Source organism: Mycobacterium sp. PDNC021 (assembly GCF_048282635.1).
GTDB classification, from domain to species: Bacteria; Actinomycetota; Actinomycetes; order Mycobacteriales; family Mycobacteriaceae; genus Mycobacterium; species Mycobacterium llatzerense.
Genome location: NZ_CP182502.1, coordinates 626163 through 856848, shown reverse-complemented (window position 1 = coordinate 856848; position 230686 = coordinate 626163). Strand labels below are relative to the sequence as shown.

Genomic DNA, 230686 nt, shown 5'->3' with positions numbered 1-230686 from the left:
CTGGCGGACGGCTGCCGAGATTCCGTTGGCGCCGATGTTGAGGCCGGCGTCGTTGCTTTTTCTCGCCGGCCTCAACTTTCTGTGGATCGTCGTACTGATCCACCTGCTGCACCTGCCGCCGATCACGTTCCTGCTATTCCTCCCCGGCGCCATGCTGTTCCGGTTCTACTGGTTCACGCTGCGGTCCTTGGTCACCGAACAGATGATGCGCCCGGTCCTCGCCGACATCAGCCGGCACGTGACGGACTTCGGCGAACGAGTCCGGGCCCGAGTCGGCTTGCCGTACCGGCTGCTCGGCACCATCCCGTTGATCGCGGTACTGGCCGGCACGATCGTCGCGGGAATCGTCGGTCCACACACCATCCGAACCCTGGCCATCGGCGTCGGCCTGTCGCTGGCCATTTCGGTAACAGTCGCTTCCCCTCTGCTGCTCCTGGTCACCCGATCGGTGACCGAACCGCTCCGCGACCTGCGCCTGGCCGCGGACCGCGTCGGTGACGGTGACTTCACCGTCCGGGTGCCGATCACCAGTACCGATGAAATCGGCTTACTGGCCACGGGATTCAACGCCATGACCGAAGGTCTGGCCGAACGAGAACGCCTTCGGAGCGCATTCATCACCTACCACGACCAGGCCATCGTCGAGCACATCCTCGCCGACGACGGAGGCCGGCTGGCAGAGGGCGAGGAAGTGGAGGTCACCGCGCTGTTCATGGACGTGCGCGGGTTCACCGGCTACTCAGAACAGCGACCGGCACGGGAAGTGGTTGCCATGCTGAACCGGTTGTTCGCAGCGGTCGTGCCGATCGTCGGCAAGCACGGCGGGTACGTGGACAAGTTCATCGGCGACGGGCTGCTCGCGGTTTTCGGTGTGCCACAGCGCTGTTCGGACCATGCCGACCGGGCGCTGGCGGCAGCCTGCGAAATCGCCGCCGCGCTGCACGACCGGGGCGGCGATCCCGACGTCGGCATCGGCTTGAACTCCGGCACAGTCGTCGCGGGAAACCTCGGCGGCTCCGGGCGGTTCGACTTCACCGTGATCGGCGACCCGGTCAACGTGGCGGCGCGCGTCGAGTCAGCCACGCGGCAGACCGGTGACACCATCCTGCTGAGCCAGCACACCTGGAACCTGCTGAGCCCCACAGCGCGTGCGGCCACCGTGCCCAGGCCGGCCGTCCCGCTCAAGGGAAAGACCCAGACGGTGAGTCTCTACGCTCCCGGCTGACCGTACACGGCAACGACCACCGAACGGTCGAAACTGTTCTCCGACCACACGCCCATGACGGTGTTGGCGCAGTTCGCCATGATCGCGTAGGTCGGCGGGTCGTAGTACCACTGGTTGAGCACGTCCAGGTTGTTGATCGCGATCGACCGGTTGATCGCCACCGTCTGAAACACCTTGCCCCGGAAGCCCGCAGCCTGGGCCCGCGTCTGCGGGGTCGACCCGTCCGAACCGAGGTCACCGTCCAGGTCGCGGTTGTTCAGCACGTCGTTGGCATGCCACTCCGCCGCGAGCCGCAGCTGCGGGCTGACCGCGACATCGTTCGTGCACCCGGCCTGGTGCTGAATGGTGAAGACGTTCGCGACCACGCTGTTGTTCAGGCGGGAGTTGTCGGCGTGCGCGGCGGCCGGAAGCACGGCACCACTGCCGAAGACGGCCAGCATCACCCAGACCAATCGGGTACTCACGATGCCCCCAAATGGTTGTTCGCCGCCGAGTTGCGGAGCTGCGATATCAGCTCCGGGCAGAGTTCATTCAGGGCCTGTCCGACAAGATAATTGGCCAGGTTCGGGTCGCCGCCGGTCACTTCGGCCCCGATGTCACCGATGATCTGCGCATAGCTGCGGCCCGTGGAAATCTTGTCGCACACGCCGTGCCCGTAAGCGATGGCAGCATCGCTGCTCGGGAACGCGAACCCCGGCCGCGCGTTCACGCTGTTCACGTAGGTCACCGGATCAGCAAGGGCCGGCGGCGCCGTCCACCCGATTCCGGCGGCGACCACGACCAGCATCCCGGGGATCACACCGGGTCGAACTGCGAAATCAGCCATCGATCGTGCACCTTGTCGAGAGTGACCCGCACGGTCGACGTCGAACCGGTGGGAGCATCATTTCCGATGGTGGTGGTCTGGTTCACGAAAACCAGTGCTACCGCATGATTTTCGGTGGCCGACACCGACGCGACATCAGGCACCGTCGCTACCGCCGAGATGTGCTTCTGCTTGGCCCCGGGGGCCACCACCGTGTCGACCAACTTGGTGTACTCGCCGCGGAAGCCTCCTGCCAGGCGGTCAGCAGCGGCTTTGAGCTCCGTGTCGACGGTGTCGGGGCGATAGGACAACATGGCGACGGTGCCCTCGCTGGCTGCCCGCACCGACTCGGTGGCGGCGGTTTGCGCAAGCCGCACCGAATCATCTTGCCATTTCAGGTATCCCGCAACGACGGCAAGGAGCATTGCCACGGCCGCCAGCGTCACCCCAACCCACCGCGCCCACGGTCTCCCCGAATCACTCTGCGCTACCGCAGGTTCGGCCTCGACTGCCTCGGCCACGTCGACTGACACGGGGCGTTCTTCGATGTCCACTGTCATGATCTGTCCTTCATGTTGCCCTGACCGTCTGGTGTCTCACGACACGAACTGGACGTTGGAGATTCTGGCGCCGGCACCGTCTTTCGCGACGCTGATCCGCATGCGCCAGTTTCGCGGTGGGCCGGCCGGCGCCTCGGCCAACGACGTTCGCACCGATACCGCGAGCAGCACCTGGGCGACATCGCCAGTCACCGACTCCAGGCCGGCCTCGGTAACAGTGCCCTCGGACTTCGATCGGGCCTGTTTCACCACGGCGACGAACGGCTCCGACCGACGCTGAAAGTCCTCCCGGAACGCACCGGTGGATGAATCAAGAATCCGCCGGATATCGGTGTCCGCCTCCGTGTAGCTGATCGTGGTCAGGTTCAGCGCTGCCTGGCGCGCGGTCTGCACGTACAAGTTCTTCAGCGCTTGCCCCTCCTGCGCTTGGTGAGCGCGGAAACCCAGCCAGCCCACCAGGGCACCGACGGCGGCAACCAGCACCAGCCCCGCCGCAACCACCGGCGAGATTCGCGGCAACCGTTGCCGTAAGGACGGTTTCGCCGCTACGTCAGCCTCATCAACTGTGTCGCTGAGATCGGCAATCGCATCTAGTTGTTCGGCGTCAGCATGCTCTGCCATGTCTTGCCTTTCGTGGTGGTGGCCAGGTCTGAGTCGGTGTATGGCTTGCCGTCCGGGCCCACGTACCCACCGGTCGCGGGGTCATAGGGCACGAAGGCCACCGGTGGCGCCGGTCCGGGCGGAGCACCGGGACGCTGCCGTGGATCGGTGCCCGGTGCGTACTGCGGGACCCCCTGCCCCGTCAGGGTGGCGTTGGGGTCGCCTTTCCAGACGTAACCGTCGTTGAGGGGCACGTACTGCTCGTTGCTCTCGCAGAGTTCAACGGTCGGTGACCGCTTGGCGGGGTTGTTCTCGCACGGAATGTTCCGCACACCACGAACATTCAGGTCGGAATCCTGCGGCACCCGGCAGTACAGCTCACCGGCCGGCCGCTCCGGGTAGTCCACCTCGCTGGGTATCCGCTGCTGTTTGATCGGCAGGAACCCGGTGTTGCACGGTGGCGGCAGATTCATGTTCAGTTTGAAGTCCAGATAGATGCCGCGGTAGGGCGTCTTGAGGTCCGAATCAGCGACGGCGATGGCCGACATCAACGCAGTGCCCTGCGGGAACAACACCAGCAGTTGTTCGATGTCGTGCCGATAAGTGACCGCGATGTCACCCAGGCTCACCATGTTGGCCAGCAACAGCGGTAGCGCGGGGGCGAACCTGTCGAACAGGGCCCGGCCCTCGTCCAGGGTCGGTTGCCCGAGCTTCAGCAGCTCGGCGAATGCGACGTTCTGAGCCTTGAACTGGCCCGTGATCGAGGCCAGCCGCTGCGCCCAGGTCGCGATCGAATCCGCGGTCTGCACTTGGGAGTTCAGTACCGCGGGGCTTTGGTCGATCAGTTGCGTGATCGGGCCGACGTTCTTGCCGGCCTCGGTGGCCAGCGCCGTCGAGCCGTTGACGATGCGCGACAACTCGGGCCCGAGCCCACTGACCGCCTTGTCGGCTTCCTCGACGACGGTACGCAGATTGTCCTGCGGGATGGCTGCCAGCGCCCGGTTGGTGGCATCGAGCAGGTTGCCGATATCGGGCGGAATTCGTACCTGCCCGACCGGGATGGTCGCGCCGCTACGCAGTGCCGGTCCACTGTCGGATTGGCCTGCCGCAGGGATCAATTCGATGAACTGCTCGCCGACGGCCGAGCGGCTGTGGACCGCGGCCGACACGTCGGCAGGCACCTTGATCGACGAGTCGAGGTTCAGCTCGGCGCGGACGCCGCCCGCAGTGACATCGACCGCGCTGACCCGGCCGATCTCCGTGCCGCGGTAGGTGACCACCGATGTCGGGTACAAGCCACCGGATTCGGGTAGTTCGACGGTCACGGTGTATCGGCCGAACCCGAGCAGCGTCGGCACGTGCACGAAGCCGAATGCCATTACGCTGCACGCAATTACGGTGACGGCACCGAGGATCGCCAGCTGGGTCCAGACGGTGCGGGACAAGCGCAGACGCAACATGTCAGTACCCCCCGAAGTGGTAGGGAGCGATCAGTGGGTTGCCCGCGGTGTATGGGCTGGGCATCTGACCGATGGTGCGGCCCCACTGCATCTCCAGTTCGGTGAGGTTGCCCTCCCACCGGGTTCCGGTGAACAGACTGCTGTCGAGCCTGCTCAAAGTCAGGTCGATGACCATCGTGATGTTGGCGAAGTCTCCCCGGAACCAGTTGCCCAGATTGCTTTTCACCCACGGGTAGGTCGACAGGAAGTCCAGTCCCTTGGTCAGCGCGGGCCCTGCATCGGCCAGCGACCGCAACACCGGCACCATGTTCCGCAGATTCGCGACCAGGCTCTCCTTGGTCTGCGTCACCGTCGACGAGGCAACGGCGCCGAACCGCCCGACGGCGTCGATTGCATTGGCGAGGTTCGCGCGCTGCTCGGCCAGCACGGCCAATGCCTGCGGAATGGTGGTCAGCGCCTTGTCGACGGTGCGCTGGTTCGCCGCGACCTGGCCGACCAGGGAGTTCAGATTCTCTGTGGCAGAGATGATGTCGTCGGTCTGGGCGTTGAGCCGGGCGATGAACGTGTCGAGCTGGGTCAGCAGACTGCGCATGTCGTTCTCGCGCCCGGCCAACGCTTTCGCGAAGGTCTGGTTGATCTCCTGCAGTTGAGCCAACCCGCCACCGTTGAGCAGGATCGACGCCGACGCGAGGGCCTGCTCCGTGGTGGGATACGTTGCGGCCCTGGACAACGGGATCACCGCGCCGTTGGTCAACTGTCCCTGCGGCGGTTCGTTGGTGGGCGGGCTGAGCTCGATGTGCATCGAACCGAGCAGGCTGGTCTGCCCGACCTTGGCGGTGCTGTTGGCGGGCAGGTGGACATCTCTGTCGATCCGCATGGTGACCAGCGCGTGCCAGTCCTGCACCTCGATCTTGGTGACGTTGCCGACGTTGACGTCGCCGACACGAACCCGGGTGTTCTGCTGGATCACCACGACGTCGGGCAACTGCGCTTGGATCACATACGAGCCCGGTCCGTCGCCGACAGTGCCGGGCAGCGTCAGCGAATTCAGGCCCCGCCATTGGCATCCCGGCAGCACCAGCACGCTGACGACGATGAGCGTCACGGTCACGAGGCGCTTCACGGCTGTGTCCCTTGCGGCGGCACCATGAGGCCGGCCAGTCCCTGGCTCGGATCGGTCGGCGCGGCCGCGGGCGCCTCTGCCGGCAGCGGACCCGGCGTCGGGGCCTCTTGCGGCGCAGCCCCGCCCGGCCGCAACCGCGGCTCGCTGTAGGTGACCTCATTGGGCCGGGCAGTTGCGCCGACGAACGGGTTTCCGCCGATCGGCAGGAAGTTGTACTGCCGGTTCTTGATGATCGGCGCCAGATACTGCACGCACAGCTTGGCCGACTGAGCGAAGTTCTCCCGCGCCGCGGACTGGATTGCGCCGCAGAGGAATTGAACCGTGTCCGCGAAGTTCACCGGCGCCAGGATGCCGGTGATGGCGCTCTGCGCGGGGTCGTAGATGTTGGTGAAGTTCTGGAACACCGTCGGCGCGATGTGCAGGACCTGTTTGAGATCCGTGCGGCTGTCGTTGAGTGCCGTGGTGATCGCGCCCAGATGGTCGAAGGTAGTCCCGAGCCCTTCCCGGTTCTCCGCGATGAACCCGCGCAGATCCTTGACCGCGGTGTCCAGATTGCGTGTCGCGTCGGCGATGTTGTTCGGCGTGCTCGACAACGCGGTGGTGATGGCGGCCATATTGGTGTTGAAGTCCGCGAGCAGGTCGCTGCTCGACGACAGTGCGGACACCAGCATCTGCAGATTGCGGACGGTACTGAAGATGTCGGTGCTGTGGTCGCCGAGCGCCGACATCGCGCGGGACAGCTTGATCACGGTGTCGCGTGCGGTGTCTCCCTGTCCACGCAGGTTGTCCGCGGCGCTGTTGATGAATTCGCCTACCGCACTGGGACCGCCGGGGCTGGTCGGTTGCAGCGAGTCCGTCAGCTTCTCGAGTTGCTGGCGGAAGTCGTCCCACTCCACTGGCACCACGGTGCGATCCAAAGCGATGGTGGACCCTGCGGCGAGCTTCGGGCCGCTGGTGTAGGCGGGCACCAGCTGGATCGCCCGCGCGCTGACCAGTGACGGCGACAAGATTGCGGCACGGACGTCGGCGGGCAGTGCGTATTGCGAGTCCACCGAGAAGGTGACCTTGGCGGCACGCGGCTGCGGTTCGACCTTTTCGACTGTACCGACGGTGACGCCCAGAATCCGGATGTCGTCGCCGGTGTACAGGCCGTTTGTGTTCGCGAAGTACGCCACGTAGGTGCTCGTCGTGGCGGTGACCCACCAGGATCGGGCCAGTCCGGTGACCGCGACGGTCAGCGTCACAGCGAGACTCACTGCGATGGCGATCCGCCAAATCCCGCGTCCGCGATGATCTTTCGTACCGAGGTCGACTGCCATTGTCACCGCCCTCCCACCGGGGAGACCGGGTCCGAAACCACACCCGGTGAACCGCTGGGCGAATGGCTCGACGGCGGTAGCGGGGTGGGCGGCGGGACGGTCGGTGCGGGCACCTCGCCGGGAGCCGGGGCCAGCGCCGGCGGTCCGGGCGGCGGACCACCCGGTGCGGGTGCGGGCAACGGCTCGCGATACGGGTAGCGCGGATCTCCTGGATTGCCGGTGATCGCATCGGGCAGAAACAGATTCGGCGGTCCACCTTGGCCGGTACGCGGGTATGGCGTCGGCAGGGGCGGGATGCCGGGCTGGCCGGCGCCGGGCTCGGTCAGCTGCGACGGCAGCAGTACATTCGGGTCCAGACCCAGATCGGAGAACGCCGCGTCGACGAACGGCTGATCGAACTGTCCCGGGAACAGGTTGACCAGTGACGCTTTGAAGAACGGTCCCGCACCCAGCACTTCACCGAACGACATTGCGTACCGGCGCAGCAGGTACAGCGTGCGCTGCAGTTCCTGCTTGCGATTGTCGAGGATGCCCAGTACGCCGTTGAGCTTGTCGACGGCGGGTTTGAGTTGCGTCCGATTGTCATTGACCAGACCGGACAGCTGTTGGGTGGCCGTGCTGACATTGACCATCAGCGTCTCGACCGAGTTACGTTGCGACAGAATCTCACTCAGCAGCGCGTCCGTGTTCACCACCAGACGTGCGATCTGGTCGCTGCGCTTGGCCAGCACGGACGTCACCTTGTCCGCGTCGGCGAGCAGCTGGCGCAGCTTCGCATCGCGGGTGCCGAGGGTGTCGGAGAAGCGCGCCACGCCCTCCAACGCCAGTTTCAGATCGGGCGGGGTGTTCTGGAAGGTCTGCGCCAGCGTCTTGAGTGCCGACGACAGCTGAGTGGTGTCCAGGCCACTGATCGTGGTGGTCAGGTCACCCAGCGCAGCGGGCAGATCGTACGGCGACGTGGTGCGTTCAATCGGGATGGGACCGGCCAGGTTTCGGTCGCCCCGCGGTGTCAGCTCCAGCACTTTTGTGCCGAGCACTGTTTCGGTCTTGATCGCGGCCTCGGTACGGTCGCCGAGGTCGACGCCGTCACGCACCGTGAAATCCACGCGAACCTTGGCGCCCTCCAGATGGATTCCCGAGACGCGTCCGACCCCGAGGCCCGACACCCGCACGTCGCTGCCTGTCTTGATGCCGCCGGCATCGGCGAAGTACGCCTGATAATCGGACGTCCCCTTGATGAACGGGATCTTGTCGTAGCTGAATGCGGCGGCGACGATGGCGACGATCAGCACGATGCCGGTCGCACCGACCGCCAACCGGTTGCGCTCGGCTAGTGGCTTGATGTTGAACCTTTTTCGCGTCATTTCGGTGTGCACCGCCCGGAATCCTGGCCGGCGACCTTGACGTACACGGGTTGTCCGCCTTTGCCGTTGAGCTTGAGCAGCGCGTCGCAGAGGTAGAAGCCGAAGTAGTCGCCGTACAGCCCGTTGCGCGAGAGGATCTGGTATGCGTCGGGCAGCGTCTTCACCAGGTCGTCGACGTAGTCGTGGTCCGCCATGATCTGCGCCGACACCCGATCTGTCTGTTGCACAGTCTGTTTGATGGGTTCACGAGCCGCGGTCAGCAAATCTGCCACCGATCTGGTCGCCGCGTTGATGTTCGCGACCCCGGTGGCGATGTCGGACTTGCGTTCGGCCAGGCCCTGGACGAGTTGTGAGAGCTTGTCCAAGCCGTCGGCGAACTGAGTGTCGCGGGCGGCGAAGGTGCCCACCACGGTGTTGAGGTTAGTGATGACCTCACCGATGAGCTGATCCCGACCGGCCAATGTCGTTGTCAGCGCCGAGGTCTGGGCCAGCACCGACGAGATGGTGCCGCCCTGGCCCTGGAACACCCGAAGCAATTCGCCGCTCAGCGCGTTGACCTGGTCCGGATCGAGCGCCCGGAACAGTGGTCTGAAGCCTCCGATGAGCGCGTCGACATCCAAGGCCGGCGCGGTCCGGGACAACGGGATCGTCTGGCCCGGAAGGAGTTTCCGCACCGACCCGGGCCCTTCGTCGAGCGACAGGTAGCGGTCGCCGATCAGGTTCTCGTAGCGGATCGTCGCCGTGGTGCCCTCGGTCAGCGTCAGCTGCCGGTCGACGGCGAAGTCGATGGTGACGGTGCCATCCTTGTGCAGGGCGAGGCTCTTGACCTTCCCGACCTCGACGCCGGCGATGCGAACGAAGTTGCCGCCCTTCAGACCCGAGACGTTGGTGAACACCGCCTGGTAGGTGGCGCGTGAATCGAATCGGAACTGCCCGAACACCGTCAGCAGGCCGAACATGAAGAGCAGACTGACCAGGGTGAAGATCACGACGCGGGTGACGGTCCCGCGGATGCGGCTTCTCACGGTGACCCCGAATCGGGTTGGGGTTCACCCATCTCAACCCCTGGCAGCCCTGGCGCCGGGCCACCGGGGTACCGGATTCGCGGCGGCTCCGGTTGTGGTTTGGTCACCGGGAAGTAGTTGGCGAAGCCAGGGAATCCGATGCCCGGGTTGGGCCGCATATCCAATCCGTCACCGAAACCGGTGTCGGTCACCAGATACTTCACCGGGAAGTTCTTGCTGACGTCGGGCAACGAACCGCAGCTCGGCTTGCCGCCCGGTCCACCGCTGGCATTGACGACCGGCAGGTTGTCGGGGAACCGGTAGGGATCGGCACCGGCCAGCAGCGCGGCATCCATGATCACCGATTTCCCGTTGCCGCCCATGGCATACCGACCGCCGTGGTCCAGGAACCATTGGGCGCCCTGGAACAAGCAGGTGTAGGTCGGCGAGTACTTGTCGAGCAGCGCGGTGGTCGGCCTCAGCAGATTCGTCGCCAGCACCAGGTTGGTCTGGTTCGCGCCGATGGTATCGATCCCCGAGCGGGAGAATCCGACGGCGGACAACAGGAGTCCGTCGAGTTCTTTCGACTGACCGGCAATAGTGGTGGCGGTCGTCGAGAACGAGTCCAGGGTGGACACGATGTCCTGCGCCGCAGTCGAATACGCCTGCGCGGTCTGGCCGAACAACTGCCAGTCCCTGCGCACCGTGTCCATGCGCGGATTCACCGCCAGCAGTACCTGGTTCGCGTCGGTGATGGCTTGTCCGATGACCTCGCCTCTACCGCGCAATGATTCGGCCACCGCCGAGAGCACCGAGTTGAGCTTCGTCGGGTCGATCACCTGGACCACCGACTGCAGGTTCTCGAACACCGTGTTGACCTCGACAGTCACATTCCGTGACTGCAGCACCGCACCTGACCGAAGGCGGCCTCCGCTGGGACCGGTCGACGGCACGTTGAGTTCCACGTACTTGGCGCCGAACGCGGTGCTGGACCTGATCTGCGCTTCGACGTTGCTGGGCAACTGCGCGAAGGGACCGGGGTCCATCCGCAGTTTCAAGGTCGAAAGTACTTGTCCCGCAGTGTCGGTGCGGCTGCCGATCGATTCCACTTCGCCGATCTGCACGCCCCGCAGTTTCACCTTCGCGCCGTCTTCCATCACCAGACCGGCCCGATCCGAAACCAGGGTCAACGGCACGAATCCCCGCAGTGAGCCGGAAAACAGCAGCCACGTCATCGCGGTCATCGCAACGACCACGATCACCAGCACCGGCGCCCACCAGATCGGGTCGATCTGCTCACGCCGAGTTCCGTTAGTGCCCTTCGCCATTCGACTCAGCCCGCCAGGTGGAAGTTGCCGGACTGTCCGTAGACGGACAGCGTGATGGTCAGCAGGATGAAGACGCCCGCGGTGATCGAAGTGCGCACCGCGCGGCCGACAGCCTCGCCGACACCGGCCGGCCCACCGGTGGCGGTGAAGCCGTAGTAGGTGTGCACCGCCATCACCGCGGCGGCCATGGCCAGCGCCTCGAAGAACGACCATGCCAGGTCATTCGGGTGCAGGAACGTCGTGAAGTAGTGGTCATAGACGCCGCGCGATTGGCCGTAGATGATCGTGGTCCCGAAGCGGGTGGCCAGGAACGACATCAGCACCGCGACGGTGTAGATCGGGACGACCGCCACCACACCGGCGACGATCCGGGTCGCCGCCAGGTACGTGACCACTCGGATGCCCATCACTTCCAGGGCATCGATTTCCTCGTTGATGCGCATGGCGCCGAGCTGGGCCGTCGCCCCGGCGCCGATCGTGGCGGCGAGCGCCACCCCCGCGGTGGCCGGCGCGATGAAGCGCACGTTGAGGAAGGCACCCAAAAAGCCGGTGAGGGCTTCGATGCCGACATTGGACAGGGTGTTGTAGCCCTGTACGGCGATCAACGCGCCGGTGGACAAGGTAAGGAACCCGACGATGACCACGGTGCCGCCGATGACCGCCAACGCCCCGGTACCCATACCCATGACGGCGATCAGCCGCAGCACCTCGCCCGGATACCGCCGGACGGCGTCCCCTGTGGCGGCCAGGGCGCTGCCGTAGAAGGCCGTCTGCTCGCCCAGCCGACGGGTCGCCGCGATCGCCTGGCCCGCCAGTTCGCTGAGCTGAGACGGGCGGTCGACATCCACATCGGTTGTCATGGCGCCACTTTCACGCCGAACGCGGTTGCCAGAATGTTGATCAGGAACAGCGCCATGAAGGAGAAGACCACGGTCTCGTTGACCGCGTTGCCCACCGCGGTCGGGCCGCCACCGACCGAAAGCCCCTTGTAGCAGGCGATCAGTCCGGCCGACAGACCGAACAGCAACGCCTTGACCAGGGAGACGATCACCTGGGGCAGGCCGGTCAGCAGGGTCATCCCCGCGATGAACGCGCCCGGCGTCACGTGCTGGATATAGACGACGAAGAAGTAGCTGCCGGCCAGCCCGACGACGGCGACCATCGAATAGAGCATCGCCGCGACGAACGTTGCGGCGAGGACGCGCGGCACGACCAGCGCCGGAATCGGGTTGACGCCAATGACTTTCATGGCGTCGATCTCTTCCCGGATGGTCCGGGCACCCAGGTCGGCACACATCGCGGTCGAACCGGCACCTGCCACGACGATCGCGGTGACCACCGGCCCCACCTGCGTCACCGAGGCCAGCGCAGCGCCGGCACCGGACAGGTCGCCGGCGCCGACCTCGATCAGCACGATGTTGAGCGTGAAGACGATCAGCACCGTGTAAGGAATCGACAGCACGACCGTCGGGACGACGGAAACCCTGGCAACGAACCAGATCTGCTCGATCAGCTCACGCCAGGCATATGGCGGACGCAGCATCGCGGCGAACGTCTCGCCGGTCAGGACGATGAAATCGCCGACCGCCACAGCGGGACGCGCCCAGGCCGCGGAGGCGCGCGGAGACGACTGAAGCGTTTGCGCCACAAGCTGCCTCCCAGTGCCATTTTTCGTCGAGCTTGGCCCGGACGTTAGGAAGGCACCAGTTTGCTGTCAACGCAAAAGAAGTCGCATAGGACGTCGTCAATAACCGAAGATGCAGGTCGACTCAACGCAATTGCTTCGGTTCACCCGGATTGAATCGCCCTGAGCCAAAACCTACTGCGTGTGGCCCCGTCGCAGCTCAGTTCTGGTCGGCTTTGGCGCTCTGCGCAGTTTCGCCCGCCGCCGCCGCAGTCCTCGCCGGCTTTGGCTTGGACTTCGCCGGCGACTTCGGTGTCTTCGGTGTCTTCGGCGTCTTGCCTTTCGGGCTGTCGCCGGACGCCGCGCTGTTCGCCGCCTTGTCGTCGCCGCCCTTGTGCTGGCCGGGCTTCGTGCCCTTGTCGCCCTTCGGCGCTTCAGACGTCGGGTCGTTCGAATCCTTTTGATCCGCATGCTTTTTGCCCTCGGACTCCGGCTTCACCGCGCCCTTGACGTCAGGCGTCTTCGCCTCAGATTCCCCGCTCGCCGGACTCTTCGCGTCCGCGGGCTTCACCTCAGGCTCGGTCGCCGGTTCCTTCGCCGGTTCCTTGGCAGGTTCCGCGGTCGGTGGCTTCACCGCGTCCTGACTGCCGGCGTCCTTCACCCCGGTTCCCTTGCCCTGCGCAACCTTGAGGTCAGCCTGGGCGGCCGCGGACTCCGGCTTGGTGGCAGCGGTGGCCTTCGGCGAGTCCAGTTCCGCCGCAACCTCTTTCATCGCCGCCACCGCCTTCAACGCCGCCGTCGGCTGCACTGCCGCGGACGATGCCGGCGGCCGGATGATGTCGCCGATCTTCTGGATCACATTCGAGATCCCCGCGACCACGGCCTTCGTCACGTTGACCGCTGTATTGGCCACCCATTTCACACCTTGGACAACTGCGTTGGCCACCCATTTGACCGTGTTGACCACCGCTTGCGTTACCGCCTTCGCGACGTCGACAAACGCATTCCAGGCAGCATCGACGACTTTCACCACTGCTTGTCCAATGTTGACGGCCACGTCCACGACCGCGCCGATCGCCAGTCGCACCGCGGCCAGTACCCGAGCCGCGATGCCCTCGACGCCCCCGACGCCGTTCAGCCGCAGGATCTCTTGCGCGATGACGAAGGCGGCTTGCTTGGGGATCCAGTCCGCATAGAAGACGCCAAACTTGCCGCTGCCGGGCTGGTCGTCACGTGTGGTGTAGATGAACAGCGGCCCGCCGAAGGACATCGTCTGCCAGGTCTCGATGAGGTCCTTGATGTACTCGGCCTGCGTCTGTTCACTGACGTGATCGGTCGGGACTCCGTACTCGGTGATCCAGATCTTCTTTGCCCCGTCGCCGAACACCACCATGAGATCGTGGATGGCCTGAATCTGGGTGTACGGCGTTAGGACTTCGCCCTGTCCGTCGGAGAACTTCAACGTCTCCTGGTACGGGTGGAAGGCCATCGCATCGAAATAGCCTTTGGCGCCCGCGGCGTACATCTGCGCGACGTAGTCCACGGGGTTCATCGTCGTCCCACCGAAACTGAAAACGCTGCCAAGACCGGCGGCGATGACCGTCGCCGCGGGGTCGGCGGCTTTGATGGCCGGGTAAGCGGCCTGCAGCAGTTGGGCATAGCTGGCCGGCGAAACCGGGTCGTAGAAGCAGACGCAGTTGACCTCGTTCCACACCTCGTAGGCCGAGATGGTCTTGCCGTACCGGGTGGCAACCTGGGTCATGAAGTTCGCGTAGGCGACGGGGTCGGGCGTCTTTGCGCCCGGAAAGTTGCCGTCGATCCCGGCCCAGACCGGGGTGCTGTTCACCATCGCGAGGACACCCATGTTGCGGGCCTTTGCCGCGTTCATGATGTCGTCGATCGGCGCCCAGTTGTACTGGTTCGGCAACGGCTGCGTGTACACCCACGGGATGTACACACGAACGTCCTGCACACCCATGGCTTGCAACATGTCAAGCGTGGTGTCGATATCTTGCTGCGACATCCCGTACAGGCTGGAGTCAGCCATCCCGATGGTCGACGGCGCCGAGACGATCTCCGCCGTCGGCGTCACCGCGGTGTGGGCTACCGGTTGCACCAACTGCGCCGCATACGCGCAGACCACCGCGAGCGGAATCAACACTGTCAGCACCCGGTGCACTGCCCGCCACCCGAGATTGCCGAAATGCCCAGCCATGACCGCCCCTTTGGATGTGCCAACAAGCCCGCGCGCGAGCGCTGTCCAACTCAAATTAACGCCTGGGGATAGTAGCCATGGTCGGTTTGCCCGACTTGCTTCACCCTCCGAATGGCAGAGGTGTGAGGCGGCGGCCTCTACCGGCGACAGAAACGCGACTTCGCCCGCAGTCCGCGTATTGACGCATCTGCCAAAATTCTTTGCCAGAAGCGCTGCGACAGTCGTTCACAACTGTTAATTTTCTGTCTGTACTGCGGCTCGATGCCGGTCAGCCACACTGCTATGCGGTAATACCGCAGCAGCGGGTGATCTGCCGGGGTCTGATGGCCGCGCGATGTGACTATGGAGGACCCGAAATGCCTGGTGCGCACCGCCGTTCGCAGCCCAAAAAGTTGGCGGTATCGACGTGGCTGGGCACAGGTGTAGCTGCCGTCGGCGTCAGCGCGGCACTGCTGGGAAGCGCGGCGGTCGCGAGCGCCACCCCATCAGCCGACTCCGAGTCCGCCTCGTCCTCGTCGACTCCGGCGCAGCCCAAGAAGCCACCCGCGCAGAAGAACACCAAGAACAAGAAGAAGGACGCCGCTGCCGCTGCCGACGCGTCGGCCCCCAAGGCGGCGCCGGACACCAAAGCCGCCTCGGACACCGAGGCTTCGGCTGACGCGTCCGCGGATTCCGATAACGATGCGAAGCCGGCACGCAATCGCCGCACGAAGGCCGAGAACAACGGCCGGTCGACGACCGCCCCGAACGCCGGGACTGTCGCGAAGCTGCCGTCGGCCGCCGCCCAGGCGGTAGCCAACAACCCGTCGACGAAGAATCCGCTGAAGACCGCGGCCGCGGTGAAGCCGACCACGGACACCGCTGCCAAGGACGCGCCGAGCTCGGTGACGCCGGCCGCCGCGTCGGCACCGGAAGCGACAGCACCCAGCACCCCGCACGTCACCGTCGCCGCAGCCGAAACACCTTCGGCCACAATCACTTCGATTCCCAACACCAAGGCGTTGAGCAGCGTCGCGGCGCCGACCATTCCCGCCAACGTCTCCGGACTGCTCTCGGTGCTCGCCGCCGTCGGCCAGGCACTCGGCGCCGCCACCCTGACCACCGAGGAGTCCCTGGCCGGGGCCGTGGTTGGCACGACCAAGACCGTGAGCAGGCTGCTGGGCATCACACCCGCACTGGCCACCACCACGGAAAAGACCAGTGCCGCAGCAACTCTCACACCGGCGCCCACCGAGACGTGGCAACCGGGCCAGACCGTTACCGCGGACGAGTACATCAACACCGCGCTGACGGAGATCGCGCAGGCGCGCACCCTCCTCGGCACCAGTTGGGTCAACGGGTACTCGCGCTACGAGTTGCGGATGGCGGCCACCTACCTCACGACGTACCAGGCGAACCAGCAGACCCTGATGGACGCCTACGCGGCGAACCCGACCACGACGAACCTGAGTGCACTGAAGACCAACGAGGCGCTGGTCGGCAAGGCCGTGACCGCGCTGAAGACCGCGCGTTACTGGGCCGCGAATCGCGACATCAAGGCCGTCATCGTCGACGCCACCACCAACGCCCGCATCTACGCCTCGGTCCCGCTGTCCATGTACGCGGGCGTCGAGCCGATCGTCACCATCTCGGTGAACGGCGGGCCGAGCATCAAGGTGCTGGTGGACACCGGATCGTCCGGCCTGGTGGTCAACGCCAAGAACGTCGGCCAGACCGGCCTCGGCAACTCGGTGGGTACCGGCACCGGCGCCTACAGCGGCGGCCTGACCTACAACTACAACACCTACAACACCACGGTGAACTTCGGGAGCGGCATCGTGACGGCGCCCGTCTCGGTCGACGTCATCACCGACCCGACGCAGCAGGCCGCGTTCGCCAACTTCCTGAAGAACAACGGCGTCGTGGGTGTCCTGGGTGTCGGCACCAACGCGGTGGGCCCCGGCCCAGGACTGGTCACCACCGGCCTGCCCGGCGCACTGAAGAACGGCATCTACATCGACGAGGCCGCCAAGACGCTCACCTTCGGCCCCAACCCGCTGCCGGCGCGCGTCACCACGTCGGGTTCGCCGAACGTGATCGGTTCCGTCAGCATCAACAACGGGTCGAAGACGCCGATCAACCTGCTGATCGACTCCGGCGGCGTCACCGGCACCCTGCCGTCGACGATCATGGGCGCCTCGGTGCCCATCGGCACCGTCATCTCGGTGTACGACAGCAACGGCACGCTGCTGTACTCGTACAAGACCACATCGTCGTACACACCGGTGGTGACCTCCGACGCCTACAACGCCGAGTTGATGAACACCGGTGCAATGCCGTTCCTGCACAACCGGATCTACATCGACTACTCCACCGCAAACGGGTCGACGGTCTTCGACCTCTAGGCCACGCCGCGAAATCGTCCGCTGTTTCGCCGCACTCCGCGGCGAGGCAGCGGACTGTTTCTGTGCGCAGTTTCCGCACGCAATACCGAATTATCAGGCGGTTCGAACGGGGTTAACAAAATACGCGATCCCGCGTTGCGGATCTGACGTGCCCGTTAGTCTTCTCGCACGTAGTCGCCGGTTAACGTAGTCCAGCTACTCGCTGGACGCGACTGATGGGAGACAGCCAGGTGGAGAATCTCATGGCGAACGCGTTCGCCTACCCCTGGTGGGTGTACGTCACCATCCCGTTGGGCGCGGCGTTCGTCGGCTGGATCACCAAGATCATGGCCCTGAAGATGATGTTCTATCCCGTCGAGTTCAAGGGCATCCCGCCGTACCTCGGCTGGCAGGGCCAGATCCCCAAGCGCGCGCCGAAAATGGCTGCGGTAGCGGTGGATTCGCTGACCTCGGAGATTCTCAAACCCGAGGAGATGTTCGACAAGATCGATCCGAACGAGCTGGTCAAGGAACTCGCCGAACCACTGCGGCAGACCTCGGCGGAGATGGTCGACACCATCATGATGTCGTTCCAGCCGCAGGTCTGGCGCGCTACGCCCGACCAGCTCAAGGACGTCGTCGTCAAGAACGTCGAGAAGCGCATCCCGACGGCCATGGCCGCGATGTTCGACAAGCTGCGCGGCCAGGTCGACCAGATCTTCGACATCAAGCACATGGTCGTCACCAACCTGGTGCGCGACAAGGTCACGCTCAACACGGTGTTCCAGGACATCGGCAAGCCGGCGTTCAAGTTCCTCATCATGTCCGGCCTGCTCTTCGGCTTCCTGATCGGTCTGGTTCAGGCCGTGGTGTTCGGCATCACCAACTGGCACTGGTCGCTGCCGTTGTTCGGCCTGCTGACCGGTGGTCTCACCGACTACGTTGCGCTGCAGATGATCTTCCGTCCGCTGGAGCGCAAGAACGTCTTCCTCGGCATCAAATGGCAGGGCGTCTTCCAGCGCGAGCGCGCGCAGGTCGTCGAGGGCTACGCGGCGCTCATGGCCCGGGAGATCTTCACGCCCCAGGCCATCATGGAAAGCATGCTGAACGGCCCGTCGTCGGACCGGTTCTTCGACATGATCTCCACCGAGATCAGCGCGACCATCGACACCCAGATGGGCTTCACCGGCAAGATCATCAAGTCCGTCGGCGGCCGCCAGTACGTGGACATGAAGAAGCAGATCACCGATTCGATCATCGACAAACTGCCTGAAACGTCCACCTACATCGAGGGATACATGCGGGATCGCCTCGATCTGGAGAACGTCATGGTGACCAAGATGATGCTGCTGGATTCCCTGTCCTTCGAGAACCTGCTGCGGCCGGCGTTCAAGGATGACGAGTGGATCGTCGTCGTGCTCGGCGCCACCCTCGGTTTCCTGTTCGGTGAGCTGCAGGCCCAGCTGATCCTGCTACTGGCGCACTGACCAGTGATTTCGGCGTGATCCGTAGCGTTTGTCGCTACAAATCACGCCGAAACCGCCAGAGGGTCGCTAAGTCTGGCCGGGCACTCCGGTCAGCTTGCGGACGGTGAGTACCTCACTGTCGCGGAAAGCCCGCCCGTTGGGGTAGAGCAGGTCGCTGAACCAGGTCTTGGGCTCCGATGGGTACGGGTGATCCCACGAATCCCAGGGGAAGTAGGTCTGGGTCTTGCCTGCCACGAGCCCCCAGCTGTACGCACCGACGTTGCGCTGCTTGGCAATTGGCAGAATGCCCTCGACGGTGCTGCCCTGATTGCGAGCCAGGTACTCGGTGCACAGGATGGGCCGGCCCATCGGCGCGAGCTCATCGATCCGGGCCGAGAAGTCGGCCGGCTTGGCGTAGCTGTGGAACGAGATGATGTCCGAGTTGTCCAGCTGGATCGACGCGATGGCGCTGCGCTGCGCAGGGTTGGCCCAACTGCCTTGCCACACACCACTTGTCAGCGGCTGCACGGGGTCGACGGCTCGCGCCCATGCGAACACCTGCGGTAGCAGGTCGGCGACGAGTTTCATCTTGTCGCTGCGCTCGACCTTGCGATAGACCGCGGCCGGGTTGTCGGGCTCGTTCCACAGATCCCAGCCGAGCACGCGGTTGTCGTTGCGGAACAGGTTCAGCACACCGGTGACGTAGTTCTGCAGTACGGCACGGTAATTCGGATCACCGATCCGGTCGGCGCCCGGGCTCTGCACCCATCCCGAGTTGTGGACGCCCGGTGTCGGGGCCCGCTGCACGCCGAGTTTGGGATGCGGGTCCCAGCACGAGTCGAAGAACACGAACAGCGGCTTGATGCCGTTGCTCGAGGCGATACTGACGAATTGCGTCAACCGCTGCGAGAAGCCCTGCGGGTCCTGCGCCCACAGCAGATCGTGCAGGAAGACGCGGACGGTGTTGAACCCGAACCAGCGGGCGGCACCCAGCTCGGCGTTGATCCGACCGGGGTCATAGGTACCCGACTGGAACATCTCCAACTGATTGACCGCGGTGGAGGTGATGTAGTTCCCCCCGACCAGCCAGCCCTGCCCCTGGTACCAACTGTTGGCCCGCTCGGGCGTCCAGCGGGCCCCGGCCGCAGACGCCAGTGCCGGTCCGGAGAATCCGGCCATGGCAGAACCCGCTGCCAGCAGCAGCGGCACCTTGAGAGCGGTTCTGCGGTCCACCGCACGAGGCTACTGATCTTGATGGGGCTATTGGGCCGTGCTTATCGAGTTGCAATCAACCAGTTGTCGGGCAGTGACGCTGAATCCGACGCGTCAGGCATTGATCCCCGCCGTGAGAATCGCGGCCAGCTCGCGATACGCGCTGGCATCGTCGAGTCCGGTACTCTCGCGGACCCGGCGCTGCTGGATGCGCACCATCATGGTCGACGCCAGGTCTGCGGCGAAAGCCGCATGGACATCGCGGAATTCGCCGCTCTCGACGCCTTCGGCGATCATCTCCTGCACCCGGCCGGCGGCGATCTGGGTGTTCTTCTCGTAGACGCTGCGAGCTGGGGCGAAGGCGTCGAGGTCCGCCATGAACTGGTCGGACGCGGCGTCCAGCACCGTCCCGACCGCCGACAGATAGGCCGTGATCCGGGCCCGGGCGCCATCGACTCCGGCCACGAGTCGCTCCACCTCGTCGGTCGCCTGGCGAAAGAACTGCACGGTCGCGGCGCTGACCAACTGTTCCTTGCTGCCGGCCAGGGTGTACAGCGTCGACTTCGAGCACCGCAGCCGCCCGGCGATGTCGTCGAGCGTGAGGTGTGCGAATCCCTCGTCGAGGAACAGCGTGATCAGGGCGTCGAACAGCTCGGTGCGGCGGCGGGTGCCGAATGCCGGGGACGTGCGCGCGCTCACAACGGCATAGTACTGCGGACCCTTTACTCAGTACTACTCAAATAGTACTGTGTGAAGTAATTCAGTACTGTCTGACGTATTAGTGGAGTATCCGGTGCCTGTTGATCGCCTCTTGCCCAACGACGAAGCCCACGCGCTCATCGAACTCACCCGCGACATCGCCGACAAGGTGCTGGATCCCATCGTCGACCAGCACGAGAAGGACGAGACGTACCCCGACGGGGTGTTCCCCACACTGGGCGAGGCCGGGCTGCTGAGCCTGCCGTACCCCGAGGAGTGGGGCGGCGGAGGCCAGCCCTACGAGGTCTACCTCCAGGTGCTCGAGGAGCTCGCGGCGCGGTGGGCTTCGGTGGCCATCGCGGTCAGCGTGCACAGCCTGTCGTGCCATCCGCTGATGACGTTCGGTACCGACGAGCAGCGGCAGCGTTGGCTGCCGGAGATGCTGAGCGGCACCTTGGTCGGCGCCTACAGCCTGTCCGAACCGCAGGCCGGTTCCGACGCCGCGGCGCTGGCCTGCAAGGCTGTTTCGTCCGACGACGGCTACCGCGTCACCGGTTCGAAAGCATGGATCACGCACGGCGGCTTGGCCGACTTCTACACCCTGTTCGCCCGCACCGGCGAAGGCTCCCAAGGCATCTCGTGCTTCCTGGTGCCGAAGGACACGCCAGGACTGTCCTTCGGCCGGCCTGAGGAGAAGATGGGCCTGCACGCGGTGCCCACCACCTCCGCGCACTACGACGACGCTTTCCTGCCCGCCGAGCGCCTGATCGGCGCCGAAGGCCAGGGCCTGCCGATCGCGTTCAGCGCGCTCGATTCCGGCCGACTCGGTGTCGCCGCGGTCGCCGTCGGCCTGGCCCAGTCCGCGCTGGATCAGGCGGTGGCCTATGCCCAGGAACGAACGACGTTCGGCCGCAAGATCATCGATCACCAGGGCCTCGGCTTCCTGCTCGCCGACATGGCTGCGGCAGTTGACTCTGCACGGGCCGCCTACCTGGATGCCGCCCGACGGCGCGATGCTGGGCTGCCGTACTCGCGCAACGCCTCGGTGGCCAAACTGGTCGCCACCGACGCTGCCATGAAGGTCACCACTGACGCGGTCCAGGTATTCGGCGGTGCCGGCTACACCCGCGATTACCGCGTGGAGCGCTTCATGCGCGAAGCCAAGATCATGCAGATCTTCGAGGGCACCAACCAGATTCAGCGCCTGGTGATCAGCCGGAGCCTGACGAAGTAGCCGCCCGCCGAACTACATCCGGCTGACGTCGATGATGGCGTTCGCGAATTGCGTGGGCGCCTCCTGCGGCACGTTGTGACCGATGCCGTCGAGGACACGGTGCTCGTACGCCGCGGTGTACATCGAGCGATATCCCGCGCCGTCTTTCGCCGCACCGTCGAAGTCGCTTCCGATGGTGATGGCGGGGACATGGATCAGCGGTTTGGTCTGCAGGCGTTGTTCGTCTGCGTCGTAACGACTTTCACCCTCTGCCAGGCTGAGCCGCCAGCGGTAGTTGTGGATCACGATGGCGACGTGGTCCGGGTTGTCGAACGACCCGGCGCTCAGTCCGTAGGTCGCGTCGGTGAAGTGCCACAGCGGTGAGGCCTTCTCCCAGATCAGGCGATTGAACTCCTTGGTGTTCTTGCGGTAGCCGAGTTCACCGCGCGGCGTGGCGAAGTAGTACTGGTACCACCACCCCAGCTCGGCCTGCGGCTCCAGCGGCTGCAGGTTGGCCGCGCGATTGACCACGATGTACCCGCTGACCGCAACCAGACCGGCGACCCGCTGCGGCCACAGCGCGGCAACGGCATTCGCCGACCGCCCGCCCCAGTCGAAGCCGCCGAGGATCGCCCGCGGGATGTTCAGCGCGTCCATCAGGGCAATGACATCCGCGGCCAGCGCGGCTTGCTGCCCGTTCCGGACCGTCGTATCTGCCAGGAAGCGGGTCGATCCGAAGCCGCGCAGATACGGCACGATCACTCGGAAGCCCTGATCCGCCAGGAGCGCGGAAACGTCTGCGTAGCTGTGGATGTCGTAGGGCCAGCCGTGCAGGAGGATGACTGGCCGACCGTCTGCCGGCCCCGCTTCGACGTATCCGACGTTCAGGTCGCCGGCGCGAACCTGCTTGACCGCATTCAGGTTGTGCTCCGGTGCGGGCGGAGGCGTCGTCTTCACGGCCGCCGGCTGCTCGGACGACGACCCACAGGCCGCCAGCGACGCGGCACCGACCGCTGCCGTCGCCATCAAGCCGAACTGCCTTCTGCTGAAGCCGTTCACGGTTCGTCGTTCCTTCCAGAGCGTCTCGGTAGGCCGCCCACGATTCACCACCGCGGCGCACGGCACCTATCTCACCCGCTGTTGCATATCGTGTCCAACGATAGATTTCGATGGCTGACATCTACTTCAGAGATGAGGGCCGGCCACGGCGCTGCGTCAGACTGCCGCCCACCCACCGTCGACACTGAGGGCGGCGCCGTGGATGTTGGCGGCGGGCATCGGAGCGCTGCGACAGCGATAGCTATTGCAGCGGAATATCGTGCCCCGGACCGCGTTCCGACTCCGGCCGCACGCCGAACCACCGTCGCGCCGCTTCGGTGATCTGCAGATCGTTGATGCTGGCCTCCCGGCGCCGCATGAGCCCGTTGTCGTCGAACTCCCACAGCTCATTGCCGTAGCTGCGCCACCACTGCCCGTCGCCGTCGTGCCATTCGTATTGAAAGCGGACCGCCATGCGGTTCCCCCGGAAACCCCCCAGGCTCTTGCGGAGTACGTAGTCGAGTTCCCGTTCCCACTTGGCCGTCAGGAACTCCACGATGGCAGCGCGGCCCGTCACGAACGTGTCGCGGTTACGCCATACCGAGTCCGGTGTGTACGCGGTGGCCACCAGCTCGGGATTACGGGTGTTCCACGCATCCTCGGCCGCTTGCACCTTCGTCAGCGCCGACACTTCGTCGAACGGCGGGAAGGGTGGTCGGGACTCCGGGATGCCGGACATGGGCGAGCCTCTCGTCAGGTGAAGGGCGGGACCCAACGGCCCGCCGCCCTTCACAACCGTAGGAGCACCGTCGACATTTCCTGCGGCTCACACGACACCCGTAGTTGTTAGTTCGCCTACACGTCACCCCATCTGCGTTGACAGCTGTCAACGCCGCCGAGAAGGATCGACGGCGTGTCCGCCAAGACTGAAGAACAGGTATTCAACGAAATCGAGAGCCGCCTGACGGCCAAGTTTGCGGACCTGCCTCCGGCTCGCGTGACTACCGTCATCGACGGCGCGCGCGAGCAGTTCGCCGGCAGCACGATTCGGGACTTCGTACCGCTCCTCGTCGAGCGACGTGCCGACGATGAGCTGACCAGGCTCTTGGCCGACAGCTCCGACGCCCGGTAGGTCCCCCACTCGGCGGGGCGCCGAGTTTGCTGGCGCCACAACGGGTTCCAGCGCCAACCCGTTACCCTTTGAGACCTTTCTGTGAGGACTTTGAGGCGATTGAAACGGTGCGGTCACGGTCGCGGCTCAGTCCCGTGTCGAGCGCGCATCCGATTGAGAACATGCCTTGAATCCGTCTCCCGCGGTGCTCTACGGTTCAGCTGCGCAAATTTTCGGCGCTGGTAATTTAAGGGCACGTTCAAGGAGACGCCGGTGATGATCAGCTTTGGTCGAATCGCTGTGAAAGTAGTTGCCAGCGCCGGTGTGTGCGCTGCCGCCGTGGCCGTGAGCCCGACTGCAGCGGCAGTCCCACTCAAGACCGGCGGATACGCGTGCGACACGGGCGCCGCAGCACCTGCAGCCGGGGCACCCGCCGCGGCAGCAGCTGCCGCGCCCTGCGCCGCCCCCGCCGTTGAATCGTCGGGCATCATCGGCCCCCTGGCCGCCGCTCCGGTGGTCCCGGCAGCAGTCCCGCCGGTTCCTGCGGTGGTCCCGCCGGTCCCGGTAGGCGTGCCTCCGGTCGTGCCACCCATCCCCGCCGGCTTGCCGCTCGGCGCCCCGATCCCGATCGCCGCGGCTCCCGCCGCGATCCCGATGGACATGGGCGGCATCGCAGACGGCAAGGAAGCCCGTACCCTGCGTCCCGTCGACGCCGGCGGCCCGACCCCGAACCTGCCGACCCAGCCGGGCCCGCAGAACTGAACCATCCAGCTGCACAACCGCTTTCACCGAAGCACCCGAGCCCTCGCGGCTCGGGTGCTTCGTGCGTTGGTGGCGTTGACCCTGCACTGAGGGCGAACTTCTGCGAGTAACGACCGCCGTGGATTCAGGGTCAACAGTCACCCCACGCTGACCCTGTACTGAGGGCGCAGTTGTGCGAGTGACGAACGCCGTGGACTCAGGGTCAACGCGACGCAAGAATGCGAATTGTCCTGCGGCGCAGGCTATGGCTCGACGATGACGGGATCGCCGACGTTGACGGTGTTGAAGTACCACTCGGCTCCCGCGGGCGCCAAGCCAATACAACCGTGGCTGACGTTCTCGAAGCCCATCGACTCGACGGCCCAGGGCGCCGAATGCACGAACAGTCCGCGTCGGCTGATCCGTACCGCGAACTCGACCTCCGTCATGTACCCGTCCGGATGATCGACGGGAATGCCAACGCTGCTCGAATCCATAAGTACATTGCGGTCTTTCGCCAAAACGGTGTACTTGCCAGGCGGCGTCTCGTACTCCGGACGACCCATGGTCGCCAACAGCACGCCCGACTCGCCGAGGTGCGGAAGATGGTGTGGCGCCGGCATATCCGGTGGAGTCTGACCGTCGATCGTGACGGTGAAGGTGTGATCCGCGATGTGCGCGGTCCCGATGACCGCGGGGCCCGTCGTCAACGCCATCGGCTGGCCGCCGACCGTCAGCTTGATCGTGCTGTGCGCGGGCCAGAAACCATCTGGAACCCATTGCACCACTTTGTTATCCAGCCATTCGAACTTGCCCGTCATCGCGGGCGTCGAGGTCACGTCCAGCGCCAGCTCGGCGGCTGCACGGTTGGTGATCGGCCGCTTGAACGTCACGACGATCGGATGTGCGACGCCTACCGGAACGCCCTGCGTCGGCTGCGTCGACTCGATGATCGAGCCCAGTGGCAGTCGAATGCCTGCCGTCTCGATACCGAGCGCGCCGCCAGTGGTGGTCGTGGCGACCACGACCACAGCAAGGACACCGTGTACAAACACCCGCATCTATCCGACCCCTTCGTGCGCTGGCCGCATGGTTGAACTCCGTCATGGTATGGGCCGGCGAACGCCGAAATCCGTACGGCGCGTCAATATTTCGGTCAAAGATTCGTCACGGATTGGCTACCCGACATCACGAAATGTGACGTCGATCGAGATGCGGGCCCGCGGGACGCGCGTCACCGATGACCGGCAATACCTGCCGACATCTGCGGTTTCCCGACATCCAAGGTTGACGGGGGCGACAATTACGGCCGGCGCCACGGAAGGGGCAAGCCATGACAACCGAGCGACTAGCGGTCCAGACCGCAGCCGACGAAGAATGCGTCGACTGCGGATACACACCAGAGCTGAAACGGACCCTCGGCGGCTTTCAGGTCTTCGCGGTCTCGTTCGCCTTCATGTCGGTGGCGGTCGGGATATTCGGCACCTACGACGACCTCCTCAATACTTCGGGCCCAGTCGGCATCTGGCTGTGGGTGCTGGTCGCCGTCGGACAGACGCTCGTGGCCCTCGTCGTCGCGCAGTTCGCCGCCCGCATCGCGCTCAGCGGATCGTCGTATCAGTGGGCGTCGCGGTTGGCCGATCCCAAAGTCGGCTGGTTGTTCGGCTGGCTTTCGTTCTGGTACCTCGCGATAGCGGTGGTGGCCGTGGACAACGCGTTGGCCAGTCAGGCTGTCATGCCGCTACTCGGCATGACCCCCAGCGAAGACACCGCACGAGTCATCACGGTCGCGGTGTTAATCGCGCAGACAGCCCTGGTCATCGCCTCCACTCGCCTGCTCGGCCTGATCACCTCCGGCGCGGTGGGGCTGGAACTCGCCATCATCGTGCTGATCGTGGTCGCACTGGGGATCGTCATGGCGGTTACCGGCGACAGCAATGTCGACAACCTGAGCAGCCGCGGGATCGCGTCGCCGTCCCCTGACTACTTCGCGGTGGGCGGCGGGTTGATGGCCGGCATGGTCATGGGGCTCACCACGCTGGTCGGTTTCGACTCCGCCGCGAACCTGGCCGAGGAGGCCAAGGATCCGTTCCGGAGCGTGCCGCGCGCCATCGTGGCATCGGTCGTCGCGGCGGGTGTGGCGGGTCTGGTGTTCCTCATCGCCCTGACCGTCTCGATCAAGGACGTCGCCGCGGTGAGCCACAGTGGTGCGCCGGTCGCCATGATCGTCCGCGAGCAGCTCGGATCGGTCGCTGAACGAATCTTGTTGGCCGGCATTGCCTTCGCCATGTTCGGAGCCGGCATGGTGGTGATGGCGGCGTGCTCGAGGCAGGTTTTCGCGATGGCACGTGACGATCGCTTCCCGGCCCACGCGCTGATGCGCCGGGTCAATCCGCGCACCCAGACACCGGTGCCCGCGACCCTGCTGATTCTGATCGTCGGGGTTGTGCTGATGGCGACCCTCCGCGGAGACGCGCTCATCCAGCTGATCATCGCGTCGACGATCCTGCCGGCGTTGATCTACGGAGCCATCGTCGTGCTGTACCTCGCCGTCCGGAAACGTCTGGAGCACAAGGAAGGTGGGTTCAGGCTGGGCCGCTTCGAATTGCCCGTCGCCGGCGTCGCACTGATCTGGGTGGTCTTCGCCCTGTTCGTTCTCGTGACACCCGATTCCGCGCGGGTACCCAGCTTCATCGTGCTCGGCCTCATCGCGATCGGCGTCGGATACTTCGTCAAGATGTTGGTCTTCAATCGCGAGGTGCTCGACACCGAGCCCGGTATCGACGAATTCGCCGTGGCGGCGGCCGACCGATGATCCCGTTATCGGCCCGACCCGGGACACTCACCGGACGGGTGGTGTGCGCGGATGACGCCGAATACGCCGCGGCTTGCGCCGGATTCAACCTGCTCTACACCAATCGGCCCGCAGCCATCGTATTCGTCAGGGACACAACGGATGCCGTCAACGCGTTGGCATGGGCACGCCACCACGGCGTACCCGTCCGCGCGCGCAGCGGACGGCACTGCCTCGAAGGTTGGTCCACAGTCGACGACGGTCTGGTGATCGACGTCAGCGAAATGAAGTCGGTGGCCGTCGACGTCGCCACCAAGACCGCCACGGTCGGTGCCGGCCTCAACCAGTCCGAGACGGTCGCCGCTCTGGGCGCTGCCGGCTTCGCCACCGCGACCGGAACCGAGGGCACCGTCGGACTGGTCGGCGCGACGCTCGGCGGCGGCTTCGGGCTACTCACCCGCGCCTTCGGGATGGCGTGCGACAACCTGGTCGCCGCTGAGGTCGTGGTCGCCTCAGGCACCGGCGGCGCCGAGTCCGTCACCGCCGACCTGAACTCCAACCCGGATCTGTTGTGGGCCCTGCGGGGAGCCGGCAACGGCAACTTCGGCATCGTCACGTCACTGACCTACGCGATTCATCCACTGGCACAGACCATTTATGTCGTCGCCACGTGGTCCGGACTGGACGACCTGCCGGCGGTTTTCCAGGCATGGCAACGGTGCGCACCATTCCTGGATCATCGTCTCACCACTCAATTGGAGATCCTCCGCGACCAGATTTCGATGATCGGCGTCCTTGTGTCCGGTTCGGAGACCGAGGCGCTGCAGATCCTGGCGCCGATCCTGGCTGTGGGCACACCCCGCGTCGAGGCGACAGACTCGGATTGGGCCGCCACGTACGCCGGATTTCAGATACCCGCCGAAGACGAACCCGCGAATTGGAAGTTCTTATCCCAGTTCATCTCTCGCCCGTTTCCACCCGAGGCCGTGCAACTCATCGGCGCCTACATGTCGGCTGCGCCCACGTCCGCCTGCAACTACTTCACCAATGCGCTGGGTGGTGCAGTCACTACCAGTGAGCCACGCGGCGGCGCGGCCTACGCTCACCGCAACGCCCTCTTCTATGCCGAACCCGGCGCGGGGTGGGGCGTCCGCGGCGGTGCTCCCGCATCCGATGACCCACTGACGGCGACCTGCCTGGCCTGGATCACCGAGTTCGGAGAAGCCTTGCAGCCCTTTATAACCGGCGCCTACATCAACGTCCCCAACGCCGGGATGCCCGATTGGGAACGCGCCTATTGGGGAGCCAATGTCGACCGGCTGCGTGCCATCAAGGCCGCGTACGACCCGGACAATATATTCCAGTTCGAACAGAGCATCACCCCGCCAAAAGGGATTCATGATATTTCTCGCGAACAGACATAAAGCTGTCGTTTTCCACACGAATGCGACAGTTGTACGTCTTTTCGACAATTGCAGGAAAAGTGCAACAACTAACTCAGTTCACTTGGTAGCGACCCACTGAATAGCAGAGAACCGCTGATAGGCGGCGAATTTCAATCTCGCTGACTGGGAAGTAGCAATTGCAAAGCTCTCGCGTGTCGATACGTTATTGCCGCCACACGTCCGTGGTATAGCGAGGGGAGTTTTCGGTGAAGCGCTTGTCCGGCATGGATGCCATGTTCTTGTCCATGGAGGGCACCGAATGGCCTCAGCACACGCTGGGGTTGATGATTCTGGACCCAAGCGACGCACCGGGATTCGACTTCGAGCACCTCCGGGATCACCTGGATCGACGCCTGCCTTACCTGCCGTCGTTCCGGCGCCGGATCCAAGAGGTTCCGCTGGGCCTGGACCGGCCGGTGTGGGTCGATGATCCCGCGTTCAAACTCGACTACCACATCCACCGCGCGGCACTCCCCGCTCCCGGTGGCGAGAAAGAGCTCGCCGATGTTGTCGGTGAGATCCTGGCCCGTCAGCTCAACCGCAACCAGCCGCTGTGGGAGAGCTGGTTCGTCGAGGGCCTCGAAGGCGGCCGCGTCGCCTTCATCGCCAAGACCCACCACTCCATCGTCGACGGTGTGTCCGGCGCGGGCCTGTCGTCGGTCCTGTGTGATGTCACGCCGGATGCCACGAAGCCGATCGTGGACCTGCCCAACGAGGGCGAGCAGACGCGCCATTCCAGCCTCGAACTGTTCGCCAAGGGCGCGCTGACCGCAGCGAGCACGCCGCCGAAGGTCGTCCAGTACCTCGGCCAGACCGTCCGCAACGCGGTGACCACCATCAGCCACCTGCGGCGCGACGATCCGCCGCCACGCCCGATGAGCGCCCCCAAGACCAGCTTCAACGGCGCACTCAGCTCACACCGCAGCTTCGCGTACACGTCGCTGCCGATGGCGCACATCAAGCACGTCAAGAACGGGCTCGGAGTCAAGGTCAACGACGTGATCCTGAGCGTCGTGGCCGGCGCGCTGCGCACGTACCTGACCAAGCGCGATGCGCTGCCCGAGACCCCGGTCCTGGCGACCGTGCCGATGTCGACGCGCGACGCGGGCGACGAAACCCCCGGTAACCACGTGCACACCATGATCGCCTCCATGTGCACTGACGTGGACGATCCGGTCGAGCGGCTGTCCGCCATCCACAACGGCATGAACAGTGCCAAGGCGCTGGCCGAGGACCTGCAGGCCGGCCAGTCCATCGGCCTCACCGATTTCGCGCCGCCGGTGCTGCTGAACCTGGTGTTCAAGGGCTTCCGCGCCGCCAAGCTCGAGGACAAGCTGCCCCTGGCGAGCAACCTCATCGTCTCGAACGTGCCCGGCCCGCCGCTCCAGCTGTACATGGCCGGCGCCAAGATCGAGCACATCGTGCCGGTCGGTCCGCTCACCGTCGGCATGGGCATCAACGTCACCGTCTTCAGCTACGGCGGCAACGTCGACGTCGGCATTCAGGCTGATCCGGACCTCGTCGAGGACCCGTGGGAGATCCTCGAGGGCGCCAAGGCCGAACTCGACCGGCTGCTCGCCGCATCCGGCTGGGTGGAGCCGGCGCCCAAGGATGCCGCAGTCCCACCGGGTGGGAGTTCTGCCGGCAGCGCCGAATAGATGTGATTGCCTTCCCACGAGGGCGGACGCGACAGCGATCCGCGCCCTGACGACGTCGAAAGGAAGTTGCTGCGATGGCAGATTCGGATAGCTTGTCGGACGTGGTGGCGATCGTCACCGGTGGCTCGCGCGGTCTCGGTGCGTCGATGGCCCGGCACATCGTGGCCGGCGGCGGCAAGGTCGTCATCGCTGACGTCCTCGACGACGAGGGCAAGCAACTGGCCACCGAACTCGGGGACGCGGCCCGGTACGCGCACCTCGACGTCACCGATCGCGCTCAGTGGGACGCCGCCGTCGCACTGACGGTCGCCGAGTTCGGCAAGATCACCGGCCTGGTCAACAACGCGGGCATCTCCACCGGCCAGTTCATCGAGCACGAGCCACTGGATCACTTCCGCACCGTGCTCGACGTCAACCTGGTCGGCGTCTTCAACGGCATCCAGGCCGTCATCGCCCCGATGCGCGCTGCCGGTGGCGGTTCCATTGTCAACATCTCGTCGGCCGCCGGCCTGATGGGCCTGGCTCTGACCGCCGGCTACGGCGCCTCCAAGTGGGCAGTCCGTGGCCTCAGCAAGATCGCCGCTGTCGAACTGGGCACCGACCGGATCCGGGTCAACTCCGTGCATCCCGGAATGACCTACTCGCCGATGACGGCGCAGGTCGGCATCCTGCAGGGCGAGGGCAACTACCCCAACACCCCGATGGGTCGCGTCGGCGAGGCCGACGAGATCGCCGGTGCCGTGACCTATCTGCTCTCCCGCGCCGCCTCGTACGTCACCGGCGCCGAGATCGCGGTCGACGGCGGCTGGACCACCGGCCCCACCGTCAAGTACGTGATGGGTCAATAACCAACAGGCGACCAATCAATCGTCCAATCAAGGAGACAATGGTGTCTGCCCCACTGAGGAACGATGAGTTGCCCGAGCCGCCGATGGTGAGCCGTCCGGAGTGCATGGACATCAACGAGCGCATGGCTGTGGCCCCGCACATCGCCATCGACGAAGCCGTACTCGCCGTCATGCGCCTGCGCCAGCCGAAGCTGCCGACAGCAGCCGCTCCGGAACGGCTCGCCGCCGACTTGGACAAGGCCGCGACCATGTTCAAGAGGCGCGGCTGGGTCTCCAAACCATCGAAGTACCACCGCACTCCGCCGAAATTGAACGACGCCGACGTCCTGCATTGGAGCACCCACAACGGGCCGCTGCGCCACGAGTCGATGTCCTTCGCATCAGAATTCGACGCCCGGTCGTTCGAGCTGGGCGCGGACCGTTGGCCCGGCAATGACCGCAACGACACCGTCACGGTCCGGCTGCTGCGCCGCCCCGACTCCCCCGCGCCGTGGGTCGTCATCCTGCACGGCTTCGGGATGGGTTCGTCACGGTTCGACCTGAACGTGCTCTGGGCCAACTACCTACACCATAAGCTCGGATACAATGTGGCACTTCCGATTTCGCCATTGCACGGCCCCCGACGTGAATCCGCCGACGGGCAGCTGCTGTCGCTGGATCTGACCTCGATGCTGCACGGCATCACCCAGGCGGTATGGGATGTCCGCCGGTTGGTGAGCTGGATTCGCAGCACCACCGATGCCCCGGTGGGCCTCTATGGCGTCTCGCTCGGTGGCTACCTGTCCACTGTGCTGGCCGGCCTGGAACGCTTCGACGCCGTCGCCGCGGCGCTGCCGTTCGCCGATCCGTTGGCGCTGCTGACCCACCACGGCCCGCCCGAGGAGTATCGGGACGTCATCGCATCCGACGATGCCCGGACCGTCTTCCAGGTGGTGTCGCCATTGGCGCTGCCGACAGTCGTCGCGCCTCGGGACCGGACGCTGTTCATCGCCAAGGCGGATCGGCTGATCCCGGTGGAACAGTCTGAGGCACTGGCTGATTCGTGGCATGCCGACTATGTGCGCTGGGTCAACGCCGGGCACGTCGGGTTCACCTGGACCCGCGCGGCGCGCGGAATTCTGGGCCGTCGCTTCCGGGAGTCGCTGGGCACCGCCTAGTCCGGTATCCCGGTCAGCGGCACACACCGCGTCACGACGGTTGACGCAGTAGCGATGATTGATCATGGCGAACTCCGGACCGTTCCCATCCTGGGACTCGTTCCCGAGCTGGGACGCGCTGCCCAACTGGGATGCGTTCAAGCCGCTGGACGCACTGTCGTCGTTCTGGTCATCGACCGCGGGCAGTGCGCTCACCAGCGGGCCGGCCGGGGCCTACAAGAGTCTGTTCGACACGTTGCGAAAGCAGGTCGTCGGTCGCCGGATGACCGTCAAGCTCAAGTCCGGCGAGATGACGCTGACGGTCACCGCGATCGACGCCGATCTCGACATGCGCAGTCTGTCGGTCGGACAACTGGGCGACGTCTCCATCTCGGCGTCCGACATCGTGTGGAACGGATGGCAATTCGACAAGGCCACTGCCGTCCTGCACAACGTGCACATCAAACCCAGCAACACGCCGGTGCTGGTTGCGGCACCGCTCGACCTGACCATCGAAATGTCCACCACGGCGCTCGACAAGATGATCGACAAGGCGTCGTCGCTGCCGGGTCGCGCCGCGCCGCGACTCCTCGGCCAGATCGACGCCGGTGGCGTCGCTCAAATCCGTTGGGCCCGAAAGCCTGACATCGGTCACCTCGAGGTCGACGCGACCATCGACGGGTCGACACTGTTGGTCAAGCCACGGATGGTCGCGCTGCGCAAAGCCCGGTAGCACCTGCCGAACCGCTTGCCCGCCTACCGGATTCAGCTGCCGAAGCTGCCTCGCGAACTCGCGCCGACGTCCGTCAGCTTCAGTCCGGAAACCTTGCAGCTGACCGGCCGGATGCCGGAATGGCGGGTCGAGGTGCCGCGGCGGCGGATCGAAGAGGCCATCAGCCAACTCAACCAGGTGGGCAAGTCGCTCAACCTGAGCTGGATGGGCCGCGCGCTCTAGCCGCCGATTGCCGGGATGCGGTCTCCGAAGAGCCGCAACGCATTCTGATAGCCGACCTGGCGCCGGTCCGCCTCGTCCATCGGATAGGACGCCAGGAAGTTCGCCCCATCGACATTGTCGTCCATCGGGTAGTCCACCGAGAACATGACGCGGTCGGCGCCCATGACCGACAACGTGCACGCCATGGCCGGCGGTGAGAAGTTGCCGCTCGTGGTGAAGTAGAAGTTGTTCCGCAGGTACTCCGACGGCAGCTTCTGCAGGTGGCCGCCCGAGCCGCCCAACCCGTAGTACCGATCGGTGCGGAAAGCGGTGAACGGCAACATCTCTCCGAGATGGCCGAGGATCATCTGCAGGTTCGGGTGGCGGTCGAACAGCCCCGAGTAGATCAGCCGCAGCGCGTGCGTGCCCGCTTCGACGGCGAAGCCCCACGACGCCAGGTGCAGACCCTGGTCGACGTACGGCGCGAACCAGGCGTCCATCACCGCCGGGTGTGGGGTGGTCGGATGCAGATAGAGCGGGACACCGAGCGTCTCGGCGGTGGCGAACAGCGGCTCATAGGCGGGGTCGTCCAGGTAACGGCCGTGGGTGTGGCCGTTGATGAGGGCGCCCACCAGCCCGAGATCGACGACGGCCCTTCGCAATTCGGCCACCGCCGCCGCGGGGTCCTGGGTGGCGAGCGTGGCGAAGCCCCCGAACCGGTCGGGGTACTGGCGCACAGTCTCGGCTAGATCGTCGTTGGCGCGGCGCGCGTAGTCGACGGCGAGCGCGGCGTCGTCGTACTCCTGCACCCCCGGGTCGAACAGCGACAGGATCTGGAAGTCGATGCCGGCGGCGTCCATCTGCTCCAACCGGAGCGGCCCGCGATCGTAGAGCCGGTCAAAGCCGGTGTGGTTGTTGGACTCCAGCCACGTCGCGACCACGTTGCCGTCGCTCGCCGGATTCCAGGCGTAGTGCTCTTCCAGCGCGATCAGATGCATAGGCCGAGGATAGGTCAGAGAGCGAACACTTGGCCGTCGCGCGCGACGGTGATCTTGCCCTGGTAACGGCTGCCGATCGCGTCTCGCCACTTCGAGTCAGGCAGGTCGGTGGGCGAATAGTGGCTCAACACAACATGCTTGGCGCCCGCGGCTGCGGCGACGTCACCGACCTGCTCGGCGGAGGTGTGCGAACGGACCAGATATCCCGGCGGGAACCTGCTGTTGTTACCGCCGTCGGCCAGGCTGAACTGGGCTTCGTGCACCAGGATGTCGGTGCCCTGAGCCAGCGCGATCAGGTTGTCGGACTTGGTCGTGTCGCCCGAGAAGGTCACCGACACAGCAGATTTCACCAGGTCGAACCGGAAGGCGAAGGCCGGGTAGACGTCGTAGTGGCTCACCAAGGTCGCGGTGACCCGCACATTGTCGTCCACCATCACCGAGAAGGGGTCGGTGCGCGGCGACCTGTTCCGGTAGTCCGAGCCGGGCGGCACGACGACTTCGTTCACGTTGACCAGGCTCTGGATGTCGTCGGTGCCCATGTCGCGGATGAAGATGTTGCTGGTGTAGGCGAAAGCCCGGTGCAAGGCATCGGTCATGGCCGCGATCCCCGGCGTGGGGTTGGCCGGTTCGACGGTCGGTGGGTTCGGGTTGCCGACCTCGCTGGACGGCAGACCACCGGCCGGGCCCGGCCCGTACACCGTCACCGCGCCCTTGCCCGGCGACGCGGTGTAGCCGCCGGACAGGAAGAAGCTGTAGTAGTCGACGATGTGATCGGTGTGCAGGTGCGTGATGAAGAGGCTGCGCAGCTGGTCGAATCTCAGGCCCGCATTGGTGAATGCGTTCAAAGAGCCCAAGCCACAGTCGATTTGATAGACGTCGTCACCGATCTTGAGCGCCGACGAGATACCCGTCCGGTTGGGCACCGGCGGCGGACCCGCCTGCACCCCGAGCGTGATCAGTGCGTTCTGCGGCAGCTCACTCCCCCGCGGCTCGGCTGAACTGCCCGCCGACGTCGCCAACGCAGCGCCGCCGAACAGTGCGGACACCGAGGCGGCAATCGCGGTCCGCCGGGAAATCGCGTCGACGCTGTCGGCGCAGTCAGGGCCACACCCATGCATGACGGCAAGGTATCGCCCTTTCGCCGAAACCTCCGTCCCGGCGCGCGGTAATCAGTGCGCCGCGTTGCGAGCCAGGTCGATGGCATACGACCTCACGAAGGTGCCCGCACCGGGCTCCCCACGGCCGCACGACCCGTCGGACTCTCCGACCCGCTTGACCCACAGGTACGCGTCAGCGTGCGCGCCGGCGGTGTCGGTGGTCGGCGCGGCACCCAGTGCACGGCCGTCGGGGTTGCACCAGTACATCGGGTCGCCCTCGGCCGGCCCGGCGCCGTTGCGCGAGGTGTCGATGACGTAGTGCGCGCCGTTGGTCAGTCCGGAGATCGCCTCGCCGTAGCCGATTTCCTCACCGGTGGTGAAGTAGTTCGTCGTGTTGAGGCTGAAACCACGCGCCTTCGCGACACCGACGTCGTTGAGCCGCGAGGCCATCGTCTCGGCGCTCACCCAGCGCGAGTGTCCGGCGTCGATGTAGACCGCCGCAGCCGGGTCGCGGGTCAGGGTTTCGACCGCGTAGCGGATCAGGTCGAAACGCTCCTGACGCTGACCGGCGGACAGGCAGTCGGCCATGGCGAGGGCGTCGGGTTCGACGATGATCGCCGCGGGCGAGCCACCCAGGCCTGCCGCGACGCTGTCGATCCACGCCCGGTAGCTGTCGGCCGACCCGAAGCCGCCTGCGGCGTAACTGCCACAGTCGCGGTGCGGGATGGCGTAGAGGACCAGCACGGGAGTGGCGCCCGCGGCGTTCGCGGCGCCGGTCAGCCCGGCGACGGTGCCACCGACGGTTGAGGCGGGAAACGCCTGGTCCAACCAGTACGCCTGAGGCGTGTTCGCGATGGCGGTGAGCTCGGCGCTGGGCGGGTCCGCGTGATCCGCGGCCAGCTTGGCCTTCGAGATCGGGTCCGCGTAGAAGGGCCGGCCGGCCAGCGGGTTGCTGTCGTCGACCAGGCGGATCGCCGGGGCGTCGGCGCGCGGAGCCGGATCGAGGGACAGGCCCACGCTCGCGACGGCGGCAACAGCGAGGAAAGGAGCAGTCCAGCGGGCAACAACGCCAACAGCTGAGGAGATCACCTCAAGGAAAATAGTTCGAGTTGGTCAATAAGCGCCAATCGGGGGCCAAAGTTGGTGTGCGAGTGATCGATGTGGCGACTTGCCACGCCTACTCGCCTGGAGGTGGCCGGCAACCGGAGCGCCCTGACCTACGTCAAGCCGACGACGCTCGATGACCTCGGCCGGTATGTCGGCGCGACCCCATCACTCCCGATCTGCGGTCGTCAGCTTTCCTTGACGTCAAAGAAAGCTGACGGCTCCCGACGAAACGCGTCGAGGGAGAGCTGCGCTCGACCTAGCGGTGCCCGCCGCCGCCACCCCAGTGGTTGATCACGCCCGCGCCGGGATACAGGTACCACTCGTCGTCGCCGAACGGGAACTCGTCATCGCTCGCGATGACCGACGGCGACGCGGCCGGCACCGACGTTGGGCCACTGATTTCACCGCCCTGACAGACGGTCACCGATGGGTCGCAGATATCGGCCTGCGCGGCCGGGGCGACAAGGATGCCCGCCGCCAGGCCTGCCGCCGCGAAGAGCGTCGCCTTCTTCAGATCCATGGCAGGTCCTTTCACCGTCCGCAATCCGTATTGGACGAAGCTACCGCCCCACGTCGGAGTTTGTGAGCTGCTGCTCGTGTCAGTGCTCCGTGCCGAGCGAGCAGAACGACAGGACGACAGTGGCACCGAACGACGTCGACAACCGGGCCTTCGTCTCCGCCTCCTTCTGCGTCTGAGCCACGCCCGTGCCCCACATGAGGGCTGTGGTTGAACGGGTTGGGACTCGTCGCGAGTGCGGCACATTCGTTGTCGCCCCACACCACGATCCGGCAGTCGGTACCGCCCTTGTTGAGGCAGTACCCCACCGCGTCGAACTTGGCCTGGTTCGCGTCCAACAGGCTCTGCGTGTAGCCCCACTGCCCCGTCGCCGGTGAGAACGCGATCGCGAGGTACCTGTTGACTCCGGCACTTGCCGGGCTCGCCGCGCCGAGCGCGCCGGCGATGGCGCCGGCGGCGACGAGGGCAGCGGCGGCGGCTGAGCGGCGACGGACGGATACAACGGTCATGGCGTTCTCCTTGGCTGGTCGGCGCCCTCGTGGGCTCCGTTCATTACCTAGGAGTGCGCAGCCACCGCCAGGGGGACACTTTTTTCGGAACGACTGTCACGTTCGCCGCTCAGATGTCCGGGATGCGCTCCGGATGCAGCATCTCGGCGTAGCGCAATTGCTCGGGAATCCCGAACCCGTCGACCAGCACTTCGGCGTAGGGCCGCAGCTTGCGGCAGCGGTCGTTGATCGCGGCGGTGACGGCCTTCGCCCGGTCCATGGACAGGAAGCGGTGCTCGATGTACCAGGCCTTGTCCTCTTCGATCGCCGACAGCGCATACAGATCGCAGACGAGGCCGAAGATCTCGCGAGCCTCAGGATCCGCGCATGCGTCGATGCCGGCAGCGAAGGACTCGAACACGATGCGGTCGATGTGCGCCGACGCCGCATGCAGCACGTGGTCCTGCACGGAGTTGAACGCCTCGAACGGGCTCATCTCCTTGGAGTTTGCCTGCAAACGACGAGCGACTGTCGACAGCAGGTAGTCGGCCCGGTCCTCGAACATCTTCGCCTGGGTGCCGCGGTTGAAGAGGCTGCCCTCTTCCTCATTGTCCTGCCGGGTGTCGAGCAGGCTCTGCAGGATGGTCTCGGTACCGGCGCTCCGGCGCACGCGCTCACGGGCCGTACTGGTGGCGAACTTCACCCACTCGAACGGGCTCATACCCTTGATGTCGTCGGCGTACTCGGTGAGCAGATGCTTGGCTACCAACTGCGTCAAGACGTGGTTGTCGCCTTCGAAGGTGGTGAACACGTCCGTGTCGGCCTTCAACGCGATCAGCCGATTCTCGGCCAGATAACCCGCGCCGCCGCAGGCTTCGCGGCACTCCTGGATGGCGTGGGTGGCATGCCACGTCGCGGCCGCCTTGAGTCCCGCGGCCCGTGCCTCCAGTTCGCGCTGTACCTCGCCGTCGGGTTCGGCGACCGCATTCAGATCGTGCAGGTCGGACACCAACTCGTTCTGGGCGAACTGCAGCGCGTACGACTTGGCGATCAACGGCAGCAGTCGACGCTGGTGCACGAGGTAGTCCATGATGAGGACTTCGTCGTCGGTCTTCGGCGCCTCGAACTGCCTGCGCTGCAACGCATACCGGGTAGCGATGTCCAGTGCGACGCGGGCGGCGGCCGCGGCGCTCCCGCCCACCGTCACCCGGCCGCGGATCAACGTGCCGAGCATGGTGAAGAACCGCCGGTTCGGATTGTCGATCGGCGAGGTGTACGTCCCGTCCTCGGCGACGTCGCCGTAGCGGTTGAGCAGGTTCTCCCGCGGGATCCGCACATGATCGAACTGGATGCGGCCGTTGTCGACCCCGGGCAGCCCGCCCTTGTAGTGACAGTCCGAGGTCCGGATACCGGGTAGGTCGTTGCCGTACTCATCACGCAGCGGCACCATGAAGCAATGCACGCCCTGGCTCTCGCCACCGGTGATCAGCTGCGCGAAAACCGCTGACACCTGGGCAGATTCGGCGGCACCGCCGATGTAGTCCTTGCGCGCGGTGGGGGTCGGGGAATCGATGACGAACTCTCGAGTGGCCGGATCGTACGTGGCGGTGGTCTCCAGGGACTGCACGTCACTGCCGTGCCCGGTCTCCGTCATGCCGAAACAGCCGACCAGATCCAGATCGATGGCCTTGCGCACGTACGCCTCGTGATGGCGTTCCGTGCCCAGATTGTCGATCGCGCCGCCGAACAGGCCCCACTGCACCCCGGCCTTGACCATCAGCGACAGGTCGCTCATGGCGAGCATCTCGATGCGGGCAATGGTGGCACCCGCATCGCCATTGCCGCCATGGCCCTTGGCGAAGGCATCCTCGGCGGCGCCGCGCGACGCCATGTACTTCATCTGTTCGGTGACCTTGGCTCGGGCCACCGCGGTGTCCGGGGTGTAGTGCGGCTTGAACAGGTCTACGGAAAGCTCTTGCCGAATACGGTCTTTCACCTCGCGCCAACGCCCGTCGAGGGCGTAGCGGAGATGTTCGGCGGTCGTCGTCACAAGGGTCCCCTCCATGGCACGGTCGCGTTGACGACCGAATGGTCCATCTAGCGTTCGATGCTGATGCCGTACAGATCGATACTGTGCGGCAGTGACTTCTGCGGGTTCAGCGTAGCCCCGCGCAGCACCGGAGTGGTCCCCTTCAACACGTGCGCCAGGAAGGCCTGCCCGAGGAACACCGACAGGCCGGCGCCCGGGCAGCCCTGCGGGCCGTGGCTCAAGAAGTTGTATGACCAGTCGCTTCCCGCGTCCCCACTGACCCACTCACCCGGCGAGAACCGGTCGGCGTACGGGATCCGGTCCCGGTTCCGGTGGTTGAAGACGTTGTAGATGAGCACCTGCTTCCCTTCGGGCAGCACTGCACCGCTGGGGAATTCGATGTCCCGGGTCGCGACGCGGCCGAACAACCCCGTCGTCGGCCACAGCCTCATGGTGTCGAGCAGGCACCCGCCGAGGTACTTCAGCGAGGCGATGCCCTGCCCCGACGCGATGTCGGCCGACTCCAGTTCCGCCCGCACCTCGCGCAGATGCTCGGGGTGGGTGGACAGCACCGCGAGCGCCCGGAAAGCGTTGGCCGCCAGGGTGTCCCCCATCGCGAACAGCCAGTGGATCACTTGGCTCGCGGGACTCGCGGTCTCGGGCGGGGTGGTCTCCGCGATGAGCGCGGCCAGGCTGTTTGGCTCCGGGTTCTGCAGATAGGACTCGATGTGCGACAGGAACTCCGGATATCCCGCCGCCGGCTCGCCGGGCATGCCGTTGCCCGCCGACATCAGTTCGCTGAGCTGGGAGGTGAGCCGGGTGTCGTCGGCGGCTTTGTCCCCGAAGACCACACACCGGGTCAGGCGCTGGAATGCGGCATTCCAGTCCGACCACTTCAGCGCCCCGGACTCAAGGCCCGCCACCGTCTGCGTGACCTTCTCGACGAACGCCTGCGCCAGTCGGTGCACTGGGTGCCCGGTGTCCAGGACTGCTTCGGCGAACCGGCGGCGGTCCTCCCACGGCTGACCGCGGGAGATGGTCAGCGCATCCGGCTGGAACGCCGCCATGCCCTCCCGTTTGGGCTTGGGGTCGGAGGCGAAGGGATCGGGCGATCCACCCAGCACGAACTCCAGATCATCAGGGTGGTGCACCAGCAGCGCCTCGTCGGCGACGACCCGGACGTAGAACGGGCCGGGGCCGTAACTGCGCACCATGCCTTCGACCAGCTGGTATCCCAGATAGTCCGAACTCAGCCCAGATGCGATACGCGTCGGCAACTCTCGCTTGTTGAACAGTCCCAGAAGGACATTCGGCACACCGATCTGGGCGGTGAACCGAACACCTTCGACGATGGATGCGTGCGGGAAATCCTCGGCCATTGTTCGTCAGCCCCAGGGCAGGTAGGCGCGGACGGAGTCGGCCAGCTGCACCACCGGGTTCTTCTTCCCCGGCACCGGTGCACCAAGCTTCGGCCACGGCGCGAACACCCGCTCGACGTCGCCGATCACCGGATCCAGCTCCGGGTAGTGCCGCAGCATGACGTCCTTCATCGTGTTGTTGTTCACCCAGTCGAACCCGACCTGGGTGTACACCTCGGGCTTGAAGTCGTTGGTGAAGAAGCGGTCGCTCTTGAGTCGGCGTGACGCCATCAGGATGAAGATGCGGAAAGCGGTGTCCGAGAAGCCGAATCCCTTCGGCGGCTGCTCGGCCTGCATGCCGATCTGCAGGTCGACGGCGTCGACGTCGCCGTTGTAGACCTCGTTGATCTCCCGCGCCCACTGCTTGTTCGGGGTGATGTCGTCGACGGTCTTGCGGCGCGGCATCCGCAGCGCTTCACGGAAGTCGTTGTAGCGCGGCACACCTCGCTCGCGGTCGCGCACGATGTCGAGGGTCGCGAGGTCGGTGACCTGACCGTCGACGCGCTTGAGGTTGCGCAGCGCGTTCGGGTAGTTGTGTAGGCACACAGCACCGGCGCTGGCCAGGCCGAACGAGTACCACATGTCGCCCATCTGGATTTTGTCCATGAAGTCACGCGTGTAGCTGCCCTGCAGCTGGGTGAATTCCGCCTTGACCAGGTGCTCACCGGACTCCAATGAGAAGAAGTTCCAGTCGTCCGGGATCAGCGGGTGCATCCGGTAGACCGAGACGAACTCCTCGGTCAGCGAGAACGGCGCCCCATGGTGATCGGTCGGCGAGCCGATGATGCCCGAGATCGCCTCGTTGTCGCTGATCCGGCCGAACTTCTCCTGGAACGTCTCCCCCAGTGCGCCATACCAGTTCGCGCTCATGCCGATCTGCAACGCGGGGTGGCGCAGCACGCACGGTGTCCACTCCACGGTGTGGATCTTGGCGATCAGCGCAGAGACGACGAGCACACCGATCTCGAAGAGGCGCTGGTCATCGAAGCTCGGATAGGCCTTCTTCAGCGCGTCACAGACGGCGTTGTGCTCGCGCGCGAACATGGTGTGCAGCAGGCCGGTGCCGACCCAGTAGTTCTCTTTCATACCGGTCAGGTCGATACCCGGAATGTCGCTCTCGGGCAGGCGGCCGTTCGGGTCGACCTTGACCTTGCCGTCGACGAAGGTCCGGACCTCCGACTGGCGTTCCTTGCCACTGCCGTAGACCTGGGAGCCGTCCCACCAGTGCGTCTCCGCGTTGGCGAAAACCGGTGCAGGACAACCATCCGCGATCTCGCCGCGCAACGGGATGGTGCACCGGATCTTCATCGGGTTCTCGGGGAACTGGTCGTCGGCGCTCAGCGGGATGTCGATGGTCTTGTCGGGCACACCGTCGCCGTGGAAGAACCAGTTGTGGTTCTCGAACTGCAGCCACGCGGCGGCGAGGGCATTGATGATGCCGGCGGGCTTGAAGTCGTCGCGGGCCATGAGCTTGCGGCTGATGACGCGCGGGTCCGGCTTGAGAAGTCGCTTGACGTCGGTGACGGTCATCGACAGCGGCACGTTGCGCCCGAAGCCGGTGCCCTTGGCACCCATATGCGGATCTTGAAGATCGTTCCAGGTGCCGTCGGGCTGACGGGCGCGGCGCACCTCGTCGTTGGGCTGTCCCAGGTCGTCGGACGGCCGCATGCCGTACGCCTCGTACAGGTTGTGCTCGCGCAGCTCGTCGCGGGTCTTCGCCAGCGCGTTCAGCTGCAGCAGGAGAGAGGGGTACTCGTGCCACTGGGACGGAATCATGTTGTTGCCGTTTCTCTTTCGAAGTTTGCTTGTGGTCGTCGGATGATCTGGGGTCCGTCAGCGAGGCGTGCGCAGCGCAAAATATCCAATCTTGCTGTACCGGTCGGAGCCGGTGTTGAACAGAATCTTGCCGAGGTAGACGCCGGGTACCAGCTCCACCAGTTCGTCGCGAATGCTGCGGATCACCAGGCGCGGGTTGGATTCCACGTTGGCGTAGTCGATGACCATCACCTGGCGGTCGGGGTCGTCCTTGCCGGCCTCGACGTACGTGGCGAAATCGAAAGCGAGTTTGCCGGATTCGGCGTCACGCATCGAGTACAGCGGCCACAACAATTTGCCGACCAGGCCGGTGCTGCGGGTCAGCCGGTTGTCTCCGGTACCGCTGTCGGAGTCGAAGCGTTTGCCTTGCCACGGCATCCACAAGGCCGTGACAGCCCGGGTCACGGTGTCGAGAGCCGGGTTCGTTGTCGTCATCACCAGGATGCCCTCCGTCGGGCCGTCCAGATCGACCGGCGGCGTCCCCAGCCGGAAAAGGTCGTTGAGCTGCGCTTCGGCTGCGTCCGCGTCGTTATCGGCCAACGTGGACAGCTCGACGATCCAGCTCCATGCCGAGTCAACTGCCCCCGATTGACCCTCCGCCGCCGATTTCCGCAACCACGCCAACCTGTCGTCCGCAGCGGAACTCGCGGCGGTTTCTTGTTCGCTCATCGGCACCATTTCCGTTGAATTTCGAGCACCCGCGGAGCATGATAGTGACCTGCGCCACTCTTCGGGGGCATTTCAAGACGATCGTCCAAACTTTGCCGCCGAGTGCAGAAGTGCCTGCTCAGAGGAATAGACTTAGAATTTCCCGTCAGTTCACTGCCACCTCATCTGCCACTGGAGCCCTGTGGATACCGCTTCGAGCCGCGTTGCTGGCCGACTGACGGGTCCGCGCGGGCAAAAGTTCGCTGCACGCCGTCAGGCGTTGGCCACTCAGGCCACCAGTGGGCTTGCTGAACTGGGTTTCGCGCGGGCCAGCATGCGCGAGCTCGCCCAGCATTGCGCGATATCGCTCGGCGTTCTGCACTACTACTTCGACGACAAAGACGACCTCGTCATGTGCTGCGTGCGGCAATACAAGGACCACTTCATCGACCGCTACAGCTCCATCGTCATCGACGGTGGTTCCGGCCCTGAGCTCAAGACCCGGATCAGTACCGCGCTGAGCAACTCACTGCGCGAGTCGGCCGTGATGCACCGACTCTGGTACGACCTGCGCACCCAAGCGCTGTTCGACGATCGCTTCGCCTTGAGCATCAACGAGATCGACGACAGCCTCGCCGCGCTCACCTGGAAAGCGGTTACCGCCTACGCGCGGCTGACCGGAAGTTCGGTCATCGTGACGCCTGCCATCGTCTATGCGACGGCCGACGGCCTCTTCCACCGCGCATTGCGCGACCTGATCACGGGAGACACCGGGGCCCCGCAGCGACTCGCGCACGAAATCGAGTCGGCGCTCGACGATTTCGTCGGCCCCACGCGCTAGGCACCGAACGCCGAGCGGCCAGTTGCCGCACGCTTTTGCAGCAGATGTGTGTGCTATCTGGCCAGTCGTGGACGGCGGCATCCGTCCCTGATCGAATACCGAGCCATATCGTAGGCGGAGACAAAGATCAGTCCGCGGCGCGATGCCTGCGGCCGCGTGCGTTCGTAGCGTCGATGACATGACACAGGCACACGTCCCAACTCTCGGACATCAGCTGCGGGGCTGGATCGCACGAATCATTGTTGAAGCCTCGTGGTCCCGAACCCGGGTCCCACGAAGACCACGACAACATGAGTACTACCCGCCCTCACTGGTCGGGTTGCTCGGTGACGCTGCGATGGAGCGCGAAATGTACCGTCTCTGAAGCTTTTTCGATGAAGATCGGCGCTACCCGACATCGCGTTTTGCCCGCCGAGCGAACTCGGCCGGCGAACACCCCACCACCCGCGTGAAAGCCGCACTGAAGGCGCTCGCCGAGCCGTAACCAACCTGTCCTGCCACGGCAGACAGCGATGGCTTCCCGCCCAACATCAGTTCTTTGGCCCGCACGACCCGCCACTCCGTGACGTACTGCATGGGCGGCATCCCGACCGCGCGGGAGAACCGCTCGGCGAAGACGGCCCGGGACATCCCCGCGGTGCGCGCGAGCTTCTCGACCGTCCATTGCTCGGCCAGGTCGGCGTGGATCGCCCGCAGGACGCGGGCCAGTGCCGGATCTGCCAGTCCCCCAAGCAATCCCCGCTCCACGGCACCGTGTTCGGTCTCGAATCGCCAGGCCTCGATGAGCAGCACCTCCACCAGGCGCTCCAAGATGAGGTCCCGGCACCGGTTTCGCTCGCCGGCCTCTTCGGAGATCAGTTCCACCATGCGACCGAGCCGGGCGGCGCCTGGATCGTCCCGGCGAATCAGGATCGCGGCCGGCAACAGCTGCACGATCAGTGCGGCATTCGCCCGGTCGAATTGGAAGTATCCGCCCAGCATCCGCATCGTCGGCGCACCGTCACCGTAGGCGACATCACCGTCGACGTCGAGCGGCGTGTCCGTCGGTGGCAGGTCCGGATCGCTGGCCAGTACAAAACTCGGTGTCTCCGGCAGGAGTAGAAAATCGCCCGCATGCAGCTCGACGGCGTCGCCGTCCTCCGGAATGAACCAGCAAGTCCCGTCGAGGATCAGAGAGAAGGACGGATCGGCGTACCGCGGCTTGCGGATGCTCCATTGCCCGCCACCCGCCACGATCTTCGATCGCACCGCGCGTGGCTGCAACACTGCGATGGTGAAATCAAGCGGGTCCGTTGCCATTTCGACACGGTACTCGCGACACTCAATGGGCCTGTGCGGCGACCAGTGCCAGCGCATCCGGGCCCGCCGCGAACCGGAGTTGGCCCGACGTATCGGTCGCGGCCGCGTAGACGACCTCGGCGACGTCGGACGCCGTTGTGAACACGTCGATATCCCCGAAAGCGGCCATGACCGGTGCCGCGAAATCCTCGTACTCCGGCGGCAGCAAACCGTCCATCCGGGACGCGCCATTGGCCGTGAAATTGGTACCCGGCCCGTAGCCCGGTTCGACAAGTTTGGCTGCCACACCGAAGAATTCGAGCTCCAGTGCCAGCGAGCCGGTGAAGCCCTCGATCGCCGCCTTGCTCGCGGTGTACACCGCAGCGAGCGGCATCGGGGCCAACGTCGTACTGGAGGTCACATTCACGATGACACCTGACCGCCGCTCGCGGAACTGCGGAACAACCGCCTGCGTCATCGCAATGACACCAAAGGTGTTGGTTTCGAACACCTCCCGAGTTGTCCCCATCGGCGTCGCCTCGAACGCACCCACCACCCCGACGCCGGCGTTGTTCACCAGCACATCGATCGGGCCGGCCGCCGCGATGGCATCGACGATGCTCTGCGAGTCCGTCACGTCGAGCGCCAGCGCCCGAATGCGGTCCGAGTCTGGCAACAATTCGGGCCGTGGGGTTCTCATGGTCGCGACGACGTTCCAGCCCTGCGCGTGGAAGTGGCGCGCGATCTCCAGCCCGTAGCCCGACGAACAACCCGTGATCAACACTGTCTTCATAGGTCAAAACATAGATACGCTACACGCGACGATCAATGCGCTTTCGTCTGGGATTCATGCGTGATCGTCTTGGTTGTCTATCTGGCCGGCCGTGGTCAACTGCGCAGAGGTGAAAGGCATCGGCAAGCAGTGATCGCACGGGCGTGAGGGCTAGACATTCGCTCCCGGGTACTACGCCGAGTGTGCAGCTTTTGTATGTGGATTCGTGAATATCGACCGATACCTGCACATTCGGCAGAGCACCGGCTGGCGGGCACACCAACCCACCACATCACTCACGCCAACGCCGCGACAATCTCCTCCGCGACGCGGCCACCCGATTCGATCGCACCTTCGATGTAGCCGGCGTGTTCGGCGGCCGTCTCTGTGCCCGCCCAGTGAATCCTCCCGGTGGGAGCGGAGGCCACGGGGTAGAACCCCTCGCTGGTGCCCGGAGCGGGCAGCGCCGAATACCCGCCACCGGCGAATACATCTTGGTGCCAGGACTTTTCGTGCCAGCTTGCCGGTTTCTCCACCTCGTCGCCCAGGTGTTGAGCCAGCTGGCGCAGCAGCAGTGCACGCCGGCAGTCGGTATCGAGGTCATCGAGAGCGCGGGCCCGCGGTCCGCCGACCAATATGCAGAGATGTCCGGGCCCCTCGGGCGGCGAGGTGTCGAAGACCGCGACGTTGGGCTGCCCGAGCAGCACGCATTCTGCATCGCCACGTGCCCGCCAGAACGGGGTGTCGTAGACCGCGACGGCCTTGTACACCGTCCCCATGACGGTGTTGCGCTGCAAGTCGATCCGCTCGGGCGGCAGCGGCGGTTCGAAGGCGATGTGCTTCATCATCGGCGGCGGTACCGAGACGATGACTTTCTGCGCCCCCACCACGCCGGCACTGGTGTCGAGCACTGCCCCGTCAGCGGTCTGACGGATCGCTGTCACGCGACATCCGGTCCGCACGCGCGCACCGAGTTCGGCGGCGAGTCGCTCCGCGAGAGTCCCCGCGCCCTCTGTCACCAGTGAATCCTGAGCGCCACCTCGGGATTTCATCATGGTGTGCAGTCCACCCTGATAGCGGATCAGCTCGAGAAACGCCCGCACCGAGATTTGCTCAGGGCCTGCGCACGACGTGATCTCCACCAGGACACCGAGCAGTCGACGCGCCCGGTCAGATGGAATCTTGCTCAGCCACGACTGCACGGTCGCGGTATTCCACCGGCCCGCCAACGGCATCCGACTGAGTAGTTCAGCGCCAACCAACGCCGCATTGGCCACGAGCATCGCTGGCGAGGTCGGCGAGACGGTCTGTGAGCCGTCGAAAATCGCGGGGGCCTTCGGCGTATGCATGTGGAAGCGAGCCGCACCGAGCTCGTCCGCGAGTTTTTCGAACCGGTGGTGACCGTCGCCGATCCACTGGCCGCCGAGGTCGAGTCTCGTGCCGAGAGCGGATGTTTCGGCCAGTGTCCGCCCACCGACCCGATCCGCGGCTTCGAGCACCAGCACCTCGATGCCCTGCCGGTGCAGGTCGCGCGCGGCGATCAGTCCGGACATGCCGGCGCCGACAATCGCCACTGTGGTCTGCTGAGATTCGCTCATGGTCAGGCCCTTTCAGCCAGGATGGCGCCGGCGGCGCGGTAGCCGGAACGAATCGCGCCGTCCATGTAGCCATTCCAGACGTCGGAGGTCTCGGCGCCCGCCCAGTGAATGCGGCCGACGGGCGCCGCCACCGCCTTGCCGTACTGTGTCCACACCCCCGACCCCAGTCGGCCGCCATAACAACCACGCGTAAATTCCTCTGCGGTCCAATCCTGTTCGAGCACGTCGAACGGTTCGGCCGCTTGCGGTCCGAAGTACTTCACCAGATTCCGGATGACGATGTCCCGCCGTTCCGCCGCGGTGAGCTCCGCGGCCCGCCGGGCGTGTGCGCCTTCGAGGAAGCCGACCAGCACGCCGCAGGATCCGTCGGCCGGTGAGTTGTCGAGCACGACGTTGAACTCGTCGTCGAGGCTCATGACGAAGCCAGACAGACCGGCCTCGCGCCAGAACGGCGTCGGATAACCGACGTTCATCTTGATGACCGAGCCCGCCGGGAACTGCTGAGTGAGTGCATCCCGCGCCGCCGGCAGCGGTGGGCTGTAGCGCAGCCGCCCGGCCAGAGTCTGCGGCACGGCGACCACGGCATAGTCCGCAGCAATCTGTCCACCGTCATAGGTGACGGTGACCCCGGCGGCGTCCTGGGCGATACCGCTGACAAACGTGTTGAGCCACAAGCTATCTCCGAGTTCGGTCGCCATACGCTCGGAGAGCTGATGAGTGCCGCCGACAACGCGGGACTCCTGCGCGCCGCCCGTGGTCGAGATGAGCACTTCGAGGCTCGTCCCGGATTTGACGTAGAACAGGAAGTGCAGGAGCGACAGTTCAGGCGACTCGGCGGAGAACAGCGCGGGAACGACCAGGCGGAAGAACCGCAACGCCAACGCATCGGTGGTCTGCCCGACCAGCCATTGATCCAGCGTCTGGCGGTCCAGGTCTGTCGCACCGGCGGTGGTCCACGGCGAGCCGGTGTCCACGCTTTGCGCGAGCTGTTCGATCTCCATCCAGAGCCGCCCGACCTCAGCGAGGGTCTCCGGCGGCAGGCCGAACGTCTCGTCGGCGTAGCGGTGGTTCTTCCCGTCGTAGACGGTGATCGCGTCGCCCTCGTCGTACGACGCGAAGGTCTCCAGCCCCAGCTCATCGATCAGGGCCAGCACCGCATCCTGCGTCGGCCCAACCCACTGGCCGCCCATCTCGACCGGCACTCCGTTGCTGAGGGTGCCGCCGAGGTTGCGGCCCGCCACGCGACCGCGCGCTTCGAGCACCACCACGGTCTTTCCGGCCTGGGTGAGCTTGCGCGCGGCGCTCAGCCCAGCCAGTCCGGCTCCCACGATGACGACGTCGACACGGTCCATGGCGTTCTCCTGACGCTTACCCAATTCCAAGTCATACAACTGACTGACTTCGACGATAAGGCACATCTCCGCTGGCGGCAAGGCCGACCAATCAGGCTGACGAGACCGGCCGCACCGCGGCGGCCGCGAGGATCATGGTGATCAACGTGTCGAGATCCTCCTCGGCGCGCGCCGGATCGGGATCGACGACGTACTGCACGATCAGTCCGTCGATCCCCGCGAGGACGGTCCGCGCGATACTCCGGTAGCCGATTGCCACCGTCTCCTGCGCCCGCGCGGCAGCCTGCTCGCACCAATGAGCCACGACGTCGACATACCGCTCGTACTGCCAGCGCGCCAGGTCTTCGAGCCCGGGCGTGCGCAGCGCCTGGACCACCAGCTCGAACTGGACCAACTGCAAGTTGTTGTGGCCGACGACCAGCCTGTCCCAGAACCCGCGGATACCTTGCCGGACAGCATGTTCCAGACCACTGTCGAGATCGGCCGAGGTACGCAGAACCTCCGCAATCTCCTCGACCACGTCCTCGATCACCGCCCGCAGGAGCTTCTGCTTCGTCGGGAAGACGTGTTGCAGTGTGCCCAACGGGATTTGCGCCTCATCGGCCACCGCACGCATGGTCGTCCGGGCGACGCCATCACGAACCAGCACGTCACGCGCGGCGGCAATGATCTGCCTGCCCCGGACGGCTGACTCGACGTAGACCACCTGCGGAACCCCTCGATCGATTCAATTGACAGGCGTGAGACTACGCGCCCTGCATCCACCGACGGCACGACCGCCAGGTGGAGGCCCGCCGTTCCCGTGAAATCAGAGCGACCCTAAATCTTCACGTCCCGCGGCCGGCCTCCTACGTTCGGTGTCACGGCGTACCCGCCTGACCAACTGCCGTCGACGTGAGGAGCGTGATGACCACCCGCGAGGCCCCGGTGGCCGGCGCGGCCCCCGGTACCGAACCTGCAGCGGTGCAGGCGGTTTCCTGGCGGGGCCGCGTCCGTGCACGGCGCTGGGAAATCATCCGCTGGCTGTCACCGCTGGCGATCCTCATCCTGTGGCAGGCCGGCAGCGCCTGGAGCCTCATCGATCCTGCGATCCTGCCGGCTCCTCAGACCATCGCGGAAGCCGGCATCGAGCTGATCGGGAACGGTCAGCTCGCCGAAGCACTACGTATATCCGGCATCCGCGCCGCCGAAGGCCTGCTCCTCGGCGGAGTCATCGGCGCCGCCCTCGGCGCTCTCGTGGGCTTCTCGAAGTGGGCCGATGCCACAGTCGATCCGACGATGCAGATGATCCGCGCGCTGCCCCACCTCGGCTTGATCCCGCTCTTCATCCTCTGGTTCGGCATCGGCGAACTGCCGAAGGTGCTCATGGTCGCGTTGGGCGCGGCATTCCCGCTCTACCTCAATACCTCCTCGGCGATTCGCCAGGTCGACCCGAAGCTCTTCGAAACCGCTGCAGTACTCGGCTTTTCACCGTTACAGCGGCTGCGGACCGTCGTCATCCCGAGCGCCGCGCCCCAGGTCCTGGTCGGATTGCGGCAGTCGTTGGCCATCTCGTGGCTCACGCTCATCGTCGCGGAACAGATCAACGCCGACTCGGGCGTCGGCTACCTCATCAACAACGCGCGCGACTTCCTCCGCATCGACGTCATCATCTTCGGTCTCGTCGTCTACGCGCTACTCGGCATCATCACCGACGCATTGGTGCGAATCCTGGAGCGCCGCGCCTTGCGCTATCGAGTCTGAAAGGCACGCCATGACAACACTTTACGAAGTTCCTGTGGAGACGCCCGCGGTATCCGAGCCGCCCGCGGCGGTGCTGCGATCGGTATCGAAGTGGTACGGCGGCAATCGGGTGCTCGATGACGTCGATCTCCAGGTGAAACGCGGCGAGATCGTCGCGCTGGTCGGGCGCAGCGGTTCGGGCAAATCGACGATTCTGCGCGTCCTTTCGGGCCTGGCCGGGGATTTTCAGGGCGAGCGCGAGGTGCAGGGTGCGCCGGCCGTCGCCTTCCAGGAGCCGCGACTGTTCCCGTGGCGGTCCGTTCGTGACAACGTGCGCTACGGTCTGACACGGGCCAAATTGTCTCGCGGCGAAGCACTTTCACGAGCCGATCAGGCCCTGGACGAGGTGGGGCTGGCCGACAAAGCGCAATCCTGGCCGCTGACCCTGTCGGGTGGGCAGGCGCAACGGGTGTCACTGGCCCGCGCGCTGGCCGCGGAGCCACAACTGCTGCTGCTAGACGAGCCATTCGGTGCGCTCGACGCACTGACCCGGCTCTCCATGCACCGCCTCCTGCTGAACCTCTGGCGCCAGCACAACTTCGGGGTACTGCTGGTCACGCACGACGTGGACGAAGCCATTGCCCTCGCCGACACCATCGTGGTGCTCGAGCAGGGGCGGGTGGCGCACACCCTGCACATCGACAACCCCCGCCAGCCCCCTGGCGTGCGGGACCCACGCACCGACGACCACCGGGCCGAGCTGCTGACGCAACTCGGTGTCTGACAGGAGAAGACTGTGACGCGTTCACGAATATCGCTGCTGGTATCCGTTCTGGCCGCCGGCGCACTGCTCACTGCCTGCGTTTCCAGCCGCGACACCAAAGACGAACTGGCGGTGCCCCAAACGGTTCCGGTATCGGACCTGTCGGGACTGACGCTCCAGGTGGGCGATCAGAAGGGCGGTACCGAAGCGCTGCTGCGTGCTGCCGGAGAGCTCGACAATGTGCCCTACAAGGTCCAGTTCTCGACGTTCACCTCCGGGCCGCCTCAAGTTGAGGCAGCCACCGCAGGCAAGATCGACTTCGCCGTCACCGGGAACACGCCACCAGTCTTCGGAGCCGCGGCGGGCGCGAAAATTCGTGTCGTAGCCGCATATTCGAACGATGCGGGCGGCGACCAGATCCTCATCCACGCCGACTCGCCCGTCCACTCGGTGGCCGAACTCCGCGGAAAGAAAGTCGTTGTCGGTAAGGGCAGCTCCGCGCACGGTCATCTGCTGCTCCAACTCAAGAAAGCCGGCCTGACGGTCAAGGACATTCAATTGGTATTCCTGCAGCCGGCCGACGCCTTCACCGCGCTGAGCCAGGGGCAGGCCGATGCCTGGGCTATCTGGGATCCGTACACTGCCCTCGCCCAGAACCAGCTCAAGGTGCGCACCCTGGTGACCGCCCAAGGCGTCACCAATGGCTATGGATTCGGCATCGCTTCGGTGGCCGCCCTGCAGGACGCCAAACGCAACAGCGCGTTGGCCGACATCGTTCAACGAGTTGCCCGGGCTTCGCGCTGGGCCAAGGACCACCCTGACCAGTGGTACCAAAAGTACGCTGCCGCAATCGGAATCGACCCACAGGTGGCCCGCGTCGCGCAGTCACGCAGCCTGCGCCTGGCCATCCCCATCAACGACGCGGTGATCGCGTCCGAGCAGCAGCTGGCCGACGTGTTCGAACAGTCCGGACAGATCGAGCACAAGCCCACCTTTTCGCACTTCGTCGACAGCCGTTTCGGCGACCAGTTGTCGCAGTTCTGGAACACCGAGAAATAGGAGAATCACCTTGTCTGCCAAGTTCTTCTGGTTCCTGCCCACCAACGGTGACAGCCGCTCGATCGTCGGCGCGTCGCACGCGTCGTCGCACCACACAGTCCCTGCCGGATACCGAAAGCCCAGCCTGCGCTATCTGGGCGAAGTGGCCCGGGCCGCCGACCGACTCGGCTTCGAAGGGGTGCTGACCCCCACCGGGACCTGGTGTGAGGACGCCTGGTTGACGTCCGCTGCACTGCTCGAACAGACCGACCGACTCAAGTTCCTGGTCGCCTTCCGGCCCGGCTTGGTGCCGCCCACCCTGGCCGCCCAGCAGGCGGCGACCTTCCAGCGATTCTCGGAGGGCCGGCTGCTGCTCAACATCGTCAGCGGCGGCGACGACGTCGAGCAGCGCCGATTCGGTGATTGGCTCAGCCACGACCAGCGGTATGAACGCACCGGAGAGTTCCTCGAGATCGTGCGCGACGTCTGGCGCGGCCAGCCCGTCGACTACCGCGGCCGGCACTACTCCGTGACCGATGCCCGGGTCTCCGAACCGCCGAACCCGTTGCCGCAGCTCTACTTCGGCGGCTCGTCGCCGGCAGCGCTGCCCATCGCCGCCGAGCACGTCGACGTCTACTTGACCTGGGGCGAACCGCCGGCCGCGGCGGCCGCCAAGATCGCGCAGGTACGTGAACTGGCCAAGGCCCGCGGACGCACCCTGCGATTCGGCATCCGGCTGCACACCATCACCCGCGACACCTCCGAGGCCGCCTGGGCCGTGGCCAATTCCCTACTCGCGGAGTTGACGCCCGACCAGATCGCCAAAGCCACTGCCCTGCACGCCAATTCTGAATCCGAAGGGCAGCGGCGAATGACGGCGCTGCACGGCGGACGGCTCGACCACCTCGAGGTCTACCCCAACCTCTGGGCCGGTGTCGGTTTGGTCCGCGGCGGCGCCGGCACCGCACTCGTCGGGAGCCACGAGGAGGTGGCCTCGCTGATCTCCGAGTACCACGACCTCGGATTCGACGAGTTCATCCTCTCCGGCTATCCGCACCTCGAAGAGGCCTACTGGTTCGCCGAAGGTGTGCTGCCGCTGCTGCGCAAGCGCGGCGCCCTGGCTGCCTAGCCGAGGCGTGCGCTGGGATCGTCGAGATCGCTGTGCTGCAGCGCCATCGGGGTGATCACCGGCAGGTCCCCGCCGGCGACCACCTGCCGGGCGATCGGAGTGAGCGCCTGGAACAGGGTCTCGACCTCGTCGTCGCTGAGCACGTCGAGCGTCGGCAGTGCGGCGGCGTCGGTGCGGTGCTCGATGTCGCCCTTGAGGGCACGTCCGTCGTCGGTGAGTGATCCGTCGGCCGTCAACAGACCGCGCTCGGCCAGCTGTGCGGTCACCTCAGCCCACTCGGCCTCGTCGTAGTCGCGGGTGGTGATGACCTTGTCCTTGGTGGTCCGCCCCGCGGCGACGTGCAGCACATTCGATTCGCGGCCGGTGATCCCGGCAGCCACCAGAGCCGCCACATGGGCGTCACCCCGTTGTTCACGCAGCAGAGTCGCCGCGTGCCACAGCGCGGCGACCGGCTCATCGGGCCAGGGCACGGCGGACAGCGCGGCGAACAGCGGCCTGCCGTCGACCGCGGCGTCGCGGGCAACGCGGCCGAGCAAGTCGGCGGCGGTGCGCAGGTTGTCGTCAGCGGTGAGGCCGTATCGGCTCAACGCGGCGACGGCTCCCGTTTCCCTGGCTGCGAGCGCCTGCTGAGGCGTGGCGACGTCCCACGCGCCGGCCAGCGACTTCGCGACGCGGTGGGAGGCGAAGTTGTAGAAGATCGCCGTAACGACCTGCGGAGGCACCGGCCCCAGCGGTGCCGATCGGGTGACGAAGTACCCGCTCCAGAAGCTGCGATAGCCGAGGTCGACAGCGGCAGCCCGCGACTCGGGCGCGAAGTAGGTGATCGCGTGCACGGGTTCGAATCGCTCGAACAACCGACGGGCCAAAGTGGGTGTGCGGGCCATGCTGCCAGTCAAGCACGGACCCGCCGGCACCCGCGAAGAGCCACGGGTGTCCCGCGAATCGCGTGGTTTTCCGCACAATTGTGCATGTTCGGCGCAGGTAGACGGCGGATCGACGTGTGTTGTCGGCACCTCGCCACGTAGTGTGCTTTGGTCGGCCTCAGCGAACATGCCGATAGAAAAGTTGGGCACAGTTATGACGACAGCAGCAGAAGCGTCGCCGCTCGAAGCGCGGATCGGCCATCACTACCAGATGGATGGCACCTATCTGGTCGGCCGCGAGAAGCTCCGGGAGTACGCACGCGCGGTGCAGGACTACCACCCCGCGCACTGGGACGTCGCTGCTGCCAATGAGCTCGGCTACGCGGATGTCATCGCCCCCATCACGTTCACCTCGACCCCCGGCATGAAGTGCAACCGGCGGATGTTCGAGACGATCGTCGTCGGCTACGACACCTACCTGCAGACCGAAGAGGTCTTCGAGCAGCACCGCCCGATCGTTGCGGGCGATGAACTGGTCATCGACGTCGAGCTGACATCGGTGCGCCGGACCGCGGGCCGCGACTTCATCACCGTGACCAACACCTTCACCGACACCAAGGGCGAGCGGGTCCACACCCTGCACACCACCGTCGTCGGCGTGACCGCCGAAGATGTCGACGCCGACATCAAGGCAGCCGCGCAGAAGGCCATGATGCACGACATGAACATCCTCGATATCGGCAGCGAGGCGTACCACAAGACGGTGCGCCCCGAGGGCGAGGTCCGGATCGCCGAGGACTCGGCGCGCACGCCCGGCACGTTGTCGTTCGATGACCTGGCCGTCGGCGATGAGCTGCCCAGCAGCCATTTGCGGTTGTCCATCGGCGACCTGGTGAACTACGCCGGAGTGGCAGGCGACGCGAACCCGATTCACTGGGACAAAGAGCTGGCCCAACTGGCCGGTCTGCCCGATGTGATCGCCCACGGCATGCTCACCATGGGTCTGGGCGGCGGATACGCGTCGGCGTGGTCCGGCGACCCCGGCGCCGTCACCCGCTACACGGTGCGGCTGTCCGCGCCCGCGGTCGTGCCCGCCACCGAAGGCTGCGATATCGAGTTCACCGGCAAGATCAAGTCGCTGGACCCGGCGACCCGCACCGGTGTCGTCATCGTCGGCGCCAAGTCGGGCGGCAAGAAGATCTTCGGCCTCGCCACCATGGACGTCCGCTTCCGCTAAGGCTGCGCGAACAGCACCGCCGGATTGCCCGACATCGCCGACCACCGGCTGATCCGGTTGACGATGCGCCAGCCTTCGGGCCGGCGAGTCCAGGTGTCGGTGTACTCACCGTTGGTGTCGAAGGTATCGGCCGCGAGCGGCCCGAGGCCCTGATGGCGGGCCTGCACATACGCCCGGGTCACGGCAGTGTCGTCGTCGCGCACCTCGACCTGGATAGACCCGATGAGATGCTGTGTGCCACCGCAGTTTTCGAGGCACCGGCGGAACGTGTCCACCAACGCCGGCAGTCCTGACTGCTGCCCCTGATCTCCGTAGTCGAACGTCACGTCGTCGGCGAAGACCTGCGACACCTCCGACCACCGCTTGCCGTCGACCAGGCGCGCGAAAGTGCCCAGACCCGTCCGCAACTCCTCGGCGTCCACCAGCCGTTGCACGGCAACCGGCAGTACGTCTCCTGACACCTGGCTCTCCTCGCGTTGGTGCCCGGCATCTTATTGGCGGGCGAATGCCGGCTCCCCCTTTCGTACCGCAAGACAGAACAACGGCAGGAAACCCTTGTCCCGTCGCTCGATTTTGAGGTAACGTCGCCATTCGAATAGCGTGGCTATCTCAAAGCAGGAGGAACCATGAAAGCAGTTCGCTTGCAGGACGTTGCGATGCCCAAAGCGGAGCGGCAGAGAATCGACCGGCGGTACGACTTCTTGTTGAAGCTGCACGGCAAGAACGGGAAGAAAGCGCTGGCAATAGCGGAGGCCCCGCGGATCGACAACGGCTACTTCGGGCCCGAGTCGATCAGCTGGAAGGTCTACGAGAACGTCATGGTCGCCGGAATGGGCGCCCTCTCAGGGCTTTTCATCTCGGTCCTGGATCCTGACGGTGCGTACGGCGTCGGCCACCACACGACCTACTACTACGACACCATCGGCCGAATTCGTCGTAGCCTGCACTTCTTCGCCGGCGCCGTCGCCGGCGATACCGTCAACGCCGAGAAAGTGGGAGTTGACCTGTTCCGCAAGCACTCTCACATCAACGGCGAGATTCCCGCGACCGGTGAGCTGTTTCAAGCCAACCACGTCGAGACGCTCAAGTTCACCTACGTGGTCGGCTGGCCGCACCTGTGGCGGGCGTACAAGACCTTCGGCGACCCGAACGCGACGGACGCAGACGAGCGGCAGTTCTACCGGGAGCAGATCAAGGTCTGCCAGTTGATGGGGATGCCGGCCGACGAGTTGCCCGACACCCCCGAGGATGTCGAAGCCTGGGTGCAGCGCGCCGAGCAGGAGCTCATGGCCTTCACACGGCCGGCGCAAGAACTCACCGATTTCATGACCCATCCGCCGGTCACGCCGCTGTACCCGAACGTGGTCCTCGGAACGCTGATGCGGGTGGCGATCTGGGCAGCCATCCCGCTGCTGACGCCGTACGTGCGACAGATCTGCGGCCTCGAGGACTACCGGATACGGCCGCGACTGGGCACGCTGCTGGTGAAGGCGACGGTCAAGGCCCTGGAGAATCCGATTTTCGACCGGCTCTTCATCCCCTACTTCGGACCCGAGATGTGGGGCTACCTGCACAACGTCATCCGGCACGCCGACAGCACCGGCTTCGTGGAGATGACGCACGATCCGGGCCTGAAGTTGCAGCAGGGCAAACGCGGCACGATGTGCCCCTTTGCGCCCGCGAACCCGGACTCAGCGGACGAGACGAACACCGTTGTGGGAGTGGGGATATGAGCCGGGTCGATGTCATCAGCAACGAGCGCGTGTTCGATGACCGTCACCACCTGCACGAGTTCCGGGACTTCTGGCGTGACGGGCCGGTGGCGCTGGTGTTCTTGCCGCAGTTCGGCAGTGCCTTCGGTCTGGCGCAGGCCAGAGCGTTGACCTCACGTTTCGACGAAGTGGAAGCGCTTGGCGCGCAGGTGATCCTGATCGGAATCGGCACGTCGATCCAGGGCTTCACCTTCCGAAAACGGGCCGGTTCTCGTTTTCCGGTGATGGTCACCCAAGACCACACGCTTTATCGCACAATGGGATTGGCCTCACGACGGCGACTGTTGAACCCGATCCGGAATGCGACTGCCTTCATCAACTCCGTCCGGGCGGGCATCTATCCGTATCAACGCACCGGCGATCCGAACCGGCTCGGTGGCGTGTTCGTCGTCGAAAAAGGCGGCCGGCGGGTTACGTGGGAACACCGGGCGCGGTACGCCGCCCACCTGGCTGCAGGGGTCGACGTGGTCGGCGCACTTCGCGCCGCCGCCCGGCCGGTGGTGACGGCCTAGTCAGGCGTGCCGCTGGCGAGCGCATCGAACCACAACCGCATGCTGGCCACCATGAGCGAGGCGCCCCGCTCGGCATCGATCGTCCCCAGCGCCTGGGCCATGGCAATGCCGGCACCGGTGGCCACGGCCAACTCGATGGCGTCGTCCATCAGCGGGTGATCGGCCGGAACCCCTTCCGGCACCGCGTCTTCGAGCAAGACCCGGGTCGATTCCTTGAACCGTTCGAGCGCCTCACGGGCCTTGGCGAGTTGCTCTGGGTTGTGGAAGGTACTGGTCACGTATTCAGCGGTCAGCACGACGAGGTTGGGTTCGGCGCCGATGCGCGCCCACCAACTTGCGAGGGCCGCGAGCCGCTCGTCAGTTGAGACACCGGCAGCCACCAGCGGCCCCAGGAGTTGATTCAGTTCGGCCATGGAGCGATTGCGGATCACCTCGAGGCACAGTGCTTCTTTGCCCTCAAAGTTGCTGTACACCGCACCGATGGTGCGTCCGGCCTCCGCCGCGATCGCAGCCAGGGACGTGGCGTGGTACCCGTTTGCGTAGAACAGCTGCTCCGCGGCGTCCAGCAATTCCTGCCGCGTCTGCGCCTGACTCTCCGCCCGAGTCAGCACCTTCCGAGCAGCCACCACGTCCTCCGATTCCTCCGTGCAACGAGCCTCGATACTACCGCTATCCAGATAACGAACCAGCTTAAGGGCGCTTTTTCGTGAGATCGCACACCTTCGGATAGTATTACAATCCCAATGTGCTAGTTATTTAGGATGGATATGGCCACTGCAGGTGCCGACAATCCCCTGCTCGACGAGCTCGGACAACCACGGGCGGTGCTGGAGAAGCTGACGCCTGAGGAATCAGCGCAGCTGCACAGTCTGCTCAGGCAGGCGAAGGTGGCCCACCAGCGCAGCCTGAACGACTCACTCGACGACGGGCTCAAGATCCTGCCCCGGCTGATCCGGCCCGCCGCTCGCAAGATCCTGTTCGGAAGGTGACCCACTGATGGCCGACATCCTGACCCGCGCACAGCTGTCACTGCTGGCCGCGCTGCTACAGACCGATGCCGCAAACCTGTCCAGCCTCGAGCGGCTCGGCGCGGAAGACCTCAAAGCCCTACGTGGCGCCCTCTCCGACGCCCTGTTCGACGAACAGGCCGAGTCCTTCGCACGCGTCAGCAAGCTGGCGCCGTTGGTGCCAAATGCCTTGGTGGTCACCGTCGCCCATCGTGCGGTGCCACCGGAGGTGGCGGGACGCGTCGGCGGCGCAGTGGGACTGGCTCACGGAGACCGCGCCATCGGCGTGCTGTCGGGCCTCAAACCCGCCTACCTCGCCGACGCGGCGCCGTACGTCGATCCCCGGGTCATCCCACACTTCGCCCCACGTCTGCCAGCCAAGCTGCTGATCCCCGCAGCGAAGGAGCTACTGCGTCGGCGCGACTACCTGACGGCGTCGCGATTCGTCGAATTCGCCACCGACGACCACATCGTGGCGTTCGAGCAGGCCATCGACGATGACGAAGGCATCATCCTGACGGGCGTACTGGTGTCGGACACGAAGGTCATGAACGACATCATGCGTGCGGCCGGCCCCGACCGGTCACTGCGGATGGCCCGGACCGCGACTGCGGGCAAACCAGAAGTTCTGGCCGCGCTGCTGTCTCTCCTGAACCGGATCGACCCCGAGCTCGCGAGGCCCGCGATCACCGAACTGCTCGGGCACACCGACTCCGACAAGGTGACGTACGTCCTCGAGGTCGCCCGATCCGAAGGCGTTGTTGTCGAAGCTCTCGAGCTTTCCACCGCGCTCGACGGCGAAACCCGGGCCCGGCTCGCGAGCCTGGAAGCCTGGCAACGCATCACCCGCGAAGCCGAGTCCTGGGCGCACGAGACTCCCGCCTGATCGGACCGGTAGCTTGATGGAGTCGTTGCACCGATTCCAGGGGAGGCAGCGTGGCACGTCGACTGCCCGAAGGTCGCATTGCGCGCGGCGGCAAGTTGGGCGCCCTGGCCGCCAAGCAAGCGATGCGCGGGGGCCGAACCCGACTGTCCATGGTCGGGCGGTCGGAACGCGCCAAGGAGCTGCTGTCCGAACGCGCCACCATCGAGATGGCCGAGAACCTCGTGACGGTGCTGGGGTCCATGAAGGGCGCCGCGATGAAGCTCGGCCAGATGCTGTCGGTGATCGAACTGGACCTGGTGCCCGAATCGCACCGGGAGCAGTTCCGGCAAAAGCTTGCCGCACTGCGTGATCAGGCACCGCAAGCGCCGTTCAGCGCCATGCGTGAGGTGATGGAAACCGACCTGGGTTCGATGTCGGCGGCGTTCGCCGATTTCGACGAAACCCCCACTGCCGCAGCGTCAATCGGCCAGGTGTACCGAGCCCGGTTGCACGACGGCCGCGAGGTCGCCGTCAAGGTGCAGTACCCGGGTGTGGACCGCGCGATCCAGGCCGACATGCGCAACCTCGCGCTGCTGATGAAGCTCTGGCGGCTGTGGCCGTCGGCGAACACCGCGATGCTCGACGAGATCACCCGAAACTTCGAAAGCGAACTCGACTACCTGCGGGAAGCCGACACCCAGCACCTGGTGGCCGAGCAATACCGCGGGCACCCGTTCATCGTCGTCCCCGACAGCGTGCCGCAGTTCTGTACGCCGCGGGTACTGGTCACCGAATACCTTGATGCCGCGGGCTTCGATCACATGCGGACGCTACCGGCCGGCGACCGCAACCACATCGGCGAACTGATCTACCGCTTCTACATCGGGTCACTGTTCATCAACCACGAGTTCTGCGGCGACCCGCACCCCGGCAACATCATGCTGGCCGCCGATGGCCGGGTCGGTTTCGTTGACTTCGGGCTGTACAACCGCATGGATCCGGCCAACGTCGCATTCGAGCTGAACTGCTTCCACACCGCCATCGAAGGTCGCGCCGACGACCTGTACCGCCTGATGTTCGACCGCGGCATCGTCGATGCTGAATCCGGTGTCACAGCACAGGATTGCCTGGACTACATCTGGGCCGCGAGCGAATGGCACATGGTCGACGAGGACCTCACCATCACACCCGAATTGGCCACCGGCGCCGTCATGTCAGCCATCGACCCGCGCCAGACCGAATTCGCCGGGATGAAGCAGCAGATGCTGCCGCCCGAGCACGTCTTTTCCCGGCGCGCCGACTTCCTCACGTTCGGCACCCTCGGACATCTGCAGAGCACCAACAACTGGTACCGGATCGGCCAGGAATGGTTCCTCGACGGCCCGCCGGACACCGAGATCGGCCGCGAGATCACCCGCTGGCGCGCGAGCCGCTGACCTATTGGGCCACAACGCTTTCGGCGGCCATCACCTCGGCCGCGGCGCGTTCGCCCGACCGCACCGCGCCGTCGATCCAGCCGCACATGATGGCCGAGCTCTCGCTCCCGGCCCAGTGGATCCGTCCGCACGGGGTGCGCAGAGCGTGGCCGAACTCGGTGAGCACGCCGGGCGGCGCGTGACTGATCATGCCGCCGCCGGAGTAGCGCTCGACGGTCCAGTTCTGCTCGTGGTAGCTGACCGGAGACGAGGCCTTCGGCCCGAACCGGTCAACCAGTTCGTTGATGACGACGGCCTGGCGTTCCGCCGGATCGAGCAGCCCGAGCTTGCGCGCGGCCGGGCCTTCGGTGATGACGCACATGATGCCCGGCGTGCCGGTGTCCGTGCAGGCGTCGATGGTCAGGGTGGCCGGACTGCCGGGTGCGGCCGACTGCCCACACAGACCGTCCGTACGCCAGAACGCCGTTTCATAGACGATCGAGATCTTGTAGACCGCACCGCTGGGCATGCGCCGGTGCAGGAAGGTCCGGTCGACGGGAAGCATTGGCTCATAATCGATCTGGGTGGCAACGGCCAGCGGGACGGCGACGATCGCGTGCCGAGCGCGGACCGTCAGTCGCTCAGAGTGCACAGTGACGCCGTCATCGTCCTGCGCGATGAGGTCCACCGGCCGCGAAAGATGCAGGGCGTCACCGAGTTCGGCGGCCATAGGCCCCGAGATGGCGCCCATGCCGCCGCGCACCCGGGCATCCTGGGCGCCGCCGGAGTTGGAGATGACGAACACCGGTCCGCCACCCGAGCCCATCTGATGCAGCGCCCACAGCAATGACGTCTCCGAAGCCGCCGAGGTGTAGATGCCGGCCATGGCCATGTCGAGCATCTCGCGCGCCTGGTGCGAGCGGATGTTCCGATTCAGCCACTCCCCCAAGCTGATTCGATCCCACTCGGCCGCTTTCTTCGCCTCCCACGGGGCGTCGAACGGAATCGACTTACACATCTGGCTGATCTCGAGCAGGCCCGCGCCGAGATTGGCGATGGCCCACGGGCTCATGGCCCAGGGGATCGTCCCGGAGTACCGATGCTTCTTGCCGTCGACGATCATCATGGCGTCGCCGTCGACATATTCCTTGTATTCGCCGATCCCGTATTCGGCCATCAGCGCTTTGATGCGGTCCTGTCCCGGTCCGACCCACGCACCACCGCGGTCGATCCACGTCCCGTCCGGGAGCGTCTCGGTGAAGGTGCGGCCCCCGACCCGGTCTCGGGCCTCCAGCAGGGCCACCGAATGACCCGCCTGCTTCAGGCGCAGCGCCGCCGCCAATCCGGCGAAGCCCGCACCCACGACACAAAAGTCGACATCGGCCGCCATGAGAGTCGCCCCTTCGTTCGGACGTTAGGCGTAGCTCAAGGTACGCCGGACAATCCGCACGGAATCGGAATTGGCGAATTAATTGACGGCACCGCCAACCCTCGTCAGGGCTACATGGCCCCCGGCATGCCGGGCGGGCTCATCGAACCGTCGACGTTGGGCACCATGGCCGGGGCAGGGATGCCGCCTTCTGCCGCGTTGTCGCCCGGGATGCCGTCGTCCGCCGGAGTGTCCCAGTCCGCCGCATTGCAGTGCGGTTCCCACGGCAAGCAGGCCGGAAATGGCCCTACCGCAAGAACGCTGCTCGCAGGCCCGCCCACACCTAGCAGCGACGCGGCCGCGATACCGGCTCCCGCGATCATCAAGCCACCTGTCCTCGACGCCATAGCAACCCCCAGGTCCGCATCGTCAGATGGAGCTGAAGCTACGCCGGCAACGCGCGCGAGTACCCAGAACGGGAGAATTGCCCGCTACTCGCCCAATAGGACGTCGACGACGCCCATCGCGAGGTCCTTGGCGCACACCAGCTCGGCGTCGTCGGCAAACAGTTCCCGCCGGGCATTACCGGCGTTGAGAAACGCGTCGATCTTGAACGCGTCGACAGCTGGGGTCGGCGAGCCCGCAGCGGTCAGCTCGGTTTCCAAGAACGTCAGCCAGCCGCGCTTGAGCTTCCTCACCTCATCCGCGACCGGCCCATCTCGGCGGCCATATTCGGCCGTGGTCGCGGCGATGAAGCATCCGCCCCGGAACACTCCGGCGAGCAGGTAGTCGGTCCAGGTGTCGATGAATGCGCGTAGTCGCGGCGCTCCGGGCGCAGCCTCGTACACCGTGGCGAGCACGGTTTCGCGGTAGATGTGCCGCGCCTCGGCCACCGCGGCGACCTGAATGGCCTCACGATTTCCGAACACCGTGAGGATGCCGCTCTTGCTGACCCCGGTGGCCGCGGCCAACGCGCCCACCGAGATCGAGTCGAGCCCGTGCGTCGTCGCGATCATGGCCGCCTCACGAGCCACCTTCCGTCGCGTCACATCGCCGCGAGCGCGTCGTCCGTCCGCCTGACCGTCGGTTGCCACCTCCGCATTTTATACGTTCGACTGGACGTAAATCTGTGCGATCGCTAGGCTCCAAAATGCGTCCGATCGGACGCTTAACTTCGCGATTGGGGTGCCCACATGACTTCGAATCCGCAACCGGTGCTCGAGGAGAGCGTCGATATCGCCGCCACTCCGGACACGGTGTGGACGTTGATCAGCGATGTCCGCCGCATGGCGGACTGGAGCCCGCAGGTCGAATCAACCCGACTGCGCAACGGTGCCGAGCAGGTCGCCGACGGTGTGGAGTTCACCAACCTGAACACCAACGGCACCTTCCAATGGACGACGCACGGAACCGTGGTGCGGTTGAACAGCGGTCGCGAGATCGCCTTCCGGATCAAGGAGAACTGGGCCATCTGGTCCCTGCAGGTGGAGCCCACCCCGGACGGGACCAAACTCACGCAGCGGCGCGAGAGCCCCGACGGCAGCCCGAATGAGACGGTCCAGGTGATCGACGCCTACCTGGGCGGGCAGGACGCCTTCACCGAATCCATGCGCGACGGGATGCGCCAAACCCTCCAGGCGATCAAAACCGCGGCAGAGTAGTCAGCGGCTGACGTCGTAGGAGTGGTGGACGACGTCGTGCAGGTGGTACAGCGAGATGGTCGCGATGGTGAATTCGCTTCCGTTGCTGCGCAATCCGCGGCGGCCCCAGCAATCAGCCGGCACGTTAGCATACGTGGCGGCGACGATGTTCGCCGCATCGAAGAGTTCCGTCGCGACGACGGCAGGGTCCTGCGACGGGTAGTCATCGGCGAGCGCCGTTTCGTCCTGGTCCCAGTTGGGGAACCGCGGATCGTCTTCCGTGAGCATCAACCGGACGCGGTGCTCGAAGATTCGGTGCACGTCGCGGACGTGGCACCCGTATTCCAGGGTCGACCACACCCCGACCTGGGGTCGGGTTCGGACAGCGGGTGACGCGAGTCGGTGCACCCAGTCGGCGGCGTCGTCGCGAATCCTGGTGGCGACGTCGGCGGGCTGCAGGGACGACGCATCGAAACCGCAGTCCGGGCAGGCGCGAGACAGCACCCACGTCCAGTCCTTGGTATCGGGTTCGATCGGGTCCGGTGTCGTCACGGCACCAGTGTGGCACTCACTCCGGTGCCGTGATTCAGATCGGTGCGCCAGCGCGTCGGGATAGCCTCTACGGACTCATCCGGCGAAGGGAATGGTCCGACGACGACGTCTACAGCTGTTGAACCGTTCATCGACGGGTTCGTCTACGGCGAGGGACCACGGTGGCACAACGGCCGCTTGTGGTTCAGCGACGGACCAGCAGGCCGGGTGTACTCGGCCGGCGAGACCGGTGACCTCACTGTCGAAGCCGACGTCGCCCGGGCCTCCGGACTCGGCTGGCTTCCCGACGGGACGCTCGTGGTCTCGACGCTCTTCGAGGCCAAGATCCACCATGTCGACCCGCAAGGACACACCACGGCGACGGTCGAGCTCGGCGATCTGGCCTGGTCGACCAACGACCTCGTCGTCGCACCCGACGGCCGCGCGTACGTCGACCTCTACAAGCAGACCGGTAATGCGCTCGTCGGCGAGATCGGGCTCGTCGACCCCGCGGGCACCGTCCGCGTCGTTGCCACCGGTCTCGCAGTTCCCAACGGCCTCGGCTTCCTGCCCGACGGATCGACCCTCATCGTCAGCGAGACGAACGGCTCACGCCTCCTTGCCTTTTCGACCGAGCCCGATGGCAGCCTCGGCTCCCCCACCGTGTTCGCCGACCTGGGCGACGGTCGCCACCCCGACGGTCTCTGCATCGACGTCGATGGCGGGGTGTGGGTCGGTTGTTACGACACCGGCGAGTTTCTCCGCGTCATCGCCGGCGGCGCGGTGACGCATCGCATCCCGATCGACAGCGGCTGGGCGGTCGCACCGGCCTTGGGCGGAGCCGACGGGCGCACGCTGTACCTGATCGTCGACGACACCACTCACGACGGCCTGGTGCGCGGAGAGTCGACGGGACGGGTTCTGCAGACCCGCGTCGACGTACCCGCCACGCCGACATAACCACGGCGAGACTCCCGAACAGTAGGCGACCACCACCGAATGGAAGGCAACCCGATGGCTCCGAGCACCCGTCCCGCCGAGGGACCGCAGGTCGCCGTCTCCACGACCGACGCCCCGATGCATCGCGAGCTGAAAAACCGGCACCTGCAGATGATCTCGCTCGGCTCGGCGATCGGGACCGGGCTATTCCTCATCTCCGGTACGTCGGTGCAGACCGCGGGGCCGATCGTTCTCGTCGGCTATGCCATCGCCGGCATCGTCCTCTACGGGGTGCTGCGGATGCTCGGCGAGATGGCGGTCGCTCATCCGGTGGCCGGGTCGTGGTCGGCCTACGCACGCGAATACCTCGGCAAGCCAGCGGGATTCATCGCCGGCTGGAACTGGTGGTACGTCTGCGTCGTCGTCTGCATGGTGGAGTTGACGGCGGCCTCGGAGTTCATGGCTTTCTGGTTCCCGGGTCTGCCACGCTGGATCACGACTGCCGTCTGTCTCGTGCTGATCACGGGGGCGAACATGATCAACGTCAAGGCATTCGGCGAGTTCGAGTTCTACTTCACGCTGATCAAGGTGACGGCGGTCATCGCCATGATCGGGCTCGGCATCGCGATCATCTTCGGTGCCGGCGACTACAACGTGCACGGTCTGCAAAACCTGTGGGCGCATGGCGGTTTCGCCCCGAAGGGACTCGGCGCCTTCATGATCTCGCTGGTCGCGATCACCTTCTCGTTCGGCGGCATCGAGTCGCTGGGCACCGCCGCCGGCGAAGTCGAAGAACCCGCCCGCAACATCCCCCGCGCCATCAACCAGGTGCTGCTGCGAATCCTGGTCTTCTACGTCGGAGCCATCGGCGTCATGCTGATCATCTGGCCGTGGGACCAGGTGGGCACCGAGGGCAGCCCATTCGTGCTGATGCTCGTCGGCCTCGGAATCGGTGGCGCCGCAACGCTGCTCAACGTCGTGGTGCTGACCGCTGCGTTGTCCGTCGCCAACGTCATGACCTACAGCAACGCGCGGGTCCTGTACGACCTCGCCGCCAGCGGCCAGGCCCCCCGGTTCCTCGCGCACACCAACAAGCAGGGCGTGCCGGTTCGCGCACTCCTGCTGAACTCCGGATTCGTCGCCGTGGCAGTGCTGCTGAACATCGTGCTCCCCGGCAAGGCCCTCGCGATCCTCATTCCCGTCGTGGTCGGCAGCGAGCTGATCACCTGGAGCATCATCGTGCTGAGCCACCTCCGATTCCGGGCCCGCGAGGGCGCGGGCGTCTTCAAGGCACCGTGGTCACCGATCACGAACTACCTGTGCCTCGGGTACTTCGCGCTCATCTACCTGCTGATGACCCAGGACCCGTCGTCGCACTCCGGAGCGATCGCATTGCCACTATGGTTCTGCGGGCTGCTCATCGTCGGGATCGTGCTGAGCAGAGTCAGGCGCTAGCGTCGCAGTGGTGAAGGTGTCTCGCTGCGCACGGGTAGCCACCGTCGCGCTTGCCCTCGCGGCGTGCGGGCGTCCGACGCCGCCACCGGCATCCGTCACGTCGCCGCCGGCCTCGCCCGTGGCTGCCGCGGTGCCGAGTCCCGTCCCGGTACCGAGCGTCGTGCCGACCGGTCCGTTCGCCGCCATTTCCCGCCTGGTCAATGACGCGATCGCGGCACATCGGTTGCCCGGCGCGGTGATTCAGGTAGGTCATGCCGGGCAGGTCGCCTTCCGGCAGGCCTATGGTGCGCGCAGGCTCGGCGACGAGCCCGGGCTGGACGGGTCACCCGCGCCGGCCGAGCCGATGACCGACGACACCATCTTCGATCTCGCGTCGTTGTCGAAGAGCCTCGCCACAACGGTGGCCCTCCTGCAGCTGTACGAGAAAGGCCTGGTGCAGGTCGACGAACCCATCCAGACCTACTTTCCGGAATTCAACGTCGCCAACGACCCACGCCGCGCCCAGGTGACAGTGCGCATGATGCTGACGCACACGTCCGGCACCGGTGGCGATCTCAGTCACCAAGGACCATGGGGCTTGACGAGTGCCGACAAGGCGGAGGGTATTCGTCGTGCGCTCACCGCGCCTTTGGAGTTCGGCCCCGGCGAGGGGTTCCATTACTCCGACCTCAACTTCATCATCCTCGGCGCGCTGATCGAGAAGATCACCGGCGAATCTTTGGACAACTACGTGCAGGACAACGTCTTTGCTCCGCTCGGGCTTTCCGATACCCGCTATCTCCCGGCCACCAAGGCCTGTGGTCCGCACCGAGTTCGCGGTACCGCAGTCGTTTTCGAGGGCGTTCCCTCCGGGCCGTGCCCGGCGGGAACGTGGAGCACCGACCTGTTGGCGCGCGTCGCGCCGACGGCGCATGACGACGACACCCCGGGCATCAACCCTGATTTCGATCACCTGATCCGAGGGACGGTGCACGACCCGACGGCCCGACGCATGGGCGGCACGGGGGGGAGCGCGGGCGTGTTCTCGACGGTCGCCGACATCGGCCGATACGCGCAGGCTCTGCTCGACCGACTCGCCGGCCGGCCGAGCCCGTTCCCACTCCAGCAGTCGACCGCGGCATTGATGGCGACTCCGCAACAGCCTGGGCACACCGCCAACCAGGTCCCGTCCTCAGAGGAAGCCTCGCGAGCAGCCATCGAAAAGCACCCCAACACAACGGATCCGCTGCTGGCGCCGAACTATCCCGCCATCGCGGGACAGGAGTTGCGCAGCTTCGGCTGGGATATCGACACCGAGCACTCACGGCCGCGCGGCATGGTCTTCCCCGTCGGCAGCTTCGGCCATACCGGCTTCACCGGGGTCACCCTCTGGATCGATCCGGGGTCGGACACTTACGTGGCGGTGCTGGCGAACGTGATCCATCAACGCGGCGGCCCACCCATCGCGAGGCTGAGCGGCGATATCGCTACGGAAGCCGCACGGGCCCTGCGGCTTTATGGCAACTAGCACTGGCGGCACGGCCACGTCACTGTCGCCAATCCACAATCACCCGCTACGGCGTGATTTATTTTTCAGTCGACTGAACAATATATGTTAGAGTCGATGGCATGCACGCGACGCAACCGGCGACCAGGCGCACCCATGCCGAACGACGCGAAGCGACCCGACTGGCCCTGCTCGACGCCGCGGTTGCCTGCCTGATCGAGGACGGCTACACGGCGCTGACCACGCGCAAAGTCGCCGAACGCGCCGGAGTTTCGCAGGGCGCACAGCAGCACTACTTCCGTGGTCGCGCCGAACTGATCGTGGAGGCCGTCGGGCACCTGACGACGCGGTTGGCCGCTCAGGCGCGTGATGACGTTCGCGACCACGCGGACGAACGTGACCGCTTCGCCGCGCTGCTCGACCACGTGTGGACGATCCATACCGGCCCCGCATTCCAGGCCGCGACCGAACTCTGGTCGGCGGCCCGCACCGACGCCGACCTGCGAGGGCCGGTCGAAGATCTCGGACGCGCCCTCGATCGCCAGCTCGGCCAGATCGCCGCCGAGATGCTGCCCACGCTCCTCGGCGACGACACCGGGCGCACCCTGCTCGACCTATCCCTCGCCGCCGCACGCGGTCTGGCGATGCGGCGGCTACCTGGACTCGAAACCACCGTCGACCGCCGGTGGCAGGCCACCCGGGCATTTCTGCTCACCGACTACCACATCCACACCGACGACAGGACAACCCGATGACCACCGCCACCGCTCAAAGCACCGATCCGGTGCTGGTCGAAAAACATGGCCCGGTGACCGTCGTGACGCTGAATCGTCCCGACAAACTCAACGCTCTCACCGACGACGTGAGCAGATCGCTACTGCGGTCGCTGCATCAACTGGCCGATGACGAGCACTGCCGCGCCGTCGTGGTCACCGGCGCCGGCCGCGCGTTCTGCGCCGGGCTGGACCTGATCACGGGACTCGACCCCGGCGGCAACCGGGGACCCGTCCAAAGCCGTCACCATGCCCTCACCCGCGCCGCCGAGACGTTTGTGACACTCCGCGAAATCCCGCAACCGGTCATCGCGGCCGTCCACGGCCACGCCGTCGGCGCCGGCCTCGCCCTCGCCGCGATGGCAGACATCCGGATTGCCGACACCACCGCCCGCTTCAACCCGGTCTTCACCCGCCTCGGGTTCTCGGGCGGCGATCTCGGCGCCTCGTGGTGGCTGCCGCGCCTCATCGGATTCTCCAACGCCGCCGAAATCCTCTACACCGCTACGTCATTCGACGCCGAAGAGGCCCACCGCCTGGGGCTCGTCTCACGCGTCGTGGACGAAGGAACCGATGTCGCCGCCGCCATCGAACTCGCCACCCGGATCGCCACCAACTCCCCATTCGGCGTCAGCCAAACCAAGGATCTGCTCAACAGCGCCATCGGCATCGGCGAACTCCGCCAACACCTGAACACCGAGGCCCGCGCCCAAATCCTGTGCTCACTCACCAGCGACGTCGGCGAAGGCGTCGCCGCAACATTGCAGCGCCGCACACCGGCGTTCACGAACACGTGACATCTCGGTAGATTTCAGACTTGTCCGCCAACGAGTCGGATGCTGGTGTCGCGCAAATGCTGTTGTAGCGCTGGGTCTTTGGGGCCGGCGGTGACCGAGATCGGCTTCTTTTTCGGGCCGAAGAATTCGCCGTTTACCGTGGCCGTTGCAGGGTCGGTGGCCAGCCATACCGGCGTGATGGCCGCGGTGGCCGGGCTCAGCAGCAGGGTCTTGCGCAACACCGGCTTGAGCCAGCGGCTGTCGACCACCCGGAGCAAGAAGCTGTTGGCCTCGTTCTGCCGGATGTTGGTCTCCACCATGCCGGGCATGACGCCGGTGACCACCACACCGAAGCTGCCGAGCCGCGCGGCCAGGTCCTGGGTCCAGACATCGTTGGCGGCCTGAGATTGCGTGAAGGTTTTCAAGGGAGTCAGGTTCGGGATGCCGGGCAAGCTCTCGAAGTCGAAATCGAGTTTGTTCATCCCGGCACCGGCAATGATCACGATGCGCGCCCGCCCCTTGATCAGGGCCGGCAGCAGCCGCTCGGTGAGCAGGAATCGGGCCAGATAGTTGATGGCGAAGTTCTTCTCGATGCCGTCGTCATTGAGTCCGTGCCGGATCTCCAGGATTCCGGCCGAGTGGACCAGGATCTCGATCTTGTCGGTGTCGGCGAGGATCCTTTCCGATAGTGCCCGCACCTGCGCCAGCACAGCGAGGTCGGTGGCCACGAACCGCACATCGCCGTCGGCACGCAATTCCGCCTCTGCCGCAGCGCCTTTGGCCTCATTGCGGCCAATGATCCAGACCCGCTTGCCCCTGCGAGCCAACTCTCGGGCCACTTCTTTGCCGATGCCGTCGGTGCCGCCGGTCACGATCGACAGGGGCCCGCGCCCCGCGCAGCTCTTCGGGATGGTCATGTCGATGCCTCGTCTTCTCTGGAGTCGTTCCGGCGTACCTCCACAGCGCATTTCTGCATGCGGCCGGCAGCTCGCCATAAACGGTGGAGATTCCTCCGCTTATCAATAACGTAGCATAACCGGTGACAATGCCTCCGCTTAACTGGTTCCCGAGGAGAGAAGTGAAGTGAGCAAGACGCTGCCCGAGCGCCCGCGGCGAGCGGACGCGGTACGCAATCGCGCGCGACTGCTCCTCGCCGCCGACGAGGTGTTCGCCGCGCGGGGCCTGGGCGTCACCCTCGACGATGTCGCGCGCCACGCGGGGGTCGGCGTAGGCACGGTCTATCGGCACTTTCCCGGCAAGGACGAGTTGATCGACGCGGTGTTCGAACAGAACTTCTCCGCGATGGCCGACGCCGCCGAGGAAGCCACCGCCGGGGATGACCCCTGGCACGCGTTTGCGCTGTACCTCGAGTTCGCATGCGAAAAGATGGCCGGCAGTCGCGGCATGACTGAAGTCCTGTATCGCAGCGGCTGTCAGCGAGCGCAAGCCCAGAGCCAGCGCATCGAAGCGGCGGTCGCAAGACTCGTCCAACGCGCCCACGACAGCGGCGCGTTACGGCCCGACGCACAGCCCGACGATTTCTTCGCCATCGTCTTCAGTGTCGGCGCCCTCGCCGACGCCACCCGCCAAAGCAACCCCCACGTCTGGCGCCGCCACCTGGCGCTGCTGCTCGACGGGCTGAATAACGACCACCGACCCAGACATTCGCTACCGGCCACGCCGGCAACATGATCGGCGACAACGTCGACGAACTGATGTCCGCAAACCATGGTGATGCGACGACATCATCCGAAACGAGGTGCTAAATAGCAGCGCCCCCAGAGGTATTCGCGAGAACCACTCGGTCAACGTGACCGAGCCGACTACGAATACATCTGCTCGATGAGGTCGCGATAGCCGGCCGCGATCGGCTTGCGCTTGAGCTTGTTCGTCGGTGTCAGGTATTCGCCACCGGGCTCCCACGTTTCGGACACGATCGTGAACTTCTTGATCTGTTCCACCCGAGACAGTTTGGCGTTCGCGGCGTCGACCCCCGCAGCGATCAACTGCCGGATCCCACCGTCCGTGGCAAGCGCCTCGACCGACCGGTCCGGCAAGCCGTGCTTGTCGGCGTGGGCGGCGGCCACATCCGGATCAAGACAGATCAGCGCGGTGTTGTAGGGACGTGCATCACCGATGGCAGCGACCGACCCGACCAACGCACAGCTGGCCACCAACATGTTCTCGATATTCGTCGGGGACATGTTCTTTCCGGCCGCGTTGATGATCAGTTCCTTCTTGCGATCCACGATCGAAAGGAAGCCCTCAGCGTCGATCGATCCGATGTCGCCGGTGTGCAACCACCCCTCGGAATCGATTGCCTCACCAGTTTTTTCAGGATCCTTGCGGTAACCACGCATCACCATCGGGCCGCGCACCAGCACTTCGCCGTCATCGGCGATGCGCAGCTCGGCACCCGGCACGGGCAGACCGACGGTACCGATCTTGATGCGCCCGGGAAGGCCCACCGTCACCGCGGCCGTGCATTCGGACATCCCCCAGCCCTCGCACAGCGGCACTCCCAGTCCAAGAATGAATTCGTGCACTTCCGGCGAGATCGGTGCCGCACCGGTGACGGCGATCCGCACCTGGTCCATGCCCAGTTGCGCACGGACTTTCGACAGCACCAGCCGGTCGGCCAGTTGGTACTGGATCGCCCCGACGACGCCGAGGGAGCGCCCGGCCGAATCGGCGCGGGCTTTGGCCTGCCCGGTCACGAATGCCCACTGTGCCAAGTTCCGCTTCACCGCGTTGGGTTCATCGGCAATCCGCTGTTCCAGCGCTGCCTTGAGCTTCACCCAGATCCGGGGTACCCCGAGGAATGCGGTCGGGCGTACTTCGGTCAACGCGGCGATCACCTGTTTGACATCTGGCACTGTGGTGACCGGAACGCCGTGCAACAGGTTGATGTAGTGGGCGAACCACCGGTTGGCCGCGTGGGCATCCGGGAGGTAGGAGATCACGCGATCCGACGAATCGATACCGCCGAAAGCATCAGTGATGCGGGCGTTCTCGATGAAATTGAGGTGGGTGAGCTCGACGCCTTTCGGCGGACCGGTGGTGCCCGAGGTGTAGACGATGGTCAGCAGGTCCGTCGGTTGCACTGCCCGCCAGGTGGCGTCGAAATCGAAGTCGGCAGCCGGCGTCGACTCGATCGCGGCCAGACTGAGCGCGCCGTCGGCTTCGCCGTCGACACAGATCACCTGCTCGACCTTGCCACCCCGGCCGATTGCTTCGAGAACCGTTGGTAGAAACTGCTTCTCACAGATCACGATTCGGTTGCCCGCATTATCGAACTGGTAGGCCAGCACATCCGCCGGATTGGTGTTGTATACCGAAAAGGGCGTCGCACCGGTATGCAAGACCGCGGTGTCACACACGTGGAACTCCGGCCGGTTGGTCAGCATCAGCGCGACCGTGTCACCAGGCACCACGCCGAGCGCCGCCAGACCGGATGCGATGGCGCGCACCCGCTCGGCGTACTGCCGCCAGGTGACAGTGGTGGCGCCGTCGGCGCTACGGATCGCAATGGCATCGGGCCGGCGTGCGGCGACGGACTGGAATGCCTCGACCAACGTACGTGATGTCACCGGATCCACTTTCACGCTTGACCGCGAGCGCGGTCCTCGTAGGCCTTGCGCGCGGTGTTGTCGACCTTGTCGGTGAAGATGTGCTCGCCACCGAACAACCGGTTCAGCTCCTCGCCGACGATACGCGGCAGGTACTTCTGCGCACCGATCAGCACACCGGCCAGGCGGGTCACGCGGACCTTCGGACGCGGCTTGACGATCAGACCGACGATCGCGTTCGCGATATCGGACGGCTCGGCGTTCTTGATGCCACGGATACCGGTTGTACCCGAGGTGAGCTCGGTGTTGACGACCGACGGCAGGACGGCGGAGAACTGGACACCGGTCTTGCGGTTCTCCAGACGGACGGCATCGGTGAACGAGAGCACCGCGGACTTGCCGGCACAGTAGGTGGCCAGTCCAGGAGTGTAGGTCTCGCCGGCCAGCGAGGCGACGTTGATCACGTGCCCCGCGGAGCGCGGAATCATGCGCTGCGCAGCGAGTTTCGTACCGATGATGACGCCGTAGACGTTGATGTCGAGCATCCGGCGGGTCACCGCATCCGGCTCGTCGGCCAGGAGGCCGACAGGCATGATGCCGGCGTTGTTGATCAGCACGTCGAGCGGGCCAAGTTCGCGCTCGACATCATCGAGGAAAGCGGTGAACGACGCGAGGTCCGTCACGTCCAGTTTGCTTGCGAACACATCGATGTCGGAACCGGACTGCTTGACCGTCACCTCGTCGACGTCGCCGATCGCGACCTTCGCGCCGAGACCACGCAACATCGAGGCAGTCTCGAAGCCGATACCACGAGCGCCGCCGGTAATGGCTATCACCTTGCCGCGCAAAACATCCGAATGATCTGACATCTAACCTTCTCCTTTGGTGAGACCAAAACGTTGCAGGCCCTGAGCGCCAAAAGCGCGGAGAGCGCCGTAGACGAGCCGGATGCGCGTCTTCGAGTACGGAAACCACATGGGTTCGTCGATCACCGTCGGCAGCCGCGGCTCGGTGACAGCGGTCTGCCGGCAGTACTTACGGACCCCGGCGGCACCACCCCAGCGCGACCCGACACCCGACTGCTTCCAGCCGCCCATCGGCAGGGCAAAACTGAACAGGTTCGCGATGACGTCGTTGATGTTGACGGCACCGGCATCGAGCCTGCGGGCCACCGCATGTCCGCGGGCCTTGTCGCGGGTCCAGACCGAGGCCGACAGCCCGTAGCGGGAGTCGTTCGCAAGCCGGATCGCTTCGTCCTCGTCGGCGACCTTGACCACCGGAATGGTCGGACCGAACGTCTCTTCCTGGATGCACGCCATCGTGTGGTCGACGTCGACGAGCACGGTCGGCTCGAAGAAGGTACCGACACCGGTCGGCTTGCCGCCGATCGTCACCCGTGCGCCGGCGGCCGTCGCCTCGTCGACATGACGCCGCACGATGTCGAGCTGGTCGGCGTTGGCCATCGGGCCGATCTCGAATCGGAAGTCTCTGTCGTCCTGACCTTGACGCAATCGCCCGACCCACTCGGTGAGCTTCGTGACGAACTCGTCGTATACCGGCGCTTCGACGTACACGCGCTCGACCGACACACAGACCTGGCCGGCGTTGAACAACGCACCCCAGGCGATGCCATGGGCGGCGCGCTCGACATCGGCATCGGCAAGGACCAGCGCCGGATCCTTACCGCCCAATTCGAGGCTGTACGGCTTGAGCTGTTCGATGCACTGTCGTGCCACGGCTTTTCCGGTCCCCGTCGAACCAGTGAACTGGACGAAGTCGACCGCATCGACCACGGCGGCACCGGTCTCGCCGCGGCCGGTCGCCACTGCGAACACCTTGGGCGCGCCGATCTCGGCCCACCCGCGTGCGAGTTCGACGGCGCTCAGCGGGGTTACCTCCGACGGTTTCAGCAGCACCGCGGCACCGGCCATCAGCGCGGGGGGCACGTCCAGGCCCGCCATGCCGAGCGGAAAATTCCACGGCGTGATGACGCCGACCAACGGATAGGGCCGGAACACCGTCGTGAGCTTCTTGGTCCAGCCGATGGGGCTGTGCGGGTTGGGTCGCTCGTCGGCCAGATACTTGCCGCTATTGCGGGCGAAGTAGTTGATCAGATCCACCCACGCCGGTACTTCGAACTCCGCGTCGGCTCGCGGTTTACCGGTCTCGGACTGCAGGACATCGGCGATGCGCGAGGAGTTGTCGAGCAACCACGCCTGCAGCTCGAACAGCCAGCGCGCACGACCCTTCGGTCCCAATGCTTCCCATTCGGGCTGCGCCTCGCGCAGCGCGCGCGCAGTGGCGGCCACCGATGCCGACGATTCGTTCGGGACGCTACCGACGAGCCGACCGTCGGCTGGGTTGTGCACGGCGATCAGCGGCAGGCCGGCCGATTCCGTTGCCGTAGCAACCTCGCTGTTGCGACTGTCCATATCATGTCCGTTCACGCGGGGCGGGAATCACGGCGCGCTGCCGTGACCAATTCGCTTGCCAGAGCTGCGATCTCGTTCGGAGCGTCCAGCTGCGGGCAGTGACCGGCCTTATCGAGCACGACCAGCCGACTGTCCGGAGTGGCTTTGTGCCAGCCTTCGCTCGAAGCGAACGCGACAATTCGATCCCGGCGTCCGTGCACAAAAATCGCCGGACAAGAAACACCGACAACCGCAGGTTCTGCATCGACTGCACATTTCATCGATACGGCCCGTTCGAGCAGTTCCCGGGCACCGCGACGGCTGTGCACCTGCGCACTGAGAATGCGCACCAACTCCGGATCATGGAGGGTTCGGTCGCCGTAGAGAAAGTGACCGATGAGCGTGTCGGCACCGCATTCACGCATCCACCTGGGGGCACTCACACCCGCCACCCAGGTAAGCGCTCGCCCGCCACCGAGGAACGCCGCGCGGACCAACGCTGTCCAACCGAAGCCAGGCGTCGCCGTTGGCACGATGCCGCCGATCGGCAGCCGTAGCGGCGAGGCGGCCGCGCGGACGGCAAGGTACGCACCGAGGGAATTCCCGACCAGCACCACCGGAGCCTGCTGGCTGTACGCGGCGACGACCTCGGCGACGAACCGGTCACCCTGAGGCAGCCACGCGCCGGGCTCGGCAGGGTCGGCAGCGCCGAAACCGGGCAGATCGACGGCAACCGCCGACTGGCCGGCTTCAGCGAACCGATTGAGCACCGGCCGCCACGCGTCGGCGGGATGGCCGAACCCGTGCAACAGCACGACTGTCGGGCCATCCCCCTCGACGAACAACTCTCGCGTGCCCACCCCATTGTGGACCGTGCGTCGTTCGTTGATCACGCGCTCAGGCCTGCTCAGCCCATTTGTCGAACTGGTTCGGCAGCTCGTCGAGGACCCACGGACCGTCGACCTCGACGGTCTCGACCGAGGTCCACCCCTTGAGCAGCGTCAGGGCGCCACCCTGGACCGCGAGCACCTTGCCGGTGAGCGGGCACTTCTCGTCCGCCAGGTAAGCGACGATCGGCGCGATGTTCGCCGGGCTGAAGGCATCGAACTCGCCCTCGGGAACCTCTTCGAGGAACATCGCGTTCATGCCGGGGGTGGCGAGGGTCAGGCGGGTGCGCGCGACCGGAGCGATCGCGTTGACACGCACGCCGTAACGCTCGAGCTCGAGCGCGGCAACCTCGGTCAGGGCGGCGATACCGGCCTTGGCCGCACCATAGTTCGCCTGTCCGGCGTTGGGCATGAACGTGCCCGATGCCGACGCGGTGTTGACGACCGCAGCGTTGACGGGCTTGCCTGCCTTGGACTGTTCCTTCCAGTAGCCGGCAGCGTGGCGCAGCACCGCGAAATGACCCTTGAGGTGCACGGCGATGACGCTGTCCCACTGCGACTCGTCCATCGATGCGACGAAGCCGTCCCGCAGGATGCCCGCGTTGTTCACGACGATGTCCAGGCCGCCGAATTCCGAGATCGCCTGGTCGACGAGCGCTTTCGCACCGTCCCAGGTGGCGATGTTGTCGGTGTTGGCGACGGCCTTGCCACCGGCGGCGACGATTTCGTCGGCCACTTCCTGCGCGGGGCCGGCATCTGCACCGGCACCCTCGTTGGAGCCGCCGAGGTCGTTGACCACGACGCTCGCACCCAACTTGGCGAGCAGCAGCGCGTGTTCACGACCGATACCGCGGCCGGCACCGGTGACCAGTGCTACGCGGTTCTCCATTGAACCCATGTGAGTTTCCTTCTGAAAGTTGATGATTGGATCAGACGGCCAGGACGGCGAGCTTCTCCAGCGAGGCCGCGATTTCCTTGTTGGAAGCGCGCTCGATGGCACCACCGATGGCACCGACCATCATCTGGCTGATGAACTCGGCGGCGACGGTCACGATGGAAGCGTCCGCACCCTTGGGTTCGACCTGCAGGCTGAAGCTGATCTTCGCGCCGGCCATGCCGGTTCCGGAGAATGTCGTGGTGTTCGGGGCGTCGTATTCGTCGACGTTGAAGTCGATGGTGTTGGCCATACCCATGATGGTGAGCACCTCGCTCATGGTCGCGCCCTGCGAGAGGGTCGCCGGCGGCGCCGTCTTCCACTTGGTGTGCAGGGTCAGCCACTCTTCGAACCGGGCCGGGTCGGACAGGATCGCCCACACCTTTTCCTGCGGCGCAGCGATTTCCAGGGAACCTTTTGCGTTTGCCATTTCTAACTACTCCTTTTCTTGTACTGAATGTGTTGCGGGATAACCGGTATCAGCGGTCGGCTGACTTGTAGGCGGTGACGACGGCTGACCCGCCCAAACCGATGTTGTGCTGCAGGGCGACACCCGACTTACGGGCTGCGCCCTCCACCTGACGCTTGTCGGCGGTACCGCGCAGCTGCCAGGTCAGTTCGGCGCACTGCGCCAGGCCGGTGGCACCCAGAGGGTGCCCCTTCGAGATCAGTCCACCCGACGGGTTGACCACCCAACGGCCGCCATAGGTGGTGTCGCCGTTGTCGACCAGCTTGTGTCCCTCGCCCTCAGCCGCCAGGCCCAGTGCCTCATAGGTGAGCAGCTCGTTCGGGGCGAAGCAGTCGTGCAGCTCGATCACATCGATGTCGTCGGGCGTGATCTGGGCCTGCTCATAGACCCGGTTCGCCGCGGTCCGACTCATATCGGCACCGACGAGGGTCGCCATGCTCTTGCTCTCGAACGTCCCGGGGGTATCCGTGACGAGGGCCTGTCCGACGATTTCCACTGCTTGAGACGCCAAGCCGTGCTTGTCGACGAATGCCTCACTGACGACGATTGCCGCACCCGAACCGTCGGAGGTCGGCGAGCACATCGGACGGGTGAGCTGGCCCGGGGCGTAGATCATCTTCGCGTCGATGATCTGCTGCTCGGTGTACACGTCCTGGAACTGCGAGTACGGGTTGTGCACGGAGTGGGCATGGTTCTTGACCGCGATCCGAGCGAAGTGCTCCGGGGTCGAGCCGTACTTCTGGTTGTGCTCGACACCGGCAGCGCCGAACATCCACGGCGCGACCGGGAATGCGAACTCCTGCAGTTCGGCCATCGCCTCCATGTGCTTCTGCATCGGCTGCTCGCGGTCGTCGTACGTCGAACCGAGCGAGCCCGGCTGCATCTTCTCGAACCCGATGGCCAGCGTGCAGTCCGCCAGCCCACCGCGAATCGCTTGTGCGGCAAGGAACAATGCACTCGATCCCGTCGAACAGTTGCTGTTGACGTTGAACACGGGAATCCCGGTCAGACCGAGGCTGTACACCGCTCGGTGACCCGAGCACGACTCGCCGTAGCAGAATCCCGCGTACGCCTGCTCGACCAGGTCGTAGGCGATACCGGCGTCCTCGAGGGCCTTCGTACCGGACTCCTGTGCCATTGCCGGATAGTCCCAGCCTTCGCGGCGCCCGGGCTTCTCGAACTTTGTCAAGCCGACGCCGACCACAAATACCCTGTTGCTCATAGCTTTTACCTTCCTAGGAGATTTCGGCGAGGCCGTCGGTGATCACGAACTTGCCGGCCTTCTCATCGCCGGCGGTCTCGAACGCGTAGCTACCGCCACCGGTGTTCCAGAACGTGGTGGTGATGGTTTCGTTCGGCAACGCGGGCTTGCTGAGCCGGACCGCGAGCCGCTTCAACCGGGTGGGGTCCTCGGGGCTCACCTGTGAGAGCAGCGCGTGCGAGGTGAACGCGATGGTGCACAGACCGTGAATGATGATGCCCGGCAACCCCATTGCCTTGGCGAAGTCGTCGTCCAGGTGGATCGGCATCGGGTCACCGGCGGGATCGCTGTAGCGGAACGTCTGATCCTCGTCGAATGTCTGCACCGAGGTGAACGCCGGCTCGCTATCACGCAGGGCCGCGTCGAAGGTGTGCTCCGGGCTCTTCTCACCGAAGGACCCTTCGAATCTGCCGCCACGGAAGAATCCGATGAAGTACTGCTCGTTCACCAGTTCGTCGTTGGAGTCCCGCGTTTCGAGCAATGTCGTGACGACGACACCGGACTCTTTGCCCTCGATACCGACCGGCTTCGCGCGCACGGTGAGGACCTCACCGGGCACGATCGGGCGGTGAAAACGGAAGTCGTGCTCGCCGTGCAGGATCCGCAACATCAAGTCGTCCGGCACCACGCTCATCGTCGCGTCGGCCATGATCGCGGTGACCGGGACGACCGCGAACACCGGCGGTGCGTAGGTGCCGTCCAGATGTGCGGCAATCGGGTCGTTGGTGGCTTTCGCGTAGGCGATGGTTTGAAGTCGCTCGACCTTGAATTCCTGCTCGTCGGTCCACTGATCGAGACGGTCGAGGTGGAAACCTTCGTTGGCAGCCATGCACGCTCCTTGCGCATCGTCGGGCAATCTGGTTTTGACGCTACGGTCGCGCGGCCTGCCCGACGATGACCGAACTTCTCGGGTTCTTGACCGAACCGCTCGTCGCGACGCGGCCGCTCCCCTGGTTCCTTCGCACGCCCCTCCGGAGTAGCTTCGGCACGTGCCTCCCGCCGACGCGACCACCGCCTACACGATCCCGATTCAGCGGGTGCAAGCGTTTGTGGGTCTCGCCATGCACTGGGGCTGGGATATCGAGGCCATGTTGGGTTCAGCGGGTATCTCACCGATGCTGCTTGCCGAGGGCCGCTCCCGCGTCACCACCGAGCAGGCAAGCGTGCTCTTTCGCCGGCTGTGGCGCGAAACCGACGACGAGCTGCTCGGACTCGGGGTGAGTCCGGTGCCCCGCGGCACCTTTCGGCTGCTGTGCTTCGCGATCGTCAACACGCCGGATCTGGGTGCGGCACTGCGGCGGTTCGAAGATTTCAATCGGGCAGTACCGGGCACTCCGCCCGTCACGATCACGGTCGACGGTGACACGGCCCGGCTGTCAATCGATATCGCCGCGATCCAGCGGCCGGTCGACCTGCTGATCGACACCCTGCTGGCCGTGACCCATCGTTTTATTGGTTGGGCCGTCGGCAAACGGATACCGCTGCGGCAGGTCGAAGTGCCGTACGACCGGCGTCCGGAGGTCGACGACTATGACCTCATCTTCGGTGCGCCCGTGGTGTTTTCGGCAGCGCAGCCGGCGCTGGTGTTCGACAGCGCCAGACTGTCCGCGCCGATCGTTCGCGACGACGCTTCGCTGGATATTTTCCTGCGCGGCGCGCCGGCCAGCGTGCTGGCCTACCGAAGTCATACGACGTCGACCGCGAACCAGGTAAGACGCCTGCTCGAACGAGGCCTGTCCGGCGATTGGCTCAGCGCTGACCAGGTCGCGGCGGAACTCGCGATGAGTCCGCAGACGCTGCGGCGCAAGCTCCACGAGGAGAACACGTCGCCGCGTGAAATCAAGGAGCAGATTCTGCGCGATGCGGCGATCGCGAGCCTGGTGCGCGGCGACGAGACCGTCGCCGCGCTTTCCCGTCGGCTCGGATTCTCCGAACCGAGTGCCTTCTCCCGGGCGTTCCGCCGTTGGACCGGCAGCCCGCCCGGGTCCTACCAGAGCTAGCCGAGCAGCCGTTCTATCTGGCTGTCGGGAAACATCCAGTCGGCCAACATCTTTCGCACCGTCGATTGATCCGCTGTGGGCGGTTCCGGGTGCGCGGCCGGGGTACGGCTGAAGCGCGGCGCCGGCGCGGGCTGGCGCACCCCATTGACCTCGATGAAGGCCTCGCGAGTCTGGTTGTGCGCATGCTCGTGCGCCTCCCAGGGGCTGAGCACCGGGGTCACACACGCATCAGAGTCGGCGAACACGGCAGCCCACTCGTCGCGGGTGCGCTCCTTGAACTTGGCTCCGATGACCTCTTTGAGCTGCGGCCAGCCCGTCGGGTCCAGCTGGAACGGCAGTTCGGGATCGTCGATGCCGAGTGCCGCCAAAAGCTGCATGTAGAACGGGAATTCGACACAGCCGACGGCGACGTACCGGCCGTCGGCGCATTCGTAAGTGTCGTAGAACGGTGCCCCGCCGTCGAGTGCGTTCATACCGCGGGGCTCATTCCACAGCCCTGCAGCATGCATTCCGTGCATGAATGCGGTGTACAGGGCCGCACCGTCGACCATGGCCGCGTCGATGACCTGGCCCTTCCCGGACCGTTCGCGTTCGTACAGCGCGGCGAGGACTCCCATGGCCAGCAGCATGCCGCCGCCGGCGAAGTCGCCGATGATGTTGCCGGGCGGCACCGGGCGTTCACCGGGGCGGCCGATCAGATCGAGGGTGCCGGTCAGGGCGATGTAGTTGATGTCATGGCCCGCGGTGCTGGCCAGCGGACCCTGCTGACCCCAGCCGGTCATCCGGCCGTAAATCAGCCGCGGATTGTGCTTTTCGAGATCTGCGGGCCCGATACCCAGTCGTTCGGCCACACCGGGACGGAACCCCTCGACGAAGACGTCCGCCTTCTCGACGAGTGCGAACAGCGTTCGCAGATCGTCGCCGTCCTTCAGATTCAGCTTGACGTTGCGCTTGCCCCGATCGAGCGGACCATCCGGTGGAGTGAGTCCGTCACCCGGCGCGCCGGCCCGCTCGACGCGTAACACGTCCGCGCCGAGATCTGCCAGCACCATGCAGCCGAACGGCGCCGGCGCCAGGCTGGCGATCTCGATGACCTTGACGCCCGAAAGTGGCCCCGTCACAGTGACTTCGCAATGATCGTCTTCATGATCTCGTTGGTGCCGCCGTACACCTTCTGGATGCGCGCATCGGCGTACAACTTCGAGATCGGGTACTCCTGCATGTAGCCGTAGCCACCGAACAACTGCAGGCACTCGTCGGCGACCCGGCACTGCTGTTCGGTCAGCCACCATTTCGCCTTCGCGGCCGTCGGCACATCCAGTTCGCCGGCGAGGTGCTTGACCAGGCATTCGTCCAGGAAGCTCCAGGCGACGGACTTGACAGTGTCGCTTTCGGCGAGCACGAACTGCGTGTTCTGGAACTTGAAGATCGGGCGGCCGAACGCCTCACGCTCCTTGGTGTAGGTCAGCGTCACGTCGACGGTCTTCTCGATCGACGCAGCCGCGATGACCGCCAGCACCAATCGCTCCTGCGGCAGCTGCTGCATCAACTGGATGAAGCCGAGGCCTTCGACACCGCCCAGCAGATTGGCCTGCGGGACCCGCACGTCGTCGAAGAACAGCTCACAGGTGTCCTGGCCGTGCTGGCCGATCTTCTCCAGATTGCGGCCGCGCCGGAAGCCTTCGCGGTCGGCCTCGACCAGGATCAGCGAAACACTGTCCGCTCCACGGCCTTCCGGATTCGTCTTCGCGGCCACCACGATAAGGTCCGCGGTCTGGCCGTTCGAGATGAACGTCTTCGCGCCGCTGATCACATAGTCGTCGCCGTCCTTGACCGCCTTGGTCTTGATCGACTGCAGATCGGAGCCGGTGCCGGGCTCGGTCATCGCGATTGCGCTGACGACCTCCCCTGAGGCCATCTTCGGCAACCACGTGGTCTTCTGTTCCTCAGTGCCGTACGAGCTGAGGCAATGCGCGATGATCGCGCTGTGCAGCACCCCGCCGAAACTCGGTGCCATCGAACGGATCTGCTCGATCGCGACAACGGCCTCGTGCGCGAACGTACCGCCACCGCCGCCGTACTCCTCGGGGATACTCAAACACAACAGGCCGAGTTCGCCCGCCTTGAGCCAGACATCGCGATCGACATGCTGCTGCTGACCCCAACGCTCCTCGTTCGGAACGCACTCCTTCTCGAAGAACCGGCGCGCCAGATCGGCAAGCGCGTCAAGGTCCTTGTCCATCCAGGATGAGCGATGCAACACCACAGCAGAACTCCTTCGTTCACAGTCGGTTGCACGGAACGCTACGGCGACCGACCGGCGGTGCCCATGACTCAACCGACCACAACCGTGACCGAACTGCTCGCGGCCGCAACGAATCCGCCGCACAGACGTCAGAAGACCCCCGAGACGACCGCGACGATCCAGAATGTACGAGTGACCACACTCTCGGGCGCCAACAGATTCTGGATCAGCTTGACCGCCGGGCTCATTGTCGGCGCCGCGATCGGGGTGCTGACAGATCGTTGGCCGGTGGGCCTCCTGGCCGTCGTGATCGCCACCGCAGCGGGCTACGTGATCTGGGCGCTCGCAGTGCTATGGCGCATGGATCCCGAGCGGACGCGGGCACACGCGGGCGAGGCCGATGTTGATGATGAGGTCGGCGACCTCGTGCTGCTCCTCATCCTGACCGCGAGCCTGACCGCCATCGGAATACTCCTGTGGTCCGCCAACGATGCCGACAAGGCCTCGTACGCGGGCCTGTCTCTGGCGGCGATACTCGCCGCCTGGGCCTCGCTCCACACCATGTACACGGCGCGCTACGCCCGGCTGTACTACGACGGCGACCCTGGCGGCATCGATTTCAACAACCGGGATGTCGATCCGCAGTACAGCGACTTCTACTACTTCTCGTTCAACCTCGGGATGACCTACCAGGTGTCCGATACCGACGTGACGACCTCGCAGATCCGGGCAGAAGTGCTCCGGCATTGCCTGTTCAGTTACATCTACGGCACCGTCATCATCGCGTGCACGATCAATCTCGTCATCAACCTGGTCGGGTGATTGTCTTGCTGCGGCTTTGGCCAGCGGCGGACGATTCAGTTGAGTAGTCTGCCGCCTGTGCCCCGTCGGCCGTATCTGACCATCGATCTCGAGACAGTACGCAACAACGCGCTCGGCCTCCGTGCCGCGCTGCCCACAGCCGAGATTCGTTACGCGGTGAAAGCCAACCCGGCTGCGCCAATTCTGCGACTGCTCGCGAGCCTGGACTGCAGCTTCGATGTCGCGTCGGTCGGTGAAGTCGACCTGTGCGCCGCGGCCGGCGCCGACGCCGCCCTGATGACGTTCGGCAATCCGATCAAGAAGCCCGCGGAGGTGGCGTACGCGTATTCCGTGGGAGTACGCAGGTTCACATTCGATACCGCGAACGGGCTGGCGGCCATCGCCGAGAACGCACCGGGGTCGAGCGTCGAATGCCGCATCGCGCCGGCGTTCCCGTCGTCGGTGACGCCCTTCGGGCACAAATTCGGATGCTCGCCCGAGGATGCGATCGCGTTGTTGACACAGGCTCGGCGGCTCGGCTTGCACGCGGACGGCGTGGCGTTCCACGTCGGCTCGCAGCAGCTCGACCCGGACGCCTGGGAAATCGGTATTCGTTGCGCACGTGGAATTTTCGGTGCACTGCCTGGCTTGGCGACGCTCAACCTGGGCGGCGGCATCCCGGTCTCGTACGATTCGCACGTGCCCCACGTCGGGGTTGTGGGCGACGCAATCGCCGGTGCGCTGCGCCGGCATTTCCCGGTACTCCCCCAGCTCGCCATCGAGCCGGGACGCGCGATCGTCGGCTCGGCGGGCACGCTCTCCTGCGAGGTGGTGACGGTACGGCTGGGCACCGACGGTCGCCGTTGGGTGTATCTGGACATCGGCCGCTACGGCGGCCTGGCGGAAACCGAGAACGAGTACATCCGCTACCGATTGCGCACCAGCCGTGACAGCGACCCCGTGGACGACGCCGTCGTCGCGGGGCCGACGTGCGATGGTGACGACGTGCTGTATCAGCGGTATCCGCTGCCGGTGACGCTGCAGGCCGGCGACCTGGTCGAGATCGACGCGGCCGGCGCCTATACCGCGAGCTATTCGTCGATGTTCAACGGGTTTTCCCCTCTGTCAACGCAATTCGTGGAGATCGAAGATGCAGTCACAACCAGGTAGCAGCTTCTCAGGCTGTCACGTGCTGGCCGAGTTCACCGGCGTCGACCCCGGACTCGCGAACGACCGGGTGCGGTTGCGCAACCTCCTGCGCAACGCGCTCGACCGCGCCGGGGCCACCGTTTGCGACATGGTGGATAAGCGTTTCGAACCGCACGGGGTGACGGTGTTGGCGTTGCTGGCGGAGTCGCACGCGTCGATTCACAGCTATCCGGAGCGCGGCGCGATGTTCGTCGACGTCTTCACCTGCGGTGAGTCCGCCGACGCCGAGCACGCGGTCCGGCTGCTGCGGCAGGCTGTGGGTGCTTCAGATGCCCACGTCCAGACCGTGTTTCGCGGAGCAGGCAGGCAGGTCATCGAGCCGATGGCGCCCGGGATCACCCGCACCTGGCATTTGTCGGAGGTGCTCTGCGACGTCCACACCGAGTTCCAGCATTTGGTGATCGGCCGTACGGAGCAAGGGATTTCCTTGTTCAGCGACTCGGATCGCCAAAGCACCGAGTTCAGCCAGCTCGTCTACCACGAGGCACTGATGGTGCCGCCGATGCTCTTGGCCGACAAGGTCGATCGCGTGCTGATCATCGGGTCCGGCGAGGGCGTGGCCAGCCAGCTGGCCGTCGAGGCCGGCGCCGTACACGTCGATCACGTCGATATCGACCGCGAAGCCGTCCGGCTCTGCGCCGAACATCTGCCCTACGGCTACACACCCGGTGAATTGGCAAGGGCGGAAGCCGGACTCGGCCCCGTCACGGTGCACTACACCGACGGATACGAGTTCGTCGCCACCCACACTGGGCCTCGCTACGACGTCGTCGTCATCGACCTGCCCGACGAGCGGACCGAGCCCGCCCAGCACAACCGGCTCTACGGCGCCGACTTCATGAAGTTGTGCGGCGACATCGGCGCCGTCGTCGTCGGCCAGGCGGGCTGCCCCACGCTGTGGCGCAACGACACGCTGATCAGATCGTGGGAGCGCTTTGGCGAAACCTTCGGCACCGTCGTCTATTTCGGCAGCGACGAGCACGAGTGGGCTTTCCTGTCGGGAACCACCGGGATACTCGAGAGCCCGCTGGCCACGATGACAGCGCGGCTGGAGACGCTGCCGTACCGTTGTCAGACGATCGACGCGGCAGCGCTCGCAGCGGCGACGACTCCGCCGATGTCATTGCGGGAGAATCGGATCGGCATGGGAGCTGGGGCGCCACCGTACGCCGACTAGAGTCGGCGCCATGCGACTCGCTGCAACCACGTTGGCCTTGGCAGGTGCGCTCACGCTGCTCGGACCGATACCATCCGCGTCCGCCGATGCGGCGAGCCCCTTCGATGTTTCTGATCCAGCGGTCGGCCGGCTTGATCCGGCCTTGTTGGCGGCGGTCCAGCATGCGACGACCGCGGCGGCCGCGGAGGGGATCCCCATGACGATCACCTCCGGCTGGCGCTCTCCAGAGTTCCAGCAGCAATTGCTCGACGACGCGATCCAGACCTACGGCAGTTACAACGCTGCGCGGCAGTACGTCCAGACGCCGCAGCAGTCCAAGCATGTCAGCGGCCAGGCCGTCGACATCGGCGGCCAGAGCGCCGACAAGTGGCTGATCGCCAATGGTGGGCGCTTCGGCTTGTGTCAGATCTACGCCAACGAACTCTGGCATTTCGAGCTGGCCACCGATGCCCACGGGGACTGCCCTCCGTTGCTACCCAACGCCGCCAGCTGATCCGCTGCTCGATTCCGGCGTCGTGGTGGCTGCAGGTGTCCGCGCGCCGGTAAGGCCAAGTGCCACAGTGATTTCCAACACGTTGTCTGGATCGTCGAGGCGGTCGCCGTAGAAGTCGCGCAGCTGCGTCATGCGGTAACGGACCGTCTGCGGGTGCACGAACAGCGACTCGGCGACGGCGTCGCGGCGGCCGAGGTGCAGGACCCAGGCCCGCAGCGTTTCCTCGAGTCGTTCGGCCGTACTGGGACGCAACCCGGCGAGCGGCGCCAGCACGCGCCGACGCAGATCGTCGACGGCATCGTGGTCGGCACTGAGCACCAGGTCGACGAGGTGCTCTTCGGTGTCGACGACACCGGAGCCACCTGCCACCAAGGCACGGGTGCGCATCGCGCGCAGGTAGGAGGATTTCACCTGCCACCATTGACGCGAGGGGCCGACGATCACGCGGCTGCCGGTCATGGCGTCGAGGACCCGCCGACGCTGCTGACCATCGGCGTCGGGTACGAGCACCACGGCCAGCGATTCGCCGGCAACCACCTCAGACACGTCAACACTCGTGTGGAGGGTTTCTTGAGTGAAAAGGACTGACAGCTTCCGTGTTTCAACCTCGGGCAGCAGCACGGCGCTCAGAGTCTTCGGCGGCTTCCAGTCTGCCTGCTCGGCACTGGCGAGCAGCTGGTTCATCGGCGCTCCCGCCAACAATTCGGCGGCGAGCCGATCGAGGTGGCGTTGCCGGACCCGGCCGGCGGCGGCGAGTTCATCGGCGTGGCCCGACACGCTGGCCGCCGACAGTTCGTCGATGAACGCGAACACCATTTCGGCGAACCGCGCAGTGGTCGCCGCCGAGAGACCTGCCGCGACAGCGGTGGCCGAAAGCTCTCGCCACGCCACTCGAGCGCCGACCCGGTAGGCCGACAGCAGTGCGTCGATCGACCGGCCGGTGCGGGCCTCTCCCCGACCCAGGTCGTAGGCACCGTCGAGCGCCGGAGACAGCCTCGGCCCCGGATCGGTGCCGTGGGACCGGGTGGTCAGACGCAGGAAGGCACCCAGCGCCAGCTGCACCGCGTTCTCGATGGTCTGCCCCATCGGACCGCTGAACGCGTCGGTGTAGCTCGGCACCTCGGCGGTGACTGCCGCGACGGTCCGCTCAGCCATCTGAGGCAACACCCCTTCGAGTGCCCGGACTATCTCCTCGTCGAGGTCCAGGCCACTGAATCGGGCAGCGGGATCCGTCATAACTGTTCTTTCCGAACAAATTGCTCCGGATCTATCACCCTCACAGCATAGGACTTTGTATCCGCTGCTCATGGAAGCTAAGAGCATGACCACGACATCAGTTCGCCCGACCGCCGCAGGATTGCGCCGGCGTGTGCTCGAGCTGGCCGAGCGGATCACCACCCCACTGCTGCCCGGCGACTACCTCGACCTCGTCGCACCCCTGCGTTCCGGAGCTCCGCTGCGCGGCCGGATCACCGCTGTTCATCCCGAGACGCGCGACTGCGTCACCGTGATGATCAAGCCTGGCAGCGGATGGCAGTCACACATCCCCGGCCAGTACGTCCGCATCGGCATCGACGTCTACGGGGTACGCCAGTGGCGTACCTACTCGCTGACCTCGCACACCGATCGCCGCGATGGACACATCGCGATCACCGTCAAAGCCATCGCGGGCGGAACAGTCAGCAACCATCTGGTGCATCGCGCCACGGTCGGCACGCTGGTTCACCTCGACCAGGCGGCCGGCGACTTCGTCCTTCCCGCCGCCGCGCCGGACAAGCTGTTGTTCGTCGCTGCCGGCAGCGGCATCACGCCGATCATGGGCATCCTGCGCAACCTCGCCGAGCGGACGGACACCGACACGGTGGTCGTGCACTGCGCACCCACGCCCGACGACATGATCTTCGCCGGCGAGCTGCGCCAACTGGCCGCGCGTGGCCGAATCCAACTGATCGAGGTCCACACCGCCACCGACGGCCGGCTCGACATGAAGCGCCTGCAGGAACTGGTCGGCGACCTCACCGGCCGGCACACCTGGGCGTGCGGACCTGCCGGGCTACTCGATGCGCTGCAACAGCATTGGACCGAGCACGGCGTGGCCGACCGGTTGCACACCGAACGGTTCCGCGCCGAAATCCTCACGACCGGCGACGGCGGCACCGTGACATTCACCAAGAGCGGCACCACTACCGAGGCCGCCGGCGATCAGACGCTGCTCGACACCGGAGAGGCCGCCGGCGTCCTGATGCCCTCGGGCTGCCGAATGGGCGTGTGCTTCGGCTGTGTCGTCCCCCTGCGCCGCGGAGCAGTGCGCGACGTGCGCACAGGCGACCTCACCACCGCCGCCGAAGGCGATGGCGTCGTGATCCAAACCTGCATCAGCGCAGCCGCCGGCGCCTGCGATATCGACATCTGATCGAAAACTGCCTTCACACAAGGAGTTACGCCATGACCGCCATGCAACGCAAAGCCAAGAACCCTGTCGCCCACCTCTCCGAGGCCGACATCGAGAACATCGGCATCGAACTCGACGCGATCCGCGCCGACGTCATCGCCAACCGCGGCGAACAAGACGCCGCCTACATCCGCAAAGTCATCGCCGGCCAGCGCAAGCTCGAGTTGACCAGCCGCGCCGTGCTGTTGTTCTCGCTGTTCCCGCCGGCATGGATCGCCGGCACCGCCGGGCTCGCCGTGTCGAAGATCATCGACAACATGGAAATCGGCCACAACGTGATGCACGGCCAGTGGGACTGGATGCGCGACCCGAAGATTCACTCCACGACGTGGGAATGGGACAGCGCATCGCCCGCCGAGATGTGGAAGCACTCCCACAACGAGCTGCACCACACGTACACCAACGTGCTCGGCAAGGACCAGGACCTCGGCTACGGCATCATGCGCGTCGACGAAGATCAGCGGTGGAGCCCCTTCTACCTGATGCAGCCGCTGACCAACTTCATCAACGCCTGCTTCTTCCAGTACGGCATCGCCGCGTACGACCTGCAGATCGGCCGTTACCTCAAGGGCAAGACCGACAAGGAACAGTTCCGCCGTCAAGGCGAGGAAGTGCTCGCCAAGACCGGCCGGCAGGCGCTGAAAGACTATGTCCTGCACCCGCTGCTGTCCGGGCCGTCGGCGCTCACCACGCTCACCGCGAATCTGACGGCCAACCTCATCCGCAATCTGTGGACCCACTCCGTCATCATGTGCGGGCACTTCCCCGAAGGTGTTGAGACGTACGAGAAGACGTCGATCGACGGCGAGACCCGCGGCCAGTGGTACCTGCGGCAGATGCTCGGCTCGGCCAACATCTCCGGCGGGCAGTGGATGCATTTCATGACCGGCAACCTGTCGTTCCAGATCGAGCACCACCTGTTCCCCGATCTGCCCAGTAATCGCTATCAGGAGATCGCGCCGAAGGTCGAGGCACTGTTCAAGCGCTACGACCTGACCTATGTCAGTGGCTCGCTGCCGCGACAGGTTGGGTCGGCGTGGAAGAAGGTCTTCCGCCTCTCCCTGCCCAACCGATTCGCGACGATGCGCTTGCCGCGCCTCCGGCAGCGGCGGGCACCGGCAGCCATGCCGGAGCTGGCAGCGGCAGCCGCCTAATTCTGTTGTTACCGTGAGCTATTCACGTCATCAGTGAGTGCCTGGGCTTCCTCGTAGGACATCGCGGCGGGAGTCCGGGCGCCGGTGGCGTATGCCGTCGCCGCTGACGCGGCCTGCGTGATGGCGACGCGGAACGGCAGTGACCCGGTGCTCACGCGTCGCACGCCGAGTTCCCGGAGCCGCTGGAAGGGCAGCTGGGCGAGCAGGTTGAGCGGAGTCTCCCCGAGGATGGCGACGAGCTGCTCGATCTCGCGTTCATCGCGCAAACCCGGCACGAATACGCCGTCCGCTCCGGCGTCGACGTAGGCCATTGCCCGTCGGGTGGTGTCGTCCGTCGGCAGCTGGAGCCAGTACGTGTCAACGCGGGCATTGATGAACAGTTGCGGCGTGGCAGCCCTGAACGCCGCGATCAGTGCGCACTGCTCGTCGACTGCGGCGAGGTGATCTCCGCGAGCGTCCTCGATGTTGACCCCCGCGATCCCGATCGCAGTCAGCTCCGCCGCCAATTCCGCCGGATCCATGCCGAAGCCGGCCTCGATATCGACCGTCACCGGAACCGGAAGACGAGCCAATGTTCTTGCCAGGGCCAAGGTTTCCGGCCCGGTGACGCCGGCCGCATCGGGGAGTCCGTGGGAAGCGGCGACGCCGAGACTGGTTGTGCCGACAGCCCTGAATCCCGCCCGGACGAACACCGCCGCGGAAGCGAAGTCCCACGCGTTCGGTAGCAGAAGCGGTTCGTCGGCGTGGTGCAGGTGCTTGAACTGCACAGCCAGCGGCAGAGAGCTGGCCGCGGCGACGGCAGACTGGTCCATGGGTCCATCGTGCCAGCCACCAAATGACCGTCCGCTAAGTCAGCACGGAATGATGTAACCCGGATCGGTGGCCGAATCCAGCCACTTTCCATAAGCAATTCCGCCCACGGCGCGCACCCGGGCACACGCCTGACTTTGTGTAGTCCCCCCGGGTGCGTACACGGCGTAGATCGGATTCCCAGCGTCAGTCGCCTGTCGAAGAGATGGGCACGACATATCTGTTCGCAGGTAGCCCGCGCCTGGATTGGCATCCAGAAGCCGCTGCACGCCTTGTTCGTATTCTCCGGGAGTAGTCACCGAACCCAGAATCACGATGGCCTGACCGTTGCACCGTGGTGAAGTCATCGGCGTCGCCAAACCGAGATCACCAGTGGGAACCGGCTGAGAGCGCGGCAATTGCGGTGCGCTAGTTGCGGGCGGTAGACCGGGGTGCGTCACGGTCACAGCAGGGGCTGTCATAGTCACCGTTTCAGCCATGGTTCGCTCGTCGGCCGCGCCTGAAGCCGCACTAGTTGTCGACGTCGACGGCTGGCTAGAGGAGGTGCCCCCTAACCGAGCACCAAAGAACGCGACCAACCCGACGGCAACGAGAAGTGCAGCCGCGCCGGCGAACAGCGCCGTCCGGCGGCTCGCGCTTTGGCGTGGTGCCGTGGCCTGATTCTGTTGCGCCCCGATCGAGGAGGCTGACACCGGTGTCGCGAGTTGGGTTGCTGCGGACGAACTAACTGTGCCCACACTTGAGCGAGCGAACGCCGTCGCGAATTCCCTGCATGTACCAAACCGCTGACCCGGTTCCTTCGACATCGCCTTCACCAGGGCCTCTTCCATGCCGACCAGGTCGGGGCGCACCGATGTCAAGGTCGGTGGAACGGAAGACAGATGGCTGCCAATTACGACGGCCGGGTTGGAATGAACAAACGGCGGCGCACCGGTCAAAAGGTGGAATGCCGTGCACGCCAGCGCATATTGATCGGACCGGCCGTCCACTGCGCCACCGGTGAGCTGCTCAGGGGCCGCGTAGTCCACAGAGCCGACAGTCATGTTCGTTGCGGTGAGTCCACCAGTGTCATGAATACCTCTAGCGATGCCAAAGTCGGCCAGCAAAATTCGTCGGTCTGCCGCACGAGGGTCGGTCATCAAGATGTTGGAGGGCTTTACGTCACGATGCAGCAGGTACCGCTCATGGGCGTAGTCGAGGGCATCTGCGATCGCAGACACGATGTCCACCACCTCTTTTGGTGGCATCCCGTGGGGATAGCGTTCTCGCAATAATTGCGCCGCGTCAGTGCCGTCGACGTAATCCATCGCAATCCACAGCTGACCGTCCTGTTCACCTCGATCGTGGACGGCGACGATATGCGAATGCCACAAGGACGCGGCGATGTCAGCCTCGCGGGCGAAGCGCTGCCGGTATTCGCCATCAGAACTGACTGCGACAGGAAGAACTTTCAACGCTTCGCGCCGGGGCAACCGGGGATGCTGGGCGAGATACACCTCGCCCATTCCGCCCGACCCCAGGAGGCGGACGATCGTGTAGCCAGCGAATACTTCCCCCTCAGCGACCGGCATGCCGGCATCCTATCGAGCGAGTCCCCGACCATTCGCGAAATTGATGTCGGCACCGTCGGGCCTACGTAGGGTGTGCGACATGAACCTGCCGACCGCCGATGCAGTCGGTGGCAGGGTGACCCGCAGGCAGGCGCTTCGTTGGATCGGTGGTGCAGGACTCGCTGCCACACTCGATGCTTGCGGCAACAACCCAACAGTGGTCACCGGTACAGCCGCGTCCTCTGCCGCGAGTACGCAAGCGCGACCACCCGCATCGGTTTCGCCAGGCGGACCGGTAGTGAAGCCGACGCCCGCGGCGTGGCTGTGTCGCGATTCGTGGGGAGCTCGACCTGCGCGACCTGGCGGCCTGCCGCATACCGTGAGCCGACTGACACTTCATCACAGCGGCGTCGTTCTAGGTGATAACACCCATGCACCGTCGCGCCTGCGTCAACACCAGCGCTATCACCAGGACAGCCACGGCTGGATCGACATCGCCTACCACGTTAGCGTCGACCGCAACGGACACATCTACGAGCTTCGGGCGCCGCAGCTCGCGGGCGACACTGCGACCGACTACGACACGACCGGACACTTCCTGGTTGTCTGCGAGGGTGACTTCGACAAAGAACCTCTCACCGAGGCCCAGATCGCCAGCACTGCAATGGCGTTCGCATGGGCCGCACAGACATTCGGCGCTGCTCCGAGCACCTTGGCGGGACATCGCGACCTCGCGTCGACCGCATGTCCGGGCGCGAACCTCTACGCGCACCTAGCCTCCGGCGATCTCATGCAGCGGATCAACGATCTCGTCACTGCTGGCGGTGTTGACCTACATCGGGTGTGCGGACCGGAGGCCGGAGAAATCGTCGCTGCTATCGAATCTGGTCAACGCTGAGGTGGTCTTCGGCCGGCTGGCGACGTCCATCAACTACTCGAGTTTCGCGGCCACGGATGGCGCGCGCCCGATCTTCGGCATAGAAGGTCGCCATACCTCATGCTCGCGTCGTTGCCGCGCTGAATGCGGGCCGGTTACTGGCGCCTATGCCGCGGATTGCAGTCACTATATGACCGCAATCCGCGGCGTAACCGCCTTCAGGAAGCAGCGTCGCCGCCGACGGTGACTGTGCGGGCCATGACTTCGAGCGGCCCGCCGCACCTCAACCGACGTGTCCGCCCAGCGAAGCCGTGATCAGCGCGGGTGGGGCGTAGGACGCGAACAAGTTGGCCCGCTCTTGGACGGTCAAATTCCGTCGGGCCCACAGCCGCCGAAATCCCCGACGAGACAACGCAACCCACGAAGCCAGCAGCGAAGTTGCCGCTGCGTGCTCACTACGCACAACCATGACCATTGAGAATCTCCTTGATGTGCAGTGGAACAGCCGTCGATCAGACCCAGTCGAAACTGTTCAGGGACAGTGATGTTGGTTGGTGGCTTGGGCTGCGCCGAGCCGGTCGTAGACCTGCCACCAGATTGCTTCGTGGGCGCTCGCTGACAATTGGCCGTGATCACGCAGCATGTCCGCGGCCCGGAGCTTGCCCACCAGTACTTTCAGCTCGGCGTACTCCGCTTCGAATTGTTCATCTGGTCGGCCGGCAAACCGGGTGACGCAGCGTGTCCGAATCTGAGCGTGCGATCGTGCAACCCGAGCGAAGAGCGCGGCCCCAACTCCCAGCCACACGACGGTCGGAATGGCGAACTGCATCCAAGATGTCGCAGCGCCAAGCAGCAGAAGGGAAAACAGCCACACGACGGCACCCCACGTCGGCCAGGCCCGCCACGCGCGCAACCACCGGCGCTCCACATTGTCGATGCCCGGTGGGTACACGACCAGCCAATAGCGGGTGACGCCATACCGGGTGGGTGAGACGCTCAACGAACCCCACACGTGATCGCCGTCCAACAGGCGGGTCCACCAATGCGTGGAATCGGGCGCCCAACTGGGCAGCGGCTGGGGCCAGCGATCACCGCCGTCCCCGCAGTGCGGGTTCTCCATGAGTATCCGGTTTACTCGCTCGCCGGAGTGGCGGACGGGATGCTTACGGAATCCGTACGCATCCTGACGGTCGCCATTGGCGCAAACCACGCCGCGTCAAGGTTCGGACAAGTCCAGCAACTGGCCGTCAGGGCACTGTATTGACGCCTCAAGGCGGCATCGTGATAGAAGCCACGGAATCTTTACAATTCGTTGACGCCGACAAACCTCCCGCCGAGCAGGCCAACGGTGTTGGATCGCAGCCATGGCGCTCAGGCGACAGCCCTGATGCCGGGTCATGCCTACCTGGCATCAGATTGGCGGCAGGAAGCACTGCGCACCAACTTATGGGTGGCACCGGTTGCGCTGACCACCACCGCTCTGGCGTTGTTCATCGGCACCTACGGAATCGACCGCGCCGCCTATGACGGTCGGTTGGCGCTGCCCTCCTGGGTGCTCAGCGGTACCGCCGATGCAGCGCGCCTGGTATTGACCACCGTCGCTGCCGCCGTGATCACCGTGGTGGGCATCGTCTTCTCGATCACCATCGTGGTGCTGACCTTGGCCTCCACCCAATTCGGTCCACGGATGCTCCGAAACTTTGTGCGGGACTTGGGCACTCAGGTGACACTGGGAGCCTTTGTCGCTACGTTCTGCTATGCCGTGATTACGTTGGTATCGATCGGTGGTGGATCGCGTGGCGACTTCGTCCCCCACCTGTCCGTCACCGTCGCGCTGGTGCTGACTTTGCTCGACGTCGGCGTGCTGATTTACTTCCTGAACCACATCGCCTCGATGATCCAGTTGCCTATCGTGATCGCCAAGATCGCCGGCACCCTTGCCGACGAGATTTCGGCACAGGAAAACGGTCGACTGTTCGGGATCGGCGCGGCTCGCGGGCCGTCCTGTGACGAACTCCTCGAGAAGTTGCTGACCTCAGGCACCGACATCCACACCACCCACAGCGGGTACCTGCAGGTGATTCGGCATGAGACCCTGCTCAAGGTGGCAACCTCGGCCGACGCAGTGATCCAATTACCTTATCGCCCCGGTCATTTCATGGTGGCTGGTCAGGTGGTGGCCCGCGTGTGGCCGGCCGAGGCGGCGCATTTCGTTGAGCAGAATCTGCTGCGCGGCCACGTCACCGGCCCGTACCGCACCTTGACCCAGGACGTCTCGTTTGGATTCGACCAGTTGGTCGAGATCGCGCTGAGGGCGTTGTCACCAGCGGTCAATGACACGTTCACCGCGCTGACTTGCGTTGACTGGATCGGCGACTGCCTATGCCGGATTTCGACCTCGTGGCGTCCACAACGGATCCGCCGCGATGCCTCCGGACATATCCGGGTGATCGCCTACCAAGCTGATTTCGAACGGCTGGTCGAGCGGGCCTACGAAAAGATCCGCCAGGCCGCCGACGGCATGCCGGCCGTGATGATCCGGCAATTGGACTCGCTGGTGAAGGTCGCCGAGCAGACCCCGGACCGAAGCCGGCGCACAATCTTGATACGTGAGGCCGAGCGGATCCAGCGGGCCAGTGTGAGGTCAGTGGTCGATCCCGATGACCGGGCCGACGTGACGCGCGCCTATCACGCCGTCATCGCACTGATCAGCACACCGTCGCCGTAACGAACGCCACAGCGGGCGTTCAGATCACGTCAAGACCGGGTCGCATTCGCCTCATGCGGGTCTAACGTCGGCCCTCGCGGCGGATGGCACGCCGCAGGCTGACGCAGGAGGGGCAGTGACGATGCATTGGGGACCGGCGGCGTGGCTGCAACTCATCACGATCGTCGCGATCCTGGCACTGCTGCACGTGCCGTTGGGCAACTACATCGCATCGGTCTACTCCAGCGAAAGACACTGGCGCGCTGAGCGATTGATCTATCGAATAGCTGGCGTGCAGCCGGATCGCGAGCAGCATTGGGTCTGGTACGCGGCTTCGGTGCTCGCGTTCTCGGTGGTCAGCGTGGCCGTGCTGTTCGCTCTACTGATGCTGCAGACCCAGCTGCCCGCCCCCTGGGGTGCACAGGGAATGACCCCGCTGCTCGCGCTGAACACGTCGATCAGCTTCGTCACGAACACCAGTTGGCAGAACTACGCGGGCGAGTCCACTCTCGGTCACTTCGGCCTCACCATTGGCCTGGGCGTGCAGGCCTTCGCCAGCTCCGCGGTCGGCATGGCTGTGGCCATCGCGCTGATCCGCGGCATCGTGCGTCGTCAGACCGTCGAGCTCGGCAACTTCTGGGTGGACCTGGTCCGCGGCATCATCCGAATCCTCATCCCTATGGCAGTTCTCATCGCGCTCCTGCTCACCGCGCTCGGCGTGATGGAGACTTTCGGTCCGGCACAGGCGATCGGCAGCCTGGCCGGCGGCTCGCAGACCTTGCCGTCCGCGCCGGTCGCGTCGTGGGAGTCCATCAAACTGATGTCCGGCGACGGCGGTGGTGCCTTCAACGCCAACAGTGCGCACCCGTTCGAGAACCCGACTCCGCTGACCAACGTCATCGAGATCGTGACCATGGCCGTCATCCCGGTGTCGCTGGTCCGCACCTACGGTGTCATGGTCGACGACCGGCGTCAGGGCTGGGCCTTGCTGGCCGTGGTCGTCGTCCTGTTCGGCTTGGGCACCGCCGCCGTCGGGATGTCGGAAGCGATGCCGCACGGCACCGTCTCCAGCGCAGTCGGTACTGCGCTGGAAGGCAAGGAGATTCGCTTCGGGGTACCCGGTAGTGCGCAGTTCGGCCAAGTCGCCACCGCTACCGCGGACGGAGCAGCCAACTCTTCGTATGACAGTTTCACCAGCGTTGGTGGCGGGGTGCTGATGGCCAACATGATGCTGGGCGAGATCAGCCCCGGCGGCACGGGCAGCGGACTGTACGGTTTGGTCGTCATCGCGCTGCTCGCCGTGTTCCTCGGCGGTCTGATGATCGGCCGGACACCGGAGTATCTGGGCAAGCGGGTCAGCGCCCGGGAAATGAAGTTGGTCAGCCTGGCGGTGATCACCCCGCCGGTGACGGTACTGACCGGCGTCGCGATCTCGATGGCGCTGCCGGCCGGCGCCGCAGCCACGACGAACTCCGGCCCACACGGGCTTTCCGAAGTGCTGTATGCGTTCACCAGTTGTGTCGCGGGTAACGGCAGCGCATTCGGCGGATTCAGCGGAAACACAACAGGATTCAACATCGGTCTGGCGGTGGCAATGGTCATCGGTCGATTCGTGCCGATGATCCTGGTGATATCCCTGGCCGCCAGCTTCGCCAGACAGCGTTCCGGGGCAGTCACCGGCGGCACTCTGCGCACTCATCAGCCATCGTTCGTGGGACTGATGATCGGCGCCGCCCTGATCGTGGTCGGACTGGAGTACTTGCCGGCACTCGCGTTGGGCCCCATCGCCGAACGATTGTCCTAGCGGGCTGTCGGTGCGCTGAGGTCGGGCGCTGCAGCCGAATCGATCCTGCGCGCCAATGCCACGAATGGCGCGCGCTGAACCGCGTCACTGGTGCCCGGTGCCTCCGGATGCCACTGCACCGCAAGCACCCAACCATCGACGGCCTCGAACGACTCGATCAGGCCGTCGGCCGCATGGCCCGTCGCCACCAGCCCGGCGCCCAGTGATCCGATGCCCTGGTGGTGCGCCGACGGTACGACGATCTGGCCAGCGTTGTGTGCGACATGAACGCGACTCCCGGCCGCCAGGTCGACAGGATGCCATCCGAACATCTCACCGACCGTGACGCTCCGGTGCGGGACTTCGCTTGGTACCAGGTCGATCTGGAGATCGCCACCCCGAAGTACGTTCAGCACCTGCGCTCCACGACAGATGCCGAGCACCGGCAAGCCGGCGGCCTGTGCCCGCGCCGTCAAGGTGAAGTCGAGTTCGTCCTGCTCGTCGTTGACGTCGTACACCGCAGCGGTAGTGACCTGCCCATAGCGGCGCGGGTTGATGTCGCCGCCACCGGGCAGCACGAGTCCGCCGACGCCGGAGAGGGCGACGAACGGGTCGTCGACCACCAGCGGCGTCAGCCCGGTATCGGCGACCAGATCGACAATCCGGTCGAAGAGCTCATTCGCCGCGATGACTCGTGGGTCGTCTCCCAGTGAGAACCGGCGCGGCACGACGACAACCGGTCCGGCCACTCCTGTCGCCACGGGTTCAGAAGTATCCAGAGTTGGGCGGAAGCGCGCCGTTGACAACGAAATCTCCAGTCGCCCAGGCCTTGTAGGCGAGCGGGTTGTGGCTTGCGATGGTTCGCGCATTGCGCCAGTGCCGGTCCAGGTTCAGTGTTCGCGCGGTGGCCGACGCACCGCCGGTGTCGAACAGCCGCTGCGCGGCGTCGAGGGTGAGTCGTTCCGCGACGAGTTGGGCCTTCGCTACCTCGATCGCGGCCTCACCGATGGCGCGCTGATCGTCGATCTGCCCCGCGTCCACCACGCGATCCAGTGTCTCCGCGGCGTGGAGGGTGACCGCCGTGGCCGCCGACGTCCAGGCCGCGATCTCCCCAACTGCCTGCAGGATGAACGGATCCTGCGTCGCTGTGGGGCTGAGCGCGTGTGCCGCAGGGCGCGCCTTGTTCTGCACGAACCAGATGGCATCGCGCAGGACGCCGTTGGCAATTCCCACTGCCACCGCAGTCAGGTACAGCTGCAGGAAAGTCTGGCTGTGGGCGAGCCGGTGGTCCTCAGGGACCAGCGAGACCTCATCGTCGTAGACCGGCACGGCATCGAATGTTGTGGCACCGCTGGCGGTCAGTCGCTGTCCGAAGCCGTCCCAGTCGTCGTACAGCGTCACGCCTTGCCGATCGGCAGGGATGATCGCGTGAACTTCGCTACCGGCCTCCCGTTCGGCGGAAACCGCGATCAGATCCGCGTACAGGGTTCCGGTCGAGTAGAACTTCTTGCCGTCCAACCGATATCGACCGTCACCGGTGGCACGCAATGTGGTGCCCACTGCCGCCGGGGACGCGCCCACCGCTTCGGTGATCGCGTTGCCGACGATCTTTCCGCTGAGGACTTCAGGGAACCACTGGGCACGCAGACCTTCGTCGCCCCGGTTGCCCAGGAGCCGTTCCACGAATCCGAAATGGGCGCGGAGCGCTTGGGCCACGTTGGAGCTGGCCTCCGCGATGTCGATGACCGTCTCGACGACGTCGACAATGGAACCGCCCGGTCCGCCGTATTCCTGTGGGATCCGCAGTGCGAGTGCGCCAGTGTCGGCGATCGCCCGAATCGACTCGTAGTGCAACGTGCGGTTCAGCTCATGGTGCGCGTCGTCGTCGCCGAGCTGTTCGACGACCGACGCCAATAGCGCCCGCCGGTCAGCGACGGAGCCTGCGGCCAACGCCGTAACGGTCATGGGAGCTTCCTTCTCAACTCATCGAAACAAGGGCAAGATGTGTGTCGCGAAACGCTCCATCTCGGTTTCCAGAGGCTGGAACTGCAACATGAACAGGTCGATACCGAGATTGGCGAACGTCGTGATCCGTTCGGCTACTTGCTCATAACTGCCGACGAGACCGGCCAGGGTACCGCCGTTGGTGCCCACCCGCGCAACACCCTCATGCACCTTGAACATCGCGGTGGCGGGATCGGCTCCCACCGTGCGGTCCCGTTGCCCCTCCCCACCGACGAGACTTTGCAAGTACCGGAACTCGTGCTCCGCCTCCTCCGCCGACTCTCGGGCAATCACAAATGCGGACAAACCAAACTGCAAGGGATCCGACTTGTTCCGTTCACGACGCCGCATGTCGTCGATGAGGTCTGCGGCATCCTGTGGCGGGCGTCCGTTCAGGAAGAACACGTCGGCCTGCGCTGCCGCCAAGGCGCGCGCCGCTTCGGATTCGCCGCCGAGGTACACCCGGGGCGTGCGTTCGAGCGCCGGCCGCAACTGAGCACCGGCCGCGACGGCCCCGTCCAGTCCCGATTCGATCGCATCACCACGCCACAGCCGACCCACGACGTCAAGCCATTCGCGGGAGTATTCATAACGATCACCATGGTCGACGTCGCCGAGCCCGATCGCCTCCAGTTCGGGGAGGAACCAGCCGCTGACGAGGTTGATGGCCAATCGGTCGGTGGCGATCTGTTCAATGTTGGCAACGGTTTTCGCGAATACCAGCGGATTGAACAGCAACGGCTTGATGGCGCCGATCAATTCGACACGGCTGGTGGCCTCGGCGAGGCCGGCGAGTGTCGACCAGGTTTCCAGCACATCGTGTTCGGCACCGCCAGGATGCAGTACGTGTTGGGCCACCAACGTCGAATCGAAGCCCAGTTCCTCGGCCCTGACGATGAGATCGCGCGTCCGCCGGTAGCTGGCGTCGGGAATCTCGGTGGGATGCGTTCTGGCGCCCCAGGTTCCGTAGACGGGCGCCCAGACCCCGAATCGGGGTGCGGTCAATGTGGCAGTCATGAATTCTCCAGGTAGCGCCGGAACTCCCAGTCGGTGACCGCGCCGGAATATTCGTCCCACTCACTCTGTGCGATCTCGGCGAAGTCATGCACGGAGTCCGTGCCCAAGATATCCACGATGGCGTCATCGCTACGCGCCAGTGCGATGGCGACGCCAAGTGATTCAGGCAGCCGCACCCCGACGTCGTAGAGGTTGCCGGTCAGTGGTTCGGGCGGATTGCGTCTGGCTTCCAGGCCCGCCACGACAGCAGCCAGCGTAGATGCGATGAGCCAGTAGGGGTTTGCGTCGGAGGCTCCCGTGCGTAGTTCGATTCGGGTGGCCTCCGGCGTCGGCTCCAGCAGGGACCGGACCGCGGACGTGCGGTTGTCCCGACTCCAGGTCAAGGTTGCCGGGGCGAACGATCCGGGAACGTACCTGCGGTATGCATTGACCGAGTGCGCCCCGAACAGCGTGATCGACGGCAGGTGTTCGAGCAGGCCGGCGATGGCATGGAGGCTGACCTGGCTCTCGGTGCCGTCGGCGCCGGCGAGGACCGGCTCGCCATCTCGCCACAACGAGATGTGCAGGTGCGCAGAACTTCCGGAGTGCTCGGAGAACGGTTTGGGCATGAACGTCGCCAGCTTGCCGTTGCGCCGGGCGATCTCCTTGACCGCGTACTTGAGCCGAGCGCTGTTGTCGGCGGCATCGAGTGCGTCACTGTAGACCAGGTTCGCTTCGACCTGTCCGGGACCGTATTCGGTGAGCAGGCCCTCCAGCGAGGTGAACGAGCGCAACACCGAATAGAGTTCGCTGAGTAGCGGTTCGAGAGTGTTGGCGTTCTGCAGCGAGTAGGCGTGTACGTCGTTCTGGAAGATCGATCCGTCGGGGTTGAGCAGGTAGAACTCGAATTCAGCCCCGACTTTGGCCGTGTATCCGAGCGCCTCGAGACGCTCGATGACGCGCCGCAAGACACCGCGGGGATCGAGCGGCGACGGCGTCCGGTCGTGGCTGACGATGTCGGAGATGACGTGTCCCACACCGGGCCGCCATGGCAGCTCTCGGAAGGTGCTCAGGTCGGGTACCGCGAAAGCGTCGGGGTAGCCCGTGTTCCAGTTGGTCGACCGGAGGCTTTCGATGACCCGCGCGTTGGAGTTCCACGCAAGCGCGCCATCGCAGAAGCCGAACCCGGACGTTTCCGCGCGCCCGCGGAACTGGTCGGCGGGCACCCGCTTGCCCAGGGCGTGGCCGAACTGATCACTCCACGCCACCTCGACCTCGGTGATGACTCCGGAGTCGAGCAGATCGGCAACGCTCCTGTGCCGCTGGTCCGTTGCGGCTTCGGTGGTCACAGACATGTCAGCCCTCCACTCCTGCCGGGGTGAACGACTCTGTCCGCGCGCGGCGGTAGCCCAGCACGGCGCCGCCCACGAAACCCACTACGAGCACCAGGATTACGGCCAACGCCAGGCCCGACGAGCCGCCGACGAGGTCCTTGAGGTTCACCAGGATCAGGCCCAGGAACGCCACCAGGCCGGCCAGGCCCAGGGCCGGGGCCACCCGGACACGCCACACCGAGTAGTGCCGTCGGTCCTTCGCGAAGAATGCGAGCACCGCAGCACTCGTCAGGACCATCAAAACCAGCACACCGACCGTGGTGATCCCGGACAGCCAGGTGTAGAACTCCGTGCTCGGGTCCAGCTGAGTCACCGTCGCGACACCGATTACCGCGAGGATCAGTGCCGACAGAGCCAGCGATGCGACGTGCGGCGAGCCGTGACGGGTGTGGGGCCGGCCGAAGGCGGCGGGCAGCACGCCGCGTCCGGACAACGCGAAGAGATAGCGGGATACCACGTTGTGAAAGGACAAGATGCAGGCGAATAGGCTGGTGACGAACAAGACTTGAATGATGTCCGCTCCCACCACACCCAGGTAGCGCTGCGCGGTGTCCACGAGCATGGTCCCACCCGAATTCGTCGCGCGCTCAACGGCTTCACGATCACCCCACGCCGAGATCAGGGCCCAGCTCGACACTGTGTAGAAGATGCCGATCACGGCCAGCGCGAGGTACGTCGCGTAGGGAATGGTGCGGTCCGGATCGCGAGCCTCGTCTCGGAAGATGGCTGTCGCCTCGAATCCGAGGAACGAGATGATCGCGAAGAGCAGTCCGATTCCCGGTGCCCCCGAGGCGATCTGCGCCGGGTTGAGCAATCCCGTTGACAGTCCATGGTCGCCGCCGCGGCCGACGATGACCGCGTCGAGGACAACGACAATGACGATCTCCGCGACGAGCAGAACCGCGAGTACTCGACTGGAGAGCTCGATATTGCGATAGCCGAGGTAAGTGATCACCGCCAGCCCTGCCAACGCCCACACCGGCCACGGCAACTGCGGTACGCCGACCAAGCTCAACAGTCCACCGAGCTGCGGCCCCAACAAGCCGTAGACGGCCGCCTCCATCGAGGCGTACGTGAGGATCGCCACGAAGGCGGCGCCGATGGCCGCAGTGACCCCAAAGCCTTGCTGCACATACGAAAAGAACGCGCCGGCCTCGCGGACGAAAGGCGTCATCGCGGTGAAGCCGATGGCGAACAGCAGCAGAACAACGGTGGCGATGACGAACGTGGCCGGGAACCCCGATCCGTTGCCAGTGGCGATCCCCAAGGGCACCGGTCCGCCGATGACGCCCAGCGGTGCCGCCGCAGCCAACACCATGAAGACGATGGCCGGAATTCCCAGATTTCCGCGTAGGCGCTCAGCGACGGCAGGAGGCCCACCGCCGGCACGCACCGCAGTATGTTCGACCGACATGGCCGGACCCCTCACTATTCGGTGAATATTGTTGTATGCAAAAGCTATTGGCCACACCCTGCCCGCTCCAGCCGACGGGACACCTGCGCTGACAATGCGTCACATGCGGTAACACTCGGCACGTCAGATTCGGGATTGGGTCGGTAGTCTTTCGTGACACAGCGCCGTGTGCGCATCAGCCAAAGGGGTTGTCCGTGGGGACCATTCGATCGATACATCGCGCCGGCCACGTCCTACGCGTGGGCGCGACCCCGGTACCGCACGCCGAAATCCTCGAGCACGTCCGCCCCGCCCTGGCACGCGACGGAATCGACCTCCACATAGAAGTGTTCGATACCTTCGACGAACCGAACCAGCACCTGGTCGCCGGGACGATCGACGCCAACTTCTTTCAGTACCTGCCATTCCTCGACGAATTCAATGCCTCGTCGGCCCAGCGGCTCGTACCGGTCGCACCGGTACACATCGAACCGTTCGCGCTCTATTCGGAATCGATTGCCGCCGTTGGCGAGGTACCGCAATACGCACAGGTCGCGCTGCCCGGCGATCCCGCGAACGTGGGGCGGGCATTGCGCATCCTTCATGACCTGGGCCTGGTCACCCTGCGTGACGACGAACTGTCCATCCCCGGCATCGACTCGATCGCCGAGAACCCAAAACAGTTGCTGTTCAAAGAAATCGCCAGTGCCCAGCTGGCCGACGTCCTCGCGGACTTCGATCTGGTTTTCCTCTTCGGCAATTACGCCATGGACCGTCAGATCGACCTGCGGGCGGCGCTCTACTGCGACCAGGCGAACCGCGACTATGCCGAATATCTCGTCGCGCGACCGGACAACCATCTGAGCGAACCAATCAGAATGTTGGCCACGGCCTTGCAATCAGATTCCGTACGCTCGTTCATCACCCGGTCGTACAGAGACCTCGTCGTGCCGGCGTTCTGACGATCAGGCCGACCGGATCGGACGCTGATCCCGGAACCGCGTCGAGGGCTGCGGATCAAAGCGATAGCCCTTGCCACGGACGGTCGTCAACGTCAGCGCATGGACACCCAGCTTCACCCGGAGTCGTCGAACATGGGTATCGACGGTCCGCATCGAAGCGAACCCCGCGTCCCACACGTTTTCGATCAGCTCTTCGCGCGAGATGATCCGCCGGGGGTGTTGTGCCAGATATGCCAGCAGCTCGAATTCTTTGTACGCCATCGCGATCGGGCGGCCGTCGGCACTGACCTGCCGGGTGGTGCGGTCAATGACCAATCCACATATCGGCGCCGGTGGAGAGTTGCGAGCGGGGCCCGCGGCGACCGCCGACTTCTCGACCCGGGCGCCAGGCACCCGGTACGCGAGATACGCGCTGAACTCGTCCATCATGGCCGTCACCTGAGCCAGCGCATCGCCAGACACGGTGGGCAGCTCCACCGTTAGCACCAGCTGCGATGCCCGCACAGCGCGGCCCTGATACATCCACTCTCCCTTGTCGATCCGAACCCAAGTGTTCGCGAGGAAGGTGACTAGGGACATCGTTAGCGTCACTCTGAATCGAAGCGAGCCATCGCGCTCAACGATGAAGATGAAACAGTCCGGTCACGATCTGAACTCAGCAAGCACCGGCCACAACTTTCACATCTGTCGCATTGTTAACATCTCGAGATGCAGGACTTCCCGGAGACCACCGGCCTTCGGCGCCCGTTCTCGCGACGCGACGCGCTGCGCTATGCCGGCGCCGCGTCGGCGCTGGCCGGCCTCGGCGCAGCAGGGCTCGGCATACCGACGGCGTCAGCCGCCGCGCCCACGCTGATCGACTTCGCCATGAAGCAGATTCCGGCGCAAGATATTCGGGCCGCCGGCCACGCCGGCGTCGTCAACTACGTCTCGACGTCACGCCCCGGTTCGACCATGGGCGCCAAACCGATCACCCTGCCCTACGCCAAGTCGCTGGCCGCGGCAGGACTGGCGATCGTGAGCAACTACCAATACGGCAAGCCGGGTGGGACTGCGCCGTCGGACTTCACCCGCGGATACGCCGGCGGCGTCGCCGACGCCAAGACCGCCTGGCAGCTGCACACCGCGGCGGGCGGCGGCCAGAGCGCACCCATCTTCTTCTCCGTCGACGACGACATCAACCGCGAGACGTGGAACAACGTTGCGCTGCCGTGGTTTCGCGGCATCAATTCAGTCTTGGGTCCGCAGCGCACCGGCGTCTACGGCGGCATCAACACCTGCCAGTGGGCGGCAGCCGACGGCGTCATCGGACGCTCGACCACGCCCGGTCACGTGTGGGCCTGGCAGACCAGGTCCTGGTCGGGCGGCAAGATCTACCCAGCTGCCGTGATGTACCAACGCATCGTGAGCACTGCATCGAATCCAGGCCCGGTGGTCGGTGGGCTCGAAGTCGACGTCAGCGACGCCCTGGCTTCCGACGTCGGGCAGTGGAACCTGCATCCGTGAGGTCGGGGGCCACTCCACACCGCCGGTGATCGCGAATCTCTTTGTCACCCGATGAGCTTCACGCAATCGCGGAGTGCGCGGAGTTCGGTGCAGGACGCTGGGGATGGCGATCGGCTGGCAGTCACGCTGAGCGTTGAGCACGTCAAGAGAACGTCAATAACGACGACCGCTCCGTCAAGAATTCGTGAGATGTGTTGTCCGACTGGCCGGTCGCACGCTGTCATTGACCGTATGGCTCACCACACGGCAACTTGTTGTGCCGTGCCTTCGACGATTGAGCGCTACGGTGTCGGGTTCGACGACGAACCGCCGTCGCGCAGGCCCCTGCGCACCTGAAGGAAATTCGTCGCCCTCGGCGATTCACTCCGACGCGCAGTCGCTCGTCATCTCGCTTCCATTCCATCGGCGATCCGTCTGCAGTTCTCGATGCTGCCGGTGAACGCTCCATCTCGCGAAAGTAATCATGTCCGAACCCCTTTCAACCTGTCCCACCGTTCTCGTCACCGGCGCCACCGACGGCATCGGTTATGCGACGGCCCGCCAGTTCGCCGACGACGGCGCTACGGTGTACCTACACGCGCCCGATCGCGACAGTGGTGAGGAAGCACTGACGCGCCTGGTCAATGATGGCGCCGAAGCACAGCGCCTCAACCTGGTCGTCGCCGACTTCACTCGCCTGGGCGAGGTCTCCGACCTCGCCGACACGCTCGCCGAGGCCTTGCCGAAGCTGGACGTGCTGGTCAACAACGCCGCCGTTGCCGGACCTGAACAACGCACGTACACCCCAGACGGCCACGAAATCGCCTTCCAGGTCAACTATCTCGCGCCCTACCTGTTGACAACGAAACTGGCATCGAAACTCGTCTGCTCGCGCGGGCGCGTCGTCAACCTCTCGTCGGTGATGCACCGCGGCGGGAGCATCAGCTGGAACAACCTCTCTCGGGTGCATCAGTACTCGCCGCTTGCGGTGTACGCACAATCGAAGCTCGCACTCACGATGCACACCAAGTCAATTGCCGAAGCCAGCGGCGATTCGTTCGCCGCATTCAGCGTGCATCCCGGCATGTTCGCAACCCGAATGCTCCCCGTCTATGGCGATTCTGGTCAGCCGGTCGAAGAGGCTGCGACGATACTGACCACCCTCAGTTCACGCACCCATCCGGTTATCGACGGTGCGTTCTACGACGGTGTTGAGCCAGCGCGTGCGGCCGCGATAGTTGCGAACCCGCGCGCCCGCATTCGCCTACAAAAACTAACCAGCCGGCTTCTTGAGCCAGTGCTGAACTGAAATCCGAAAGACACCATCAGATGTCCAAACGAGCCGATCGCAAGCGCGGCCGCAGGAAGAAGAAGGCCAATCACGGGAATCGACCAGCGGTCGGGAAGCGGCGCCTGCGGTGACCCGTACGGCGACCGCAGACGAAGGGGACGTTCCGGCTGCGTAAGCAGAAGGGTAGTGGTGTCTGCCCGGGGCTGGCGGAGTTCGAGCTATAGCTCCGTAACGCGCCCGCGCTCGACCAGCCACGACCGATCCAACCGAACGTTCTGCAACATCCGGCGGTCATGGGTCACCAACAGCAGTGCCCCGTCATAGGTTTCGAGCGCCTCCTCGAGTTGCTCGATGGCCGCCAGATCGAGATGGTTGGTCGGCTCATCGAGCACCAGCACATTCGTCCCCCGTGCCTGCAACAAGGCAAGGCCCGCGCGGGTTCGTTCACCGGGCGACAGCTCGTCGACCGTGCGTTCCACATGGTCGGCGCGCAATCCGAACTTCGCGAGCAGAGTGCGCACTTCCGCGGTCGGCCACGTCGGCACGTGTTGTTCGAAGCGATCGACGAGGCGGCTGGCACCGGTGAAATCTGCACGAGCCTGGTCGATTTCGCCGATGGCGACATTGGCGCCCAGACTCGCCCGGCCCTCATCGGGCTGCTGCCGGCCGAGCAGAAGCCGCAGCAGGGTCGACTTTCCCGCCCCATTGGGACCGGTTATACCGATCCGCTCGCCGGCGTCGACCTGCAGCGACACGGGCCCCAGCACGTAATCACCTTGCCGCACAACGGCACTGTCCAATGTCGCGACGACGGAACTCGACCGCGGTGCGGCACCGATGGTGAATTGCAGCGTCCATTCCTTGCGAGGTTCTTCGACTTCCTCGAGGCGGGCGATCCGGCTCTCCATCTGCCGCACCTTCTGCGCCTGCTTCTCGCTCGACTCCGTTTGTGCGCTACGCCGATTCTTGTCGTTGTCGGGTGCCTTGCGCATCGCGTTGCGCACACCCTGACTCGACCACTCCCGCTGCGTGCGTGCACGCGCGACGAGATCGGCCTTCTTCTCGGCGAACTCGTCGTACTGTTCGCGACGGTGTCGACGAGCGACCTCGCGCTCTTCCAGATAACTCTCGTAGCCGCCGCCGAAGATGGTGGTCCTGTTCTGCGCCAGATCGAGTTCCAGAACGTGAGTTACGGTGCGGGCCAGGAACTCTCGATCGTGGCTGACCAGCACGACACCGCCGCGCAGGTTACCGACGATCTCTTCCAGCCGGGCAAGACCGTCGAGGTCGAGATCGTTGGTCGGCTCGTCGAGCAGGACGATGTCGAAACGCGACAGCATCAGCGCCGCGAGCCCCACTCGCGCGGCCTGGCCGCCCGACAACGCGGTCATCAGGGTCGACTCCGGCCGCACCGCGTCGGAATCGAGCCCCAGGTCGGCCAGCACCGCCGGCAGTCGTTCGTCGAGGTCCGCAGCGCCTGTCGCGAGCCAGTGATCCAGCGCCACCGAGTAGCCGTCCGGATCCCCCGCCGGATCTGCCAGCGCCTCTGCCGCCGCGTTCATCGCCTGCGTCGCTGCGGCGCATCCGGTGCGGCGTGCGACGTACGCTGCGACGGTCTCCCCCGGCACCCGTTCGTGCTCCTGCGGCAGCCAGCCGACGAATGCGTCGGCCGGCGCCAGGTTGACCACCCCATCGAGCGGTGCGAGTTCCCCCGCCAGAATCCGCAGCAGCGTGCTCTTACCAGCACCGTTCGGGCCGACCACACCGATCACATCGCCTGGTGCCACCGTCAGGTCGAGCCGCTCGAAGAGCGTGCGGTGGGCAAATCCGCCGGCCAGATTGTTCGTGACAAGCGTTGCGGTCATGGACCAATCGTCGCATTGCCGCACCCACCGATCCGCGTGCCGGTCAGGCTGCCGTCACCGATCGCGTTCACATCCTCGACCGGCCCAACGCTCAGCGACACGTGCCGAACTGCTTGACCTTCGATCCGACCCATTCCTGCCATTGTTTCTCGGTGAGCGGGTCGTTGACCTTGGCGCAGAGCAGCTTCTCCCAGGTTTCCGGCCCAGGCCACGTACGTACTGAGCCATCGTTGAGCCCGGCGACAATGCGGTTCCCGTCGGGACTCATCGCAACCGCAGTGGGGAAAAGCGGAAGATGGTCCGGATCTGGGATCTCACGGGGTTGCTTGATGGCCAGTGCCTGGCCGGCCGGCCGCTGATGGATCGCGTCCCAGATCCGCACGGTGCCGTCCAACGCCCCGGAAATGATGAATCGGCCATCGTGACTGAAGGCGACGGCGGTGACATCACGTTGATGACCCGACATCGACTCACCGAGTTGTGTGCCCGAGGCGACGTCCCACACCCGTAGCTGATCGTCGCCAACCGCGCCGGACACGAGTCGGCTGTTGTCGTCGCTGAACGCAAGGGTGACGTGGCGGGCATTCTTGTCGTAGTCAGCGTCTCCCGCCATCGGCTTCGGCTGCGGCATCCGGGTTCCGGTGTCGGTGTCCCACACGTCGATGTTTCCGTCCGTGTCCGCTGTCGCGAGCCGGCGTCCGTCGGCGCTCAGGCGTATCGCCCGAATCTTGCGATCTCCCAGTTGGTCGACACGGTGTCCGACTTCCTTGCCACTACGGATATCCCAGAACCGAACAATGTCTGGACTCCTGCTGATTGCAGCCAACCGGTTGCCGCCAACCGCAATCACCGTGTCGGTGGTGGCGACGGGTGGAGGTGCATCGGCGAGCTCAGCAGGCAGCGTGACTTTGTCATCGGTCTTGAGCCCCTCGGCAGTCCAGATCTCGCCGCCGCTCCGTGTCGTCATCACGGCTACGACCGCGCCTGCCGAATCGATTGCGGGCGGGATGTTGTTCGCCACCGGCATTCGCACGATAGGAGCATCGACTGGTGTGCCATCGGTATTCCACTGCCGCGCGACGCCTGATGCCGTGGTGGTCACGATCCGGTTGGGCTCCAGCCTCAACCCGACGACCGGGTCCTCCGCGACTCGTCGTGGCGGTGGCGGCGACGGGATGGACCACAGTCGCAACGTCTTGTCGTCACCGACGGACACCAACCCGCCGTCCGCGAAAGCGACGGCTTTGACATCGCCCCCATCACCGGTGACGAGGTCACCGATCTTCTGCTGCGAGCCGGCATCCCATACCTTGATGGTGTCATCGATGCCGCCGGTGACGACCCGCCCACTCCCGGCTGGGTCGAATGCCACGGTCCACACTCCACCCGGATGCGGCAGTGAAACATGGCGATCTACATCGAGATTCTGAATCCAGACCTCGGGGCTCCGGCCGGCAACCGCGAGCCGACGGCCGTCGGGGCTGAAGGCCACACACCACACCGTGCCGGCGAACTTGAACTGCGAACCGAGCTCCTCATGCTTTGGGTCCAGCAGGTTCCATCGGTGGACGGTGCCATCCGTGCTGCCGGTGGCGATGACGTTGCCGTGCAACGCAACTGACTCCACCGCACCACCTCCGACAACAATTTCTTGAACACCTTTTTCTTCGTGGCCGACATTCCAGATCCGCACCTTGCCGTCGGCGCTGCCGGCCACGACGGTGCCGTCCGGCGCTGCGACAATGCTGCGCGTCGGCGTGTCGATCTTCGACTTGGCCAGCGGAGTGGGGTTTCCGGCGGAATCCCATTTTTCGACGGTGCCATCGTTGGCGGCGCTGACCAGTGTGTCGCCGGCGTAGGCGACACTCCACACGACGCCGTGCGAGGTATGCCACTTGTCGTCACGGGGAACCGTGTCGCCACGCGGAGCTGCGGTCTTGGTGTCCCACAACTGGATTTGGCCGTCGACATTGCCCGTCGCCATGGTGGAGCCGTCACGGCTGAACGCAACACTCGTGATCATGGCGTTCGTCGGCACGATCTTGCGCAGATCCCGACGGCCGTTGACGGCATCGAGCAGGGCGCCACTGACAGCCGGTGACGCACTCATCGGGTCGGTCATCAACCGATCCCTCCAGCCGAGCTTCTCGGAGTTTGTCACCAGCGGGGCGGCGATGAGCTGCTGGATGGCCCGATAGTCACCATCCGGGCCTCCGCCGGACAGCATGGCCTGGGCCTCCGACGTCAGTCGTTCTGCGGTGGCTTCCCGAAAATGCATGTGGGACTGCCGATATCCCTTGACTGCAACCCCGCCGGCAAAGATCAGCGCAGCAGCCGTTGCATAGGACAGCCACTTGGCGATCAGCCTTCTCCTGCGACGCCGGCTGCATGCAGCCAGATAGTCCGCGGTGGGGACGTCGCGATTGGTGAAATACCGGCCCTGGGCGGCGAGCTTCTCAGCGTCGCGCAGCCGCTCGCCCCGATGTGCCAAGTGATCGGATTTGCGCTGATGCTTGTCCCAATCAAGAGCCGAAAGTTCGACCCGCTCAGCTGCTTTCAGATAGATGCTCTCATCGGTCAGCCACCTGCTCAGGGCTTTCCAGCGACGTAGCAGGCTTTCGATGGCCACCTCGACAACCGTCCCGCCAGTCTGCTCGGTCTTGGTCAGCACATTCTTGTCCGCCAGCCTGGTCAGCAGATCGTGGCTTTCTCGCGGCAGACCGTCCCAGTCTGCCAAGCGCCGTTGTGGTTGGTCATAGATGTTGATACTGGCCATCGCGGGGATGAAGGCGCGACGCAGGATGCTCAGATTCACGTCGCGCTCAGGGCCGGCGCCTTTCCCGACGACCTCATCGACCAACGTGTCGACGATGCTGTCGACACCGCCGAGTTCGTCGTACTCATCCACCGTGCGAGTCCCGGTCTTGCCGTAACGGATGATCAAATGGTCCAACGTGAGAGCGAGCAGCGGGAGCGCATCTGCGTCAGGGCAGTCCTCGACCAGCCGGTCGACGAGCTCGGCTTCCAGCTCCAGCGGTTCGACGTCCTTGGTATGGCGGGCGGCGGGGCCTTTGATGACCTCACGGAACAGAGTTGGGTGCATCGGAGTGAGTTCGTTGAACGACACACTGCCGACACCGGCGAGGGCGGGCGAGTTCTGCAGAAGCTCGTAGCTGTCCGCGCGGACCGTCGCCAGCATCATCACGGCAGGTGCGGTGCCGTCGTGCCGCGGCAAGAGTTTGGCAAGGATCTGCAGGAACCGCTCGGTCATGTCGACAGCGTCGGACTCCCGGCGGGATGTGCCGAACAGTTCTTCGGCTTGATCCAACGGCAGCACGATCGTCGGCGCCGCAGGGGGTCGCGTGTCACCGCCCCAGGTGGGTGCCGCGAGTCGGGCCTCATCGACCCATTCGACAATCTGCTTGATATCGCCTGCCTGACAGCCTTTTTCGATCGCAAGTAGCTTTGGTTCTCGCAAACCCAGGGACTCGCGCAGGTTGAAAATCGACTTGGCCAAACCATTCGGGCCGGCCAGGACGTCGTGCTCGGGACGCACGACGTCCATCAAGAGAAAGCGACTGTCTTTCTGAATCCGGGGCAGGAGCCCCGCACGCAAGAATGCCGATTTGCCGACCCCTGACGATCCCTGAATCACCAGCATCGATGTCACGCCGGTCTTGTGCATTCCCTTCAATGCGTCCATCGCGGAGACGATCTCGGCGTCGCGGCCGAAGAACACGGCGGCGTCGTAGATGTCGAGGTCCGCCCACCCTCGGTATGGGCTGCGGTCAGGGTCCTTCGGTGGCGGCCACCGAAAGTAGTCGCGGACCACGCCGAGTTCGATCAGGCCCCGGCGCAGTTTCTCAAGTCCCTCTGTCGCGAAGGCGACCTCGGACCCATCGTCGAGCTTGATCGGTATCGATTGAGCCTCAGCGGATCTGACGAACAGGTCGCAGTGCTGCCACGCGCGGGTTTTCGCCGAGGCGGTCGATTCAAGGCGGGCGCACAGGATGTCCTTGTTGAGAGTCTCGCCGTAGCGGAACTCGAGCTGACATTCCGGGGATTGCTCCCAGTCGGTCGACAACAGGCATATCACTGCCTCACATCGACGGTTTGCCGCCTGCAGCGCGGGCTTCCACTGGGCTCCTGGCAGCAAGTCGGCAGCATCAAGGAAGATCTCGTCTTCCAGGCTCGGCTCAGCCTCGATCAGCCATTTCTTGACGGCTCGGGCTTGGTTTGTGTTCTTGCTCGAGTGGCTGATGAAGATCCGCACAAGGTCACCTCGCTACATCCGCTTCCAGACCAACCGTCAGATGAACCCCTGGAAGTGATCCCCACTCACTTCCAGTGCTGCTGCCCTGCCGATCCGCTGGAGGTCCGCCATGTTCTCCACCGCGTCCAGCTTCTGCACACGCACCGGGTCGACGTCGGGCAGTCCTAGATCATCCAGTCCCTGCCTGGTCAGCTTGGCGTTGTACCGAACATACGAAAACAAGGGCGCGACACCAGGAATGGCCTCCTGCTCACCGAGCAGCTCGCCGACCTCCCGGTCCAGTTCCGCGCCGTGACGGCAGTAGCCCAGGACTCGGCACGCCAAATCCTGTTGATTCAGTGCGCCTCCCATGAGTACTCCCGGCACGGACATGGCGTTGTAGACGACGTTCATCGCGAACGGGCGCAGTCGCTCATTTGCCTGCGGCGCCGAGCCGGTACCGACTGAGACGATGAGCATGTTGTCTTTCCCGGTGGGCCATTCCAGGTTGTACTGACGCATGGCGGCCATCAGGAAAAGCTGAAGGGCGGGATTGTTGCTCATCGTCACGCCACCGTCGACGAACACGAACTCACGCTCTACGCCGCGTGTTGCGACCCCGATCGACTCCGGCGGAAAGAACGTCGGTGCCGCGGTGCTGCCCCGAACCAACTGCCAGAGCGGAATGTTCAGATTGCAATCCGGCCGGCTGCGATCGTTGTATATCGCGTGGGGATTGTTGCTGACAGGCCACGGTGAATCGGTGGAGGCATTGCGCAACATCACCATGAGCAGACAACGCAGCGATGCGTCACCGAAAGTGGTGTCGTGACCAAATGTCTCCTGCATCAGTTTCTGCAGGTCACGGCTGTAGTACTTGTACCACGCCCGCCGCCACAGCGACGCTCGGCGGAACATCTGCTTGCCGTGGTTCTGGTAGATATCGCGCAATTCGGCGACCCGCATCCCCCTGGCCAGGCCGGCGGCCAGAATGGCGCCCGTGCTGGTACCGGCGATGTAGTCGAAATAGTCTCCGAGCGTCAGGGATTCATCGCCACTGGCCTCTTGCAGGAGCCTTTCGACCTCGGCGAGAATCTCGAGGGTCAGCACCCCGCGGATGCCACCGCCGTCGAGGGCAAGCAGCTTCTTCGGCGTGCCAGCGTCCAACCGTTCGAGATAACTCATCGCGCATCCCTTCGGACTGCCTGGAGATTATCTGTTCATCGAACCGATGTGAGCAAATTCGCAGAATTCTGCGCAAACTTCAGCAGACCGGACCAATCCGAGCGAAATCGACTGGTCCGCTACCCACTCGCAACCCGGCAATACATGAAGTGCCCGTGTTTGGGAGATCCGTTTTCGTGTGCAGCAAACTAGTGATCTCGACGGCGCAACGAAGACTGCGCTGACCAAGACGTCGGGCCGTTCTTGCACGACAGCTATGCCGGCGGCGCGGCCATCCCGGCGAGCATCTGCGCGGCGAATTCGGGGTCCAACCCGGATTTTCGGCCGTCGGCAGCGGCGAGGTCAGCGGCAATGGCGCGGTGCCGGGCGGCGGGCGTGAGTGCGTTGAGGGCAACCACGGCGCTCAGAGACCGCCGACCAGCGCGTCGAGTTTCGCGTAGCCCTGGTCGACGCCCGTCTCCATCCCGGACGCCAGCCAGGCGTCGCGTCCCTCGAAGCTGTCCACCAACGATTGCGCGTGCAGCCTGGTGCGGCCGTCACCGAGATCTTCGAACCACAACGTCTCGAGAGAAACGTCGTCGGGCATGCCCTCGAAGGTGAAGGTCTGCACGATCTTGTCCTCGCCGACGGTGTGGAAGCACCCGCGGAAGCCGAACTCCTGGCCGTCGCGGCTCGCCACATAACGCCAGCTGCCGCCGTCTCGGGCGTCCCACTCCAGGATCCGGGTGTCCATACCGTCGGGTCCGACCCAGCGGGCGAACACCTCCGGATCAGTATGTGCCTTCAGCAATTGTGCTGGGGTGGCATGGAAATCGCGGGTGATGCGGATGAGTGGCACATCCTTGTCGGCTTCGATCACGGCCTGTGCGGTGTTCATGATGCTTTGCCCTTTCGTCGCGGTTTCGCTTCGGTGTCATTCATCTCTGCCAGCACCGCATCCAGGCGCTGGTAACGCTGTTCGGCCTGCCGTTGGTAACGCTCGATCCACTTGGTCATCAGGTCGAACACCTGCGCTTCCAAGTGCACCGGCCGGGTCTGTGCCGCGCGGCCGCGGCTGACCAGTCCCGCGTCCTCGAGCACTTTGAGGTGCTTGGAGACCGCCTGCATGCTGACGTCGTACGGTTCGGCGAGTTCGCTGACCGTGGCGTCAGCCGTCGTCAGCCGGGTGACGATGTCTCGACGGAGCGGATCACTCAGCGCTGCAAATACTTTCGACAACGGGTCCGTCATTCTGTTCCTCAACTATTTGGTTGAGTACGAGTGTGCGCGCGGACACCACCGTTGTCAACCTATTGGTTGAATACGATGTCCACGCGGCGGTCACGGTAACTGTGTCCACGCCGACTGATACCGGGCCGAGGCGAAAGCGTGGCTCAGTACAGCTACGTGGCGCGGCAGCAACAGATAATGTGCACTCGCACAGGCGGCAAAGCCATGCATGGTCGCGGATCAACATGCTCGACGAAAGGCGGTGAGGACTACGTTCGGCGAATTCTGGAGTTGGTTGGTCAATCGCGACTGGACGTTGAGCCAGATCCACACCCCGATGGAGTGGTTCGCGTTCCTCAGCATCCCGTTGTTCACTGCGGTGATCGGCTGGCTCATCAACTGGACCGGCCTGATCATGCTGTTCTACCCGGTCAACTTCCACGGGTTCAGAATCCCGGGGATGAGGGAGCTGGCACGGCTGCTGCCGCACAAACTGCAGGAAATCCCCGGCATCCTCCAGGGCGGTGTCGGCTGGCAGGGCATCGTGCCGGCGCGCGCGGCCAAGATGGGCTCGATCGCGTCCGACAAGGCCATTGCCAAGCTCGGTACGCCTGCGGAGTTCTATCAGCAGCTCGAGCCGGACAAGATCGCCGAGCACATCGTCAGGCTTTTCCAGCCCGAGATCCCGCAGCTCGTCGATGAGGTGATGGTCGCCAACGATCCGCAGTTCTGGCGCGACCTGCCTACCGTCGGCAAACGCGCGATCGTCGCCCGGGTCCAGTCGCAATTGCCGGAAGTGGTGCAATCGATCACCACCGAGATCGGCATCCATATCGACCAGTTGCTCGACCCCAAGATCATGGTCATCGAGCACTTCCGCAAGAACCCTGATCTGGTCATCCGCGTCTTCAAGGACATCGGCCAGCGCGAGCTCAACCTGATGGTCAACTTCGGCTTCATCTTCGGGTTCGTGTTGGGCATTCCGGTCGCGTTCATCGATCACTGGTTCCATACGTGGTGGATGCTGCCGACGCTGGGCGTCTTCGTCGGCTGGATCACCAACGCGCTCGGTATGTGGCTCATCTTCGAACCGACCGAACCAACCCGCTACTTCGGCATCAAGGTCCAGGGGTTGTTCCTCCGGCGGCAAGACCAGGCCGCCGAGGTATACGCCGGGATCATTGCCGACGACGTCATCACGCTGGAACGCATCGGCGACTTCCTGATCGACGGCCCGAGCGGCGACCGCACCCGCCAGCTGATGGGGGCCGCGCTGGGCCCGGCCATCGACCGGGCAGCCGGCCCGATCCGGGGCGCCGCGCGCGTGGCACTCGGAGCCCAGGCTTACGACTCGATCAAGGCAGGCTTTGCCGCCGAGGCCGTCGGCCGGACGCTGACACCCTTCAAGGACGAAGAGTTCTCGAAGGCGCAGTCAGGGAAAATCCGCACGCTGATTGCCCAACGCACCAAAGAACTTCCGCCTACCGACTTCGTAGAGATGTTGCGGTCGGCTATCAAGGAAGATGAGTGGATGCTCTACGCTCACGGCGCGATCATGGGCGCGGCGGGTGGCTTCCTTCACTACGGCATTTTCTTGGGACTTGGTGTGGCATGAGTGACGACCGACGTCAGGGTTCCGGACGGCGCCACGCCCAGTGGGGACCGTTCAGCGCCACGTTCTCTCCCCCACCGGAGCCGTCCTCGTCGCTCATCCCGACGGGCGTCGGCGAAGCACTGCCCGGCCTGGTCCGCCTGGCCGCGACGGCCTGGGTGCGTACAGCCGAGTGGACGCTGGTTGCGGGGCTCAAAACAGGTCGTCGCGCACTCGAGATAGCCGCTGACCCGGCATCCGCGGCCGACTCCGCCCGCGAGCTGATCGCCGGAGTCGCCCAGGCCGGCGCTGTATTCGGCGATCTGGCCAAGGCGGTCTCCAATGGCGTCTCGGTGTCGGAGGCCGTCGTCCAGGTCAGTGGCTCGCTCACGAAGACGGTGACGACACAGGAAGTCGCGCATCGGCAGGAGGCGGAGGAAGAGCGCCAACACCAGATGGAGCAGTCGTTGCGTGCTCAGGGGCAGGCGCTGCTGAGCCGCTCGCGCGACGTGTGGAACACCGAGCGCGGTCACCCCGCCTACGCCCGCATCCTCGAGGAGATGGCTCCCGACGAGGCCCGCATCCTGCTGTTACTCCTGCGCGGCGGACCGCAGCCGGCGGTCGATGTCCGCACGGGTGGCCCCATTGGCATGGTGTCCTCGAGGTTGGTGGCTCCGGGCCTCAACATGATCGGTCCGCGGGCCGGGCTGCGGTATCTGGACAACGTTCCTGCCTACCTCAACAACCTGTTCCGGCTGGGACTGATCTGGTTCTCGCAGGAGCAACTGCGCGACCCGCTCGAGTATCAGGTCGTCGAGGCGCAGCCAGACGTACTGGCCGCGATGCACTCGGTGCGCGCGCACAAGATCGTCCGTCGCTCGATCCATCTCACGCCGTTCGGCGTCGACTTCTGCCGCGCCTGTCTCGTGGACGAGGGCGAAGACGTCGCGGCCCTGCCCGAGCACCAGGCGCCGCACGACATCGACTGACCGTCGCCTTACGCCGTGACCCGCATTTCAGCGCCCGGGTGCGAACTCAGCGTGATGACCACGGTGCCGCTGCCCGTTGCGAACGAGGTGCTCGCGTAGCCGATGAATCCGTAGTGGCCGTCGATCGTCGACACCGAGGTGATGTCGCCGCGTCCCGCGGCACCGGTGTCGAGGTTTTTCCATGCGGCCGTCACGGTGAGGGTGCACGAACCGTCGTAGACGCCGGCGTCGTAGCGGATCGATACGCCGACGCCGTGCCCCACCTGGTCACCGATCTGCACCGGCGCCGCCTGCGCGTCGGCGCTGACGGTGCCGCCGCACGTCGGGGAGGCCACGACCGGAATCGCTGCCAGTTGCGCGAAGGCGTCGGCATTGGCAGTCCCCATCGAGAGCGAGGGCACCAAGACCGCGCCGACAAGAGCTGTGGCAGCTCGCGGTGAAATCATGACTGTCCTATCGGCGATCACGCGGGCAGTGTTAGCACGCCGGGATACGCCGTCAGCCGACACGCGGAACGACCAGCTTCGCGAGTTCGACGTCGTCTTCGCGATCCTGATCTGACCAGTCACCCTTGATATTTGCGACCTTCACGGAAACCACCAGTCCGTCCTTGACTGCCACGAGGCTCTCGCCGGGGCCGAACCAGTAGGCCTCGAAGCCGAGAGCGTCGACTCGGTTGTCCGGGCTGATGACGTGGAAATGGTTGATGGGGGCGGCCGGATCAGTTGGCCTCGGCCGAATCGACACTTCGATTTCGCGGGTGGTGCCCGTGTAGTAGCAGGCACCATCGCCGACAGGCACCGGCGGGTGACCGTCGTAGGAGAACTGCCTTTGGGCATCGTCGCCCACGTATTTCATGGCGACGTCTGGGGTGAGCAGGTCGCACGGATGCGTCGTCTGCGCCGCGCTTGTCGGCGTAGCCGTGCGACTCGGCGCTGCGCTCGCAGTGGCACTGGGTGTCGCACTCGCGGTGGTGGTCGATACAGGCACGGTGACGGTCGCCGCAGGAGGTGCGGTGACCGTCGTCGTCACCGACGGAGAGCTCGGCGTTTGGCACGCCGTGGCCCCGGCAATCGCGACGGCACTCATCAACGCAGTCAACCGGATTGCTGTAGACATCAGACTCCCTCGAGTTTGAATCAGCCGGCACGTTAGTCCGCCGCCGACTTCACGGCGCATCCGCTGTTGTCGCTCCACCATGTCGGCATCAAGGTTGCGGTGGCCGCCTTGGGGAATTCTTGGGACGTAGTCCGACTCTTACTGGCGGGCGTGCTGCGTGAGCTGGGAGGCGATGGACTCGATTGCCTGTGCCAGGTCCAAGTACGGGATGTTGGGGTCGCGTTCGTGGTAGATCGCGGTGACGATGACCGGAAGTGTCGCAACAGCTTCCGGATAGCTTTCGCTGTTCATTCGCGCCACCGCCTCGGCCACTGGCACACCCTGGTCGAAGAGACGCGTCGCGTCGGTATGCAGGCTCGACCAGAATCTGATTCCGCGATCGATGGCTGCGTTGATCTCGCCGCCGACGAGGACGGGACCGTGGCCGGCCACGACTTTCCTGGCGCCGAAGGCGCGAATGCGCTCCAGTGCTTTGATCCAATGCGGGATCGAACCCGACCAGGTGACCGCAACGACGTTGTGGGTCAACAGATCTCCCGCGTACAGCACGCCCAGTTCGGGGAGGTAGGCGATGGCGTCACCTACCGTGTGCGCGGGCCCGAGTTCGTGGAGCTCGACGTCCAGTTTGCCTACTCTTAGCGCCTTTTCGCCGTTGAACGTGGTGTCAGCGGCCCGGACCTGCACCTCGGAGAAGTTGAATGGCCGCCCGAGCGGTGCGAGGGCCTGCAGGGCGCCGCCCGGTTGGGTGTCCGTGTTCAGCAGTTTTGCGGTGAGGTCGGCATGTTCCTGCGTCATCAACACACTGGCGGCTTCGGTGGTGATGATCTCGGTATCGGCGGAGAACACCTGATTGCCGAAGAAGTGGTCACCATCGGTGTGGGTGTTGAAGACGTACCGGACCGGTGCAGTCGCAATATGTTCGTCCATTTGCGCGCACATTGCCCGGGCATGTTGCACGTCGTAAAGCGTGTCGATGACCAGTGCTTCGCCGGCGCTCACCACCAGGCCGGCGTTGGCCAACCCGAGGGCTTCATTGCCGGAGAGAAAGACGTGGGCTCCCCCGCCGAGGTCGAATAGGCCTTCCTCAAAAGGGATTTCGTCGGTCATTGTCCGTCCTTTGCTCGTTCGTCGTGCAGCTTGGCGGTGGCGTCGGCCAGAATGTTCGCGACATCAGCCGCATCTTCTTCGGGGACGATGCCGAGGGTCTTGATGAACATCGCGGTCATCACGTAGTGGCCGACCAGCAGCGTCAACTCGGCAATTTCGTTGTCGGAGAAGAACTCCTGCATGGCAGTCGGGTCGGCTCCGTCGCCCTTGATCCGCGCCAGGAGGTCGTCAACAAACCCGATGAGGACGTCGACGGACCGGTCCCCGAACGACGTAGCCCCCGACAGCACGTCGTCGATCGTCGAATCCGAAACCCCGACGGCCCGCGCTTCGGGCACGTGGTGATGGGTCTCGTACGGCGCGTTCGTCACTGCACCGACACGCAAGATCACCAACTCCCGCACCTGCGGCGACAACGCACCAGTGCGAAATGAAAGGCCAAGTGCCAGATAGGGCTTCGCGCTGGATCTGGTCATGACCAAGCCCCTCGACAGGTTCGCCGGGAAAAGCTCGTAGACCTCGCGTTGCGCCGAGTCCAGGTCCTCCACATTTGGCAGTTGAACAGCCACGAGTCCTCACCTTCGCTTCAAAGGAGTCGATATCGGCGCCGCTCATAAGAAACGGTGCGTTCCCTATGGCCGAGGGTAGCGCGACGCGATAAGATACGCAACGTGTCTAATCGAGACGCGGCCGCGCCGCCCGAGCCTGCATCACGGCGCCGGGACGACGCGCTGATGTCCGCCATCCGCGACGCCACCTGGGCCGAGCTGACGGATCACGGATACTCCGGTGTCACGTTCGAAGGTGTCGCCCGCCGCGCAAAGACCGGAAAGCCAGTCCTATACCGCCGCTACAGTTCTCGGGCGCAAATGGTCACCGACGCCCTACCGACGCTTCGCACCCCACCCGCCGAGGTGCCTTCGTCTCAGAACCTTCGCGAGGACATCCTCACGATGGTCAATACCCTGGTCAATGAGTGGCGACAGATCGGACTTGACACCTTCCGCAGTCTTATCGCCGAAGCCGACGACGCCACCCTGGAGACTTTCCAGACGAAGGTGGCCGCACACACGGATCACACGATTCGCCGCACCCTGGACGCCGCGCGAGATCGAGGCGAGATAGGACCTGCCAGAATTCCCGACCGCGTGGCAACAAGCATCCTGGCACTCGTGCGTAACGAGTTATTGTTTGGGCGCAACACAATTCAATCCAGTAGCCTGGCCGAGCTGGTCGACCTCATCTACCTGCCGGCAGTTGACTCAGCGTCGCGCAAACAGGCATAGGGCCAGCCCGTTCATGTTGAGACCGTGACGGTGTTCGCGGCGGCACTGGAGCGACTGGGTTTCCGGTTCACCGCGCTCGCCGGCCGCGTCACCCTGGGCGCGGAAGCCGTCGGCCCGCGGACGCGCGCGCTGATCGTCGTCGAATTCGACGACCGTCGACGCTGGCTCTGCGATGTCGGATTCGGCCGCGGGCCACTCGAACCCATCGAACTCATCGCGGGAAACGAGGTCGATCAAGACGGATGGCAGTTGCGACTGTCCCGTGCGCCGCTCGGCACCGACACCGACGTACTACACCCTGACCAGTGGGCATTGCGGCAGCGGTCGAGTGTGGACGGCACGGTCGAATGGCTCGACCGGCACGTCTTCACGCTCGACCCGCAGTACCGATCGACTATGCGGTCGGCAATCACTACGTGTCTACCTCGCCGCGATCACCGTTCACCGCCCGGCCGTTCGTCCAGCGATTCGCCGCCGACGTCCAGCATGTTCTCGACGGAACCACCTGGACCACAACGAATCCCGACGGATCCTGCTTCACACGTGACGTTGAGGTCGGCGAGGTGCCGGCATTGTTGGCGAACACCTTCGGCATTGAGTTGTCCGACGCCGAAAGTGCGCTCCTCGTGGAATGGATGCGCACACACCTCTAGGGGTTGGCGGGCCAGACGGCAGACACTGAGTCGTCCCCGCCTGCTCGTGCATACACACGTCAACCGACCGGTCCGCAACGTGCCAAGTCAGCCATTGTGCGCGAGATCACTGCTCGCTGACGTTCGGACTCAGGCGCGGATTCCGACTACCTCTTTGCAGAGTTCGTCATTGCTGCCGGACGCCGATTCGGATGCAAGCATGAGGATTCGTCTTGAGGGACTACGTACCGGATCACCGGCCATTTTGGGGTGTTCGACACTGGGTCCAGTTAGCCATCACGTTGGTGGCCACGCTGGCTTTGGTCGTCGGCTGGGTGCAGTGGCTGACCCCCTGCTGAGCCCACGACCGCTGGCGACCTCGCATGCGCGGGCGTCGACACGGTGGTCGGTGTCCGCGACTGCGTGGGCGTAGCGGTCGGCGCTTGGGTCATGGGTTGATGGTGTGCTCCCCGTCTTGACGGCCCCAGACGTATTCGGATGCGAAAGGCGAACCCAGGCCGAGATGGTTGTACGGCGCGATCGACGCGCCAGTGTCCATCACCATGTACGGCATCGGCCAGATGTCCTTGCTGACTGTCCAGCAGCCCGGGCGACCCATCGGACCGCCGGAGGCGTTGATGCGGGGCAGGTTGTCCGGATAGACATACGCGTTGGCGGCGCCGACCAGTTCTTGATTCATCGCCAGCGAGTAGCCGTTACCGCCCACGCCCTTGGCCGCGGCCGGCGCACCGGTGGCGAAACCGCGGAACATGCAGTCGAGCTCAGGGCTGTACTTGTCCAGCAACCGGGCGGTCGGCAACAGGTCCTCGGCGCCCCGGGTCAGGTACGGGCCGTCACGTTCGAAGATGTCGCCACCGGTGTTTCCGAACCCGACGGCCGACATCAGCGCCTGGTCGATGTTGCCGCGCTGGTCATTCAGAGTGCGCTCGGTGGTCACGGCACTCTTGAGGCCGTCCCACAGATCCGGGGATGCGTTGGCGTACAGCTCAGATAGGTCGGCGACAGCGTTGACGTCGTGCCGGAAGGTCGGCATCCGCTGGTTCAGGTCAGCCAGGATCGTGTTGCCGTTGACCAGCGACTGACCGAACTTGTCACCCAGCCCGTCGAGGGCCTGGGCGGCCGCGGTCAGCGTCGCGTTCAGCTTGATCGGGTCGACCTGCTCGGAGATCGCGGTGATGGTCTCGAACAGCGTGTTGAACTCGGTGGTGACGCCACCGGCGTTGAGCACGTCACCACTTTTGACACGCTGCGGCGACGGGTTCGCCGGCGAGGTGAACGAGATGTACTTGTTACCAAAAGCCGTGGTGGCCAACAGTTTAACGTCCACATTGCTCGGCAACAGGCTCAGGTACTGCGGATCGACGCGGAGGACGAGTTTGGCGTGAGTGCGGCCGTCACTACCGCTTTGAGCCTCGGCGGCCTGCAGTCGGCCGATCGGCACCCCGTTGTAGGTGACCTTGGAACCGGGGTCCATCGACAACCCGGATCGGTTGTACACCACATACAGCACGGCCTTGGTGTCGAAATAGCCTCGGAACTGGGACCAAGTCAGTGCTAGCACCAGCACAGCGAACAGCACCAACCCCACCGCTGCCGCCCGGTACGGCGGGCTCCGGTCAGGGTTCAACGGGGCGTGGACCTGCCCCTCGGCGATCGGCGGCGGTGGCAACCCATCGACGTGTTCCGTCGAATTGGGACCCGCCATCGCACCTCCTTGCTAACTCCTGGCGCCAAGCGCCCTGTCATTAAACGCTGTATCGGGGGTTGGCTGAAACCTGTTCACCTGCATGGTGTTTGGACTCACATTGGCCCGGGTGACGTGTCGACCGTCACGTAAATCGTGTCCGGCGAGATCTATTGCGCGCTGGTGACTTCGAGAAGCCATCTACATCGACAAGGGCTTCAGCACGAACGCCGACATCACGGCTTCCTGCGTTTACGCCATTCAGCATCCGTACTGAGAAGTACGTTGCTCGGCGACGCGCCTTTCGAACTCTGAACAGCACGTGCGAGTGCAGTCGGGTTCACCTTCACCGTTGAACTGGTTACGAGTGCCGCCCCACCGCAACACTGTTCGCCACGGCAGCGCCGTGATCGGTACGGATCAGGTGCAGACACAGGTCATTCGGGCCGCGAATCACGCCGAGCTGCGAGATATTCGCGGCACTGCACGAGTGCCAGGAACAACACTGCGAAACCGAAGTAGTAGAACTGGTTTGCCGCACCCGCGTGGTTCTGGATCAGTCTCAGCCCGAATCCCAACATCGCGAATGCGGTGGCGCTGAGGAACAATGCCAGCTTGAAGAACGGCAGCGATGCCCCCGGCAGGAACTCCCTGCGGAGCAGACTGATGACTGCGAGCACAACGATGGTCAGCTCGAGCACGCCCATCGACGTGATCAGGATGTCGGTCACACCCAGCCTATTCAGGATCGAATCCTTGAAGACGCCGGCGTAATACGGGACGGTGCGACCCCGGACGAACAACTTCTCGTAGCCGGGAAGCCAAAAGGTGTAGACGATCACCGCGTAGATCGGCAGGAGCAGGACAACGTCGAGCAGCTTGTTGACTCGCTGGGTCAGCAAAGTTCGGCACCTTTCATCGCGTCAGCTTCGGCAACGTCGTGGGTGCACGGGGCATTCCTCGTCGGTTCGTTCAGGATGACTCGCACTCTGGCGTTGGTTCTGTCTCACGCCCGTTGCACCGGGTTTGTCTCACGAAGCGATTCATTTCCTATCGCCTCCTATCGCCGAGCCGCAGACTGTGCCCTGATGTCCTGGCTCTGCGGAATTCTCGCGCCTGAGGTGCAATTGATCGTCCGAATGTGAATTCGATTGTGAGACGGACAATTCCGCAACAACTTCTCACGACCGCCGTGTCCCCGCTAGGGCTGACTTGGCCGTTTGCGGACTGTCTCGCGGCAGCACCGCTCGCTAGCGGGTCGTCAGCGGCGGGCGGAGACGCGTCGGTGAGATCTCGGCAGATGCGGCAAGGTCGGTTACCAGCGCACCGGCCCAGGAGCCCAGGCCGTCGATGTCAACGCGGTGCGGCGCCGGCTGGCGCACCTCGCTCAGGTGACTAGACCCGCGCAGAAACAGAGCGACCGCACCGTTGCGGTTGCCACGCTGGACGTGAGTGATGCCGACTGCGAGCTGGGCCAGGCCTTGCCAGAGCGGTCTCTCGTCGCCTGGGCCGTTCTTCCACGCGGCCTCGAGAACCTCATGGGCTTTGAACGCGAAACCCGCGTTCAATAGATCCTGGGCATAGGCGAGGGTCTCGGCCGGTGACAGCTCAAGGTTGTCTGGCACGCGGGGAATGCCCTCGCTGCCCACAGGAAGGGGGCGGCCCAACGCGTCGCGGGGTCGATCGTTGCGAGGCCGCCCGGATTCATCACGATCGCGCTCTGCCACATGTTCATTAGACCGCTTTAGCAGTCGAGAAGACGAACGTCGCCAACAAAACCCAAGACAGCACCAGTTGGGCGGCGCTGTTCTTCGGCTTAGCTCGTTCCCAGCACGGTCTGGACGATGTCACTGATGCTGGGAATGTCGCTGAGGCCGGGAACGTCGGGGGTGTCAGAATGACCGGTGCTGTTGAAGGCCGTGGCGATGTCTTCCCACGTGTGGCCAGCCTTGCGGGCATCTTCGACCGTGTTGCGCAGGGCGGTCTGGGCCTCCCGGACCGCCGTGTTTGCTTTGTACACGCGCTGAAGATGGAGTGAGTGTGCATGCTGCGCGGTCCGCTCGTCGGTGACATCGGTTTGTTCGGGCTCGGCAGTCATGGGTGGTTCTCCTGGGGTGCGGCGTGATTGGTGGTTGTCACCGTGCAGGTGATCGGTGTCGGCAGCGGCCGGGTTCACCCGCCGTGGGGGAAGTGCTGCCTCGGTTGGGCTTTGGCGCGTCCAGACGTACCCGGCGTGGGTGGGGACGACGCCCAGGATGTGGCCCTGGAGGCGGGCCGGCCCGGCCGCTGTCGCGGTGATGCCATCACCTCGCTTTCACGGTACTGGTCGCAGAATCATCGGATTGCATTGCGGGGCAGGTGATCTGCGCATCGGAGGGCTGCGCTGCATCGGATCGATACGCTGGACCGGCTCACTGTGCGGTCGCGGCACCGGGCGATGGCAAGACCGACCAGCGCGCCGGGGCCCGCGAAGGGCGCACCCGACCGCTGGTGGTGCCGGCCGCCGACACCGGGGAGCGTCCGCAGGCGCGCGGAAGATGGCGTCGACTTCGGCGATCAGCGCCATCACCCCCGTGGGGTCATCAACACCCAGGGACATGGCCAGGACCTCTGGCGCGGTGGGGCTCAGCGGTGCCGGCGCCGCCATCATGGTGCTCTGCATCAGTGCTCACCTCCTCTTGCCGTTGTCAGCAGGTCGGCCAGTCAAGATTGCGGGATGCGACCGCGCGCGACCTGAATGTCGCTGCGGCAGCAGTCAACCGGTCACCAACGGTGACCGGGAACCGGGCTGGGCGAGGGAGCGACAGCCCGGCCCCCCGGGGGACACCCTGATCAGGCGCCGACCGGCTCCTTGACCGCGCTACCGCCGCGCACCTGGTCGCCGTCCTCGGTGATCACCGTGGTCTCATCGATCGCTTTGGTCGCATCGGGGCGGCCCACGGTGATCTTGCGGGGCTTGGCTTTCTCGGCCACCGGGATCACCAGGCGCAGCACCCCGTCGTGGTAGTCCGCGGTGATCCGGCCGGTGTCGAGGTTGTTGCCCAGCACCAGCTGGCGAGAGAACACCCCGCGGGGGCGCTCGGCGGCCAACATCTCCCGGGCCGGATCCACCGGCGCGCGTTCGGCGCGCACGGTCACCACATTGTTCTCGATATCCAGATCCAGCGACTCTGCCGAGATACCCGGCAGATCGAACTCCACATGGAACTCATCGCCGTCGCGCCAGGCATCCATCAGCATGCCCGCCGGGCGTGCTGCCGTGCCCAGCACCTGCTGGGTGAACCGGTCCAACTCCCGGAACGGGTCGGTACGCATCAGCATCGTGGCCACCTCCATCTGTCCTTTCCCTTGTGCCATCTGTTGCGCCAACCAGGCTGGTTTATCTATGCCATCTGGTATAGATTTTTATATAGCACTGGCAGATATCAGATGCAAGTAGGGAACGAGAAAAAGATCGTGGACCTGACCAATGACGGCGCCGCCCTGCCGAACCGGGCACCCGGACAGCGGATGCCCGCACCCGGCCACGGGGTGTACGGGATTACCGTGGCCGCGGAACTATCCGGCGCCCCAACACAATCACTCCGATTGTGGGAACGTCACGGCCTCCTGTCCCCAGCCCGCTCCGAGGGGGGCACCCGCCGCTACAGCGCCGATGATCTGGCCCGCATCGAACGGATCGTCACCCTGGCCGCCGCCGGCGTCAACATCGCCGGCATCGGCCGCATCCTGGACCTACAAGACCAAAACGGCGACCTTCAAGATCAGAACAGCCAACTCGCATCGGACAACAGCGCACTGGAACGACGCAACGCCGCACTACAGGCTGGCCAACAGACCCCACTACCCACACGCGCACCCAGACCATCCAGGCGCAGTGGTGCACGAAACATCGACAGACACACATAGCAGGAGGTGAAATGCATTCTGCGCCAACACCAGCGCTGGCTCGGAGGTGGCCATCGTGGAGCCTCGCTCGCACTGTAACACCGCACGAACACGGTCGTTCCTGAGCCTCGGCGGTCATCATGAAACGTTCCGCAGTCAGTGTTTCTGATGTTCGCGCGGCCCGCGCTGCACGGTCCGCGAATCCCGCGACGGTGGTGCTTGTGTCGAGATGCAAGACAGATTCACAAGACACGCTGGCTACTTTGACAAAACTTCGGCGTGTCGCGAGGGCTTGTTAATCTTCGTTGCAAAGCCTATCGACACTGCGGAGCGCTGAACCGTCCCGGGTTTGATGCCCGCTGTCACCGTGATGCGACGGTTTGGGCCAGCAATACGGCGATGGTGGTGGGTCCGATTCCGCCAGGAACAGGGGTGATCAGGCGGGCCCGCGCGGCCGCTGCGTGGTCAAGTCACTACGGACCGGACGTGTCCAAATACGTCGGCAGGTCCTTGAAACAGGATCGGCGACGAGAAATTGGCTGCGGGAGATAGGAAGTGGTCCCCGGGTCGCGCAACTCACCGGCGAATTGACTAGCACCCGGCAGCAGCTGGCGACCACCGAGGACGACCTGGCCGCCGCGCGAACGAGTCTGCGACGGATGATCAATCAAGAGCCAAAGCGTTGAATTGGACCATCCGACGGGCGGGGTGTAGGGCGGGAATCCGTGCTCATCTGGCGGGGAGGCGGTCGGGGTGCCCTTGGACGGAGATGGGCAGGCCCGGGGTGGGGCAGTTGTAGTTGGTGTCGGGTCCGCACATGTTGTTGACGATGTAGCTGGGCAGATTCGCTGGCATCGTGTGACCGGGATACAGGCTGACTGCGACCGCGGAGACGGCGTAGCTGAGCATTGCGACCGTGGTGTAGCCGATGATGGCGAATGTGCCGAGTACGGTCTTGATCCGGCCGGGCGCTTGGATGCGATCGAGGCCACGTTCGACGACGCTTCGTCCCTGCGCGTCGCGGAAGAAGCGTAGCGCGGCAAGGGCGGTGAACATTGCGCCCCAGAACATGACGTCGGGTACCAGCGGGAGCTGCCACCGGGTGCCGGCGAAGGCGGTCAATTCTTCGCGGGGTGTGGTCCAGACGGCCCAACCAGAGCGTTCGACGAGGACCTGGTGAATGACGATGACGCACAGCATCATCAAGACCCACGTGGATGCGACGAGCCCCACGGTGCCGAGCGAGGGCCAGCGCCGGCCGATGGTACGCATCAGCCAGCAGCCGAGGACTGCGGCCAGCGGTAGCGCTGCGTAGCCAGTGAATTCGATGAGGATCGGGTCGGGCAGGTTCGCGCCATTGGGACTGATCCATCCGGGGATGAACGGTGTCCACGATCCGCGATTGACGTAGTAGGAGTTCATGAAGAACGAGATCCGCACCATGTTCCCGATCGGGTCGAGCCAGGCCAGTGCCATCGTGCCTAGGAGTAGCTTCGCGTCGAATGTCATCCGGTGTGCACGCAGGCAGCCGCGGATCACCCAGATGACGACACCGATCGCGGCGAGGGTGAAAGCGGTCTGCTCGACCCAGGCGGCGACCTTCTCCCACTGGGGAACCGGGTCAGGTCCGGTGGAGACCGGGTCGAAGTGCTGGGAGCTCATCCACCGTATGTAGACGTATGTCTGGAGCGCGACAGCCGCGGCCCCGATCGCGGCCCACCACAGCACCGGTCGCGCCCGGCGGCGGTGCTGGGCGGGGCCGCCTTGAGCGAGAGTAATTGTGTCAGAACTGTTTTGGTCAACGATGGCCATTTGATCTCCTGGTTGTGGGCCCCGGTTCACGGGCGATGATTTCGAGCATGATTTCGTCGGTGCCGGCGGCGATCCGGAACACCCGCAGATCGCGCCAGGCGCGTTCGATGCCGTATTCGGTCATGCAGCCGGCGCCGCCGTGGATTTGCATTGCTTCGTCGGCGATGTGGCAGGCGGCTCGAGTGGCGAACAGTTTGGCGATGGAAATGTTGCGGACGGGATAGTCGCCTTGGCGTAGCTGCCACGCGGCGGCGTAGACAAGTTGGCGGGCGGCTTCAAGTTCGACGCGCATTTCGGCGATTTTGTGCCGGATCGCCTGGTGTGCGGCGATCGGCCGCCCGAAGGTGTGGCGTTGGCGTGCGTAGCGGGCCGTGGCGTCCAGCAGCCATTGCGCGGATCCGAGGCAGTAGGCGGCCGCGGTGAGCCGCTCACCTTGCAGTTCCCACATGATGTGGTGAAAGCCCCGGCCGACGGCGCCGACGACAGCGGCGGCGGGTACCCGGACGTCGTCGAAGGTGAGCACGGCGGTATCGGAGGCGCGCAGCCCGACCTTGGACAACGGTCGGCTGCGGCGGATGCCGGCGGTGTCCATCGGCACCAGGAAGAGCGTGAAGCCCTCGCCCTCGTCGGTTCGGGCCAGCAGCAGGATCGCGTGGGCGCGGATGCCGTTGGTGATGAACACCTTTGACCCGTCAAGGACATACTGCTCGCCGTCTAGGCGGGCGTTTGTGCCGATAGCGGCGACGTCGGAGCCGGCGCCGGGTTCGGTGATCCCGAGGCACAGGATCTTCTCGCCGCGGATCGCGGGGACCACCCAGTCGTCTTTGTGGGCGTCGGTGCCGAACGCGAGAATCGGTGGCATCGCCATGTCGGTGTGCACCGAAATTCCCATCGCCAACCCCGCGCAGTTGGCCCGGCCGAGTTCTTCAGCCAGGACCAGTGCGCTGGCGGGGTCGCCGCCCTGGCCTCCGTATCGGGTCGGCTTGTCCAGGCCGAGCAGGCCGAGTTCGCCCATCCGCGTAAACACACTGTCGGGAAACGTGATGCGTTCCCACTCCTGCACGTGCGGGGTGATCTCGCGAGCGATGAACGCTCGTATCATTTCCCGCAGGGCATGGTGCTCGTCGGTGAAGATCGGGTGATCGATCATCGGCGGACCGCCCGGCGAGCACCGAATTCGGTTGCTGCGCAGTGAAAGTCGTCGGAGGCATAACACTCGACCTGTTCACGCTGAGCCATCTGCCGTGCCTGCTCGAACGACAGGTCCGCACCTGCGGCTAACACGCGCTTTGCGGCTCGAATTCCTGTCGCGGAGTGGGCGGCGATCGCACGGGCGAGTCCCTCGACGGTGTGGTCCAACTCGTCCTCGGCGACAACATGTTCGACCAGGCCGATCCGACCTGCTTCCCTGCCGTCGATGGTGGCGGCGGTCAAGATGAGTTCCCTGGCCTTGCCTAGACCGACGAGGCGCGGCAGCCAGTAGGCGGTGCCGGTGTCGGGGATCAACCCGTACTTCAGGCCCATCACCGCGAACTTCGTGGTCGGAGTCGTCACCCGCAGGTCGCAGGCGACGGCGAGTTCGAGCCCGGCGCCCAATGCGTGTCCGCGGACCGCGGCAATCGTCGCGAATGGTGCATCGCTGAGCCGGGCGAACCCCTCGGTCCACTGCAGCCCGAGCAGTCGCCGCTGCTCGCGGGCATCAGGGGTAGCGAGTCCTTCTGCCAGTGTCGACATCGCAGTCGCGTCGAATCCGGCGCTGAACGAGCGGCCTTCACCGCCGACCACCAGACACCGCAGATCCGGGACATTTTGGAGTCGACGCACCATCTCGCTTAGATCGAGCCACATTCGTGGTGTCTGCGCGTTAAGTACGTCGGGCCGGTTCAGCTGCAACGTCCCCACTCCGCCAGTTCCGGCGGTGAAGTACATCGTCTCGAGTTCGATCAAAGACTTCTGGTTCCTCTGCATCTAGCCCGACATCGGAGCGCCGATTGGCTTCCCATTTACTATAACAAACACTATAGTAAATGAAGGGGTTGGCCGACTGGTCACCCCGATGCGCTCGACGAGGGACTCGCGCAGACGCTCAGGCCCGGCAGCCCGCCATGTCGGGGCCAAAACTCCAAACACGTTCTGCCCGAACATCAGCCGCACCCCGTCACGGGCAGACGGTAGGGTCACCGGATGAGTTCGTCGCAGACCGCTGCGAAGCAACCGGACCCCCGGCGTGACCGCCCGCGCCGACCGTCTGCGGACGTGACCCGACGCACGCTGCTCGATGTCGGGCGGGCCCGATTCGCACGCCAGGGCTACGCCGGCACCGCGGTCCAGGACCTGCTCGACGACGCCGGCGTCACCGGCCCCGTGCTCTACCACCACTTCGGCAACAAACTCGGGCTCTTCGTCGCCGTCGCCGAGGAGGTGTACACCCTCTTCCTCGCCGAGATGCGCAGATCAGTCGAGCCCACCACTGGATTCGATCAAGCCCTCAACGCGATGCTCGACGCCGCCATCCGCATCCACACCTCAGAACCGACGATGGCCTCGATGACACTCACCGTCCAAATCGAAGTCCGCCGCGACGACGAACTCGCCCGCCAACTACGCCCCGTCCTGCAATCCTTTCGCGACTTCGTCGACCAACTCGCAGCACGCGCCCCCATGACACCAGACCCACGTGGACAAAAGGCCCTCTACCGTGCGCTGGCGGCCATCATGAACGGACTCAACAGCATCGCCGGAAACACCGACCCTGAAGAATTCAGCGCCGCCGTCGAAGCGATGCGCCACCTCCTCAACCGCAACAACCTGGAGTTCGAGACGGCGGGCAGTCCAGGACTCCGCTGAACCCGTATGCCGAGCCGGCATAGCCCGGTGTCTGGCACTCAGCAGTCAACCCGACATTGCAACAATCGAATCGTGTTGCTCCGCGAGTAAGTGAGGTCACGCGTACCCGGCTGAGATAGCCCCTTCGATCAGTGGCGGATGGTCCAGCGTCCGTGTCATCGATGTCTTGAGGCGGCACGCTAGCCGTCATCTGACGGCTAGCGTGCCGCGTTCCCTTCCTGAAGCCATTCGGCCTGCACAAGGCGAATGCCTCCGCGCCAGCGGTGCCTTGCCGCGTCTTGGACACTTCTCGTCGACCAGGTCAGCATGTTCGCTCACAATGATCTGCATGCGCGGACAGCCAGTAGGTCGATCACCTCGCGCATCGCCGTGAACATGGCGAGCACTGCTTCACGATCTGCGTCGTTGACAGCTCCAGCGTTCTTCTTCGCGATATCGGAGGGATAGAACGCCTGGGTTGGCTGGTCGATCATCAGAAATCGAGGCACGGTTGTCGTGAAGGAATCTCGCACCGCGCGGTATCGGTACGGTGTGACCATTCCACCACCTCCAGAGCGCGGAGCACGGAACTGTGTTGTGTGTGGAAAAGAATCCGTTCCCAGAGAGGAGCAGGTCCGTACATGTGGCCAGTCCTGCGGCGGCCGCGTCCGGTTCGTATCTGATCCTGTGCCTCAACAGCAGTGCCCAAACTGGGCGTCAGAACGCATGGGAAGAGGCTTTGTCGCCACAGCTGGATGCGATATTGCATGCGCGATTTCAGCGCTTCCCTGGATGGTGCAATGTTCGCGATAGTGGTTCCACCTGATTCACGAGGGCGTTTACTGCCAACGAACACGCTGGGATAGCAATGGACCTAACGGATGGAAGTCCATTGTGGAGAGCTCATCGCAGCCCTGCGTTTCGCCGGTCGGCAGTGGATAGGCTTGGCGGTCAGACAAGTTGTTTGCCTTGGGCGATTCTGTCGAACGCGTTGTACTTCACCGGGCTGTGAGGTCCGGATCGCACCTGTCGATGTGAGACGTTGACCGCGTTGCGATATATGCGACGCTCCTCGTCGGTGCCCAACAGGGCAACCGCCACATAGCTAATCGTCGTCCGCAGCCGCTTAATCGGGTGCAACATGATGTTCCCACTGCGCACGGGGCTTTCGATCACCCCGTAGCCGATCGGAGCCTGGCTTAACTGCATGATCACGTTGGCTGTTCCATTGACGAATGCGCTGATCCCGGCTGTGTAATATTCGGGGTTGAAGTCAGCCGGCGGATTGAATTCGGGCTGGATTTCCTGCATTCGCGTGGTCATATTCATCTTCTCCTTGAATTCTTGACAGCTGTGCAGAACGATGGTCGATGTTTCGATTCGCTTGTCACTCTTGCAATCTGGCGGGCTACCAGCTCTGCCCCGACTCGGCCAAACCACCTGCCTGCTCGGCGGCAACCCGCCGGCGTAGCTACCATCTGGCGCGGCGGATGATCTCCTCGGCTGCGCGCCTGGCGACCGAGTACCTGGTCCGGCCTCAGTCTGCGCATCGCCCTCATCGTCGACATCACGTTGGAAACACCAGCGTCGACACCGAATTGCGGCTCACCCACCGTTACGCCGTCGCGGTTGCCGATGAGACCCGCGGCGTAAACATGCCGTGGAACCCGGGAAAGAAATGATGCGGTAGCCGGGCGAGCGCGACCGGCCCTGCTTGCAGATCCCGTGCATCCAGTACGTACAACGCTGACCGGTGCTCGGCAGCGAGATAGGTGACGAACAAAAGCCACCCGTCGTCTTCGGCCGAGTCGGCGCTGCGCGGCACGAAGATCGGCTCCCCGACGCCGTCGCCCTCGGCGAATCCGTTGTAGGCGGTTTGTGTGCCCGTCTCGCCATCGATTTTGATCAGCTCCGGCGCCGCGCAGCCGTCGGAAGTCATGAGATAGGAGTAGCGGAACTGTCGAGTTGTGCGCCGCCAGTCATGCATGGGGAACTCGCCGAGCGAGGACGAAAGCTCGGTGAACTCCACCCGGTTTGTCGGCGAAATGCGCAGTCGGGTGAGCGTGCCGCCGCGTGGCGGCAAGGAGGCGCGGAAATTGCTGAGCATGGCCGCGGTGGCGTTCCAGTCCGCGTAACGCACAACATCGATGACGACGTCGTTGCCGTCCTCGAAGGCGTTGTTGACGTGGACCTTGGCGAAGGCGGGAATCGTGAATCGCCGCGGTTCGCCGCCGTCGCGTGGCACCAAGAGCACCTCACTGCCCAAGTCGTCACGAAATGCGGTCGCAGAGTTGAAGTCGATCATCCCCAGCCCCGCGCGGACCGCGGGAAGGCCCGCGATGACCAGCGGGTCGAGGACGAAAACCAGGTACCGCTCGGTGAGGCCGAAGTCGTGATTGATCGTGAGGTGGCGTAGCCCAACGGTACGGATAGTCGTCATCGCCCCCTGCGCGTTGATGCGGTAGCAGCGCAAACCCATCGCGGCGCGATGGATACCCATCGGTGGCACCGTCAGTCCGAAGTTGAATGCCTCACCGGTGCGCGGGTCCAGTTTCGGGTGTGGTGAAAAGGTGCTCAGTACGCTCAGAGCGCCGTCAAAATCGCACCGGCCGACCGTGGAAAGCGTGTCCGGGTCCATCTCCCAGGGGCGGCCGTCATCGCTGAGAGCAACGAGGCGCTCCGCATGGTAGAACGACGTGGTGTTTGCGCGGTCGGCCGGCAAACGTCCGGCGTTGCCGAGGATCCCGCCGCGACCCTGTGTGCCCAGTGCCCGCACCTGAGCGCCGCGACCCTGCTCCTCGCGCTTGAACTTCGGTGTGCGCACGTAGCGGTTCCGGTAGCGCAGCGTGCCGCCCCGCAGCGTGAACTTCGCCACCATGCCATCGCCATCGAAGAGGTGCTGTGCGTAAAACCCGCCGGCCTCCCACCGCACGGGTGCGCTCCTGTAGAGCGTGCCGAGCAAATCGTCCGGCAGCGCGCCCGTGATGTCCTCGATGAGAACATCGTCGTACTCCCCCGATGCGGGCTCAAGCACCCGCGAATAATCTTGTGTCCGAGAGCTAGTTACGGTCACGATGGGCTCCTCGTCCGTGCAGCGATACTTGCTACACCACGAGACCGCACCCTCCTAGACGGATACAAGTCAGATTAGGAAAACCGATGGCTCGGATACCGGAAACCACGTCTAAGCTGCGCAGAGAACCCCAGCAATATCGTTCGCGTGAGACTGTTCTTGGCGCAGTGTCGGCCGCCCGTCAGGTTCTCACGCAGCGTGGCTATGACCACAGCTCCATGGGCGCTATCGCCGATGCCTCCGGTATTGCGAAGGCGAACCTCTATCAGTACTTCGCCGACCGCGACGCCATCATCGCCGTCGTCGTCGACGAGATCATGGCTGACGTCGTCGAAGGAATCGGCCAACGCCTGCAGGCCGCGCTCACAACAGGGGACCCCGCGACAGGCCCCGATCTGATCACCGGTGTGTTCGACCAACTAGACACACACCGCCCCGTTCTCAATGCCATAGTGCGCTCCGCGCCGCACCTCCTACCACCATCGGCATTTGCCCCGATCTCTCAGCGGTGGGGCGACGTGACTCGGGCGCTGCTGGCTATCAAAGCCTTCGGACGCTACGACGACCGGCCCGAGGTCGACGCCGAAGCGCTCGTGGAAATCCTCAGCGTGTGCGGACCCGCGATGTGTCTGCACTACCTCTCTCGCGACAACCGCGAAAGGCGACGGGTCCTCGCGCGCACGTACTACTCCATGGCGTTCGGTGGAATCGTCGCTGCCGGACTACATCACCCATCCGCGACCGAAGAGCCGTCCCACGAGGCCACCTAGCGCCGGCGACGTCCGTAACCCCGGCACGCGAGGATCAAACAGGCTGTCATGCGGCCGGTGGCGGTATACGGCTGTCACCCATTCGCGGATGATCGCCTCCAGTTCATCGACATAGAAAAATGTTTCCGATTCGGGGTCGCACAGTGGTTTGCTGGCGCGTCCGCGGCCGCAGACTAGTGGGCCGATGGGACATGCTTCGGCGTGTCCAACCTAGCCAGGCGTGGTGGTGTCAATCTTCACGCATCTCGACAGCAGCGGGTTACCGCGCCATATTCGTAAACCGCGAGAAGTGCAGCTGGTGTGCCACAGTGATATTCGCGGTCGGGCCGTTACGGTGCTTGCCCAGGATGATGTCGGCTTCACCACCGCGCGGGTCGTCGCGGTCGATGGAGTCCGGACGGTGCAGCAGCATGACCATATCGGCGTCCTGCTCCAACGAATTGTGGACCGAAATCCCCTGCGCCACAAAGTTATGTGTACCGGCCACCGTGCCGTCGTAGACGTCCTGTTCACCGATACTGGTGATCTCGACGATCTCGTCCCAGAAGACTTCGTTGGTCGCGAGGTCGTGCAGCTCAGTGTCATTCAGCACGCTCGCCGCGCGATGCAGCCGACCACGGCTCGGCGCGTGCTTCCACATGGTCGAGCCGCAGAACTGGGTACCCATCGCGTCGGCGAACTCGCGGTGCGACATGCCGCGGCGCGTCAACGTCGACTTCACTTGCTGCCAAACCTCTTTGGGCACCGTGTCGAGGTTGGTGTTGGACTGCACGTCCTGCAACCGGGCCAACAATTCAGCGGCCTTGGCGCCGCGCTCGCCGTGCACGCCGACCAAGGTGAGGAACCGGCGCTGGTTGGCGGCACCGTAGATCAGCACATGCCAGCAATCGCGATAGCCGGCTTTCTTGGCACGAACGATGCGGCCCAACACGCCTACCCGCAGCAGCAGCTGCACCACATCATCAGCCAGTTGTCGGCTGGTGGTCGCGTAGGACACCCGCCCCTGGCCGACCTTCGCGTCCCAGCGCACCGATCCATCCGTCGCCCACAGATGCCGCAGGAAGAGCGCAACCTGATCGTTGGGCAGCGCGAAAACCTGTTGAGGAACGAACTTTTCGTAGCTCCGCTTCCCGAAGAGCCCGAGCTTGTCCAACCAGGCCGCGATCGGGTTCCGCTTGCCGTGGGTCAGGCGGTACGGTGCCGGCATCCGCAGCGTGGTCACGCGGGCGGACGGGTATTCGTCGCGCACGGCCGTCACACCGAAGTGCCGCGCCGCACCGGCAACGGCGACGAGGTTCGCCTCATCGATCGACGCGTAGCGGATCGGCTGGCGCTTCACGCAGGACCCGTCGCCGATCATGTGGGCCAGCATGATGATCTCGGCGTCGTCCATGCGCTCGGTGTGAACCGGCTCGGGCACGGTGCGCGGCACCGCGAGACGGTCACCAACAGCCAAGTCGCCCAAGGAAACCCAGCCGTTCAACGTCATGAACGGGTGGTTGGCGGTGGCCTCGACCTGACGCCCGGAAGCCAGGCGCAGCAGGAAGACTTCCTTGTGCCCGCTATAGAAGACGTTGGTCATGGGCCGCGCCACCATGCGCTTGCGGTCATCGAGCGACCACACCAGCGGCCGCTCCCCCGAAGCCATCAGCTCGCCGAAGGTGACCTCGGCGCCGGTGTCGGCGCGCAGGATTCGCGTCGATGCGGTCAGACAGCCCGACTCACGAAGGTCCGACACCTGCGGGCGCTTGTCGGTGCGCTGTTCGGGACCACGGTTCAGCTGGCTGATCGCGACCACCGGAACCTCGAGTTCCTTGGCCATCAGCTTCAGCGACCGCGAGAATTCCGAGACTTCCTGCTGCCGGGACTCGAACTTCTTACCCGAGGTCATCAGCTGCATGTAGTCCACGACGATCAGCCGCAGCTGGGCCTTCTGGTGCAGACGACGGGCCTTGGCCCGGATCTCCATCATGGTCAGGTTCGGTGAGTCGTCGATGTACAGCGGCGCCTCGGAGATCTCGCTCATGCGGCGGGCCAGCTTGGTCCAGTCGTCGTCGCTCATGCGGCCCGAACGCATATCGCCCAGCTTGATCTTGGCTTCGGCCGAGAGCAGTCGCATGACGATCTCGGTCTTGCTCATTTCCAGCGAGAAGATGACGCTGGCCTGCTGGTGCTTGATCGAGCAGGACCGCATGAAGTCCAGCCCGATCGTCGAATTGTGCGTGGGCACCATCGACCGCCCGGCCAGGTACAGGTGGGCCGGGTTGTCGACCTCGACGCAGCGCACCGGCACCGAATCCACCCGGCGCACATCGGCAATCGCCACGGGGCGGGTGAGCACGGCCAGCCCACCGGCGGTCAATGCCGGCTCGAGCCGGTCCGCGCCGGGCCGCAGGGTCGCGGTGGTGACGATGCCGCGGCCGGTCGGCCATTGGTGCGAAGCGTCGGCCACGATGGTGGTGCCATCCGAGAGGTCGATCTCGTAGCACGGCCGCTCCTCCATCACCGGAGTCGCGGCAACCACGCGGGTGGGCCGTCCGTTGGCGTCGATCAGCTCGTCGCCCACCGAGACGTCACCCATGGTGGTCCAGCCGCCGGGAGTGGGCAGCGGGGTGTCCAGCGCCAGCGCCTTACCCACACCGGGGCGCGCGGCCACGATGATCATCTGGCCGGGGTGCAGACCGTTGGTGATCTCGTCGAGCTCGGTGAAGCCGGTCGGGATGCCGCGCGAGATACCGCCATTGGAGGCGATGGCGTCGATCTCGTCCATGGTGGGCTGCAGCAGCTCCTCCAGGACGGTGAAATCCTCGCTGCTGCGGGTCTGGGTGACGTCGTACATCTCGGCCTGCGCCCGGTCCACCAGATCGGCCACGTCGGCGCCTTCAGCACCCGCGTAGCCGTACTGCACGACGCGCGTGCCGGCCTCGACGAGGCGGCGCAGCGTGGCCTTCTCCGCGACGATGCCGGCGTAGAAGCCGGCGTTGGCGGCCGTGGGCACGGTGGAGATCAGGGTGTGCAGATACGGCGCGCCACCGATGCGCTTGAGCAGACCGCGGCGGTCCAGCTCCGCGGCGACGGTGACGGCGTCAGCGGGCTCCCCGCGGCCGTACAGGTCGAGGATGGCGTCGTAGACGTTCTGGTGTGCCGGCCGGTAGAAATCGCCGGGGCGGAGACGCTCCAGGACGTCGGCGACCGCGTCCTTGGACAGCAGCATGCCGCCCAACACCGACTGCTCGGCAGCCATGTCCTGCGGCGGTTGCCGACCGAAATCCTCGCTGGGCGGCTCCTCCATGCCGGACCGACCCAGGTCGTCAGCGACAGCCACGAAGCGCTCCTCTTCCCCCGAAAACCAACAGCAAACAAACGTTCGAACGAGCTACTCGTGACCGTACTTCACCCTGCCGACAGACCGGGCTCGCAAGCCGCTCACCTGTCGTGCGACGCACCACGTTAGGCGTTGCTGGAGCAGTCCGGAACCGCCCCTGTTAGCAACCTTGTGGATGAAATGTGGAAAGACGTGGACAACGATGTTGACCGCTTGGGGAGAACTTGTGGAATACCCGCGGGTAAATTCCCAAACTTGCAGCTCAACGGCCTATATATCGGCTGTGAGCCTGTGCATGAGAATTGGTGCGGCGTGTCGTGCCGGGTAGCCATCTCGGGCGTGTTGTGTTGCGGGCGCGTAGCAGAAAGGGGCCGCGCAGGTTAACAGCCGGCGTAGATCACTGTTTGCAGATTGGCTGAAAAAATTCGCCCGCTGTCAACAGAAAACGCCCGGGCGAAGTCAAAGATTGACTCCACCCGGGCGTTCTGCTGTTTGAGCTACTGCATGCCTATCCGGCGACGACAGCCAGCGACACCGGCACGTTGACCGACGGGTGCAGACGCACCGCGATCTTGTGGGTGCCGACCGACTTGATGTGCGCCTTGGGCAGCTCGACGGTGCGCTTGTCGAGGTTCGGGCCACCGGCCTTCTTGATCGCGGCGACGACGTCACCCGCGGTCACCGAACCGAACAGCTTGCCGCTGTCGGCACCGGCCTTGACAGCCAGCGACACGGGGCCGAGGGCCTCGATCGCCTGCTTCAGCTCGTTGGCGTGGTCCAGGTCCCGAACCGTCTTGGCGTCGCGCGCCCGACGGATCTCGTTGGCCTGGCGCTCGGCACCACGGCTGGCCAGGATGGCCAGGCCGCGGGGCAGCAGGTAGTTACGGCCGTAGCCGTCACGAACCTCAACGGCGTCGCCGGCCGAACCCAGGTGGTCGACCTCGGTGGTCAGAATGAGCTTCATATTTCTCAGTCCTCCCTATCGCGTCGACGAGCTGAACGGAAGCAACGCAACCTCACGGGCGTTCTTCACGGCGATGGCGATGTCGCGCTGGTGCTGCACGCAGTTACCGGTGACGCGACGGGCACGGATCTTGCCGCGCTCACTGATGTAGGTCCGGAGCAGTCCGGTGTCCTTGTAATCGATGATCTGCGCCTTCTTGGAGCAGAACACGCACTTGCGGGTCTTGACCGGCTTTTCCGGGGCCGGACGCCGCTTGGTGGCCTTAGCCATGTGTTTCTCTTTCTGGGTCTAGCTGGTTTCCCAGCCAATTACGTGGATCAGAAGGGCGGCTCGTCGTCGGCGCCGCCGAACGAACCCGATGCCGGGGCGCTGCCCCACGGGTCGTCGGCCGGAGCGCCGCCGCCACCGGCGGGCTGGCGGGAACCGCCGCCGCCACCGAAGCCGCCACCGCCGCCGCCACTGCGGTTGGCCTTGTTCACCTTCGCCGTCGCGTACCGCAGGGACGGGCCGATCTCGTCGACCTCGACCTCCATCACGGTGCGCTTCTCACCCTCACGGGTCTCGAACGAGCGCTGCTTCAGCCGGCCGGTCACGATGACACGCGACCCCCGGGTCAGGCTCTCGGCGACGTTCTCGGCCGCCTCCCGCCAGATGTTGCAGCGGAGGAACAGCGCCTCCCCGTCCTTCCACTCATTGCTCTGCCGGTCGAACATCCGCGGCGTCGAGGCCACGGTGAAGTTCGCAACGGCAGCACCGGACGGCGTGAAGCGCAGTTCCGGGTCAGCGGTCAGGTTTCCGATAACGGTGATGGTGGTGTCACCAGCCACGAGATCCTCCTGGGACGGATTGGGTGAATTAGGCGCGAGCCTACGCAAGGCGCGCGACAAATCCGCAGAGCTTCGGTGCTTCTAGTGCTTGTCGGTCCGCAGGACCTTGGTACGCAACACCGACTCGTTCAGATTCAGCTGACGGTCGAGCTCGTTGACCGTGGCCGGTTCGGCCTTCACGTCGACAACCGCGTAGATGCCTTCACCGTGCTTGGCGATCTCGTAAGCCAGCCGGCGGCGGCCCCAGATGTCCACCTTTTCGACGCTGCCGCCGTCTTTGCGGACGACGTTCAGGAACGTCTCCAGCGACGGAGCTACGGTGCGCTCGTCAAGTGTGGGGTCGAGAATGACCATGATTTCGTATGGACGCATGTGGAACCCATCACCTCCTATGGTCGTGTCGGCCACGGCGTGTTCCGTGGCAGGAGGGTCGCCTGCGTCGGCAACCGGGCCAGGTTACCCGAAGAGCCCCTGAGCTGCGAAATCGGCACTCAGAAGTGCCGCACTGACGGAGCCGTAAAGATCGATAGGCTGGGTGCACGATTGCTGTCGGCGAGGGGGACGCATGACCTATCCACACGGGCCCTACGGCCAGGGGTTTCCGGGGCAGCCCGGCTACCCGCAGCAGCCAGGATATCCGCAGGGCTACCCGCCCCAGCCCGCCTACCAGCAGGGATACCCACAGCCGGGCGCCTACCCCGGCGGCTATCCGGGCGGCTTTCCGCCCGCACCCATGCCACCCGCGTCGCCTGGCGGGGGCACGGCTATCAGTGCGGCAGTGCTGGCGACACTGGGCGCGTTGGCAGGCCTCGGCAGCGGGATTCTCGCTCTGATCAGTATTGCGGCGATCAAAAGTGACTCTGGACTCTCGAACCTCTCCGCGATCTCCGGCGAGGTCTACGCCTTGCTGATCGTCGGGAGCCTGGCCAGCATCCTCTTCGGGGCGGTGCTCCTGGCCGGGGCCGTGATGCTGATTCAGCGCAAGATGCTGGGGCGCTGGCTCATCATCGGCGGATGCGCGCTGGCCATCGTGAGCAACCTCATCGGCTTTGCCGTACGTACCAGCGCAACGGCCGGCTACCCGGGCTACGGAGGCTTGGGAGTGCTCCCGCTGCTGGGCATGGTCTTCCCAGTCACCACCATCGTGCTGGTCCTACTGCCGGCGACCGCCGCGTGGATTCAGGCCAAGCGCAATACCGCTGCACCGCAGCATTTTCCGCAGTACCCGCCGCCGCATCAGGGCTGAGTCAGGGCCGGCCGCGCGCGATGCGTTGACTGCGAATCTGCGCAGGCACCCACTCGAACTTTTGCAGCGTCAGTTCGCAGTCAACGCGGAAGTTCTCTGTCACCCCGGCATGTGCGTCACGGCCGATAGGCTGACTTCACAGCGTTTTGTCAGCGAGGGGGACGCATGACGTATCCACAGGGGCCCTACGGCCAGGGGTTTCCCGGGCAGCCCGGCTACCCGCAGCAGCCAGGATATCCGCAGGGCTACCCGCCCCAGCCCGCCTACCAGCAGGGATACCCACAGCCGGGCGCCTACCCCGGCGGCTATCCGGCCGGTTTCCCGCCGCCCATGCAGCCGGTGCCGCCCAGCGGTGGTACCGCGGTCACCGCTGCTGTGTTGTCGATCCTGGGTGCACTCGCGAACGGCGGCATGGGACTGTCTGGCTTGTCGTCGATCGCCAGGATCAGGAGCGAGTCCGCCGCCGCCTTTCCCGGCGGGACCTACCCCCTCGCGATCATGTTCTGCACGTCCGGCGTTCTCGCCGCCGTGTTGCTCTTGGTCGGCGCCACGATGTTGCTCCTGCGCAAGATGTCCGGCCGCTGGCTCATAGTCACCGGCTGCGTGCTGATCATCGCCGGGACAGTGATCAGCTACGGGCTGCACAACGCCATCTCGGAGTACGAAGGCGGCCCCCGATTTGGCGTCCTGGGCTTGCTCTTCCCGATCCTGACGATGGTGTTGTCCCTGCGACCATCGACGATGGCGTGGATTCACGCCAAGCGAAATCCGGTTGCGCCGCAGTACTTTCCGCAGTACCCGCCGTACCAGGGCTAATTGGTTCAACCTGGCGTCAGAGGGGAAACATGACGTATCCGCAGTACCCGCAGCCAGGCGCCTACCCCGCCCCGCCGGCGGCACCGACCCAGCCGAGCGGCGGCACCGCGATCACCGCCGGAGTGCTGGCAGCATTAGGCGGATTGCTCGGCCTCGGCCTCACCGCCGTCTCACTGTTCTTCCTGATCGCCATCGCATCGATCGGCAGCAACTTCGACCATTCTGATCTCGAACTCCTCGACAGCATCTTCGGCGTCCTTGCCATCGGAATGGTCGCCGTGGTGATCATCGGGTTCGTGCTCGGCACGCTGATGAGCGTGTTGCTCATCGCCGGCGCAGTGCTGCTCTTTCGGCGCAAGATGCTCGGCCGGTGGCTCGTGGTCAGTGGATGTGCGGTGGCCATCGTGAGCAACCTGATGACCTCCGTCTTCACCACCGCCGTGACGTCGGATGGCTGGTACTCGCCCGAAAGTGTCGTCAGCGCCGTTGTCGGCCTGGCATTCCCGATCATCACGATGGTCCTGGTGCTGCTGCCGTCAACCACCGCGTGGATCAGAGCGGGACAGAGTCAGGCTGCGCCACAACAACTTCCGCAGTACGCGTATTACCCGCCGTATCAGGGCTGAGTCGGGGCCAGCCCTCCCCGGCATGTTCGATCCCGGGCCGTCAGCTTTCCTTGACGTCAAGGAAAGCTGACGGCTCCAGATCGAAGCTGCCAAGGGAGAGAGCGCGACCGGCGCCGCGAAAGTGCGGCCAGCGCGCCGCACAAGCGACATCCGCGCCGACTGCACACTCGCGGCAAGAAGAACCTAGGCCTCGGCCGTCTTCTTGATCGCCGCCAGCGTCACCGGGATGCCTTCCTTCGCGTACTTCGTGCGGAGTGCGATCTGATGCTCGGCGTCGTCGGGCCAGCGCCCGTGGAAGCCCTCGATACCGGCCGGCAGGAACTCCCACGACTGCGTCAGCCGGGTGCCGTCGTCGACGGGATCGACGGTGAAGCCCCACCGCACCCAGCCGCCGTTGACCTCCCACACGAACTCGCGGCCGGGCTCGGCGACGACCACCTGGCTGCGGGTCTCCCAGGTCCGGTCGCCCTCCTCGTTGCGACCCTTGAACCAGGCGCCGGCCACCGGGCCGCCGTCCTCGTCCTCCCACCAGCACTCTTTGCACTGCGGGCTCCACTGGCCCATGTTGGTCACGTCGGAGACCAGCGCATAGAGGGTCTCGGGATCGGTGTCGACGACGATGGAATCGGAGAAGGTCAGGTCAGTCACGCCTCGACCCTGCCACCGAGCGCGACAGAACGCAGCCCCTTTATGCCGTGGGCGCAAGCTCCGGTTCAGGCTCGGACGCGGGATCGGGTTCTGCGGCGGCCGCCGGGCGCGGACGGAGCCGGGCGGGCAACCAGCGCGGCGGATTGTCGTCGGCTTCGTCGAACACGCCGCCGGACGGATCGTCCACCCGGCCGCCCCAGCGGACCAGGTCCACCTCCGGCCGGTAGATGGCACGAATCACCAACGCACACAAGCCGATCACCGCGATGTCCCGCAGCAGCACGGTCGTGGTGAAGAACTGTTCGGGCAGCCCGAGCTTGGGGTCGTCGTACAGATACAGCATCCGTGGAATCCAGATCAGTGCGTCAATGGTCATCCACGCCAACAGGATTCGACGATGCGGCAGCGCGAGCGCGGCCAGCGGCACCAGCCACAGCGAGTACTGCGGGCTCCACACCTTGTTGGTCAGCAGGAACGCCGCGACGACCAGGAACGCCAGCTGCGCCAGCCGCGGCCGCTGCGGGGCCGTCCACGCGACGTAAGCGATTGCCGCACAACACAGGACGAAGAGCACTGCGGTGACGGTGTTGAGCACCGTCGGCGGTTCCCAGAACCCGAGGTTGGTGTCGAAGCCGCTCCAGCCGGTGAAGGACTTCACCACGTTGTACAGCGAGTCCATGTCATCCCCGCGCCGGGTGTTGAGCCGGAAGAACTCCGACCACCCGCGCGGGTACATCAGCATGATCGGCAGGTTCACCGCGATCCACGTCACCAGCGCGGCGATCGCGGTCTTGACCACGGGCCGCCACTTGCCGGTCCGCACCGCCAGCATCGCCAGCGGGATCAGCAACAGCAGTGGGTAGAGCTTCAGGGCCACGCCGACCCCGATGAGCACGCCGGCCACCACTGGTTTCCGCCGCGACCAGGCCAGCATGGCGCCGGCCGCGCACCCCGTCGCGAGCGCGTCGAAGTTCGTGAACGCCTGGAAGATCAGGATCGGCGACCCCGCCACAATCGCGGCGTCCCAGACCCGTCGGCCGGACATTCGCATGGTCGCCCAGACGGTGGCCATCCACGCCAGGGCCAGCCCGAACGCCGAGATGTTGAAGAACATGATCACCTCGGCGACCACCGGCATCCGGACCAGTTTCGACAGCGCCGTGTAGGTCTTGGCCACCGACATGGACGCGTACTGGTACATGCCCGTCAGCACCGGGTATTCCATGTAGCGGATGGCCCGCGTGCCGTCGTACTGGATGCGCGGCTTGTGCGCGCTGTCGGTCTCGATCCAGCTGGACTTGTACGGGAACTTGCCCAGGTTCAGCAGCTCCGCGGTGTACAGCGGCACGGTGTCCGAATAGCAGAACTCGTAGTAGGCCCGCTGGTTCTGCCAGTTCGCCACCCGCTGATCGGCGGTGCCGGAGCCCGTCGTCACCAGGCACGGCGCCTTGGTGGTGTAGCCCAGCCCCAGGAAGACGAGTGCGATCAGCAGCATCACCCGGAACGGGGTCAGGAACGGCGCCCGCCCGATCATGGCGTGCCGGCCCACCGGCCCACCCACGACACCGGACAGCGCGGCACCCAGGACGTCGGTGCGGCTGGGCAGGTCGCGGTCGTCGGCGCTACGCAGGTCCCGGGCCAGCCGGGCAGGCGAGACCGTCGGGGCGCCGGGCTCGTCAGGTTCCTCGACCGTCACGGCGGCGGCGGGGGGCCAGGCTGGTTCGGGTCACCGCCGCCAGGAGGCGGCGCATCCTGGTGCGGGCCGACCTGCATGGTCGTCGGCGGACCGAACGGGATGGTGATACCCGGGGCGATGACGAGCGTCGGCTGGACCACCGTCTCCGTGGGCGCACCCGGCGGCGGCCCCTGCGGATCATCGGGCGCCGGTGGCTTGATCACCGGGGCCTGCGGGACGCCCGCGTACCCACCGATGGCAGTGGGCTTGGGGAACGACTCGTTGTCGGTGCCCTTCAGCGCGCCGTCCATCGTGGATTTCCAGATGTCCGACGGCAGCCCCGAGCCGTACACCGGTCCGCCGCCCTTGTTCACCAGTGGCTGCGTCCCGGCCGTCGTGCCGACCCACACCGCGGTGGACAGCGACGGCGTGTAGCCGACCATCCACGCGTCACGGTTGGCGCCGGTGTCACCGAGCTGCACGGTGCCCGTCTTGGATGCGGAGGCCCGGCCGCCGGCCAGGTTGTGGCCGCGGGAGTACCCGGCGATCGGCTGCATCGCCGAGGTCACGTTGTCGGCGACGGCCTTCGGAATCCGCTGCTCACCCGAGCCGTCCTGCGACGACGCGTCGAACAGCACCTGCCCGTCGCCGTTGACGACCTTCTGCACGAAGTGCGGCTTGTGGTACTGGCCGGACGCGGCAAGCGTCGCGTACGCGGAGGCCATGTCCAGCGCGCGGCTCTGGTACTGACCAAGCACCACACCGTTGTTGGGCGGTCCGCCCTTGCCGTCCTCGGACAGCGTGTGCTCGACGCCGGGGAAGCTGTCGGCGACGCCGGCCTTGTGTGCGGCGTCGGCGACATCCTGCGCGCCGTGCTTGAGCTTGAGCATCAACCGGTAGTAGCTGGTGTTCAGCGACCGCTTCAATGCCTCGGCGATGCTGCAGGTGCCGCAGCCCTCGCCCTCGACGTTGGTGATGTTGATGCCGTTGACCGTCACCGGTGAGCTGTCCACCTGGTAGCCCAGGCCGATGCCCTGCTCCAGCGCCGCCACCAACGCGAAGACCTTGAACGACGAACCCGTCGGCAGACCCGCCTGCGCGAAGTCGAAGCCGTTGGCGTCGGAGCCGCCGTAGTACGCCTTGATGCCGCCCGTGTGCGGATCGACCGACACCACCGCCGCCCGCATGTCATCCGCCTGGCCGTCCAGGTACTTCGACACCGCATCCTCGGCGGCCGACTGCGCCTTCGGGTCGATGGTCGTGGTGACCTGCAGCCCCTCGGTGTTCAGCGCCTGCTCGTTGATGTTGAAGATGCTCTGCAGCTCCTTCATCACCTGTCGCTGGATCAAGCCGTTCGGGCCCTCCGTCTGGTTCTCCTGGCGGGCCTGCTCCGGCGGCACGGTGGCCGGGAACTTCTGTTGCGCGCGGTCCTCCTTGGACAGCGCACCCATGGTCACCATGCCGTCGAGTACCCAGTTCCAGCGCTCGGCGGCGCCCTCTGGGTCGACGGCCGGGTCCAGGGTCGACGGCCGCTGGATCAGGGCGGCGAGCAGCGCGCCCTCGGCCACGTCGAGTTGCTCGACCGGTTTGCCGAAGTACGCCTTCGACGCCGCGCCGATGCCGTAGGTGCCGCGGCCGAAATAGATGATGTTCAGATACGCCTGCAGCACTTCGTCTTTCGACCACTGCCGGGACATCTTGGTGGCGATCACCAGCTCCTTGGCCTTGCGGACCAAGCCGCCCATGCCGGAGCGGGCATCACCGACCAACGCGTTCTTCACGTACTGCTGCGTGATGGTCGAGCCGCCCTGCAGGTCGCCGCCGAAGATGTTGTTCTTGAACGCGCGCGCGAAGCCGGAGAACGAGAAGCCGGGGTTGGTGTAGAAGTCGCGGTCCTCGGCGGCCATCACCGCGTTGCGCACATGCACGGGGATCTGGTCGATGTTGACGTCGACCCGGTTGCCTTCCGGCGGGACGAACTTCGCCAGTTCGGTGCCGTCGCTGGCCAGGATGGTCGACACCTGGTTGGTGCGGATGTCACCCGGCTTGGGGATGTCGACGATGAGGTACGCCATGCCGAACGTGACGATCGGCAGCACCAGCAACACGACGATGCCGGCGTAACAGAGCCGCCGGAACAGCTTCCAGTTCCACTTGAACTTCGGCAGCTGGGGTCCGCTGGACTTTCCGCCGCCGGTCCGCGGGGGCGGTGGTGGCGGCGACTTCGGCGGCGGGTTCATGCCGCCGGCCGCGCTCATCGGGGGCTGGCTCGGCCGTTTGGTGCCGTCCAGCGCCGCCTTCACGGCGTCGATCGGATCCCGCAGCCGCGGGTCGTCGGCCTTCCCGACCGACGGCAGGATCATGGTGCGCCGGTCATCCGGCGGCACGGGGCCAGGCCGACCTTGCTGCGCGCCGGCTGCCGGCCCTCTGGTCGCGTCGTCGCCTGACCGGCTGTGACGCCCAGCCCCACTCACTCCGTCACTCACTGGCGGTGCGCGCTTTCGAGCGCGCCGCGCGCGTGCCACGAGGCTTCGCCGACTTCGGGGGACTCGGCGTCCCCAATACATATGACTTGACCAAATGATTCCAACTGCAAGTGCGGCATACCTCCACCACGTGAACCGCGAATTCGTCGAACTTGGCGGCCAGCAGGACGAGCTCCTCGGTGGAGCGGGCCGAACCCGACACCGCCCCGAGGTGATCGCCGAACACCCACGACACCAATGTCAGTGGTTCCTTCCGGCAGATGGGGCACATCACCGAACTGGACCGGCCATGAAATTTTGCAGCGCGCAGCAGGTAGGGGTTGGCATCACACACCTCGGTGACGCCGGTACGGCCCGAGTAGACCTCGGCCAGCAGCGACCTGCGCCGGAGCGCATAGTCGACCACCTGCCGCTGCAATCGCACGTTGACCAGAGTACGTCGGGCAGCTGGACGCCGATGCGTGATGGCACGCATGTAGCCGGGTTGTAGCCAGCTTGAGAGGTGCAGTGGTAGACGGCTTGTGGCCGGGCTCACGCGGCCGTGCCACCTGACCTTTACTCTTTCCCGGTGGCCACCGCAGCGACCCGGGCGAAAGACAGCGACCGCAACGACACCTGCCAGATTCTGGACATGGCGCTGGCCGACGGCCAGCTGTCGGCCGAGGAGCACCGTCAGCGCGTCGCCACGGCCACCAAGGCCGTCACCCTCGGGGAGCTGCGCTCGCTGGTGACCGATCTGCAGACGGGGAACTCGTCGGTCAAGCTCCCCACCTTGAAGACGGGCGCGGGCCGCGCGGTGCCGTCGACCGGCTGGGGCGTGCTCGCCGCCGGCGCCGCGGTGATGCTCGTGGTCGGTCTCGCGATCGGCTGGGGTATCTACGCCGCGCCCGGCCAATCGCCGCTGAGCGCAGCCGAAGACCCCGGCGCCAAGCCCGACGGGATCGCGCCGATCGTGCTGACCCCGCCGCGCCAGCTACAGTCGCTCGGCGGGCTGACCGGGTTGCTGACCCAGATGAAGAAGAAGTTCGGCGACACCACCGGCTATGAGCTGAACATCTACGGGGACTACGCGATCCTCGAGCGCCCCGACCCGGGCGAACCACGCCGGGTGCTGCGGTACGACTACCGCGGCGGCTGGGACGACCCCGACACCACCTCGGTGAGCAGCGACGAACGCGTCGTCGACCTGGGCAAATTCAACGTCGAGAAGATCGCCGGAATCCTGCACGGCGCCCCCGAGACCCTGGGCATCAAGCGCAACGAGATCAACACCGTCTACATCTCGATCAAGGCCGGCAAGGACATCACGGCGCCGCAGGACACCGTCGAGATCTCGATCTACGTATCCGGCAAGTTCAACAACAGCGGCTACATCGACCTGGACCCGGACGGCAACCAGAAGCAGATCAACTACCCCGGCTGATTCGCCCCATGTTCGGGCCGCGTTGACGCCCGCATCGAATGCTGTTCATCTCCATGTGAGCTCTCGATTGGCTCCGTATATATCGGCGCGATACTATTGTGCGAGGTGTTGAGGCGTCGTAGCGCCTGATAGGTGACGCCGTCAGTCAAATCGGGAGGTGACACTGTGCTGGAGCTGGCCATCCTGGGGCTTCTGCTGGAGTCCCCCATGCACGGCTACGAGCTGCGCAAGCGCCTGACCGGACTACTAGGAGCCTTCCGGGCTTTTTCCTACGGCTCCCTCTACCCGGCGCTGCGTCGCATGCAGGCCGACGGCCTGATCGTCGAAGACGCCGCACCCCTCGGTTCGACGAAGGTGCGCCGCGCGCGCCGCGTCTACCAACTCACCGATGCCGGCAAGCAACGGTTCACCGAACTCGTCGCAGACACCGGTCCCCAGAACTACACCGATGACGGATTCGGTGTGCACTTGGCGTTCTTCAATCGGACGCCCGCCGAAGCCAGGATGCGAATCCTGGAAGGGCGGCGCCGTCAGGTCGAGGAGCGTCGCGAAGGTCTGCGCGAGGCGATCGCACGGGCCAGTAGTTCACTCGACCGCTACACGAGCCAGCTGCATCAGCTCGGGCTCGAGTCCAGTGAGCGCGAAGTGAAATGGCTCAACGAACTGATTGCAGCCGAGCGCGTGGCAACTGCCGGACCGACGGCGCCGCCGTCACAAGGCCACGCCGACCAAACCTGAGCGCTCACGCCCCGGCGAACGCACTGAAAGAGTAGGAAAAGGAGACCGTCACATGTCTGAGTCGAACGAGGTTCGGGTCGCAATCGTCGGCGTAGGCAACTGCGCGGCATCGCTCGTCCAGGGCGTGCAGTACTACCAGAACGCTGACGAGAACACGATCGTGCCGGGACTGATGCACGTGAAGTTCGGCCAGTATCACGTGCGCGACGTGAAGTTCGTGGCCGCGTTCGATGTGGATGCCAAGAAGGTCGGCTTCGACCTGTCCGAGGCCATCTTCGCTTCCGAGAACAACACCATCAAGATCGCGGACGTGCCGCCCACCAATGTGACGGTGCAGCGCGGCCCGACCCTGGACGGCATCGGCAAGTACTACGCCGAGACCATCGAGGTGTCCGACGCCGAGGCCGTCGACGTGGTCAAGGCACTCAAGGACGCCGAGGTCGACGTTCTGGTCTCCTACCTGCCCGTCGGTTCGGAAGAGGCCGACAAGTTCTACGCGCAGTGCGCCATCGACGCCAAGGTCGCGTTCGTCAACGCGCTGCCGGTGTTCATCGCCTCCGACCCGGTGTGGGCCAAGAAGTTCGAGGACGCCGGTGTGGCGATCGTCGGCGACGACATCAAGAGCCAGGTCGGCGCCACCATCACCCACCGCGTGATGGCCAAGCTGTTCGAGGACCGCGGCGTCGCCCTGGACCGCACGTACCAGCTGAACGTCGGCGGCAACATGGACTTCAAGAACATGCTCGAGCGCGAGCGCCTGGAGTCCAAGAAGGTCTCCAAGACCCAGGCCGTCACCTCGAACCTGACCGGCTCGCTGGCCGACAAGGTCTACGACAAGAACGTCCACATCGGCCCGTCGGACTACGTCGCGTGGCTCGACGACCGCAAGTGGGCGTACGTCCGCCTCGAGGGCCGCGCCTTCGGTGACGTGCCGCTGAACCTGGAGTACAAGCTCGAGGTCTGGGACTCCCCCAACTCGGCCGGCATCATCATCGACGCCGTGCGCGCCGCCAAGATCGCCAAGGACCGCGGCATCGGTGGCCCCATCCTGCCGGCCTCGGCCTACCTGATGAAGAGCCCGCCGGAGCAGGTCGCCGACGACCTCGCCCGCACTCAGCTCGAAGCCTTCATCGAGGGTTAAATATCGACGTCAGAGTGGGCGGCCAGGTGAAACCTGGCCGCCCACTTTGTATTTGGGGCGCCGGGATGGTCAGGGCCGGCGCTGTGAGACTGGCCACAACCACCCTCCTCAAACTGGAACTAGTCCAGAAAATGGGACTAAGCTACGGACTCGTAACCGACATCCGATAGTGACCCGAAGTGAGGTTCCCGTGGCCCTGATCAACAAGCAGATCAAGCCGTTCTCCGCCACCGCGTACAAGAACGGCACCTTCATCCCCGTGTCCGACGCCGACATCGCGGGCAAGTGGGCGATCTTCTTCTTCTACCCGGCCGACTTCACCTTCGTCTGCCCGACCGAGCTCGGCGACCTCGCCGACCACTACGAGGAGCTGCAGCGCCTCGGCGTCGAGGTGTTCTCCGTGTCCACCGACACCCATTTCACCCACAAGGCGTGGCACGACTCGTCCGACACCATCGGCAAGATCCAGTACGCCATGATCGGCGACCCGACCCTGCAGATCAGCACCAACTTCGAGGTGCTTCGTGAGGACCAGGGCCTGGCCGACCGTGGCACCTTCCTGGTCGACCCCGACGGCGTCGTCCAGTTCACCGAGGTCACCGCCGAGGGCATCGGCCGCAACGCCGCCGAGCTGGTCCGCAAGGTCAAGGCCGCCCAGTACGTGCGCAACCACCCGGGCGAGGTCTGCCCGGCCAAGTGGGAAGAGGGCGAAGAGACCCTGGCCCCGTCGCTGGAACTCGTCGGCAAGATCTAGCTCTGCACTGTTGGTTGACGGTGCGGGTCTGGTTCATCCGGCCCGCACCGCCCATCAAAACTGTTTTCCACCAATATCTTTCGGGCCACGAATGGCCCAGCCAGTCCTCTCATCGATGGAGTTGATCCGCATGCTCGACACCTCACTCGCCGGCCAGTTGAAGTCCCTGCTGGAGCGCCTGACCGCGCCCATCGAGCTGGTGTCCTCCCTCGATGACAGCCCCAAGTCCACCGAACTCGCCGCACTGCTCACCGAGATCGCGGCAATGTCGGACAAGATCACCTACTCGCGCGGCGACGACGATGCCCGCCGGCCGTCATTCGCGATCCGACGCGCCGGCACCGACGTCGAGGTCCGGTTCGCCGGCATCCCCCTCGGCCACGAGTTCTCGTCGCTGGCCCTGGCCCTGCTGCAGGTCGGCGGATACCCGTCGAAGGAAGCCCCCGAACTGCTCGAGCAGGTACGGGGCCTCGACGCCGACCTGCACTTCGAGACCTACTTCTCGCTGTCCTGCCAGAACTGCCCCGACGTGGTGCAGGCACTGAACCTGATGGCGATCCTCAACCCGCGCATCACCCATGTCGCCATCGACGGCGCGCTGTTCAAAGACGAGGTCGAGCAGCGCAAGGTGCTGGCGGTGCCCACCGTCTTCCTCAACGGTGAGGTGTTCGACTCGGGCCGAATGACCCTCGAGCAGATCATCGGCAAGGTCGACGTCGGCGCAGCACAGCGCACCGCCGAAGCCATCGCAGAGAAGGACCCCTTCGACGTGCTGGTGATCGGTGGCGGACCCGCAGGAGCGGCGGCCGCAATCTACGCTGCCCGCAAGGGAATTCGCACCGGCGTGGTCGCCGAGCGATTCGGCGGCCAGGTCCTCGACACCATGGCGATCGAGAACTACATCTCCGTCCCGCACACCGAAGGACCGAAGTACGCCGCGGCGCTGGAAGCCCATGTCGGCGAGTACGACGTCGACGTGATGAACACCCAGCGCGGCGCGAAGCTGCTGCCCGCGATCGACGAGGGCGGGCTCATCGAGATCTCGCTGGAAAGTGGCGCCTCGCTGACCGCTCGCACCGTCATCCTGTCCACCGGCGCCCGCTGGCGCTCGATGGACGTGCCGGGCGAGGCTGAGTACCGCAACAAGGGCGTCACCTACTGCCCGCACTGCGACGGGCCGCTGTTCAAGGGCAAGCGCGTCGCCGTCGTCGGCGGCGGCAACTCCGGCGTGGAGGCCGCGATCGACCTCGCCGGCGTCGTCTCCCACGTGACGCTGATCGAGTTCGATTCGGTGTTGCGCGCCGACGAGGTGCTGCAGCGCAAGCTGCGCAGCCTGCCCAACGTCGACATCCTGCTGAGCACGCTGACCACCGAGGTCCTCGGCGACGGCGATCAGGTCACCGGCCTGACCTACCAGGACCGCACCACCGGCGAGTCGCACAACCTCGAACTGCAGGGCGTCTTCGTCCAGATCGGCCTGCTGCCCAACACCGAGTGGCTCGAAGGCAGCGTCGAACTGTCCAAGCGCGGCGAGATCGTCATCGACGAACGCGGCCAGACGTCGGTCCCCGGCGTGTTCGCCGCCGGCGACTGCACGACGGTGCCGTTCAAGCAGATCGTCATCGCGGCGGGAGCCGGTGCGACAGCGGCGCTCTCAGCGTTCGATCACCTGATCCGAACCTCCGCCCCGGTCGGCAGCTGAGCGCTCCCCGGCGCCGGGGGTAGTGTCCGAAACGTGGCCCTCGAGATCTCCGACGACGACCTGCTGGCGCTCGACGAGTTCGGGCTGTTGCCCGAGAACGCCGAGCAGATCGGCGCGACCGGTCCGCTGCCGGCGGTATCCCGGATCGAGGACGGGCCGATCAGCCTGCTGAAGTGGGACACCTCTGAACCCGAGGTCGTGTTCCTGCACGGCGGCGGGCAGAACGCGCACACCTGGGACACCGTGATCCTCGGTCTCGGCTTGCCGGCGCTGGCGATCGACCTGCCCGGGCACGGGCGGTCGGCCTGGCGTGAGGACGGCGACTACGGGCCCAAGCTCAACGCGGAAACCCTGCGGCCGGTGCTGCGCGCGCACGCGCCGTCGGCCCGGCTGGTGGTCGGAATGTCGTTGGGCGGACTGACCGCGCTGCGCATCGCGGCGACCGACGCTGCCCTGGTGCCCTCGCTGGTCTTGATCGACGTCACCCCGTCGGCGCCGGAACGGCACGAGCAGATGACCAAGGCCCAGCTGGGCGCGGTCGCGCTGGTGAAGGGCGACCGCAGCTTCCCCAGTTTCGCCGCGATGCTGGACGTCACGATGGCCGCATCCCCGCACCGCAGCCGGGACTCGTTGCGACGCGGCGTCTTTCACAACGCCAAACAACTCGACGACGGCACCTGGACCTGGCGCTACGACTCGCTGCGCGTCGGTGACGGCTTTGCCGGACTGTGGGACGACGTCCCGTCCATCACCATGCCGACCACGCTGGTGCGGGGCGCCAATTCGTACTTCGTCAATGACGACGATGCCGCCGCTTTCGCCGCCGGCGCGCCGGGTTTCCAGCGGACCCACATGGTCGCCGATTCCGGGCACTCGGTGCAGGGCGATCAGCCCGCGGCGCTCGTGGACATTCTGCGGGGCGTCCTCGGCCGCTAGCGTGGGGACATGACCTTTCCCATCCGCATCGGGGTTCAACTGCAGCCCCAGCACTCCCCCAACTACGGCCTGATGCGCGACGCGGTCCGTCGCAGCGAGGACCTCGGCGTCGACGTCGCCTTCAACTGGGACCACTTCTTCCCGCTGTACGGCGATCCCGACGGCGCGCACTACGAATGCTGGACCATGCTCGGCGCCTGGGCCGAGCAAACCTCGCGGATCGAGATCGGCGCCCTGGTCAGTTGTAACTCGTACCGCAACCCGGAACTGCTGGCGGACATGGCGCGGACGGTCGACAACATCTCCGACGGGCGGCTGATCCTGGGCATCGGATCGGGCTGGAAAGAGAAAGACTACGACGAGTACGGCTACGAATTCGGCACGGCCGGAAGCAGACTCGACGACCTGGCGGCGGCGATGCCGCGAATCATCTCGCGGTTGGGCAAGCTCAATCCGGCCCCGGTGCGCGAGATCCCGATCCTGATCGGCGGCCAGGGCGAACGCAAGACGCTCAAGCTCGTCGCCCAGTACGCCCAGATGTGGCACAGCTTCACCACGGCGTCGACATATCCGGAGAAGGCCGCCGTGCTGGACCGGCACTGCGCCGACGTCGGCCGCGACCCGAGCACCATCGTCCGCTCGGCCGGCGTGGACGACAGCGGCGACGGCCTGATCGCCAACGCCGAAGCCCTGACCGCGCTGGGTGTTTCGTTGCTGACGGTGGGCGTCAATGGACCGGACTACGACCTGACCCACGCCGAAGCCCTGTGCCGGTGGCGCGACAGCCAGTAACCGACGCGGCCCGGCCGGATCAATTCCGGGCGAGCTGAAGCCGCTGCATTCGGCCGGGCACCCGCTAGGTTGACCTGCGTGACCTCTTTCCTGCGTGCGGCGGTAGCGATACTGGTGGCACTCCTGGTCTGCTCGCTGTCCGTGGGCGTCCCGGCCCGCGCCACCACCGACCAGTGCGCCCCGCCGGGCGTGCAGAGCGCCAGCGCACTGCCCACCAACCTGGCCACCGCCGCCCAGGGCGACGGCACCGACAAGTACACGACGCCTGGTACCCAACCGCTTTCGACGGTGCGGCCCGAGACCTTGGGGCTGGGCACCCCCGGGGTGCTGACCGTCGGCACGCTGTCCGATGCGCCGCCGAGCGTCTGTATCAACTCGGGCGGCCAGTTCACCGGCTTCGACAACGAGCTGCTGCGGGCCATCGCCGAGAAGATCGGGCTGCGCGTCAACTTCGTCGGCACCGATTTCGCCGGGCTGCTCGCCCAGGTCGCCTCCCGCCGGTTCGACGTCGGGTCGTCATCGATCACCACCACCGACGCCCGGCGCCGCACCGTCGGATTCACCAATGGCTATGACTTCGGCTACTTTTCGCTCGTCGTGCCGAGCGGATCGGCCATCAACGGGTTCGGTGCACTGAAGGCGGGCCAGCGCATCGGCGTCGTGCAGGGCACCGTGCAGGAGGCCTACGTCGTCGACACCCTGCACCTGGAACCGGTCAAATTCCCGGACTACGCCACGGTTTACGCCAACATCAAGACTCGGCAGATCGACGCCTGGGTGGCACCGTCGCAGCAAGCCTCGGGCACCGTGCAACCGGGTGACCCGGCGCGGATCGTCGAAAACACCTTCAGCTTGGACAATTTCGTGGCCTACGCGGTCGCGAAGGAGAACAAACCGCTGATCGACGCGCTCAACGCGGGCCTCGACGCGGTGATCGCCGACGGCACCTGGGCGCGGCTCTATTCGGACTGGGTACCGCGAGCCCTGCCGCCGGGCTGGAAGCCCGGATCGAAGGCCGCTCCGCTGCCGCAACTGCCCGACTTCAACGCCATCGCCGCGTCGCATGCGTCCGCTGCACCGACGTCCGGTCCCGCACCGAAATCCACCCTGTCCCAACTGAAAGACGCATTTCTGGACTGGCGCCTGTATCGGCAGGCCATCCCGGATTTGTTCAAGACGGGCCTGCCGAACACCCTCATCCTGACCGTCAGCGCCAGCATCATCGGCTCGATCATCGGTATGACGCTGGCCATCGCGGGCATCTCCCGGTCACGCTGGCTGCGGTGGCCGGCGCGGGTGTACACCGACATCTTCCGCGGGCTGCCCGAAGTGGTGATCATCCTGGTGATCGGGCTGGGCATCGGTCCGGTGGTGGGCTCGCTGACCGGAAACAACCCGTACCCCTTGGGAATTGCCGCGCTGGGACTGATGGCGGGCGCCTACATCGGGGAGATTCTGCGCTCGGGTATTCAGAGTGTCGACGCCGGCCAGCTCGAGGCTTCGCGTGCGCTTGGCTTCGGCTACCCGGCGTCGATGCGCCTGGTGGTGGTGCCACAGGGCGTTCGCCGGGTGCTGCCGGCGCTGATGAACCAGTTCATCTCGCTGCTGAAGGCGTCGTCGCTCGTGTACTTCCTCGGGTTGATCGCCAGTCAGCGCGAGCTGTTCCAGGTGGGCCGCGACCTCAACGCGCAGACCGGAAACCTTTCTCCCCTGGTTGCTTCCGGCTTGTTCTACCTGGCCCTGACCGTGCCCCTGACTCACCTGGTCAACTACATCGACCGGCGACTCAGTAAAGGTCGGCCCGCCGAACCCGAGCTCACCGCCGCGACCGAGGAGATCGCATGACCGCCCCGCAGCCGGTTTCCCTGGCCGCCAACGACATTCACCTGTCCTTCGGGGCCAGCACGGTCCTGCGGGGCGTCGATCTGGACGTGCCGGCCGGCACCACGACGGCCGTCATCGGCCCGTCGGGCTCGGGCAAGTCGACGCTGCTGCGCACTCTGAACCGGTTGTACGAACCGGACCGCGGAGACATCCTGCTCGACGGTCGTTCGGTCCTGAAGGACAACCCGGATCAACTGCGCCAGCGGATCGGGATGGTGTTCCAGCATTTCAACCTCTTCCCGCACCGGACGGTGTTGGAGAACGTCACCCTAGGGCCCCGCAAACTCAAGCGACTGGACGCCGATGCCGCCCGCGAACTCGGCCTGAAACTGCTGGAGCGCGTCGGACTGAAGCACAAGGCCGAGGTTCGCCCCGCGACCCTCTCCGGCGGACAACAGCAACGTGTCGCGATCGCCCGCGCCCTGGCCATGAACCCCCAGGTGATGTTCTTCGACGAGGCCACCTCGGCGCTGGATCCCGAATTGGTCAAGGGCATCCTGACGCTCATCAGCGAACTCGGTGCCGACGGCATGACCATGGTGGTCGTCACCCACGAGATGGGTTTCGCCCGGTCAGCGGCAGATTCGGTGGTGTTCATGGACGGCGGTCGCGTGATCGAGACCGGAACCCCCGAGCGGATCTTCGAATCCGCAGAAACTCAACGTTTACGTCAATTTCTGGCGCAGGTTGTCTAATACCGGCCAGTATCCGGCATACACGTTAGACTATCGAACTATGTCGTCGACGGAGCCGCAGGTCGCGGACCTTGCAGGAGACCTGCAGCAGGTCCTCTCCAAGCTGTTCAACGTGATGCGCCGACGCGTCGAGATCCCGAAGGACGCCGAGGCCGGCGCCGACCTGACCCTCGCGCAGTTGTCCATCCTGCTCACGCTGCTGGATCGCGGACCCATCCGGATGACCGAGCTGGCCGCGCATGAGCGGGTCCGCACCCCCACCACGACGGTGGCGATCCGGCGGTTGGAGAAGCTGGGTCTGGTCAAGCGGTCCCGTGACCCTTCTGACCTGCGCGCCGTCCTGGTGAATGTGACGCCGCGCGGACTCGTGCAGCACCGTGAGGCCCTCGAGGCCCGTCGCAAGGTCCTGATCGCAATGATGGCCAAGCTGACACCCGAGGACATCGACAACATCTCCAAGGCCCTTGCGCCACTGGAGAAGCTGGCCACCAGCAACGACGACTAGCCGCGCGACGATCAAGCGGCGAGGAACGAGCCGCGCTGAGAAGCGCGGCAATACCGCCTAGCTCAACCCAGCCAGTCCAGCACAGCCGCGGCGGTCCACGACTGCTGCATGCTGCCGAGCGGTTCCCCGGTGAAGGGCTCGTAGTATTCGGCGAACGTGCCGTCACTGGCCTGCCGCAGGCCTTCCCGGCGCAGGATCGATGCCCGCTCGGACCACCCGCGGCGCGCGAAACACCATGAGAACAGCCACGTCATCACCGGCCACACCGGGCCGCGCCAGTATTCACGCGGGCGGAAGTCGCGGGACACCGGTGACGTCGACGGGATCAGCGGGTACTTGAGGTCGGGGTGCGCACAGAACCGCGGGCCCTCAAGCAGTCGCAGGAGCGCGCGTTCGCGGTCATGCGGCAGACCGCCACAGAGCAACGGGGCGAACTGCGCCACGGTCTCACTCGGGATCCACTTGTCGGCCCGCAGATCGAAATCGCGGGCCGCGCCGGTGCGTTCGTCGGTGGTCGCCACCACACCCTGACGGAACCGCTCGGCCCACGAATACAGTTCGCGCACATCGGCATTCGGCCGCTTGTAGTCCTCGCCGATCTCCGCCAGGACCGTGCACGCCACCGACAGGATGGCCGAGACGAACACGTCCTCGACCTGAAAGCTCATCACCTTCGGCAGCAGCGCGTCGTCGTACCGGACGGACTTCATCTCCTCCAGCAGCCACAGGTACCGGTCGTACTCGACGTCGGACGGACGCTGGCTGGTGTCGGTGATGATCGCGTTGTCCTCGCGCTGGTATTCGGGCACCGCACCCGGAATCACGTTGGCGTAGGAGCTATCCCATCGCGGCGAGTTGTCCATGCCGGATTCCCAACCGTGATACAGCGTCACTCGGCCACGCTCCTGCGGGTCACGCGCCTCGGCCAGCCAGCGGTGCCAGCGCACCAGGTCGTCCCACCTGCGGTCCAGGAACGACTCGGCCACCACCCGGGTGGAGCGTCCACGCGTCCGCGCATGGTCCAGAATCCGTTGCACCGCAATGGCATGCACCGGAGGCTGCGTGATGCCGGACGTGTCCCGGTTGCGCGGCGCGTTGATGGCCAGCGTGGAGGTCTCCCATCGAGCCGGCCCGGGAAAGTAGCCGTCGACGCCGTTGGCGAACACGATGTGCGGGATCATGCCGTTGGCCCACTGCGCCGACAACAATGTGTCCAGTTCGACGACAGCGCGCTCGACGGTCAGCGACGCCAGCCCGATCGACACGAACGCGGCGTCCCAGCTCCACATGTGCGGGTACAGCAGCGGCGCCGCCGTCGTCATGACGCCCAGGTCATTACCCCGCAGCAGGTAGGCGGCGCGGGCAGAGAGCTGGGTGGGCGCGAAGCTGTGGTCGGGTGGCATCGCTGTCCATTGTGCGTCGCGGCTCCGGGATTCGCTGATCGGTAGGCTCACGCCATGCCGACCGCAATGATCACCGGCGCTTCCCGGGGCCTCGGACTGGCCATCGCCGAAGCCTTGGCCCCGACCCACACGCTGTTCCTGGCGGGCCGGCCGTCGGCCGAACTCGACGCCGTCGCCGAGCGACTGGGCGCGACCACCTGGCCCATGGACCTCACCGACTATGAAAGCGTCGAGGCGACGGTCGAGCCGATCGTCGAGCTCGATGTGCTGGTGCACAACGCAGGCGTGGCGTACCCCGGCCGGGTCGGCGAATCGTCGGTCGAAGAGTGGCGGGCCACCATGGAAGTGAATGTGATTGGCGCCGTGGGACTTACGCTGCCCCTACTGCCGGCGTTGCGCGCGGCCCGGGGTCAGGTGATCTTCGTCAACTCCGGCGCGGGCCGCAGCCCGTCCCCCGGCCTGGCGTCGTACGCGGCCAGCAAGTTCGCGCTGCGGGCCTTCGCCGACGCCCTGCGCACCGACGAACCATCCCTGCGGGTGACGACGGTCTACCCGGGGCGGATCGACACCGACATGCAGTGGAACCTGGTGGCGTACGAAGGCGGCGAGTACCAGCCCGAGCGATTCTTGAAGCCGTCGACCGTCGCCCAGGTGATCGCCCAGGTAGTGGCCACCCCGGACGACGCCCACCAGCACGAGGTGATCATCCGCCCGCGCTGATCCGTGGGATTTGTGCACGAGTCAGGCGACGATGTTGACCAGCCGGCCGGGCACCACGATGATCTTCTTGGGGGCCGCGCCGGCCAGGAAGGCCTGCACCTTCTCGTCGGCGAGCGCGGCGGCTTCCAGCGTGGCCTTGTCAGCATCGGAGGCGACGACGATCTTGCCGCGCACCTTGCCGTTGACCTGCACCGGGTACTCGACGGTGTCGTCGACCAGGTAGCGCTCGTCGGCGACGGGGAACGGGCCATGCGCCAGTGACTTCTCGCTACCGAGGCGACGCCACAGTTCCTCGGCCAGGTGCGGGGCCAGCGGCGCGACCATCAGCACCAGCGGCTCGACCGCGGCGCGGGCGGTGACGCCCTCCTTGGTGAGGTGGTTGGTGTACTCGATGAGCTTGGCGGCGGCGGTGTTGTTGCGCAGTGCCGCGTAGTCCTCGTTCACCCCGGCGATGGTCTTGTGCAGTTGGCGCAGCGTGTCGTCGGATAGGGCGTCGTCGGAAACCCTTGGCTCCCCGGTGGTTTCGTCGACGACGACGCGCCACACGCGCTGCAGGAACCGGTGCGCGCCGACGACGTCCTTGGTGGCCCACGGCCGCGACGCCTCGAGCGGGCCCATCGACATCTCGTAGACGCGCAGGGTGTCGGCGCCGTATTCCTCGCAGATCTCGTCGGGCGAGACGGAGTTCTTCAGGCTCTTGCCGATCTTGCCGAACTCCTGGTTGACCTCGATCTCGCCGTCCGGGCCGGTCCAGAAGAACTTGCCTTCGCGCTCAACAACTTCCGCGGCCGGCACATAGGCGCCGCGCGAGTCGGTGTAGGCGAACGCCTGGATGTAACCCTGGTTCACCAACCGGCGGTACGGCTCGCGCGACGACACGTGGCCGAGGTCGAACAGCACCTTGTGCCAGAACCGCGAGTACAGCAGGTGCAGCACCGCATGCTCGACACCGCCGACGTACAGGTCGACACCACCCGGGTCAGCGGCACCGTGGATCTCGGGGCGCGGACCCATCCAGTAGGCCTCGTTCTCCTTGGCGCAGAACGTTTCCGAGTTGTGCGGGTCGGCGTAGCGCAGCTCGTACCAGGAACTGCCGGCCCACTGCGGCATGACGTTGGTGTCGCGGGTGTAGGGCTGCAGACCGTCACCCAGATCCAGGTCGACGTGCACCCATTCGGTGGCCTTGTTCAGCGGCGGCGACGGCTCGCTGTCGGCGTTGTCCGGGTCGAACAGCACCGGCGAGTAGTCCGGCACGTCCGGCAGTTCGACGGGCAGCGCCGAGTCCGGCAGTGGGTGGGCCCGGCCGTCGGCGTCGTAGACGATCGGGAACGGCTCGCCCCAGTACCGCTGGCGGGCGAAAAGCCAGTCCCGGAGCTTGAATTCGACGCGGGCCTGGCCGCGGCCGGCCGCCACGAGCTTCTCGGTGACCGCGGCTTTGGCATCGGCAACCTGAAGACCGTCGAGGTAGTCAGAGTTGACCAACGCCCCCTCGCCCGTGTGCGCGGACTCCGAAAGATCCCCTCCGGCAATAACTTCCACGATGGGCAGGCCGAACGCCGTGGCGAACTCCCAGTCGCGCTGGTCGTGGCCGGGCACCGCCATGATGGCGCCGGTGCCGTAGCCGGCCAGCACGTAGTCGGCGATGAAGATCGGAACCTGGTGTCCGTTAACCGGATTGGTGGCGTAGGCGCCGGTGAAGACGCCGGTCTTGGTCTTGTTCTCCTGGCGTTCCAGGTCGGACTTGGCCGCGATGGCGGCGCGGTAGGCCGCGACCGCCTCGGAGGGGGTGGCGGCGCCGGAGGTCCAGCGCGCGTCGACATCGGCGGGCCAGGCATCGGCCACCAGCGAGTCGACCAGGTCATGTTCGGGGGCCAGCACCAGATAGGTCGCGCCGAACAGGGTGTCGGGGCGGGTGGTGAAGACCTCGATGTCGGCGTCACCGGCCGAGAACAGCACCGCGGCACCGGTGGAGCGGCCGATCCAGTTGCGCTGCATGGCCTTGACCTTGTCGGGCCAGTCCAGCACGTCCAGGTCCTCGAGCAGCCGGTCCGAGTACGCGGTGATGCGCATCATCCACTGCCGCAGGCGCTTCCGGAACACCGGGAAGTTGCCGCGCTCGCTGCGGCCGTCGGAGGTGACCTCTTCGTTGGCCAGCACGGTGCCCAGGCCCGGGCACCAGTTGACCATCGAGTCGGAGCGGTAGACCAGGCGATACGAGTCGACGACCTCGGCGCGCTCAGCGGCGGACAACGCCGACCAGTCCCGGCCGTCGTCGAGAGTCCTTGCACCGGAATCGAATTCAGCGATCAGCTCGGAGATCGAGCGGGCCTTCTGCGCCGACGCGTCGAACCAGGCGTTGTAGATCTGCAGGAAGATCCACTGCGTCCACTTGTAGAAGTCGGTGTCGGTGGTGGCGAAGCTGCGCCGGGCGTCGTGCCCCAGGCCGAGGCGCCCCAGCTGCCTGCGGAAGTTGACGATGTTGGCCTCGGTGCGCGTGCGCGGGTGCGTCCCCGTCTGCACCGCGTACTGCTCGGCCGGCAGGCCGAAGGCGTCGAAACCCAAGGCGTGCAGGACGTTGCGGCCCGTCATCCGGAAGTAGCGGGCGTACACGTCGGTGGCGATGTAGCCGAGGGGATGCCCGACGTGCAGGCCGTCACCCGAGGGGTACGGGAACATGTCCTGCACGAACATCTTGTCCGCCGGCACCGGCGAACCATCGGTGGGCGCGAGCGAGCCGACGGGGTTCGGCACGTTGAAGGTGCCGCGGTCCGTCCACACCTGCTGCCAGCCGGCCTCGATCGTGCCGGCCAGTTCGGCGGTGTAACGGTGCTGCGGGCTGTCGGCGTCTACGGCCACGGCCGCCTCGGGACGCGCGTTGGCCTGCGCATTCGGGGATTCGCTCACGTGCACAGGGTAGTCAACACCCCCGGCGCGACCTGCATCACGCCAGCCGATCGCCGTTGGTCTCGGTTCCGTTGCAGTGCGGTCAGAGCACGGTTGCAGGTGCGTGCCGGACCTGGTGGGCAGGGCACACACCTACATACAGTCGGCTCGAGTGCAACGCGTGATGCAGAAGTGAAGCGGAAGGACCGGCGCCACATGTTCGAGAACGCCCGCCACTGGCGACTTCTGGCAGGAGGTGTCGCCGCAGGTCTGGCGGGCGTCGTCGGCTTTGCCGGTAGCACCGCATCCGCTGACCCGCTGCCACCCCAGCCCGTCATCCCGGCACCGGCGACCGTGACCCAGACCGTCACCGTGCAGGCAGCCCCGGCGCCGGTGGCGGCCGCGTCGCCCGCCGGCCCCGCCTTCATCCCCGCCGGTCAGCCCGTCGGGGTCCCCCAGCCGGCCACGCTTCCCCAGCCCGCCGTGGCCCAACCCGTCATCGCGCCGGCCCCGGTGCCCACGCCGACCATCGCGCCGGCCGCCTCGGGCACCATCGTCGACTATCTCCGCGCCCACAACGTGGCGATGCAGCGGCAGACGCCCGCCGGCTTCACGGCGCTGAACATCGTCCTGCCGGTGCCTCCCGGCTGGGCCCCGGTCCCGGATCCGAACGTGCCCGACGCCTTCGCCGTCATCGCGGACCGCGTCGGCGGCGACGGCCTCTACACCTCGAACGCCGCCCTGCAGGTCTACAAGCTGGCGGGCGACTTCGATCCCAGGGAAGCCATCAGCCACGGCTTCATCGACAGCCAGCAGCAGGTCGCGTGGCGGTCCACCGACGGCTCGATGGCCGATTTCTACGGCATGCCGTCGGCGATCATCGAAGGCACGTTCCGCGAGAACAACATGACGCTGAACACCTCGCGGCGGCACCTCATCGCAACGTCCGGCGCCGACCGCTACCTGGTGACGCTGTCGGTGACGACCAGTGCGCAGGTGACCGTCGCCTCCGGCAACGCGACCGACGCCATCGTCAACGGGTTCAAGGTGAGCGTGCCGGGCGCACCGGCCGCAGTACCCGCCCCGGCCGCGGTGCCCGCACCTGTCGCACCGGCTCCCGCCCCGGCACCTGCCGCCCCAATGGTTCCGGCGCCGGCCGCTGTCCTGCCGCACACCGCCGGGGCCGTACCCCTCACCGCGTCGATCCCCGGCGTGGGCCGCTGACCGGTCGCCGGTTTGGAGCGGCTGACCGGCCGCCCCTATCCTGAGACGCATGCTGATCGCCGCGGTGCTGTGCCTGTGCGCGGCCGTGGTGACCGCGGGCGTCGGCGCCTGGTCGCTGCGTCGCCCCCATTCCACCGACACCGTGCCGCGCGTGCTGCGCTCGGTGGCACCGATCCAACTGGCGACGGCCGTGATGCTGGCCGCCGGCGGCGCCGTCGCTCTCGTCGCACCGCCCAGCACCGGTGTGATGGTGTTGATGGTGTGCGTCATCGGGGCCGTCGGCACCTTCGCCGCGGGCTGCTACCAGGGCGCCAAGGCCGGAGCCGCCATGATGGCCCGGGACAACGCCCCCGCCGGTGACAGTTGCGCCGGCAGCTGCGCCAGCTGCACGCTGTCCTGCAGCTGAATTTGCCGCTAGTTCCGGCTCACATCGATCGGGTGCGTCGCCAGCATCGCCATCGGCATCGGCTGACGCCGGAGCACCCGCGACCACAGATCCACGCGCGGTTCCACGAGGACGTCCGACGGCAGCGCCGACAGCACGATCCAGTCGTCGCGCTCGATCTCACCGTCGAGCTGGCCCACCGACCACCCGGAGTAGCCGGCATAGATCCGGACGCCCTCGACGGCGTCTTCGATGTCCTCGGGTTCGGCGTCCAGATCGACCATCGCGATGCGGCCCTGCACATGCCGCAGCCCCGGCACCGACGATGCGTCGACGCCGACTTTCATGGTCGCCAGGCACAGCGCGGAATCACGCTTCACCGGACCACCGATGAACATGGACTTCGGTTTGGTGGCGAGCTTCGCCCACTGCGGCAACACGTTGTAGACGGCCGTCTCGCTGGGCCGGTTCAGGACGACACCGAGCGTGCCACCGGAGTTGTGCTCGACGATGTAGATGACGCTGCGCCGGAAGGTCGGCTCCAGCAAATCAGTGTTGGCGAGCAGCAGCGTCCCCGCCCGAATCCGGTGCGTGGCAGGGGCGATGAAATCCTCCGGTTCCTCTGACTGCGCCACGCCTCCATCATGGCATCCACAGGCGCTCGCCGTGACCAACGCACACGGCTTGCCAGGATATTTGTACTGTGGAGCAGGTCGCTTCAATCACGCCCGGCACCCACAAATCAGGACACGAATATTCCAGTGACCGACCGCCGCCCCCACCACGTCGTCCTGCATGCGGTGCAGGCCCTGCCGGACTTTCGCCGGCTGCTGGAACTGCGCGTGGTCAGCCAGTTCGGCGACGGACTTTTCCAGGCCGGTCTGGTGGGCGGCCTGCTGTTCAATCCGGAGCGCGAGGCCGACCCGTGGGCCATCGCCGGCGCCTTCGCGGCGCTGTACCTGCCGTATTCACTGCTGGGTCCGTTCGCCGGCGCGCTGCTGGACCGCTGGGATCGCCGGCAGGTACTCATCGTCGCAAACCTGGCGCGACTGCTCCTGATGATCGGCGTCGGCGCGCTGCTGGCCACCGCCGCGGGCGACACGTCGATTCTGTTCGGCGCGTTGATCATCAACGGCTTCACCCGCTTCGTCTCCTCGGGTATGTCGGCCGCACTGCCGCACGTCGTACCCACCGAACAGGTGGTGTCGATGAACTCGGTGGTCACCGCGTGCGGGGCCGTCTCAGCGTTCGCCGGCGCCAACCTGATGCTGCTGCCACGCTGGCTGCTCGGCGCGGGCGACGCCAGCTCGGCCGTGGTGATCTGGTTGGCGGCGCTGCCGGTCGCACTCGCGCTGTGGCTGGTGGTGCGCTTCCACCCCCACCTCCTGGGACCTGATGACAGCGCCCGCGCGGTGCACGGGTCAGCCATCTACGCCGTCGTCACCGGCTGGGTCTACGGACTGCGGTCGGTGATCAACGTGCCGACGGTGGCCGCGACGCTGACGGGCCTGGCCTCACACCGCATGGTGTTCGGGATCAACACCCTCATGGTGCTGGTGTTGGTCCGGCACGGCGGCGGCGAACACGTCGCGGGCTTCGCGGTGACCGTCGTGTTCGTGGCCGCCGCGGGTCTCGGGTCGTTTCTCGGCAACGTCGTCATGCCGGCCGCGGTACGACGCTGGGGTCGCTACGCCACCGCCAATGGAGCCCTCGCCATCGCCGCAGTGGTTCAGCTTTCCGGTGTCGGGCTGCAGATCCCGGTGCTGATCGCGTGCAGTCTGGTTCTGGGCACGGTTGGGCAGGTGGTCAAGTTGTGCGCGGATTCGGCGATGCAGCTCGACGTCGACGACGCCCTGCGCGGCCACGTGTTCGCGGTCCAGGACGCGCTGTTCTGGATGGCGTTCATCGCAGCGATCACCGTGTCCGCGGCCGTGATTCCGGCCGACGGCAAGTCCTCGGCGCTGATGGCCAGTGGTGCGGTCGTCTACCTGGTGGGCCTGGCCCTGCACGCGACACTGGCCAAGCGCAGCAGGACCACTTGACGACCTTGCGGCGCAAGGGATTACGCGCCGGGTGGCAGCCCCGCCCACCCGGCGCGATCCCGTGCCGACTGCGCCTCTAGCAGGTGCCCTGGGCGCTGATCGTCGTGGAGCCGACAGACTTGCCACACGTGGTCGCCGCCACGGACACGGTGTGCGGGTGCTCCGACACCGTGCCGCCGTGGGTGTGATCCGACTGCGGCACGCCGCTCAGCCGTCGGATGTAGGTGGCATCCATATCCTTCTCGTCCGGCAGCGCCGCACCGTTCGCCTGTGCGAAGTCGTACAGCTTGCCCGGTGCCCCACCGAGGACCTTCGGGCTGTTCAGCAGGGTTTGATAATCGCCGTTGCTGCCGTGGGTCGGCGTCTCGTAGTTCGGGGTCCCGAAGCGATCGTGGTAGTAAGCCCCCGCCGGTGAGTTGTCCAATGCCCGGTTCGTCGGCGTGCTCTGGTTGAAGACCCGGTCTCCAGCCGCCTGCACCACCCGCAACTCGGGCGCAGGGTTCTTCAGACCGGGGCGACCCACCGCGTCGCCGGACTCCGTGCTGTAACCGTGTGCATTGGCCGCGCCGGCGGGCGAGCCGATGACCATCAACGCTCCGACCACAGCGGCGCCGGCAAGGGCCGGCACCCGGATCGCGGGCCTCGATGCGACACGGCGGTTGATTACAGACATTGTTTGCCTTTCTCTTCTACTTCGGGCATGACGAATCCCGTTGGAAATCAGGTGAAGACGCGCGGTCTGCGGTCTTCTGCTGGTGAGGTTCGGACCGACGCCGGGGAAGATCAGCGACCCGCGGGTGCGCAGCCGGTGGACGCCGATCCGAGATCGCCCGCGGAGCACAGCGGCTTGGAACGCTTGTTCTTGCCACCACTGCCTGATTTGGATCCGCCACCCCCGCCAGAACTCCCACTGTCGGCTGAACCGCCGTGGTCATGGCCCGGATGCGCCCCGGCGAGGGCGATCGGCGAGGCAGCGAACAGACACACCGCCACCAGACAACTGCCGACGGCCACCGTGGCCTTACTCACCGGTCGTGTCGTTCGCATCGCTTTCTCCTGCACGTCGAATCCTGTTCGGCACGACGCGCCTTCGACCGCGTCGACACCAGTACCTGTCGGCTCGGATAGTCGCGGCAGGATTCGACAAAGTTCCCGAAACTGGCAAACTTCTGTGCGGTAACTGACTGAAACCTGTTCTGTTGCTGTCAACGGTGTCTCCGCCGGGTCGGCCTGGCGCCGCGCTACGCGGGCAAGCGCAGCAGGACCGCGGGTACCGTCTAGGGTGCTGCCATGGCCCCCAATGCTGCTGCCGGTGTGATCGCCGATCTGCGTGCCGAGAGTGACGACCTGGACCGGTTGGTGGCCGATCTGCCGCCCGCCGAATGGGCCACTGCCACCCCGGCCGACGGCTGGACCATCGCCCATCAGATCGCTCATCTGTGGTGGACGGACCAGGTGTCCGTGCTGGCGGTGACCGACGAAGACGCCTTCGCCGCGACGCTCACCGAGGCGTGGAAGAACCCGCTCGGGTTCGTCGACGTGGCGGCCGAGGAACTCGCGCAGACTCCGCCGGCCGAGATGCTGGCGCAGTGGCGCGCCACCCGGACCACGCTGCACGATGCGCTCGAAGGTGTGGCCGACGGCCGCAAGCTGCCCTGGTTCGGCCCGCCGATGAGCGCCGCGTCCATGGCCAGTGCCCGGCTGATGGAGACCTGGGCGCACGGCGCTGACGTCGCCGACACCCTCGGGGTCCGGCGCGAGCCGACGGCCCGGCTGCGGTCCATCGCGCACATCGGGGTTCGGACAAGGGATTTCGCCTTCTCACTGCATGAGCTGACCCCGCCGGCCGAGGTGTTTCACGTGGAACTTTCCGCACCCGACGGTGGCGTGTGGGCCTGGGGTCCGGACGACGCCGCGCAGCGGGTCACCGGCTCGGCCGAGGATTTCTGCCTGCTGGTGACCCAGCGCCGGCCGCTGCGCGAACTGGACGTGACGGCCGTCGGCGAAGACGCCCAGAAGTGGCTGACCATCGCCCAGGCCTTCGCCGGGCCGCCGGGAGCGGGCCGAGGCTGACCACCTAGTAGACGTCCCGCAGATAGCGGTGGTTCTTGATCAGATCGTTGACGTAGGCGTGCGCAGCCGTCGGGTCCAGCCGGCCGCGGTCGGCGACGATCTGGTGCAGCATCGCGTCGACATCCCTGGCCATGCGCTCGGCGTCACCGCAGACGTAGAGGTACGCGCCGGCTTCGAGCCAGTCGAATACCTCCGCCGCCTGCTCCCACATCCGGTGCTGCACATAGTCCTTCGTCCCACCATCGACACCGTCGCGGGAGAACGCCAGATCGAGTCGGGTCAGGGTGCCCGATTCCAGGAAGCCCGCGAGCTCGTCGGCGTACAGAAAATCGGTGGCCCGGCGCCGGTCGCCGAAGAACAACCACGAGGCGCCGGGAGCTGAGGCGGCGGCCCGCTCCTGCAGGAAGGCCCTAAATGGTGCGATCCCTGTGCCCGGGCCGACCATGATGATCGGCACGTCGGCGGCAGGCAACCGGAAATGATGGTTCGGCCGCAGGTGCACGCGTGTCGTTGCGGCGCGGTCGCACAGGAACGTGGACGCCACACCACCGTGGCTACGATCCGGCTCGGCGTACCGCACCGTCGCCACCGTCAGATGCACGGTGTCAGGGTGGCGCAGCGGGCTCGAGGCGATCGAATAGTCGCGGGCCTGCAACGGCCGCAGGGTGTCGAGCACCTCGTCGAGGGTCAGCTCGGCCAGCCGGATCAGGTCCAGCACATCCTTGCCGTACCACCACGTGCCCGGCCCGTCGCCGAGCTCATCGGCGTCGGGCGCGTCTGACACCCGGCCGGCCACCAGTGATCGCAAGGCTCGCGACGGCAACCGGATCTCCAGCTGCTCGGCGAGCATGGCGCGCAGCGGGACGTCGTGGCCGTCCACGCCCTCGCCGCCATCGACGCCCAGCACAGTCAGCATCTCCTCGACCAGAATCGGGTCATTGGTGGCGTGCACCGCGATCGAATCACCTGCCGCATAGCTGATCCCGGTGCCGGCGAGATCCAGCTCGTAGTGCCTGACCTCCTTGTCCGACTCGGGTGCGGTCAGCAATCGATTGACCGCGATCCGCACGTCGACCGACTGGTTCGGGTCGGACCGACCCGCACGTTCCGGGGTCGCCGGCGCAACAACTCGGTCGGTGGACGCGGTGGGCTGCGCCTCGATCAGCAGCTTGACCACCTCGGTGGTCCAGGCTGCGGCCTCTTCCCGGTAGGGCCCGTCGATGTCGACGCGGCCCGCCAGCCGGGTCGCACCGAGTTCCTCGAGTCGTTCGTCGAGCAGCCGACCCGCGTGGCAGAACAGGTCGTAACCGCTGTCCCCCAGGGCCAGCACCGCGAAGCTCAACTGCTCGAGGCGGCCGGCCGTGTCGGCGCTGAGCGCTTCCCAGAAGAGCGTGGCCGTGTCGGGAAACTCGCCGTCGCCGAACGTCGACGTGACCGCCACGAAATGGCTGACCGACGCCAGCGCGGCGACGTCAACCTGGTTCAGCTCGGTGGCCACCGTGGTGATCCCGGTGGCCTCTTGGAAAGCCTCGGCGAACGACATCGCGGCGTCCTCGGCGTTGCCCATGTCGGTGCCGTAGCCAACGATCAGCGAGAAGCCGGGTCCGACAGTCACGATCACCCTCCCCGCGCCTACCTCAGGCGCCAATTTAGGGTGACCTTAGTTCGGCGGGTGCCCGTTGTGGGCGCTCCCTATTTCGGCCGGGCTCACCGCCGCGGCACCGTCCGCCGCCCCATCGCCGTCGGCGTCGGACAGCTGCACGTCCCACCGCCCGTCGCCGTCGGTGTCCGCGTAGGCGACGGGTCCGGCCAGCACCCGGTCCGCGAGCCCGTTGCCGTCGGCATCGATCAGGCGGTCGTCGGCCGCGCCGTCACCGTCGAAATCGATGATCGCTCCCCCGCTCTGCTCGGTGCCGTCCAAGCCGAACCACCGCAGCCCCGAGCCGACGGCCCAGGTACCCGACCCGTCATCGGTGAACGCCACCCGCGCACCATCCACGTCGACGACGGCATGGTCGGCCCGGCCGTCGCCGTCGAAGTCGGCCAACGCGTCGTCGAACAATCCGTCGCCGTCCACATCCAGCCGCACGCCGTCGAGCGTGCCGTCACCATCGGCATCCACGCCCGGCTCCCCCGGCCACCACGACGCCGACCCGTCCCCATCACTCAGGCAATAGTCCATACCTGAATGGACGGCTGATCAGCCCCTGGCGTTCCACCATTTCTGCAATTCGGCGATGGCCTCGTCGTGGTCCAGCGGGCCGCGGTCCAGCCGGAGCTCCTTCAGGAACCGCCAGGCCTCGCCGACCTGCGGCCCGGCCGGAATGCCCAGCAGCCTCATGATCTCGTTGCCGTCCAGGTCCGGGCGCACCCGCGCCAGATCCTCCTGGGCGGCCAGCTCGTCGATGCGCCGCTCGAGACCGTCGTAGTTGGCCTGCAGGCGCGCGGCCCGACGACGGTTGCGCGTCGTGCAGTCCGCACGCACCAGCTTGTGCAGCCGGCTCAGCAGCGGGCCGGCGTCGGTGACGTAGCGCCGCACCGCGGAGTCGGTCCACTGGCCGGCGCCCTTGTCGTCGGCGTAGCCGTGGAACCTCAGGTGCAGGTACACCAGCTGCGAGACGTCGTCGACCATCTGCTTGGAGTACTTCAGTTCACGCATGCGCTTGCGGGTCATCTTGGCGCCGACCACCTCGTGGTGGTGGAAGCTGACGCCGCCGTCGGCCTCGTGGCGGCGCGTGTCGGGCTTGCCGATGTCGTGCAGCAGCGCGGCCCAGCGCAGCACCAGATCAGGACCGTCGTCTTCCAGGTCGATCGCCTGGCGCAGCACCGTCAACGAGTGGTGGTAGACGTCCTTGTGCTGGTGGTGTTCGTCGATCGCCATGCGCATGGCGCCGACCTCAGGCAGCACGACGTCGCCCAGGCCGGTCTGCACCATGAGGTCCACGCCGGCCACGGGGTCGGCGCCCAACATCAGCTTGTCCAGTTCCGCGGCCACCCGCTCGGCGGTGATCCGGCCCAGCTGCGGCGCCATCTCGAGCAGCGCCTCCAGCACCCGCGGCGCCACCGAGAACCCCAGTTGTGAGACGAACCGGGCGGCCCGCAACATCCGCAGCGGATCGTCACCGAACGACACCTGCGGCGCCGACGGGGTGTCGAGCACCTTGCCGGCCAGCGCGGTCAGCCCGCCCAGCGGATCGTGGAACTCGCCGATGCCGCCGGGCAGGTCCGGGTTGATCCGGACCGCCATCGCGTTGACGGTGAAGTCCCGGCGCACCAGGTCGTCCTCGAGCCGCTCGCCGAACACCACCTCGGGGTTGCGTGACACCTGGTCATAGCTGTCGGCCCGGAAGGTGGTGATCTCGATGCGTTCCCCATGCTTGGCCGCACCGATGGTGCCGAATTCGATCCCGGTGTCCCACAACGCTTCTGCCCAGCCGCGCAGCATCTTCTGCAGCTGCGCCGGGCGGGCGTCGGTAGTGAAATCCAGGTCGTTCAGCTCGCGGCCCAGCAGCGCGTCACGGACGCTGCCGCCCACCAGATAGAGCTCATGGCCCGCCGCGGCGAACACCCTGCCCAGGTCCACGAGCAAATCCGCATGCTTGTTCAGTGCGACCGCAGCAGCGGTCAGCAACCCGGCATCGGCACTTGCATCGTTCGGCACGTCCGATGAGCCTAATGCGCCCACCCCACCGCCGGAGTACCGACCATCGCGGCACGGTCACAACTGGGCCACTGACCGGCGAGTGGGGACAGAGCGCCCAACCTGAGCAGCTACTATCGCTTGGGTGTCGGAAGGCGAGCGTGCCAAACCACGACGACGCCGCGGGCGACGTCGTGGTCGACGCTCGGCAGGTCCGCCCAGCGACAGCGCCCAGCGCACCGACTCCGATTCGGCTGCTGCCCCCCGCAACAACAGCGCACAACCGGTCCCTGCCGCCGCGGCTCCCGCGGCACCGGCCGCCCGCAAGGCCAACAACGACCGGCTGCGCACCGTCCACGAGACGTCTGCCGGCGGGTTGGTGATCGACGGCCTCGACGGCCCCAAAGATACCCAGATGGCGGCGCTCATCGGCCGCATGGACCGGCGTGGCCGGATGTTGTGGTCACTGCCCAAGGGGCACATCGAGCTCGGCGAGACGGCCGAACAGACCGCCATCCGTGAGGTCGCCGAGGAGACCGGACTGCAGGGCAGCGTCCTGGCCGCACTCGGCAGCATCGACTACTGGTTCGTGACCGAGGGCCGGCGCGTGCACAAGACAGTGCACCATTACCTGATGCGATTCCTGGGCGGCGAACTCTCCGACGACGACGTCGAGGTCACCGAAGTGGCGTGGGTACCCCTGCGCGAACTGCCGTCCCGCCTGGCCTACGCCGACGAGCGCAAGCTCGCCGAAGTGGCCGGCGAACTCATCGACAAACTCCACACCGATGGACCGGGCGCCCTGCCGCCGCTGCCGCGCACCGCGCCGCGCCGCCGCCCACAGACCCATTCCCGCACGCGGAACCATCGCACCGACGACTCCGCCCATACTCAGCCCGGCCGCCGCGCGAACGGCTGCGGACCCGGGTCGTGAACGTCAGGTCGGTGCTGTCGGGGCTGGCCTCGACAGCACTGCTGCGCGTGCTTGCGGTCACCGCCCTGCTGTTGTTGCTCACCGCTCCGGTCACGCCACATTCGTCGGCCGGGGAGCCGGGCGGGACGACGTTCCTGCAGCTGCGCATCGACCACGTCACCCCTGATGTCGTCACCACCACCAGCGAGCCCGTGGTGACGGTCAGCGGCACCGTCACCAACGTCGGGGACCGTCCGGTGCACGACGTCATGGTGCGTCTCGAACACGCGTCCGCGGTGACGTCGTCGTCCGGGCTGCGGACGACGCTCGCCGGGGAGCCGACGGACTTCTCCGCCGTCGGCGACTTCACCACGGTCTCGCAGGATCTCGCGCGCGGGCAGAGCGTGCCGTTCCGGCTGGCGTACCCGGTGCGGTCAGCTGAACATCCCGCCCTGGGCATCGACCGTCCCGGGGTGTACCCGCTGTTGGTCAACGTCAACGGCACACCCGACTACGGGTCGGCCGCCCGGCTCGACGACGCCCGCTTCCTGCTACCGGTCCTGGGCGTGCCCGCCACCCCGGCCACCTCAGCCGGCGGCGGTGGCCAGCAGCCGATCGACGCCGTCGTCCCACCGGACACCGCGCACCCCGTCGCGCTGACCCTGTTGTGGCCGCTGGCCGACCGCCCGCACCTGGCCGCCGGCGTCCCCGGGCGCACCGAACCCGCCCGCCTCGCCGACGACGATCTCGCCACGTCACTGGCCAACGGCGGCCGCCTGGACACCCTGCTGGCCGCTGCGGACTTCGCCACCAACGACCAGGTGGATCCGGGCGGTCTGGTCCGCGGCGCGATGTGCCTGGCCGTCGACCCCGACCTGCTGATCACCGTCAACGCGATGAGCGGCGGCTACGTCGTATCCGACGACCCGGCGGCCGGCCTGAACTCACCCACGCACCCGGGCACCGGACAACAAGCCGCGACCGAGTGGCTGAACCGGCTGCGGCAACTCGCCCAGCGGGTGTGCGTCACCCCGACCGTGTACGCCCAGGCCGACCTGCGCGCGCTGCAACGTGTCGGCGACGCCGTCCTGAGCTCGACCGCCACCACCGACGCCGGCCCGATCGTCAACCAGCTGCTCGGCATCCAGTCCCTGCGGGGCGCCACGGTCGTCGGCGACGGCCCGCTCACCGGCCCGGCGGTGCGGCTGCTGTCCGCGCAGCCCGAACCGACCGTCGCGATCGCCGCGGCCCCCGTCACCGCCGACGATTCTGGGCAGCCGGCCGACACCGCACCGCGCCGCTACAGCGACAAGGTCACCGTCGCACCGTTCGACCCGTGCGTGGCCGCGGCCCTGGCCGGCGCCGGGCGGACCCCGATCTCGCCGGGATATCTGGACACCTCGCTGCACGTGCCGCTCATCCATGACTCGCCGGTGGCGCGCCGCCAGGACGCCATCGCCTCCGTGCTGTGGCGTGGCCTGCAACCCGATGCCCAGCCCCGCAACCAGATCCTGATGCCGCCGCTGGCCTGGGACGTGACACCCGACGACGCCCAGGCGATCCTGACGTCGGTGGCCACCGCGATCCACTCCGGGCTGGCCGTCGCCCGCCCGATGCCCGCCGTCATCGCCGACGCCCAGGCCCTGCCGCCCACCTCGTCCGCCACCCCGCCGGACAACGGGACGGGCAACCCCAAGGCCCGCTATGGCGACGGCATCACCAGCCAGATCTCGACCACCATGGAGCGGATCTGGGGCCTGACCGCCGCGTTGACCGTCAACACCCAGACCGGGCTGACGGGCGACCAGTACACCGCGCCGCTGCGAGAGGACATGCTGCGGGCACTGACCCAATCGGTGCCGCCGAGCGTCCGCGAAGCCCTGGCCCAGCAGCGCATCACCACCACGCAGCACACCATCAACGACCTCTTCCACGCCGTCACCGTGGTCAACCCTGGCGGCTCGTACACGCTGGCCACCGAACGCAGTCCCCTCCCCCTGGCCCTGCGCAACGATCTGCCACTCCCCATCCGGGTGCGGCTGGTCATCGACGCGCCGCCCGGCATGACCGTCACCGACATGGGCGAGATCGAACTGCCCCCGGGCTACCTGCCGCTGCGTGTGCCCATCGAGGTGCATTTCACCCAGCGCGTCGCCGTCGACGTCGCCCTGCGCACCGCCAACGGGCTGACGCTCGGCGAACCGGTCCGGCTGTCGGTGCATTCCAATGCTTACGGCAAGGTGCTGTTCTTCATCACCCTGTCCGCCGGCGCGGTGCTGTTCCTGCTGGCCGGCCGACGGCTGTGGCACCGGTTCCGCGGTCAGCCCGACCGGGCCGACCTGGACCGCCCACACCAGGCCCGGCCGATCCGGCCCGATCCACTCGACACCGCCATCGCCCACGCCCCGGAGGACTCATGAGCGCCCCGCGCGGTCCCCGTGCCGCCGCCGCTGCCGCCGGTCCGCCCCCGCGACGAGCCGAACTGTCCGACTCCGCCGTTGTCTCCCGGTCCTGGGGCATGGCCTTCGCCACCCTGGTCAGCCGCATCACCGGCTTCCTGCGCATTGTGTTGCTCGCCGCGATTCTCGGTGCGGCACTGTCCAGTGCGTTCACAGTGGCCTATCAGCTGCCCAACATGATCGCCGCGCTGGTGCTCGAAGCGACGTTCACCGCGATCTTCGTGCCAGTGCTGGCCCGCGCCGAACGTGACGATCCCGACCACGGCGCTGGATTCGTGCGGCGGCTGGTCACCCTGGCGACCACACTGCTGCTCGTCACGACGGTGATCTCGGTCGCCTCCGCTCCCCTGCTGGTGAGCTTGATGCTGGGCAACGATCCCGCAGTCAACCGGCCGCTCGCCACCGCGTTGGCCTACCTGCTCATGCCGCAGGTCTTCTTCTACGGCTTGTCGTCGGTGTTCATGGCAATCCTGAACAACCGCAACGTGTTTGGGCCGACGGCATGGGCCCCGGTGTGTAACAACCTGGTCGCCATCATCACGTTGCTCCTCTATCTGGCGGTCCCCGGGCACCTTTCGATCAATCCGGTAGAGATGGGCAATCCCAAGCTGCTGGTGCTGGGTATCGGCATCACGATGGGCACCGTCACCCAGGTCGCGGTGCTGCTTGTGGCGATCCGAAGGCAGCGGATCAGCCTGCGGCCGCTGTGGGGTATCGACGACCGGCTCAAGAAGTTCGGGACCATGGCCGTCGCCATGATGCTGTACGTCCTGATCAGCCAGATCGGTCTGATCGTCGGCAACGAAATCGCCAGCCACGCAGCCGCATCCGGCCCCGCGATCTACAACTACGCGTGGCTGCTGCTGCAGTTGCCGTTCGGCATGATCGGGGTGACGGTGCTGACCGTGGTCATGCCGCGGCTGTCCCGCAACGCCGCCGCGAACGACAACCCCGCGGTGCTCGCCGATTTCTCCCTGGCCACCCGGCTGACCATGGTGACGCTGATCCCGATCGTCGCCTTCATGACCGTCGCCGGCCCCGCCATCGGCAGTGCCCTGTTCGCGTACGGCAACTTCGGTGCCACCGATGCCGGTTATCTCGGCATGGCCGTCACCCTGTCGGCGTTCACGCTGATCCCGTATTCCATGGTGCTGCTGGAACTTCGGGTGTTCTACGCACGCGAACAGCCCTGGATCCCGATCGTCCTGATCGTCGTGATCACCGTGGTGAAGATCGTCGGCTCGCTGATCGCCCCCCACCTCACCGATGACCGGGAACTGGTCGCCGGGTACCTGGGCCTGGCCAATGGGCTCGGCTTCCTGGCCGGCGCGACGGTCGGCTACGTCCTGCTGCGGTCGGCACTGCGGCCGCCGCACGGCCGGATGATCGAGCTGCCGGTGATCCGGACCATCCTCGTGACCATTTGCGCCTCCCTGGGTTCGGGGCTACTGGCCTATGCCGCCGACCGCTTGCTGGGGTTCGGTCGGCTGACCGAGCACGGCGGCGCCGCCGGATCGTTGCTGCGGCTGTTTCTGCTCGGCCTGATCATGCTGCCGGTGATCGTGGCGGTACTGGTGGCCGCCAAGGTGCCCGATGCCCTGGCCGCGGTGGCTTTCGTGCGGCGCCGACTGGGCCGCGGCACGCCGGCACCGACTCCCGCAGTCCAGGTCAGCTCGGCTGTACCGGACTCGGGACGGACCGCGGTCCCGTACCCTGGACACGGCAATTCATCTCCGGTACCACGGCGGCCCGGCGCGTCCGCCACAGGCGGGGCAAACCCGGAAGGTGGTACCACGGGCGGGCTTCGGAAAGGATTTGCGGTGACCGACGCACCCGCGGACCAGGGATCCGCCCACATCTCGGATACCTCAGGCAGCGGCGACGCTGCCGCGTTGCGGGCCGGCGCGGTCGTCGCCGACGGCCGCTACCGCCTGCTCGTCTTCCACGGTGGTCCACCCGATCTGCAGTTCTGGCATGCGCTCGACATCGCACTCGATCGCCAGGTCGCGCTGACGTTCGTCGACCACGACGGCGAGCTGCCCGCGTTGATGGTCCAGGAAATCCTCAGCCGGACAAGCAAACTGAGCCATGTCGAGGGACCCGGGCTGGCCCGGATCCTGGACGTCACCCGGCTCGGCCACGGTGGCCTGGTGGTCAGCGAGTGGATCCGCGGCGGTTCCCTGGCCGAGGTGGCCGCGACGGAACCGTCCCCGATGGGCGGCGCCCGCGCCATCCAGTCCCTGGCGTCGACGGCGGAGTCCGCGCACCGGTCCGGCGTCGCGTTGTCGATCGATCATCCCGGCCGGATCCGCGTCAGCATCGAAGGCGACGTGGTCCTGGCCTTCCCCGGCACCCTGCCGTCGGCCACCCCGGAAGACGACATCCGTGGCGTCGGCGCCACGCTGTACGCGCTGCTGATCAACCGGTGGCCGCTGCCCGAAGCCGGTGCCCTCAGCGGCATGCTGCCCGCGACGCAGAACAGCGCGGGCCAGCCCGTCGAACCCCGCTCGGTCGACGGGACCATCCCCTTCCAGATCTCTGCCGCCGCGGCCCGGGCCGTGCAGGAGGGTGGCGGGATCCGCTCGGCCCCAACGCTGTTGAATCTGCTGCAGCAGGCGACCACCGTCGCCGAGACCACGGAACTGCTGGAGCCCGTCGACAGCTCCCAGCGCCCGGAGCCCGCGGACGCGGCAGAACTCGAGGCGGCCGCCAAGCGGCGCAAGGCCGTGCTCATCGGTGTGGGTGTCGGCGGCGCGGTCCTGCTGGTGGCACTGCTGGTGCTGGCGTCGGTGCTCAGGGGCATCTTCGGCGACGTCGGCGGCGGCCTGGACAAGCAGCAGCTCGGCCTCAACAGCCAGCATCCGACCTCGAGCGGCGCCCCGACGCCCGGCAATGTCGTGAAACCCGTTGGTGTGACGGTGTTTTCACCCGGCGGCGGCGCGGACTCCCCGGAGACCGCGGGCAAGGCCATCACCGGCGCGTCCGGTGATGCCTGGTCCACCGACGTCTACACCGATCCTGCCCCGTTCCCCGGTTTCAAGAACGGCGTCGGCCTCATGCTGAACCTGCCCCAGGCCACTACCGTGGCGTCGGTCAGCCTGAACCTGACCAGCACGGGCACCGCGATCCAGATCCGGTCCGCCCAGTCGGCCACCCCGGCCTCGCTGGACGCCACGACCGTCCTGACGCAGCCGGCCACCATGAAGACCGGCGCCAACACCATCACCATCAGCAACGCACAGCCGACGTCGCACCTGCTGATCTGGATCTCCACGCTGGGCACCGTCGACGGCAAGAGCAAGACCGACATCTCCAACGTGGTGGTGAAGGCCGCCGCGTAGGCCCCGGTCTGGTCAGTTCCAGCCGACGATGGACATCGCCTGGCCGCCGTCGTAGCCCGCCCGTTCCAAGATGTTCCCGGACATCTTGATCTGCGTCGGGTGCGACGGGTCCTGCAGGTTCGCCTGGTACATGTTCCACACCTTGATGTCGTCGTGGCTGAACACGGTGAAGATGATCGTCGTGCCGGCCGGATCTGCTGCAGCTTCGGATATTTCGGTGCTCGGCGGCGTGATTCGTTGCCCGTCGGTTTCGCTGCAGGTCGGCCGCTCGACACCAGGCGGCGGCACCGCGTCGATCACCAGATAGTGACCGGCGTCGTCGTGCACCGACCGCAGGTAGCGGGTGTCGTCGATCATCCAGAGCCACGGGCACATGCGCAGGCTGCCGCCGGAAGGCAGTTCGCCTTCGCCGTGTTCCATCTGCTCCGGGTTGATCGCCACGCTTCGAAGGAAGTTCGGCAGGTACGTCGGGCTGGTCCGCACCACCTTCTTCGCGTCGGTGTCGAAGAAATCGAACATCTTGGCGCGGGCATCGTAGAAGACGAGCAGGCCCTGCTCGTCGAATTGTGGGTTTCGATGGTCCGGCCGTTGCTGGTTGCCGAAATCTCCGCTGGAGGACGGTTGCACCATCTCCGTGACGTCGACCGTCGATTTTCGGTCGGAGTCGTAGTAGCGGACGTGGCCATCGTTGAGGGTGATGGAGTCCAGCGCCAGTTTGTGGAAGTCCCGGCTGTATAGCGCCCGGCCGATCTGGCCGTTGCCGATATTGCAACTGACGGGGAAGGTGGCGATGTCCACGAGCGCACCGGTCCCGATGTTCAGCTTGCTCAACGTCGTACTTTTCGTCTGCGTGGCGCAATGCTCGATGACCGGGCCGCTGAAACTGGCGGCGTCGACACTTGGGGTCGCCGGCGCACCCGTGGCCGTCGCAGATGGTGCCTTCGAGGCAAGCCCGGGCTTGCTGTCACCCGAGCACCCGACCACCTGTGTACTGATCAGTGCCGCAACCGCCAGCCAAACGGCAACTCTTTTGAGTTCGCTTCCCATGGGCGTCATCGGCAGAGGCTACTAAGTCCGCGGCCCCGATCGATATCGGCCGAACGGCGTACACACGTGGCCGTCGACAGAGCCGCTCCCCAGGTTATCCACAGGCTCGTCGCGCGCCATCGTTCCTGATCAGCACACATTTTGCCGACAGTCCGGCAAATTTGCGTCAGTCGCTTTCCAGAACCCCCTTTATGGTTCGGAAGTGGGGAGTTTCGGGGCGCCACCGTCGGACGCATCAGACGCGGAATTGCTCGCGGCGCACATCGCCGGCGAGCGGTACGCGTTCGAGGAGCTGTTCTACCGGCACCGCCACCAGCTGTACCGGCTCGCCCGGTTGACCAGCCACGACCCGCAGGATGCCGCAGACGCCCTCCAGGACGCGCTGTTCAAAGCGCACCGCCACGCGCCGCGGTTCCGGCACGACAGTTCCGTTCGCAGCTGGCTGTGCCGCATCGTGGTGAATTCCTGCCTGGACCGGTTGCGCCACAACCGCTTTCACCGAACCGAAGAACTCAACGAGGCCGACTGCCGGATCGCCGACCCGGCACGCCGCGTCGAGACCAGCATCGTCATCGAGCGGGCGCTGCTGCGACTACCCGTCGAGCAGCGGGCCGCGGTCGTCGCCGTCGACATGCAGGGCTACTCGGTAGCCGAGACCGCGGCGATGCTGGGCATCGCGGAAGGCACCGTGAAGAGCCGCTGCTCGCGGGCCCGCGCCAAACTCGCCCAGTCGTTGGCGCATCTGTCGCACTCGGCGGACTGACAAGCACAGCAGCGCAGGGCCGACGCACCGCACCGGATTAGGCTTCGGCTCGTGGACGACGAACACACCGACGAGTCCGTCACCCACGAGCAGCTGGCCGACCTGCAGGCAGGACTGCTCGACGACGCCGCGGCTGCCCGACTGCGTCAGCGGATCCGCGACGATCCAGTAGTCGCCCGGCGGTACGCGGAGCTCGAACAGGTCCGCCGCGATCTGCATGACCTGGCGGACGACGACGCCGAGAGCGACATCCCCGCAGAGGTCACCGCGCGCATCGGAGCCGCCCTGCGCGACGCCGGAACCCAACCGGCACGTCACACCGTCGTCCCCGGTCACTCCGCCGGTCACGGAGCACGCGGGTCGCGTCCCATCGCCATCGCCGGGGCGGCTGCCGCACTGGTGGCGGTCGGCATCGGCGCCGTCGTCGTGATCAGCGGGTCCGACGAACCGGCCCGTACCTCGGCGGGCCCCACCGCGGCGTCGCTGACCGTCCAGCGCCAGGCGGGGATGCCGTGGGCCGATCGGCAGATCCTGGGGCTGAGGGGCAGACCGCCCGAGTTGGGGCCGCTCGCCGGGCCGGATCGATTGCAGTCCTGCCTGCAGGGGCTCGGTTACGCCCCCACCACCCCGGTGCTGGGCGCCGCCACCGTGACCGCGCACGACCGCGCCCAGGTGCTCCTGCTGCTGCCGAGGACCGACCCCGGCTCGATGATGGCCCTGCTGGTGTCTCCCGGCTGCAGCTCGACCGATGCCGGCCTGATCGCCGATGCCGTCATCGGGGACGCCCCGGCAGAGCCGCGCCGCTGACCGCCCCGTGGCCCGCCAAACGGCCGGGAACACCGGCACTTACCCTGGTGTTATAGGCGTACCGACTCTGGCAGCAGGCCAACCAGGTATGAGCCTGACCAGAGCCAGATGAAAGGCGGCCATGACCACCCAAGACACCGTGCACGACGTGATCATCATCGGCTCCGGGCCGGCCGGCTACACCGCAGCGGTGTACGCGGCTCGCGCCCAGCTCAAGCCGGTGGTTTTCGAGGGTGTCCAGTTCGGTGGTGCCTTGATGACCACCACTGAGGTGGAGAACTACCCGGGCTTCAAAGAGGGCATCACCGGCCCCGAGCTCATGGACGAGATGCGCGAGCAGGCCCTGCGGTTCGGCGCCGATCTGCGCATGGAAGACGTCGACGCGGTGTCCCTCGACGGCCCCATCAAGACCGTCACCGTCGACGGCGAGACCCATCAGGCCCGCGCGGTCATCCTCGCGATGGGCGCGGCTGCGCGCCACCTCGGCGTGCCGGGTGAGCAGGAGCTGATCGGCCAGGGCGTGAGCACCTGTGCCACCTGTGACGGTTTCTTCTTCCGCGACCAGGACATCGCCGTGATCGGCGGCGGCGACTCCGCGATGGAGGAGGCGACGTTCCTGACGCGCTTCGCCCGTTCCGTGACGCTGATCCACCGCCGTGACGAGTTCCGTGCCTCGCGGATCATGCTCGAGCGCGCGCAGGCCAACGAGAAGATCACCTTCGTCACCAACACCGAAGTTGTTGCGGTGGAAGGTGATTCGAAGGTCAGTGGACTTCGTCTGCGCAACGCCGCCACCGGCGAGGAGAGCAAGCTGCCCGTCACCGGGGTGTTCGTCGCCATCGGCCACGACCCGCGCTCGGGTCTCGTGCGCGGTGCCGTCGATCTCGATGACGAGGGCTACGTGCAGGTGGAGGGTCGCACCACCAACACGTCGCTGGACGGCGTGTTCGCCGCGGGCGATCTGGTCGACCACACCTACCGCCAGGCGATCACCGCGGCCGGCAGCGGCTGTGCGGCGGCCATCGACGCCGAGCGCTGGCTGGCCGAGCACCACGGCTGATCGTCCTTCCCCCACAGAGTTCACCCGAGAGGAGCAATACATGAGCGAGGGCAGCGCAACGCTGACCGTCACCGACGGTTCGTTCGACAGCGACGTGATCAAGAGCGGCACCCCGGTGCTGGTCGACTTCTGGGCGACCTGGTGCGGACCGTGCAAGATGATCGCCCCGGTGCTCGAGGAACTGGCCGGCGAGAAGGCCGGGGAGCTGACCGTCGCCAAGCTCGACGTCGACGCCAACCCGGAGACCGCCCGCAACTTCAACGTCGTCTCGATCCCGACCCTGATCCTGTTCAAGGACGGCGAGCCCGTGAAGCGCATCGTCGGCGCCAAGGGCAAGGCGGCACTGCTGCGCGAGATCGCCGACGAACTCTGACCGCATCAGCGGCTGCGCACCCGCCGGATTCGGCGGGGCGCACCGCTGCTGCCTGTGAAGTTGCGGAATCCTGAGGAGGGTCTGCGACAATGGGTGCAGGCGTCCCGCCAGTGCGCTAGCTGTCCGCCCGCCTGGCGTCCGTGATTGAAAGGCCAGGAATGTCGATACTGCGTCGCGGTGACCGGGGAGGTTCGGTCACCGAGATTCGGGCCGCACTGGCCGCCCTGGGACTGCTGGACAGTCCCGACGCGGATCTCACCACCGGCAAGCACGTCGCTCTCGATTATTTCGACGACGATCTCGATGAGGCCGTGCGCGCCTTCCAGCAGCAGCGTGGGCTCCTCGTCGACGGCATGGTCGGTGAGGCCACCTATCGCTCGCTGAAAGAAGCCTCGTACCGCCTGGGGGCGCGCACGCTGTCGCACCAGTTCGGTGCCCCCATGTACGGCGACGACGTCGCCACCCTGCAGGCGCGGCTGCAGGATCTCGGTTTCTACACCGGTCTCGTCGATGGTCATTTCGGCTTGCAGACCCACAACGGCCTGATGTCGTACCAGCGCGAGTACGGCATGTTCCCGGACGGCATCTGCGGTCCGGAGACGCTGCGCTCCCTGTACTTCCTCGGTTCCCGGGTCACCGGCGGTTCGCCGCACGCGATCCGCGAAGAGGAACTCGTCCGACGCAGCGGCCCCCGCCTGACCGGAAAGCGGATCATCATCGATCCGGGCCGCGGCGGCGATGACCGCGGGCTCATCATGACGAGCCGGTCCGGCCCCGTCAGCGAAGCCGACGTCCTCTGGGATCTCGCCAGCCGCTTGGAAGGCCGCATGACGGCCATCGGCATGGACACGTTCCTGTCGCGCCCGGTCGGCGGCAGCCCGGCCGACGCCGAGCGCGCCGCGACGGCCAACGCGGTCGGTGCCGATCTGATGATCAGCTTGCGCTGCGCCAGCCTGCCCAGCCCGGCAGCCAACGGCGTCGCATCGTTCTACTTCGGGAATTCGCACGGTTCGGTGTCCACCATCGGCCGCAACCTCGCCGACTTCATTCAGCGGGAAGTGGTGGCGCGCAGCGGTTTCCGCGACTGCCGGACCCACGGCCGGACCTGGGACCTGCTGCGGCTGACCCGGATGCCCACCGTGCAGGTCGACCTCGGCTACGTCAGCAGCCCGCACGACCGCGAGCTGCTGACCTCCCCCGGTGCCCGCGACTCCATTGCCGAAGGCATTCTGGCCGCCGTGAAGCGGCTGTATCTGCTAGGCAAGAACGACCGTCCCACAGGCACTTTCACGTTCGCCGAGCTGCTGGCTCACGAGATGTCGGTGGAACAGGCCGGCCAGGCCGGCGCTTAGTCCGTCGGTATGAGTCGCCACGCGGCGATCCTCGTCACGGGGATGTCCGGGGTGGGCAAGTCGACGGCGCTCGCCGCTCTGGCGCAACGCGGCTATGCCACCGTCGACACCGACGACGGTCCCTGGATCGAAGTCATCGACGGCGAGCCCCTCTGGCGAGAGCCGCTGATCGACGACCTACTGAATCGATGGCGAGACCGGCCGTTGTTCGTTCAGGGCACCGTGGCCAACCAGTGGCGCTTCTACCATCGACTCGACGCGGTCGTACTACTCACCGCCCCAACCGAAGTCATCTTGGACAGGCTGCAGCGCCGGACGAACAATCCGTTCGGCAAGGCCGCTGACGAGCGCGCCCGGATCCTGGCCGACATCGCTGAGACCGAACCGCTGTTGAGGCGGTCGGCCACTCACGAGATCGAGACGACGCGTCCGCTATCCGAGGTCGTCGACATCTTGGCCGACATCGCGGACGGCGTCGAACCCGGGTTGTGAGGCCTCCAGGGCGCCGGTGGTGGTGTCGGCCCAGCTGGCGAGGAAGCGCAGAGCCTGCTGGTTGGCGCTGTCGGGTTCGGCAGTGAAGACGCTCAGGCGTAGTCCTTGCTCTCCGGGCAATTCGAAGCTCTGGTAGTTCAATTCGATGTCGCCGACGATGTGGTGGCGCATGCGTTTGGTGCCGGTCGTGTGGCGGCGGACGTTGTGGGAGGCCCAGCGCACCCGGAATTCCTCGCTGCGCGTGGACAATTCACCGACCAGGTCGGACAACGATTTGTCGTAGGGGTTACGACCGGCAGCAGCTCGCAGCACCGCAACGATGTCGGTGGCGGCGCGGTCCCAGTCGACAAAGAAGTCCCGCGCGCTCGGGTTCAGAAAGGTGTAGCGCGCGACGTTGGGCGGTTGCACGGTCTCGGCATGCGTTTCGCTGTACAGCGCGGCACCAAGTTTGTTGGCCGCGATGATGTCGCCACGTTCATTGCGGATGTCAGCGGCGGCCTCGGTGATCGCGTCGAGCACCTGCCGCACAACGGGTTTGATCCGCGTCGTCGACGTCGACGCGCGTTTCGTGGCGCGTGCGGCGTTGTCGATGCGCGCCAGATCGAATAGATGGTCGCGTTCGGCATCGTCGAGTTGCAGAGCCCGCGCCAGCGCGTCCAGGACGCTGTCGGAGGCGCCGACCAGATTGCCTCGTTCGAGCCGGATGTAGTAGTCCGCGGAGACTCCGGTGAGCATGGCGACTTCTTCGCGGCGCAGTCCTGGCACCTGTCTCTTTCTGCCGAACACCTCGAGACCGGCCTGCTGCGGGGTGATGCGGGCGCGGCGCGAGGTCAGGAATTCGCGTATCTCGCGACGGTGGTCCACGGTCCCCACACTATGGCCGGTGCGCCGGGCTGCGGGGGTGTCTGGCAGTACCTGTCATCGCAGGCCCTCCCCGACCGGCCGATTACGCGGTTGACTCGTTGGCGGAACTCAACTGGCCGGAGGCGCAATGAAGTACATCCAACTGCGGGACCTGACCGTGTCGAGAATCGGCCTCGGAGCGATGGGGATGTCGCACGGGTACACCGGTGCCGGCGCCGACGACGCCGAGTCGATCCGGACGATTCACCGTGCCCTCGATCTAGGGCTGACGTTCATCGACACCGCCGAGATCTACGGCCCGTTCATCAACGAAGAACTCGTCGGCAAGGCGTTGAAGGGTCGTCGCGATCAGGTGGTGCTGGCCACCAAGTTCGGTCTGGTGTCCCACACCGGCGAGGGCGCCTGGAACCTCGACAGCAGCCCCGCCAACATCCGCACCGCCGTCGAAGGGTCGCTGCGCCGGTTGGGTACCGACCACATCGATCTGTACTACCAGCACCGCGTCGATCCGAACACCCCCATCGAGGACACCGTCGGTGCGGTCGCGGAGCTGGTCGGCGAAGGCAAGGTCCGTCACATCGGGTTGTCGGCGGCCGCCGCCACAACCATCCGCCGCGCCCACGCCACGCACCCGATCACCGCGCTGCAGTCCGAGTACTCGCTGTGGACCCGCGATCTGGAGGCCGAGATCATCCCGACCTTGCGTGAGCTGGGCATCGGACTGGTGCCGTTCTCCCCGCTGGGCCGCGGCTTCCTGACGGGCACCATCCGCTCCCCCGAACAGTTCGACGACACCGACTTCCGCAAGGACAACCCCCGCTTCACCGGAGAGAACTTCACCCGGAACCTGCGCATCGCCGACGAGGTCAAAGCCGTCGCCGATCAGGTGGGAGCGACCCCGGCCCAGGTGGCGTTGGCCTGGCTGCTGGCGCAAGGCGACGACATCGCTCCCATCCCGGGGACCAAGCGCGTCGCACGTGTGGAGGAGAACATCGCCGCCGACGCGGTGGAGCTGAGCGCCGCACAACTGCTGGCCCTGAACACCCTGCCCCCAGCAGTCGGGGAACGCTACAACCCCGAACAGATGGCGATGTACGAACGCTGAGCACCGCCCGAATCACCCCCGACACGCTAGGACACCCCGTGCAGACCATCACCTTGAACAACGGCGTCGAGATCCCGATCCTGGGATTCGGCGTGTACCAGGTGCCCGATGACGAGACCGAACACGTCGTCGCTCAGGCGCTGGAAGCCGGGTACCGGCACATCGACACGGCGGCGTCGTATCAGAACGAGCGTCCCGTCGGGCGTGCCCTCGCCGCCAGCGGCATTCCGCGCGACGAGCTGTTCGTCACCACGAAGTTGTGGATGGAGCACGCCGGCCAGGACGCCACCCCGGCCGCGTTCGAGCGGTCCCTGGACCGGCTCGGGTTGGACTACGTCGACCTCTACCTGATCCATCAACCCTTCAATGACTACTACGGCGCCTGGCGGGCCATGGAGCAGCTGCTGGCACAGGGCCGCGCCCGGGCGATAGGCGTGTCGAATTTTCTGCCGGACCGGCTGGTCGATCTGATCGTGCACAACGATGTCGCTCCGGCCGTCAACCAGATCGAGACGCACGTCTTCTATCAGCGCGCCGAGGATCACCGGGTGATGAGCGCCTACGGTGTGCGCCACGAATCGTGGGGCCCGTTCGCCGAGGGTCGCAACAACATGTTCGCCGATCCGACGCTGACTGCGATCGCCACCGCGCACGACAGATCGGTCGGGCAGGTCGTGCTGCGCTGGCTGATTCAACGTGACGTGATCGTCATCCCCAAGTCCGTCCGCCCCGAGCGGATGCGCGAGAACCTCGCCGTTTTCGACTTCGAGCTCACCGCCGCCCAGATGGACCAGATCTCGGCGATGGACACCGACAGAAGTCTGTTCTTCGACCACCGCGATCCCGCGATCGTCGACCAGTTCTCCAAGCGTCACATCGACGTCTGACTCACGAGAAGGACCTACACGTGCACACCCGAGAATCGGTGCATCGTCGACGCACTTTCCTGCTGGGCGCCGCAGCCGCAGCCCCGGCGATCGTAGGTCTTGCCACCGGCTGCGGCACCGCACCAGAAACCGAGAACCCGCGGCGTGACACCAACCCAGCGGTCGCCGCGGCAACCACCGTCGGCGGCCGACGCAAGCTCGGATCGCTGGAGGTGTCCGGCATCGGGCTGGGCTGTCAGACCATGCCCGGCAAGCTCTACGGTCCGGTCACCTGTCGCTCGGACATGGTCGCGCTGATCCGCACTGCACACGACCAAGGGGTGACGTTCTTCGATACCGCCGAGGCGTACGGGCCGTTGGAATCTGAACGCATCGTCGGCGAGGCACTGCAACCTGTGCGCGACCAGGTGGTGATCGCCTCGAAGTTCGGTTGGGATATCGACCCGGACACCGGGCAGCGCCGTGGTGGACCGAACAGCCGGCCCGACCATATCCGCCGGGCCGTCGATGCGATGTTGCAGCGGCTGCGCTCAGACCACATCGATCTGCTCTACCAACACCGGGTCGACCCGACGGTACCCATCGAAGACGTCGCCGGCACCGTGAAAGATCTGATCGGCCAAGGCAAGGTCCGCCATTTCGGCTTGTCCGAACCAGGTCTGCAGACCGTGCGCCGCGCGCATGCCGTGCAACCGCTGACCGCCATCCAGAACGAGTACTCGATGCTGTGGCGCGGCCCCGAGGCCGGCGTGCTCGCGCTGTGCGACGAGCTCGGCATCGGGTTCGTGCCCTGGGCCCCGTTGGGTATGGGCTTCACGACCGGCGCCATCACGCCCTACACCCAATTCGCCGACGGCGACTTCCGCGCGACCGTGCCCCGCAACTCCCGGGACAACCTCGCCGCGAACATGCCTCTGCTGCAACTCGTTCAACGCTGGGCCGTACGCAAGGGCGCGACACCGGCCCAGATCTCGCTGGGCTGGCTGATGGCCCAGCGCCCTTGGATCGTGCCCATTCCCAGCACCACGCGCACGCCACACCTCCTGGAGAATCTCGGCGCCGACCATCTCACCTTCACCGACGCCGAACTCCGCGAGCTCAATACCGCGGTCGCTGCCATCCCTGTTCACGGGGACCGATTGCTGCCGGCCAACCTCGCCCAAACCGGAGTCGAAGCACCACCTAGGTGACCCCGGCGATGCACCGCCCTCGCATCGCACCTGGCGTCCAGCCTCCTGGATCAACTGAATCCGGGAACTGAGGCCGAGCTCGGTGTAGATGTGGGTCAGGTGTGCCTGCACCCCACGCGGCGTCGAAGTCCGTCTCCCCCATCGCCTCCCGCAGGGCCGCCACCGACGCCTCGTAGCCCGCCTGGTGGACCTGGAAGCGAACGGTACCGACGTGTCCCCGCATCGACTCTGCTGGGCCGCAGAGCCGGGCTGCCTCCCGATGATCGCCGGCCAGCTCCGCCAGACATTCCAAGATCTCCGGAACTCCGGCCGCGGCCCCAATTTCGACAGCAACAGCAAGCGCGGCGTGAGCGTCACGTGACGCTTGATCCGGTTGGTCCTGGGCCATCGCCACGCGGGCCCTGGTGATGAGTGAAACCACGTGATGCCGCCCCGATGTCGAGCCAACCGCGTCGTCGACCCAACGGCGGGCCGCGGCGAGATCGCCTGCCGCGAGTTCCGCCTCAGCCAGGCGGGCATATGTGGTCACCGCCGTCGCCGGCCCCAGTCACGCGGGCCGGACCGGTCGCCCGTCACCTCCATGAGATCGATCCCGGATTTCCTCCGCTGCGGCGCGGGCTGTCGCCGCGTCACCCGCCCATGCGTCGAGTACCGCCTTGTCTGCGAGCACCCGCGCATAGGCCACAGGCGCCGCCAGAAGGGTGGGCAGATGGTCGTCGCCGAACATGCCGCTGAACCAGTCGGCGAACAGCTCAACGGCTTCTTCGGCGAGCGACAGGGACGGCACCTGCCACACCGCTTCCCCTGGGACACCGAGCGACTCCCGGCTCGTGGCCAGCAGGGTGATTCCCGGTGCCGCCCCCGAGCAGAGACGCCACGAACGTGGCGCTCGCGTCGAGAACGTGCTCGCAGTTGTCGAGCACCATGAGGAGTCGGCGGTCGCGGACGAACCGCAGCAGGGTGTCCGTCGTGGAGCGGCCGGGTTGATCGGGCAGGCCAAGCACGCGGGCCGCGGTGACGGGGCACGGCGTCGGGATTGGTGACCGGAACCAGATCGACGAACCAGACGCCGTCGTCGTAGTCGCCGACCGCGCGGGCAGCGACGTGGACCGCCAGCCGCGTCTGCCCGCGCCGCCGGCTCCGCAGAGGGTGACGAGCCGGTGGGCGGCCAGGGCGTCACGCAGATCCGTCGTCTCGGTGCGGCGCCCGATGAAGGTCGTCAACTCGGCGGGCAGTCCATGCGCGACGACGGAGCCCGGCGCCCGCAGCGGCGGGAAGTCGTTGCGCAGATCCCCCCGTTGTTTCACGTGGAACCGTCGCGCCGTCAGCTCCGCGGAATGAACCGCGCGACCGCGTCAGTGATCGCCGCCGCCATCGCGGGGCTGCCCGTGTGGCCGGAGTCCTCGATGATCCGGAGCTCGGCGTCGGGCCATGCCTGCGCGAGTTCCCATGCCGTCCGCACCGGCGCGGAGAGGTCGAGGCGGCCGTGGATCAGCACACCGGGGATGCCTTTGAGTCGATGCGCCTCGCGCAGCAGTTGACCGTCTTCGAGCCATGCGGTGTGGGCGAAGTAGTGCGTGCAGACCCGCACGAACGCCGGCCTCGCTGCATCCATCTTCGCCGTGTACTGACCCGGCTTCCCCAGAGTCTCGTGGGCGATCGCGGCGTCTTCCCACGCACACCAGTCCTGGGCGGCTCGTTCCCGTACCGCGACGTCGGGATGCTCCAGCAGCTGCCGGTACGCCTCGACGAGATTCCCGTCCCGGTGCTCCGCCGGCACGCCGTCGCGGAATCGCTGCCACTCGACCGGCCGGACGATCCGCAGCCCGCGGTACAGCCAATCGACTTCCTGTGGCCGCGTCATCGTCACGCCGATCAGCACGATGCCGAGCACCCGCTCGGGATGTCGCTGCGCGTAGGCGAGGATCAACGTGGACGCCCAGGAGCCGCCGTAGAGCAGCCACCGGTCGATGCCGAGGTGACACCGCAGCGCCTCCATGTCGGCGAGCAGATGCTCGGTGGTGTTGCACGACATGTCCGTCGTCGGATCGGCCGCGCTCGGCACGCTATCGCCGCAGCCACGTTGATCGAAAGACACGACGCGGAAGAGCGCCGGGTCGAATTGTCTGTGTGCGTTGCGCGAGCGGCCCGCACCCGGTCCGCCGTGGACGATCAGGACCGGGCGGCCGGCCGGTTTGCCCCGCGTTTCCCAGTACATCCGATTGCCGTCGCCGACATCGAGCAGGCCCGAGGAATCCGGACTCATCGACGACGCCCCATGGCGGCGAGGGTACGGGAAGGTCGGTGTTTCACGTGGAACCACTCGGTTGGGACTGGCATCCACGCGGATCGATCTCAGCGCTGCGGTGTCCACAGCACCGGGCTGGGCAGCGCGCCCACCGGCTGCTGCAACGCGTTGCTCTCCAGCAGTCGCTCCAGCGCGGCCTCGACGTCAGCCTTCCAGCCGAGTCCCTGCTCCAGCTCCAGCCTCAGTCGCGGGAAGTATGGGTGCGGCGCAACGATCTCGAACCCGTTGTCTTGCAGGAAGTCGGCCTCGATCACGCACTGCTCGACGGCGCACTCCCCGAACGCCTCGACGGTCGCCGCCAGCTCTGCCGGGCACGCGTGCGGGCTACCGAGCTGGGCGACCTCTGTCGTGCGGCCGAACGCTTCCAGCGCCCGCACACCGCGACGAACCAGATCGGCGACGACGGCCGCGATGAGATGGCGCGACAGCGCCTCGCCGTCTTCACTGGAGTCGACGCCGATGGACGTCAGCAGCACCGCGTCAGGACTGACCGGTCCGGTTGGAAAGCGCCCCGCCCGGGGCACCGCGCGCGGCGGCGCATAGAACGCGTAGCCCAGACAGGGCGCGTCATCATTGGGGTCCTCGGCGCGGTCCGGGTCGCAGGTTACCGCCAGCTGTCCGCACGATCCCCACTCGAGCATGACCATCGACAGCCATGCTTCCTTCTCGAACTCGGGGTCACTGAGATGCTCACTGTCGCCGAGCGCCGACGGGTCGACCTCCCAGAAGACACAACGCCGCGCGTGCTTCGGCAGCCGCTCGAACGATTCGAGGCGCAGCGGCGTGATTCGTGATGTCACCAGACTCCCGTCGTCCGCCCGATCGGATCAGGCTGCCCTTCCAGGATAGGAGAAGCAGGCGCCGCCGACCCGATTTGTTCAGTCCTGATCGACGGCGGCCAAATGCGGCGCTGTTCCACGTGAAACATCGCGGTTCCCCTCCCCCGTCCCGCACACCCAAAAACCTCACCGTCACAGTGACGTAACGGGTCCTGGTGGCTGGTCGGGTTGTCGCAAACCCCAAAATCGGCCAGTTAGCCCTGTTCGGTCTTCATCAGTTCGACGATGCGCTGAAGGTCGTCCACCGAGCCGAACTCGACGACGATCTTGCCTTTGCGCTTGCCCAAGCTCACGGTCACCTTGGTGTCGAACGCGGTCGACAACTGCTCGGCCACATCCTGCAGCCCGGGCATCTGGATCGGCTTGCGCTTCGGTGCCGGCGTCGGCTTGTCACCGTCGCGGTTGGCCAGAGTGACGGCTTCCTCCGTCGCGCGCACCGACAGCCCCTCGGCCACGATGCGGGCGGCGAGCTCCTCCTGCTTCTCCGCTCCCCCTTCGAGCGCCAGCAGGGCACGGGCGTGGCCGGCCGACAGCACACCGGCGGCGACCCGACGCTGCACCGCGATGGGCAGCTTCAGCAGACGGATCATGTTGGTGATGACCGGACGCGACCGGCCGATGCGGGTCGCGAGTTCCTCGTGGGTGACGTCGAACTCCTCCAGCAGCTGCTGGTAGGCCGACGCCTCTTCGAGCGGGTTCAGCTGGACCCGGTGAATGTTCTCGAGCAGCGCGTCGCGCAGCATGTTGTCGTCGGCGGTCTCGCGCACGATCGCGGGAATGGCGGTGAGGCCGGCCTCCTGCGAGGCACGCCACCGCCGCTCGCCCATGATCAACTGGTACTTGTGCGGGCCCGACGGCTCGCTCAGCTCGCGAACCACGATGGGCTGCATGAGGCCGAACTCGCGGATGGAGTGCACGAGCTCGGCGAGCGCGTCACCGTCGAAGACAGTCCGCGGCTGCCGCGGGTTCGGCTGGATTTCCGCAGGCTCGATCTCGCGGTACACCGCACCGATGGCTTCGGCTTCCGCCTTGGCCGCTGCCGCGGCCGCGGTGCCGTTGGTCGGGATCGACGGTGCTCCACCGATCACCACGTCGGCGGCGGCGGACCCCATCCGCAGCGAGGTGTCCTGCTGCTCGTCTTCGGGTGCACCGGTCGGGATGAGCGCCGCCAGTCCCCGACCGAGTCCGCTGCGCTTACGTGGCTGCGACATCGTTACTTCCTCACTCCGTGCTCGCCACGCTGGGCGAGTTCACGACTGGCGTCCAAATAGCTCATTGCTCCACGTGATCCCGGGTCGTAATCCAGGATCGTCATGCCGTACCCCGGAGCCTCGGAAACCTTGACGCTGCGTGGGATGACGGTCCGCAAAACCTTATCGCCAAAGTGGTCGCGGACATCCATCGCGACCTGGTCGGCGAGTTTGGTGCGTCCGTCGTACATGGTGAGGACGACGGTCGTGACGTCGAGGTGGGGATTCAGGTGCGCCTTGACCATCTCGATGTTGCGGAGCAGCTGACCCACACCTTCCAGGGCGTAGTACTCGCACTGGATCGGGATGAGCACTTCCGGCGCCGCGACAAGCGCGTTGATGGTCAGCAGACCCAACGACGGCGGGCAGTCGATGAAGACGTAGTCGAAGTTGTGGTCTTTCAGCGTGGCGAGCGCGTTCCGCAGTCGTGTTTCACGTGCCACCATGCTGACCAACTCGATCTCGGCGCCGGCGAGGTCGATGGTCGCCGGAACGCAGTACAGGCGCTCGTTGTGCGGGCTGCGCTGCAGCGCGCTCTCCAGGGTGATCTCCCCGATCAGCACCTCGTACGACGACGCGGTACCCGGCCGGTGCTCGATGCCCAACGCCGTGCTGGCGTTGCCCTGGGGGTCCAGGTCGATGACCAGAACGTTCAGACCCTGCAGCGCCAGGGCCGCAGCCATGTTGACCGCGGTGGTGGTCTTACCGACGCCACCCTTCTGGTTGGCGATCGTGAACACCCGCTGGTGCTCCGGGCGCGGCAGCTGCTGTCCCTTTGCTCCGTGAATGATCTGGACCGCACGTTCGGCTTCCGCCCCGATCGGCGTATCCATGGTCACGCTTGGAGTCCACGTTTCACGTGAAACATCGGCATCGATTGCTGCCTTTCCTGATGTGGCGGCCGGGTCGGCCGCTTTCGAAACCTGGGACATGTTGCTCCCCCTGGCCGGCGATGTCATCGCCGGTTCTTCACCGCTCGGCCGGTCCCTGCGCGCTTGGCTCCGCGCGTCGCCACGACCACGGTTGCGGGCGGAGTCAAATAGTTCACGCCACATTTCACCACCCTTACGTCCACAGCACCGAGTGAGTTGAGTGCCCGACGGTGTTCGACGATTTCGTCGGCCGCCCGCTCCCCCTTGAGGGCCAGCATCCGGCCGTCGACTTTCAGGAGCGGCAGGCTCCACTTGGCCAGCTTGTCGAGGGCGGCAACCGCTCGGGAGGTGACGACGTCGAGCTCCCCTGCCTCGGCCCGCACCGCCCGCTCCTCGGCGCGACCGCGAATCACGGTCACGTCGATACCGAGCTCGGCCACGACTTCACGAAGGAAGTCGGCGCGGCGCAGCAGCGGCTCGATCAGAACCACGTGAACGTCGGGCCGGGCGAGCGCCAACGGGATTCCCGGCAGGCCGGCTCCACTGCCGATATCGCCGATTCGTTCGCCGCTGGAGACCAACTCACCTATAGCGGCGCAATTCATCACGTGACGGTCCCAGAGTCGGCTGACTTCGGACGGTCCGATCAGTCCGCGTTCGATTCCGTCGCCCGCAAGGATCTCCGCATAGCGCTGTGCCAGCTCGGCACGGTCACCAAAAACGTCGACGGCGGCGGCCGGTGGGGATGGGGCGTCACCATGTTTCACGTGAAACAGCCTCCGCTTTCCCCGCCAGCTCGCCGCCGACGAACAACATCGATGTAATTAAGGTGCTCAATCAGGCAGGACAACCACCCGGCGAGACGGCTCCACGCCCTCGCTCTCGCTGTGCACGCCATCCACGGCCGCCACGGCGTCGTGCACGATCTTGCGCTCGAACGGCGTCATCGGCGACAGCTCTTCGCGCTCGCCCGAGGCCAGCACCCGGTCGGCCACCTTCTGGCCGAGCGCTGCCAGTTCATCACGCCGCTGCCGACGCCACTTGGCGATGTCCAGCATCAGCCGGCTGCGCTCGCCGGTCTTCTGGTGCACGGCCAACCGGGTCAGCTCCTGGAGTGCATCCAGCACCTCGCCCTTGCGACCGACCAGCTTCGTCAGATCGTTACCACCGTCGATGCTGACGATCGCGCGGTCCCCCTCGACGTCCAGATCGATGTCACCGTCGAAGTCCAGCAGATCGAGGAGTTCCTCGAGGTAATCCCCGGCGATCTCACCTTCGGCGACCAGGCGCTCTTCGAGATCCTCGCCCTTGCTTGCAGGAGCGGCCGCAGTCGTCGTCGGGGCCTCGGCCTCGATGCCGGCTTCCGCCTGCGTTTCTGTGTCTGTCATATCCCTGCCTTCTCCCTCTTGCACCGGCCGTCGCTCAGGGTCTTTACCCTCTGGCCGGTCAACGCTTCTTCTTGTTGGGCTTGGCACCCGGGGCCGGCTTCGACCCCGCAGAATCGGATTCCGTCGCGCCGTCGAGCTCCGTACCGGTCTGTTCGACGTCGGCGCCGGTGCTCGCCGGGGCAGCCGGCGGATTGCCCTTCTTCGACCTGTTCGGCTTCACACCGGGTGCGGGGGCGTTGGCGGAGCGACGCGCGATCGCCTGCTCCTTCTCCTCCGCCTCACGCTTCTCGATCCGGTTGAACACCACATGCTGCTGACCGTAGGTCCAGATGTTGTTGGCCACCCAGTACATCAGGATGGCGATCGGCAGGAACGGCCCGGAGACCACCACACCCAACGGGAACACGTACAGCGCGAGCTTGTTCATCAGCGCGGTCTGCGGGTTGCCGGCCGCTTCGGGACTCTGCCGGGCCACCGACGCGCGGCTGTTCATATGCGTGGCGATACCGGACACGATCATCAGCGGGATGCCGACCAGGATCACCGACATGCGGTCGAAGTGGGCGAACGCCTTGAGGCTCTCGCCGGTCTGAATCATGGTGGCGCCCAACGGCGCACCGAAAAAGTCTGTGTTCAGGAAGTGGCTGACGTCGACGGCGCTGAAGAAGTAGTTGCCGGTCGTCCGGTTCTCTTCCAGGGACAGTGCCTGCGCCCCGATCCCCATCCCGGCGCCCTCAGTCCGGTTGAACGACCGCAGAACGTGGAACAGGCCAAGGAACACCGGAATCTGCGCCAGCATCGGCAGACAGCCCAGGAGCGGGTTGAAACCGTGTTCGCTCTGCAGCTTCTGCATCTCGAGCGCGAGCCGCTGCCGGTCTTTGCCGTACTTCTTCTGCAGTTCCTTGATCTGGGGCTGCAGTTCCTGCATCTGACGGGTGGTCTCGATCTGGCGGACGAACGGCCGGTACAGGATGGCACGCAGGGTGAACACCAGGAACATCACCGACAGGCCCCAGGCGAAGAAGTTCTCCGCACCGAGGATCGCGCCGAAGAGCTTGTACCAGAGCCACATGATCCCCGATACCGGGTAATAGATGTAGTCCAGGCTGAACCAGTTAAAAGACAAGCGAATCGCTCCTTGACTGCGCGGCGGTTGCCGCGGACCGTCTTTCGGGGATGGGGTCCCATCCCCCGTGATGCCACGGGCCACACTTGGCCAGCCGGACTGTCGTCAACCAACAACCGCGGAAGAGACCGTGTTCGGTGAGCGCCTCGACGGCGTATTCACTACAGGTGGGGCTGAACCGGCAGCTGGGCAGACGCATCGGCGACACCATGTTGCGGTACAGCTCGATGAGAAAGATCAGCCCGCGGGCCAGCCGCCCCGTCATTGCCGGGATCCGGACTTTGCGTGAGCGCGCTGCACAGCCACTCGTAGTTCGTCCTGCAGCGTGGCGGTGGCCGCGTCGCGACTGCCGGGCAGGGCCCGGATCACCAACAGCTCGCCGGTCCGCAGCTCGGGCAGCAGATCACGACTGGCATGACGGAGCTGACGGGACACCCGGTGTCGCTGGACGGCATTGCCGACCGATTTACCTACGACGAGACCGACTTTCGGCGCGTCCTCGGTGTTCGACTCGGCGCCGTCGGGAGCTCCGGGTGCCAACGAATGCACCACGAGATCCCGCTGTGCCGCACGGACACCGCGGTTCACGGTGACTCGAAAGTCTGTCGAGCGCGTCATCCGGTTACGAGCCGGAAGCACGGTGCTTCGATCCTGCGTCAGGTCACGCAGTGAGAGAGCGACGGCCCTTGCCGCGGCGTGCCGACACGATGGCGCGGCCGGCGCGGGTCCGCATACGCAGACGGAAGCCGTGCACACGAGCCCGACGGCGGTTGTTCGGCTGGAAAGTCCGCTTGCCCTTGGCCACGGCTATATCTCCTCAACTATGTGACGCCCGCACTCGCCACCGACATGAACGAGTCATGCCGGTGGGCACGGTCGTCGCTGGTAAGCGCACGCATCTTGCTTGCTAGCCGGCGCGGTACCGATAAAGTTCGTGGCAGAACTTCCCCAGTCGCAGCCGTATCACCACTTGTGGGCGACTGTTCGAGGGTACTGATCTGAATTCCCCGGGTCAAACCTCGCCGTCCCACGTCAGGAACCGTTACCGCATCGAGAGGGAAGCGCAGCGGGAACGCGCTTGTGCTCGTCACAGTTGTAACACTCGCAACGTGGCAAGCCGACACGCCCAAGAACCTCGAACCAATGTTGCCGAACGGTTGGCGGACGAACAGAAAACTTGTTAGCTTCTGCCAATGCCGTTGCACGACGGCGCAAGACAACAAGCCAGAGAGGTCCCGACGCTACGAGCCCACAGACGTTCCTGTGACGAGCCTCAGCGCGCGGGCTTCCTGCATGCAAAACACGAGCACGACGGCATTCTTCTACTTTGTCCACAGTCTGTGGATAACTATGTGGACAGATTGTCGTCGTTTTATTGAGCCGCCGGTCAGGCGGCTCCGAGGGGGTAGTAGTCGTTGACCGCTAGCCCGGGTGCATCGTTCACCGACATCTGGAAAAGCGTGGTTGCCGAACTCAACGGTGACCTCGGCGGCACCACGACGCTGACCGCCCAACAACGGGCCTGGTTGCGCATGGTTCAGCCGCTGGTGCTGACCGAAGGTTTCGCGTTGCTGTCGGTGCCGACCCAATTCGTCCAGAACGAGATCGAACGCCACCTGCGCGAACCGATCATCGCCGCGTTGAGCCGACACCTCGGACAGCGCGTTGACCTGGGCGTTCGTATCGCGGTCCCGGACACCGACGACCGGTCGGTGCCGTCGGAGCCGGCTGAGGCCGCCGAGCCCGAACCGCTCACCGCGGCCGACGACCTCGACGACGACACCGAAGAGCTCTCGAGCGCCGAGGAGAGCTGGCCCCGGTACTTCAACCGGCCGCCCGCCGACGAATCCGCTGATCTGAGCCTCAACCGGCGCTACACCTTCGACACCTTTGTCATCGGGGCGTCCAACCGATTCGCGCATGCCGCGACATTGGCCATCGCCGAGGCGCCGGCCCGGGCCTACAACCCACTGTTCATCTGGGGCGAGTCGGGACTGGGCAAGACGCACCTGCTGCATGCGGCGGGCAATTACGCACAGAAGCTCTTCCCGGGCATGCGGGTGAAGTACGTCTCGACCGAGCAGTTCACCAACGACTTCATCAACTCGTTGCGTGACGACCGGACGGCGTCGTTCAAGCGCAGCTTCCGCGACATCGACGTGCTGCTGGTCGATGACATCCAGTTCATCGAAGGCAAGGAAAGCACTCAGGAAGAGTTCTTCCATACCTTCAATACGCTGCACAACGCGAACAAGCAGATCGTCATCTCGTCCGACCGGCCGCCGAAACAGCTTGCGACGCTGGAAGACCGGCTGCGCACCCGGTTCGAATGGGGTCTGATCACCGACGTTCAGCCGCCCGAGCTGGAGACCCGCATCGCGATCCTGCGCAAGAAGGCGCAGATGGATCGGCTGGATGTCCCGGACGACGTGCTGGAGCTGATTGCCAGTCGCATCGACCGCAATATCCGCGAGCTCGAGGGTGCGTTGATCCGGGTGACGGCGTTCGCGTCGCTCAACAAGACGATGATCGACAAGTCCCTGGCTGAGATTGTGCTGCGAGATCTCATCGCCGACGCCGGCACCACCCAGATCAGTATCGCCACGATCATGGCGGCCACGGCCGAGTACTTCGAGACCAGCGTCGAGGAGCTTCGCGGCCCCGGAAAGACCCGCGCCGTCGCGCTCTCCCGGCAGATCGCCATGTATCTGTGCCGGGAGCTCACGGACCTGTCATTGCCGCGGATCGGCCAGGCCTTCGGCCGCGACCACACTACGGTGATGTACGCCGAGCGCAAGATCAAGAAGGAAATGGCTTCGCGGCGTGAGGTTTTCGATCACGTCAAAGAGCTCACCACCCGGATCCGGCAGCGTTCCAAGCACTGAATCCGTCTCTTCCAACACCGGCCCCGGGCGATCACGCCTGCGGGCCGGTGTTGTTTTTCGGCACAAGCGTGCTCTTCCCATCGCCCGGATCCGACGAGATCCAGGCCGATTTTCGCGCCGTCGCGCCGGTTCGTCAAAAAAACTTTGGCAACACAGGCATCTTTTGTCACACGATTCGGCTGTGCACAGCGCTGTGTACTACATGGGATAAACCCTGGGATTTTGCTCAGAACAATCCACACGGCCAGATCGCTCCACAAATACACGGATTGGATTAACAGCGCCTGCACAGTCTGCCCACAGGCCCGGATCCCGCCGGTGAGCCCTCCACCAGCAACTCCGTGGATCCATCCACAGCGTGCACAACCCCTATTACTAATACCTTTAGATCTCTCTAGATCTTCTTCTAAAAGCAGTCCGGTGGGGAAACTCCCGGTGGACAACCGGATCCCGACAGGTTTCCGGGGGTCATCGCGCGCTCTCCGGCCTGATCGTTTAGCTTTCAACTTCACGCGGAACGCTCTACGGTGTTGTTCGATAGCCGGAACCAACGCCGATGCGTGGTGCCTTCGCCTCACGGCGGGATCCGGCAGGCAAGCGTGGTGGGGTTACAGCGAAGGGACGCTATGGACGTGGCGACGACAGCGGGTCTGACCGATTTGAAGTTCCGTCTGGTTCGGGAAGATTTCGCCGACGCCGTGGCCTGGGTGGCCCGGATCCTGCCGTCCCGGCCGCTGAACCCGGTCCTGGCCGGTGTGCTGCTGACCGGCTCCGACGACGGTCTGACCATCTCCGGATACGACTACGAGGTATCCGCCGAAGTTCGCGTCGCAGCTGAAATCTCTTCTCCTGGAAGCGTTTTGGTGTCAGGCAAGCTGCTTTCGGACATTACTCGCGCACTGCCGGCCAAACCCGTCGAACTCAGCGTCGAAGGCACCCGGGTGGCGCTGAGCTGCGGTAGCGCCCGATTCTCGCTGCCGACCATGGCGGTCGAGGACTACCCCGCGCTGCCGGCCCTGCCGGACGAGACCGGCGTCGTGCCCGCCAGCGTCTTCTCCGAGGCCATCGGCCAGGTGGCGGTCGCCGCCGGCCGCGACGACACCCTGCCGATGCTGACCGGTGTCCGCGTCGAGATCTCGGGCGAGAAGGTCGTCCTGGCGGCCACCGATCGCTTCCGACTCGCGGTTCGTGAGCTCACGTGGAATTCCGCGGTGCCGGATCTCGAAGCCGCTGTGCTGGTTCCGGCCAAGACCCTCGCGGAGTCGGCCAAGTCCGGATCCGACGGCAACGAGGTGCACCTGTCGCTGGGTGCCGGTCAGGCCGTCGGCAAGGACGGGATGCTGGGTATCCGCAGCAACGGCAAGCGCACCACCACGCGCCTGCTGGATGCCGAATTCCCGAAATTCCGCCAGCTGCTGCCGGCTGAGCACACCGCGGTGGCCACCATCGGTGTCGCCGAGCTCACCGAAGCCATCAAGCGTGTCGCGCTGGTCGCCGATCGTGGTGCCCAGGTCCGGATGGAGTTCGCCGACGACATCCTGCGGCTGTCCGCCGGTGCCGACGACGTCGGTCGCGCCGAGGAAGACCTGCCGGTCGAGTTCTACGGTGAGCCGCTGACCATCGCGTTCAACCCCACCTATCTCACCGACGGGTTGGGTTCGCTGCACGCCGACCGCGTCACTTTCGGCTTCACCACCCCCAGCAAGCCTGCGGTGTTGCGTCCGGCCGGGGAGAATCAGTACTCGGGATCCGGACCGTTCCCCGCCGGGGACACCGACTACGTGTACTTGTTGATGCCAGTGCGCCTGCCGGGCTGACCGGAACCGAACAGCGGAGGACGCACACATGCAGCTGGGGTTGATCGGCCTCGGAAAAATGGGCTTCAACATGCGCGAGCGTCTGCGCGGTGGCGGCCACGAAGTCATCGGATACGACCCGCGGCCCGAGGTCAGCGACGTGCCGTCACTCGCGGCCCTCGCCGAGCAGCTCGAAGCGCCGCGCGTGGTCTGGGTCATGGTGCCCTCGGGTGAGATCACCCGGGAGACCATCGAGGATCTCACCGGGGTGCTGAGCTCCGGTGACCTGGTGATCGACGGCGGCAACTCGCGCTACACCGAAGACGGTATTCACGCAAAACTGTTGGCGGACAAGGGTATCGGCTTCATCGACGCCGGGGTCTCCGGTGGCGTCTGGGGATTGACCGAGGGTTACGGCCTGATGATCGGCGGCAGTGACGACGACGTCGCGCGCGCCATGCCGATCTTTGAGACGCTGCGGCCCGAGGGAGATCTCGCCGACGGCTTCGTCCACGCCGGCCCGGTCGGTGCCGGACATTTCGCCAAGATGGTGCACAACGGCGTCGAGTACGCGCTGATGACCGCCTACGGCGAGGGTTATGAGATGCTCGCCGCCGAGCCATTGATCACCAGCCCGCAGGCGGTCTACCAGGCCTGGAGCAACGGCACCGTGGTGCGGTCCTGGCTGCAGCAGCTGCTGGCCAAGGCGCTCAAGGAAGATCCCCAGTTGGCCGACATCAGTGGCTACACCGAGGACTCCGGTGAAGGCCGGTGGACGGTCGAGGAAGCCATCCGGTTGCGGGTCCCCGTGCCGGGCATCGCGGCGTCGCTGTTCGCGCGGTTCCTGTCTCGACAGGAGGACTCGCCGACCATGAAAGCCGTTGCAGCACTTCGTAATCAGTTCGGTGGCCACGCCGTACAGAGGGTCAGTAAGTCCGGCTAGGTGTTCGTTCGACAGCTCACCCTGACCGACTTCCGATCTTGGCCGCGGCTCGACCTGGAACTGGCTCCGGGTCGGACCGTGTTCGTCGGACAGAACGGTTTCGGCAAGACCAATATCGTTGAGGCCCTGTGGTATACCGCCACACTCGGGTCTCACCGGGTGGCGTCCGACGCACCCTTGATCCGGTCTGGCTGTGAGCGGGCGGTGGTGTCCACCATCGTGGTCAACGAGGGCCGGGAACTCGCGGTGGATCTCGACATCACCGCGGGCCGCGCGAACAAAGCCCGGCTGAACCGCTCCCCCGTCCGGTCGGCCCGGGAAATTCTCGGCGCCCTTCGGGCGGTGTTGTTCGCACCGGAAGATCTGTCGCTGGTTCGCGGCGATCCCGGGGAGCGCCGGCGCTATCTCGATGAACTGGCCAGCACCCGTCGGCCCCGGTTGGGCGGGGTGCGCGCGGATTACGAAAAAGTGGTCCGGCAGCGCACCGCACTGCTGAAATCCGCGGGCGCCAGTCGTTTTCGCGGCAGTGATGCCGGCGCGCTGGAAACCCTCGACGTCTGGGACGGTCACCTGGCCAGTCACGGGGCCGAACTGATCGCCGCTCGCGTCGACCTGATCAACGAATTGCACCCGGAGATCACGAAGGCTTACCAGCTGCTGGCGCCGTCGTCGCGGCCCGCGTCGGTGCGCTACCGCAGTTCCGTGGCAGCTGTCGAAGAACAGGCCGGCACCGGGTCGACCGACATCGCGGCGTATCAGACCGCACTGCTCGTCGAACTCACCCGGCGCCGAAGCGCGGAACTTGAGCGCGGCGTGTGTCTGGTCGGGCCGCACCGCGATGATCTCGAGCTGCGCCTCGGTGATCAGCTCGCGAAAGGTTTTGCCAGCCACGGCGAATCGTGGTCCATGGCGCTGGCGCTGCGGCTGGGCGCGTACGAACTGCTGCGCACGGACGGCACCGATCCGGTCCTGCTCCTTGATGATGTCTTCGCCGAACTCGATTCGGCACGCCGGCGGGCGCTCGCTGACGTGGCACAATCGGCGGAGCAGGTTTTGGTCACTGCCGCGGTGCCTGATGACATTCCCCAGGACTGGGACGGCACCCGGATCAATGTGGTGATGCGCGACGACGACGACGGCGGGCGGATTTCGGTGGTGGACGCATGAGCGAGGCTGACCGAACGAATCAACCGGACAGGGCAGACGAGCCTGCGAAGCCCGACCTGCCGGAAAGTGCTTTCCCGCCGCCGCATCTCGCCCATCTGAAGGGCATGGATCTGGTGCGCCGCACGCTGGAGGAAGCCCGCGGCGCGGCCCGGAGCCAAGGAAAAGATGTCGGCCGAGGCCGGAACGCGCCCGTCTCCAAGGCGCGCCGCGGCGGCGGTCGCCGCACCTGGTCCGGTCCCGGGCCTGATCGCCGGGACCCGCAATTGCTGGGCTCGGCGACCATGGATATGGCCCGCAACCGGGGCTGGTCGGGCCGGATGGCCGAAGGATCGGTGTTCGGCCAGTGGTCGACGGTGGTCGGCGACCAGATCGCGGAGCACGCCTCCCCCACCTCCCTACGCGAGGGCATTCTGACGGTGACGGCGGAATCCACCGCCTGGGCGACCCAGTTGCGGATGGTGCAGTCCCAGATTTTGGCGAAAATCGCGGCGGCCGTCGGCGACGGGGTCGTCACGTCGCTGAAAATCCTGGGTCCGTCGGGACCGACGTGGCAGCAGGGTCCACGTAACTACGGGGCCCGCGGTCCCCGCGACACCTTCGGCTGAGGCCGGATCCGGGGGTCGCTCAGCGCGCCGATGCGTCCAAGATGACGCCCCTGGAGCGTCCGGACGCGACGTCACCCGAGAAATTCCCCGCACGGCGCGAACAGACGTGTCAAAACGCTGTCAGAAAGTCAGTGCCGTCGGCCCCTACCGGTAGACTGTCGACAGATCTGAGTGCGGTGTCCTCACCGCCCCGCGAACCCCAAGGAGACGCGTCCGACGTGGCTGCCCAAAAGAAGGATGCGCCGGCTGAGTACGGTGCCGATTCGATCAAGGTCCTCGAAGGTCTGGAAGCGGTCCGTAAGCGTCCCGGTATGTACATCGGGTCCACCGGCGAGCGCGGTCTGCACCACCTGGTCTGGGAAGTCGTGGACAACGCCGTCGATGAGGCGATGGCCGGTTTCGCCACCAAGGTCGATGTCCGCATCCTCGAAGACGGCGGAGTCCAGGTCACCGACGACGGCCGCGGCATCCCCGTCGCGATGCACGCCACCGGTATCCCGACCATTGACGTCGTCATGACCGTGCTGCATGCCGGCGGCAAGTTCGAAGAAGGCGCCTACCAGGTGTCCGGTGGTCTGCACGGCGTCGGCGTCTCGGTGGTCAACGCCCTGTCGACGCGGCTCGAGGCCGACATCCACAAGGACGGTTTCGAGTGGCACCAGACCTATGACAAATCGGTCCCCGGCACCCTGCGCAAGGGTGAGCCGTCGAAGAAGAACGGTTCGACCATTCGGTTCTGGGCCGACCCGGACATCTTCGAGACCACGGTCTACGACTTCGAGACCATCGCCCGCCGCCTGCAGGAGATGGCCTTCCTGAACAAGGGTCTGACCATCGAGCTGACCGACGAACGGGTCGTCGCGGCAGCGGTTGTCGATGAGGTGGTCAGCGATCACGCAGAAGCACCCAAGACCGCCGAGGAAAAGGCAGCCGAAGCGTCGGGTCCGCAGAAGGTCAAGCACCGGGTCTATCACTACCCGGATGGTCTGGTCGATTTCGTCAAGCACATCAACCGCACCAAGAGCGCCATCCAGCAGAGCATCATCGACTTCGGCGGCAAGGCCGAAGGCCACGAGGTCGAGATCGCGATGCAGTGGAACGCCGGGTACTCGGAGTCGGTGCACACCTTCGCGAACACCATCAACACGCATGAGGGCGGCACCCACGAAGAGGGCTTCCGCGCCGCGCTGACCACGGTGGTCAACAAGTACGCGCGCGACAAGAAACTGCTCAAGGAAAAAGAAGCCAACCTCACCGGTGACGACATCCGGGAAGGTCTCGCGGCCGTCGTCTCGGTGAAGGTCCGCCAGCCCCAGTTCGAGGGCCAGACCAAGACCAAGCTGGGCAACACCGAGGTCAAGTCCTTCGTGCAGAAGATCTGTAACGAGCAGCTGACCCACTGGTTCGAGGCCAACCCCGCCGAAGCCAAGACGGTGGTCAACAAAGCGGTGTCGTCCTCACAGGCCCGCCTCGCCGCGCGCAAGGCGCGTGAGCTGGTGCGTCGCAAGAGCGCGACCGATATCGGTGGTCTGCCCGGCAAGCTGGCGGACTGCCGCTCCACCGACCCGACGAAGTCGGAACTGTATGTGGTGGAGGGCGATTCGGCCGGCGGTTCGGCCAAGAGTGGCCGGGACTCGATGTTCCAGGCGATCTTGCCGCTGCGCGGAAAGATCATCAACGTCGAGAAGGCCCGCATCGACCGGGTGCTGAAGAACAACGAAGTCCAGGCCATCATCACGGCCCTGGGCACTGGTATTCACGACGAGTTCGACTTGTCGAAGCTGCGGTACCACAAGATCGTGCTGATGGCCGACGCCGACGTCGACGGCCAGCACATCTCGACGTTGCTGCTGACGCTGCTGTTCCGTTTCATGAAGCCGCTGGTGGAGAACGGCCACATCTTCTTGGCCCAGCCGCCGCTGTACAAGCTCAAATGGCAACGCAGCGAACCGGAATTCGCCTACTCGGACCGCGAGCGGGACGGCCTGCTCGAGGCCGGCAAGGCCGCGGGCAAGCGGATCAACACTGACGACGGCATCCAGCGCTACAAGGGTCTGGGCGAGATGGACGCCAAGGAGCTGTGGGAGACCACCATGGATCCGTCGGTCCGGGTGCTGCGTCAGGTCACCCTCGATGACGCCGCGGCTGCCGACGAACTGTTCTCGATCCTGATGGGCGAGGACGTCGAAGCACGCCGCAGCTTCATCACCCGCAACGCGAAAGACGTGCGCTTCCTTGATGTCTAGCGATCAGAGACTGTGAGTCCGGCCCGGCGCGACCACCAAAACGCAATGTTTAACGTGAAACAATCCGCAGAAGGAATTCGATGACCGACACCATGCCGCCCGCGGGCGACCGCATCGAACCGGTTGACATCCAGCAGGAGATGCAGCGCAGCTACATCGATTACGCCATGAGCGTCATCGTCGGCCGTGCCCTCCCCGAGGTCCGAGACGGCCTCAAGCCGGTGCACCGCCGCGTGCTCTACGCGATGTACGACTCGGGGTTTCGGCCGGATCGTTCGCATGCCAAGTCGGCACGTTCGGTCGCCGAGACCATGGGTAACTACCACCCGCACGGCGACTCGTCGATCTACGACACCCTGGTCCGCATGGCCCAGCCGTGGTCGCTGCGGTACCCGCTGGTCGACGGCCAGGGCAACTTCGGCTCGCCGGGCAATGACCCTGCCGCCGCCATGCGTTACACCGAGGCCCGGCTCACGCCGTTGGCTATGGAGATGCTGCGTGAAATCGACGAGGAGACAGTCGATTTCATCCCCAACTATGACGGCCGCGTGCAAGAGCCGACCGTCCTGCCCAGCCGGTTCCCGAACCTGCTGGCCAACGGCTCCGGCGGTATCGCCGTCGGTATGGCCACCAACATCCCGCCGCACAACCTCCGCGAACTGGCCGAGGCCGTGTACTGGTGCCTGGAGAACCACGAGGCCGACGAGGAAGCCACCCTCGAAGCGTGCATGGAGCGGGTCAAGGGCCCGGACTTCCCCACCCACGGTCTGATCGTCGGGACGCAGGGCATCTCGGACACCTACCGCACCGGCCGCGGCTCGGTGCGCATGCGCGGCGTCGTCGAGATCGAGGAAGACGCCAAGGGCCGCACCTCGCTCGTCATCACCGAGCTGCCCTACCAGGTCAACCACGACAACTTCATCACCTCGATCGCCGAGCAGGTGCGCGACGGCAGGATCGGCGGCATCTCGAACATCGAGGACCAGTCCAGCGACCGCGTGGGTCTGCGCATCGTCGTCGACCTCAAGCGCGACGCGGTCGCCAAGGTGGTGCTGAACAACCTCTACAAGCACACCCAGCTGCAGACCAGCTTCGGCGCCAACATGCTGTCGATCGTCGACGGCGTGCCGCGCACCCTGCGGCTCGACCAGATGATCCGCTACTACGTCGCGCACCAGCTCGACGTCATCAACCGGCGCACCCGCTATCGGTTGCGCAAGGCCAACGAGCGCGCTCACATCTTGCGCGGCTTGGTGAAAGCCCTTGACGCCCTTGATGAAGTCATCGCGCTGATCCGGGCCTCCCCGAACGCCGACGCAGCCCGGGGCGGCTTGATGGAGCTGCTCGAAGTCGACGAGATCCAGGCGCAGGCCATCCTCGACATGCAGCTGCGCCGCCTCGCCGCCCTGGAACGTCAGCGCATCGTCGACGATCTGGCCAAGATCGAAGCCGAGATCGCCGACCTCGAGGACATCCTGGCCAAGCCGGAGCGGCAGCGCGCCATCGTCCACGACGAGCTCAAGGAGCTCGCCGACAAGTACGGCGACGACCGTCGTACCCGGATCATCGCGGCCGACGGCGATGTCACCGATGAGGACCTCATCCAGCGCGAGGACGTCGTCGTCACCATCACCGAGACCGGCTACGCCAAGCGCACCAAGACCGACCTGTACCGCAGCCAGAAGCGCGGCGGCAAGGGCGTGCAGGGTGCCGGGCTCAAGCAGGACGACATCGTCAACCACTTCTTCGTCTGCTCCACGCACGACTGGATCCTGTTCTTCACCACGCAGGGCCGGGTGTACCGGGCCAAGGCCTACGAACTGCCCGAGGCCTCGCGGATCGCGCGTGGTCAGCACGTGGCGAACCTGCTGGCCTTCCAGCCGGAGGAGCGCATCGCTCAGGTCATCCAGATCAAGAGCTATGAGGACGCGCCGTACCTGGTGCTCGCCACCCGCAACGGTCTGGTGAAGAAGTCCAAGCTGGCCGACTTCGACTCGAACCGTTCCGGCGGCATCGTCGCGATCAACCTGCGCGACGGTGACGAACTGGTCGGGGCGGTGTTGTGCTCCGCCGAAGAGGACCTGCTGCTGGTGTCCGCCAACGGCCAGTCCATCCGCTTCTCGGCAACCGACGAGGCGCTGCGGCCGATGGGCCGGGCCACCTCCGGTGTGCAGGGCATGCGGTTCAACGAGGACGACCGGCTGCTGTCGCTCAACGTCGTGATCCCGGACACCTACCTGTTGGTCGCGACCGCGGGCGGTTACGCCAAGCGGACGGCCATCGACGAGTACACCGCGCAGGGCCGCGGCGGCAAGGGCATCCTCACGATCCAGTACGACCCGAAGCGTGGCAGTCTGGTCGGAGCGTTGATCGTCGATGACGAGACCGAGCTGTACGCCATCACTTCCGGCGGTGGTGTCATCCGGACCGCGGCACGTCAGGTGCGCAAGGCCGGGCGGCAGACCAAGGGTGTGCGGTTGATGAACCTGGGTGAGGGCGACACACTGATTGCCGTCGCGCGCAACGCTGAAGAGGCCGAAGGTGGCGACGAAATCGACGCCGAGATCGAAACCGCGACCGAGACCGACGAAACGTAGTGCTGCGGCTGCCCGCAGCCGCACTGATTGAAGGAGCCGCCAGGTGAGTTCCCCGAACGAGCCGGGATACACCCGTACCGGTGACGGACCCGCGAGCAACAACGGGCCTGCCGGATCGGGTGGCGGCGCCCATGCGGCCGACCAGGGCGGCGAGGCGCCGCCCTGGCAGCGGGCCCGCACGGGAGCACCGACGGACGCGCCGGCGGCCGCCGGGCAGAGCCTGGACGACCGGCTCAACCGGTTCGTCAGCGGCAGCGGAGGTTCGGCTTCAGAAGCCGAGACGACCATCACGCCGGCCGTCACCCCCGACGTCCCGCCGGTGCCCCCGGTACCGGCCGTGACTCCGACGGGCAACGTGCCGCCGAAGCCCGTCCGGGCGACCGAGACGGTTCGGACGGAGACCCGGCCCGAAGCCGCGTATGCCAGCGAGATCCCGGATCTGTCCCGCCAGCCGCAGCGTCGGGCGTCGGGTGAACCACGAGAGCCGCGCAGTACCGTCGCCACCGTCTCTCCGGCCCCGGCCCCGGCACGTTCGGCGGCACCGCGGAGCCGCGTGGGTGCCCGGCAGGACGGCCCGGTGCGGGCCAGCATGCAGGTGCGCCACGTCGATCCGTGGAGCGTGTTGAAGGTCTCGTTGGTGCTGTCGGTGGCGCTGTTCTTCGTCTGGATGATCGCGGTGGCGTTCCTCTACCTGGTCCTCGGTGGCATGGGTGTGTGGAGCAAGCTCAACAGCAACGTCGGCGATCTGCTCACCAGTGGTGGCGGCAGCGGCGGTGAATTGGTTTCTGCCAGTACGATTTTCGGTGGCGCGACCCTCGTCGGGTTGGTCAACATCGTGCTGCTGACGGCCATGGCCACCGCGGCGGCGTTCGTCTACAACCTGACGACCGATCTGGTCGGTGGGGTTGAGGTGACGCTCGCCGATCGTGACTAGTCGGCAGGCCTGCGGGCGCGACTGACGTCGCGTTTTGGGCGCAGAGGTCCCCATACGGTAATCTCATCGCTCGGCCGCAAGGCCACTTTCGGGCCTATAGCTCAGGCGGTTAGAGCGCTTCGCTGATAACGAAGAGGTCGGAGGTTCGAGTCCTCCTAGGCCCACGGAAGTCGGTATCACCGACTCCCCCACCGGAAGGGTGCACCGTGAGATTGGTTCTGCTGGTGCTCGGTGCCATGGTCGCAGTCGCCGCCGGCTTCGTATGGCGGACCCGGCATGGCGCAGAGGTCTGGCACTCAATTCCGGACACCATCGAGGGGCCTTAGCTCAGTTGGTAGAGCGCTGCCTTTGCAAGGCAGATGTCAGGAGTTCGAATCTCCTAGGCTCCACAAATCACATAGGTAGTTCACAAGCGGTCTCGGTCAGATAGCCGAGGCCGCTTTTCTCGTCTGTCGCCGCGTCGTCGGTGGAGTCGACGCTCATCGCTCGGTGTTCGGCGTACCGCTGCGAGCATTGCGGTACGCCGTCGGGGTCTCGTTGAACCACCGTTTGCAGGCTCGCGTCAGCACGCTCTGTTCGGCGTAACCGAGTTGCCGGCACAGCTGTACCAGGGGCAGATCGGTGTCGAGCAGCAATCTGTTGGCGAGTTCGCGACGGGTCTGATCGACCATCTGACCGAAGGTCATTCCGTCGGCGGCGAGCCGTCGTTGCAGTGTCTTGGGGTGGATGCGGAACTGGCGGGCGACGAGTTCGGCGGTCAGCTCTCCGGTGGGCAGCAGTTGGCGGATGATGCTGCGCACGGTGTCGGTGAAGCCGCGCGCATGTTCGGTGCGGGTGTTGGACAGGAAATGCAGGGCGAGCTGATGAGCCAGCGGATCGTGGTTGAGCGGGCGTTCCAGGTCCGCGGCGCGCAAGGTGAATCCGGCGATCGGCTCGTTGAAATGCGCCGGGCAGCCGAAGTAGCGGCGGTAGTCGGCTTTGGTGCCCAGCGCGGGGTGCGGCAGGTGCACGGCGACCGGCCGGTATGTGGTGCCCAGGAACAAGTGCAGCACGCGCAGGGTGACGCCGAGAGCCAGCTCGACGGCCTGGGCCTGGGGCGGCGGCGGGTGCAAGAGGAAGTCGAATTCGAACCGGCACAACGTCTCGTCGGAGTGGGCGTCGATGTGGGCGGTGATCCCGGGACTGTAGGCGGCCAGGTAGGTGTCGAGGATGGTGAACGCGTCGGCCACCGTGGAGGCGGTGCGGGCCGCGACACCGACGGGGCCGAGGATGTCGATGCTCTGCCGCAGGGCCAGCCGGCGACCGAAGTCGTCCACACCCAGCACCACCGCGGCACTTTCGACCGCCGCGATGGCATGGCGCAACGGAATGTACCGGTCACGTTGACCGGCGTCGGCGGGATCGATGTTGGCGAGTTGCAGCAACGCCGCCGGGTCGCCGCCGAGGGTGGCGGCGAGCACGCTGAACCCCACCAGTGACGACCCCTGGATCAACTGCATGTCCATGACGATCAAGAAGATGTCCGGCGAAGTCAAGACACTGACTCATGCGTCAGGCAACGATGGGCGGGGCTCGGGTGACAGAAGGGGACAATGCATGACACGACGAGGTGAATCGTGGCGCCGCTGGCTGGCGGCGGCCGCAGCGACGACGCTGGCGATCACGCTGACCGGCTGCGGTAGCGGCAAGGATTCGGGCAAGGATTCGAAGGAGCAAGCTGAGGTGACCACTGCGCAAGTCCGGGAGATCGCCAAGGAGGCGTACATCTACGGCTACCCGATGGTGGACAACTATCGGATCCAGTACGCCTACTTCCAGGACAAGCAGAATCCGCAGTTCATGGCGCCCTGGAACACGCTGCATTCGTTCGCGAAGGTGTTCACTCCGGCCGATACCGTCACTCAGACGCCCAACTCGGATACCCCGTACGGCTTTTTCGGCGCCGATCTGCGCACAGAGCCGTACGTGTTGAGCGTTCCGACAATCGAAGCCAACCGCTACTACTCGCTCCAGTTCATCGATCAGTACACGTACAACTTCGACTACGTGGGTAGCCGCACCACCGGCAACAAGGCCGGGAAGTACTTGCTGGCGGGGCCGAACTGGAAGGGCGAGAAGCCCATCGGCATCGACAAGGTCATTCGGTCGGAGACCGATTTCGCGTTCGTGGGGTACCGCACCCAGCTGTTCGGTCCCAGCGACATAGACAACGTGAAGGCCATCCAGGCGCAGTACAAGGCGGAACCGCTGTCGAAGTACGAGGACAAGCCGGCCCCGGCAGCTGCGCCGGCGGTCGACTTCGTGGTTCCGCAGACCCCGGACGAGCAGCGGAAGTCGACGAAGTTCTTCGAGACCCTCGATTTCATCCTGCAGTTCACTCCGGTGCTCGATACCGAGAAGGACCTGCGCGCGAAATTGGCCTCGATCGGGGTCGGTACCGACAAGAAGCTCGACATCAGCGCACTGCCGGCGGACAAGCAGCAGGCGTTCCAGGACGGACTCAACGACGCCTGGACCGAGTACAACCAGTTGCAGGCCAAGATCGACAAGGGCGAGGTCACCTCGGCGCAGCTGTTCGGTGACCGTCAGACACTCGGGACCAACTACCTGTACCGCATGGCCGGCGCCATCAACGGCATCTACGGCAACAGTGTGGCCGAGGCGATGTACCCGATTTTCCGGACGGATTCGGCGGGCGCCACGCTGGACGGGGCCAACAAGTACGTGTACCGGTTCGCTCCCGGGCAGCTTCCACCGGTCAAGGGTTTCTGGTCACTCACCATGTACCGGCTGCCCGAAAGCCTGCTGGTCGCCAATCCGATCAATCGGTACCTGATCAACGCGCCGATGCTGCCCGAACTGAAGAAGGATGCCGATGGCGGCTACACCTTCTACGTCCAGAAGGAATCGCCGGGCGCGGACAAGGAGTCCAACTGGTTGCCTGCGCCGGACGGGCCGTTCGTGTTGGTCGAGCGCCTGTACTGGCCCGAGTCGGCCGCCCTCGACGGCACCTGGAAGGCCCCGTTGCCGCAGCGCGCCCCGTGACACCGGTCGGACTGCTCGACACCATCTGAAAACCCATGGTGCCCAACGGGATCGAGCATCCGAGAACGCAGCTCGGATCGCGTCGGCCCCGGCGGGAATGGCGAGTACGAGCACATAGCGGTGATCGCCGGCATTGATCAGGGGTGCGGCGTCACATCCACGCTGGGCGGCAGCGGCGAGGGTTCGGGCTTCATCGACCGCCGCACGATCGAGAACGTGATCCCGCCCAGCGCCAGGACCGCCACGGTGGCTCCGGCCATCAGCAGCGGACGACGACGCTTCGCCCCGGCCGGCCGGGCGTCCACCAGCACCGCCAGATCGCCGGCGGAAGCCTCGCCCGTCCGGCGACACCGCCGCCCCACCCACCGAGCGGTCCCCAGCGTGGAGCCGACGCCGAGCCCGAGCACCCCGCGCAAGATCAGCAGTGGCCCGACGATGGAGTACTTCAGTCCCCGGCCCAGCCGGGCGCCGGAGCTGGGGCTACTGACCTCGGGGACGTTCTCGGTGACAGTGCTCATCAACCAACCTCTCTGCCGGACAAGAATTCTTCGGGCCTCCGAAGTGGGGGCTCGGTTTCACGCTAGGCCTTCCACGTTATTCGGTGGGGGGCGACTTCGGGGTCTTAAATGTGAGTGGCAGACTGACTTTCCGTGACGAGCCCCATTCAGACTGCGACCGCGACGCTGCACACCAACCGCGGTGACATCAAGATCGCTTTGTTCGGTAACCACGCCCCCAAGACCGTCGCCAACTTCGTTGGTCTGGCCCAGGGCACCAAGGATTACTCCACTGAGAACGCCTCGGGCGGCACCTCCGGCCCGTTCTACGACGGCGTTGTCTTCCACCGCGTCATCGACGGCTTCATGATCCAGGGCGGCGACCCGACCGGCACCGGCCGCGGCGGCCCGGGCTACCAGTTCGCTGACGAGTTCCACCCGGAGCTGCAGTTCGACAAGCCGTACCTGCTGGCCATGGCCAACGCCGGCCCGGGCACCAACGGTTCGCAGTTCTTCATCACCGTCGGCCCCACCCCGCACCTGAACCGTCGCCACACCATCTTCGGTGAGGTCGTCGATGCGGAGTCGCAGAAGGTCGTGGACGCCATCGCCACCACGTCCGTCGACCGTGGTGACCGCCCGACCGAGGCGGTCGTCGTCGACTCGGTCACCATTTCCTGATCCCAGCCTGACGCGCGGCGCGGCAGTCCCCTACCGGGGCCTGTCGCGCCGTTTGCGTTGCGGGTGCTGCCCTACCCGCCGAAACGGCATTCCAGCAGGCAACTACTCGCACTTGTCCTGCTGGAATGCCGTTTCGGCGGGAACTAGGGAATGAGGCCGGCGTCGGTCAGGGCGTCGAGGACGTTGATGGGGTCGGTGCCGACGTCCCATCGGGTGAAGACCAGGAGCCGGTCGTCGACGGTGTCGAGCTCCAAGAGCCGCACCTTGCGGGTCAGCCGGCGGAATTCGGTGATACGCACACTCTTGAGGTCGGCCTGTGTATAAGTCTGCGTGCTGAACCACCCGCGCACCACCAGCCCCGCCGGGGTGATGGCGAGCTTCGGCCGCGCCCGCCAGGACATGACGGCGAACACCAGCAGACCGATGGCCGCGATGCCGCCGAGAACACGTCCGGGCAGGTCAGTGACCGATGTCAGGGCCACTGCCGTCAGTGCGACGCCGAGGGCTCCACAGGCCGCGATGCCGGCGGTCGGGGGGCTCCATTGAGTTTGTTCCATGAGATGTCCACACCCTCAGGGGCAAGTTATCCACAGGCACTATCCCCAATGGGGATGAATCACATCGATGTGATTGCGTGACCGCCAGGTTGCCAGTTGGGTTACGTAACGAGACCGGTATGTAACGAACCGGGGCCGTTCACGCAGCTCAGCGCCACCGCATGGTCAGCAGCAGACCGGTGATCATGAATGCGAAGGCGATCGCGTAGTTCCATTGGGCGAGATCGGCCATCCACTGCAGCAGGTGGGGCGTGCCGGCGGGGTTCAGCGCGGCGAGCTGGAAGACAGCCAGCCAGATCAGGCCGATCAGCATCAGCGAGCAGAAGAACACCACGAACCACACGCTCGACGGTCCGGCCTTGACCTTCACCGGCGTCCGACTCACCGGGTTGATGGTGAAGTCGTTCTTCTTGCGAACCTTGGACTTGGGCATTGGTACCTTCGCGGACAGTCGGTGCCGCACATCCGGGCCGGTGGAGAAAAACCGGCAATTCGGTGCGACGATGGAGCGGTATGCACTCAGAGCCTAACGCAGAAGACGTGTCGCCTCGCAGGCCCCGGTGGACGGCTGGGACCTCGGAACCTGCCCAGCCGGCCCGCCACTCCGCCTGGCGATTCGGTGTGCCGGTGGTCTGTGTGCTTGCCGGCCTCCTGCTGGCCACCACGCACAGCGTGTCCGGCGGCAGCGAGATCCGGCGCAGTGACGCGCCCCGCCTCGTCGACATGGTGAAAGAGGCGAAACGCACCGTCGCCACCCGGACCGCCGAGCGCGACAACCTGCAGCATCAGCTCGAAAACCACCACGGCGGTACGCCCGGCGCCGACGCCGCCCTCGGCGCCATCACGAGCCGCGCCAACGAGCTCGGCCTGGAGCTGGGCCTCGATCCCATGCGTGGACCGGGCCTGGTGATCACCCTCAACGATGCACAGCGCAATGCGCAGGGTCAGTACCCGCGCGACGCCACCCCCGACGACCTCGTCGTGCATCAGCAGGACGTCCAGGCGGTGCTCAACGCGTTGTGGCTGGGTGGTGCCGAGGCCGTGCAGATGCAGGACCAGCGGATCCTGGCCACGTCGGCCCCGCGCTGCGTCGGGAACACCCTGCTGCTCAACGGCCGTACCTACAGCCCGCCGTACGTCGTCACGGTGATCGGCAACGTCGAGGGCATGCGGGCCGCGCTGGCTGCCGCGCCGTTGGTGACCTTGTACAAGCAGTACGTGGTGCGGTTCGGGCTCGGCTACACCGAGGAGCCGCGGGCGTCGGTCGACGTCGTCGGCCACCGGATGCCGCTGAAGCTCCAGTACGCCAAACCGGCTGGACCGGTCACATATTGATTGATCGGGTCTGTGGGTGACCCAGTAGCCTGGCGGCATGCAGGTTCTCGTCCTCGACAACTACGACAGCTTCGTGTTCAACCTGGTCCAGTACCTGGGTCAGCTCGGGGTGCACGCGCAGGTCTGGCGTAGCGACGACGAGCGTGTGTCCACCCCCGAGGGCGTCGCCGCCGTCGCCGAGGAGTTCGACGGGATCCTGGTGAGTCCCGGTCCCGGTACGCCCGAGCGCGCCGGCGCGTCCATTCCGTTGGTCCGCGCCTGTGCCGAGACCCGCACTCCCCTACTCGGCGTGTGCCTGGGACACCAGGCCATCGGGGTGGCTTTCGGTGGCACGGTGGACCGCGCGCCGGAGCTGCTGCACGGCAAGACCAGCCTGGTGCACCACGCGAATAGTGGTGTGCTGCAAGGACTTCCGGACCCGTTCACGGCCACCCGCTACCACTCGCTGACCATCCTGCCGGAGACCCTGCCGGATGAGCTGGAGGCCATCGGCCACACCGACAGCGGCGTCATCATGGCGGTCCGGCACCGCGAGCTGCCGATCCACGGGGTCCAGTTCCACCCGGAGAGCATCCTGACGCAGGGCGGTCACCGGATGCTGGCCAACTGGCTCGCCTTCTGCGGTCAGGCGCCCGACGGGGGACTGGTCAGTCGCCTCGAGCAGGAAGTCGCCGACGCCGTCTCGGCCGCGACCCGCACGGCCTGACCCCTTAGCCGACGAAACGGCATTCCAGCAGGACAAGTGCGAGTAGCCGCCTGCTGGAACGCCGTTTCGGCGCGAGTTACGAAGCGAAGCTCAGCGTGATCGACGCGCCGAAGTTGACGCCGCTGCCGGCTGCCGGCATCTGACTCACCACCGCATTGCTGCGCTGACCGCTGTTCTGCACGTCGGCGCCCTTGATCAGCACGCCGGTCCAGCCCAGTGCACGCAGGTTCGGCTCGGCGTCGGTCCAGAACTGACCGGCCAGGTTCGGCATGACGAACTGGTTGCCCTGCGAAACCTTCAGCGTGATAGGTGCGTCCTTGGCCGTCGGCGTACCCGCCGGCGGATCGCTCGCGATGATCTCGCCGGCCGGCTTCGGGCTGTCGGTCGGCGCCGTCAAGATCGTGGTGAAGCCGACGGTGTTCAGGTTCTTCGTCGCGATGTCGACGGTCTGCCCGTTGACATCGGGGATCGGCACCAGGCCCGGTCCGGAGCCGACGATGATCGTGATCACGTTGGTGATGGCCGACGTCTGGTGGGCCGGCGGGTTGGTCGCGATGACCCGGTCCTTCTGGTCCGGCAGCGACTGCGACACCGTCTGCTGGATGTTCCGGAAACCGGCGGACTGCAGCTTGGCCATCGCGTCGGCGGGCGAGAGCTTCGAGACGTCCGGGACCTCGCGCTGCTCGGGACCGGTGGAGATGTTGATGGTGATCTCGTCGCCGGCGGCCACCGACGTGTTGGCCGACGGCTCGGTGCCGATGACGTGGTCCGGCGCCACGGTGGAGTCGGGCCGCTGTTGCGTGCGGGTCTTGAAGCCGCGGTTCTGCAGGTTCGCGACGGCGTCGGCCTGAGCCAGCCCGCGCACGTCCGGAATCTGCTGGTCGTGCGGCCTGCCGCCGATGAGGTTGATGGCCACGGTGACGACGACCGTCAGCACGGCCAGGATGGCGGCGGCGATGAGCCAGCGACCGATCGGCGTCGCGGCCCGGTCCGTCGAGCGGTACGGCTGCGGGGTGACGCTGATCTGCTCCGGCATCATGCTGCGCGGCCCACCGAACCCGCCGGTGCCCATCATCGCGGTGCGCTCGGCGTCGGTGAGCACCTTGGGGGCGTCGGGAGCTTCGCCGGCGTGCACGCGGATCAGGTCGTTCCGCATGTCCGCCGCGCTCTGGTACCGGTTGTCCGGATTCTTCGCCAGGGCCTTGAGCACGACTGCGTCCAGCTCGGGTGAGATGCCGGCGTGCCGCTGCGACGGCGGCACCGGGTCCTCGCGGACGTGCTGGTAGGCCACCGCGACCGGGGAGTCGCCGACGAAGGGCGGCTCACCGGTGATCAGTTCGTAGAGCACGCAGCCCAGCGAGTACACGTCCGAGCGGGCGTCGACGTTCTGCCCGCTGGCCTGCTCGGGCGACAGGTACTGGGCGGTGCCGATGACCGCCGCGGTCTGTGTCATCCGGTTGCTGCTGTCGGCGATGGCGCGGGCGATGCCGAAGTCCATGACCTTGACCGCGTTGGCCTTGCTGATCATGATGTTCGCCGGCTTGATGTCCCGGTGCACGATGCCGTGCTGGTGACTGAAGTTCAGGGCCTGGCAGGCGTCGGCGATGATCTCGATGGCGCGCTGCTGCGGCAGCGGCCCCTCGGTGTGCACGATGTCGCGCAGTGTCACGCCGTCGACATACTCCATGACGATGTACGGCAGCGGGCCGTTGGGCGTCTCGGCCTCACCGGTGTCGTAGACCGCGACGATCGCCGGATGGTTCAGCGCCGCGGCGTTCTGCGCCTCCCGGCGGAAACGCAGGTAGAAGCTCGGGTCCCGAGCCAGGTCGGCGCGCAGCACCTTGACCGCCACGTCTCGGTGCAGACGTAGATCGCGGCCGAGGTGAACCTCGGACATGCCGCCGAAACCGAGGATGTCCCCCAGTTCGTAGCGGTCGGAGAGGTGCTGGGGCGTGGTCATGAAATGGCCGGTCCTGACAATTCAGGGAGCGAAGCCGACTGACCCGCCGGTGCGCCGGGCGTCTTCGTGGTCTCGGTGATGGTGTTGGTGACGGTGGACTGCTGCTGGTTCTTCTGGTCCTGGCGGTCCTGCGCGTTGAGCACGATCAGGATCGCGATGACGATCGCCAGCGCACCCAGGACACCAGCCGCCCACAGCAGGGCGCGCTGACCGGGCGAGAAAGTCCGCCGTGCGGGCGGGGCCGGCCGATGGCTACCGGTGGCGGGCCGGGGCCGCGGGGTTGCCGGTGCCGGACGGACGGCCAGTTCGTTGCTCGTGCGGGCCTGCGTGCTCGACGGAATCGCCGCGGGAGCGGCCCGGCCGATGGTCGGCGCCTGGTTGGGCCGCGGGGGGCGGCGTCCGGCCCGGACTGCGGCGACGGCGTCGGCGAACGGTCCACCGCTGCGGTACCGGTGGATGGCGTCCTTGGCGAGGCTGATCTCGATCAGCTCCCGGACGTTCGGGGGCAGGTCGGGCGGCAGTGGTGGCGGCGCTTCCTTGATGTGCTTCATCGCGACGGTCAGGGCGCCGTCGCCGGTGAACGGCCGCCGGCCGGACACGGACTCGTAGCCGACGACACCGAGCGAGTAGACGTCACTGGCCGCGGTGGCGTCGTGGCCCAGGGCCTGCTCGGGCGCGATGTACTGGGCGGTGCCCATCACCATGCCGGTCTGGGTGACGGGAGCCGCGTCGACGGCCTTGGCGATGCCGAAGTCGGTGAGCTTCACCTGGCCGGTGGGGGTGATCATGATGTTGCCGGGCTTGACGTCGCGGTGCACCAGGCCGGCGCTGTGCGCGACCTGCAGGGCCCGGCCCGTCTGCTCCAGCATGTCCAGCGAGTGCCGCAGCGACAGTCGGCCGGTGCGCTTGATCACCGAGTTCAACGGCTCGCCGTTGACGAGCTCCATGACGAGGTAGGCGGTGCGGCCGGAATCGTCGAGCTCGGTCTCGCCGTAGTCGTAGACGCTGGCGATGCCGGGGTGATTCAGCATCGCCACCGTGCGCGCCTCAGCGCGGAACCGCTCGACGAATTCGGGGTCGGTCGAGTACTCGGCCTTTAGCACCTTGATGGCGACCTGTCGGCCGAGCCTGCTGTCGACGCCCTCCCAGACTTGACCCATGCCGCCAGTGGCGATGAGTCGCTGAAGTCGATAGCGGCCGGAAAGTGTGACTCCGACCCGCGCGCTCATGATCCCTCCCGTAGCGCCGCGGCGATGGTGGCCCGCCCGATGGGTGCGGCCAGCGCACCGCCGGTCGCGGACAAACGGTCTCCACCATTCTCCACTAGGACGGCGACGGCGACCTTCGGGGATTTCGCCGGGGCAAAAGCGATGTACCACGCATGTGGTGGTGTGTGACGTGGATCGGTGCCGTGTTCGGCCGTGCCCGTCTTTGATGCGATCTGCACGCCGGCTATGGCTCCCTTCTGCTGCGTCACCTGCTCGGCGCCGACCATCAGATCCGTAAGTGTAGCCGCGACCTGGGATGAGATGGCCCGCCGCTGTTGGTGCGGTGAGGTAGCCGCGATGTTGGAAAGGTCAGGTCCCTTCAGGTCATCGACCAGGTACGGGGCCATGCTGACGCCGCCGTTGGCGATGGTCGCGGCAATCATCGCGTTCTGCAGCGGGGTCAGCGCGACGTCCTTCTGGCCGATGCTGGAGATACCCAGGGCCGGGGCGTCGGAGATCGGGCCGACGGTCGACTCCGCGACCTGCAGCGGAATCGACGGCGGCGGGGTGTCCAGGCCGAACTGCTTGGCCATGGTCCGCATCGCGTCGGCCCCGTTGTGCAGGCCCAGTTCGACGAAGGCGGTGTTGCAGGACTTGGCGAACGCCTCGCGCAGGGAGACCGTCGGACCCCCGCCGCACGCCGCGCCACCGTAGTTCTCCAGCGTGGCGGTGCTGTCCGGCAACGTGATTCGCGCGGCAGAGGTCAGCTGGGTGTCCGGGGTGGCACCGGCCTGCAGCGCCGCGGCGGTGGTCAGCACCTTGAATGTCGACCCCGGCGGGTAGGTCTCGGAGATCGCCCGGTTCTGCAGCGGTGAATCGGGGTTGTCGCGCAGCTCCTGCCAGGCGGCGGATTGCCGCTCGCTCTCGTGCGAGGCCAGCAGATTGGGGTCGTACGACGGAGACGACACCATGGCCAGAATCTTGCCGGTCGACGGATCGAGCGCCACCACCGAACCCTTGCACGGGTTGCCGCCGCAGCCCTGCTGCATGGCGTCCCATGCGGCCTGCTGGACCCGCGGCGCGATCGTGGTGTCGACGTTGCCGCCGCGCGGATCGCGGCCCGTGAAGAAGTCGGCGATGCGGTTGCCGAACAGCCGCTCGTCGGAGCCGTTGAGGATGCTGTCCTCGGCGCGCTCGAGGCCGGTGCTCGAGTACTGCAGCGAGTAGAAGCCGGTCACGGGTGCGTAGACCAGCGGGTTCGGGTAGATGCGGAGGTAGCGGAACCGGCCGTTGGTCGGCATCGAGTACGCCAGCAGCTGGCCGCCTGCGGTGATCTGGCCGCGCTGGCGCGAGTACTCGTCGAGCAGGACCCGCTGGTTGCGCGGGTCGGCGCGCAGGCTGTCGGCGGCGAACACCTGGGTGGTGGTGGCGTTCAGCAGCAGCATCACGACCAGTGCCATCACCAGTCCGGAGACGCGACGAAGCGAGGTGTTCATTGCTTCTCGATCACCTCGGTGTTGGCCGCCGCGATCGGTGACGCGTTGGCGCCCCGGGTGGACAGCGGCCGGCGCGCGACGTGCGAGACCCGCAGCAGCAGGGCCAGCAGCACGTAGTTGGACAGCAGGGACGAGCCGCCGTACGACATCCACGGCGTGGTCAGGCCGGTCTGCGGGATCAGTTTGGTGACGCCGCCGACGACGATGAACAGCTGCAGCGCCAGCGCGGCGGACAGGCCGGCCGCCAGCAGCTTGCCGAAGCTGTCCCGGACCGCGATGGCGGTGCGTAGTCCCCGGATCACGACGATCGTGTAGAGCATCAGCACCGCGGCCAGGCCGACGAGCCCGAGCTCCTCACCCACCACCGCGATGATGAAGTCGGTGGAGGCATCGGGCACGGTGCCGGGCTGACCGTTCCCCAGGCCGGTGCCGAAGATGCCGCCGGTGGCGAAGCTGAACAGGGACTGCACCATCTGGTACCCGGCGCCGTCGGGGTCGGCGAACGGGTCCAGCCAGTTCTGCACGCGCACCCGCACGTGATCGAAAAGGTGGTACGCCACCAGGCTGCCCACGCAGAACAGGCTCAGCCCGATGATCACCCAGCTGAGTTTCTCGGTGGCGACGTACAGCAGCACCAGGAACGTCGCGTAGAGCAGCAGGGACGCCCCGAGATCCTTCTCGAACACCATGACGCCGATGGACCCGATCCAGGCCACCAGCAGCGGCGCCAGGTCGCGCGGTCGCGGCAGGTCCAGCCCGAACATGTGCTTGCCGGCGCTGGTGAACAGGCTGCGCTTGGTGACCAGCACGCTGGCGAAGAAGATCAGCAGCAGGATCTTGGAGAACTCGGCGGGCTGAATGGAGAAGCCCGGCAACCGGATCCAAATCTTGGCGCCGTACTGCTCGGCCACCGAATCCGGTAGCACCGCGGGGATGGCCAGTAGCACCAGGCCGGCCAGGCCGCAGATGTAGCCGTAACGGGCCAGCATCCGGTGGTCGTGCACGAACATCAGCACCGCGGTGAACACCAGAATGCCCAGCAGCGTCCACAGCATCTGCTGGTTGGCGTTGCCGCCCGGCAGGATGCCCGCGGGCCGCGAGTGCGCCGACAGATCCAGCCGGTAGATCAGCACCAGGCCCAGGCCGTTCAGCAGCGCGACCACGGGCAGCAGCAGTGGGTCGGCGTACGGCGCGTAGCGGCGCACCGCCAGGTGGGCGCCGCCGAACAGTACGACGAAGCCGACGGTGAACTGGATGAGGTCCAGTTGCAGGCCGGACTCCTGGTTGGCCTCGACGATCAGCAGCGCCACAGTCGTGATCACGGCCGCGAACCCCAGCAGCACCAATTCGGAATTACGCCGATTGGGCAGTGGAGGAGCGACCGCAACCGGAGACTGCGGCTGCGTCGTCATGCCTCGACTCCCGCTCGCTCTCGGGGCGTCATGACGCGTTCCGGCAGTTTGTGCCCGGCTCCTGAGGTGGCGGAGGGAGTGCCGTGGCCGTCGGGGACGGAGCCGCAGGCGAGGTCGGGGCAGGCGCGGGGCTGGACGGGTTGGGGGCCGGTGCCGGGCTCGGCGCCGGTGTTGGTGCGGGGGCCGGAGTCGGCGTCGTCGAACCTGGCGCCTCGGGTCCGGGGGCCGGACCGCGCGGCGGCTGCGGCACCACCGACAGCGACGGGGCCGGTGCGCCGGGGATGGGTGCCGGTGCCGCCGGCGGGGTGGCGACGTGCGGCGCGCACAGCGGCAGCAGCGAGCTGCGGCTGAGTTCCTTGAGCTGACGGATCGCGTCGTCGACGGTGCCGGTCGGCAGGCCGGCGGTGACCTGGGCCCGGCCGGACTCGCGCAGGTCGGAGACCTTCATGGGCTGGCAGCCCGCACGGGTGTCGTCGACGCCGATGATCGTCATCTCGGAGTGGGTGTCCAGGCAGGCCAGCAGGTAGGGATCCTGCAGCGGCAGCCCGAGCAGCGAGCCCGGCACGCCGCGCATGATGTAGACCGAGCCGTTGTAGCCGGCGACGTAGTAGTTGCTGCGGATCATGTAGCGCCCGACGGCCAGTCCGCTGACGAGCAACAGTATCAGCAGGATCGCGCCGATGATCAGGTTGCGCCGGGTGTGGCTCTTCCGGGGCGGCGGATCAGGTTGTGGCACAGGCTTTTTCGCCGCCGCTGCCGTGCGCTTCGGGTTGAAGGCGGAGGCACGTCCGGCCGCGGTGTTGGGCGGCAAGGTGTCGTCGTCCTGACCGGACACCGCGCCCGCCAGGATGGGTGCGGTCTGGCCGTACTCGTAGTCGACGACGTCCGCCACGACGACGGTGACGTTGTCCGGCCCGCCCCCGCGCAGCGCCAGCTCGATGAGCCGGTCGGCACAGTCCACGACGTCCGGGATCTGCATGGCGCCCTGGATGGTCTCGTGGCTGACCGGGTCGGACAGTCCGTCCGAGCACAGCAGGTAGCGGTCACCGGCGCGGGCCTCGCGCATGGTCAGCGTCGGCTCGACCTCATGGCCGGTCAGCGCCTTCATGATCAGCGAGCGTTGCGGGTGGCTGTGGGCCTCTTCGGCGGTGATCCGGCCGTCGTCGACCAGGGTCTGGACGAAGGTGTCGTCCTTGGTGATCTGGGTCAGCTCGCCGTCGCGCATCAGGTAGCCGCGGGAGTCGCCGATGTGCACCATGCCGAGGCGCGTGCCCGCGAACAGGATGGCGCTCAGGGTCGTGCCCATGCCCTCGAGCTCGGGATCGGCTTCGACGTGGGCGGCGATGGCCGTATTGCCGTCGTGGACGGCATCGTTCAGCTTGGCCAGCAGGTCGCCGCCGGGTTCGTCGTCGTCCAAGTGGGCCAGCGCGGCGATGACCAGCTGCGAGGCAACCTCACCCGCGGCGTGGCCGCCCATGCCGTCGGCGAGCGCGAGCAGGCGGGCCCCCGCGTAGACGGAGTCCTCGTTGTTGGCGCGGACCAGGCCGCGGTCGCTGCGCGCGGCATATCGGAGTACAAGTGTCACGGGCGCAGCTCAATTACCGTCTTGCCGATTCGAACCGGCGTTCCCATTGGAACCCTTACCGCCGTCGTCACTTTCGCCCTGTCCAGGTATGTACCGTTGGTCGATCCTAGGTCTTCGACGTACCACTCGGAGCCTCTCGGCGACAGCCGGGCGTGCCGTGTCGAGGCGTAGTCGTCGGTGAGCACCAGGGTGGAGTCGTCGGCCCGGCCGATCAGAACGGGCTGGCTGGTCAGGGTGATCCGGGTGCCCTGCAGGGCGCCTTCGGTCACCACCAACTGGCGCGCGTACCGGCGTCGGTCCCGGTTGGGCAGCAGGGTGCCCCGGAACGCCAGACCGCGCCGCACCATGACGGCTCCGGTGGGTGCGTAGATGTCGGTGCGCAGCACGCGCAGCACCGACCAGATGAAAAGCCAGAGCAACAGAAGGAAACCGACCCGCGTCAGCTGCAGAACTAACCCCTGCATCCGACGTCCTCTCCGTTGCCGCGTCGAGGCTGGGCCCGGTGCCCGGTAGCCGTCGGCATCGTCACGATACTTTGGCGGTCACCGGCCGGTGCGCACATCATCCGGCCGGTGACGGAAACCGAGCTCAGTGAACGCGGACCACGATCTCGGAATGACCCACCCGGATGACGTCGCCGTCGGCCAGCTGCCACTCCTGAACCGGGGCGTTGTTGACGGTGGTGCCGTTGGTCGAGTTCAGGTCCGAGAGCAGCGCGGTGTGGCCGTCCCAACGGATCTCGAGGTGCCGGCGCGAGACGCCGGTGTCGGGCAGGCGGAACTGCGCGTCCTGGCCGCGGCCGATGACGTTCGCGCCTTCACGCAGCTGGTAGGTGCGGCCGCTGCCGTCATCGAGCTGCAGGGTGACGTTCGCGCCGGCGGCACCGTAGCCACCGGCGTATCCGCCCGGCTGGCCGTACTCGGGCTCGGCGTAGCCGGCTCCCGCGCCGCCGCCGTAACCCTGCTCGCCGTAACCGGCCTGGGACGGGGGCTGGCCGTAACCCTGATCGGGCTGTGCGTAGCCCTGATCGGCGGGGGGCTGTGCATAGCCCTGCTGCGGCTGGCCATAGTTCTGCTCGCCGTAGCCACCCTGCTGGGGCTGCTGGCCGTAGCTCGGCTGTCCGTAGTTCTGCTGGGGTTGGCCGTAGCCCTGGTCGGGCTGGCCGTAGCCACCCTGCTGGGGCTGCTGGCCGTAGCCCGGCTGGCCGTAGTTCTGCTCGGGCTGTCCGTAACCGCCCTGCTGGGGCTGCTGGCCGTAGCCCCCCTGCGGGCCGCCGTAACCCTGCTCGGGCTGCTGGCCGTAGTTCTGCTGTCCGTAGCCCTGCTCAGGCTGGCCGTAACCGCCCTGCGGGCCGCCGACGGGTGGCGGTCCGGGAGGACCACCCTGCGGGCCGCCGAAGCCGCCCTGGCCGTATCCGGACGGGCCCGCGCCGTAACCGGCCTGGTCACCCGGCTGTCCGTAGCCGCCCTGCTGTCCGTAACCGGGGCCACCCTGCGGGGCGCCGTAGCCGCCCTGCTGTCCGTAACCCTGCTGGGGCTGGCCGTAGCCCTGGTTCGGGTCCTGCGGGTACTGCTGACCGCGCTGCTCTTCGGGCTGCCGTCCGTAGTCGTACTCGTCGCCTGGCTGGCCCTGTCCCTGGCCGGGGCGGTGGGTCGGGTTGTCAGTCATCGTTGGTACTCCTGGTTCTGCGGTGTGCACGCGGTCGCTGGGTGCCGCCGGCCGCGGTGGCCCGGCGGTTGAGTCGGGGTTGACCACGCCGTGGGCGCGGAATTGGCCGGTGTGAAGGCCAGGTGACGGCTCAAACCTGACGACCACCTCACCATACGTTTGCCATCCCCGCTCATGGACGAATCCCTCAAGGTGTTTGGCAAAAGCACTGGGTGTGAGGTCAGGATCGGCGTTTACCTTCTCGAAATCGGTGTAACTGAGCGTAATGACGTATTCGTTCGGTGCCAAAATACGGCCGCCGCCGACATCGTGGGCACCCGATTCGGCTTCCCGCTGTAATGCGGCCTCGACTTCCGGAGGTGCGATCGACCCCCCGAAGACGCGGGCAAAAGCGTCTCCGACCGTGGTCTCGAGCTTGCGCTCGAACCGGTCGACCAGACCCATGTCCCCCTGCCTCGCCTCGTCTCGGTACTCCAGATGTGATGTGCGCAATAACTCCGGACACCACTGTTACGCATGGTATCGGCCTGACCTTGTAATACGTGACCAACAGAATCGTGAGAATTCGAAAGGCGCTGGTCAGGCGGTGTGGGGCGTGCCGCCAGGCGATCCGGTCGTGCGGTTTCGCGCGCCGGCGGCACCCTCGCCGCCCAGGTTGGCTGCTCCGGAAGCCACTGGTCAACGGCGGATTTGGAGCCGGGGGTAGGGGTGGTGATAGTCTCTCCCAGTTGTTTGGGGCGAGTGGCGGAATGGCAGACGCGCTGGCTTCAGGTGCCAGTGTCCTTCGGGACGTGGGGGTTCAAGTCCCCCTTCGCCCACTCAACAAAAGCCGCGAATCCGGTTCGGATTCGCGGCTTTTGCTTTGTCGAGCATGACTGTGAGGGTTGTGCAGGTGAACCGGCCCGAATTCGTGCACAGCCATCACACTCGTCGGCCTGACGTGAAGCGGCCTGCCGGGCGGTACTGATCGATAGGATCGCGCCATGAAAGGTGCGGTTACCGTGCACATGAACGCGCCGGCCGATCAGGTCTGGAACCTGATTGCCGATATTCGCAACACCCCGAAATACTCGCCGGAGGTTTTCGAATCTGAATGGCTGGACGGAGCGACCGCACCGGCACTCGGCGCGCGGTTCCGCGGCCACGTCAAGCGCAACGAGATCGGACCGATCTATTGGACGACGTGCCGTGTCACGGCTTGCGAGCCAGGTCGCGA

At 65.9% G+C, this 230686-nt stretch carries 213 protein-coding genes, 3 tRNA genes and 5 pseudogenes (2 of these 221 only partly in view); 97 read left to right on the top strand and 124 right to left on the bottom strand.

Annotation, left to right across the window (positions count from 1 at the left end):
- Positions 1-1225 carry the 3' portion of an adenylate/guanylate cyclase domain-containing protein gene (locus ACNO8X_RS03960; protein ID WP_418004245.1) on the top strand. 320 nt of this gene lie to the left of the window's left edge, so only the last 1225 of its 1545 coding nucleotides appear in the window; the start codon falls outside the window, past its left edge; it ends in the stop codon at positions 1223-1225.
- On the opposite strand, the gene ACNO8X_RS03955 is transcribed toward ACNO8X_RS03960, so the two are convergent.
- From ACNO8X_RS03955 to ACNO8X_RS03895, 13 genes are all read right to left on the bottom strand, one after another.
- Positions 1210-1689, bottom strand: coding sequence for a CAP domain-containing protein (locus tag ACNO8X_RS03955; protein WP_418004244.1), 480 nt, complete (start codon positions 1687-1689; stop codon positions 1210-1212). The two genes, ACNO8X_RS03960 and ACNO8X_RS03955, sit on opposite strands and share 16 nt — an antisense overlap.
- Positions 1686-2012 carry a DUF732 domain-containing protein gene (locus tag ACNO8X_RS03950; protein ID WP_418004243.1) on the bottom strand — a complete coding sequence of 109 codons (327 nt, stop codon included), beginning with the start codon at positions 2010-2012 and terminating at the stop codon, positions 1686-1688. The genes ACNO8X_RS03955 and ACNO8X_RS03950 overlap by 4 nt, the downstream gene beginning before the upstream one ends.
- An 8-nt stretch (positions 2013-2020) precedes the next feature.
- Positions 2021-2590 carry a hypothetical protein gene (locus ACNO8X_RS03945; RefSeq protein WP_418004242.1) on the bottom strand — a complete coding sequence of 190 codons (570 nt, stop codon included), beginning with the start codon at positions 2588-2590 and terminating at the stop codon, positions 2021-2023.
- A gap of 36 nt (positions 2591-2626) precedes the next feature.
- Positions 2627-3211, bottom strand: coding sequence for a mammalian cell entry protein (locus ACNO8X_RS03940; RefSeq protein ID WP_418004241.1), 585 nt, complete (start codon positions 3209-3211; stop codon positions 2627-2629).
- Positions 3181-4650, bottom strand: coding sequence for an MCE family protein (locus ACNO8X_RS03935; protein ID WP_418004240.1), 1470 nt, complete (start codon positions 4648-4650; stop codon positions 3181-3183). Before ACNO8X_RS03935 ends, ACNO8X_RS03940 begins: the two co-directional genes overlap by 31 nt.
- Before the next feature lies 1 nt (position 4651).
- Entirely contained in the window at positions 4652-5773 is a 1122-nt protein-coding gene (locus ACNO8X_RS03930; protein WP_418004239.1) for a virulence factor Mce family protein, read from the bottom strand.
- Positions 5770-7092 (bottom strand): MCE family protein, encoded by a 1323-nt coding sequence (locus ACNO8X_RS03925; protein ID WP_418004238.1) that lies wholly within the window; start codon positions 7090-7092, stop codon positions 5770-5772. Before ACNO8X_RS03925 ends, ACNO8X_RS03930 begins: the two co-directional genes overlap by 4 nt.
- 2 nt (positions 7093-7094) lie before the next feature.
- Positions 7095-8435: an MCE family protein gene (locus ACNO8X_RS03920; RefSeq protein ID WP_418005766.1), complete on the bottom strand. Its 1341-nt coding sequence runs from the start codon at positions 8433-8435 to the stop codon at positions 7095-7097.
- A gap of 17 nt (positions 8436-8452) precedes the next feature.
- A complete protein-coding gene (locus ACNO8X_RS03915; protein WP_418004237.1) occupies positions 8453-9481 on the bottom strand; it encodes an MCE family protein in 1029 nt (342 codons plus the stop codon).
- Entirely contained in the window at positions 9478-10788 is a 1311-nt protein-coding gene (locus tag ACNO8X_RS03910) for an MCE family protein (protein WP_418004236.1), read from the bottom strand. Before ACNO8X_RS03910 ends, ACNO8X_RS03915 begins: the two co-directional genes overlap by 4 nt.
- A 5-nt stretch (positions 10789-10793) precedes the next feature.
- Positions 10794-11648: an ABC transporter permease gene (locus ACNO8X_RS03905; protein ID WP_071289102.1), complete on the bottom strand. Its 855-nt coding sequence runs from the start codon at positions 11646-11648 to the stop codon at positions 10794-10796.
- The gene (locus ACNO8X_RS03900; protein WP_234884465.1) at positions 11645-12331 is read right to left on the bottom strand and encodes an MlaE family ABC transporter permease; all 687 of its coding nucleotides are present in this window, start codon (positions 12329-12331) and stop codon (positions 11645-11647) included. Before ACNO8X_RS03900 ends, ACNO8X_RS03905 begins: the two co-directional genes overlap by 4 nt.
- Before the next feature lie 301 nt (positions 12332-12632).
- Complete coding sequence (locus tag ACNO8X_RS03895) at positions 12633-14627, bottom strand: hypothetical protein (protein WP_418004235.1); 1995 nt, start codon at positions 14625-14627, stop codon at positions 12633-12635.
- Positions 14628-14983: 356 nt separating this feature from the next.
- Here ACNO8X_RS03895 and ACNO8X_RS03890 point away from each other — a divergent pair, with 356 nt between their 5' ends.
- Positions 14984-17011, top strand: a complete 2028-nt coding sequence (locus ACNO8X_RS03890) for a PecA family PE domain-processing aspartic protease (protein WP_418004234.1) — start codon at positions 14984-14986, stop codon at positions 17009-17011.
- 242 nt (positions 17012-17253) lie between these two features.
- Entirely contained in the window at positions 17254-18477 is a 1224-nt protein-coding gene (locus tag ACNO8X_RS03885; RefSeq protein WP_418004233.1) for a DUF445 domain-containing protein, read from the top strand.
- Positions 18478-18543: 66 nt separating this feature from the next.
- Here the strand turns inward: ACNO8X_RS03885 and ACNO8X_RS03880 are convergent, their stop codons facing one another.
- Together ACNO8X_RS03880 and ACNO8X_RS03875 are read right to left on the bottom strand one after the other, a co-directional pair.
- Positions 18544-19635, bottom strand: coding sequence for a cellulase family glycosylhydrolase (locus ACNO8X_RS03880; RefSeq protein WP_418005765.1), 1092 nt, complete (start codon positions 19633-19635; stop codon positions 18544-18546).
- 147 nt (positions 19636-19782) lie between these two features.
- Entirely contained in the window at positions 19783-20367 is a 585-nt protein-coding gene (locus tag ACNO8X_RS03875) for a TetR/AcrR family transcriptional regulator (protein WP_260935112.1), read from the bottom strand.
- A 94-nt stretch (positions 20368-20461) separates the two neighbouring features.
- On the opposite strand from ACNO8X_RS03875, the gene ACNO8X_RS03870 reads away from it, so the two are divergent.
- Complete coding sequence (locus ACNO8X_RS03870) at positions 20462-21601, top strand: acyl-CoA dehydrogenase family protein (RefSeq protein ID WP_418004232.1); 1140 nt, start codon at positions 20462-20464, stop codon at positions 21599-21601.
- Between the two features lie 12 nt (positions 21602-21613).
- On the opposite strand, the gene ACNO8X_RS03865 is transcribed toward ACNO8X_RS03870, so the two are convergent.
- Positions 21614-22606, bottom strand: a complete 993-nt coding sequence (locus ACNO8X_RS03865; RefSeq protein ID WP_418005764.1) for an alpha/beta fold hydrolase — start codon at positions 22604-22606, stop codon at positions 21614-21616.
- Between the two features lie 274 nt (positions 22607-22880).
- A complete protein-coding gene (locus ACNO8X_RS03860; protein ID WP_418005763.1) occupies positions 22881-23348 on the bottom strand; it encodes a nuclear transport factor 2 family protein in 468 nt (155 codons plus the stop codon).
- Between the two features lie 183 nt (positions 23349-23531).
- Here ACNO8X_RS03860 and ACNO8X_RS03855 point away from each other — a divergent pair, with 183 nt between their 5' ends.
- The gene (locus ACNO8X_RS03855) at positions 23532-23750 is read left to right on the top strand and encodes a three-helix bundle dimerization domain-containing protein (protein ID WP_043391743.1); all 219 of its coding nucleotides are present in this window, start codon (positions 23532-23534) and stop codon (positions 23748-23750) included.
- A gap of 324 nt (positions 23751-24074) precedes the next feature.
- Complete coding sequence (locus tag ACNO8X_RS03850) at positions 24075-24491, top strand: hypothetical protein (RefSeq protein ID WP_377041984.1); 417 nt, start codon at positions 24075-24077, stop codon at positions 24489-24491.
- A gap of 242 nt (positions 24492-24733) precedes the next feature.
- Here the strand turns inward: ACNO8X_RS03850 and ACNO8X_RS03845 are convergent, their stop codons facing one another.
- Positions 24734-25531, bottom strand: a complete 798-nt coding sequence (locus tag ACNO8X_RS03845) for a L,D-transpeptidase (protein WP_418004231.1) — start codon at positions 25529-25531, stop codon at positions 24734-24736.
- 272 nt (positions 25532-25803) lie between these two features.
- Between ACNO8X_RS03845 and ACNO8X_RS03840 the strand changes: the two genes are divergently transcribed.
- The 7 genes from ACNO8X_RS03840 (at position 25804) to ACNO8X_RS03810 (ending at position 33306) form a co-directional block, all read left to right on the top strand.
- The gene (locus ACNO8X_RS03840) at positions 25804-27285 is read left to right on the top strand and encodes an APC family permease (protein ID WP_418004230.1); all 1482 of its coding nucleotides are present in this window, start codon (positions 25804-25806) and stop codon (positions 27283-27285) included.
- Positions 27282-28688 (top strand): FAD-binding oxidoreductase, encoded by a 1407-nt coding sequence (locus tag ACNO8X_RS03835; protein ID WP_418004229.1) that lies wholly within the window; start codon positions 27282-27284, stop codon positions 28686-28688. Before ACNO8X_RS03840 ends, ACNO8X_RS03835 begins: the two co-directional genes overlap by 4 nt.
- A gap of 227 nt (positions 28689-28915) precedes the next feature.
- On the top strand, positions 28916-30367 hold the full coding sequence (locus tag ACNO8X_RS03830) for a WS/DGAT/MGAT family O-acyltransferase (RefSeq protein ID WP_418004228.1): 1452 nt from the start codon (positions 28916-28918) through the stop codon (positions 30365-30367).
- A gap of 74 nt (positions 30368-30441) precedes the next feature.
- Positions 30442-31215, top strand: a complete 774-nt coding sequence (locus ACNO8X_RS03825) for an SDR family oxidoreductase (RefSeq protein WP_418004227.1) — start codon at positions 30442-30444, stop codon at positions 31213-31215.
- A gap of 38 nt (positions 31216-31253) precedes the next feature.
- On the top strand, positions 31254-32372 hold the full coding sequence (locus ACNO8X_RS03820) for an alpha/beta hydrolase (RefSeq protein WP_418004226.1): 1119 nt from the start codon (positions 31254-31256) through the stop codon (positions 32370-32372).
- A 64-nt stretch (positions 32373-32436) separates the two neighbouring features.
- Positions 32437-33084 carry a hypothetical protein gene (locus ACNO8X_RS03815; RefSeq protein ID WP_418004225.1) on the top strand — a complete coding sequence of 216 codons (648 nt, stop codon included), beginning with the start codon at positions 32437-32439 and terminating at the stop codon, positions 33082-33084.
- A gap of 15 nt (positions 33085-33099) precedes the next feature.
- The gene (locus tag ACNO8X_RS03810) at positions 33100-33306 is read left to right on the top strand and encodes a hypothetical protein (protein ID WP_418004224.1); all 207 of its coding nucleotides are present in this window, start codon (positions 33100-33102) and stop codon (positions 33304-33306) included.
- Here ACNO8X_RS03810 and ACNO8X_RS03805 read toward each other — a convergent pair.
- From ACNO8X_RS03805 to ACNO8X_RS03765, 9 genes are all read right to left on the bottom strand, one after another.
- The gene (locus ACNO8X_RS03805) at positions 33303-34283 is read right to left on the bottom strand and encodes an amidohydrolase family protein (protein WP_418004223.1); all 981 of its coding nucleotides are present in this window, start codon (positions 34281-34283) and stop codon (positions 33303-33305) included. The two genes, ACNO8X_RS03810 and ACNO8X_RS03805, sit on opposite strands and share 4 nt — an antisense overlap.
- A 14-nt stretch (positions 34284-34297) precedes the next feature.
- Complete coding sequence (locus tag ACNO8X_RS03800; RefSeq protein ID WP_418004222.1) at positions 34298-35401, bottom strand: MBL fold metallo-hydrolase; 1104 nt, start codon at positions 35399-35401, stop codon at positions 34298-34300.
- 51 nt (positions 35402-35452) lie between these two features.
- Positions 35453-36469, bottom strand: coding sequence for a glycoside hydrolase family 6 protein (locus ACNO8X_RS03795; protein WP_418004221.1), 1017 nt, complete (start codon positions 36467-36469; stop codon positions 35453-35455).
- A 274-nt stretch (positions 36470-36743) separates the two neighbouring features.
- On the bottom strand, positions 36744-37007 hold the full coding sequence (locus ACNO8X_RS03790; RefSeq protein ID WP_418004220.1) for a hypothetical protein: 264 nt from the start codon (positions 37005-37007) through the stop codon (positions 36744-36746).
- A gap of 11 nt (positions 37008-37018) precedes the next feature.
- Positions 37019-37513, bottom strand: coding sequence for a DUF4189 domain-containing protein (locus tag ACNO8X_RS03785; protein WP_418004219.1), 495 nt, complete (start codon positions 37511-37513; stop codon positions 37019-37021).
- A gap of 109 nt (positions 37514-37622) precedes the next feature.
- A complete protein-coding gene (locus ACNO8X_RS03780) occupies positions 37623-39542 on the bottom strand; it encodes an acyl-CoA dehydrogenase (protein WP_418004218.1) in 1920 nt (639 codons plus the stop codon).
- Positions 39543-39589: 47 nt separating this feature from the next.
- Positions 39590-40900 (bottom strand): cytochrome P450, encoded by a 1311-nt coding sequence (locus ACNO8X_RS03775; protein WP_418004217.1) that lies wholly within the window; start codon positions 40898-40900, stop codon positions 39590-39592.
- Between the two features lie 6 nt (positions 40901-40906).
- Entirely contained in the window at positions 40907-42715 is a 1809-nt protein-coding gene (locus tag ACNO8X_RS03770; RefSeq protein ID WP_418004216.1) for a peroxidase family protein, read from the bottom strand.
- A gap of 57 nt (positions 42716-42772) precedes the next feature.
- Positions 42773-43423, bottom strand: coding sequence for a hypothetical protein (locus ACNO8X_RS03765; protein ID WP_418004215.1), 651 nt, complete (start codon positions 43421-43423; stop codon positions 42773-42775).
- A gap of 259 nt (positions 43424-43682) precedes the next feature.
- On the opposite strand from ACNO8X_RS03765, the gene ACNO8X_RS03760 reads away from it, so the two are divergent.
- On the top strand, positions 43683-44243 hold the full coding sequence (locus ACNO8X_RS03760; protein ID WP_418004214.1) for a TetR family transcriptional regulator: 561 nt from the start codon (positions 43683-43685) through the stop codon (positions 44241-44243).
- A gap of 387 nt (positions 44244-44630) precedes the next feature.
- Here ACNO8X_RS03760 and ACNO8X_RS03755 read toward each other — a convergent pair whose 3' ends face one another.
- The 5 genes from ACNO8X_RS03755 to ACNO8X_RS03735 all read right to left on the bottom strand — a co-directional run bounded on the left by ACNO8X_RS03755 (position 44631) and on the right by ACNO8X_RS03735 (position 49949).
- The gene (locus ACNO8X_RS03755) at positions 44631-45542 is read right to left on the bottom strand and encodes an AraC family transcriptional regulator (protein ID WP_418004213.1); all 912 of its coding nucleotides are present in this window, start codon (positions 45540-45542) and stop codon (positions 44631-44633) included.
- Between the two features lie 22 nt (positions 45543-45564).
- Positions 45565-46314 carry an SDR family oxidoreductase gene (locus ACNO8X_RS03750; protein WP_418004212.1) on the bottom strand — a complete coding sequence of 250 codons (750 nt, stop codon included), beginning with the start codon at positions 46312-46314 and terminating at the stop codon, positions 45565-45567.
- A 275-nt stretch (positions 46315-46589) separates the two neighbouring features.
- A complete protein-coding gene (locus ACNO8X_RS03745; RefSeq protein ID WP_418004211.1) occupies positions 46590-47891 on the bottom strand; it encodes a flavin monoamine oxidase family protein in 1302 nt (433 codons plus the stop codon).
- A gap of 2 nt (positions 47892-47893) precedes the next feature.
- On the bottom strand, positions 47894-49243 hold the full coding sequence (locus ACNO8X_RS03740; RefSeq protein WP_418004210.1) for a flavin monoamine oxidase family protein: 1350 nt from the start codon (positions 49241-49243) through the stop codon (positions 47894-47896).
- A gap of 91 nt (positions 49244-49334) precedes the next feature.
- Entirely contained in the window at positions 49335-49949 is a 615-nt protein-coding gene (locus ACNO8X_RS03735) for a TetR/AcrR family transcriptional regulator (protein WP_418004209.1), read from the bottom strand.
- Positions 49950-50149: 200 nt separating this feature from the next.
- On the opposite strand from ACNO8X_RS03735, the gene ACNO8X_RS03730 reads away from it, so the two are divergent.
- Genes ACNO8X_RS03730 through ACNO8X_RS03715 form a run of 4 tightly spaced genes read left to right on the top strand, consistent with a single transcriptional unit; the run spans position 50150 to position 53895 of the window.
- A complete protein-coding gene (locus ACNO8X_RS03730; protein ID WP_418004208.1) occupies positions 50150-50986 on the top strand; it encodes an ABC transporter permease in 837 nt (278 codons plus the stop codon).
- Between the two features lie 10 nt (positions 50987-50996).
- A complete protein-coding gene (locus ACNO8X_RS03725; RefSeq protein WP_418004207.1) occupies positions 50997-51749 on the top strand; it encodes an ABC transporter ATP-binding protein in 753 nt (250 codons plus the stop codon).
- Positions 51750-51761: 12 nt separating this feature from the next.
- Positions 51762-52787, top strand: coding sequence for an ABC transporter substrate-binding protein (locus ACNO8X_RS03720; RefSeq protein WP_418004206.1), 1026 nt, complete (start codon positions 51762-51764; stop codon positions 52785-52787).
- Positions 52788-52797: 10 nt separating this feature from the next.
- Positions 52798-53895, top strand: a complete 1098-nt coding sequence (locus ACNO8X_RS03715; protein WP_418004205.1) for an LLM class flavin-dependent oxidoreductase — start codon at positions 52798-52800, stop codon at positions 53893-53895.
- Here the strand turns inward: ACNO8X_RS03715 and ACNO8X_RS03710 are convergent.
- A complete protein-coding gene (locus ACNO8X_RS03710) occupies positions 53892-54779 on the bottom strand; it encodes an SCO6745 family protein (RefSeq protein ID WP_418004204.1) in 888 nt (295 codons plus the stop codon). The genes ACNO8X_RS03715 and ACNO8X_RS03710 overlap by 4 nt on opposite strands.
- Before the next feature lie 193 nt (positions 54780-54972).
- Here ACNO8X_RS03710 and ACNO8X_RS03705 point away from each other — a divergent pair, with 193 nt between their 5' ends.
- The gene (locus tag ACNO8X_RS03705) at positions 54973-55995 is read left to right on the top strand and encodes a fused (3R)-hydroxyacyl-ACP dehydratase subunits HadA/HadB (RefSeq protein WP_418004203.1); all 1023 of its coding nucleotides are present in this window, start codon (positions 54973-54975) and stop codon (positions 55993-55995) included.
- On the opposite strand, the gene ACNO8X_RS03700 is transcribed toward ACNO8X_RS03705, so the two are convergent.
- Complete coding sequence (locus ACNO8X_RS03700; RefSeq protein ID WP_418004202.1) at positions 55992-56456, bottom strand: nuclear transport factor 2 family protein; 465 nt, start codon at positions 56454-56456, stop codon at positions 55992-55994. The two genes, ACNO8X_RS03705 and ACNO8X_RS03700, sit on opposite strands and share 4 nt — an antisense overlap.
- A gap of 165 nt (positions 56457-56621) precedes the next feature.
- Here ACNO8X_RS03700 and ACNO8X_RS03695 point away from each other — a divergent pair, with 165 nt between their 5' ends.
- Both ACNO8X_RS03695 and ACNO8X_RS03690 read left to right on the top strand, forming a co-directional pair.
- Complete coding sequence (locus ACNO8X_RS03695; protein WP_418004201.1) at positions 56622-57728, top strand: oxygenase MpaB family protein; 1107 nt, start codon at positions 56622-56624, stop codon at positions 57726-57728.
- The gene (locus tag ACNO8X_RS03690; RefSeq protein ID WP_418004200.1) at positions 57725-58279 is read left to right on the top strand and encodes a peroxiredoxin-like family protein; all 555 of its coding nucleotides are present in this window, start codon (positions 57725-57727) and stop codon (positions 58277-58279) included. The genes ACNO8X_RS03695 and ACNO8X_RS03690 overlap by 4 nt, the downstream gene beginning before the upstream one ends.
- Here the strand turns inward: ACNO8X_RS03690 and ACNO8X_RS03685 are convergent.
- Positions 58276-58905: a TetR/AcrR family transcriptional regulator gene (locus tag ACNO8X_RS03685; protein WP_418004199.1), complete on the bottom strand. Its 630-nt coding sequence runs from the start codon at positions 58903-58905 to the stop codon at positions 58276-58278. The two genes, ACNO8X_RS03690 and ACNO8X_RS03685, sit on opposite strands and share 4 nt — an antisense overlap.
- Before the next feature lie 141 nt (positions 58906-59046).
- On the opposite strand from ACNO8X_RS03685, the gene ACNO8X_RS03680 reads away from it, so the two are divergent.
- Genes ACNO8X_RS03680 through ACNO8X_RS03670 form a run of 3 tightly spaced genes read left to right on the top strand, consistent with a single transcriptional unit; the run spans position 59047 to position 61587 of the window.
- Complete coding sequence (locus tag ACNO8X_RS03680) at positions 59047-59268, top strand: hypothetical protein (RefSeq protein ID WP_418004198.1); 222 nt, start codon at positions 59047-59049, stop codon at positions 59266-59268.
- Between the two features lie 7 nt (positions 59269-59275).
- A complete protein-coding gene (locus tag ACNO8X_RS03675; protein ID WP_418004197.1) occupies positions 59276-60172 on the top strand; it encodes a hypothetical protein in 897 nt (298 codons plus the stop codon).
- A gap of 50 nt (positions 60173-60222) precedes the next feature.
- Entirely contained in the window at positions 60223-61587 is a 1365-nt protein-coding gene (locus tag ACNO8X_RS03670; protein WP_418004196.1) for an ABC1 kinase family protein, read from the top strand.
- A gap of 1 nt (position 61588) precedes the next feature.
- Here the strand turns inward: ACNO8X_RS03670 and ACNO8X_RS03665 are convergent, their stop codons facing one another.
- From ACNO8X_RS03665 to ACNO8X_RS03655, 3 genes are all read right to left on the bottom strand, one after another.
- Complete coding sequence (locus ACNO8X_RS03665) at positions 61589-62956, bottom strand: flavin monoamine oxidase family protein (RefSeq protein WP_418004195.1); 1368 nt, start codon at positions 62954-62956, stop codon at positions 61589-61591.
- Between the two features lie 110 nt (positions 62957-63066).
- The gene (locus ACNO8X_RS03660; RefSeq protein ID WP_418004194.1) at positions 63067-63318 is read right to left on the bottom strand and encodes a hypothetical protein; all 252 of its coding nucleotides are present in this window, start codon (positions 63316-63318) and stop codon (positions 63067-63069) included.
- A 108-nt stretch (positions 63319-63426) separates the two neighbouring features.
- Positions 63427-64029 carry a TetR/AcrR family transcriptional regulator gene (locus ACNO8X_RS03655; protein ID WP_418004193.1) on the bottom strand — a complete coding sequence of 201 codons (603 nt, stop codon included), beginning with the start codon at positions 64027-64029 and terminating at the stop codon, positions 63427-63429.
- A gap of 99 nt (positions 64030-64128) precedes the next feature.
- On the opposite strand from ACNO8X_RS03655, the gene ACNO8X_RS03650 reads away from it, so the two are divergent.
- Positions 64129-64596 carry an SRPBCC family protein gene (locus ACNO8X_RS03650; protein WP_418004192.1) on the top strand — a complete coding sequence of 156 codons (468 nt, stop codon included), beginning with the start codon at positions 64129-64131 and terminating at the stop codon, positions 64594-64596.
- Here the strand turns inward: ACNO8X_RS03650 and ACNO8X_RS03645 are convergent, their stop codons facing one another.
- On the bottom strand, positions 64597-65127 hold the full coding sequence (locus ACNO8X_RS03645; RefSeq protein WP_418004191.1) for a DinB family protein: 531 nt from the start codon (positions 65125-65127) through the stop codon (positions 64597-64599).
- A gap of 60 nt (positions 65128-65187) precedes the next feature.
- Between ACNO8X_RS03645 and ACNO8X_RS03640 the strand changes: the two genes are divergently transcribed.
- The 5 genes from ACNO8X_RS03640 to ACNO8X_RS03620 all read left to right on the top strand — a co-directional run bounded on the left by ACNO8X_RS03640 (position 65188) and on the right by ACNO8X_RS03620 (position 70556).
- The gene (locus tag ACNO8X_RS03640) at positions 65188-66066 is read left to right on the top strand and encodes an SMP-30/gluconolactonase/LRE family protein (protein ID WP_418005762.1); all 879 of its coding nucleotides are present in this window, start codon (positions 65188-65190) and stop codon (positions 66064-66066) included.
- A gap of 54 nt (positions 66067-66120) precedes the next feature.
- Positions 66121-67500, top strand: coding sequence for an amino acid permease (locus tag ACNO8X_RS03635; RefSeq protein WP_418004190.1), 1380 nt, complete (start codon positions 66121-66123; stop codon positions 67498-67500).
- A 7-nt stretch (positions 67501-67507) separates the two neighbouring features.
- Complete coding sequence (locus ACNO8X_RS03630) at positions 67508-69007, top strand: serine hydrolase domain-containing protein (RefSeq protein WP_418004189.1); 1500 nt, start codon at positions 67508-67510, stop codon at positions 69005-69007.
- A 101-nt stretch (positions 69008-69108) separates the two neighbouring features.
- Positions 69109-69741: a TetR/AcrR family transcriptional regulator gene (locus ACNO8X_RS03625; protein WP_418004188.1), complete on the top strand. Its 633-nt coding sequence runs from the start codon at positions 69109-69111 to the stop codon at positions 69739-69741.
- Positions 69738-70556, top strand: coding sequence for an enoyl-CoA hydratase/isomerase family protein (locus tag ACNO8X_RS03620; RefSeq protein ID WP_418004187.1), 819 nt, complete (start codon positions 69738-69740; stop codon positions 70554-70556). Before ACNO8X_RS03625 ends, ACNO8X_RS03620 begins: the two co-directional genes overlap by 4 nt.
- A gap of 14 nt (positions 70557-70570) precedes the next feature.
- Here ACNO8X_RS03620 and ACNO8X_RS03615 read toward each other — a convergent pair whose 3' ends face one another.
- A complete protein-coding gene (locus tag ACNO8X_RS03615) occupies positions 70571-71452 on the bottom strand; it encodes an SDR family NAD(P)-dependent oxidoreductase (RefSeq protein ID WP_418004186.1) in 882 nt (293 codons plus the stop codon).
- A 166-nt stretch (positions 71453-71618) separates the two neighbouring features.
- On the opposite strand from ACNO8X_RS03615, the gene ACNO8X_RS03610 reads away from it, so the two are divergent.
- Positions 71619-72227 carry a TetR/AcrR family transcriptional regulator gene (locus ACNO8X_RS03610; protein ID WP_418004185.1) on the top strand — a complete coding sequence of 203 codons (609 nt, stop codon included), beginning with the start codon at positions 71619-71621 and terminating at the stop codon, positions 72225-72227.
- A 131-nt stretch (positions 72228-72358) separates the two neighbouring features.
- On the opposite strand, the gene ACNO8X_RS03605 is transcribed toward ACNO8X_RS03610, so the two are convergent.
- The 8 genes from ACNO8X_RS03605 to ACNO8X_RS03570 are packed head-to-tail and all read right to left on the bottom strand — an operon-like array spanning position 72359 to position 80895.
- Positions 72359-74125: an AMP-dependent synthetase/ligase gene (locus tag ACNO8X_RS03605; protein WP_418004184.1), complete on the bottom strand. Its 1767-nt coding sequence runs from the start codon at positions 74123-74125 to the stop codon at positions 72359-72361.
- Between the two features lie 11 nt (positions 74126-74136).
- Entirely contained in the window at positions 74137-74973 is an 837-nt protein-coding gene (locus tag ACNO8X_RS03600) for an SDR family oxidoreductase (RefSeq protein WP_418004183.1), read from the bottom strand.
- On the bottom strand, positions 74974-76536 hold the full coding sequence (locus ACNO8X_RS03595) for an aldehyde dehydrogenase family protein (RefSeq protein ID WP_418004182.1): 1563 nt from the start codon (positions 76534-76536) through the stop codon (positions 74974-74976).
- Positions 76537-76547: 11 nt separating this feature from the next.
- The gene (locus ACNO8X_RS03590) at positions 76548-77408 is read right to left on the bottom strand and encodes an alpha/beta fold hydrolase (protein WP_418004181.1); all 861 of its coding nucleotides are present in this window, start codon (positions 77406-77408) and stop codon (positions 76548-76550) included.
- A 4-nt stretch (positions 77409-77412) separates the two neighbouring features.
- Positions 77413-78300, bottom strand: coding sequence for an SDR family oxidoreductase (locus ACNO8X_RS03585; protein ID WP_418004180.1), 888 nt, complete (start codon positions 78298-78300; stop codon positions 77413-77415).
- A 31-nt stretch (positions 78301-78331) separates the two neighbouring features.
- Positions 78332-78766 (bottom strand): SRPBCC family protein, encoded by a 435-nt coding sequence (locus tag ACNO8X_RS03580; RefSeq protein ID WP_418004179.1) that lies wholly within the window; start codon positions 78764-78766, stop codon positions 78332-78334.
- 49 nt (positions 78767-78815) lie between these two features.
- On the bottom strand, positions 78816-80027 hold the full coding sequence (locus ACNO8X_RS03575; protein WP_418004178.1) for a lipid-transfer protein: 1212 nt from the start codon (positions 80025-80027) through the stop codon (positions 78816-78818).
- A gap of 13 nt (positions 80028-80040) precedes the next feature.
- Positions 80041-80895 carry a MaoC/PaaZ C-terminal domain-containing protein gene (locus ACNO8X_RS03570; protein WP_418004177.1) on the bottom strand — a complete coding sequence of 285 codons (855 nt, stop codon included), beginning with the start codon at positions 80893-80895 and terminating at the stop codon, positions 80041-80043.
- A gap of 160 nt (positions 80896-81055) precedes the next feature.
- Between ACNO8X_RS03570 and ACNO8X_RS03565 the strand changes: the two genes are divergently transcribed.
- Positions 81056-82066, top strand: coding sequence for an AraC family transcriptional regulator (locus ACNO8X_RS03565; protein ID WP_418004176.1), 1011 nt, complete (start codon positions 81056-81058; stop codon positions 82064-82066).
- Here ACNO8X_RS03565 and ACNO8X_RS03560 read toward each other — a convergent pair.
- On the bottom strand, positions 82063-83187 hold the full coding sequence (locus ACNO8X_RS03560; RefSeq protein ID WP_418004175.1) for a CaiB/BaiF CoA transferase family protein: 1125 nt from the start codon (positions 83185-83187) through the stop codon (positions 82063-82065). The two genes, ACNO8X_RS03565 and ACNO8X_RS03560, sit on opposite strands and share 4 nt — an antisense overlap.
- The gene (locus ACNO8X_RS03555) at positions 83184-84329 is read right to left on the bottom strand and encodes an acyl-CoA dehydrogenase family protein (RefSeq protein ID WP_418005761.1); all 1146 of its coding nucleotides are present in this window, start codon (positions 84327-84329) and stop codon (positions 83184-83186) included. Before ACNO8X_RS03555 ends, ACNO8X_RS03560 begins: the two co-directional genes overlap by 4 nt.
- Before the next feature lie 174 nt (positions 84330-84503).
- Between ACNO8X_RS03555 and ACNO8X_RS03550 the strand changes: the two genes are divergently transcribed.
- Genes ACNO8X_RS03550 through ACNO8X_RS03535 form a run of 4 tightly spaced genes read left to right on the top strand, consistent with a single transcriptional unit; the run spans position 84504 to position 87991 of the window.
- Positions 84504-85133, top strand: coding sequence for a DUF1345 domain-containing protein (locus tag ACNO8X_RS03550; protein WP_418004174.1), 630 nt, complete (start codon positions 84504-84506; stop codon positions 85131-85133).
- 57 nt (positions 85134-85190) lie between these two features.
- Positions 85191-86282: a type III PLP-dependent enzyme gene (locus tag ACNO8X_RS03545; protein ID WP_418004173.1), complete on the top strand. Its 1092-nt coding sequence runs from the start codon at positions 85191-85193 to the stop codon at positions 86280-86282.
- Complete coding sequence (gene speD / locus ACNO8X_RS03540) at positions 86263-87498, top strand: adenosylmethionine decarboxylase (RefSeq protein ID WP_418004172.1); 1236 nt, start codon at positions 86263-86265, stop codon at positions 87496-87498. Before ACNO8X_RS03545 ends, speD begins: the two co-directional genes overlap by 20 nt.
- A 10-nt stretch (positions 87499-87508) precedes the next feature.
- Positions 87509-87991 (top strand): M15 family metallopeptidase, encoded by a 483-nt coding sequence (locus tag ACNO8X_RS03535; protein ID WP_418004171.1) that lies wholly within the window; start codon positions 87509-87511, stop codon positions 87989-87991.
- Here the strand turns inward: ACNO8X_RS03535 and ACNO8X_RS03530 are convergent.
- Positions 87971-89227 carry a PucR family transcriptional regulator gene (locus tag ACNO8X_RS03530; protein WP_418004170.1) on the bottom strand — a complete coding sequence of 419 codons (1257 nt, stop codon included), beginning with the start codon at positions 89225-89227 and terminating at the stop codon, positions 87971-87973. The two genes, ACNO8X_RS03535 and ACNO8X_RS03530, sit on opposite strands and share 21 nt — an antisense overlap.
- 85 nt (positions 89228-89312) lie before the next feature.
- Here ACNO8X_RS03530 and ACNO8X_RS03525 point away from each other — a divergent pair, with 85 nt between their 5' ends.
- Entirely contained in the window at positions 89313-90404 is a 1092-nt protein-coding gene (locus tag ACNO8X_RS03525) for a ferredoxin reductase (RefSeq protein ID WP_418004169.1), read from the top strand.
- 32 nt (positions 90405-90436) lie between these two features.
- Positions 90437-91597: a fatty acid desaturase family protein gene (locus ACNO8X_RS03520; protein WP_418004168.1), complete on the top strand. Its 1161-nt coding sequence runs from the start codon at positions 90437-90439 to the stop codon at positions 91595-91597.
- Positions 91598-91605: 8 nt separating this feature from the next.
- Here the strand turns inward: ACNO8X_RS03520 and ACNO8X_RS03515 are convergent, their stop codons facing one another.
- Both ACNO8X_RS03515 and ACNO8X_RS03510 read right to left on the bottom strand, forming a co-directional pair.
- On the bottom strand, positions 91606-92409 hold the full coding sequence (locus ACNO8X_RS03515; protein ID WP_418004167.1) for an isocitrate lyase/PEP mutase family protein: 804 nt from the start codon (positions 92407-92409) through the stop codon (positions 91606-91608).
- A gap of 39 nt (positions 92410-92448) precedes the next feature.
- Positions 92449-93978, bottom strand: coding sequence for a serine/threonine-protein kinase (locus ACNO8X_RS03510; protein WP_418004166.1), 1530 nt, complete (start codon positions 93976-93978; stop codon positions 92449-92451).
- 79 nt (positions 93979-94057) lie between these two features.
- Here ACNO8X_RS03510 and ACNO8X_RS03505 point away from each other — a divergent pair, with 79 nt between their 5' ends.
- Complete coding sequence (locus ACNO8X_RS03505) at positions 94058-94855, top strand: peptidoglycan recognition family protein (RefSeq protein WP_418004165.1); 798 nt, start codon at positions 94058-94060, stop codon at positions 94853-94855.
- A 511-nt stretch (positions 94856-95366) separates the two neighbouring features.
- On the opposite strand, the gene ACNO8X_RS03500 is transcribed toward ACNO8X_RS03505, so the two are convergent.
- Positions 95367-95954 (bottom strand): DUF6611 family protein, encoded by a 588-nt coding sequence (locus ACNO8X_RS03500; RefSeq protein ID WP_418004164.1) that lies wholly within the window; start codon positions 95952-95954, stop codon positions 95367-95369.
- Positions 95955-96182: 228 nt separating this feature from the next.
- Between ACNO8X_RS03500 and ACNO8X_RS03495 the strand changes: the two genes are divergently transcribed.
- Positions 96183-97562 carry a DUF2254 domain-containing protein gene (locus ACNO8X_RS03495; RefSeq protein WP_418004163.1) on the top strand — a complete coding sequence of 460 codons (1380 nt, stop codon included), beginning with the start codon at positions 96183-96185 and terminating at the stop codon, positions 97560-97562.
- Between the two features lie 121 nt (positions 97563-97683).
- Positions 97684-99345 (top strand): potassium-transporting ATPase subunit KdpA, encoded by a 1662-nt coding sequence (gene kdpA, locus ACNO8X_RS03490; protein ID WP_418005760.1) that lies wholly within the window; start codon positions 97684-97686, stop codon positions 99343-99345.
- On the opposite strand, the gene ACNO8X_RS03485 is transcribed toward kdpA, so the two are convergent.
- From ACNO8X_RS03485 to ACNO8X_RS03465, 5 genes are read right to left on the bottom strand one after another with little or no spacing between them, the layout of a single operon-like run.
- The gene (locus ACNO8X_RS03485) at positions 99342-100085 is read right to left on the bottom strand and encodes a gamma-glutamyl-gamma-aminobutyrate hydrolase family protein (RefSeq protein ID WP_418004162.1); all 744 of its coding nucleotides are present in this window, start codon (positions 100083-100085) and stop codon (positions 99342-99344) included. The genes kdpA and ACNO8X_RS03485 overlap by 4 nt on opposite strands.
- Positions 100086-100089: 4 nt before the next feature.
- Entirely contained in the window at positions 100090-101289 is a 1200-nt protein-coding gene (locus ACNO8X_RS03480; RefSeq protein WP_418004161.1) for an acyl-CoA dehydrogenase family protein, read from the bottom strand.
- A gap of 18 nt (positions 101290-101307) precedes the next feature.
- Complete coding sequence (locus ACNO8X_RS03475; protein ID WP_418004160.1) at positions 101308-102345, bottom strand: LLM class flavin-dependent oxidoreductase; 1038 nt, start codon at positions 102343-102345, stop codon at positions 101308-101310.
- Positions 102342-103679, bottom strand: coding sequence for a glutamine synthetase family protein (locus ACNO8X_RS03470; RefSeq protein WP_418004159.1), 1338 nt, complete (start codon positions 103677-103679; stop codon positions 102342-102344). The genes ACNO8X_RS03475 and ACNO8X_RS03470 overlap by 4 nt, the downstream gene beginning before the upstream one ends.
- A 1-nt stretch (position 103680) precedes the next feature.
- Positions 103681-105132, bottom strand: a complete 1452-nt coding sequence (locus ACNO8X_RS03465) for an APC family permease (RefSeq protein WP_418004158.1) — start codon at positions 105130-105132, stop codon at positions 103681-103683.
- A 194-nt stretch (positions 105133-105326) separates the two neighbouring features.
- Here ACNO8X_RS03465 and ACNO8X_RS03460 point away from each other — a divergent pair, with 194 nt between their 5' ends.
- Entirely contained in the window at positions 105327-106073 is a 747-nt protein-coding gene (locus tag ACNO8X_RS03460) for a MetQ/NlpA family ABC transporter substrate-binding protein (RefSeq protein WP_418004157.1), read from the top strand.
- Between the two features lie 3 nt (positions 106074-106076).
- Here ACNO8X_RS03460 and ACNO8X_RS03455 read toward each other — a convergent pair whose 3' ends face one another.
- Positions 106077-106652, bottom strand: a complete 576-nt coding sequence (locus ACNO8X_RS03455) for a winged helix-turn-helix domain-containing protein (RefSeq protein WP_418004156.1) — start codon at positions 106650-106652, stop codon at positions 106077-106079.
- 129 nt (positions 106653-106781) lie between these two features.
- On the opposite strand from ACNO8X_RS03455, the gene ACNO8X_RS03450 reads away from it, so the two are divergent.
- Both ACNO8X_RS03450 and ACNO8X_RS03445 read left to right on the top strand, forming a co-directional pair.
- Positions 106782-107579: a DUF1906 domain-containing protein gene (locus ACNO8X_RS03450; RefSeq protein ID WP_418004155.1), complete on the top strand. Its 798-nt coding sequence runs from the start codon at positions 106782-106784 to the stop codon at positions 107577-107579.
- 463 nt (positions 107580-108042) lie between these two features.
- Positions 108043-108867, top strand: coding sequence for an SDR family NAD(P)-dependent oxidoreductase (locus ACNO8X_RS03445; protein WP_418004154.1), 825 nt, complete (start codon positions 108043-108045; stop codon positions 108865-108867).
- A gap of 200 nt (positions 108868-109067) precedes the next feature.
- Here ACNO8X_RS03445 and abc-f read toward each other — a convergent pair whose 3' ends face one another.
- The 6 genes from abc-f to ACNO8X_RS03415 form a co-directional block, all read right to left on the bottom strand.
- Positions 109068-110714, bottom strand: a complete 1647-nt coding sequence (abc-f, locus tag ACNO8X_RS03440) for a ribosomal protection-like ABC-F family protein (RefSeq protein ID WP_418004153.1) — start codon at positions 110712-110714, stop codon at positions 109068-109070.
- 91 nt (positions 110715-110805) lie between these two features.
- Positions 110806-114987: a TIR domain-containing protein gene (locus tag ACNO8X_RS03435; RefSeq protein WP_418004152.1), complete on the bottom strand. Its 4182-nt coding sequence runs from the start codon at positions 114985-114987 to the stop codon at positions 110806-110808.
- 36 nt (positions 114988-115023) lie between these two features.
- Positions 115024-116151: a patatin-like phospholipase family protein gene (locus ACNO8X_RS03430; RefSeq protein ID WP_418004151.1), complete on the bottom strand. Its 1128-nt coding sequence runs from the start codon at positions 116149-116151 to the stop codon at positions 115024-115026.
- 254 nt (positions 116152-116405) lie between these two features.
- On the bottom strand, positions 116406-116549 hold the full coding sequence (locus ACNO8X_RS03425) for a hypothetical protein (RefSeq protein WP_418004150.1): 144 nt from the start codon (positions 116547-116549) through the stop codon (positions 116406-116408).
- Positions 116550-116554: 5 nt separating this feature from the next.
- Positions 116555-117028: an SRPBCC family protein gene (locus ACNO8X_RS03420; RefSeq protein ID WP_260934950.1), complete on the bottom strand. Its 474-nt coding sequence runs from the start codon at positions 117026-117028 to the stop codon at positions 116555-116557.
- Entirely contained in the window at positions 117025-117381 is a 357-nt protein-coding gene (locus ACNO8X_RS03415; protein ID WP_418004149.1) for an ArsR/SmtB family transcription factor, read from the bottom strand. Before ACNO8X_RS03415 ends, ACNO8X_RS03420 begins: the two co-directional genes overlap by 4 nt.
- A gap of 358 nt (positions 117382-117739) precedes the next feature.
- On the opposite strand from ACNO8X_RS03415, the gene ACNO8X_RS03410 reads away from it, so the two are divergent.
- Positions 117740-118975: a hypothetical protein gene (locus tag ACNO8X_RS03410; protein ID WP_418004148.1), complete on the top strand. Its 1236-nt coding sequence runs from the start codon at positions 117740-117742 to the stop codon at positions 118973-118975.
- Positions 118972-119940 (top strand): Abi-alpha family protein, encoded by a 969-nt coding sequence (locus ACNO8X_RS03405; protein ID WP_418004147.1) that lies wholly within the window; start codon positions 118972-118974, stop codon positions 119938-119940. The genes ACNO8X_RS03410 and ACNO8X_RS03405 overlap by 4 nt, the downstream gene beginning before the upstream one ends.
- A gap of 8 nt (positions 119941-119948) precedes the next feature.
- On the opposite strand, the gene ACNO8X_RS03400 is transcribed toward ACNO8X_RS03405, so the two are convergent.
- The 4 genes from ACNO8X_RS03400 to ACNO8X_RS03385 all read right to left on the bottom strand — a co-directional run bounded on the left by ACNO8X_RS03400 (position 119949) and on the right by ACNO8X_RS03385 (position 122735).
- The gene (locus tag ACNO8X_RS03400; protein ID WP_418004146.1) at positions 119949-120386 is read right to left on the bottom strand and encodes a hypothetical protein; all 438 of its coding nucleotides are present in this window, start codon (positions 120384-120386) and stop codon (positions 119949-119951) included.
- Positions 120387-120438: 52 nt separating this feature from the next.
- Positions 120439-121059: a hypothetical protein gene (locus tag ACNO8X_RS03395; protein WP_418004145.1), complete on the bottom strand. Its 621-nt coding sequence runs from the start codon at positions 121057-121059 to the stop codon at positions 120439-120441.
- 138 nt (positions 121060-121197) lie between these two features.
- Complete coding sequence (locus tag ACNO8X_RS03390; protein WP_418004144.1) at positions 121198-122166, bottom strand: MBL fold metallo-hydrolase; 969 nt, start codon at positions 122164-122166, stop codon at positions 121198-121200.
- Complete coding sequence (locus ACNO8X_RS03385) at positions 122163-122735, bottom strand: carboxymuconolactone decarboxylase family protein (RefSeq protein ID WP_418004143.1); 573 nt, start codon at positions 122733-122735, stop codon at positions 122163-122165. The genes ACNO8X_RS03390 and ACNO8X_RS03385 overlap by 4 nt, the downstream gene beginning before the upstream one ends.
- Positions 122736-122900: 165 nt before the next feature.
- Here ACNO8X_RS03385 and ACNO8X_RS03380 point away from each other — a divergent pair, with 165 nt between their 5' ends.
- The gene (locus ACNO8X_RS03380) at positions 122901-123452 is read left to right on the top strand and encodes a TetR/AcrR family transcriptional regulator (RefSeq protein WP_418005759.1); all 552 of its coding nucleotides are present in this window, start codon (positions 122901-122903) and stop codon (positions 123450-123452) included.
- A 24-nt stretch (positions 123453-123476) separates the two neighbouring features.
- A pseudogene (locus ACNO8X_RS03375) lies at positions 123477-124105 on the top strand (arylamine N-acetyltransferase family protein).
- Positions 124106-124532: 427 nt separating this feature from the next.
- Here the strand turns inward: ACNO8X_RS03375 and ACNO8X_RS03370 are convergent.
- From ACNO8X_RS03370 to ACNO8X_RS03350, 5 genes are all read right to left on the bottom strand, one after another.
- Positions 124533-125810, bottom strand: coding sequence for an MCE family protein (locus ACNO8X_RS03370; RefSeq protein ID WP_418004142.1), 1278 nt, complete (start codon positions 125808-125810; stop codon positions 124533-124535).
- Between the two features lie 416 nt (positions 125811-126226).
- Complete coding sequence (locus ACNO8X_RS03365; RefSeq protein ID WP_418004141.1) at positions 126227-126691, bottom strand: hypothetical protein; 465 nt, start codon at positions 126689-126691, stop codon at positions 126227-126229.
- A 348-nt stretch (positions 126692-127039) separates the two neighbouring features.
- The gene (locus tag ACNO8X_RS03360; RefSeq protein WP_418004140.1) at positions 127040-127516 is read right to left on the bottom strand and encodes a DUF309 domain-containing protein; all 477 of its coding nucleotides are present in this window, start codon (positions 127514-127516) and stop codon (positions 127040-127042) included.
- An 89-nt stretch (positions 127517-127605) separates the two neighbouring features.
- Positions 127606-127887 carry a hypothetical protein gene (locus ACNO8X_RS03355; RefSeq protein WP_418004139.1) on the bottom strand — a complete coding sequence of 94 codons (282 nt, stop codon included), beginning with the start codon at positions 127885-127887 and terminating at the stop codon, positions 127606-127608.
- A gap of 734 nt (positions 127888-128621) precedes the next feature.
- Entirely contained in the window at positions 128622-129110 is a 489-nt protein-coding gene (locus ACNO8X_RS03350; RefSeq protein ID WP_418004138.1) for an Hsp20/alpha crystallin family protein, read from the bottom strand.
- A gap of 189 nt (positions 129111-129299) precedes the next feature.
- On the opposite strand from ACNO8X_RS03350, the gene ACNO8X_RS03345 reads away from it, so the two are divergent.
- Positions 129300-129698 carry a MerR family transcriptional regulator gene (locus tag ACNO8X_RS03345; RefSeq protein WP_418005758.1) on the top strand — a complete coding sequence of 133 codons (399 nt, stop codon included), beginning with the start codon at positions 129300-129302 and terminating at the stop codon, positions 129696-129698.
- Positions 129699-130039: 341 nt separating this feature from the next.
- Here the strand turns inward: ACNO8X_RS03345 and ACNO8X_RS03340 are convergent.
- From ACNO8X_RS03340 to ACNO8X_RS03325, 4 genes and pseudogenes are all read right to left on the bottom strand, one after another.
- Positions 130040-130123: pseudogene (locus tag ACNO8X_RS03340) on the bottom strand (hypothetical protein); the annotation flags it as partial.
- Between the two features lie 283 nt (positions 130124-130406).
- Positions 130407-131339: a spirocyclase AveC family protein gene (locus ACNO8X_RS03335; RefSeq protein ID WP_418004137.1), complete on the bottom strand. Its 933-nt coding sequence runs from the start codon at positions 131337-131339 to the stop codon at positions 130407-130409.
- 136 nt (positions 131340-131475) lie between these two features.
- On the bottom strand, positions 131476-132639 hold the full coding sequence (locus ACNO8X_RS03330) for an acyl-CoA dehydrogenase family protein (protein ID WP_418004136.1): 1164 nt from the start codon (positions 132637-132639) through the stop codon (positions 131476-131478).
- On the bottom strand, positions 132636-133457 hold the full coding sequence (locus ACNO8X_RS03325) for an enoyl-CoA hydratase/isomerase family protein (RefSeq protein ID WP_418004135.1): 822 nt from the start codon (positions 133455-133457) through the stop codon (positions 132636-132638). The genes ACNO8X_RS03330 and ACNO8X_RS03325 overlap by 4 nt, the downstream gene beginning before the upstream one ends.
- A gap of 216 nt (positions 133458-133673) precedes the next feature.
- Here ACNO8X_RS03325 and ACNO8X_RS03320 point away from each other — a divergent pair, with 216 nt between their 5' ends.
- Entirely contained in the window at positions 133674-134336 is a 663-nt protein-coding gene (locus ACNO8X_RS03320; RefSeq protein WP_418004134.1) for a TetR/AcrR family transcriptional regulator, read from the top strand.
- A 314-nt stretch (positions 134337-134650) separates the two neighbouring features.
- On the opposite strand, the gene ACNO8X_RS03315 is transcribed toward ACNO8X_RS03320, so the two are convergent.
- The 3 genes and pseudogenes from ACNO8X_RS03315 to ACNO8X_RS03305 form a co-directional block, all read right to left on the bottom strand.
- Positions 134651-134875: a DUF3732 domain-containing protein gene (locus tag ACNO8X_RS03315; protein WP_418004133.1), complete on the bottom strand. Its 225-nt coding sequence runs from the start codon at positions 134873-134875 to the stop codon at positions 134651-134653.
- A 409-nt stretch (positions 134876-135284) separates the two neighbouring features.
- A pseudogene (locus ACNO8X_RS03310) lies at positions 135285-135626 on the bottom strand (oxygenase MpaB family protein); the annotation flags it as partial.
- A 304-nt stretch (positions 135627-135930) separates the two neighbouring features.
- Positions 135931-137349: a carotenoid oxygenase family protein gene (locus ACNO8X_RS03305; RefSeq protein WP_418004132.1), complete on the bottom strand. Its 1419-nt coding sequence runs from the start codon at positions 137347-137349 to the stop codon at positions 135931-135933.
- Positions 137350-137555: 206 nt separating this feature from the next.
- Here ACNO8X_RS03305 and ACNO8X_RS03300 point away from each other — a divergent pair, with 206 nt between their 5' ends.
- Positions 137556-138158, top strand: a complete 603-nt coding sequence (locus ACNO8X_RS03300) for a TetR/AcrR family transcriptional regulator (RefSeq protein WP_418004131.1) — start codon at positions 137556-137558, stop codon at positions 138156-138158.
- A 259-nt stretch (positions 138159-138417) separates the two neighbouring features.
- On the opposite strand, the gene ACNO8X_RS03295 is transcribed toward ACNO8X_RS03300, so the two are convergent.
- The 5 genes from ACNO8X_RS03295 to rpsF all read right to left on the bottom strand — a co-directional run bounded on the left by ACNO8X_RS03295 (position 138418) and on the right by rpsF (position 143646).
- On the bottom strand, positions 138418-141483 hold the full coding sequence (locus tag ACNO8X_RS03295; protein WP_418004130.1) for a replicative DNA helicase: 3066 nt from the start codon (positions 141481-141483) through the stop codon (positions 138418-138420).
- 508 nt (positions 141484-141991) lie between these two features.
- Entirely contained in the window at positions 141992-142447 is a 456-nt protein-coding gene (gene rplI, locus ACNO8X_RS03290) for a 50S ribosomal protein L9 (protein ID WP_043391573.1), read from the bottom strand.
- Positions 142448-142462: 15 nt separating this feature from the next.
- On the bottom strand, positions 142463-142717 hold the full coding sequence (gene rpsR, locus ACNO8X_RS03285; protein ID WP_043391572.1) for a 30S ribosomal protein S18: 255 nt from the start codon (positions 142715-142717) through the stop codon (positions 142463-142465).
- A 47-nt stretch (positions 142718-142764) separates the two neighbouring features.
- On the bottom strand, positions 142765-143274 hold the full coding sequence (locus tag ACNO8X_RS03280) for a single-stranded DNA-binding protein (RefSeq protein ID WP_043391569.1): 510 nt from the start codon (positions 143272-143274) through the stop codon (positions 142765-142767).
- An 81-nt stretch (positions 143275-143355) separates the two neighbouring features.
- Positions 143356-143646: a 30S ribosomal protein S6 gene (rpsF, locus tag ACNO8X_RS03275; RefSeq protein WP_043391567.1), complete on the bottom strand. Its 291-nt coding sequence runs from the start codon at positions 143644-143646 to the stop codon at positions 143356-143358.
- A 193-nt stretch (positions 143647-143839) separates the two neighbouring features.
- Between rpsF and ACNO8X_RS03270 the strand changes: the two genes are divergently transcribed.
- The 3 genes from ACNO8X_RS03270 (at position 143840) to ACNO8X_RS03260 (ending at position 145962) form a co-directional block, all read left to right on the top strand.
- The gene (locus ACNO8X_RS03270; protein WP_418004129.1) at positions 143840-144520 is read left to right on the top strand and encodes a hypothetical protein; all 681 of its coding nucleotides are present in this window, start codon (positions 143840-143842) and stop codon (positions 144518-144520) included.
- Between the two features lie 165 nt (positions 144521-144685).
- Positions 144686-145336 (top strand): hypothetical protein, encoded by a 651-nt coding sequence (locus tag ACNO8X_RS03265; RefSeq protein ID WP_418004128.1) that lies wholly within the window; start codon positions 144686-144688, stop codon positions 145334-145336.
- A gap of 29 nt (positions 145337-145365) precedes the next feature.
- Positions 145366-145962, top strand: coding sequence for a hypothetical protein (locus ACNO8X_RS03260; RefSeq protein ID WP_418004127.1), 597 nt, complete (start codon positions 145366-145368; stop codon positions 145960-145962).
- 183 nt (positions 145963-146145) lie between these two features.
- On the opposite strand, the gene ACNO8X_RS03255 is transcribed toward ACNO8X_RS03260, so the two are convergent.
- From ACNO8X_RS03255 to ACNO8X_RS03240, 4 genes are read right to left on the bottom strand one after another with little or no spacing between them, the layout of a single operon-like run.
- Positions 146146-146610, bottom strand: a complete 465-nt coding sequence (locus ACNO8X_RS03255; protein ID WP_043986347.1) for an SRPBCC family protein — start codon at positions 146608-146610, stop codon at positions 146146-146148.
- A 40-nt stretch (positions 146611-146650) separates the two neighbouring features.
- Positions 146651-148306 (bottom strand): glycosyltransferase family 87 protein, encoded by a 1656-nt coding sequence (locus tag ACNO8X_RS03250; RefSeq protein WP_418004126.1) that lies wholly within the window; start codon positions 148304-148306, stop codon positions 146651-146653.
- Positions 148303-150759: a transglycosylase domain-containing protein gene (locus ACNO8X_RS03245; RefSeq protein WP_418004125.1), complete on the bottom strand. Its 2457-nt coding sequence runs from the start codon at positions 150757-150759 to the stop codon at positions 148303-148305. Before ACNO8X_RS03245 ends, ACNO8X_RS03250 begins: the two co-directional genes overlap by 4 nt.
- Before the next feature lie 4 nt (positions 150760-150763).
- Complete coding sequence (locus tag ACNO8X_RS03240) at positions 150764-151195, bottom strand: DUF5318 domain-containing protein (RefSeq protein ID WP_043391555.1); 432 nt, start codon at positions 151193-151195, stop codon at positions 150764-150766.
- A gap of 144 nt (positions 151196-151339) precedes the next feature.
- On the opposite strand from ACNO8X_RS03240, the gene ACNO8X_RS03235 reads away from it, so the two are divergent.
- The 10 genes from ACNO8X_RS03235 to ACNO8X_RS03190 all read left to right on the top strand — a co-directional run bounded on the left by ACNO8X_RS03235 (position 151340) and on the right by ACNO8X_RS03190 (position 161341).
- Positions 151340-152194 carry a DUF1707 SHOCT-like domain-containing protein gene (locus tag ACNO8X_RS03235; protein WP_418004124.1) on the top strand — a complete coding sequence of 285 codons (855 nt, stop codon included), beginning with the start codon at positions 151340-151342 and terminating at the stop codon, positions 152192-152194.
- A 165-nt stretch (positions 152195-152359) separates the two neighbouring features.
- Positions 152360-152932 carry a PadR family transcriptional regulator gene (locus tag ACNO8X_RS03230; RefSeq protein ID WP_418005757.1) on the top strand — a complete coding sequence of 191 codons (573 nt, stop codon included), beginning with the start codon at positions 152360-152362 and terminating at the stop codon, positions 152930-152932.
- A gap of 52 nt (positions 152933-152984) precedes the next feature.
- Positions 152985-154073, top strand: a complete 1089-nt coding sequence (locus tag ACNO8X_RS03225) for an inositol-3-phosphate synthase (protein WP_260934868.1) — start codon at positions 152985-152987, stop codon at positions 154071-154073.
- Positions 154074-154263: 190 nt separating this feature from the next.
- Complete coding sequence (gene ahpC / locus ACNO8X_RS03220; protein ID WP_043391547.1) at positions 154264-154827, top strand: alkyl hydroperoxide reductase subunit C; 564 nt, start codon at positions 154264-154266, stop codon at positions 154825-154827.
- Between the two features lie 130 nt (positions 154828-154957).
- Positions 154958-156529: an alkyl hydroperoxide reductase subunit F gene (gene ahpF, locus ACNO8X_RS03215; RefSeq protein ID WP_418005756.1), complete on the top strand. Its 1572-nt coding sequence runs from the start codon at positions 154958-154960 to the stop codon at positions 156527-156529.
- Positions 156530-156562: 33 nt separating this feature from the next.
- Positions 156563-157465 carry an alpha/beta fold hydrolase gene (locus tag ACNO8X_RS03210; protein WP_418004123.1) on the top strand — a complete coding sequence of 301 codons (903 nt, stop codon included), beginning with the start codon at positions 156563-156565 and terminating at the stop codon, positions 157463-157465.
- A 9-nt stretch (positions 157466-157474) separates the two neighbouring features.
- A complete protein-coding gene (locus tag ACNO8X_RS03205) occupies positions 157475-158257 on the top strand; it encodes an LLM class F420-dependent oxidoreductase (protein WP_418004122.1) in 783 nt (260 codons plus the stop codon).
- Between the two features lie 90 nt (positions 158258-158347).
- Entirely contained in the window at positions 158348-160102 is a 1755-nt protein-coding gene (locus ACNO8X_RS03200; protein WP_418005755.1) for an ABC transporter substrate-binding protein/permease, read from the top strand.
- The gene (locus ACNO8X_RS03195) at positions 160099-160836 is read left to right on the top strand and encodes an amino acid ABC transporter ATP-binding protein (RefSeq protein WP_043986341.1); all 738 of its coding nucleotides are present in this window, start codon (positions 160099-160101) and stop codon (positions 160834-160836) included. The genes ACNO8X_RS03200 and ACNO8X_RS03195 overlap by 4 nt, the downstream gene beginning before the upstream one ends.
- 40 nt (positions 160837-160876) lie before the next feature.
- Positions 160877-161341, top strand: a complete 465-nt coding sequence (locus ACNO8X_RS03190) for a MarR family winged helix-turn-helix transcriptional regulator (RefSeq protein WP_043391536.1) — start codon at positions 160877-160879, stop codon at positions 161339-161341.
- A 62-nt stretch (positions 161342-161403) separates the two neighbouring features.
- Here the strand turns inward: ACNO8X_RS03190 and ggh are convergent, their stop codons facing one another.
- A complete protein-coding gene (ggh, locus tag ACNO8X_RS03185; protein WP_043986340.1) occupies positions 161404-162744 on the bottom strand; it encodes a glucosylglycerate hydrolase in 1341 nt (446 codons plus the stop codon).
- Between the two features lie 54 nt (positions 162745-162798).
- Between ggh and ACNO8X_RS03180 the strand changes: the two genes are divergently transcribed.
- On the top strand, positions 162799-163464 hold the full coding sequence (locus tag ACNO8X_RS03180; RefSeq protein ID WP_418004121.1) for an SDR family oxidoreductase: 666 nt from the start codon (positions 162799-162801) through the stop codon (positions 163462-163464).
- A 21-nt stretch (positions 163465-163485) separates the two neighbouring features.
- On the opposite strand, the gene leuS is transcribed toward ACNO8X_RS03180, so the two are convergent.
- Entirely contained in the window at positions 163486-166368 is a 2883-nt protein-coding gene (gene leuS, locus ACNO8X_RS03175) for a leucine--tRNA ligase (protein WP_418004120.1), read from the bottom strand.
- Positions 166369-166563: 195 nt separating this feature from the next.
- On the opposite strand from leuS, the gene ACNO8X_RS03170 reads away from it, so the two are divergent.
- Positions 166564-167571 (top strand): LpqN/LpqT family lipoprotein, encoded by a 1008-nt coding sequence (locus ACNO8X_RS03170; RefSeq protein ID WP_418005754.1) that lies wholly within the window; start codon positions 166564-166566, stop codon positions 167569-167571.
- A 49-nt stretch (positions 167572-167620) separates the two neighbouring features.
- Positions 167621-167977, top strand: coding sequence for a hypothetical protein (locus tag ACNO8X_RS03165; RefSeq protein ID WP_418004119.1), 357 nt, complete (start codon positions 167621-167623; stop codon positions 167975-167977).
- Positions 167978-167985: 8 nt separating this feature from the next.
- On the opposite strand, the gene ACNO8X_RS03160 is transcribed toward ACNO8X_RS03165, so the two are convergent.
- On the bottom strand, positions 167986-168591 hold the full coding sequence (locus tag ACNO8X_RS03160) for a YqgE/AlgH family protein (RefSeq protein WP_043391524.1): 606 nt from the start codon (positions 168589-168591) through the stop codon (positions 167986-167988).
- Positions 168592-168717: 126 nt separating this feature from the next.
- Between ACNO8X_RS03160 and ACNO8X_RS03155 the strand changes: the two genes are divergently transcribed.
- Positions 168718-169998, top strand: coding sequence for an MFS transporter (locus tag ACNO8X_RS03155; protein WP_418004118.1), 1281 nt, complete (start codon positions 168718-168720; stop codon positions 169996-169998).
- Positions 169999-170074: 76 nt separating this feature from the next.
- Here the strand turns inward: ACNO8X_RS03155 and ACNO8X_RS03150 are convergent, their stop codons facing one another.
- Positions 170075-170671 (bottom strand): hypothetical protein, encoded by a 597-nt coding sequence (locus tag ACNO8X_RS03150; protein ID WP_418004117.1) that lies wholly within the window; start codon positions 170669-170671, stop codon positions 170075-170077.
- Positions 170672-170781: 110 nt separating this feature from the next.
- Positions 170782-171045, bottom strand: a complete 264-nt coding sequence (locus ACNO8X_RS03145) for a hypothetical protein (RefSeq protein WP_418004116.1) — start codon at positions 171043-171045, stop codon at positions 170782-170784.
- Between the two features lie 243 nt (positions 171046-171288).
- On the opposite strand from ACNO8X_RS03145, the gene ACNO8X_RS03140 reads away from it, so the two are divergent.
- Positions 171289-172071 carry a TIGR03084 family metal-binding protein gene (locus ACNO8X_RS03140; RefSeq protein ID WP_418004115.1) on the top strand — a complete coding sequence of 261 codons (783 nt, stop codon included), beginning with the start codon at positions 171289-171291 and terminating at the stop codon, positions 172069-172071.
- Between the two features lie 4 nt (positions 172072-172075).
- On the opposite strand, the gene ACNO8X_RS03135 is transcribed toward ACNO8X_RS03140, so the two are convergent.
- Genes ACNO8X_RS03135 through ACNO8X_RS03125 form a run of 3 tightly spaced genes read right to left on the bottom strand, consistent with a single transcriptional unit; the run spans position 172076 to position 175732 of the window.
- On the bottom strand, positions 172076-173686 hold the full coding sequence (locus ACNO8X_RS03135) for a diflavin oxidoreductase (protein ID WP_418004114.1): 1611 nt from the start codon (positions 173684-173686) through the stop codon (positions 172076-172078).
- 45 nt (positions 173687-173731) lie between these two features.
- Entirely contained in the window at positions 173732-174253 is a 522-nt protein-coding gene (locus ACNO8X_RS03130) for a pullulanase (RefSeq protein ID WP_418004113.1), read from the bottom strand.
- Positions 174254-174271: 18 nt separating this feature from the next.
- Positions 174272-175732 (bottom strand): CCA tRNA nucleotidyltransferase, encoded by a 1461-nt coding sequence (locus ACNO8X_RS03125; protein WP_418004112.1) that lies wholly within the window; start codon positions 175730-175732, stop codon positions 174272-174274.
- 124 nt (positions 175733-175856) lie between these two features.
- Here ACNO8X_RS03125 and ACNO8X_RS03120 point away from each other — a divergent pair, with 124 nt between their 5' ends.
- Genes ACNO8X_RS03120 through murJ form a run of 3 tightly spaced genes read left to right on the top strand, consistent with a single transcriptional unit; the run spans position 175857 to position 182424 of the window.
- Positions 175857-176645 carry an NUDIX hydrolase gene (locus tag ACNO8X_RS03120; protein ID WP_418004111.1) on the top strand — a complete coding sequence of 263 codons (789 nt, stop codon included), beginning with the start codon at positions 175857-175859 and terminating at the stop codon, positions 176643-176645.
- Positions 176642-179044: a hypothetical protein gene (locus tag ACNO8X_RS03115; protein WP_418004110.1), complete on the top strand. Its 2403-nt coding sequence runs from the start codon at positions 176642-176644 to the stop codon at positions 179042-179044. Before ACNO8X_RS03120 ends, ACNO8X_RS03115 begins: the two co-directional genes overlap by 4 nt.
- On the top strand, positions 179041-182424 hold the full coding sequence (gene murJ, locus ACNO8X_RS03110) for a murein biosynthesis integral membrane protein MurJ (protein WP_418004109.1): 3384 nt from the start codon (positions 179041-179043) through the stop codon (positions 182422-182424). The genes ACNO8X_RS03115 and murJ overlap by 4 nt, the downstream gene beginning before the upstream one ends.
- 12 nt (positions 182425-182436) lie before the next feature.
- Here the strand turns inward: murJ and ACNO8X_RS03105 are convergent, their stop codons facing one another.
- Positions 182437-183480: a hypothetical protein gene (locus tag ACNO8X_RS03105; RefSeq protein ID WP_418004108.1), complete on the bottom strand. Its 1044-nt coding sequence runs from the start codon at positions 183478-183480 to the stop codon at positions 182437-182439.
- A 193-nt stretch (positions 183481-183673) separates the two neighbouring features.
- Here ACNO8X_RS03105 and sigM point away from each other — a divergent pair, with 193 nt between their 5' ends.
- The 6 genes from sigM (at position 183674) to ACNO8X_RS03075 (ending at position 188318) form a co-directional block, all read left to right on the top strand.
- Positions 183674-184234: an RNA polymerase sigma factor SigM gene (sigM, locus tag ACNO8X_RS03100; protein WP_260934812.1), complete on the top strand. Its 561-nt coding sequence runs from the start codon at positions 183674-183676 to the stop codon at positions 184232-184234.
- Between the two features lie 51 nt (positions 184235-184285).
- On the top strand, positions 184286-185041 hold the full coding sequence (locus ACNO8X_RS03095; RefSeq protein ID WP_418004107.1) for a hypothetical protein: 756 nt from the start codon (positions 184286-184288) through the stop codon (positions 185039-185041).
- A 121-nt stretch (positions 185042-185162) separates the two neighbouring features.
- The gene (trxB, locus tag ACNO8X_RS03090) at positions 185163-186101 is read left to right on the top strand and encodes a thioredoxin-disulfide reductase (RefSeq protein WP_418004106.1); all 939 of its coding nucleotides are present in this window, start codon (positions 185163-185165) and stop codon (positions 186099-186101) included.
- A gap of 40 nt (positions 186102-186141) precedes the next feature.
- Positions 186142-186474, top strand: a complete 333-nt coding sequence (gene trxA, locus ACNO8X_RS03085) for a thioredoxin (RefSeq protein WP_043391502.1) — start codon at positions 186142-186144, stop codon at positions 186472-186474.
- Positions 186475-186632: 158 nt separating this feature from the next.
- Entirely contained in the window at positions 186633-187826 is a 1194-nt protein-coding gene (locus tag ACNO8X_RS03080) for an N-acetylmuramoyl-L-alanine amidase (protein ID WP_043986329.1), read from the top strand.
- Between the two features lie 9 nt (positions 187827-187835).
- Complete coding sequence (locus ACNO8X_RS03075; RefSeq protein ID WP_418004105.1) at positions 187836-188318, top strand: shikimate kinase; 483 nt, start codon at positions 187836-187838, stop codon at positions 188316-188318.
- Here ACNO8X_RS03075 and ACNO8X_RS03070 read toward each other — a convergent pair.
- On the bottom strand, positions 188259-189191 hold the full coding sequence (locus ACNO8X_RS03070) for a helix-turn-helix transcriptional regulator (RefSeq protein ID WP_418004104.1): 933 nt from the start codon (positions 189189-189191) through the stop codon (positions 188259-188261). The two genes, ACNO8X_RS03075 and ACNO8X_RS03070, sit on opposite strands and share 60 nt — an antisense overlap.
- 118 nt (positions 189192-189309) lie before the next feature.
- Here ACNO8X_RS03070 and ACNO8X_RS03065 point away from each other — a divergent pair, with 118 nt between their 5' ends.
- The 3 genes from ACNO8X_RS03065 to ACNO8X_RS03055 are packed head-to-tail and all read left to right on the top strand — an operon-like array spanning position 189310 to position 192364.
- The gene (locus ACNO8X_RS03065) at positions 189310-190287 is read left to right on the top strand and encodes an aldo/keto reductase (protein WP_418004103.1); all 978 of its coding nucleotides are present in this window, start codon (positions 189310-189312) and stop codon (positions 190285-190287) included.
- A 38-nt stretch (positions 190288-190325) separates the two neighbouring features.
- Positions 190326-191174 carry an aldo/keto reductase gene (locus ACNO8X_RS03060; RefSeq protein WP_418004102.1) on the top strand — a complete coding sequence of 283 codons (849 nt, stop codon included), beginning with the start codon at positions 190326-190328 and terminating at the stop codon, positions 191172-191174.
- A gap of 20 nt (positions 191175-191194) precedes the next feature.
- On the top strand, positions 191195-192364 hold the full coding sequence (locus tag ACNO8X_RS03055; protein WP_418004101.1) for an aldo/keto reductase: 1170 nt from the start codon (positions 191195-191197) through the stop codon (positions 192362-192364).
- Here ACNO8X_RS03055 and ACNO8X_RS03050 read toward each other — a convergent pair.
- The 12 genes and pseudogenes from ACNO8X_RS03050 to rpmH all read right to left on the bottom strand — a co-directional run bounded on the left by ACNO8X_RS03050 (position 192357) and on the right by rpmH (position 200952).
- A complete protein-coding gene (locus ACNO8X_RS03050; protein ID WP_418004100.1) occupies positions 192357-192893 on the bottom strand; it encodes a hypothetical protein in 537 nt (178 codons plus the stop codon). The genes ACNO8X_RS03055 and ACNO8X_RS03050 overlap by 8 nt on opposite strands.
- A 210-nt stretch (positions 192894-193103) precedes the next feature.
- A pseudogene (locus tag ACNO8X_RS03045) lies at positions 193104-193656 on the bottom strand (ATP-binding protein); the annotation flags it as partial.
- Between the two features lie 32 nt (positions 193657-193688).
- Positions 193689-194630 (bottom strand): prolyl aminopeptidase, encoded by a 942-nt coding sequence (gene pip, locus ACNO8X_RS03040; protein ID WP_418004099.1) that lies wholly within the window; start codon positions 194628-194630, stop codon positions 193689-193691.
- 89 nt (positions 194631-194719) lie between these two features.
- Complete coding sequence (locus ACNO8X_RS03035; protein WP_418004098.1) at positions 194720-195472, bottom strand: acetyltransferase; 753 nt, start codon at positions 195470-195472, stop codon at positions 194720-194722.
- Between the two features lie 233 nt (positions 195473-195705).
- Positions 195706-196722: a ParB/RepB/Spo0J family partition protein gene (locus ACNO8X_RS03030; protein WP_071286393.1), complete on the bottom strand. Its 1017-nt coding sequence runs from the start codon at positions 196720-196722 to the stop codon at positions 195706-195708.
- A gap of 2 nt (positions 196723-196724) precedes the next feature.
- On the bottom strand, positions 196725-197693 hold the full coding sequence (locus ACNO8X_RS03025) for a ParA family protein (protein ID WP_377041980.1): 969 nt from the start codon (positions 197691-197693) through the stop codon (positions 196725-196727).
- Positions 197694-197716: 23 nt separating this feature from the next.
- Positions 197717-198400 carry a 16S rRNA (guanine(527)-N(7))-methyltransferase RsmG gene (gene rsmG / locus ACNO8X_RS03020; RefSeq protein WP_418004097.1) on the bottom strand — a complete coding sequence of 228 codons (684 nt, stop codon included), beginning with the start codon at positions 198398-198400 and terminating at the stop codon, positions 197717-197719.
- Between the two features lie 66 nt (positions 198401-198466).
- Positions 198467-199021 (bottom strand): protein jag, encoded by a 555-nt coding sequence (locus ACNO8X_RS03015; RefSeq protein ID WP_260934772.1) that lies wholly within the window; start codon positions 199019-199021, stop codon positions 198467-198469.
- A gap of 58 nt (positions 199022-199079) precedes the next feature.
- Positions 199080-200093, bottom strand: a complete 1014-nt coding sequence (yidC, locus tag ACNO8X_RS03010) for a membrane protein insertase YidC (protein ID WP_418005753.1) — start codon at positions 200091-200093, stop codon at positions 199080-199082.
- A gap of 43 nt (positions 200094-200136) precedes the next feature.
- Positions 200137-200412, bottom strand: coding sequence for a membrane protein insertion efficiency factor YidD (gene yidD, locus ACNO8X_RS03005; protein WP_081936537.1), 276 nt, complete (start codon positions 200410-200412; stop codon positions 200137-200139).
- Positions 200409-200786, bottom strand: coding sequence for a ribonuclease P protein component (rnpA, locus tag ACNO8X_RS03000; protein ID WP_418004096.1), 378 nt, complete (start codon positions 200784-200786; stop codon positions 200409-200411). The genes yidD and rnpA overlap by 4 nt, the downstream gene beginning before the upstream one ends.
- Positions 200787-200808: 22 nt before the next feature.
- Entirely contained in the window at positions 200809-200952 is a 144-nt protein-coding gene (gene rpmH / locus ACNO8X_RS02995; protein ID WP_073695092.1) for a 50S ribosomal protein L34, read from the bottom strand.
- Positions 200953-201562: 610 nt separating this feature from the next.
- On the opposite strand from rpmH, the gene dnaA reads away from it, so the two are divergent.
- From dnaA to ACNO8X_RS02945, 10 genes and pseudogenes are all read left to right on the top strand, one after another.
- On the top strand, positions 201563-203032 hold the full coding sequence (gene dnaA / locus ACNO8X_RS02990) for a chromosomal replication initiator protein DnaA (RefSeq protein ID WP_418004095.1): 1470 nt from the start codon (positions 201563-201565) through the stop codon (positions 203030-203032).
- A gap of 626 nt (positions 203033-203658) precedes the next feature.
- Positions 203659-204849, top strand: a complete 1191-nt coding sequence (gene dnaN, locus ACNO8X_RS02985) for a DNA polymerase III subunit beta (protein WP_418004094.1) — start codon at positions 203659-203661, stop codon at positions 204847-204849.
- 19 nt (positions 204850-204868) lie between these two features.
- Positions 204869-205771, top strand: a pseudogene (gene gnd / locus ACNO8X_RS02980) (phosphogluconate dehydrogenase (NAD(+)-dependent, decarboxylating)); the annotation flags it as partial.
- Complete coding sequence (gene recF, locus ACNO8X_RS02975; RefSeq protein ID WP_418004093.1) at positions 205772-206938, top strand: DNA replication/repair protein RecF; 1167 nt, start codon at positions 205772-205774, stop codon at positions 206936-206938.
- Positions 206935-207543 carry a DUF721 family protein gene (locus ACNO8X_RS02970; RefSeq protein ID WP_418004092.1) on the top strand — a complete coding sequence of 203 codons (609 nt, stop codon included), beginning with the start codon at positions 206935-206937 and terminating at the stop codon, positions 207541-207543. Before recF ends, ACNO8X_RS02970 begins: the two co-directional genes overlap by 4 nt.
- 218 nt (positions 207544-207761) lie before the next feature.
- Entirely contained in the window at positions 207762-209789 is a 2028-nt protein-coding gene (gene gyrB / locus ACNO8X_RS02965; RefSeq protein WP_418004091.1) for a DNA topoisomerase (ATP-hydrolyzing) subunit B, read from the top strand.
- Between the two features lie 80 nt (positions 209790-209869).
- Positions 209870-212386 (top strand): DNA gyrase subunit A, encoded by a 2517-nt coding sequence (gene gyrA / locus ACNO8X_RS02960; RefSeq protein WP_418004090.1) that lies wholly within the window; start codon positions 209870-209872, stop codon positions 212384-212386.
- Between the two features lie 43 nt (positions 212387-212429).
- Positions 212430-213320 (top strand): DUF3566 domain-containing protein, encoded by an 891-nt coding sequence (locus ACNO8X_RS02955; RefSeq protein ID WP_418004089.1) that lies wholly within the window; start codon positions 212430-212432, stop codon positions 213318-213320.
- A 90-nt stretch (positions 213321-213410) separates the two neighbouring features.
- Positions 213411-213484 (top strand) — tRNA-Ile (locus ACNO8X_RS02950).
- Between the two features lie 152 nt (positions 213485-213636).
- Positions 213637-213709: transfer RNA gene (locus ACNO8X_RS02945), tRNA-Ala, on the top strand.
- Between the two features lie 90 nt (positions 213710-213799).
- Here ACNO8X_RS02945 and ACNO8X_RS02940 read toward each other — a convergent pair.
- The gene (locus ACNO8X_RS02940; RefSeq protein WP_418005752.1) at positions 213800-214819 is read right to left on the bottom strand and encodes an AraC family transcriptional regulator; all 1020 of its coding nucleotides are present in this window, start codon (positions 214817-214819) and stop codon (positions 213800-213802) included.
- 97 nt (positions 214820-214916) lie between these two features.
- Between ACNO8X_RS02940 and ACNO8X_RS02935 the strand changes: the two genes are divergently transcribed.
- The gene (locus ACNO8X_RS02935) at positions 214917-216365 is read left to right on the top strand and encodes a DUF1254 domain-containing protein (RefSeq protein ID WP_418004088.1); all 1449 of its coding nucleotides are present in this window, start codon (positions 214917-214919) and stop codon (positions 216363-216365) included.
- A gap of 137 nt (positions 216366-216502) precedes the next feature.
- Here the strand turns inward: ACNO8X_RS02935 and cwsA are convergent, their stop codons facing one another.
- Positions 216503-216883, bottom strand: a complete 381-nt coding sequence (gene cwsA / locus ACNO8X_RS02930) for a cell wall synthesis protein CwsA (protein WP_418004087.1) — start codon at positions 216881-216883, stop codon at positions 216503-216505.
- Between the two features lie 132 nt (positions 216884-217015).
- Here cwsA and ACNO8X_RS02925 point away from each other — a divergent pair, with 132 nt between their 5' ends.
- Positions 217016-217543, top strand: coding sequence for a peptidylprolyl isomerase (locus ACNO8X_RS02925; RefSeq protein WP_043391451.1), 528 nt, complete (start codon positions 217016-217018; stop codon positions 217541-217543).
- Positions 217544-217686: 143 nt separating this feature from the next.
- On the opposite strand, the gene ACNO8X_RS02920 is transcribed toward ACNO8X_RS02925, so the two are convergent.
- The gene (locus ACNO8X_RS02920; protein WP_418004086.1) at positions 217687-218100 is read right to left on the bottom strand and encodes a PH domain-containing protein; all 414 of its coding nucleotides are present in this window, start codon (positions 218098-218100) and stop codon (positions 217687-217689) included.
- Between the two features lie 148 nt (positions 218101-218248).
- Positions 218249-218533: a cell division protein CrgA gene (crgA, locus tag ACNO8X_RS02915; RefSeq protein ID WP_020099906.1), complete on the bottom strand. Its 285-nt coding sequence runs from the start codon at positions 218531-218533 to the stop codon at positions 218249-218251.
- An 80-nt stretch (positions 218534-218613) separates the two neighbouring features.
- Between crgA and ACNO8X_RS02910 the strand changes: the two genes are divergently transcribed.
- Together ACNO8X_RS02910 and ACNO8X_RS02905 are read left to right on the top strand one after the other, a co-directional pair.
- Positions 218614-219435, top strand: a complete 822-nt coding sequence (locus ACNO8X_RS02910; RefSeq protein WP_418004085.1) for a DUF881 domain-containing protein — start codon at positions 218614-218616, stop codon at positions 219433-219435.
- A 37-nt stretch (positions 219436-219472) separates the two neighbouring features.
- Positions 219473-220141 (top strand): aminodeoxychorismate/anthranilate synthase component II, encoded by a 669-nt coding sequence (locus tag ACNO8X_RS02905; RefSeq protein ID WP_418004084.1) that lies wholly within the window; start codon positions 219473-219475, stop codon positions 220139-220141.
- 76 nt (positions 220142-220217) lie between these two features.
- Here the strand turns inward: ACNO8X_RS02905 and pknB are convergent, their stop codons facing one another.
- The 7 genes from pknB to ACNO8X_RS02870 all read right to left on the bottom strand — a co-directional run bounded on the left by pknB (position 220218) and on the right by ACNO8X_RS02870 (position 229914).
- Positions 220218-222101, bottom strand: a complete 1884-nt coding sequence (pknB, locus tag ACNO8X_RS02900) for a Stk1 family PASTA domain-containing Ser/Thr kinase (RefSeq protein WP_418004083.1) — start codon at positions 222099-222101, stop codon at positions 220218-220220.
- Positions 222098-223330 carry a protein kinase domain-containing protein gene (locus tag ACNO8X_RS02895; protein ID WP_418004082.1) on the bottom strand — a complete coding sequence of 411 codons (1233 nt, stop codon included), beginning with the start codon at positions 223328-223330 and terminating at the stop codon, positions 222098-222100. Before ACNO8X_RS02895 ends, pknB begins: the two co-directional genes overlap by 4 nt.
- Complete coding sequence (gene pbpA / locus ACNO8X_RS02890) at positions 223327-224805, bottom strand: D,D-transpeptidase PbpA (RefSeq protein ID WP_418004081.1); 1479 nt, start codon at positions 224803-224805, stop codon at positions 223327-223329. Before pbpA ends, ACNO8X_RS02895 begins: the two co-directional genes overlap by 4 nt.
- Positions 224802-226217: an FtsW/RodA/SpoVE family cell cycle protein gene (locus tag ACNO8X_RS02885; RefSeq protein WP_418004080.1), complete on the bottom strand. Its 1416-nt coding sequence runs from the start codon at positions 226215-226217 to the stop codon at positions 224802-224804. The genes pbpA and ACNO8X_RS02885 overlap by 4 nt, the downstream gene beginning before the upstream one ends.
- A gap of 28 nt (positions 226218-226245) precedes the next feature.
- Complete coding sequence (locus ACNO8X_RS02880; RefSeq protein WP_418004079.1) at positions 226246-227802, bottom strand: PP2C family protein-serine/threonine phosphatase; 1557 nt, start codon at positions 227800-227802, stop codon at positions 226246-226248.
- Positions 227799-228266 (bottom strand): FHA domain-containing protein FhaB/FipA, encoded by a 468-nt coding sequence (locus tag ACNO8X_RS02875; RefSeq protein ID WP_043391430.1) that lies wholly within the window; start codon positions 228264-228266, stop codon positions 227799-227801. Before ACNO8X_RS02875 ends, ACNO8X_RS02880 begins: the two co-directional genes overlap by 4 nt.
- 124 nt (positions 228267-228390) lie before the next feature.
- Complete coding sequence (locus ACNO8X_RS02870; RefSeq protein ID WP_418004078.1) at positions 228391-229914, bottom strand: DUF3662 and FHA domain-containing protein; 1524 nt, start codon at positions 229912-229914, stop codon at positions 228391-228393.
- Positions 229915-230205: 291 nt separating this feature from the next.
- On the opposite strand from ACNO8X_RS02870, the gene ACNO8X_RS02865 reads away from it, so the two are divergent.
- Positions 230206-230288: transfer RNA gene (locus ACNO8X_RS02865), tRNA-Leu, on the top strand.
- Positions 230289-230453: 165 nt separating this feature from the next.
- A protein-coding gene (locus ACNO8X_RS02860) for an SRPBCC family protein (protein WP_418004077.1) crosses the window boundary here: on the top strand, positions 230454-230686 show its 5' portion. It continues 223 nt past the right edge of the window; only the first 233 of its 456 coding nucleotides appear in the window; its start codon is at positions 230454-230456; the stop codon falls past the right edge of the window.

Bases quoted from the DNA above. Each gene is read 5' to 3' on its own strand.
- ahpF (WP_418005756.1), top strand. From the start codon at position 154,958: ATGCTCGACACCTCACTCGCCGGCCAGTTGAAGTCCCTGCTGGAGCGC.
- ACNO8X_RS03585 (WP_418004180.1), bottom strand. From the start codon at position 78,300: ATGGGTTCAATGGAGAACCGCGTAGCACTGGTCACCGGTGCCGGCCGC.
- ACNO8X_RS03785 (WP_418004219.1), bottom strand. From the start codon at position 37,513: ATGACCGTTGTATCCGTCCGTCGCCGCTCAGCCGCCGCCGCTGCCCTC.
- ACNO8X_RS03370 (WP_418004142.1), bottom strand. From the start codon at position 125,810: ATGGCGGGTCCCAATTCGACGGAACACGTCGATGGGTTGCCACCGCCG.
- ACNO8X_RS02935 (WP_418004088.1), top strand. From the start codon at position 214,917: ATGACACGACGAGGTGAATCGTGGCGCCGCTGGCTGGCGGCGGCCGCA.
- ACNO8X_RS03335 (WP_418004137.1), bottom strand. From the start codon at position 131,339: ATGAGCTCCCAGCACTTCGACCCGGTCTCCACCGGACCTGACCCGGTT.
- ACNO8X_RS02940 (WP_418005752.1), bottom strand. From the start codon at position 214,819: ATGCAGTTGATCCAGGGGTCGTCACTGGTGGGGTTCAGCGTGCTCGCC.
- ACNO8X_RS03510 (WP_418004166.1), bottom strand. From the start codon at position 93,978: ATGCCGGTCGCTGAGGGGGAAGTATTCGCTGGCTACACGATCGTCCGC.
- ACNO8X_RS02920 (WP_418004086.1), bottom strand. From the start codon at position 218,100: ATGGAACAAACTCAATGGAGCCCCCCGACCGCCGGCATCGCGGCCTGT.
- ACNO8X_RS03315 (WP_418004133.1), bottom strand. From the start codon at position 134,875: ATGGTCACACCGTACCGATACCGCGCGGTGCGAGATTCCTTCACGACA.
- ACNO8X_RS03325 (WP_418004135.1), bottom strand. From the start codon at position 133,457: ATGCAGAGGAACCAGAAGTCTTTGATCGAACTCGAGACGATGTACTTC.
- ACNO8X_RS03690 (WP_418004200.1), top strand. From the start codon at position 57,725: ATGAGCCGGGTCGATGTCATCAGCAACGAGCGCGTGTTCGATGACCGT.
- rpsF (WP_043391567.1), bottom strand. From the start codon at position 143,646: ATGCGTCCATACGAAATCATGGTCATTCTCGACCCCACACTTGACGAG.
- rpsR (WP_043391572.1), bottom strand. From the start codon at position 142,717: ATGGCTAAGGCCACCAAGCGGCGTCCGGCCCCGGAAAAGCCGGTCAAG.
- ACNO8X_RS03660 (WP_418004194.1), bottom strand. From the start codon at position 63,318: ATGATCGCGGGAGCCGGTATCGCGGCCGCGTCGCTGCTAGGTGTGGGC.
- ACNO8X_RS03765 (WP_418004215.1), bottom strand. From the start codon at position 43,423: ATGAGCGAACAAGAAACCGCCGCGAGTTCCGCTGCGGACGACAGGTTG.
- ACNO8X_RS03950 (WP_418004243.1), bottom strand. From the start codon at position 2,012: ATGCTGGTCGTGGTCGCCGCCGGAATCGGGTGGACGGCGCCGCCGGCC.
- ACNO8X_RS03710 (WP_418004204.1), bottom strand. From the start codon at position 54,779: ATGGCCCGCACACCCACTTTGGCCCGTCGGTTGTTCGAGCGATTCGAA.
- pbpA (WP_418004081.1), bottom strand. From the start codon at position 224,805: ATGAACACCTCGCTTCGTCGCGTCTCCGGACTGGTGATGGCACTGGTC.
- ACNO8X_RS03600 (WP_418004183.1), bottom strand. From the start codon at position 74,973: ATGTCAGATCATTCGGATGTTTTGCGCGGCAAGGTGATAGCCATTACC.
- ACNO8X_RS03470 (WP_418004159.1), bottom strand. From the start codon at position 103,679: ATGTCTGTGACCACCGAAGCCGCAACGGACCAGCGGCACAGGAGCGTT.
- ACNO8X_RS03635 (WP_418004190.1), top strand. From the start codon at position 66,121: ATGGCTCCGAGCACCCGTCCCGCCGAGGGACCGCAGGTCGCCGTCTCC.
- murJ (WP_418004109.1), top strand. From the start codon at position 179,041: ATGAGCGCCCCGCGCGGTCCCCGTGCCGCCGCCGCTGCCGCCGGTCCG.
- ACNO8X_RS03940 (WP_418004241.1), bottom strand. From the start codon at position 3,211: ATGGCAGAGCATGCTGACGCCGAACAACTAGATGCGATTGCCGATCTC.
- ACNO8X_RS03900 (WP_234884465.1), bottom strand. From the start codon at position 12,331: ATGCTGCGTCCGCCATATGCCTGGCGTGAGCTGATCGAGCAGATCTGG.
- ACNO8X_RS03455 (WP_418004156.1), bottom strand. From the start codon at position 106,652: ATGTCCCTAGTCACCTTCCTCGCGAACACTTGGGTTCGGATCGACAAG.
- ACNO8X_RS03840 (WP_418004230.1), top strand. From the start codon at position 25,804: ATGACAACCGAGCGACTAGCGGTCCAGACCGCAGCCGACGAAGAATGC.
- ACNO8X_RS03945 (WP_418004242.1), bottom strand. From the start codon at position 2,590: ATGACAGTGGACATCGAAGAACGCCCCGTGTCAGTCGACGTGGCCGAG.
- ACNO8X_RS03405 (WP_418004147.1), top strand. From the start codon at position 118,972: ATGAGTGACGACCGACGTCAGGGTTCCGGACGGCGCCACGCCCAGTGG.
- ACNO8X_RS03525 (WP_418004169.1), top strand. From the start codon at position 89,313: ATGACCACGACATCAGTTCGCCCGACCGCCGCAGGATTGCGCCGGCGT.
- ACNO8X_RS03140 (WP_418004115.1), top strand. From the start codon at position 171,289: ATGGCCCCCAATGCTGCTGCCGGTGTGATCGCCGATCTGCGTGCCGAG.
- ACNO8X_RS03350 (WP_418004138.1), bottom strand. From the start codon at position 129,110: ATGCTGATGCGTACCGACCCGTTCCGGGAGTTGGACCGGTTCACCCAG.
- ACNO8X_RS03415 (WP_418004149.1), bottom strand. From the start codon at position 117,381: ATGACGGACCCGTTGTCGAAAGTATTTGCAGCGCTGAGTGATCCGCTC.
- ACNO8X_RS03430 (WP_418004151.1), bottom strand. From the start codon at position 116,151: ATGAGTTATCTCGAACGGTTGGACGCTGGCACGCCGAAGAAGCTGCTT.
- ACNO8X_RS03190 (WP_043391536.1), top strand. From the start codon at position 160,877: ATGTCGTCGACGGAGCCGCAGGTCGCGGACCTTGCAGGAGACCTGCAG.
- ACNO8X_RS03515 (WP_418004167.1), bottom strand. From the start codon at position 92,409: ATGGACCAGTCTGCCGTCGCCGCGGCCAGCTCTCTGCCGCTGGCTGTG.
- ACNO8X_RS02905 (WP_418004084.1), top strand. From the start codon at position 219,473: ATGCAGGTTCTCGTCCTCGACAACTACGACAGCTTCGTGTTCAACCTG.
- ACNO8X_RS03750 (WP_418004212.1), bottom strand. From the start codon at position 46,314: ATGAAGACAGTGTTGATCACGGGTTGTTCGTCGGGCTACGGGCTGGAG.
- ACNO8X_RS03725 (WP_418004207.1), top strand. From the start codon at position 50,997: ATGACAACACTTTACGAAGTTCCTGTGGAGACGCCCGCGGTATCCGAG.
- ACNO8X_RS03400 (WP_418004146.1), bottom strand. From the start codon at position 120,386: ATGATTTCACCGCGAGCTGCCACAGCTCTTGTCGGCGCGGTCTTGGTG.
- ACNO8X_RS03150 (WP_418004117.1), bottom strand. From the start codon at position 170,671: ATGTCTGTAATCAACCGCCGTGTCGCATCGAGGCCCGCGATCCGGGTG.
- ACNO8X_RS03380 (WP_418005759.1), top strand. From the start codon at position 122,901: ATGTCCGCCATCCGCGACGCCACCTGGGCCGAGCTGACGGATCACGGA.
- ACNO8X_RS03845 (WP_418004231.1), bottom strand. From the start codon at position 25,531: ATGCGGGTGTTTGTACACGGTGTCCTTGCTGTGGTCGTGGTCGCCACG.
- ACNO8X_RS03080 (WP_043986329.1), top strand. From the start codon at position 186,633: ATGTCGATACTGCGTCGCGGTGACCGGGGAGGTTCGGTCACCGAGATT.
- speD (WP_418004172.1), top strand. From the start codon at position 86,263: ATGCAGTCACAACCAGGTAGCAGCTTCTCAGGCTGTCACGTGCTGGCC.
- ACNO8X_RS03170 (WP_418005754.1), top strand. From the start codon at position 166,564: ATGTTCGAGAACGCCCGCCACTGGCGACTTCTGGCAGGAGGTGTCGCC.
- ACNO8X_RS03225 (WP_260934868.1), top strand. From the start codon at position 152,985: ATGTCTGAGTCGAACGAGGTTCGGGTCGCAATCGTCGGCGTAGGCAAC.
- ACNO8X_RS02885 (WP_418004080.1), bottom strand. From the start codon at position 226,217: ATGACGACGCAGCCGCAGTCTCCGGTTGCGGTCGCTCCTCCACTGCCC.
- ACNO8X_RS03935 (WP_418004240.1), bottom strand. From the start codon at position 4,650: ATGTTGCGTCTGCGCTTGTCCCGCACCGTCTGGACCCAGCTGGCGATC.
- ACNO8X_RS03505 (WP_418004165.1), top strand. From the start codon at position 94,058: ATGAACCTGCCGACCGCCGATGCAGTCGGTGGCAGGGTGACCCGCAGG.
- ACNO8X_RS03130 (WP_418004113.1), bottom strand. From the start codon at position 174,253: ATGGACTATTGCCTGAGTGATGGGGACGGGTCGGCGTCGTGGTGGCCG.
- ACNO8X_RS03825 (WP_418004227.1), top strand. From the start codon at position 30,442: ATGGCAGATTCGGATAGCTTGTCGGACGTGGTGGCGATCGTCACCGGT.
- ACNO8X_RS03265 (WP_418004128.1), top strand. From the start codon at position 144,686: ATGACGTATCCACAGGGGCCCTACGGCCAGGGGTTTCCCGGGCAGCCC.
- ACNO8X_RS03895 (WP_418004235.1), bottom strand. From the start codon at position 14,627: ATGGCTGGGCATTTCGGCAATCTCGGGTGGCGGGCAGTGCACCGGGTG.
- ACNO8X_RS03530 (WP_418004170.1), bottom strand. From the start codon at position 89,227: ATGACGGATCCCGCTGCCCGATTCAGTGGCCTGGACCTCGACGAGGAG.
- ACNO8X_RS03165 (WP_418004119.1), top strand. From the start codon at position 167,621: ATGCTGATCGCCGCGGTGCTGTGCCTGTGCGCGGCCGTGGTGACCGCG.
- ACNO8X_RS03595 (WP_418004182.1), bottom strand. From the start codon at position 76,536: ATGGACAGTCGCAACAGCGAGGTTGCTACGGCAACGGAATCGGCCGGC.
- ACNO8X_RS02875 (WP_043391430.1), bottom strand. From the start codon at position 228,266: ATGCAGGGGTTAGTTCTGCAGCTGACGCGGGTCGGTTTCCTTCTGTTG.
- ACNO8X_RS03665 (WP_418004195.1), bottom strand. From the start codon at position 62,956: ATGGCGGCCGATGTCGACTTTTGTGTCGTGGGTGCGGGCTTCGCCGGA.
- ACNO8X_RS03905 (WP_071289102.1), bottom strand. From the start codon at position 11,648: ATGACAACCGATGTGGATGTCGACCGCCCGTCTCAGCTCAGCGAACTG.
- ACNO8X_RS03420 (WP_260934950.1), bottom strand. From the start codon at position 117,028: ATGAACACCGCACAGGCCGTGATCGAAGCCGACAAGGATGTGCCACTC.
- ACNO8X_RS03880 (WP_418005765.1), bottom strand. From the start codon at position 19,635: ATGGCCGGATTCTCCGGACCGGCACTGGCGTCTGCGGCCGGGGCCCGC.
- ACNO8X_RS03535 (WP_418004171.1), top strand. From the start codon at position 87,509: ATGCGACTCGCTGCAACCACGTTGGCCTTGGCAGGTGCGCTCACGCTG.
- ACNO8X_RS03065 (WP_418004103.1), top strand. From the start codon at position 189,310: ATGAAGTACATCCAACTGCGGGACCTGACCGTGTCGAGAATCGGCCTC.
- ACNO8X_RS03740 (WP_418004210.1), bottom strand. From the start codon at position 49,243: ATGGACCGTGTCGACGTCGTCATCGTGGGAGCCGGACTGGCTGGGCTG.
- ACNO8X_RS03320 (WP_418004134.1), top strand. From the start codon at position 133,674: ATGAGTTCGTCGCAGACCGCTGCGAAGCAACCGGACCCCCGGCGTGAC.
- ACNO8X_RS03620 (WP_418004187.1), top strand. From the start codon at position 69,738: ATGACCACCGCCACCGCTCAAAGCACCGATCCGGTGCTGGTCGAAAAA.
- ACNO8X_RS03835 (WP_418004229.1), top strand. From the start codon at position 27,282: ATGATCCCGTTATCGGCCCGACCCGGGACACTCACCGGACGGGTGGTG.
- ACNO8X_RS03205 (WP_418004122.1), top strand. From the start codon at position 157,475: ATGACCTTTCCCATCCGCATCGGGGTTCAACTGCAGCCCCAGCACTCC.
- abc-f (WP_418004153.1), bottom strand. From the start codon at position 110,714: ATGACCGCAACGCTTGTCACGAACAATCTGGCCGGCGGATTTGCCCAC.
- ACNO8X_RS02870 (WP_418004078.1), bottom strand. From the start codon at position 229,914: ATGGGTCTGGTCGACCGGTTCGAGCGCAAGCTCGAGACCACGGTCGGA.
- ACNO8X_RS03270 (WP_418004129.1), top strand. From the start codon at position 143,840: ATGACCTATCCACACGGGCCCTACGGCCAGGGGTTTCCGGGGCAGCCC.
- ACNO8X_RS03075 (WP_418004105.1), top strand. From the start codon at position 187,836: ATGAGTCGCCACGCGGCGATCCTCGTCACGGGGATGTCCGGGGTGGGC.
- cwsA (WP_418004087.1), bottom strand. From the start codon at position 216,883: ATGAGCACTGTCACCGAGAACGTCCCCGAGGTCAGTAGCCCCAGCTCC.
- ACNO8X_RS02895 (WP_418004082.1), bottom strand. From the start codon at position 223,330: ATGAGCGCGCGGGTCGGAGTCACACTTTCCGGCCGCTATCGACTTCAG.
- yidD (WP_081936537.1), bottom strand. From the start codon at position 200,412: ATGACGGGGCGGCTGGCCCGCGGGCTGATCTTTCTCATCGAGCTGTAC.
- ACNO8X_RS03500 (WP_418004164.1), bottom strand. From the start codon at position 95,954: ATGGAGAACCCGCACTGCGGGGACGGCGGTGATCGCTGGCCCCAGCCG.
- ACNO8X_RS03695 (WP_418004201.1), top strand. From the start codon at position 56,622: ATGAAAGCAGTTCGCTTGCAGGACGTTGCGATGCCCAAAGCGGAGCGG.
- ggh (WP_043986340.1), bottom strand. From the start codon at position 162,744: ATGCCACCCGACCACAGCTTCGCGCCCACCCAGCTCTCTGCCCGCGCC.
- ACNO8X_RS03890 (WP_418004234.1), top strand. From the start codon at position 14,984: ATGCCTGGTGCGCACCGCCGTTCGCAGCCCAAAAAGTTGGCGGTATCG.
- ACNO8X_RS03745 (WP_418004211.1), bottom strand. From the start codon at position 47,891: ATGAGCGAATCTCAGCAGACCACAGTGGCGATTGTCGGCGCCGGCATG.
- ACNO8X_RS03450 (WP_418004155.1), top strand. From the start codon at position 106,782: ATGCAGGACTTCCCGGAGACCACCGGCCTTCGGCGCCCGTTCTCGCGA.
- ACNO8X_RS03030 (WP_071286393.1), bottom strand. From the start codon at position 196,722: ATGTCGCAGCCACGTAAGCGCAGCGGACTCGGTCGGGGACTGGCGGCG.
- ACNO8X_RS03865 (WP_418005764.1), bottom strand. From the start codon at position 22,606: ATGGCGACGGCAGCGGTCGGTGCCGCGTCGCTGGCGGCCTGTGGGTCG.
- ACNO8X_RS03570 (WP_418004177.1), bottom strand. From the start codon at position 80,895: ATGGCTGCCAACGAAGGTTTCCACCTCGACCGTCTCGATCAGTGGACC.
- rplI (WP_043391573.1), bottom strand. From the start codon at position 142,447: ATGAAGCTCATTCTGACCACCGAGGTCGACCACCTGGGTTCGGCCGGC.
- gyrA (WP_418004090.1), top strand. From the start codon at position 209,870: ATGACCGACACCATGCCGCCCGCGGGCGACCGCATCGAACCGGTTGAC.
- ACNO8X_RS03355 (WP_418004139.1), bottom strand. From the start codon at position 127,887: ATGACTGCCGAGCCCGAACAAACCGATGTCACCGACGAGCGGACCGCG.
- ACNO8X_RS03575 (WP_418004178.1), bottom strand. From the start codon at position 80,027: ATGAGCAACAGGGTATTTGTGGTCGGCGTCGGCTTGACAAAGTTCGAG.
- ACNO8X_RS03790 (WP_418004220.1), bottom strand. From the start codon at position 37,007: ATGGATCTGAAGAAGGCGACGCTCTTCGCGGCGGCAGGCCTGGCGGCG.
- ACNO8X_RS03775 (WP_418004217.1), bottom strand. From the start codon at position 40,900: ATGGCCGAGGATTTCCCGCACGCATCCATCGTCGAAGGTGTTCGGTTC.
- pknB (WP_418004083.1), bottom strand. From the start codon at position 222,101: ATGACCACGCCCCAGCACCTCTCCGACCGCTACGAACTGGGGGACATC.
- trxA (WP_043391502.1), top strand. From the start codon at position 186,142: ATGAGCGAGGGCAGCGCAACGCTGACCGTCACCGACGGTTCGTTCGAC.
- ACNO8X_RS03675 (WP_418004197.1), top strand. From the start codon at position 59,276: ATGGCCGACATCCTGACCCGCGCACAGCTGTCACTGCTGGCCGCGCTG.
- ACNO8X_RS03445 (WP_418004154.1), top strand. From the start codon at position 108,043: ATGTCCGAACCCCTTTCAACCTGTCCCACCGTTCTCGTCACCGGCGCC.
- ACNO8X_RS03345 (WP_418005758.1), top strand. From the start codon at position 129,300: ATGCCCGCACCCGGCCACGGGGTGTACGGGATTACCGTGGCCGCGGAA.
- ACNO8X_RS03475 (WP_418004160.1), bottom strand. From the start codon at position 102,345: ATGACTGCCACATTGACCGCACCCCGATTCGGGGTCTGGGCGCCCGTC.
- ACNO8X_RS03625 (WP_418004188.1), top strand. From the start codon at position 69,109: ATGCACGCGACGCAACCGGCGACCAGGCGCACCCATGCCGAACGACGC.
- dnaN (WP_418004094.1), top strand. From the start codon at position 203,659: ATGGACGTGGCGACGACAGCGGGTCTGACCGATTTGAAGTTCCGTCTG.
- ACNO8X_RS03910 (WP_418004236.1), bottom strand. From the start codon at position 10,788: ATGGCGAAGGGCACTAACGGAACTCGGCGTGAGCAGATCGACCCGATC.
- ACNO8X_RS03800 (WP_418004222.1), bottom strand. From the start codon at position 35,401: ATGCATGGGTGTGGCCCTGACTGCGCCGACAGCGTCGACGCGATTTCC.
- ACNO8X_RS02910 (WP_418004085.1), top strand. From the start codon at position 218,614: ATGCACTCAGAGCCTAACGCAGAAGACGTGTCGCCTCGCAGGCCCCGG.
- ACNO8X_RS03770 (WP_418004216.1), bottom strand. From the start codon at position 42,715: ATGATTCCGTCCCAGTGGCACGAGTACCCCTCTCTCCTGCTGCAGCTG.
- ACNO8X_RS03705 (WP_418004203.1), top strand. From the start codon at position 54,973: ATGACGACAGCAGCAGAAGCGTCGCCGCTCGAAGCGCGGATCGGCCAT.
- ACNO8X_RS03395 (WP_418004145.1), bottom strand. From the start codon at position 121,059: ATGTCTACAGCAATCCGGTTGACTGCGTTGATGAGTGCCGTCGCGATT.
- ACNO8X_RS03815 (WP_418004225.1), top strand. From the start codon at position 32,437: ATGGCGAACTCCGGACCGTTCCCATCCTGGGACTCGTTCCCGAGCTGG.
- ACNO8X_RS03650 (WP_418004192.1), top strand. From the start codon at position 64,129: ATGACTTCGAATCCGCAACCGGTGCTCGAGGAGAGCGTCGATATCGCC.
- ACNO8X_RS03615 (WP_418004186.1), bottom strand. From the start codon at position 71,452: ATGACCATCCCGAAGAGCTGCGCGGGGCGCGGGCCCCTGTCGATCGTG.
- ACNO8X_RS03680 (WP_418004198.1), top strand. From the start codon at position 59,047: ATGGCCACTGCAGGTGCCGACAATCCCCTGCTCGACGAGCTCGGACAA.
- ACNO8X_RS03465 (WP_418004158.1), bottom strand. From the start codon at position 105,132: ATGTCGGTCGAACATACTGCGGTGCGTGCCGGCGGTGGGCCTCCTGCC.
- ACNO8X_RS03025 (WP_377041980.1), bottom strand. From the start codon at position 197,693: ATGTCCCAGGTTTCGAAAGCGGCCGACCCGGCCGCCACATCAGGAAAG.
- ACNO8X_RS03180 (WP_418004121.1), top strand. From the start codon at position 162,799: ATGCCGACCGCAATGATCACCGGCGCTTCCCGGGGCCTCGGACTGGCC.
- ACNO8X_RS03260 (WP_418004127.1), top strand. From the start codon at position 145,366: ATGACGTATCCGCAGTACCCGCAGCCAGGCGCCTACCCCGCCCCGCCG.
- ACNO8X_RS03480 (WP_418004161.1), bottom strand. From the start codon at position 101,289: ATGACCGTTACGGCGTTGGCCGCAGGCTCCGTCGCTGACCGGCGGGCG.
- ACNO8X_RS03195 (WP_043986341.1), top strand. From the start codon at position 160,099: ATGACCGCCCCGCAGCCGGTTTCCCTGGCCGCCAACGACATTCACCTG.
- yidC (WP_418005753.1), bottom strand. From the start codon at position 200,093: ATGTGGCTCTGGTACAAGCTCTTCGGCGCGATCCTCGGTGCGGAGAAC.
- ACNO8X_RS03520 (WP_418004168.1), top strand. From the start codon at position 90,437: ATGACCGCCATGCAACGCAAAGCCAAGAACCCTGTCGCCCACCTCTCC.
- pip (WP_418004099.1), bottom strand. From the start codon at position 194,630: ATGAGTCCGGATTCCTCGGGCCTGCTCGATGTCGGCGACGGCAATCGG.
- ACNO8X_RS03580 (WP_418004179.1), bottom strand. From the start codon at position 78,766: ATGGCAAACGCAAAAGGTTCCCTGGAAATCGCTGCGCCGCAGGAAAAG.
- crgA (WP_020099906.1), bottom strand. From the start codon at position 218,533: ATGCCCAAGTCCAAGGTTCGCAAGAAGAACGACTTCACCATCAACCCG.
- ACNO8X_RS03145 (WP_418004116.1), bottom strand. From the start codon at position 171,045: ATGCGAACGACACGACCGGTGAGTAAGGCCACGGTGGCCGTCGGCAGT.
- ACNO8X_RS03390 (WP_418004144.1), bottom strand. From the start codon at position 122,166: ATGACCGACGAAATCCCTTTTGAGGAAGGCCTATTCGACCTCGGCGGG.
- ACNO8X_RS02970 (WP_418004092.1), top strand. From the start codon at position 206,935: ATGAGCGAGGCTGACCGAACGAATCAACCGGACAGGGCAGACGAGCCT.
- ACNO8X_RS03730 (WP_418004208.1), top strand. From the start codon at position 50,150: ATGACCACCCGCGAGGCCCCGGTGGCCGGCGCGGCCCCCGGTACCGAA.
- ACNO8X_RS03925 (WP_418004238.1), bottom strand. From the start codon at position 7,092: ATGGCAGTCGACCTCGGTACGAAAGATCATCGCGGACGCGGGATTTGG.
- ACNO8X_RS03820 (WP_418004226.1), top strand. From the start codon at position 31,254: ATGGTGTCTGCCCCACTGAGGAACGATGAGTTGCCCGAGCCGCCGATG.
- ACNO8X_RS03105 (WP_418004108.1), bottom strand. From the start codon at position 183,480: ATGACGCCCATGGGAAGCGAACTCAAAAGAGTTGCCGTTTGGCTGGCG.
- ACNO8X_RS03330 (WP_418004136.1), bottom strand. From the start codon at position 132,639: ATGATCGATCACCCGATCTTCACCGACGAGCACCATGCCCTGCGGGAA.
- trxB (WP_418004106.1), top strand. From the start codon at position 185,163: ATGACCACCCAAGACACCGTGCACGACGTGATCATCATCGGCTCCGGG.
- kdpA (WP_418005760.1), top strand. From the start codon at position 97,684: ATGCATTGGGGACCGGCGGCGTGGCTGCAACTCATCACGATCGTCGCG.
- ACNO8X_RS03805 (WP_418004223.1), bottom strand. From the start codon at position 34,283: ATGCATCTGATCGCGCTGGAAGAGCACTACGCCTGGAATCCGGCGAGC.
- ACNO8X_RS03015 (WP_260934772.1), bottom strand. From the start codon at position 199,021: ATGACAGACACAGAAACGCAGGCGGAAGCCGGCATCGAGGCCGAGGCC.
- ACNO8X_RS03755 (WP_418004213.1), bottom strand. From the start codon at position 45,542: ATGGCAACGGACCCGCTTGATTTCACCATCGCAGTGTTGCAGCCACGC.
- ACNO8X_RS03885 (WP_418004233.1), top strand. From the start codon at position 17,254: ATGGCGAACGCGTTCGCCTACCCCTGGTGGGTGTACGTCACCATCCCG.